Consider the following 230,686-nt stretch of genomic DNA (forward strand, 5'->3'; position numbering starts at 1 on the left):
AAATAACTGTGGTTGCAAATTCGGGGGCGTCCATCTGGACGCCCCCTTGGTCCTTTTCCTTAGCTATTGGCGGTTTGCTGGGAACAGTGACGCAAGTGCGACGAAGATTTACCCAGAGCTGTTCGACCTATATTGAATCTGTCTGAATGTCGACCAATGGCTTTCTAAGGCTGGGGAGGTAGTCAGAGGCAAACTTTCAGAATTTGATTTCGTTGTTGTTCGAGACGTGACAACTCCTGAGTACCGACAATCCGTTCCGGTATTTGGCCATCAATTATAATCAGGACGGTTGGATACGGAGAAATGTCGTACTGTCTTGGACAGAAGTGTGTTCCATTCGACATCAATTACATGGAGGCGGATCTTGCCCTCTAATTGATAGACAAGTTCCTTAATGTCAGTTTTCGTAGTTACGTATTCTGGGCATCACCTAGTGCTCATGATGACAACTACTGGGAAGGGATGCTCCAGTACATCTTGAGCAAAGTGTTCGTTGGTAGCTTGGATGAATGTAGAGAACTCGGATAGTTCACCAACTTCCGAAAATGTGTCGTCGAGACTAAGATCACATACTGCCTTCTCCTTTCAACGCGTGAGCCTCGACAGGGGCTTTGCTATCGACTCTATGTCAACCGACTGCAAATTTACGCCAGTACGTTTCCTGGCGATGGCAATTTCGTTGTTGGCGTCCTATGCCAAAATACAATACACCATTAAGTACCTGTGATCGAAGAAATCCACCCGAGAACCAATCCAAACCCCAGCCAGGCGAAGGAGACGTAGGCCAGTCCCGTGAGAAGGCGTTCTGACCAGCTTGCCTGGCCTGACTCCTGATGGTGTTCTTGGTCAGACTTCTCTTTGGGAGTGTTCTTCAGCCAGAAAAAAAGCCCACTTACGGCCAGGAAAATCAGATTCAGAAAGAATGTATAGTCTATCTTGAAGCGTTCCGAAGGCGATTTCTGCTCCGCCGATTGGGCTGTTTCCGGCAATAGATCGAACGCTGCAAATCCATAGTGCAGGAGAAGGGAAGACGCGACCAAGGCGATTAGCAGCACGACGAGAATGTACAGGGCCATCTTCCAGCCGAAGTATTGCGCGTTGATGCGGAGAACGGGAAACACGACCAGATCGCTGAAGATGAACGCCATAATGCCACCGAAGCTGACTCCGTTGGCCAACAGGAGTGTTGCCAGCGGTATATTGCCCATCGAGCCGATGAAAGTAAAGAAAGCGGCAACCGGGCCGACCAGAGTTTGCAGCAAGACTTGAAGGAACGAAGGATCGGAGTCGCTGCCTGCTCCGGCGAATAGCGTCGTGAAAAAGGCGTTGGGTACAAATGCAGAAATGATGCCGGCGATCGTGAAGCCGAAGGTGACATCTCGCCAGACCATTCCCCACTCCATGAAGTACTGCTTGGCAACCCGTATCCACCCTTCGCGGCTGGTGAATAGTTCTCGCCAGTTGGGAACTTCCTGACTTTCTTCTTCCTCTTCGACATGATCTCGCGCTTCGTCTTCGAGCGATTTAGGAAGGGTCAGTTTTACGACGAGCCACATTACGAGAATGAGCAATAGTCCACCGACGTACTCACCCACGACAAATTGCCAGCTCAGAAAGACGGCAATAATGATCCCGAGTTCAATCACAAGATTCGTCGATGCCAACATAAACGCCAGCGAAGGAACCAGGCCTGCCCCTTTTTTGAACAAAGACTTCGTCGTGGAGAGTGCCGCGAAACTGCAGGAGCTGGAGATGAAACCGAAGAAGGTCGCCAAAGCTACCGACTTGGGACCTGCTTGCCCCATGGTTTGCTTCATCCGCTCTTTGGTGACGAAGACTTGGATACAGCTACTAATGACGTACCCCAGGCCGAAAGCCCAGAAAGCCATCCAGAAGAATCCCAGTGAGGTTAAAGCGGCCTCGTTCCATTGTTTGAGAAATGTATCCACGGAATCGCTCGCTCCTTTCGCATCTTAATTGTCTTCGGTCCCGGCCCAGTGGCGATCATGCATGCCGAGATTCATTTTGAGCTCCTTGAAGCCTGCAAAGACGACCGGAACGACAAACAGCGTCAGCAGTTCCACGGTCATTCCCCCGACCACCGGCCAGGCCATCGCCTTGGCGACATCGCTGCCACGCCCTGTCGACAGGATGACCGGCACCAGGGCAATAATTGTCGTGAAGGTGGTCATCAAGCAGGGACGGATCCGTTTCATGCCGGCCTCGACAGTCGCGTTGCGGATATCGGCGATCGTCTCTAAACGCTTGCGCGTAAAGACCTGATCGAGGTAGGTGGCCATGACCACGCCATCGTCGACGGCAATCCCAAACAAGGCGATGAAACCCACCCAGACCGCCGTGTTGATCTCCACGGAGTTGATTGCCAGACAAATCATGCCCCCTGCAAATGCAACTGGGATGCCAGCGAACACGGCCAAAGTGATCGGGATGTGCCGAAATTGCAGGTAGATGATGAACAGGTTGACGAGTATGACCAGGGGAATCACCCACATCAGACGTTGGTTCGCTTCGATCTGGTTTTGAAATGATCCGACTGGTTTCAATGCATACCCGGCCGGAAGGGAAAGCTTTCCGCTCTGTTGAGCTTCACGTAAGCTCTGCTCGACGGAGTCGACCGTTTCCAGATCGCCCAATGATCCTGCCGGAGAGAACGAAACGTGCGCTACCAAGCGTGCGTCTTCGCTATTGATCACGCCTGGCCCCCAGGTGGTATTCATCTTGGCCAGATTGGCCAGCGGAATAACTTCGCCTGATTGCGTGACGACAGGTAGTTCGTCCAGCGCATAGAGCTGCTCTCGGAGTTGCCGTTCGTACCGCACGCGAATCGGATAGCGTTCTCTCCCTTCGACCGTCTTGGTGACATTGGCCCCACCCAGGGCCGTTTCGATCACCTGATTCACCATCGCCGTCGACATGCCATAACGGGCCGCCGTGTCCCGATCGACATCGAACTCGACGTAGGGTTTGCCGAGCACGATATCGGGATTGACGGTCGCCGCGTTGATCTGTGGCAGCGTTTTCAGGAAGTCGGCGACCTGAATGGAAGCGTTGGCGAGCCCATCAAGGCTGTCGCCGTAGATCCGAATAGCCATCGAGGCTTTGATGCCGCTTTGCAGCATCACAACACGTCCCTCAATCGGTTGCAGCGGCGACGCTGGCGTGACGCCGGGTAGGGTTGCAACCGCGTTGATTTGTTCCCAAATGTCCTGGGTGGTAATTCCCTCTCGCCACTGATCGACCGGCTTGAGCATCACGTACGTTTCGATCATGGCCGCGGGCGCGGGGTCTAGGGCGGACTCCACTCGGCCAATTTTCCCAAGAACGTTCTGCACCTCGGGAATTTCTTTGATCAACGCGTCTTGGGTCTGAAGCACTTCCATTGCCTGCGAGAAGCTGGCCGCTGGGTAAAGCGTGGGCATGTAGAACCAGCTTCCTTCGTCCAGGGCGATCCAGTCGTCTGACTCAAGGCCAGGCAGCTTGTGCTTCAGATCGACGTATCCCGGTACCCCGTTCAAATTCGTACCCAGGTAGCTGCTCGCTGTTTCCGCGGGACGCAGGATTGTGGGAAGTCCGAGCCAGGCACCAAGTCCCAAAAGAATCATCATCGCCGGCAATGCCAGGAACGCACCTTTTCGCGCCAGGAACAACCGCAGTAACGGTTCATACACCCATAGGATCATCCGGCTGACAGGGTTTTCGTCGACGGGCCGAAGTCGCTCACCCAGCGTCCAGTACCCAACGATACCCAGGAGCAGACCTGCCGATATCACGGATATCCATGTCGGAATGCCGAGCAGGTCCTGAAGCGTGTTGCCGAACATGAACCCAAGCAGCATCCCGGTCAGGCCAAGACCAACGGCGCCGATCCACCGCGTCCGCGTGCTCGCATGACTGGAACGCAGCAGGACTCGGCTTAAGAACGGCACGAGTGTCACGGCGACAATCAACGCGGCCACCAATGCGAATGTCTTCGTCCAGGCCAGGGGCGCGAAGAGCTTGTAGTCGCGTCCCGTGAGCATGAATACCGGTAGGAAGCTCACGACCGTCGTCATCACCGCCGTGACGACAGCCGGGGCCACCTCGCCGGCTGCTTTGTTAATGACACGGAGCCTTTCGGAACTGCCGCCAGGCCGACCATCGCGCTCCCAGTCGGCCAGTTGGTCGTAGATGCTTTCGGAGACGATGATCCCCATGTCGACCATGGTGCCGATCGCAATGGCGATTCCCGCAAGCGACATGATATTCGCATCGACACCAAAAACATGCATGCCGATAAACGCTAACAGTACCGCGACCGGTAGCGATACGGCCACCACGATACTTGCCCGAAAGTGGAGCAGGAAAAGTAGAATCACTGCACCTGTAATGAGAATCTCTTGAAACAGGGCGGAGGTGAGTGTGGTGATGGTCTCGTCAATCAGGCCGGTTCGGTCATAAACAATGTTCACCTTCACGCCGTTGAGGCTAGGCTCGATCTGTTTGATCTTTGCTTTGACCCGGTCGATGACCGCGCGCGGGTTCTCGCCGAATCGCATCACGACGACACCCCCGACCGCTTCGGTGCCGTTAAGGTCGATCGCGCCGCGGCGAAATTCTGGACCTAACTGAACGCGTCCAAGGTCACGCACTCGGAGGGGAATACCATCTTGCGAGCGGACGACGGTCTTCTCGATATCTTCGACGGCTTGACTGGTATCTTGATTGGCGCCAATGAAGCCCTTGCCACGAATAATGAACTCCATTCCGCCTGACTCAACGGTTTTCGCTCCGACATCGATGTTCGATTTACGAACCGCTTCAACCAACTGATCGAGCGGAACGTTGTGAAAGCGGAGCCGGTCCGGGTCGATTTCAATTTGGTACTGACGAACATATCCACCCACGCTGGCAACTTCACTGACTCCAGGCACCGACTGTAACTCGTACTTCACGACGAAGTCTTGCAGGCTGCGCAGCTCGGAAAGATTCATTCCTTCTGGAGGATCGAGCGTGTAGTACAGAACCTGTCCCAGCCCGGTGGCATCTGGGCCAAGCGTTGGGACGACACCTTCCGGCAGCATTGCCCCAGCCGTGCCGAGTTGCTCCAGGACACGTGAACGAGCCCAGTAGAAATCGGTACTGTCTTTGAAGGTGACCTGGACGAAGCTGTAACCGAAAAGGCTTTTGCCGCGAACCGATTCGGCATCGGGAACCGCCAGCAAGGCCACCGACAGGGGATAGGTGATCTGGTCTTCGATGTCTTTAGGGGAACGGCCGGGCCAGGCCGTAAAGACGATGACCTGGTTTTCGCCGATGTTTGGAATGGCGTCGATCGGTACCTGCTGCGCAGAGTACCAGCCGAAGCCGATGGTCACGACCAACAGAATCACCATGATCAAGCGTTCGCGAACGCAAAAGGAGATGATGTGGCTCAGCATCTTATTGCTCCTCTCCGCTGGCGGGCTCGTGCTGATGTGCTTCATGCGGTGGCATGTTCGATACCATCACCGGCGGAATCGTGCGGACGTGCTCGCCGCAACGAAGCATTTCGCTTCCATAGTAAGGATTTAGCAATCGGTCGTTAGCTTGCAGCCAGTCTCCCTCACCTTCTTTGACCATGGGGCAGAAGAACTGGTGAAACTCCTGTTTCGCCTGGGAACCTCGGATGGATGTCGCGAGTTGTAAGACGGCATGGCTGATTGGTTTGAACTGCTTGCGGGCCTCGTCGATCGACTGATGGTGTAGATGCTCGGAATGATCCGCGATCGCTTGCATTCGCTCGCGTGTCTTGTCATCAAGCTGCATGGAAGTGGCTAATTGCTTGGCGGCGTTGTGTAGGGTTAACGCGGCATCTGGGGACGGCTTTTTGTCCGAAGCGAGTTGGTTCTGGATGGTGAAGTAGGCTTGGTAGGCAGCCTCTAGAGTGCCCCCTTCCTCCCCTTCGATGGGCGAAATGTCGATGGAGTCGAATTCCATCGGAGTATTGCGGTTTCCCTTTTTCTCATAGCGAGTCGGGTCGATCAGACTCGGCTTGCCTGCCAATTGCATTTGGGAATCGATCAGGAAGTTGCCGGAGGTGGCGACCTGTTCGCCTGGCTTCACTCCTTTCAGGATGACGGCCTTGTCTTTTAGGATCGGACCGATCTTCACCGTACGAATCTCGAACCGTCCTGGCTCGGTCTCCACGTAGACCACGCTATTGTCGCCTGCCATCAAGAGGGCAGAACGTGGAATGACGATCGATGCCGTCCGCTCGACAGGCTGCTCGGTGTATCCGTAGCGAGATGTTGGAACGAGGTCCATGCCACAGATAGGACAGGAGCCCGGTTGGTCTTGAATGATTTGTGGATGCATAGGACTGATCCACTTGCCGGCGAGTTGTTCGTCGTAGACCTCCCCTTGCGGACCGATGGGGATCTCGATCTTGGCGACAGCATAGTCGCCTGGTCGTAGCTGGCCTTGATCGTTCTTGAATTCAACCCGAACGCCGACCGTGCGGTTCTTCTTGTCGACGCGAGGGTCAACAAACGCAACGCGGCCGGTAAGAGTTTCGCCTGGGCGAGAAGTCAGCTCGGCTTTGACCACTTGTCCAAAACGAACACGTGACGCATCCTCAGGGTAGAGTTCCAGCATGAGCCATACGGTCGACAGATTGGCAATCCGGTAGATGGGTTCGCCGGCAGTAATATACTTTCCTTCTTCAGCGAGTTTTTCGATGACAGTACCACCCATGGGGGCATGAATCGTTAGCCGTGACTCCGCTTTGCTGGAAGTCTCAAGTTGATCGAGCTGCGCGGCCGTCATTCCTAGTTCCACAAGTTTCTGACGTGAATTCTCCAATAGCTTCTGCTGAGCTTCACGTATCGAAGCGAGTGAGGTGTTCTCCATGCGATTAACGCTATTTCGTACTTCCAGGAACTCGGCCTGGGCTGCATAGAGTTGAGGACTATAAACAACGGCCAAGTGATCCCCTTTCGCGACGACGACCCCCGTGTAATCTGCGAAGAGTCGCTCGACGCGTCCGTCGATATACGCGGCAAGTGTGGCTTGTCGACTCTCGTCGATTTCGATCGATCCAATCGTTTCCAGCGTGACTGAGACGGGCTCGGAGGTCACTGGGGCCGTCTTGATTTGAGCGAGGCGTCGCTGAGCAGGTTCGATGGTGATGGCGAACTGATCGAGATCGGCACTACCTGACGATGCTGGCACCAAGGCCATCCCACAAATAGGACAGCGCCCCGGACCGGGCTGACGAATCTGAGGATGCATCGGGCACGTGTAGATCTGCTGACTATCACCGCTCGCTCCAGCGGATGGGGAGGCGTCGCCGGCACCAATCCAACCGATGCGTTGGGCAAGCCCCAAGAGGACAATAAGCAAGACCCCAGCGATGAGGAACGTTCCGATCGGGGCCAAACGCGACATCCACCAGCGGATCGAGTGGGATCGAGGTTGTGGGGGACCAGGTGAGTTCGCCATGACCAAATCCAATCGGCAAGGGTGAAGCAAGGGAGAGCGGCTGGACCGGAACGAGTCGCCAGCATTGGACCGCGCCAGGAACTGCTCCGGCCAGCCGCTCGTATTCACGTAGTTACGCTTGGGTTAAACAACGTTACGAATGCTGGTGATCATCGTCATGGTCACCATGGTCGTGGGCACCAGGATTGGGATGCTCATCTGCTTCGGCTAGCTTGGTTGCCTTGTCTTCTTCCGAAAGAGCTTCCCACTTGGGCTTGCAGCCGGGGCAGCAAAATCCAACGGTCTCACCGTTCCACTCGGCACGCCCGCCGTCGGCAGCGACTTCGCCACCCATGATGGGGCAGTACTGGTTCACGGTCTGGGCCGTGTCAGGGGCATCTCCGGAGGATTGATTGCAGCCCAAGAACAAAACGGTCGCGCAAAGCGACAACAATAGATAGCGCATGGTTATTTCCTACGTTGGTGAATCGTGTTTGAGATCGCCTGGTTAGGGCGAAGTGGTAGACGTTTCGGAGGATCTCTCCGAGCAAAGAATCGACGCGTTGGTCGTTACGTCAGCCAAACACAGAGAACCGTCTGTTTCTCAGCCGCTAAGGCCAATGCAGGACGGTCGGTCGTAGGAACAAGGGACGCTCGGCAGCAGACGACTTCGTACTCGCAAGTCACGGTCGCCAAGTATAGGTCAGCCAGATCATGACACTCCAATGTCGAAGACACCGGCAGAGGCTGTTCTTGGACAGGACTCGAAAGATGGCAGCTACATCCTGTTGAGGAGTGAACCCCGTCATCACTTGACCGATCAGAAGCCGGAGTCGAGGAAGAGCCGGATCGGCAATGGGGGCAACTCGACGGTGCTCCCTCTTTCGTCCGCGGACCATGGCAGCAGCACTGTGTCAGACAGGTCGATGCCGATGTCATCGAACAGCGACACTTAGCAGCGTGAGCGATACAGACCGACTGCGTCAGCATCATCAATGCTGCGAAAAAGACGGTCAAATTGCTCACAAATGAAATCACTTCGGTTTCCTCTTGCCCAGTGGGGATATTCAAAGTCTAGGCTGCACTTCAACTTGCGTCAACATCTAAGCCCCGCTGGGAATCGCGATCGACACGGCCTGCAAGGTTTGGCTTGACTCCGTACCATAGTACAGGGTCGATAATTCGTGTAAGGAGATTTTGCTATGCCTCGATTTACGATCGGAAGACTTGCCAAGGCGGCAGGCGTCGGTGTCGAAACGATTCGCTTTTATGAAAAGCGGGGTCTTATTGCTCGGCCCAAAGCAATAGGCACCTATCGCGAGTATTCACCAGAGACGGTCGACCGGATCCATTTCATCAAACGTGCTCAGGAATTGGGTTTCACGTTGGCTGAGATCCTGGAGTTGTTGAGCTTTGCCGATACACCCTACGCTGATCGGAAAGCGGCGAAACAGTTCGCCAGTCAGAAAGTAGAGGAGATTCGCGAGAAGATCGCTGACCTACAAAGAATACAAGAGTCGCTTAGTTACTTGGTCGAGCAGTGCTCTGGGCATGGTCCGATGGAAGGTTGTCCCATTATCGAGGCATTGGCAAATCGCAAACATCACCCACAGTCTTTGGAGTCGTAACCGATGGAAGTTGTTTATCAAAGCAATCTGCGATGCGGCAATTGCCTCAGCAAGCTGAAGCCGTATCTCGACGCAGAACCAACTATTAAACAGTGGTCATCCGATCTCGCAGATCCACGAAAGCTTGTCCGAGTTCAATTGAGTAGTATTGCGGAAAAGACTCGAGTACTCGATCTGTTTCATCAGGCAGGTTTCTCCGCACAGGAGCTTGTCACCGTGAAACCAGATGAAAAGGAAACGTCGAAATTCAAGCTGTCCTCTTATCGACCACTACTATTGGTGGTGGCGTACATCCTAGGAGTAACCCTATTCACTGAGTTCGCGATTGGGCAGTTCGAGTGGACTCGCGCCATGAACCACTTTATGGGATTCTTCTTTCTCGGGTTTGCCTTTTTCAAACTATTGAACGTGACTGCTTTTGCGGAAGCGTTTCAAACCTACGATGTCGTGGCCAAGCGATGGCACGGCTATGCGTTGGCCTACCCATTTGTGGAATTGGGGCTGGGGATCTTGTATCTGTCTCAATCGTTTCCGCTATTGGCCAATGGGGTGACGATCGCCGTGATGGGCATCGGTCTGGTCGGAGTGATCGCCGCGGTTCGTAATCGAAAGCCCATTCAGTGTGCTTGCCTAGGGACGGTTTTCAACTTGCCGATGTCTGTTGTGACAATTGTCGAGAATTCCGTCATGATTGCCATGGCGGGCGGGATGCTGTTGATGTGATCCGTAGACTGTCGTTCGTTGCCTCACAGTAGTGTGAGGCAACGAATCGGCACGCTAATCTTCTATCTCTGCTGTGATCGAAGGGACGCTAGGTAAAGTTCATCGAGCTTCTTGAGGTAAGCTTTTGGATCTTTGGCGATCTTCTCAGTGCACGGAGGGCAACAAACGTAGAAGATCTGACCTTCGACGATTGTCCACTTTGCCTTGGGCGACAGCTTGTTTTCCATCACGGGGCAAATGCCTTGGGCTTTGGCGAAGTTGTTATGAATCGTTGCCCAGTGTTCCGGTTTAACTTGCTGCTGCAAACAACCTTTGCAGCAAACATAGACAAGCTCTTCACCGACTTTCACCTTGATCGGTGTTCCCATCGAACCTAGCTTCTGGCCAGAGATGGGGCAGATGTCCTGCACAGCGATGTGAATCTTGTCATGTTCCGACAACTCTTGTGCCTGTGCGGAAACGGCTGACGAGGTAACCAGCAACGCGGCGATCATAATGAACGTTTTCATCAAATCTTTTCCTTTCTAACTAGCAAACAAATCACTACGGCCACAATCCGTTAGGCGGCCGTCGCGTGAGAAGCCATCTCTTCGGACTCCTCTTCATCCAATGACATTTCAAGCAGCGAGTCGCTGAGGCCCGCTTTCAACTTGAGTTCCAGATACCAGCAATAAATTGTGGGAACTACGAACGTTGTGAATGGTTCGATCAGCATGCCACCGAAGACCGGCAATGCCATTGCTTTGGCGACGTCCGCTCCGCGACCTGTCGAAAGCAGAATAGGAATCAACGCGGCAATCGTTGTGACCGTGGTCATCACACAGGGGCGTATTCGTTTGAGCCCAGCTTGGTAAATCTCCTCCCGTAGGTCCTCGACATTCGTGATGGTCCGACGCTTCAGGCGGTCGTGGATGTAACTGGCCATCACGATACCGTCGTCAGCGGCCAAACCTGCCAGGGCAATGAATCCAACCCACACGGCAGTGTTCAGTTCGATATTCATGACCGCGAGGGCGATCATGCCTCCGGCGCAGGCGACGGGGATACCGGAGAATACCACCAGGGAGATCGGTAGATTGCGAAAGTGCAGGTAATGCAGCAATAAGTTAATTAGGAAGACAGCCGGAATGATCCACATCAGGCGATAGTTCGCCTCGATCTGGTTCTGGAATGAGCCCACTGCCTGTAGTTCAAAGTTGCCATCAGGAAACACCAGCGTTCCCGACTCACGGGCAACGCGTAGTGAATCCATGACCGAATCGACCGTTTCCAAATCGCCTGCGACGCCAGAAGGAGTGAACATGACGTGAGCAACCAGACGCGAATCCTCGCTATTGATCATGCCAGGTCCCCATGTAGTGGAAACCTTGGCCAGTCTTTCCAGCGGGACTACATCGTGGGATTGGGTTACGATGGGAGTCCTAGGGAGCTCTCCCATGTTCTCGCGGACTTCTCGATTGAAGCGGACTTGAATCGGGTATCGCTCCCGTCCTTCGACCGTCGTCGTAACGTCGAGACCACCTAGGCCGGCCGCGACGATCTGATTGACCATCATAGTAGTCATCCCGTAGCGGGCAGCTTCTTCACGATCGACCTCAAACTCGTAGTAAGGTTTTCCCATGACGATGTCTGGATTGACGGTACCTGCGTTCACGAGGCGATGTTTTTTCAACTCTTCGGCAACGGCCACTGATGCTTCCGACAGCCCTTCTAGGGAGTCTCCGTAGACACGAACTGCCATTGATGCCTTGATACCGGACTGCAACATGACGATACGGCCTTCGATCGGCTGCAGTGGTGAGGCAGGCGTAACGCCTGGAAGGGTAGCGGCCTCATTAATTTGATCCCAGATGTCGCGCTCCGTAATGCCTTTACGCCATTGATCATGTGGTTTCAGCATGACGTAGGTTTCAATCATCGCGGCAGGGGCTGGATCGAGTGCCGATTCAACGCGACCAATCTTTCCCATCACGTGGGCAACTTCTGGAATCTCTTTGATCAGGACATCTTGCGATTGCAGAATCTCCATGACCTGATTAAATCCGGCAGCAGGATATAAGCTGGGCATGTAGAACCAACTTCCCTCGTCCAAGGCAATCCAGTCATCGGACTTGAGGCCTTGGAAGGTATGCTTCGCATCGACGTATCCGGGAACCTCATTGAGATCCGCTCCGACGAGTGATACTAATTTCTCAAAGGGGCGAAGTACGGTCGGCAGGCCAATCCAGGCACCAAGTCCCAGGATGAAAATCACCAGCGGAAAAAGCAGCATGATTCCCTTATGATGAAGGGCCATACGCAAACGTCCGGCGTACAGAAATCGCACAAATTGGCTGGCAGGGTTGTCTTCCATGGGCCGAAGTTGTTCACGGCTCATCCACCAGCCAATCGCTGCGCCAACCAGGCCAAGGCCGACCGTGGCGAGAGTACTCGGTACACCAAGGAGTTCAGCCAAGTGCTCACCCCATAGAAGTTGACCGAGAAGCATGCTGATACCGGCCAATCCTATCGCAGCTGTCATAGACCGCCAGGTGAGCCTTGGAGCATTGTGCAAAAAGATTCGGGCAAGTACCGGAACGACCGTCACGGCGACAATCAAGCTGGCCGCCAAAGCAAACGTTTTCGTCCAGGCCAGTGGAGCGAACAGCTTGTAGTCTCTGCCAGTTAGAAAGAAGACGGGCAGAAAGCTCACGATCGTCGTACTGACGGCCGTGAGAACTGCTGGTATGACTTCGCTTGCCGACTGTTGGATGACACGTAGTCGCTGAGGAGGTCCGCCTGGTGCTCCCTTCGCTTCCCATTCGGCAAGGGCATCGTAGATGTTTTCCAAGACGATAATCCCCATGTCGACCATCGTGCCGATCGCAATCGCAATTCCCGCAAGCGACATGATATTCGCATCGACATGAAACCACTTCATAGCCGCGAAGGACATGAGTACCGCCATCGGCAAGGTAATCGCAATGATCAGACTCGACCGAACGTTGAGCAGGAAAAGAACCACCACGGCAATCGTGATGAGAATTTCGTGACTCAATGCGTCGGTGAGCGTAGCAACTGTTTCATTAATCAGTTGCGTACGATCGTAGATGCCGAGGATTTTGATTCCGCCCAGTTCGCTTTCCAGGGAAGCGATCTTCGATTTGATGCGCTGAATCACTTCGCGAGGATTCTCGCCGTAACGCATGACGACGACGCCGCCCACGGTCTCACGACCATTCAAGTCGATAGCACCTCGCCGAAAGGAAGGGCCTACTTGGACTTGAGCGAGATCACGAACGCGGACCGGTATCCCGTCGCGAGTCTGAACAACGGTATTCTCGATTTGCTCAATCGTTTCCGGCTCAGTCTTGCCGGCACCGATGAATCCTCGCCCGCGGACAATGAACTCCATCCCGGACGTCTCGACCGTCTTCGCACCGACATCAATATTCGAAGCCTTCACGGCGTCGATGACGAGGTTCAAGGGAATGTCGTGGAAACGCAGTTGGTCGGGATTAACTTCGACCTGGTACTGCTTGAGGTAGCCACCGATCGAGGCAACTTCCGCGACACCATCGACCGACTGCAACGCATACTTCAGGAAGAAATCTTGCTTGGAACGTAGCTCGGCCAGGTCCATTTTAGGCGGACCTTCCAGCACGTAGTAGTAGATTTGCCCTAATGCGGTCGCGTCCGGGCCGAGGCTGGGAGTCACTCCTTCGGGTAACTGATTGCCAATGGCGGTAAGCTGTTCGGCGACACGAGATCGAGCCCAGTAAAAATCGACGCTATCGTCGAAGGTTACTTGGACAAAGCTAAAGCCAAACATGCTTTTTCCGCGGACACTTTTCGATCCTGGCACGGCTTGAAGCCCGATCGATAGCGGATAGGTAATTTGGTCTTCGATGTCCTTGGGGGACCGGCCTGGCCATTCGGTTAGAACAATGACCTGGTTCTCGCCAACATTGGGAATCGCATCCAAGGGGACCTTGTAGGTGCAGTACCAACCGAAGGCGGCCAGGGACACCGCGGTCAGCAAAACGAGTAGTCGTTCTTTCAGGCAGAATTGAAGGAAACGTTGGATCATCGGACGACCTCCACGGGCTGGATCACAGGGGTCGCAATCGATGGAGTTGTTGGCCCATCACTTTCAACAGGAACGGCTACCGTCTTAGGTGGTAGTTCAGGAACAAGTGGAATCTCTTGAATGGGGCCGATCGGGGGCAAGTCAGGTGTGTTCTCTGGTTGAGGCCCACTATCTTTATTGTCGAGGACTGCAAGATACTTCTCAGGCTCTTTCATCAGTGAACCGCGACATCCCTCGCAGCATAGGAACACCGTGCGGCCGTTTACTTCTGCCTTAGGGGGAGTGCCCATCGAGCCCAAGGCCATCTCGGTAACCGGGCAAATCTGCTGGGCAGTGGCTAACGGTTTGTCTTCAAGAGGCAACTTCTCGAGAGCAGCCAGCATCTCAGGTGACTCTTCATCGACTTTGGGAGCGACATACTTATCCGGGTTGATCAGGGAAGGGTTCCCTGCAAGCTGCATCTGAGAATCGATCAAGAAGTTGCCTTTGATGGCTACCTTCTCGCCAGGGTTGATCCCGTCATGGATCGCAATTTGGCCTCCACTTTGATGACCTAAGACGACTCGCCGAATCTCAAATCGCCCTGGCTCTGTTTCCACATAGGCGACGCTATTCTTGCCAGCCATCAAGACCGCACTTCGAGGCACGGATACGGATTGGGTTTGCTCTTGCGGCTGGTCAGCAAATCCAAATTGGGTTGCATGGACGAGGTCGAGATTGCTGATGGGGCACTTGCCAGGCTGGTCGAAGATTTGATTCGGAAACCGTGGGCTTATCCACTTGTTGGCTAACTGCTGATCGTATCTGCGCAACTGTGGACCGGCTGCTGCGGGAATGCGAAGAAAAGCTGTCGCGAAATCGCCAACTTTGAGAAGACCTTCTACATTCGGCAGAGCGACACGAACGCCGATGGTCCGCGTGCGTTCGTCGACGTTCGGATCAATAAATGCAACTCTGCCCGTGAACTTCTTTCCTGGATGTGATTGAACCTCGGCTTCGACCTTCTCACCGTATCCGATGCAGGCAGCGTCTTCGGGAAAGAGTTCGAGCATAAGCCATACCGTGGAAAGGTCCGCCAGTTGGTAGATCGGATCGCTGGTCTTCACATACTGACCTTCGACCGCCATTTTTTGGATCACGGTCCCACTCATGGGTGAATTGAGATGAAGGCGACTATCCGCTTTGCCTTGGGATTCCAGTTCAATGATCTGTGCCTCAGTCATCCCTCGTTCCAACAACTGCTGCCTTGCGTTCTGGAGCAGGTTGCGGTTCGCCTGAGCGACACTTGGGAGCACGCCAGGAGATGCATGATCGACGGACTTTTGGGCCAAAAGGTACTCAACCTGTGCCGAGTAAAGATCTGGGGAATACAACATTGCCAGAGGCTCGCCTTTCTTCACGAAAACCCCGGTAAAGTCTGCATAGAGGTGGTCGAGTCTTCCCCCAACATATGCCGTAATGGTCTTGAGTGAAGCTTCGTCGTACTGCAGCTTGCCGACAGCACGTACCTTCCTCACCATGGGCTCTAAAGTGGCTTCCGCTGTCTGGATGTTGGCGATTCTACGAGCTGCCGAACCAATCTGAATCGACTGAGAATCGCCGTTAGAACCACCTGAGGACGCGACTACGAGTTCCATCGCACAAACCGGGCAACGACCAGGTTGAGATGATGGGGGCGTGCACATCATCGGGCAAATATATTCAGCGTTTGACGCTGCTACCGCAGAGCCAGGACCTCCATGTCCACCTCCGCTAGACAGCAGTCCTAGTTTTTGCATGGCACCTAGACCCGCGAATAGCAATGTGCCGCATACAAGAAACACCAGCGGCTTAAGGACAAACCCTAGCCACCACCAACGTTCCGGCACCGCTTGAGCTTGCGTGGGCCTGGTGTCCGAATGATCGACCTGCTCGGGGGTATCGCTCATCAGAATGGACCTGTAAATGAAGGACATACGCACCAATAGCGCAGCACGCCATATGTGCCAACACGCTATGGAAGCAATGAAACATGTTTTAGAGCGAGAATGCAGCCTGCTTTGAAATGTCAAAGAATGACGTTTAACGCAAACTCACCCTGAACGTTGAAAGAAACATATGCTTTGCTTGGTAAAGAAGCTTCGCCAGATGCTTTTCAGAGTGTAAAGCGACAGAGAGTCGAGCAGCGATCGACAGAAACAGCTTGAATTGCAGCCAGTTGAAGCCGCAGTCCCTGAAGGGGAAATTTGATTTGGGTAACAGTGTCAATTGGGTTAACGGTGAAGGCCCAGCTTACGATGTCTGCCCGTGCGTCAGAGTCACGTGTTGGTATAGCCGGACTTTCCACCGGAGTCGCATGACCGCAGGGGCAAGCGATTCCACACGAGCACTCTACCGCGTTTGTATTGCTCGCATGACAACAGTTTCCATGCGTCTTAGAAGCGGAACCTTGGCAACAGCAGGTCTTTCCTTGCCGTTGTTCCAGGCAGCACTGACATCCATTGGATTCGCCACATCCCAAAGTCGTTGCTGCCATGCACGCCTGACCGCCAGCAAAGATACTTTGCAGTGGAAGAATAAGGATCAAAGTCCAGATCCCAACTCGGCCAGCAATGTCAGCGGCAAAAGGCACTTTGGAATTCACCATTCGTTCAGGTTGGTGTTACGAGGCTTCGACATCTCGTACCCAATATCTTGAAAGCCGGCAAAGTCTTCTTAACCGGAATACTTTCGCATCATCCCGATCGACGATGGGGACGTCAAGACTGAATCCTCGCCCAAGTTTGGCAAATATCGCGTAACCTGTTGGATCGTTGGAATTTGTTATGAGGATTGTAGCTGCGTTGACGATAAGAACATTGGACCGTGCCAATTAAACATCAACCCTCCCGGTTTCACTTCAACCGGCAATTGTTCTCTGTTCTTGAGTAATACGTATGTTGGCACAGCGTTTGGCACTTTGTGGTCTCCCTGCAACTGCACTCTTCTTTGTGGGGTGTGTCTCCCCCGACGCTCCTCTGGCTGCTCCACCATTTCAAGAAGCCGTCTCACAGGTAACGCCTCAGGACCCTTATGAGTTGGTTGCCACGACGATTCAACCAGTAGACTTCCAGGAAGAGCTGAGTGATCTGCCATCGATTCCTGGTACGCCCTCCACAAGCTTGACGCTCTTGCAACTGGAACAGACTGCCTTACAGCAGAATCCGCGTCTACTCAAGCTTTCGCAGGATTACCAAGCTGCACTCGCCAAGTCTCAGTACGCCGATAAGTTGCCTGATCCGCGGTTTGGTGCGAATGTTTTCGGCAATGCTATCGAGACCGCTGCCGGATCACAACGAGCCAACATGACCTTCAGCCAGGCAATCCCATGGCTGAGTCGTTTGAATGCGGACCAGCAGCGAGTCATCTTCGAGGCGTATGCCATTCACTCGGAGCTTGAAGCCGAACGACTGCGAGTTGTGGCCCAGATTAGAACCGGGTGGTACCGCTTATACGTAGTCGATCGACAGATTGAGATCGCCAAGGCGAATCAGGAACTACTCGAGTCGCTGATTCAACTTGCGAACGCACGGATCGCAACCGGGGCCGCTTCTCAAGGGGATGTCTTGCTAGGTACCGTCGAGTTATCGCAGCTTGAAGAGCGATTGTTGATGTATCGTCGTCAGCGTCAGGGCATCGAGGTCGAGATAAACCGCTTGGTTGCACGACGACCCGATGAACCGATTTCCGGACAGCATCAGTTGGATGTCTCGTTGCCTCGGCAGAGCATCCAAGAGATCTCCCTGCTGGCCCAGGGAAATCAGCCTGAATTGGAAGCGGCAAGACTCCGCACTCAGGCAACTCGCTGGGGCATTGAAGTAGCCCGATTAATGCGACGGCCAGAGTTTATGATCTCAGCCAGCTATTTTCCCACCGACGATAACCGACCACCGAGCACGATCGTCGATGTTGGACAAGATCCGTGGGCGCTAGGGGCGCAAATGAGCATTCCGATCTGGCACCAGAAGTACGATGCCATGGAGAACGAAGCGAAGTGGAAGCATCAAGCAGCCCATGCATCCGTGGAAGAGCTTTCCGATCGCTACGATGCGCTAGTCGTCGATCTTTACGCCGAAGCGAACCGAGCCCAAGAAACTGCGAACCTGTATCAGACAACGATCTTACCGCAAGCACGCCAAACGTTGGCTGCCGATCAGGAAGCATACTCCAATGGAAGCGTCGATTTCGATCGCGTTATCCGCGACTATCGCAATCTGTTAACTCTTGAGCTAGGGCTTCACCAGGCCAAAGGCGACCTGGCAATCGCGATCGCTAAGTTGCAGCAGGTCGCAGGTAACGATCTCACTCCGTAATCTTTAGTGCGAAGTGATCTGGCTTGACCACGATGGGACTTAGCTTAATGCCCCATCTTCATCATGGGTGCTTTTTGATAAGTCCCCGGGGTACCGAATCGTTGGACGATCTCTTCAAAGATTGCCCCCTTGGGTACGTCATCGGTTTCCATGACCTGTTGGTAAAGATCGTCCGGTAGGACACGCAGCAAGGTCATGAGGCCGTGAACCGACTTGGGCCAAGTGGCACGCATGCCTTGGACTTCGCGACGTGACCAGATGGCCTTCATGAACTTCTCGGACATCTGCATTCCCTGCATCCCTTGCGGGTAGCCTGGGGTGGCGAAGCCCTCGGAATGCTTCATGTCGACCGGAGGGCGTTGGTCCAGATTTGTCATGTAGGCATCCACGTTTGCGCCTTCACGAATCCGCGGCCCGACTTGTTCGACCATGTGATTCATCATGTGATGGACCATATGACAGTGGAACATCCAGTCGCCGGGATTGTTGGCAATGAACTCAAATTCGGCGGCTTGTGCGACTCCGACGAGTTCCGTGTTGCGAGGAATCCAAGCCGATTTAGGCGTTCGTGCCCCTTCTCGGCCGGTCAGCCAAAACGTATGTCCGTGCAAGTGGATCGGGTGATGCTGCATCGGTGAAAAGTCAAGCAGACGGATACGTACCCGCTCGCCATGCTTGACGACCAGCGGCGTCGTGAAGGGACCACTACGACCGTTGATCGTGTGCCAACTCCAGTCCATTGCCCACGAGTTGCTGATGGTCTGATTGGCCTTGATGTGGAAGTTCTGGAAGATCAAACCAAAGTCACGATCGACCGGAGGATCGAACACCTTTTTGGGATGAACGATGAACCAGCCCACCATGCCGAATGCTTCCTGCATAGCGACATGGGAGTGGTAGAAGAATGTCCCTGCCTCGTGAATATCGAACTCGTAGACATAGCTCTTGCCAGGCATGATGGGGTTCTGTGTCAACGTCATCGAGCCATCTTGCTGGACGGGCAGTTCAAAGCCGTGCCAGTGTACCGTTGTTGGCTCAGGCAGTTCGTTATGGACGATGATCCGAACGCGGTCTCCCTGGGTTACCTCGATCGTCGGGCCAGGCATCGAACCGTTGTAGCCCCACACATCCATTTCATAGCCCGGCAGGAACTCACGGCGAACATTTTGGGCGACCAACTCGAACTGCTTGGCTCCATCTTTCATGACGTAGGGAAGCTTTTCCAGGTCCGGGGCGACAAACGGAGCCGGTCCTTCCTCAGTTGACCGGAACCCAGGAACCAGCTTGCCGAGATAATAGTCGCTGTCAGGATCATTGCCGCGGCTTGGCTTGAAGCGTGAGAAGCCATCGTACTGATCACGGACGGTTCCTTCCTTTGTGTTACTAGCTGCAGGAGGCGTCGCGATGGGACCGGCTTGAGGTACGGCTGCCTCTTCAGGATCCACCTGTTCCTGCGCGGAAAGTGTCTTCCCGGCGGCCAACGAGGCGGCAGCCAGCATGCCAGACTTGATGAAGTGTCGACGGGGTGAGGTCTCGCGTTCCATGATCGAACGATTCCTGAAAGATGTGGGTTAGCGAGGATTCGGGGTCGCATCCAAGTGGCCAGGCGGTATTGCCCCGGGGGCGGGATTCAAGCCGCCGTGCAGGAGGAAACCGTTGATCAAAACTTCACTGGTACGACGGGCGAGTAGCTGGTCGGTATACTCGATTCGGCGAAGTGTGTAGTCTCGATAGGAATGCAGCACATGGGGCCAGGCGAGGCGATCTTCTTTGTAGCTTTGCAACGATGTAGCATACGCTTGCTTGAGCTGAGGTAAAATCATTTCCTCGTAGGTCAGCACATGCTGGGCGGCACTCAGGTACGTCTCGTACTGCATGGCCAGACGCATCTTGAGGTCCATTTCCGTCCGGCGTATTTCCTTCTGCTGCCGAATGTAATCGGCTTGAGCCTGACGATACGTTCCCTGATTACGATCATAGATGGGAAGTTCCATCCGAACGCTCAAAGCTCCGGTCGTGTCATTCGCCTCGAAGTTGCGTCCGACGCCACCCCCAACAATCACATCGGGTACCCATTCCACGCTCTCGCGATTGATCGTGATCTGGTCTTCCCGAAGTTTGGAATGCGCGGCGAGAATCTCAGGGCTTTGGCTCAGCACTCGCTGCGCGACGGTATCGTAGTCGATGAGATCGCTCGCAGCATGCAAATCGCCTGACAGGGGCAAGAAGGCGAGTTCCATACCCACGAGCGAACTTAGCTGGAGGAACTCTCGACGAATGCGGTTTTCGGCCTGAAGGACGGATAGCTGCTGTCGCCGCAATTCCGAATTGGCTCGATGAAGATCGACTTGATTGGCCTGCCCGGCATTGAACATTTCCCGCGTAGTCGCCAAATCGTCTTCGGCCGTCTTTAGCAGTTCTTTTTGGAGGTCGAGAATCTGCTGAGCCGCGAGCGTTTGATAGTAGTGAATGCGAACGTCGTTGCAAACGCGAAACTGCTGGGCGACCGCCAGGTGCTCGGCAACCTTAGCCCGCTGAAGGTACTTGTCACGGCTTAACTGAAGTTTGCCGGCTGTCACGAATCGTTGTTCAAGTTCAGCACCCTGCCATTCGCCGGCGGTGCCTTCGACACCGATGTTCTCGGCGATGTAAGCGATCATGGGATTGGGGTAGAGGCCAGCTTGTTGCGCTTTGGCCAATTGTCCTGTGATCTGATACTGGGCCTGCAATATTGTCGGATTGCTACGAGCCGCGAGTTCCAGCATTCCATTGAGCGTATGAACCTCTGCGGCGTTGCTTTGGCCGATGGCCAAGCCATCCCAACGTGTGCCTGGGGCCGCGGTGTCGAGCCCGATATCGTTGGGTTCGGTCAATAGTTGCTCGATCTTCTGTTTGGCTGTCGGGGCAAGTTCCTGTCCCGATGCTGAGGATGCCAGCAGGCAGATCGCCGTAGCCACTTGAGCGAGCGTTTTTAGAAATAAGTTACCATCCATGATCGATCCGCCTGGTGGCAAATTGAAAATCTAACATAGCGAGTAATGATAGGTTCGACACGCGATGACGAAGATCGACAGTATCATCAAGAAAATGCCTCAATTGGCAGCAAGCGGTTGGCAAAGTTTAACGGGCACTGTGCGTATAGGGAGCGGCAGAACTGCAACGTTTTTCGGATTCTGGTAAGCTGCTACCACAAACTTGGCATATACTTATGTCCGTGAGAAAGCAGCCAAAGAGCGTAAGTCCCTGCTTCTCAAGAACCAAGTTTCTATGCTGCCTGCCGAAATAGGCAGTTTTCCTGACGGCTTGCTAGCTGCCAGCTTTTGGCCCAAACGCGAACCAGATTCCGATCGCAGCCGATGCCAGGACGACTCCCAGGACGAATGCTCCCCAGAAGCCAAGGCCAAGTCTTTCTGAGAACGCCAGTGGCACGAAGAACGGTAAACCTAGTGGGACGAGGATCAGTGTTTCGCGGGCCAGTTTCGAGATCGTGGATAATTCGTGATCTTTCCACCAGACCGACACGAAGGCCACAATGCTGACGATTGGAAGTGTCAGCAGGAGTGCTCCGAGTCGGGGGAAGCGGTCGGCGATTTGTGAGACGACTGCGACGACTAAGCCAGCGATGATGGCGCGTAAGATCATGGGCAAGGCTTTTCTTATAAGCAAAAAGAAAGGCCCACAGCGGTGAGGGCTGTGGACCTGTTTTCCTTTGTCAGATTTACTCAACCGCAATCGGAACGTCATACGTTACCGAGTCGCCTTCGGCCGGAACGATGCGGAAGCGGATGGCGACTTCCTTAGGGATGCGAATTACTTCAAGGCGAAGCCTGTTCCATTCCGCCGTTATGATTGCGAGACTAAGTCAGAACACTTCCATGAAAAGGGCTTCTAAGGACTATGAGATGCCGAAGTAGCAGGACCAACTATTGGACGCAGTTTTGGTTCAAGCTGTGACAGTTCGTCAGTGCCGATAACCCGTTCCTTCACTTGGCCGTCTACCAAGATCAGAAACGTCGGATATTGAGAAATGTCGTATTTCTCAGCCAGAAACGTATTTCGCTCGACGTCTACTTCACGAAAGCGGACCTTGTCCTTAAGTTGATTGGCAAGTTCCCTAATGTGAGGTTTCGCTTTTGTACATTCGGGGCACCACCTGGTGCTCATGATGACCACCACTGGATTGGGATGCCCCAAGACATCATGAGCAAACGTTTCGTCAGTAGTTTGGACGAATGTGGGGACCTCGGCCCTTTCATCATCGTTCGTCGATGTTCTGTCTATATCGTGACCACATCCCGCGATGACAACGATAAGTATCATGCTCCAACAGCCAATGCTGCATTGGTAGACGGAGTGATCAAATATCGGAATAGGGAGTTTCATGGAGGATACTCGAAAGCGTCAGTCGACAGCTGGCTGCTCTAGGCGACAGCCAACCGCCGTAGCTGACGAGCGGAAGACAACCTGCAAAGCATTGACCTCCGCATACGACGACATCTTAGTAATCAGAGTCTTACTTAAGATCGTCTGGTGTGGGTGGGTCCTCTCCGTTCTTGGCCTTATAGCGGGCGGCAAACTTGTCGAATAATTCCGGCGAACAGATGAAGCACTGGGACGCAGGGCGATTGTGATCCTCGCACCAATCTCCCTTTTCTTTGAACTCGGAAATTAGCTTCGTATCACACTGGGCACAGATTTCTTCAGGGACACCGTGCTCACCGCACCACCATTCACCATGAACATGGCCGTGCTCGTCACCGTGCTCATGTTCATCGCCGCGTTCATCCCCATGGTCGTCGTGAGCTACTTCCGAGTGCTCGTCGGTATCTCCCATGGCTGATTCACTAGTACCACAACCTGTGAACGCAAGAGTGGCGATCGCAATTAGGCCAACTGCCAAACTCGAAAAACCAAACATCCACTTCATTAGATTCTCCTTTTCAGACCTTGATGACTGAATTCTAGTTAAACCGAGACAGTCTCGGGCACTTGCCCAGAACCAGGCTGTGTCGGTTGTTCAGGTTCAAACTCTCCATGATCCTCGTCCCCATCTCCGTCCGAACTCAATTTCTCGGCAGGAAGATTGAAGACCACATAGAGAACACGCAGGACCAACAGACTCATGATCATGGCGCTACAAACGCCGCCGATCACGACTGTTGCCAAAGGACGCTGGACTTCAGCTCCCATTCCTGTACTGAAAGCCATTGGAACAAAACCTAAACTGGCGACCAGCGTTGTCATCAGGATGGGACGCAAACGAGTCATCGCCGCTTCTTCTACGGCCTCGTCCAAACTTCTTCCACGTCGACGGAGTTGGCGAATGGTCGATACGAGGAGCATATCGTCCAGCACGGCTACGCCTGAAAGGGCGATGAAGCCGACTGCCGCCGAGATGGAAAATGGCATATCACGAATCCACAAGGCGATTACGCCGCCGACCCAGGCAAACGGAACGCCGGTGAAAACACGCAAGGAATCGATCCAGTTCCGGTAGGTCATGTAGAGCAGTGCAAAAATCATCAGCAGCGCAATAGGCACCACGATCATAAGACGCTTTTGAGCACGCTGAAGATTCTCGAATTGCCCGCCCCACTCGACACGATAGCGGCCAGGTGGCAGTGCAACTTGCTCGGCAACGGCCTGCCGTGCTTCGGCAACAAAACTACCCATATCACGACCCCGGACGTTGGACTCAATGGTGATCCTCCGCTGATACCACTCCCGCTTGATCGTATTTGGCTCTTCGACCCTCTCTACGGATGCCAGCCGCGAGAGCGGAATACGCTGCCCGGTGGAAGTGGCAACCAGAATATCCGAGATTGCCGTAGGATCAGCTCGTGCTTTTTCCGGGAGACGAATGATTAACGGAAATCGCAATTGTCCCTCATAAACTTCTCCCACGTGGTGACTTCCTAGCGAGCGAACCAGGTTCATGACATGACTGGCCGGAACACCATATCTGGCGATTTGATCCTGCTTGATCTTGATTTCCAGGACCGGTTGCCCGGTTACCTGTTCCACTTTGACATCTGAGGCACCATCGATTGTCTTCAAAACCTGCTCGATTTCAGCGGCTTTGCTGACCATCAGATCGAGGTCGTCGCCGTAAAGGATGGCGGCAACATCGGCTCGAACGCCTGAGATCATCTCGTTCATCCGCATTTCAATTGGCTGCGACATGGCCAGACGCGGACCTGGTAGGTCCCGCAGTTCTTCCTGAACGAGAATCGTTAGTTCTTCCTGCGTCTCGGCCCGATTCCACTCCTTGCGGGGGTGTAACGTGATGAAAAGGTCAGTCAGCTCCGTTCCCATAGGGTCGGTCGCGACCTCAGCCGTACCGACACGACTCCAGACGTGAGCGATCTCATCGGGAAACTTTTCCAGCAGGAGTTTTTCCATTTGCGTGTTGTAACGGATTGATTCTTCCAGGTCGGTTCCGGCGAGTCGGACGACGTTGAGCGTAATGGCCCCTTCCGACAGTCGCGGCACAAACTCCGAACCTAAGTTGGGGGCAATCAGCCCGAACACCGCCACAAAAATGCAAACGGCCGATCCAATCACGACAAACTTGTTGTGCATCGTGAATCGCAGGACAGGTGCGTAAAGCCGTTTAAGCCACCGTATGAGAAGCGGTTCTTTCTCTTTGATGTTGAGAGGAAGTAAAAAGCTCGCCAGTACTGGCATTAGTGTCAGTGACAAAATCATCGAGCCGGCTAAGGCCATAATGACGGTCATCGCCATTGGGCGGAAAAGCTTCCCTTCGACGCCTTCGAGCGTCAGGATCGGAAGGTAGACAATCATGATGATCAGTTCGCCAAACATGGTTGGCTTACGAACTTCGATCGCTGCATCGCGGATAATCTCCAGGCGGCTTCGCCCCTGATTGTCGTGGGATAAGTGCCGGACGCAGTTTTCAATCATCACGACCGAACTATCGACCACCAGGCCGAAGTCGATAGCGCCGAGGCTGAGCAGACTGGCGGCAATTCCGACCTGAAGCATTCCTGAGAACGCGAAGAGCATCGAAAGGGGGATCGCTAACGCAACGATGAACCCTGCCCGCAGATTGCCCAGGAATATGAACAACACAGCGACCACCAGCAGACCACCCTCGAATAGGTTCTTCTGGACAGTGTGAATGACGTGGTCGACTAGTTCTGTCCGATCGTAGACCGTTTTGATAGTCACCCCGGCTGGGAGTGTGCTGCGAACCTGTTCGAGCTTACTTTTCAAAGCCCAGGTGACCTGATGGCTGTTCTCGCCCATGAGCATGAAGCCCAAGCCAAGCACGGCCTCCCCTTGGCCATCGGCGGTGACGGTACCGCGACGAATCTCGTTGCCGATTTTTACTTCCGCAACGTCATTGACCTGAATGGGGACACCATCTTTTGCCTTGATGACGATGTTTTTGATCTGGTCAATGTTGACCGTCCGGCCGATCCCATGCACCAACAGCATTTCACTGCCATCAGTGATCGTACCACCCCCTACGTTCTCGTTATTGGCACGAATGGCATCCGCGACTTCTTCATAGGTTAGGCCGTGCTTGAGAAGTTGATCGGGATCGAGACGAACTTGATACTGTTTTTCGTAGCCGCCCCAACTGTTTACCTCGGCGACGCCGGGGACGGATCGCAACTGCGGTTTTACGACCCAGTCGTGGAGCGTGCGTAGCTCGGTCAGTCGGTCAACACGTTCCTGGTCACCTACCTTAGAAAAATCGACTCCTTCGTAGGTCAGCACATAGTGAAAGACTTCCCCCAGACCAGTCGAAACAGGACCCATTTGGGGACGGCTAATGCCTACCGGCAGTTCGACCGTACTCAATCGCTCGTTAATCAATTGCCGAGCGAAATAGATGTCGACACCATCTTCAAACGTTACCACTACCTGGGAAAGCCCAAACTTCGAAATCGAACGCATCACCGTTAGGCCTGGCAGACCGCTGATGCTTTGCTCGACTGGAAACGTAATCTGTTTTTCGACTTCTTCCGAAGAAAGCGCAGGAGCCGTTGTATTGATTTGAACCTGGACCGGTGTAGTATCCGGAAAAGCATCAATATCAAGTTGCTGCAGCGCAAAGACACCGCCTACGGCTAACACGAACGTGATGATAATAATCAACGCTCGGTGCCTTAATGAAAAATCAATTAACCCGTTAAGCATCCATTCTCCCCTTTATTCTTCTACACAGCAGCCAGCACCCAAACCGTTTTTCAGCAGTTGGGCTCGTAACACATCGCTGCCGGTCGTTGCGATCACTTCGCCCGGCAAAACTCCAGCGACCACTTCCGTGAAGCCGTTGTGCGATGCTCCCAGGCGTACGGATCGAACATGAAAGACTTTGGGGCTATCGGGGCTATCAAAATAGTGCTTGTCTCGTACGAATACGATTCGGCAGCAGCCTTCCCAGTGAGCTGACTCAGAAGGAATCGCGATCGCGGTAGGTTCCTCACGCAAAATGATCTCGCCGGTGCCATACGTTTTGTCCCGCAGTCGACCATCTGGATTAGGAAGTACGGCTCTGATCTTAACCATGCGAGTCTGAGCGTCGGCCCCCGTACTGATCCAGTCAACACGGCCTAATACTTCGCGGGAACTTCCATCGGCATGAAAGCGAACTGGCTGACCCGTCTTCACGTTTTCCAGATCCTCCAAAGGAATATCCAGCATTAGCCACATTTGGCTCGTATCGGCCACGCGGAAAAGGGCACGGTGCGTATCGACGACTTCTCCTTGAGTTACATTTCGCTCGACAACCACCCCGGAAATCGAGGACCGTACCGGGAAAAGATTGGCGGTCGAAACTTGTACTTTCACACGCGATCGAAGTGACTGCGGAATCCCTAAGAAGCGAAGCTGCTCGAATGCCTCACGTTCGGATAACTGAGCCAAGGATTGAATGTCGACGGAGAGCCCCAGGTTTTCCAACGATTGGACAATACTCAAGACTTCCGCTTCGGCCTTAGCCAAGTCCGCGTCCGCTTCCAGGAGGCGAACACCTGCGACGGCTTCCTTGGCGATATTCAGTCGCTTGACGTTCTGGCGTTGGAGCGATTGTTCTGCCAGTACCCGGATAAGGCTGGTTTTCAGTGCCCCGACTTGGTCCGCCTCGACCAAGGCCAGAACGTCACCTTCTTGTACCACATCGCCGACGTTTTTCTCGACGCGCCAGACACTCCCAGACGTACGCGAAGCGAAGCTGGCGGTACGCGTTGGGTCATAGAGAATCTCTCCACTTCCGGAGACCGATTGTTCAATGGGACGACGTTCCACTAATTCGACGTCAACGCCTGCCTGGGCAGCGGCATCAACCGAAGCGAACTGAATTCGCTTGGCGTAGGTGGTGCAGCCACTGTTATTCACTTTGGAGACCGGCATGGTCATCGCCAATTCGGCTCGGGCACGATCCTCAGTCGAAATGGTTGGAGGATCGCTCAGTTGTGCCAACTCGGGATGATCGAGAACGCAGTTGTGAACGCCATGCTTCGAGCACCAGCCGAAGTCTGGCGTCTTCAGCATGAGCGACTCGTTGCACTCGACACATATTGATTCTGGTACCCCGTGTTCATCACACCAGTCTGCGACAACCGGTTCGGATTGGCCCGTTAGTGCGGCGAATTTCGGCATCTTCCAATCGGTATGGTGACCAAAGGTAAAGATGCCTGCGAAGGCCGACAGCACCAAGAACGGACCAATACTCCCCAGGGCGAATGCAACAGCTCGTTGTAGGAGAGATCGGGATTGCGTTTGAGTAGCGGAACTGGAAGCACCGAGGTGCTCTTGCTTGCTTCCAGCACTTTGATGTGGAGTATCGATTACGGATTGGCTCATATACAGAACTCCCGCAAAGTAGACATTGATGACTTAAGAACTTCGGCGGACGGAATTACTATGCCTAACGAAGCAATTACGGTTTAAGCTGAAGAATGCTGCCCGCAGAATTCCGACCTGGAAGCACGACGGTTGAGAGCAGGTGCTTATATGAGAAGAGATGCAAAAGTTAGGCGCAGGGAACGACCGGGAGTAATACCTGCCGAACGAGTACTCGCCATGGAATCGATAGGAGTTCGATTCTCAGAAATCTGCCATCGATCTTGGCACGGAAGATAGGCTTCCCAAACCGAAAAAGACATTTCATCGAGATCGACCTTAATCTCGACAATTGCGGATTGGCTGCAAAAACAGTCACAGTCTGGGCAGGAGTGCGGAGGGCTATTCGCTGGTGCAGCAGGTTCTGAAGTACATTGACCACAGCACAAATCGTGATGAATTCCAGACTCTTGATCTTCACCCATTAATGTATGCATCGGTGAGCATCCCTGCACATCGCAAAAAAGCGGGCAGAAAATGACGCGAAGCGTGATTAAAAGAGTGATGAAGTGGCTCATGCCAAATGTTGGTTTGGAAAAAACGAGTAAAACTGCACGATTGAATATTAAGCGACTTAGTGTCCCTTTTCAAGGCAAGTTGCTCGGGAGGGCATGGCTTTTCATGTCGATCAGAGCGAAATCCCTTCGTAGCCCGAGGTTTACGGTTATGCGCGGAAAGTTCATCTACTCTCCTTTGATCGGACAAATTCAAGCAAGACTTGAAGCTCTAACTGATGGCATCAACCGATATGACCTTCGATGCGCGAAGGCGACGGATTGCTAATTCGGTACCCAACACAGCCAAATCTTGTGTGACCAGAACCTTTTGTTTCAAAAAGATCGGAGAGTTGGCTCTTTGGATTCAGTTGTCCCTGCACCTTATCGCTTGAGTGGACTTGCTCGTACGATTTCGTCGGCAACAGTTGTAATGGCAAATGCTTGGCATGACTACCTGTTGCCAACGAATACCCTATTGCTTATCTCACTCTGCAGGTTCCTTCATGAATTTTCCAGCCCAAGAGGAATTATCCGACAGGCGAAAGAGGTCTCTGCGTCACGCGAGATGGCTCGAAATTGGAACTATTTTCTACAACGTAACCGAGGCAGGAATTTCTGTGACGGCGGGCTTGCTTAGCGGTAGTCCTGCTTTGGTTAGCTTTGGGTTTGATGCTGCCGTGGAGGCGATTTCCGCAAGCGTGCTTTTTTGGCGGCTAGTGAGTGAAGAAAGCGGCGTTGCGCAATCGGTGCTTAGCAGACGAACAAAGGTCACATTATATGTGCTATCGCTCGTCTTTCTACTGCTAGGTGGTTTTATTCTATACGAGTCGATAGAAAAGCTCGCATCGCAAAAGCAACCAGACTTCAGTCTTGTCGGCGTCGTCATCCTGTGCCTTTCTTTAATCGTAAATCCAATGCTTTCCTTCCGTAAACGCCGAGTGGGAAAAAAACTCGATAGCCACGAACTGATCATGGACTCTCGTGAACAGTTGATCTGTCTTTACATGACGGTGGTGGTACTGGCTGGTCTCCTGCTCAATAAGTACTTGGGATGGTGGTGGGCCGACCCGATCGCAGCGTTGCTTATCGTGCCTTACGTATTAATTCAGGCTTGGAAGGCATTCCGTAAGGCCCAGAACGCAGGCCATTAGCCCTCGCTATCCGATTGACCAAACAAAAGGTTCACATGATGAATGGCAAGTCGCTGTTTTCAGTATTCATCGAAGCTGTGTGTTGGTACTTTTTCTTCTGATTCGGGTTAGACACGATTCAAAAATCAAGAAAACCATGGTATTCATCCTTGGTGTTTTTAATTCGATTTTATCTGGTATTTGTCGCATGCCCTTGGGAGCGAGAAACTGCAGCGTGGAATCGAGTACTCGATTGAATATCACGGTGGTTCGAAATGCAATTTTCGCTAAAGTTGAAGGATTTCTTTCACGTTGGCGAGATAAGATGTCGATAATTTTGATGCGGATAGGACTTGTATCGATTCTAACGGGATTTTGACCATGGCCAAGCGAGTGGCAGCATGCCTTGCAGTGATAGCGGTGGTGGTTCACTGCGTCATTGGCTGCTGTACTCGTTGCGTGAACGCATGTGAAGCCGCCCAGTTGGACGAAATCCATGTCTGTTGCGTTTGCCATGATTACGACGCATGGAAAGTAGAAGGCGATTTATGTTGCCAGCCGGCAACGAATTCTCCCACGGCAAGTGAATCCACCGAGCAGGGCGAACATGCTTGCCTCGGATGTGGCAAGCACAAGTGTCCATTCATCTTGAGTGAGTCACCGGCTAGTGGGTTGACCGAAACCCTTCTTTCACCGGTGTGTCTTATCTGGTGTGATGCGTCATTCGAGCCTAGGGAGAGTGTGCCTACGCCCAACCAGTGCAGTTTCCTCGGCTTATCGCTTCCACACTCCCAGGCTAAACTGCGCCTCCATCTTTGTCTGGCCGTGCTCACTCTATAAGCTGGCCCCGCTGATTTGATCACCGCAGATTGCGTTTGACTCTCAGCCTTCTCAGTCGAATTACAACTAAACGCCACGTCATAGTTGCTGTATCCAATCCATATCGCACGGCGACAGGGTATCTATTTGACCGGACACCTATGAAATCCGGTTGGCACCCACGTCCAAGAAATCGTAGCCAATTCATTTGAAAGGAATCGAAATGAAAACCATCATCCATGTATGCCTGGCCATTGCTTGCCTTCTCACCATCCACGCTGGAACCAGCTTTGGACAAGCCGCCCAGGGGAATCTCAGCACTACACTGCAACAATCCCAACAGGCCGGAAAGTTTACGTTCATCGTTTTCTACAGAGATAACTCTCCGCAGACACAGAAGATGTTACAGGCTGTACAGCAAACTGTGGCAAATCGAGGTCAGCAAATGACGATGGGCGTAGCGAGTGTTTCGTCCCCTGACGGCCAAGCAATGGCAGAACAGTTCAACGTCACCCGAGCCCCTATGCCGATTACCGTTGCCGTCGCTCCAAACGGGGCCGTTACAGGATTATTCCCCAGGCAAGTTGCCAAAGCCAATCTCGATGCGGCCGTCGTATCTCCCGTGATGATGGAATGCATGAAACAGTTGCAGGATCAAAAGCTTGTGTTTGTTTGTCTAACTCAGTCTGAGCAAGCTGCGGTTCCAGCGGGAGTACGGGCCCTAGAACTCGACCCTCAATTCAAGGATCGCATGGCACTAGTCGCGTTGAATGTTCAAAACACGGCTGAAGCGAGACTGATGCAGCAAATCAAGGTCGATGCAAATCAGGTTCAAGGACCTTACGCAGCCCTAATTGCGCCGCCTGGCGTATTGGTAGGCCACTTCAACGGAACATCGTCGGCCGAGCAGATTGCTGCTGCAATCCACAAGGCTGGCCAGTGCTGTGAAGACCCAAACTGCAAGCATGCTGCTTCAGCACAAGCTTCACAGTCGACCCCCACACGCCGCTAATCTCACAAGATAAGGAAAGACGATGAACCTTCGTTCTTTAATTTGGCAGGAGTTGAAATCGCGTCCGGCAGCGGTCGCTTTCAGTAGCCTGACCATACTATTAGGAGTCGCTGCCTTGGTGGCGATCCGACACGTCACGGTCTATTCTGAAGAGGCCGTGGCGAATCAACTGACAAACCTGGGAGCCAATATCCTCGTGCTTCCCAAGGAGGCAACTCTTCAGGATTACTATGCTGCCGATCAAAACGGCGGCGCAATACCCGAAGAGTACGTGGCGGAAATCTTTCTCGCAGGCTTGTCCGGTGTAGAACAGGTATCCCCGAGACTGAACGTCTCGACCGAGCTTCGTGGGCATTCGGTCGCCATTACCGGAATTCTTCCTCAGTCCGAGGTCGAAACGCTTGCCTCTTGGCAAGCAACGACCTCGTTTATGAACCCGACTGCGACCGGCTGTTGCCTCAAGGCTAACGTTGCGACAACGGACGATTTGAAGTCTCCCGAGGCTTTGGTCAAATATCGAGCGATCCAAAACCTCGACAAACATGCGATCGTGCTTGGGGCGGACATCGCCGAGAAGCTGAACTGCAAGGTAGACGATCGACTGAAGCTAATCGACGAAACCTTTACTGTGATCGGTGTTCTACCTGTCACAGGCACAGTGGATGATGGCCGAATCTTCGCCCACCTTCACTCAATCCAGCGAATCTGGAAGAAGGATTCGACATGCAATGCGATCGAAATTGTTGGCTGCTGTGAGGACGCAGCCGGTAGCCTAGTACCGCAACTTCGTGAGCTTCTGCCGGAGGCCAAGGTTGTGACGATTTCTCAGGTTGTTGAAACCCAAGTAGGTGTCAACCAATTGATGGCCAAAACGTCATGGATTGTACTGGCGGTATTAATTGTCGTCGGAGGAGTCGGTTTGGCAGGAGCCATTGCCGCGAACGTGCGGGAACGCCGTCGCGAGATTGGCACACTCATGGCACTGGGAGCCACGCCGAGCTACATCCAAAAGCTATTTCTCGGAAAGGCACTTCTTTTGGGCCTGGGAGCGGGAACGATTGGTTGTCTGATTGGTGTCATCGCTGCCGTGATCGCCGGTCCCGTCTGGGCGGGCGTATCGATTTCGCCTTTGCTGGGTACGTCGTTGCTTTCCGTTTTGGTGGCCACTCTGGTCGCATTAATGGCCGCCTGGTTGCCTGCGCAGAAAGCGGCCCATCTCGATCCATGCCTTTGTTTCCGGGAGGTTTAACCCATGATTCAACTTGAAACGATCAGCAAGGAGTATACGCGAAGCGGCCAGACATTGACGGCGTTTCGTTGCGATACTGTGAAAATTGAAAATGGCGACTACGTGGCCATTGTCGGACCTAGCGGGAGTGGAAAGACCACGCTGCTTTCGATGCTCGGAGGTATGCTCTCACCGACGACTGGCCGTGTGCTTATCGACGATGTCTCGCTGTACGAGCAATCGGCTGCGGGCCGCTCGGCAATGCGTGGTCAGAAAATGGGCTTTGTGTTCCAAAGCTTCAATCTGATTCCGTACCTATCCGCACTTCAGAATGTTCAGATGCCTCTTAGTTTTTCTGGGATGGCTGCCGACCTCCAACAGCAACGAGCCACGGAATTGCTGACCCACCTAGGATTGGAGGAACGACTTCACCACAAGCCTTCGGAGCTGAGCGTTGGCCAGCAACAACGTGTGGCATTGGCGAGGACTTTGGTGAACGATCCCCAAATTATCTTGGCGGATGAGCCGACTGGAAACCTTGATCCGATTAGCCGTGAGGTCGTCCTTAAGACATTTGATGAGTGTCATCAACAAGGGCGAACGTTGGTGGTGGTAACCCACGACCCCAGCGTTGCCCAACGGGCAACGCGTCGTTTGACGTTAGTCGATGGTACCTTGGCAGAAAATAGTGACGCGTGGTCAACGCCCTCGCGTCAAGTTTCTGCCGCATGACGCTACGCCATCCTCAGTACCGTGGAGGAGTAGGGTCCTAGATGACCTTACTTCGTTCACGGTTGGAGAAAACGGTTGACGTGGGCAGTCAGTGCTCGCAGATCTCCACCATAGCAGAACAAACGATCCACCTGACAAAACTCCTGATAGTTACGCGCCGTGTTTGCGGCGTGGGCAGAGTAAAGCCAAAGGCCGCCGTGGAAACCATGCATCCTAAGCTTAAGAGAAACGAGAAACCCAGATTCATCTGGCATTTCGGCATTGATGATAATCAGGCCAGGATTGCGCTGACGCCAAGCAGGAACGACTGCCTCCGTCGAACTTGCGCGAAGGATGGAAATCTCACGGTTTGTAAGCTCGCCGCGAATCGTTGCGAATACTTCATCGCGAAACTCGACAACGAGAATCGCGAGAGGAATTGGTACCGATGTATTAGATTGTCGAACATTTCGTTTCGTCGCGCCCAAGTTACGGTGGTGCAGAAACGAAAAGTGAGTATAGGGAAACATGAAATCTCTCGCGTAAATCCAATGATGATCGCATGGCAATCCATTTGGACAACCAAGCAGTTAACGAAAACAAGGGAACACAAATTCCACTCGTTTAGGTCAAAAATCGCGAGAGAGAGATGCAACGATCGAGTGCATCGAGGGCCGTGAAATGGCAGGTATCAAAATCAATCCCACGGGGGCAGGCCAAGCGTCCGTTCACTGAATGCCAAACATGGTGACCTTGGAAGATATTTGGGGAAATCTCGTGCTGTATACGAACAACCGGCGACGACATTCGTGATTGACACTCACAGTTGCATCGCTGACTACAAGGAGCTTTATCACAGCAGTTTCGCTCACACGCGAGACACGGATTCCCTACGGATAGGCCGGATGGCATGCAGTAGCAAGTCGGTAGATATGTCGCAAGCAGCAAAACCCCGGTTAGCCCAATTGCGGCTATCTCACGTATTTGCTTGCTCGAAAGCATCTAATTTGCCCTGCCACGTCGGTGAGAGTTTTCAAGAGATCTCAATTCATAGCAGAAAAGACAGAATGAGGATACCGGATTTTTGGATTCAATTTTCGACAGATCATTGGTTACTGGTGAAACCACCGTAACTTCGTTGCCGATCCAATTAATGTAGTTTGCACAATTCGCTTAAGTTGGCAAATGACCCGCACAATGCCCAAATCTTAAATGACCTAAATCAGCAAGGATGTTGGTATGAAAATTACGCAGGAAAGTCTTCGATGTCTGATCATGGCATCACTGGGAATGGCCAGCATCGCGGGCTGCCAAACTGGTGCGTCTCAGAACGCGATTCAACGAGAGAGTGGACCAATTGCGACCGATGTCGCCTTGCAAAGTGAATTAACATCGCCGCCAACACCCGATTTCAATGATTCAGCAAAGAGCTACCGCGAGGCATCACGTGATCGGAACGGAGTTGAATTGGTCGATTTTCAATCCTCCAATCTTCTTGAGTCGGCCACGGTGTCAAATGCCAATGCGCCAATTCCTATACCTGAAGTGCCGCAGGAGGCAATGACACTCAAAGAAATACAGGACTTGGCACTCACCAACAATCCGACAATTCGAGCTTTGTCAGCGTCAGCTCAGGCGGAACAGGACTATCAATATCAGGTTGGTAGATCGGCTAATCCTGAAGTCGGTTATGCTGCCAACCAACTTGCCGATCAAGGTACGGATCAGCACTTGGTATATGTCCAACGAGAATTCGTTACTGGCGATAAGCTTGCACTGAATCAGAACGTCTTGGGGCACTCCGTCGAAGCACAGCGCTGGGATGTGGAGTCTCAGCGCTATCGCGTGCTTACCGATGTACGAATGAAGTTTATTCAGGCATTGGTCGCGCAGCGACAGATGGATATGATCGATGAATTTCATGCGGTTGTTTTTAGAGGAGTAGGTTTAGCAAGACGTCGGTTTAATGCCAAAGAGGCTGCTCGGGCAGATGTGCTGCAAGCAGAGATTCAATTGAACGAAGTTGAGATATTGCGACAGAAATCAGAATATCGCTGGAAAGCGGCCTGGAAAGAAATGGCTGCCGTAGCAGGCATTGAGAATCTACCTCCGTCGAAGCTGGATGGTGACCTTAGCGTGGTAAAGGATTCGCCAAATTGGGAGGATGTTTACGCCACGCTCGCAATGGAGAGCCCCGAGATCCAGTCTGCCAATAGCCGCATTCGTCAAGCCCGATCTCACATGTCGCGTCAGGAAATCCAGGCGATACCGAACATTACTGCGAACCTTCAGGCAGGTGTGGATAATTCCACAGGATCGGGGTTAATTCAACTGCAAGTTGGTGCTCCCATTCCCGTTTTCAACGACAATCGGGGAAATGTCTCGGCAGCATATAACGAGTACAGTCGCGCTACCCACGAATTGAAACGAGTTGAGATGTCGCTAAAAGCGAGACTCGCGCAAGTTTCACAAGAGTATGATTCAGCGAACTTTGCTGTCCAAAGATTCGAGCAGCAGATACTGCCGAAAGCACAAGAGACCCTTGATCTCGCCGAAAAGGCCTACGAGGCAGGTGAGTTTTCCTTCCTTCAAACGCTAATTGCGAGGAGAACCTATTTTGACACCAACCTAAATTATTTGGATTCCTTGGGAGGCCTTGCCCAGTCCCAGGCAAAAGTCGACGGATTGCTGCTAACGGGTGCCTTGGGGCAGTCAAGCACTTCGTCGCTAGGAGATGGCCTACGAGGGCAGACTTTCAGTCAACAGTAATTTACCCTTGGCTATAGGTTGTCCGAAAAGAACACAAGGTTTGCTCAGTCAGGAACAGGAAAATCACTCCATTGAGGGGGGGCGATCTTGCCTGAGTGGACTTTATGGCGATAATAATGCTTGAAGTGCAAAAACCTAGAGGTCTCAATGCCCCAATTAACAGCCATAGTGACACTCGTAGCCATGCTCTGGCATGCGGTGGCAGGTTGTTGCGCACATCATCCACATGCTCCGGTTATCGGGCTAGACGGCAAGGTAGAAACAAGTGCCCACGCATCGGATCATGGCTCTGAAACTCACGCCTGTCCCCACAGCCATGCTAGCAGTTCATCCGGGCACGATGCAGAAGAAGGTGATCATCACTCAGATCCTAGCGTTCCCAGCTCATGTAGCGATATCGATTGCGTTTTCTCGGCCTCCAATTCGGACGGGCATCTTGCGCTAAGTAAATCAATCGGATCACAGCTTTATTTTGATTCTCGCTGTCTTCTCTCGCTGGATATGAACCTGAGCGTGAACGATGATTTCGCTCTTCCGAATTCGAGTTTGCATTGGCACGTTAGGCCCCCTGTTTATATCCAATTTCAGAGCTTTCTTATCTAAATCGCTCGTTTCTTGCGTCCTCTGACGCTTCAGATTTCGTTGTGCGAGTGGGGTGTTTTTCCGTAGAGGCATTTCGCCGCAGATTCTTAGTTGTATTGATCTATCATGGCCAAGTAATCCCCTGCTCGATTCAGGGGGAGTTAAGCATATGAAATCTACCGTGCAAGGCATCAAGCCCTGGATTGGGAGCATGGCGATTCTGGTCGTCGTGCTGATAATCGCAGCCGCAACTTCTTCGATGTGGTTACCTCATGTCAAGCAGCTATGGGCAAGCCAGACAGCCCCGCAGAATAAGGAAGAATCGCTCGACACGCACGACGATCATGCTGGTCATGATCATGGCCATGCCGGGCACTCTGACGCGACGTCTGTCGAACTTAGTGAGCGAGGTCTAAAGAACATCGATTTCCGCCCACTCACGATTGAACTAGGCACCTACTCGCGCCGTGTTACGGTACCGGCGATGGTGGTCGAACGTCCTGGTCGAACGCTTCTCAATATTTCTGCTCCACTGACTGGCGTCATCAGTAAAATCTATCCCGTCGAAGGAGCTTCCATTGAGCCTGGCAGTCCTCTTTTTGAGATACGCTTGACCCACGAGGAACTTGTCACGGCGCAAAGCGATATGATTCGAACTGCGGAAGCCTTGATCGTTGTGAATCGTGAACTTGCTCGATTGAGTGGATTAGCGGAAGGCGTGGTTGCTGGAAAACGCATCCTAGAGCAAGAATATGAGAAGCAAAAGCTGGAAGCTTCTCTTCGTGCTGAGCGACAATCTCTGTTGCTACATGGGCTGAGTGAAAAGCAAGTAAGTCATATCCTGGAGACCAAGACACTGCTGGAAAGTTTAGTGATTCGCGCACCGGATCATCTTCAGAAAGGAGAGAGCTGTAGTGAATCCCATAGCTACCATGTGCAAAAACTACCGACCCGAGTTGGTCAACAAGTACAAGCAGGCGAGCTACTTGGGGTCATTGCCGATCATTGCGAGCTTTACGTCGAGGGGCGAGCATTTGAAGACGATGCTCTTCGGCTCCGTGAGGCGGCAAATCGCCAATGGGACATTGGGGCTTCAGTTCTAGTCGCTGGCAAGGAAGCTGATCGAGTCAAAGGTCTGAAGGTATTGTATCTGGCCGACCATATAGATCCGCAATCTCGAGCGTTTCGATTCTTCCTGGCATTACCCAATGAGATCGTTTCGGAGCGAACCGTAAGCGGTCAGCACTTCGTCGAATGGCGATTCAAGCCAGGGCAACGCATGGAATTGCATGTTCCCGTCGAAAAGTGGGAAGAAGAAATTGTGGTTCCTGTAGAGGCCGTTGTCGAGGAAGGAGCGGAAAGGTACGTTTATCAGCAAAACGGCGATCACTTCGATCAGGTGCCAGTCCACGTGAAATTTCGCGATCAGACATCTGTTGTGATCGCGAATGATGGAGCACTTTTCCCAGGCGATGTCATTGCTGCTCGGGGTGCCTACGAAATGCACTTAACTCTGAAGAACCAGTCTGGCGGCGGTGTCGATCCCCATGCTGGGCATAACCACTAACGTCGTCGTTCAGGCGTAATCACGCATGATCGGGTGCGTGTTTGAAATGGTCATCATTGCTCAGTTCGCTTCGGAGTTATCATCGTGCTCAATGCAATCATTCGCTTCTCACTTCAGAATCGCGTATTAGTTATCGCGCTTGCTGTCTTCTTACTTGTTTATGGTGGTTGGCAGACTTATAGCTTGCCCATCGATGTGTTTCCCAACTTGAATCGCCCTCGCGTGGTGATCATGACCGAGGCTCACGGGATGGCCCCGGAAGAGGTGGAAACGCTCATTACGTTTCCACTGGAAACCGTTCTCAATGGAGCGACCGGGGTTCAGGACGTGCGAACGCAGTCCGGCGTCGGACTCTCGGTCATCTATGTTGAATTCGACTGGGGAACAGACATCTACAACGATCGTCAGATTGTTGCCGAGCGACTGGCTCTCGCTACCGATCGTCTACCTCCTGGTACGAAACCACAACTTATGCCGATCTCGTCGATCATGGGTCAGATCATGATCATGGGGATGGTAAGTAAAGACGATACGACGCCCCCTATGGAACTCAGGACGATGGCAGACTGGGTTGTACGTCAGCGATTGTTGACCATCCCGGGTGTTTCTCAAGTCATCGTGATGGGAGGAGAAAGAAAACAGTTTCAAGTCCTTGTCGATCCTAATAATTTACTGCGCTATGGGGTGACCCTGCACGAGGTTAAAACGGCCTTAAGCGAAAGCAATCAGAATACGGCAGGGGGATATCTTGATGAGCAAGGTCCGAGTGAACTCCTCGTCCGTTCGCTCGGCCGGGTAACCACAGTTGATGAGATCAAAGGCATTGTCGTCGCGCATCGCGATGGACAATCGATTCGGCTATCGCAAGTGGCACGGGTGATGGAAGGACCCCAGGTCAAACGTGGGGATAGCTCTGCCTATGCCCGGGACGCTGAAGGCGAATTCATGGGTGGCCCATCGGTCGTCCTGACAATTCTCAAGCAGCCCAACGCTGATACGCGGATGGTGACCGAAAAGGTGATGGAGGCGTTGGAGGAGATGAAACCATCACTACCGGCGGATGTGACCTTACTGCCGGAACTTTATCAGCAAAAAGCGTTCATCGATCTCGCAATTGAGAATGTCATCGAAGCATTACGTGACGGCGGGATCCTGGTAGTGATCATCCTCTTCTTGTTCTTGTTGAATCTCAGGACTACGTTCATTACCCTCACGGCAATCCCATTGTCAATCGTTATGACCGCTCTGGTCTTTGCCACGTTTGGTCTCTCGATCAATACGATGACGTTGGGCGGACTTGCCGTGGCGATTGGTGAATTAGTCGACGATGCCATTGTGGACGTCGAGAATATCTTTCGCCGACTTCGCGAGAATCGACACCTGGCCAATCCCAAGAATCCGTTGTTGGTGGTTTTCCAGGCCAGTTGTGAGATCCGAAATTCCATCGTTTATGGAACCATCATTGTTGTCATCGTGTTTGTGCCGCTATTCGCGTTGTCTGGCATGGAGGGGCGATTGTTCGCTCCACTGGGCATTGCGTACATCGTCTCACTGGTTTCTTCGCTGGTGGTATCGCTGACCGTTACGCCAGTGTTGAGCTATTGGCTGTTGGGATCGGCTAATCTCGGAAAAGACGAAAAGGACGGGCTCATTCTGCGTGTCTTGAAAGGGATCGCCGATAAGGTGATCGCGGTTAGTCTCAAACTGGCATGGCCCATCCTGGCGTTGGCAACGATCGGCGTCTTGATCGCCGGTTGGGGAATGCTGCGGCTGGAAAGCGACTTCTTGCCTCCGTTCAATGAAGGAGCCATTCAGATCAATGTGGTGTTGCCGCCTGGGACATCCTTGGCCAAGTCCAACCAGGTTGCCGGTAGAGTGGAACGCCGATTGCAGGAGCTGGAAGATATTGTCGCATTTGTCCGTAAGACAGGCCGGGCCGAGTTAGACGAGCATGCCGAAGGAGTGAATGTAACTGAATTTGTGGCCACGATCGACCCAAAGACGGAACGATCTCGCGAGGAAGTTATTGAAGAGATTAGCGAGGCTCTGGCGGATATTCCTGGCATCGTGACTGCTGTCGAGCAACCGTTGGCTCACCTGATTTCGCACATGCTTTCCGGCGTGAAGGCGCAGGTGGCCATTAAACTATATGGCGACGATCTGGACGTACTGCGTCGTGAGGCCAAGAAGATGGAAGCGGCGATTTCCGGAGTAGAAGGTGTTCGCGACTTACAGGTCGAGCAGCAGGTGAATATTCCACAACTTCGTATTGAAGCCAATCGTTACCGCCTCGAACAATATGGCCTTCGCCGCCAGGATATCAACGAATTCGTGGAAACGGCAATGCAAGGCGAGGTTGTTTCCCAAGTATTAGACGGACAACGGACGTTCGATTTGCTGATACGTCTGGATGAGCAGTACCGTGAAGATTTAGGTGCACTCAGTCGACTTGTACTCGAGTTGCCCAACGGAGGATCGGCGAAATTAGAAGACGTTGCCAACATTTATGAGGCCAGTGGCCCCAATATGATCAACCGTGAGCAGGTACGTCGACGCATCATCGTGCAATGTAACGTCAGTGACCGTGGGTTAGTTGATGTTGTCGAAGACATACGTGATCGTTTGGAACCCATCGAGGCCGAATTGCCAACAGGCTATTTTACGGAGTACAGCGGACAGTTTGAGAGTCAGCAATCGGCATCTCGTATGATTGCGATTCTATTCATGATCTCAATGGCAGGGATGTTCTTCGTGCTTTATAAGATGTTTGGTTCCGTCAACCTTTCATTTCAGGTGATGATTGCCTTACCGATGGCTTTTATTGGTTCAGTTGCCGCCCTCTATCTCACGCAGCAAACCCTCACCGTTGCCAGCATGGTTGGCTTTATATCTCTGTGTGGCATCGCCTCGCGAAATGGGATCCTGCTGATCAACCACTATTTGCACCTCGTGAAATACGAAGGCGAGACATGGTCCAAGCAGATGATCATTCGTGCGGGGAAGGATCGCCTGGCACCAGTGCTAATGACAGCGTTAACATCCGGAATAGGACTTGTTCCCCTGGCCATGGCAGCCGGTGAACCCGGAAAGGAGATTCTCTATCCAATTGCCACGGTAATTATCGGTGGGCTAATGACCAGTACGCTATTGGAGTTCCTGGTAAGGCCTGCATTATTCTGGGCAGTCGGTACTGGTGCCGCCAGACGAGTTGTCGAAGGGCAGGCAACCAGCGTCGAACTGGTCGAAGAAGCAGAGGAACATCGAGTTGCCGTATATCAGGCAGACTAAGTACAGATTGACAATCAGCCTGAGATCGTTTCGAGTCAGCGATCTTTGGTACTTCAGAATGGCTCACGTTCAGACTTGTTTCTCGAAGGACCTATGACAATGCGACGATTTCGATCATTTGCGAATATCTTGCTTGCTGCTCTACTTGCGGTTGGCCTGATTGGTTGCAACGGTTCCCCGGCTCCGTCTGAGGGATCGGACGAACATGAACACTCGGAAGGAGATGGTCACGACCATGGTGATGAACATGCCCATCCCAGTGAAGGACCTCATCATGGCTCTCTCATCGAGCTTGGGAATGAAGAGTATCATGCCGAGCTAGTTCACAATGAAGAGTCGGGCACCGTCACGATTTACCTGCTGGACGGTCATGCTGAAAAACCGGTAGCGATTATCGCGCCCGAGATTACGATCAACGTGACTTACGACGGCCAAGGTAGCCAGTTCAAGTTGCCTGCGGTCGGTGCTACCGGCGGTAAAGCCGCAGAGTTTGCGTCAAGTGATCCCGCTTTTGCGGAATCCTTGGATACTGAAGGGGCGGAAGCTCAACTCGTCGTCACGATTAATGGCAAACAATATCGAGGTAGTGTCGCTCACGATCATGAACACGACCATTAGTCATCACGGTCGTTGATTCCATGTGAATGAAGTAGCCGGTTAGGTAATTATGACAGAACGCAACAGCGATTCAGGACATCGTCACGGTCATTCTCATGATCTTACCCGGGGCGAAGAACTTCAAGGAGTCAGCGACGGGCGTCTACTTTGGGCGGTCGTGATCAATCAACTACTAACGGCTGCCCAGGTCATTGCGGGAATCATTAGCGGCAGCGTCGCATTGCTTGGCGACGCTGCCCATAATTTTAATGATGCCAATGCCTTGCTAATTGCTTACATTGCTCGTCGAGTTTCACGAAAGAAAGCGGACGATAAATTCACGTTTGGATATGGCCGTGCCGAGATAATTGGCGCGTTAATCAATCTGACTCTGCTAGCGATTATTGGGCTCTATTTATTGTACGAAGCGATAAGTCGCTTTGTCTCTCCTGAGCCAATCGAAGGCCAGCTAATGGCGATGGCAGCCATCTTGGCAATCATTATCGACTTTGCGACGGCATGGATGCTGTGGTCGATGAGCAAAGGGTCGTTAAATGTTCGGGCCGCCTTTGTCCACAACATGGTCGATGCGATCGGTTCCGTGGGAGTGCTCTTAGGATCGATAGCAATCTTGTTTTGGCAATGGTATTGGATAGATCCATTGATCACGTTGATGATCGCCGGATATGTATTGTATCAAGTGGTCCAGATGCTTCCTCAGGCAGTGCGTATTCTTATGAATGGAACGCCGCCTTGGATTGAGTTACCGGAACTCATTGCTTCTATCAAATCGGTCAAGGGCGTAGCAGATGTCCGCCACGTCCATGTATGGCAAATCGATGAAGATAACGCTGGGATCGAAGCTCATTTAGCTTTGGACGTTGAAATGAGCCCCAGCCACGACGAAGTAAAAGCCTTGATTCGCAATGTGACGGCAGAGCAATTTCGGATTACACACGCCACCTTAGAAGTCGATAACCGATAAACAATCACGGTACCGTCCGTCAATATGCGCACATTTGATTTAGCCTCCTGACTCTGGAATCTTTTTTGCCGCGCGCGGCAAGAAAGATTTTCTCATTTAAGCTGGTACCGAAAAGGGGAGCAGGTCATTGCTCAGCCGACTTCCCCCAACGCCAGGCAAGGTGGTCTCCATCATCGAATACCCGGAGACCCTCTTGTTTCAATTGAGCTGCGATGGCGCGAGCGTGTCTCTGATCTTCTGGGGCGAACGAAAGGGCAGCGTCAAAGTCAAATCTGGTCCTTGCTTGTTGTCCCTTAGCTAAACCGCCACGTGATTCTAATTCCCGTAACGCAGTTGCTTCAGCCTCATCTTTCCAACTTCGAAGCAGTCCAATCGTGTAACGTGCTGGATCGTTGTCGACCAATTTTGCGCAGACCTGGCAAAGCCAAATCCCGTTACTGATAGACTTTCGCTGGACAGCGGTGAGCGACTCATCGAACCGAGGTCCTCTAGGAGCTGCTGCAGTGATATGGGCAGCTACACCAATATTTACTGCCTTTACTTCAGTTGTGTGTGGCCCAGTTGTTGGCTTCCGGCAGGCTGGATTTGAACAATGGTTCGACACTCTTTTAGCAAGAGTGTCGATCGTGTGTTTCGTGAAGTCATCCCGACTCACAGTACTTCTCCGGCCTCATTGTTAATCGCGAAATTTCACCATCGAATAATGGCGGGCTAAATACAAGTCTCTCATATCTTACAGGCATTCCTCGACAATGGCTTTATGTCGGAGTAACCACCAGGAATAGATTGCCGAGTGTTTCGCGATTTAGGATTCAACGAGAGAACGAGTCAGACCCCTACAGGGCACAAGAAGTTATGAGCAAATACCTGCTTTTGGTAGGGGAAAATGGATTCTCTACTTGCAAGCGTCCGATAACAGCTTTCGCATCAACAGGCATGCTCCCTCAAGATCCAAACGATCTCTCGCGATTGACTCAATAAGAAGCGATTCATCGATCAAATTATCAAATTTCCCGATCTGTTTGGCTGGAATTTCTCGGGCCAATTCAATTGGATCCGGGTTGGATTGAAGGTATTGCCTAAATCTCTCCAATGCATCTTCGGGGCTACAAGGCAACTCGAGTGCGACTCGATGATCTACGGGGCGGAGCCCTAGAGAAGCTGCAATGAAAAATATCGTCTGCTGAATTCTCGTTCCGGTCCATGTGAACCAAAGGTGGAGACGAGGCCCCAACTTAACAACGCAGCTCTTAGTGATGCCTCGCTGGACACCTGCCGTTCTTGCCGACTGTAGCAGTTGATTCGCGGTAGTATCTAAATAAGGCAATTGTTTTTGGGACAAAAGAATGTCACGCATCATCTCTCTTACCCGCGGATGTATTTCACCGCCGCCTGGTAGGAACTTCGGAGGCATCTTTCCAGGAGATGGGCGCGCAACAACTACCTTTTGCTCTTCATCAATAGTAACCACTTGCCAGCGTCTGCCGGCCAGCAGGAAATGATCGTCGATTTGCGGTAGTGCGCCCACTGGCAACCTGCCGATTGTCTCGCTTCCGGCGATGACTGTAAATTCAATGGCGGCCTCAAATGCACTGTAGAACGAATAGTGCCCAGCGATCGCCTCGCCTTTGGGAGCCAGAATCAAATCCCCTTGGGGCATTTGTTCAATGATCTCGCGGGTACCCAAACTCCGCAAGAGTTCAGTAAACGCCTGGGGCGTAACCGAACGGAATGCTCCGCTTCGACAGAGACGATCGAATACCGTTGCGGCTTGGCAACCACCTGTTTCTGCCAGCACACTCAAAACTTGCTGCGTCAGTGTGCTCAGATCCCAAGACGTCAGCATTGGCGGTTCTACCCAGCGTGGATTGCTTAGCAGAAGTTCAGAGAGAGCAATTGCTTGAAGGAGATCTAGATGAAGTCGGTCGACCAAATCGGACTGCTCATCAATTTCGTCTTCCCTCACATACAGCCGCATTCGCTGAGCCTCATCGTCCTTACGACCACTTCGCCCGAGTCGCTGTACCAGGGAGTTCACTGACCATGGTGGATCAATTTGTCCAACGGCGCGAACGTTACCAATATCGATCCCAAGTTCCAACGTAGAGGAGCAAAGGGTAGTGCGAGGTCTGCTGCCCTGCATCTCCTGCTCAGTGAATTCGCGGATCTCTTTGCTGAGAGAGCCATGATGAACCAAGAACTCTTCCGGCCTGTTCTCTTTGCGACAGCGTGAGTTGAGACCATCGGCGAACCACTCCACGTCTGACTTTCGATTCGCGAAGATCAAATTCTTGTGGCCCGCAAAGTGGCGAAACATGTCGCTCGAAATCGTCTCCAATACATGAGCAGCCTCCTCAGATTGATCTCCAGAATCTCCCTGCTTGGGTCTTGAAACCGTGTAGGCGTGAACTTTGTACAGCAGTTTCTTTCCTTCATCTCTTCCACTAATGAGTGTAACTTCACGATCCTTATCAGGACAAAGCCACTTGGCGTAATCGGGAAACGCATCTCCCAAAGTTGCCGACAAACCGACGACGCGAAAGTCCTGTTGAGTGAATCGGCGCAGTCGGAAAAGCAAACTGCGTAAGTGCGTCCCACGGACGCTACCTATTAAGGCATGGATCTCGTCGATCACGACAAACCGCAGTCCACGAAACACGTCAGGAAGTCTCGTACTTCGATTGATCATCAGTGCTTCAATCGATTCGGGCGTAATGAGAAGAACACCGGACGGCTTCTCCATAAGCCGCTTTCTCGCTCCCATGTCCACATCACCATGCCATCGGTGTACGGGAATATCTGCGCGTTCGCATAGCGATTCCAGACGGCTAAACTGATCGTTAATCAGGGCTTTGAGTGGCCCAACGTACATTGCCTGGACAGAGTTGGCCGGACTCTCATGAATCTGAGAAAGTATTGGCAAGAATGCAGCTTCCGTCTTTCCAGCAGCTGTCGCGGCCGAAATGATTACATCTGCTTGCCCTTGCTGGATGGCAACGATTGCATCCTCTTGGATCGGACGCAAACTTGGCCACTTCATGTCCCAAAGTTTTTGCTGAATGGGCCGGGCCAGCAAATGAAACGCATTGTTGCGGCTCACAGCTTAAACTCACTCAAGTCGTCATCGTCGGACGCGAAAGACGAAAAGCTTTCGGATTCGCTCTCCGCTTGGTTGCTGGTGAATACATTGCTCTTGATTAAGTCGTTCCAAGTGCGAGTAGAGTCCTGTTCGAGCATGTTAAGCAAGTTGACGAAGTCTTTGACCGTATCCCGTGGCGTTTGAAAATAAGCGGCTCCCATTCGGGCATTACAGTCGTTCAGGTAACCTTCAATGCCTTCATTGGGTATGAGCTGACTTTCCTCACCAACGCCTGCATGAACCCTGCGAATATTTGCCAGCAGCACAAAGCAATCCTCCGGTTTCAGGTTCTCTAGCTTGATCACGGGTGCTGAGAAGTCCTGTTGCCCCTCGGTCGCATATCGGTTGGGAGCCAGCCGAGTCGCCAATGCTTCATAGCTATAAAGCCCACGCCGCGGGTCCTCCATGCATTCATCCGTGCCAGCGAAGAGAAACGCCAATCCTTCTACCCGGCCCTGAAGGCAATCGTTGATGATTCGAAGAATTGCTTCGTAATTGCGGTTTCGCGAAGGGGTATTTGACAGGCGATGCGAAAGCACGACCAGTTCGTCAATGTTGACCATCAGACCGGCGTAGCCTGCAATTCGGACAAACGAAGCGAACAGTTTTAGGTAGTCATAGAAGCCCGTGTCATCAATGATGGAACGAACTCCAAGCTCCTCGCGAGCTTCAGTCTTGGTGTTATATTCTGCTCGCAACCATCGCAACGCAGCGTCTTGAAGAGCATCATTATGCGCCAAATAACCTTCATAGTACTTGGTCATCACGGTGACGAAATCGAAGCCGCTCACGAGGTCCTGAAGCGATCGGAGCCGACGACCGAATTCTCGCTTAACGTCTTCATCGTCTCCGCCACCTGAGCGAATCTCGTGATCAACCTCGCCAATCCATCGTTGGACCACATTGGAGAGAGCATTGCCGTCAGGCCGAGAACGCGTTGAAAGGTTACGCATCAGTTCACTGTAGAGGGACTGTGCCTGGCCTGATATGCCGTATAGACGGCGATCGGTCGTAATATCTGCCTGGGCAACAACGAATTTCCGTTGCTGGGCGACGCTCTTGATCAGGTTAAGAAAAAAGGTCTTTCCGCTTCCAAAACGCCCGACGATAAACCGAACAGACGCAGCCCCTTCCTCGACAAGCTTCAAGTCACGAATCAGGGCTTCCACTTCTTTCAGACGTCCGACTTGGATATGCTGCAGCCCTATCGCTGGCACCACGCCTGCAGCCAAAGATTGAAGAATTGCATTGCGTTCACGAGGCGGTATCTTCTTCACGCTAGATCTTCTCCTCCAGCAAGTCGTGTCTTATCTGAATTGGATCACCTTCCTCGATGATCCAGTCACCATATCGGTCCATCGACCATTCATTGATAGCTTCGATTGCCCCAGCCAGCATGACTTTGTGCGTGTCCGCCAAGGCTCTTAGGTCACCGAGATCCCACTCTGACTGGTTGAGTGTCGCGAGCAAAAAGGGTTTGTACCGGGCATCAATATTGATTTCGTCGTCGGTCTCGCCGTATTCAGCCGACTCATCCTTAATTGCAGTAGCATCCGGCTTGCAATCTCCCTCAGGCATTTCCGATTCTTCTTCTATGTCACCTTCATCCTCTTCATCGACGTCAGACATCGCTTCTTCCAGGATACCCGCGACAGCACGGGTTTCCGACAGGATTCGAGAAATCTCGCTATGATCCAATCGAAGTTCGCCCTCAGCATCTGTACCTACAGCCGAAGAAGCCGTTTTCGATGCTTCATGCTTGGAGATCAGATCATCGAGATCTTTGGAATCCAATTCCAACAATTTGTAGGCCTTACGCAGTGCCTTCACTTCATCACTTGTTATGACCTCATCAGCCGCCGCGATGCCAACAAGATATTCACCAACTACCAGGCGATGCTCACGAGACAATCGCTTGGCCAATGTCTTGCCAACCTTATTGTCGCCAGCCTGAGAATGAAGAAGTAAATACTGGAGGCACTCAAGTCGCTTAGAGTCGAAATCGGATAAGTTGAACTGACCTTCCAGGTGATTCGAAATGTACTCCAACTCGACGTCATCAATCGTTCCATCCGCCTCCGCGATCGTTGTTCCCAACCGAAGAAGAGCAGATGCGGCCATGTACTTGCGTTGATCCGTTGAATCGTCCTCTTGAAAGAAGAGGATAACCTTCTCGTCCCAGCGATAATTGGTCCCCGTCATGCGAACATCGGGTTCAATCGCCAGCCCCATGGCGTCGGCTGATTGAACGATCTTCATGCACTGGGCCTTGGTTAATCGCTCTCGTTCCGGCAATCCCTTGATCTTGGCCAAGGCACCGACAGGTACCAGCGGACGATGCTCCTCGTCAACGTGACCTTCCCAAGCTTGCATCCAGGCATCCATCTCGGGATGGTCACCTTGCCGCAATTCGTCCGGCAAAGCCTCATACGCTTCCGTAGTTACTTCCCCCCCGGCTTTTCGCGCGGCTCGGCTAAACGCTTTCAGGTGCTCGATGGATTCATTCCATATTTCCGCTAGTCCTTTAAACTGGGATGAGATGGCGAGTACGTCAGGCATCTTCGGCAGTTCGACATTGCTGATGGCGCCATAACCTTGCATTAATGAGGAGCTCGCCGGATGGTAAGGAACACGCTTTTCCCGTTTACTTGCTCGAAGCTCAATTCCTTCACCATACTTTTCTCGATAACGAGTGCCGAACAGTGCTTTGAATTCATCCTCATGTCGACGCACAATGACGCTCGACGCCGATCGGGCGTCGTTCTGGCAGACATGAAACGCCGCGTCGACCGGGAGCGGCCGCTTGGCATTGAAGAGAATCGCTAGGTATCGTTCGACCAACTCGTCGTTCCAGCGGGGAGTTTCGGCGATAGCCTTGGTTAACAAGTCTTCGGGCAACTGCTCTGATTCACTGCCGAGCAAGAGAGACAACCAGAGAAGCCCGCTTGCATATCGTCGAAATGAATTGGAGTACCCGTAGAGCGGTAGAAAGCGAATCATCTCCTCCGCAACCAAATAGAAATCTGCCCTATCTATGAGTACGCGTCTTTCAAGGCCGTAGAAATAGATGAAGACATACCCCAGTTCGACATTCGGATCCGCCTTTCCAGTCGAAAGCCAATCCAGGTAGACAGACCGCTGTGCTGGGGTGCAGTGATAATAGCTCGGCCAATAAGGAAGCGAATCTCGAACAGGCGTTCCCGATTTGGCAACAACTAACGTCGTATCGATCAACGATACGTCGAATTCTCCATGACAACCCACGTCGGAGGTGTATACCAAGGGATCACGGATGGCCCCGCGCCCAAAGTCTACTTCGGTACCTGCCCCGAGGAAACGGCAGTTAGGCTGACGACTCTCTGGTTCGCGTCGTACGCCGGGTGTAGGAGGATAGGAGCGGTTGGAACTCGGCGGGCGTGAATTGGATGGCGCGCGTTCTCGTGTGGGAGATGGAATCGGCGATCGGGAGGAAGTTCTGCCCTGTGGAATGACTTCCACTAAATCATCGTCATTCGTGCGTACATTTGTCCTACGGCTTTGCCGAGAATTGCTATTTCGTTCAGGCTGCGGTGCTTGATGTGAAACGTCGAGTATTGGTTCAATGTACTCTTCATCTGGACTCGTCATGGCAGAGCTTATGGTCGCCTCAACAAATCCCAAGATTTGATTCCGCTTCCAGATGACTAGCTCCAGTCCAAGTACCATGATTAGCAAGAAGAAGGCTAAGCCAAAGCCTTGCCAGAGTGCCAAGATCAAAAAGCCTGCGGCGTGAAAAGCAGCAATGCCTCCGAGTATGGCAACGAACGTCGAATTGTCGTTTTCTTCGTTCGGCGCCGGCTCCTCAGCCGTGAATTGCCCATTGCAGTGAGAACAGCGAATGGTCTTGCCGATAAACCTGGATTCGATCTCCAGATCCGTTCCACAATGAGGACATGGGGAGATTGGCATCAGCTTTTGTGAGATCCAGAAAGTTGTGAGAACAGTAGAGTGGTTTCAGACCATTCTAATGGGTGGCGAATCGCGTTTGTAGTATTTGATGGGTTTTGTAAAAGGGTATGACGACATGTTCGAGACGACGTCCGTCGTATTGTCTTTCAACCCTTCTTTTGCGGTACGAATTCAAAGCCTGCCGGCCCCATGTGACGCGGAAATACCTAAATTAGCCGCCAATTCGTGTCATAAGATAGAAAAAGGTGTGTTCAACCAGCGTCATGGAGGCCATCGAAAGTGCCTCCAAAGACTAAATTTTGGAGCAATTTGTGTCATAACAATATGATGGGACGATTATCTCGTGGTCGCATTGGAAGACCGCCGGTCAACTGATTCTAAAATTCACTTGTTTCAGAATGAATCGACCTCGTCCCGCCGATCTGCGATCATCTCATTCATGATGCTGCTCCTTGTCCGAGCCCTCCCAATCGCGGGGTTGGGAAAGCTTCTTTCCACCAAAAAATTATGCCCGGCATCCAAAAAACGATCGTTGCTGAGTGAATTTCTCTGCAGCGATTTCATAACTTTGAGACAATTGAGAGAAAGTACGTAGTTGGCCCGAACTCTCCATCGGCTTGCCAAGCCTCAGGAGGAGCTTCTGGCTCATGCAGTAGCTAGGCGATTTGGATGTAGTTGCGAAGGAGTAAAGGATGGTTTCAGTCCCCACGGATAAGGGTGAGATTGATTTACCAGAAAGTCTAATATCCGCAGTTCAAAGGCAGGCGAGTGAGAATGCCATCGCAGCTGCAGCGATCATCCGAAGTTGGGGACCTCGACCTGACCAAAAGATCGTTCTTCCTGGAGCCTTTTTGCTCGAAATTGGCTCACTTTCATTGCTCATGGAATGGGAAGACTTGGGGCATTTGGATGTCCTAGGCGAAAATATGCCAGAGCTAGAGCAGGTTAAGGAGGAATTTCTCATTCGATGCCTGGGAGGGCTGGTAGCATTTCGGGATGCAGCCGAAACTCCAATCACTTCTTTGATGCTCACGACGCTGACCGAAAAGTTCTCTTGGGACGGCCCTGAGCTCATGAACGCTTCGTTTGTCCTCGATGAGGTTGACGAAGATGAATTGGTAGACGCATTGGCAACATTTCTTTGGAGCAACCGAGCGGCGATCGAACAAATTATAATTGAGGAGCGAGCCAGTGAAGAAACGTAGTGAGCAGGGAAGGGCCCTCTTTTATAGCCGTGACTCAGGCGGTCGCCACGAAGCAACTCCTCCCGAATACGTTCGTTGGGCGGAGCGTCGGGCAGCCGAACTAGGACTCCAATTCGACGGAACTCCTGAAGCGATTCAGGAGATGATTCAAAGCGGCGAGTCGGTACGAGGGGATATATTTTTCGATTTCAGCGTACCGGGGAATATCTTGTCACGAAAAGGCCTCGATGCTCTGAGGAGTACTGCCAAGACCGACCTAAAGGTGTCGCATATTTTCTCGCCTAAGCGGAATCGACTTGCTCGTCCTGATAACGCAACGGATGGAATCAATTTAGAGAACGATCTTAGAAAGCTGGGAATCACTCTCGTCTTCATGGATCGATCGCTGGAGCCACTTAAACCACGACAACGCATGCCAATTGGCGAGCTTGTCATGGCCGCAATTGATTATGATCGTTCCGCAGAGGATCGAAGAGAGCTTGCACAGAAGATAATTTACGCCCACATCCGATTGGCGAAAGACGCATATTCTACTGGAGGACAACCTCCATATGGATTTCGACGCTGGCTCGTCAATGAGAGTGGCGAGGCGTTGCGCGAATTAGAGAAAGGCGAGATCGTTCGACGACAGGGCCATCATGTCGTTTGGCTCCCAAGCGATGATGCTGAGTGGACGACGATTCATCGAATCTTGGAGTTGCTTAAAACCAATTCCGCGCACGGCGTTGCCAAGATTCTTACATCGGAGGGAATTCCAACCCCAAATCATGGTCGATACCGAACGGACAATGGAGTACCGCACACGACAAATGGGCGCTGGAATCAGACGACGATCATCAACATTGCGAGAAACCCGCTGCTCGTTGGGGTAATGTCATATGGACGTCGTGCAATGGGTGATCAACTACGGGCAACGCCCAATGGTCCGCGTGAATTGACCGATTCTGATCTTAACGAGCATTCAAACTCGCCAAAGGTCGTAAGGAATTCCAATGAGAACCTGATCGAAGCTCAGGCGAAATTTGAGCCACGAGTTGATCCGATCGAGCGCCAAGCACTCATTGACGAACTGGATCGACGAGGTGGAACTCAGCGTGGAAAGCCTCGTTCGCGAAACCCCGCTCAAAATCCACTGGGTGTGCGTCTATTTGATATGACTTGTGGCTGGCCCATGTACCGAATTCCATACAAGGGTTCATTCCGTTATCGGTGCGGACTCTACTCGCAGAGCTGTGGTGGTCAGTGCCATCATAATCACGTAGATGGCGTGGTGGCCACAAAGTTTGCGTTGAACTGCGTGCGTCAAAAGCTGTTGTCACCGACCGTTATGCCAAAGCTTGAGAAGCGTCTTCGTGAACTGTCTGAGCGAAACGACCAATCAGATCGAAATGCACCCCTTCTCGCTAAAAAGCAGCGCGAGCTTTCTGAGCTGCAGGACCTTAGAGAGAAGAGCGTTGAGAACATGGGCCGGGCCAAGAATGATGCCCAATACAACGCATTGGCCAAGCGATTCGATCAGCTTGAGGAGCAAATTGCTTCTATCGAATCTGCAATCAAAAAGCTAGAGGACGAGCTTCATTCCTCTCCGGTTGGTGAGGATGAAGTGGCAATGGTTATGGCCGCAGTTCACCAGTTATCGGAGTTGGCCGGCAAGGCAGACAACCTGGAACTTGCCCGGCAGATTTTTCAATTGACGAACTTGCGAATGTTCATGCGTTTTCGCCCCACACGGCCAAAGAAGCGCGTTATAAATAAACTAGTCGGTGGAGTTGTGACATTCGGTGACGCAGCTTCGCCTGTTGAGATTTACGAGGGAGCGACTGCGCATAAAGAAGTTCGCTCCGGAGCAAAAGCCTCGGATCCCCTCCGTAGAAGTGACTTTTCCGATGGAGAGAATAAGTCGTTACGAAATGTAAGTCGGGGTGACACGATTTGAACGTGCGACCTCTGCGTCCCGAACGCAGAACGTGATACCTCAGGGGAATTTTCTGTGGCTGTAAGTAGCTTCTGGTAAATGGTTTGCGTCGCGCATTGTTGGATACCTTTTGGGGTGGCGATGGTGATACCTTTTGCGATACCTTCGGTGATACCTTTTGCGATACCTTCGGTGATACCTTTTGCGATACCTTCGGTGATACCTTTTGCGATACCTTTTGCGATACCTTTTGCGATACCTTCGGTGATACCTTTGGGACGAGTTTGGGAGGAAAATTTGAACAGAATGGTGCTAATAGGATCTCCAGAAGAGGCCTAAGAGCGAACTCCAACGTGATAGACAGAGACCGCAAAGTTACTCAATGAATTGTTCTCTAAGAGTTAGCCCGGAAGATTCAGGTTGGATCTAGAAACAACTCGTTAGTAAAGTCGGCTTTACTTGTTGCCGACACTAGTAAAGTTTTTGGGGAATTTCTTTACTAGTGCCCCTCAGTCACCTTTCCTGGCCAGCCAGGGGCCTAAGAGGCAATAGCCGTCAAATTCCTATGGAGTATCGGCCAAGTCGAGGACTCTTACTTCTGAAGCTCAACGAATTCTTCTTCGTCGCTAAAATCCGTGAGGGATCTGCTGTCGAGAATCTAAATTTGGTGTCTTTCGTTTGATTGATCGAAGTGTTGTCGTCTCAGTAGTCAGGAGGAGCCGCCACTTTCAACGAATTTGTGCCGGAATTACTAATAGATGGTTTTTAGGTTCTCGGAGTTGGCCAACTTGGCATAGGTCAACCTTAGTCTTCTTGCACGTCTACGATCGTTGCTAAACAAAAGGTTAAATTCACCTCGTGATGGAAGCTTCTCCGGGAGATCTTCTAGCGACAGTGCCTGAACCTTTCGTCTCGTATCTTCGTTTTTCTGGCTGTGATGTTTGGTTTAAGGCTACTCGTTGAGTTGTCGTCCGACTTTCAATCCCGCTAACGATCATCCCTACCCGGGGCATGGCTTCAAGCAGGAACCCAGTGCCTGCTCGGCGGGATAATGGGAGCGGCTCTCTGTGGTGGCCTAGCCATCAGACTTCCATTGAGGGCAGGTTTGCCATCGCCGTAGCTCTAGGCATGCTTTTGCTGGCTAACCGTTAGATCTGTTCAGACGCGAGTATTCCGAAGCTCGACGAAGCCAACCCATTGGATGAGGGCGAGCCAGAGAACGCCCAGCCCACTTCAGCGAACTGATTTTCGGTCATGGTGCTACACCAGACCAGCATGACGGAAAGCCCAAATTAGTCCTAGCTATATCGGATAAATAGCCCTCGGCTTCGGTTCGTGGTTGGGTATAACGCGTTTCTGCCTGACAGACATCCTACTGATTGCCATACCTCCACCATGCAACGCAGCCAATCTTGCGACTTCACTGCACTTGTATTTTGACAGCAGGTAAACGACGCGCCTATTCTGTGAATTCGTATTACAGCCTGCCTACTGCCCTCCCTGAGATTTTTCCCTCCTGGCAAAGTGAGAACCTGCACCATGTTTCTGTCCAGTTGCCGCCATCCAGTACGGACCGAACTACGACAAGCCTTCACGCTCGTTGCACTTCTTGTCGTGATCGCCGAATCTCGAAACGTCTTCGTTCGACTGTCCTGACCCCAGAAAGCCTCTCTGTCAAATGCGAGACGAATCCCGACAGCTATTTGAGAATGCAAAAGGCCAGATGCGTTTAACACGAGCAAATCTTCTATGGACCCCCTCAGAGAAGCTTGTGCTTTCTCCAGCAGAAGGACAATTACAACTGCCCTACGCCGATTCGTCCTGAGAACGAGTTAGGACCAGGTCATGATGGTTCGACAACAAATATTGCTGAGGATACTGCCTTGAGTTCGAGTTCTTCCGACTCCACTTCTAAGCGATAGTAGGTCGACTGGCCATCGAAGTCTTTATCGTTCCATGTGGTCTTGAATTGCGACGTGTTCGGCTCCCAAGTCTTAATCACCTCACCGTATTTGATAAGCTTAACCTCGGTGATTGCCCCCTCGTCCGCGGTCGCATCGATTTTGATTTCCAGCGGCGTACCAGAGGTAATCTGCAAGCGGTCACCAATCATTGCCTCGTTGACTCGAAGCATACACAGAAGCCCCTTTCCATCGACCGCGAGAGTTCTTCCCTTTTGAATGGCTTCTTTGATGGCCATGTATGAGTGACGTTCGGCCCAGACGCACCATCGAATCCCACGCTTGACAGACCATCGCCCGTGCGCGTCGCTCCCCCCTTTAGCAATGACAGGAATTCCCTTCTTGAGGTACTGGTTGTCCCAGGTATCGAAGGAGTACCAATCACGATCATTAACCAACTCGAAGAGTGTGATGTTATTGGGGCCTTCACGATACTCGCTATGGTTGGGTCCTACTTCTGCCCCCATCGAAAGCGCCATCGCGTTTTGTTCTTGCACTGACTGATTTGCCGTGGGAATAAAGTGCCTGAGAAAAGCACCTGTTCGATGCTTTCCGCCGTCGGATATCTCCTGCCCATTGCCAAAGACAATAAAGTCTTCGGTCGCTTGGTCCTCGGCTCGAAAATATGATCCCAAACTATTGTGCTCTGTAACAAGGACAAAATCGAACTCGAGTTTCTTTGCCTCGGCAAGCGTTAACTCAGGCGTAAAGTCTTCCGCAATAACATCGTGCGTGAACGTATGAAAATGCCCGTCGCCAAGATACCACTTTTCCTCTTTCGCAGCAGGGAAAGGGGTTGCGGAAACAACCTCCGAAGCCAGGCTGGCGTTGGTGAAAGACTTCGCCAGAATGCGGTAGTGGTACGACGAATCAAACCGAACGTTGTAGTCACGGAAATGATCACGTCCATGCGGGACAACGATCAACAGGTTCTCCGGAGTTATGGTAACGTCTGAATGGTCACTTCGATAAATTTCGTACGTCGTTACTTCGGGTCCGCAGAGGTCCCAAGCGAGGACGACACATTCCGGTAGCGTTTGATCGTCTGCTTGAAAGTCACTAGGAGGTTCGAGGCCAAATGTGATTGTCGTATCGCCAGAATAATTGCGACGCATCTCTTCGTCGTAAAGTGCCCGATTGTATACTCGAACTTCGTCGATCGTACCGTGGAAATGGGACGAATCGTCGCCGCTTCGGCCGATGCTAAAAGGTTGCCCTTCTTTGCGCCCCATCCAGATACCTTCGACCTGTTGCGATTTAGGCTGTGGATCAAACGTCTCGCCGCTGACGTAGCCTCGAACATATCCGTGATGCCGAACGCGTTCTTCAATATCCGATCCTTCCCAGAAACCGACGGTGTGCCTCCACGTTTCCGGTTGAACAACCCTAGCAAGTGACAAGGCTTCTTCGAGTTGATCTTTGGGCCGTTGAGCGGATCGATAGTGATAAACGATACGCCCCTTGTTGAGTGCCAGGGCGTAATCCCCCCGATGGGCATACGACTTTTGGGCAATGATCTGAAGCTCACGGTCGTTGACGTCGGTGTCGGCCCGCACCCAGGCCTCGATGTAGCTCCCGTCGGCACCGCTCATTGAAGGAGCATTGGGAATCTCCACGTGTTGACTATGACCGTCCAAGAAGATTGCTTGCCCAGTTTTTCCAGGGACAAGTTCTGGCCCCCCAAATAGCTTTCCATGGTTTTCTTGAAGGGAGAGGTCACGGACGATGTTGTCGGTTTCTATCCCATCAAACGTATAGATACCCACGGCACCGTCTAAAAGAATGCCACGCTCGATCTCGACACCGTCGCAGATCGCCGTGATGGTAGAAGTGCCTGACTGGCTCGAGCGTACCTCGAAGTGGGTGATACCCCTTTCGTCCGTTACTGCTTCGGAAGGTTCGATAACATCGTGGTCGCTCCGGCTTGATTGCAAGGAAACTGTTTTACCTTTGGCAATGGTACCGTCCGCATTACGTACCGCGACAATGACGATACACGCTTGCTTGCCGTCGGATTTCGCAGCGAAGGGCTTACAGGAAATAAAAGAGTTGAGCTGCGATACGGATGCTTGCGCCGATGCCCCCCCTGCTGCCATCAGAAGCCACACAAAGAAGATCATCGTAGGTACTCGAATCATAACGCTCAACTTTCTCTTGCTTGACATTTACAACCGCGGCGGAACGTATCATCGTTTCGATCTTCACCCTTTCGGGAAAGTGGCACGAGCGACAACTAAGTTGTTATTCACGCAAGCTTAACAGTCCGCAGTGTAAGCAAATAATTCAAAGATCCCTTGATGTATTTCAGAGGGGTTCTGCATGGCCAGCACGGGGTAAAACATGGCACATTAATTGCCAAATGCATATGTGTTTATGAATGAAGTCTTCATCAGTATTGCGGTAATTACTGCAATATAGTTGCTTCGCGTGAAGCTTCTGTGAATGCCTTTGATTTCGATCATTTCCCCGTTGCTGAAATAGGCTCAAGCGATTCCATTGTTTGCAGCTGTCCACAATGAACAGGCAGTTGCGGATTGACGCGTATCGGACTTCTCTTTTCTTCTAATTATCGCGGTTAGTGTCACTTCGAGATGTCGCCATGTAAGTCAAGCAAGTCGCAATAGCGTCGTGCTGATCTAAATCTAGATACCATTTAGGGGAGAGGAACTGATGACTTTACGAAATCGCACGCACCGCGGATTTACGTTGGTCGAGCTACTAGTCGTGATCGCCATTATCGGAATTCTGATCGCGTTGCTTCTACCGGCTGTTCAGCAAGCCCGAGAGGCCGCTCGCCGTATGCAATGCACGAACAACTTGAAGCAACTCGGTTTGGCGTTGCATAACTATCACGATACGAGCGGGTCATTTGTCGCGCTTCGTGGCGGGAATTATGGCTACCAGAGTGGGCACGTTGGCCTGCTTCCATTCCTGGAACAAGGAAACCTATACGATCAAATCAGCCATCCAAGTGGTTCTTTTCCCACGTTTGGGCCTCAGCCATGGAAAGACTTTGATCCCTGGTTAGTGAGTGTCGACATGTTTCTGTGTCCGACCCAGCCATCCCACATCATGGATAGCGACCCGACTGGGTGGAACGGTGACCGAAAGCGAAACTCGTACATGTACTGCATGGGTGATTCAATCGATGCCAGTCCAACGAACTTCCGTGGCATGTTCGCGAAGTACAGCTATCTAAAGTTTCGCGACTGTGTGGACGGCACATCGAATACGATTTTCATGGCCGAACGTCGCTTACCAGTATCAGCAGGCGACAAAGGTCATGTTTTGACGGGAAATAGCAGTGCTGCCTCGACCCCGACCAATTGCCGTGGAGAATTCAACAACGCCACCAAACAGTACTTCACCCCTGGCAATACCGCTAATTTCCCTGGCATCAACTGGGTTGATGGCTCGATGAGTGTAGGTGGCTTCAACACCATTATGCCGCCGAATTCTCCTTCGTGTATGACTGGTTCTAGCGGCAATAACAACGGAATCCACAGTGCCGGTAGTCTCCATCAAGGCGGATGCAACGTGCTCTTCGGAGACGCCTCGGTTCATTTCGTGCCAGAAACAATCGACTCGGGCGACCAATCGGCTGATTCCGACTTGGGTGGCACGGGCGGACTGAGTCCTTTCGGAGTTTGGGGGGCCCTCGGTACCCGAGGCGGCTCAGAAGTCAACGAATCCTTCTAGTAAATCTGGCTGCACTAACCGCAATTTTCTTGTGTCGTTGCAGATAGCCAATAAGCTTCCGGCCGTCCATTGGGACGGCCGTGAAAGCAGAGTAAATTTCCGCGTTGACTCATACTCCGTTCTCCTGCCCAGCTTATTTATACAGTGGGTTCGGAAAGGGAATTTTTTTCTATGTCATCCACACCCTCTGGAGCACATTATGCGAAACGCTAAGACTTTCAAAGTTTATGGCCTGAGCGTCATCCTGATTACCTTGAGTCTCTGCGGTTGTTATGGTCGCTCAGACCAATGGGTAGAGGGGCGACCGCCGCTGGTCGATGCTTCGGGCGTTGCCACCATCAATGGCGAGCCTCTTGATAACGCGATCGTGACGTTTCGTCCTATCGAAGGGAACTACGCTGCTTTCGCACGAACACAGAATGATGGTTCATTCCAACTCACCACGTTCGATGATGGTGATGGTGCTGTTGCCGGAGAATTCGACGTGACCGTCTCGAAAATGGTCATTGAACTGGAACCGAACCCAGCCAACCCACAGGTTCTTCCACCGATCTACCATTCCGAACATTCAATGATTCCTGCGAAGTACAACAGCGTCGATAAGTCAGGCTTAACCGCCACGATCTCTGAAGATGGTGACAGCGATCTCCGGCTTGAACTGGTTGGGCTTCCGGAAAAGAAAAAGGTACTGGCTGACAATCGCTAGAAATGAGCAGCGATTGACTCCCTTGATGTTAAGTACGCAGCTTTCACCCGAAAGTTAGAATAAGGTGATTTCATTGGGCAAAATAGGTTCGCTTCGTCCCTTGAGTTCGCATCTTCTCTTTGTCCTTTTATTGGGAGGAGTCTGCTTAGGCTATTTACCGCAAAAAACGTTTGCGGAAAAGCCGCCCAACGTCATCTTCATTCTGGCGGATGATCTCGGGTACGGAGACGTTGGCTGCTTCGGACAAGAGCACATTCAAACGCCCTGCATCGACCAACTGGCCAGTGATGGTATGCGGTTCACTCAGGCCTATGCTGGAGCGACGGTGTGCGCTCCTTCACGATGTACGCTCATGACCGGCTTACATACTGGTCATTGTTACATTCGTGGCAACAAAGAGATTAAGCCCGTCGGGCAAGAGCCGATGCCAGGCGATACGTTCACCTTGGCACACTTAATGAAGCAGGCCGGATATCGGACGGGGTTAATCGGAAAATGGGGCTTGGGCTACCCAGATTCAGCAAGTACGCCTGATACGATGGGGTTTGACTATTTCTTCGGATACAACTGCCAAAGAAACGCCCACAGCTACTATCCTGAGTACCTCTGGCGTGACGACGAAAAAGTAGCTCTTGAGTCAAATGCCTATTCGCATGACGTGATGGTCGATGATGCCCTGCAATTTGTAAAACGCAATCAAGACATTCCTTTCTTTCTATACCTGGCATTCACGATTCCTCACAAAAAGTTGCAAGTGCCATCCCTGGATCCTTATGCGGACGAATCATGGTCGGAAGACGAAAAGATCTGTGCTGCGATGATCACGCGAATGGATAGCGACATCGGGCGTCTGATGGAACTTCTCAAAAAATTGCAGATTGACGATCAGACGTTGGTCTTCTTTACCAGTGACAATGGTGCCACCTATCGATTTGCTCGCTTCAATCACTCGGGGCCACTGAAAGGGCGAAAACGCTCGATGTACGAAGGTGGCATACGCTCGCCTAGCATCGCACGCTGGCCAGGCAAGATTCCCGCAGGCACCGTGAGTAATCAGGTTTGGTCATTCTGGGACATGATGCCAACGCTGGCGGACTTGACTAACCAATCGCTTGAGTCGGAGACTGACGGTATCTCGATTCTGCCTGCCCTCCTTGAAAACAAGTCCATCGAACATCCGCCTCTGTACTGGGAATTCCACGAGCGGGGATTCTCTCAAGCAGCCCGGCTAGGTAATTGGAAAGCAGTTCGCAACGGAGTCGGCAAGCGGTTGGAACTCTATGATCTAACCACCGACGTCCACGAAGACGTTGATTTAGCCACGAAGCACCCAGACATCGTTGATCGCTTCGAATCTTATCTAAAATCCGCGCGAAGCGATTCGGAACTCTGGCTGATTCCCGAATCTAAATAGCTGTTCCCACATTAGTGGGCTGTTTTTTGGGGAATCCGTTCACGATTCCTTTTGTCTCAAATTCTGTAACGAGCATAGTCTATGAGTCACTCATCAAGCGGGATAGATCGCCGGAGCATGTTCAAGCAATGTGTGGCTCTTGGAGCCGCAGTCGCGGCAAGTTCTTCCCTGGCCGGTCAGGAATCAAAGCGTAACGATTGGCACATACGTGCCAAGGATTATTTGGCAAGTCTGGCTCGAAGTGACAATGGATACGCATGGGAAGACCAGCAGGAATCACACCTCACTCCAACCTATGCCGTGGTAGGTTGTCTGCATCGCTTAAATGCGCTGCCGGATCAAACGGAAAAGCTAGAGCAGTTCGTTCGTACACATCATCCGGCAGCCTGGAAAAGACTGGAACAAGAGCATCGCGAATTTGAGTTTCAGCAAATTCAAACACTCCAGTGGTTAGGAGCAGATGCATCCGACTTTGTGGACGTAGTAAGCAGTTGGAAAGAACCGGTGCCCTACCTGCCACAGTACGAGAAACACCGCTATCCGGTGTTTCGATTTCAGCTCGCCGCTTTTACATGTCGCGATCTACTTGAACTTCCACTGGAGGATCTTTCACCTAAGTTTATCACCTACCTCGATGAGCGCCGCCGTAAAAACGGCAGCTTTAATAATACACCCGCCAACCAAGGCGGCGACGGGAATGCGCTCAACACGCTTTGGGGCCTAGAGGCCCTGACCGCACTAGGCCGCACCAGTGAACTCAAGAGCGAGGCCATTGACTGGCTTCAAGCTTGCCAAGGGGCAGAAGGTGGCTTTCGATGGTGCCCCAAGCCTGCCTATGCGGGCCAGGAAGACCTGGCTTATACCTGGGCGGTAGTTCGTGGTTTGTCGCTTCTACAAAGCAGCCCAAGCGATATCGAGGCAACCTTGCGGTCCATTCACGCGTGCGCCAACGACGATGGAGGATTTGGTGACCGCCCCGGTTGGCAGACCAATCCCGTAGCCACTTTCTATGCAATCGACACCTTGGCCACGCTGAACGCACTCAATCGCCCTCTTGCCCCTATGCATAAGCCAAGCGTGATTGTACCCAAGCCAACAGAAGACCTGAAAGTCTTTACTTGCCAAGTCGAGTCGCACGGCCTAGGAAGCCCGGCAGATGCCGTCTGTCTGGCTAAAAGCTTAAAGATTCACCTATGGGGAGCCAAGAATGCTGAGCCCGCTTGGATCGATACCGCTCAAAGACTCGCCGACGAACAAGACGTCCAGGTGACCTTCTTTCGTGCCAATGAGGAATACGGCACATGGGTCGATGTTCCAGGTTTCGGCACCTATAGCCATACAAGCGATGTGATTTCCCCTGCCGCCGGAAGCATTGGTGAATCAATGACTGGTAAAGGGGATCTTTCCTGGGCAGAGTTCCGAAGAAAACGATTGCCAACCCTCATTAATAACGACGGTCGTCTTATTTGGCAATTTGGCGAGAACGAGGAACTTGCTCGCATCTTCTTGGACGATTCCATCCAAAGGGGAGGATTCGCGGCTATCAGCACCTTTCACTTCGGGAACCCTGACTTCACCAACAGTGAGCCATTCCTGAAGCGATATACGGGGCAATTGCCATTTATCGCGCTGCACGACGCACACGGACCTGAACCTTGGTGGTTTGCCGACAAAACAACCGGCTTTCGAACCCTGTTTCTTGCGAAAGAGCCAACCTGGCAAGGATGGCTAACCGCGCTCAAACATTGCTGGACAGCCCCCGTTCGACGAGACGAGTTTACGAAGAACCGAATACGAATTCATCCCGGTTCAAAACTCGTTGCCGACATCGTGATGAAGAATCAAAACCAATGGCGTTGGTGGGATAACGCCGCCATCTCGCGACCTCTTGTTTCACTCGTTGCCGTCCGTGCCGAGGACCAATACGAGGCGGCTCGCCCTGAAACGGGCATCAATCTTCGCGTTCGATGGGCCCACCATCACACGGCACACGGACAACTCAAGACACCACTCGCTGAATTCATTTCACTTATCGTCGACGGAAAGCAGATAGCTCCGAAATTAGTGGAACGCTACGGCGGACGTGGCAATAAACTGGCCGATCGCTACTATCTATGGGAAATGCCTACGGTTCATCCAGGAGGCCATCAAGCTACGGCTACTGTTCGGTCACTCGAATCGAATGACAAGGAAAGTCAAACGATAGCGTATTAATTGAGCTAGTAAGTTGCGTCATGTTTTTGGACATTTGATTCTGTCTAACGGCGGGCGTGACCTGGGCGATCACGATTGCAATAGCCTCGGAAAAGTTTAGATACTTGTTCAGGGAAACGGGTTTGCCACTAATGAATTCCCGCTGTGTTGCATCGTTCCAGACCAAGATCTGATCGGGACGGACATTCTTTACGTCAAACGAAAGGGGAACGGAGGCTTGGGTTAAATTGACGCTCTGCATCGTCGCTTTGAAGTGCAACAAACGATTTCGCCGAGTAAGATCGAACAGCCGTTCGCGCAATCGCGTCAGTACCACTGCTTGCTTCGTTCTAGAATCCTTCTCCTTTAAGCCTTCAATGCGCGCCAAATCGATTTCAAAGTCGACGCCTTGATCGTGGTAGTTCTCCAGCGTCGACAAGATAGCCGGTAAGTCTTGTGCTCGGCGGTGCCGATCAACCTCGGTCATCCTGACAATGGCTCGGGCCAGGACGGGATGCAGCACAGGCCGAATCTGGAAGAGGTTGTCACGCGAGTGCGCGAATCGTTCCAGGTCATTTGGTTCAGAGAAGTCGAGCCCACATGCGAGGCTCGCCAGGATCATGCCCAGGCAACGTAGCCTGGCAGAAATACAGGTCGGGCAATCTGTTCACCAGGTACACCTATCGATAGGTACGTCGTGCTTTCTTCCCCTTCGTCGATCGATGAGGATCGCCTACTCTCGTTGACAATTTCGACGCTCGAAGGATTCAGCGACTGAATTTGCTTGAGTTCGCTTGGGTTTCGTCGAAACGGAAGCCGCTTTGCCTCTTCAAACCAAATGCGGTTTCCCTCGACATTCAAATTTTCAAGGCCGACAAGCGGAGCGACGCGTTCGGCTGCGTGGGCTTAGGAACTAGCAATAAGTCGACCATTCGTCGCGTCTTGACTTCAATGGTCCGTTGAGCAAGCAGGTCAAGTTCATTGAGTGCAGGCTGCCCTTGGATCATTTCAGTGATCTTCGTTTCGGCATCGACATCTTGGTTGTGCCACAATCGGACAGCCCTGGCACGAACATAGCTCTCCGGATGCGAGAGACTTTGCGATGGTCCTGTCTCCCGCTCGAAGATCTCTGCGGCCTGCTTGAGATAGCTTTCGGCATTAACTGTATCTAGCCCAGAAGAAATCTTCACCAGGGAAGAAATAACTACGTTTGGATCTTCGGTTACAAATAGCGAGCCGCGATCGCAAAAGATTTCGTTGTACAACGAAAGCAGCCGCATGCTCTCCAAATGTGCCGGATGAGCTTTGCGATCGATGGTCAGTGCGGCCAAGATTTGGTCGACAATCAGGAAGTCACCGTCCCATTGCTGCCATAATAGAAGGTGGGAAAGCTCGTGAGCAAATACGGATAGAAGCTCCTCGCGGCTCAGCTTCGATGTTATGGGACCAAACAGGATGATATGAGCCTCGCTGGGTAAATAGGCCAAACTGGCGTTCATTCCTTCCGCGTTCTGGGCCTGATAAATCGTCAGCGGCACGTCAAGGTTTAGCCGAGATAGGGCGAGGTCGGCAATCTCGTACCAGTCAGACTGCGAGTCGCGATCAATTCGATAGGTCGACTTAAGCAACTCGAATCGAACCGATTCCGCCTGGTCCTCCCGGACGCGGTGCGAGCAATACCAGTTCCAAATCTCCGCCTCTTCCTCCCTCAAATAGTCTCTTATCTGCTAGTGATACGGCAGTGGCTCCAAGGGGTAAGCGACTCAATCGGCTTCTCGCTCACAGTCACACTCAACAACAAAACAGGGAATTAGACATGTCCGTCAGTTGGACAAAGCGGTTCCTAATTTCCCGCACTAGACGGTACAACTCAAATAGACAGCTCGAAAATTTACTTCGCAGTTTATACTACGAAGAAAACACCCTCCTTGCACATTCAGCTTCTGCCCATGTTTTGTTCGTCTTACATGATCGCATGGATTCCAAAGCATTGGAGCCTAGGCAATGAGGAATCGTAAATCCAAGGGGTTTTTGTTCCTCTTGGGACTCTTAGATAGAGTCAGGCTCTTCTTTCATTTCAACGAACAGCCGTGTTGCAGAACTGGTGGCTTTTTTGTCGGCGTCATAGTACTCGTAGACGACAGCTGGCGGGACCACGATGTCGACCGGCATCGTGGCCGTGAGCTGGTATCTAAGCGTCAGGGGTAATTCCGGCTCAAGATTCCTCAGGTATACGATGATGGCACGAGGTGTGATCTGATATTTCTCAATTTGCCCGTTGTCCAAGAGCCTGGCAAAGTCGCCTGTTTCGACCGTAAAGCCAGCGGGAACTGGTAAATTGAGCATGACCATAGGGGCCGACGAATCTACTTGATTGGCTACGGTTGCCGTGGCTGCAATCGCTTCATTCACGAAGAGTTTTGTACGATCGTAATCGAGCTTCACCGAGAACGGCTGGTCCCCCTCAGCAGTGGATTTGTTGGGCGAATGGTATCGCATAGTCACTTGGTAAGAAGTATCGCGTCAGCGTCAGGCAGTTGTCCAAGCTATATCCCGATCTGGTGAAGGTCCAAAGCAGGGCAGGGACTCGCCAGGCCGCTAACCAATGGTGGGCCGATCAGTTCCGGGATCTACGAAGGGCAGAGATTGCCAACGAGCTTACGGCCCTGGAGATCATACGGGACTTCCAGCAGACGCTCAGGGATCAAGCCGTACAGGCTCGGGACTCAACGTTGGTCTTCGAGATCGATCAACGTTTGACCCAACTCCAGACGCTCTTAGAAGCTGGTCAACCGCCATTGTGTCTGCTGGATGCATTGACTGCAATTATGTGGACCGGCAGTGACACCATTCTGGCTCCAGCAGATCTACTCTTAATCCATTCAAGCTATCCGGGCCAACCCTTGGAATGCCGTTGCATTCTGACCGCGTACCCTCGTTAAAAGAGGTCTGAGGAGGCCTTACGAAAAAGCGAATGACGGTTCCGCAAGGTAATGGAAAACACGGTGAAAGGAATTGCAATCATGGATTGGAATGGGCGATTCGGATGAGCGAAAAGAACGGACGTCACGCGAGCGATATAAGATACTATGTAAGTTCGCTACGCCTGGGCGTGAAGCAATTCGCCTCGCGGACGCCAAATCCAGGAGACGATGTTCTCCGGATGGAAACGACTCGATTCCTGGAGTCGGAATGAAACATCACTTCTTCTCGAGGCGGGAAAGCCAGATGTCACTGCCCCCCAGCCCTCCCTCACGTCCTGTTATCAACAGCAATGCCTTACTATCCTGAACTAAACTTGACAGACCGCTGCCGGTCTTGGCATTGGGAAACACTCGCTGCGGGGTCGACCAAGGTTCGCCCCAGTCTTGCCGGGTCACATAAAACAAACGATAGTCTTTGCCGCCCTCGGAAGAATCAATATCCATTGGATAGACGAAGATCCTTCCATCGTTGCTTAGCGATCCCAGCCCAACTGGTTGGGCCTCATTCGGCAAGGGATCTTCTCTCACTTCTCCGAACGGCTTGTCCGTTGATGAGCGGCGACTTATTAAGAGAAAACTCCGAACGTCTGTCCCTTCCTCTTGTGGTCGCGTTATCGGGCGAACTTGAGTAAGCCCATCTTTCGTCAGTGTGTAGTCGCGAAAAGAGCGCGTTGCCCAAGGGTCCGGAATCGATTCTGACCATGGTTGGGATTGTGACGTACGCGTCGACAGCATATTGGATGCCCCCCGGCGAAATCGCAGGGTAAGTCCATCACCTGAGATGTTCGGCAGTTGCTCACTATTACCAACCGTATTAATCGCTGCGGGCAAACGAACGGCAGCACTCCATTCTTCGTCAACCGAATCGCGAGTAGAAATCCATAGATCACGGTCTCCAGGCCGCAATTGATCTCGAGTTGAAGAGAAAACGATCGTACAGCCGTCATCTGTCATATCAGCGCTTAACTCGAAATGTTTCGAGTTCACGATCGGCCCCAAGTTTTCCTGGATACGCCAAGTCCAATCGCCCGTCGCCAGTAAATCCGCAGCCGCAATCGATTCGGTAAGCGTAGGGGAATTCTCACTGGATTTACCATACCTCTGAGGCATAAAGATCGGACTGAGAATCAAAGCAAGGAAAATGGTCAGGGCGAGTACCGAGAGTACACCGATGAGCATTGATCGGTTTCTGCTTGTGATTGAGGGAATCGTCGAAGCCGGACGGTCAGCACGTTCTTGAACGTTTTCGGCTCGATCCCTAGAGAGACGGCTAGGTTTCGGATTAGGTGCAGTAATATTGCAGGCATCAATCGCCTCCACAACCTCTTGCATCGACTGAAAGCGATCAGCAGGCTCTTTGGCAACCATTTGCTGAAACACCGCGTTGACCGACTGCGGCACGTCGGCTCGTATCTCACAGATAATCGGGATTTCGCTTTCCCGATGCCGTACTAAAACCTGAAAAACGGTATCGCCTTGGTAGACCGGGTCACCAGTCAGTAAATAGAAGAGCGTACACCCGAGGCTGTACACATCCGTTCTCGCATCGACCAGGTGCGAATTGAGAGACTGCTCTGGTGCCATGAAGGAAGCGGTGCCCAGTACCATACCGGCAGTTGTAATCTCACTTTCCGCGAGAGAACTATCTCGGCGATGCACTCCACTTTTGTCGAATTGCATCAATGACTCATCGACATGTGCAAGGCCCAAGTCCAGGATCTTAATCGTATCTTGGGTATTCAAGAGCAAGTTGCCGGGCTTGATATCGCGATGTATGACTCCGTGCTGGTGGGCGTAATCAAGCCCTACAGCTGCTTGGCGAATCGAGTCGACCGCCTGGCTGAGTGACATGGGGCCCGACTCTCGAATGATTTGTCGCAAGTTCTTTCCACGCACGTATTCCATAACGAGAAAATTGATGCCGCGTGACTCGTCCGCATCATAAGAACGAACGACATTAGGGTGTTCCAAGGTGGCCGCTACACGCACTTCACGTCGAAAACGTTTCACATGGTCCGACGAACCCAACATCTTTGGCGATATAATTTTGACTGCAACCACGCGATCCATGCTGCGATGGATGGCCTTAAAAACCATTCCCATTCCGCCCACATCGATCAAATCGACAATAAGATATTTGTCGATGAGTAGCTCGGGCTCGCCTCGCAAAAGAGCTGTTGCCTGATACTGAGTTAGCTTTCCTTCCTGCACCAGCTGAGCGGCAAGCGTTCGCGGGTCTGGCATCTCGGATTGCTCAGGACGATGATCGCTAACCGAATCCAACTCGGCCTGACTAAGAATTCCTACCTCAGAAAGCTTCGACAGGAATTGTTCACAGTCGACCGAAACGTCGTCGTCTATACTCAATTGTGAGTGAATAGGAGCGTCTGGGTCGGTCAGGGTGAAGTCAGCGATGGCCTTATCGGGAGATTGTTCGAGCGGATCATTGTTGGCGTTGGCGTGGCCCAACAGGGAACGAACATTTTGAAGAAGTGTTGCGTCTGTACCACACTCCTTTTCCAGCCAACGATCACGCTGCTGCTCCGGAATTTCCATCGCCGCCAGAAATATTTGCTGCAGTCGTTCCAGGTTAGGGTCGGTCGTCATCGTCGTTTACCCTCTCGGCATGGCTACCTAACTCACGGTACAGCCACGCTTTCGCGAATTTCCAATCATTGTTGACAGAGCGAAGCGAAATCCCCAACTTGTTAGCAATCTCGTCTCCGGTCATTCCGCCGAAGAATCTTAACTCGACGACTTCGGCGGCACGTGGCATGACCTTGGAAAACGCCTCGAGGGCATCGTTCAATTCAAGGACATCTATCCTATTGGCGTCTTCCGTAACAGAAATGTGCAACGGAATTCCACGACCGGTTTTGCCACCGCGTTTCTGGGATTTTCGTTGTCGTGCGTAGTCGACCAACAGGCGTCGAATAATGTTCGCGCCAGCCGCGAGCATCATAGATCGATCGTCTTCTCTCAGATTCTGCTGTTTCTGTAGTCGCAGATAGGCATCGTTAACCAGAAGCGTCGGTTGTAGCGAATGCCCAGGCGTCTCTTTCGCGAGCGCACATTGTGCTAGTCGGTGCAATTCGTCGTAGAGAGGCTGATTCCACCTATTTTCGCCTGATTGATTTGGTGGGTCGGTCATTTGTGACTTTCATACGCGAATTATAGTGTGATACTCATCGTCGCAACTGTGAATAGTTCCCTAGGCGTCGCAATGTAACCGATGGCTGATTGTCCCCCAGGAACATAAGTGGTGCAACTAATCAATAACTTTCGAGACGGTTCATCTCGACCTGGTGTAGGAAACGATGCATCACTAGTGACCAGAATTCGATGACGTCTTGATGTTACCCCTCTGGCCAAACGAGAAATTTTCTCGCAAACGGTTGCACAAGCTCGGAGTAAATGTCGCCAAGCATGATGAGGGAAAGCCTCGCCAGACTTAAAGAAAAGGGGAAAGCCATGAACGAAAACGACCTTCACGACTATTGGGCCTCACAAATTGATGGTTCACGAAACGTTGCCAGCCCGATGAGCATGCTCGGGGGACAAACCTACGACAACTGGCAAGGCCGGCAACCTAATACAGGTCTGACCCTCTATGGAGGAGACGCTGGCAGCCTCAGCGGAAGTGGTGATTCGATATTCGACGCGTCTCGGGAGTTTGCTGAAGAGTGGACCGAATTCGTTTGCGAGCTTCTAGAGGATTGGTTCAACTGGGTTCCAGGTTGGGTCGGACTGGCTTTCAAGTTTTCCAGTGTATTCGCAATGCTAGTTGTGGCGGTTCACTTCGAATTCACTGGCCTCAGCCTATTGGGGTTCGCCGCCGCAGGCTGGTTCGTCCCTAAAACAATCAAGTGGACAGCTATCCTCACACACTACTTGACCCTATGTCTGTTGTTCCTGGCCTTCTGGGCCGTCGTATTTATGGTCATGCTCGCAGCGGCGTTGGGGGGCCTCTGGCTGGCAGTGGAGCTGATCCGGTAAATCGCGACAAAGTACAGCGATCGCCTAATTATGTGGTTCGAAGAATTCTCGGGGGAGAAGGTTGAATGTCTATGTCTAAAATGCACTTACCTCACCAGTCAGTAAACATTCGTTGGTTTTCGATTGTCCTCATTCTGTTTTCGATCGGAGGCTGCTCTGCGGAGTCTCCCGTCGACGATGGCGATGCGGGAGTCTTTGAGGAGACCGAAGATGATAAGCGAGTCGGGCAGACGCGGAAAGCGAACGAGCATTCGAATCTGACCAATCTCAAGCTAAATCGCATTGGAAGCGGCTCAGGTATCACGCCCGAGCAAATCACCGCTGCGGCAAAGAATACAGATGTCAACTTTACACAGCTCAAAGACATTCGAAGCAAGTTCTGGAAGACTAAACCTGACGACTCTGAGTATGAGTCACTGCGAAAGATCTATGCCGAAGCGTTATTGGAGAAGGACATTCAGATTCTCCACGCAGGCATAGCCACAGGGAGCGATGGTTTTTTATCGAAAGTAGTGCGTGTCAGTCTGGATGGCGGAGTCTCAGAAATCGCCCGCCCAGCACTAAGTAGATGGGTGGATGGCATTCGCAAGCATATGGGCATCCGCGAGAAACAGCGGTATCAGATGCTCGAGAATATCAATGCTTATGACCGTATCCGGTTTAACAAAGCCCTTGCAGCGACCCAACACCTAGCACAGCAGTACGAAACCATGCGTGACTGGGGTGAGTATGTCGCGGCTGGGCGGCACGAAGACTTCTACCCAACGCCAGAGTCGTATGTGGCCTTCGTCCTACTTACCGATGGTGAAGGAGTCTCGCAAGAGCAGGCCCAGGCCAAGTATCACGACTTCGCCCGCATGATAGGCGAGGAGATAGTCTTGGTTGCTTCCCAGAAGCAGCGACTGCACCCGAAAGATCGCTACGGGTTTCAGGAGGGTAGCAAAATGAAACTGATGTATGACCTCATGCAAGAGATAAGTCGTGCCAGTGACGTCGGCTTCATTCTCAATAATTTCCGAATGTTGGCTCGCGCTGACGATCGCTGGGCAGAAGCAGTATCGGATTACCAAGAGATGATGCAGTTGATTGACTCGGAAGTTGCTTTGAAAGCCGCATCTCACGTTCGACAGCGTTCGGATGCTTCGCTTGAGCTCTTTCTTCGCGAGATACGTCAGCATAGCGACAAATATTGCTTCTTGGCCGTGATTGCCCGATCACATGGCATGCAGTGGAAAGAAGCCCAAAATCAGTATAAGGAACTGTGCAAGATCTACGGCGAGGCCACCGTCCTGAGGGTCGCAAACCATGTTCGCACGGCTAAGGTTGTACACGGTCAGTATGGATCCGAATACATCGAGGATCCGAGTCAATTGATCAACGGAGAGGGGCCTGACAAAATAGCACTCGTGACGCGCGAAGAGGGCATGTTGACACTCTTGAAGTTAGAGCCACGCAAAGAATTACCAACCGAAAAAGAGAACAAGCCCCAAACGGCGATTTTGGATACGCTTTCTCCTGATAATCGTCTATCCACGGCGTCGCTTCCTGTCAACGTGCTCGATAGTGGACTGGCTGCCCATCAGGGCGGTGTAGCAGTCGGTCTTTCCGGCATCAAGCCAGGACAAGTCCTGGGCTTTACCGTCGGTAAATCGACCGACAAAGTCGTCGTCTTTGAAGTGGGTAAGACCGAGGAGCCGGTTTCTATTAGCAATTCAGATCTACTCGCATCGCCGGTTGCCTTGGATATGTCGGAACGATTCGTCATTGTTGGCAAGAGGCACGCGTGGCTTGGAGATCCCAAAACGGGCCGCGGCCCGCGTATCAATGCAGGCGAAGCGTATGTCTTCGATCGAAACACTGGCAAGCTCGTAACCAAGCTTCGTCTCCCCAATAGCCTCATAAGACGCAATCTCGGCTTTGGATATGCGGTGGTTACCTATGGCGACTACGCTGCCGTAGGCGCGCCATGGGGTCGCGGAAAATTTGAAGATGAAGGAGAAGTTCATCTCCTGGACGCCACCAACGGAACCTATTTCACGAAGATTGGTATGCCGCGGCAGTATCAAGGCAGTCATCGCTTTGGCTCAGGATTGGCATCTGACGGAAAGACCCTTATGGTCTTAGCCACGGGCGAGGGAGAGTACGCGGAACGGGAGCCTGGCGTGTTCCTATTTAAAGCCAAGCATGCCACCTTCATCACAAAGTTGGAAATCCCCAAAGACGATTCTCTTCAGAAATCTTTCGGGCAGTCGATGGCAGTTTCTGGAAAATGGGCTGTCGTCGGGTATCCAACTCATGAAGAAGGAGGATCTGCGTTGGTCTATGACTCTACCTCGGGAACACTACTTGCGACGCTGAAGAATTCGACGATCGATACGAATCCTAACGAGCAACCTCCTCTTGGAAAAAGCGATCTAGTTTCGCTTATCCCACAAAAAGGGATCCATGACAACCATTTCGGTAAGTCGCTTGCTATCTCAGGTCAGACTCTAGTCGTCGCATCTGACAAGGCCTTGCACGTATATGACGTGGCGACATCAACAGCTCAATATGTGATCCCCATCAACGACTCCATGAAGTCAAAGGGATTTAGAATTCAACACGTGAGTCTTGATGGAAACATCATCGCAGCATCACTCTCGAACGGTACCGGCGGACGATGGAGCCATCATGTTATCAATACAGACGAATTCCGCATTGACTAGGCTTTGTTCGTGTCCACGGTGATCGCTCCATAAATTATGTTCCCAACAGCACTTCCAGCAGGTTCTGATCGTTCCTGCCGACTTTTAGCCGTTTGTTTGACCTGACCCCTTTAACCGCGTCCATTCGGTAAATTAGTTTTTTGCTGAATGCATGCCCAATTGAAGGGAGATTTCTTATGCCCAGAAGACGATTTTCGCCCGAGCAGATCATTCAACATCTCCGTGAAGCGGAGGTGCTTCTTTCTCAGGACAAGACGATTGCCCAGGCCTGCAAGGCCATCGGTGTCACGGAGCAGACTTACTACCGCTGGCGGAAGGAGTACGGCGGTGTTCGTACCGATCAGGCCAAGCGTTTGAAAGAGCTCGAGAAAGAGAATGCTCGGCTCAAGCGGTTGCTTGCTGATGCCGAGCTCGACAAGGCGATCCTGAAGGAGGCCGCTTCGGGAAACTTCTGAGCCCGGACAAGCGACGGCGAATCGTCGAGCATGTGCGAGACGCCTTGGGACACGAGCGAGTCTCGGAACGGCGTGCTTGTCGCGTGCTTGGGCAGCCTCGTTCCACGCAGCGCCGTGCTCGCTGGGTTCCCGATGACGAACCTCGCCTGGTCCGGGAGATGATTGAACTGGCCGAACAGTACGGTCGTTACGGCTATCGGCGAATTACTGAGATGTTACGCCGGAAAGGTTGGCAGGTGAACCATAAACGTATCGAACGCCTATGGCGTCGCGAAGGCTTGAAAGTACCGAAAAGGCAGCCGAAACGACGTCGGCTGTGGTTGAATGATGGTTCGTGCGTTCGCCTGCGGCCGAGTCGTCGCGATGAGGTCTGGAGCTATGACTTCGTGCATCACCGAACGCATGATGGTCGAGCTTTCCGGATGCTGACGCTAATCGATGAGTATACGCGAGAATGCCTGGCGATCGATGTGGCTCGACAACTAACCAGCGAGGATGTTTTGGAGCGTCTTAGCGACCTATTCGTTCGCCGCGGCGTGCCGGACTTTATTCGCAGCGACAACGGCTCGGAGTTCACCGCCACAAAGGTCCGTGACTGGCTGGAACGAGTCGAGGTGAACACCTTGTACATCGAACCAGGCAGTCCCTGGGAGAATGGCTACATCGAATCATTCAACGGGAAGCTGCGAGACGAGCTTCTTGACCGGGAGATCTTCGACACGCTGCTGGAGGCAAAAGTGTTGATCGAACAGTGGCGAGTCGAGTACAACACGGTACGCCCGCACAGTTCGCTGGGGTACCGCCCACCAGTACCGGAGGCAATTCTTCCAGGGGAAGCTGCTTCCGCTACGCCGTGAGCACCTTCCCCTGGAAGAATCCTTGAAGAATATCACTTAAAGACTGGTTTCATTCGTGGGGGCAGGTCAGTCCCGAACGCAGCGCTCTACCAGGCTGAGCCACACCCCGAAGGTGGTTGGGATTGCATGCGGATTGCATGAAATGCCCGGGGAATGTGGAGATTTTAATCAGCCGTTAAAGGTTCGGTCAACCGGAATGGTGGGCGGGGATTTTTGACTCGGTGGGTTTCCAGGCAACCAGGTGAAGCTCTACGTTGCTGCGGCCTCGGAATGTGTTGATGACTGGGTGATAGGCGATGTCCAGCGGGCCATCGGTGGCTTCTAGTTCGTCGGCCCACTCGCCTCGACCGAACGCGACTCCTCGGATTTTGACTCCGTGGTGTTCTAGTTGAATGGCCAGATGCCGTTCGCCGCCGCCGATCTTTTTGGGTGGAGCTGCCAGCTTGGCTCCTGTGGCGCACATCAGTGGTCTCGGGTTGCTTTGGCCGAAGGGGCCTAGCTGGTCGATCTGTTGGACGATTTGTTTGGTCAATTGAGTGAACGGGGCTTCGGCGTCGATCACTAGTTCGGCGACGCGGTCTTCGTCGGTGACGTTTGCAGCAGCGTATTCGCAGAACTCGTGGCGGAAGTTTTCGATCTGCGCTTCATCGATTTGCAGACCGGCTGCCGCGGCGTGACCACCATGACCCAGCAGCAAGTGATCGCATGCCTGGAGGGCTTCGTGCAGGTTCAATCCATTCGCCGAGCGGCAGGAGCCGACCCCATGTTTTACGCCAGCTTCATCCAACGCGATCATGACCACCGGGCGATTGTACTTGTCGGAAAGTCGGCCAGCGACAATACCGATGATGCCTGGGTGCCAGCCGTGGCCGGCGAGGACTAACGCAGAATCGTTTTCTGGATCGAACTCGTCTTTGATCTGTTTGTTGGCGGCCAACTGAACGCTTCGCTCGAGACTCGAGCGACTATCGTTGAGCTGATGCAGGTAGTCGGCCAAGGCAGCGGCTCGTTCGTTGGAATCGGTCGTTAGCAACTCAATTCCCAACTGCGCTTGCCCAAGTCTTCCGGCCGCGTTGAGCCGTGGGGCCAGCGTGAAACCAATATCGTCGCTGGCCAAGTAAGGCTTATCGTTGAGGTTGGTGACTTTAGCCAAAGCACTCACCCCAGGCACAGGGAACTCGCGGAGGCAATTCAAACCGTGGCGTACTAACAGCCGGTTTTCATCGGTCAGGGGCACGACATCCGCGACTGTGCCGATGGATGCCAATCCCACAGCAGACAGTAAATAATTCTTGTAGCGATCGGTGACTCGCTTCGAATCGCATTCCAGCTGGCACATCGCCCAGGCCAGCTTCAAGGCAACACCAGCCCCGCATAATCCGCCGAAGGGATAGTTCGTCCCCGGAAGGCGTGGATGCACGATAACCGACGCCGCAGGGAGTCGCTCAGCCATTTCGTGGTGGTCGGTGATTATGAGTTCCAGGCCAAGCTCTTTGGCATGGTCGGCCTCGGCCACACTGGCAATGCCGCAATCGACAGTAATTACCAGGTCGGTCCCGCGCTCGGCCAGCTTGGTTAAGGCCTCGTTGTTCAGGCCGTAGCCTTCATCGATGCGGTTAGGAACGTAGTACGATACGGACGCTCCCATCAGCTTCAGGCATCGGTATAGAATTGCGGTCGACGTGATCCCGTCGGCGTCGTAGTCGCCGTAGATGATGATCTTTTTGTCTGCGTGCGCAGCGGCGTGAATCACGGCGGCGGCTTCTTTGACGCCTGGGAGAAGCTCGGGATCTCGCAGGCCTGAAAGCTTGGCATCGAGAAACTCGCGGGCAGCTTCCGCATCGCGTATGCCTCGGCAAACCAGCAATTGGGCAACCACCGGAGGAATACTAGCGGCTCGTTCCAGGGCGCGAACGATGGACATATCGTGCGGAAGAATTCGCCAAGTAGCATCCATGAATGGGGGGTCGCTCCGTCAGTAGAGAAAAGAGATGGGCCAATGGTCAGATTATCTCGGGAAAGCCACTGAGTTCCAGCCCTATGTTGCGAGATCAGACTGTTTTCGAGACATCAGATTGTAAGGCGCATGCAAGAAGCCGGATCGAATTGACCCGGCTTTCACACTCTGTGCAGCGACTCGGAACGTGCCGATGGAGGATATCGGCAGCCGAGAGCTTATTTCTTCTTTTCAACGTGAACCGTGTGCTTACGCAGACGGGCACAGTACTTCTTCAGGCGAAGCTTTTCGCCACCAGGTTTGCGGCGGAGCGAGTAGTTATAGTCGCCCGACTCTTCGCAAACGAGAAATACGGTTTCAGCTTTCTTGCTCTTTTTGGCCATGGCTTGGACCAATCACCTGTTTAAGGTCTACAGACGGGTGTATCGAAACCCTAGTTTTTAGCAAACGGGGCCGTTTCTGGGAAGGGCCGCGTGCAGGCTGTGGGGGAACTTCGTGGCAGTTTTCCGAGGCTCTTGAAGAAAGTCAGGAAATCTAAAAGGTCGAGAGTACAAGTCCACGGCGAAATCGTTCCTTTTTCATGTGAAGATTGGCAATAAAAGGTCGCCATAATTACGAATAAAACCAAAGAATACTGAAACTCATCCACGTCACATCGTTGATAGTAATGTTGCTGCCCTTATTAGGGGGTGTTGCGGGGATTCTTTCACCGTAGAATACTGTTAGTGAAAAATCTCCTCCAATTTGCCAATCCATCGGTGAACTGGTGTCGCTCGACCTCGAGGCCCTTTTCTTTCCTCGAAGGCTGGCGTCCAAGTGTCACGTAAGGCGTGATGCTGTAATGAGTTATAAGTCTCCGCTTCTAGCGCGAAGCGACGAATTCCACGGAGAATTGAAATGGCTCAAGTTGAAGCTGATCACGAATCGCACGACGAACATGAAGAGCAGAAGCCAAGAATTGCTACGCGCTTCCTGTTGTTTACGGCTGTTCCTTCCTGGCTGATCAGTCTGGTTGTGCACCTTGTCTTCTTCCTGATCTTGCTGACGATCTTCATGCCGCCGATCCAGAAGGATAAGCGCACATTGACCATCAACGATTCCGCCGACGCGGAAGAGATTGAAGAGTTGGTCTTGGAAGAGTTTGAGCCGATCGACGAGCAAACGCTTGAGTTCGATGACCCTCCGGAGCAGCCGGAAGAGGCCGTCTTAAGCGACGAGATTGTCGTCTCGGAATTCCAGGAAGAGATGGCGGCCACGCAAATGGTGGAACTGAGCGACTTTGCCGAAGAGACGATGCCGTTCTCTGACGTCATGAGCGAAGTGGCTGGTGTCGATGGCAACGCAACTTCTGGCCGTGGTCAGGCCACGCGTACGCAAATGCTGCGTGAAAACGGTGGTACCGGGGCGAGCGAGCAGGCGGTTGTCTGGGGGATTCAATGGATCGCCGATCATCAGCTGAAAGATGGCACGTGGAGCTTCGATCATCGTCGTGGTGCCAAGAAGCCGGGCAGCAAGGACTGGGGCACTTTCGGTGATTCGCCACGTGCTGCGACTGCTATGGCCCTGTTGCCGTTTCTGGGTTCTGGCATCACCCATAAGGAAGGCAAGTTTAAGAAGCAGGTCGAAGCAGGCCTGGGTTCGTTGATCAAGCTGATGGAAGTGCGTGGCGATACCGGCAGCTTCCGCGAGAATGAAGGCAATATGTATTCGCATGGGCTGGCGACGATCGCTGTCTGCGAAGCCTATGCAATGACGCAGGACAAAAACCTTCTCGGGCCTGCTCAATATTCCATTAACTATATTCAGGCCGCGCAAGATCCTGTCGGTGGTGGCTGGCGTTACAAGCCACGGCAACCGGGAGATACCTCGGTGGTCGGCTGGCAGGTGATGGGGCTCAAAAGTGGGCATATGGGTTATCTGGGCGTGCGTAAGAACACGATCGCTGGGGCGATTAAGTTCCTCGATTCGGTCCAGACGAAGAATGGTTCTGCCTATGGTTATGCCGATCCGGGCGACAAGCCGTCGATGAATGCTGTGGGGCTGTTGTGTCGGATGTATACCGGCTGGAAGAAAGACAACCCGGCCATTCAACAAGGGGTGCAAACCCTGGGTAAGCGTGGCCCGAGCCTCGGGAACCGTTCGGACATGTATTACAACTATTACGCCACCCAGGTCATGCGTCAGTATGGTGGTCCCGAATGGGACAACTGGAACGTGAAGATGCGTGACTTTCTCGTTAAAGAGCAGGTTCCTCAAGGTCAGCCAGAAGCAGGTAGCTGGTACTTCAATGGCCCCCACACCGATAAGGGAGGCCGCCTGTACAACACCTCGCTGGCACTGTTGACGCTGGAAGTTTACTACCGCCACTTGCCGATCTACAAGGCGAATGCTTCCGAGGAAGACTTCCCGCTGTAATCAGTACGATCGATTCAACCGAACCCATAAGACCTCGTGCAGGACCATGATTCTGCACGAGGTTTTTTGTTGCGCGATCGGGAGGGGTTTCTGGCCTATAATTTTCCGTTTCTACGGATCACCTTCCAGGGCAGCCAAGTCGCTTGCAGGCCAAACCTTCCATCGCGAAACATGAAGCTCGGTCCCAAGAAGGGGCATCGGCAGAGGATGCGCGCGTGCGGTTTCGCTTTCGGAAGTTGGTCTTGCTTTCGATGGACCGCATCAAAGGGGGCATCAGCTTCTTTGCCAGTGCCGTCGTCCATTTTATCTTGCTGATCGTCCTGGCATTGTGGGTCGCTCCGACGGGTCCCGGCGGCAATTCCAATGCGATTACGTTGTTGCCGTACGAGCAACTACCAGAGGACCTATCGATCGTTCAGACGGTAACGCCAATCGAGATCAGCCAAGCTCAAGACACCATGCAGCAAGAGCTGCAGACCGACTCGGCCGCGGCAGGCGAATTAACCAAGCTGACCGAACCGCTGCCCGACCAGTTTGCGACCAACGATCAGGCCGCGACTTTAGAGACAACCAGCGACCTGCAAAAGAACCTGCCTTGGCAGATGTCGGTTCCTTCCAAGGGTGGGGGCGGTTTTCAGGGGCGCAGTGGAGAGCTTCAGAAAGAGCTGCTTTCCGCACGTGGTGGCTCGCCGGCAACCGAGGACGCCGTCGAACGTGCGCTGCGTTGGATTGCCGCCCATCAACTGCCGGACGGCTCGTGGAGTTTTAATCATCACGAGGTCGAAGTTGGCAAGCTCAGTCCCAACCCCGGCGAACCCCTGACGCGAACTGGAGCCACCGGCCTGGCTTTGTTGCCGTTTCTCGGCAAAGGGTACACGCACATGAACGAGAACCCCTATCGAGATCAGATCGAGCAGGGGCTCTATTTTCTGCGAGCCAATCAAATCGTCGGTCCCAACGGGGGGGACCTGCAGGATGGATCGATGTACGGTCACGGGCTCGCCACCTTAGCATTGTGCGAAGCGTACGCGATGACCGGAGACCCGGCGTTGCGAATGGAAGCCACCGAGGCCGTGCGCTTCATTGAGTATGCTCAGCACGACCAAGGAGGTTGGCGTTATCAGCCGAAGCAGCCAGGCGATATCAGTGTTTTCGGCTGGCAGTTGATGGCCCTGAAGAGTGCGCTGCTGGGCGATATCAAAGTCGATAGTTCGACCATCGGCATGGCAGAGTTCTGGTTAGATCGCGTACAGCAAGCCGACGGTGCGTACTACGGCTATCAGCATCCTGGGAAGATGGTTTCGCCCACGTCGATCGGGCTTTTGTCCCGCATGTATCTTGGGTGGCCCAAGCAGGACCCACGCATGCACCGAGGGGTTGATTTTCTGTCGGATGAAGGGCCCTCGAAGACCGACATGTATTTCAACTATTACGCGACCAACGTGTTGTGTCATTACGGCGGGCCACAGTGGGTGGGATGGAACGACAAGCTCAAGGCCTACCTCTTGAAGACCCAGTCCCGTAAGGGATACACGACCGGTAGTTGGTACTTTGATGAAAAGCACGCACGCGTTGGTGGGCGATTGTACGTAACGTGTCTCTCGGCGATGATCTTGGAAGTCTATTATCGCCACATGCCTTTGTATTCGGAGAAGTCGCTTGACTTCACGTTCTGATCGTCCTGCCTGGTATGACGCTATTTTGCCGGTGATTGACCTGCGATTTGGCCAGGTCGTGCGAGGGATTGCTGGCCGTCGCGATGAGTATCAGCCGGTCGAGTCTCGCTACGCCGACGATTCGCGGCCAGGCAGTATTGCTCATGTGTACGCGTTGAATTTCGGATTTCAGGACTGTTATGTCGCCGATCTGAATGCGATTGTCGAGGGGCAGATCGATGTCGCCGGGCTTGAAGCGATCGCCGTTCAAGGGCTTAAGGTTTGGCTCGATGCGGGCATCGGAAGCGCGCGCAAGTGGCAAGCGTGTCAAAACGCGCTAAGCAATTGGGAGCCGTATCGCTGGGTTGTGGGGCTCGAGTCGCTGGAAAACTGGCAGGCCCTGGAAGAACTGCTCATCCAGATAACGCCAGAGCGACTTGTCTTTAGTCTGGACATGCAAGCAGGGCAGCCGTTAAGCACCCAGGCAGATTTTGAAGGGATGTCGCCAGAGCAAGTTGCCCGGCGTGCGGCAGATATCGGCGTGAAATCGATGATTCTGCTCGATCTGGCGGCTGTCGGTCAGGGGCAGGGGAGTCAGACCGAATCGCTCTTTGGGGCGTTGCACGAAGAACTGCCGAGTGTCGAGCTGCTCGGGGGCGGGGGAATGAGCTGGCCAGAAGATATCGAAACGCTCGCGCAGTGTGGGGCTCAGCGAATCTTGGTGGCCTCGGCGTTGCACGATGGCCGGATCGCGCCGCTTCTGGGGTAGCTTCCCATGTTATTTTTTGAGGACGGCATCAATTTTTTTCTGCCGCCCTCTGGGGGAAAGCTGGGCAAAAACAATCGACTTGGAAGCTTAGCTGAGCCCCTATTGTTTGCCCCGTTCTACTAGTAAATCAATTGCTAGCCGGACCGATTCCCTTAGGGCTTTCCAGTGGGTGTCAGTTTTCCACAAGTTGATTCGTGCCGTTTCTCATTCTCGCCGCACGGCCACGCGTAAGAGTGCGGAGTTCCCGCAGGTCATTTTAAGTGGCCGAATCTCCCCTTGCTGAGTCAACGCAAGGCATTATCATTTCAAGTGTCGAGTTGGTTACCCCACCAAGCACTGATTGTTCTGGAAAGATACCAGGCAGGCAACGCCGCTTCGACGCTGGCAGGCCTTCCTCTTGGTTACGACCATCTTTCACTCGGACACTAACGCAGAGCACGCACCCAGTCACTCCGAGATTTTTCCCACAAGTACATCAAGCGGGGGACATTCGACACTGACATTGTGATAGTTTTCACAAAGCCTACCTGGCAAGTGTGTTGAACCATAGCCTCCCAAGCGGGAGTGAGGCCCAAGATGCCACAGCGGATCACGATTAGCAAAGGCCTGAACCTGCCTATCGCAGGCAAGCCGAAACAGTCGGTACAAGAGATCGCGGACGTTCGTAAGGTTGCCGTGATCGCTCGTGATTATGTCGGCATGAAGCCGACGATGATGGTTACCGAAGGGGATGTCGTCCAACTCGGACAGCCCCTGTTTGAAGACAAGAAGACGCCGGGGGTGTTCTTTACCGCACCCGCGGCCGGCAAGGTGGTTGAGGTCAACCGCGGTGCCAAGCGTAAGTTTCTCTCGGTGGTCATTGAAGTCGAAGGAGACGACACGTTCTCTTTTGAATCGTTCAGCGAAGACAACCTGGTAGGTCTCGACCGTGAAAAGGTCGAGCAGAACCTGTTGAAGTCGGGCCTGTGGACCGCATTTCGGACGCGACCTTTCGGTAAGGTTCCTGCTCCGGGGTCATCGCCTCGGTCGATCTTTGTCACGGCGATCGACACCAGCCCGCTTGCGGCTGATCCGGCCCCGATTATCAAGGGGAACGAACTGGAATTCATCGCAGGTCTTGAAGCAATCAGCAATTTGACCGACGGCAAGGTACATCTCTGCCAGGCTCCCGGAGCCGCACTGCCAGGCAGTGATCTTCCGTTTGTTAATGATGTCGAGTTTGAAGGCAAGCATCCTGCCGGTTTGGCGGGCACGCACATTCACTTCCTCGATCCGGCTGGGCCAGGCCGCATCGTATGGTATCTCGGTTATCAAGATGTGATCGCCATTGGTCACCTGTTTCGCACCGGCGAACTCGATACGCGGCGCGTTGTTTCGCTGGCCGGTCCCGGCGTGAAAGAGCCTCGGCTGATCAAAGCTCCGATCGGTGCGAGCATCGAAGACCTTACCAAAGACCAACTCAACGAAGGGCCGATGCGGAAAGTTTCCGGCTCCGTTCTGTGCGGTTACGAGTCCACCGGCGTCGAAGCCTATCTCGGTCGTTACCACACCCAGGTATCGGTCCTGGAAGAAGGTCTCAACCGCGAAATGTTCGGCTGGCTTGCACCCGGCTTTAAGAAGTTCTCGGTAAAGACCGTGTTCGCTTCGTTCCTGTCGCCAGGCGAACTGGACATGACGACGACCGCCAACGGTAGCCACCGGGCGATCGTGCCGATCGAAGTTTACGAAACGATCATGCCTCTGGACATCGAACCGACGGCCTTGCTCAAATCACTCATTGTAGAGGACACCGATTCCGCTCAGGCTTTGGGTTGCTTGGAATTGGAAGAGGAAGATATCGCCCTGTGTACCTTTGTGGACACGGGGAAACACGATTTCGGTACCATTCTGCGGAAAAACTTGACCCGCATTGAAGCCGAAGGATAGCCATGAAATTTTTACGCGGAATGCTCGATAAGGTCGAACCAATGTTCCTCGATGGGGGGAAGTTGGAACGGCTCTATCCGCTGTACGAAGCGGCGGATACGTTTTTGTACACGCCACCAGATCGCGCCAAGGGTTTGACCCACGTGCGCGATGGGTTGGACTTGAAGCGAACGATGATCTTCGTCGTTCTCTCCCTGCTGCCATGTATTTACATGGCCCTATGGAATACAGGGTATCAGGCCAACTTGCAGATCGCCGACTACGGCGCTACTGCCACGGCCGACTGGCACGAGACCATCTTCGAGATGACCGGGCTCAGTCACGATCCCAACAGTTGGATCAGCAACATGGTGCTGGGGGCGATCTTCTTCCTGCCGATTTACATCGTCACGATGTCGGTGGGTGGGACGATCGAATTGATCTTCAGCATCGTGCGGAAGCACGAAATCAACGAAGGCTTCCTGGTCACCGGGATGCTCTTTCCATTGATTCTGCCCCCCACCATTCCTTTGTGGCAAGTCGCCACGGGGATTGGCTTTGGCGTGTTAGTGGGTAAAGAAGTCTTCGGCGGTACCGGTAAGAACTTCCTGAATCCGGCCCTGACCGCGCGTGCGTACCTTTACTTCGCACACCCCACCTTCTTGACCGGCGAGAAGATCTGGACGGCCGTTTCGCCAGACGGTTTTACGGGAGCTACCACCTTGGGTGTGGTTGCGACGGCACCTGTTGGCACGACGATGTCGGAAGCCATGCAGCAAGTCGACGGCCATGGAATTACCTGGAATCAAGCCTTCTTCGGTGTGATGCAAGGGTCGATGGGCGAAACTTCGGTGCTCGCTTGTTTGCTCGGTGCGGCTTTCCTGATCGCTACCGGAATCGGTTCCTGGCGAATCATGCTCGGCTGTGTGATCGGTGCGATGGGGCTCTCAACCGTCTTCCACTTGATGAGCAGTGACGTCCTGTACGGCATGGCTCCGTGGTGGCACTTTGTGGTGGGCGGCTTTGCCTTCGGTACCGTCTTCATGGCGACCGACCCGGTCTCTGCCGCGATGACGCGAACCGGCAAATGGATATACGGCATCTTGATCGGTGTCGTGACGATTCTCATTCGTGGTGTCAGCCCGGCCTTCCCGGAAGGGATTATGTTGGCGATCTTGTTCGGCAACGTGATGGCTCCGCTGATCGACTACTTTGTTCTGCAAGCTAACATCAATCGGAGAAAGGCCCGCTATGCGACGTGATAGTGTTGCCGGAACCATTTTGGTTGCCGCGGTTTTATGCGTGGTCTGCTCCGTCATCGTGAGTGGTACGGCGGTTGGGCTGAAGAGTCTTCAACAGGCCAACGCCAAGCTCGACAAGCAGCGTAACGTGCTGGCGGCCGCCGGCCTCCTCAAGCCTGGGGATACGGCTGCTGATGTCCAAGCGACGTTTGATAAAAACTTCGAGAAACAATTCGTGAACCTCGAAACGGGCGAAATCGTCTCGGCCGAGCAGCTGAAAGAAGCTGGCGTCGCTGAGCCAGCAACTTACGATCCGGCCGAAGTTCGCGATAACCCGCAGCTGAACCGGACCGTTGAAGGTTTGCCTGGGATCACCAGAACCGAGAAATACGCGGACGTCTATCTGGTTAAATCAGATGACAAAACGCTTGAAGGGGTTGTCCTGCCGATCTACGGCAAAGGCCTGTGGTCGACCATGTACGGCTTTTTGGCACTCGACGCCGATCTGACGACCGCCAAGGGGATCACTTTCTACCAGCACGGTGAAACGCCGGGCCTGGGTGGTGAGGTCGATAATCCCAACTGGAAAGATCAGTGGCCAGGTAAGAAGGTCCGAGACGACGCTGGTGATGTGCTCATCGAAGTCGTTAAGGGTCAGGCCAGCGGAGACTCTGAGGTCGATGGCTTGTCGGGTGCGACGATCACAACCAATGGTGTGAATCATTTCGTCCGCTTCTGGTTGGGTGATCAAGGCTTCGGTCCTTATCTCAAGAACCTCGAATCGAAGGAGAAGTCCAATGGCTGATTCGCAGTCTCCTAAGGACGTTTTGCTCGACCCGGTCGTGCATAACAACCCGATCGCTTTGCAGGTCTTAGGGATCTGCTCGGCGTTGGCCGTGACCTCCAAATTGTCGACGGCGTTCACCATGTGCTTGGCGGTGATCGCAGTGACGGCCTTCTCGAACCTGGGCGTCAGCATGGTTCGCAAATTCATTCCCAGTAGCATTCGTATCATCGTGCAGATGACCATCATCGCCTCGCTGGTGATCGTGGTCGATCAGCTTCTCAAGGCCTTCGCCTACGACATCAGCAAGCAGTTGTCGGTGTTCGTCGGGCTGATCATTACCAACTGTATCGTGATGGGGCGGGCCGAAGCGTTCGCCATGAAGCATAAGCCAGGAATCAGTTTCCTCGACGGTATCGGCAATGGGCTGGGCTACTCGATGATTCTGCTGGTCGTTGGTTTTTTCCGCGAACTGTTTGGTAGCGGCTCGCTTTTCGGTATTACTATTATGCCGTTAGTCAAAAACGGCGGCTGGTACGAATCGAACGGCCTGATGCTGCTGCCCCCAAGTGCGTTCTTTATCATCGGGTTCATCATTTGGGTGATCCGAGCGTTCAACACTGACCAAGTCGAATCGGAGGGTTAAAAATGGAAGAAGACTATTTGACCATCGCCCTCAAGGCGGTCTTCAGCGAAAACCTGGCCCTCGCGTTCTTCCTGGGGATGTGTACGTTCCTGGCTGTTTCTAAGAACGTGAAGACGGCACTTGGCCTCGGTTTGGCTGTGATTGCCGTGATGGGGATCACCATTCCTGTGAACCAATTGCTGTACTCCTTCTTCTTGAAGAAGGGTGCGATGGCTTGGATCAATCCGAGCTTGGCCGATATGGACCTGAGCTTTCTCGGTCTGATTAGCTACATCGGCGTGATCGCGGCGATCGTGCAGATTCTGGAAATGACGCTCGATCGTTACGTTCCGGCGTTGTACACGGCCCTGGGTATCTTCCTGCCGCTGATCACCGTGAACTGTGCCATCCTTGGTGGTTCGCTGTTCATGGTCGAACGAAATTACAACTTCGGGCAAAGTGTGGTTTATGGACTGTCGGCCGGTTTCGGTTGGGCATTGGCCATCTGCGCTCTGGCTGGCATTCGTGAAAAACTAAAATACAGCGACGTTCCCGATGGCCTCAAAGGCCTGGGCATTACGTTCATCACCGCCGGTTTAATGGCGATGGCATTCATGTCGTTTGGCGGTATGATTCAGTAAGTGCTGTCCGGTAAGGGTCGCATTAAAATTCATTAGCAAGCTCCTGGTATCAGGAAGAAGTTAGTCATGGAAATTGTTCTCGGCGTGAGCATGTTCACAGGGGTGGTCCTGCTCCTGGTGGTCATCATTCTCTTGGCCAAGAAGGCTTTGGTGCCGTCCGGAGATGTCCAGATCGACATCAACGAACACTCCAAGGACATTTGTGTCCCCGCAGGCGGCAAGCTGCTTAGCGCGTTGGCCGACCAAGGCGTGTTCGTCTCGTCGGCCTGTGGTGGCGGTGGTACGTGTGCCCAGTGTATCGTCCGCGTGAAAAGCGGCGGCGGCGACATCCTGCCGACCGAGCGATCGCACATCAACAAACGCCAGGCCCGCGAAGGCTATCGCCTTTCCTGCCAGGTCGCCGTCAAGCAGGACATGGAAGTCGAAGTCCCGCACGAAGCGCTGGAAACCAAGAAGTGGGAATGCGAAGTCATCTCGAATCGCAATGTCGCCACGTTCATTAAAGAATTCAAGCTGAAGATTCCCGAAGGGGAAGCGGTCAACTTCAAGGCCGGTGGTTACATCCAGATTGAAGTCCCACCGCACGAAGTCAACTATAAAGACTTCGCCATTGAAGAGGAGTACCACGAAGACTGGGACAAGTTCAACCTCTGGCGCTACGTCAGTAAGGTCGAAGAGCCTGTGATTCGTGCTTACTCGATGGCCAACTACCCGGGCGAAAAGGGCATCATCATGCTCAACGTCCGCGTTGCTTCGCCTCCGCCGCGTGCTCCCGAAGGTACGCCTCCGGGTAAGGTTTCCAGTTACATCTTCAACTGCAAGCCAGGCGACAAGGTGACCATCAGTGGTCCTTACGGCGAGTTCTTCATCAACGACAGCGACGCCGAGATGGTTTACATCGGTGGTGGTGCTGGTATGGCTCCGCTGCGAAGTCATATCTTCGAGCTGTTCAAGCAACTCAAGACCGGCCGTAAGGTGACCTACTGGTACGGTGGCCGTAGTCTTCGTGAATTGTTCTACGTGGAAGAGTTCCGCGAGATTGAAGAGCAGTTCCCGAACTTCAAATTCAACATCGCGTTGTCGGATCCGCTGCCGGAAGACAACTGGACCGGCTACCAAGGGTTCATCCACCAGGTGCTGCTCGAGAACTACCTCAAGGATCACCCGGCACCGGAAGACATCGAATATTACATGTGTGGTCCGCCGATGATGAACCAGGCCGTCTTCAAAATGCTAGACGATCTGGGTGTCGAACCTGAAAACATCCGCTTCGACGACTTCGGCGGCTAAGCCCTAACGGCGAGCCCGTCCGGCTCGCAACGATCATGCAAAACACCATCACGGCCAGCCTTTTATGGCTGGCCGTTTTCCTTGGATGCCAACAAGCGGCACCGCCGGACCCCATCTCGACCATCGAAGGTCAGACGATGGGCACCACGTATCACGTTCGTGCGGTTACCGGTCCGCAGGGGCCCCAGCGGCTGACCCAACTGCAGGCAAAGGTCGATCAACTTCTGGTTCAAGTGAATCGCCAGATGTCGACCTACGATCCCGACTCGGAACTGTCTCGCTTCAACGGCTCTCCGGCCAACGAGTGGTTCCCGGTTTCGCTCGAACTGATCGAAGTCATTCATGCTGCCCGGCAGATCAGCGATGCCACCGACGGAGCTTTCGACGTGACGGTCGGACCGGCGGTAAACCTCTGGCGGTTTGGCCCGGACAAACAGCGTCAAGAGTTTCCGACCGATCAAGAGATTGACGACGCCGGCAAGCTGGTGGGTTATCAGCAAGTCGAAGTGCAGGCAGATCCACCGGCGATTCGCAAAACTCAAGACGACGTCTATGTCGACTTGTCCGCGATTGCCAAAGGGTATGGCGTTGACGTGGTATTCGACTTGCTGCAAAAGGAAGGCTTCACCGACTTCATGGTCGAGATCGGCGGCGAAGTTCGCGCGGCCGGGCTCAAGCCCGACGGCGAGCCATGGAAGATCGGAATCGAAACGCCAGCCGACGATGCCCGGCAGTACAATTTCATAGTTGGACTACGCGACAAGGGACTGGCGACTTCCGGCGACTATCGCAATTTCTTCGAGCACGACGGCAGACGTTACTCGCATACCATCAATCCCCAGACCGGCAGACCGGTCGAACACGACTTGGCTTCGGTGAGTGTCCTTTTCGATAGTTGCATGATGGCCGACGGTTATGCCACCGCACTTTTGGTCTTGGGACCGGTCGAAGGATATAATTTCGCACAAGAGCATAACCTGGCCGTTCTTTTCCAAATGAGGAAAGAGGATGGTACCGTCGAGACCAAAGCCACCACTGCCTGGCAGCAGTATCAATTGAATTAGAGGAACTCAGCCATGCTTTATATGTTGCTCATTACCATCGGCGTCTTTGCCATTGCTTTGGCTGCGATGGCGATCGGCGTGATCCTCAGCAACCGTCAAATCAAGGGAAGCTGTGGCGGGCTGAACAACTTTAAAGACTCGGTGGGCAATCCTATCTGCGATTCGTGCAGCAAGCCTTCTCCTTCGTGCAGTGGAATTCCTGAGCAAGAGCGTTGTCAGGAACCATCCACTGACGGCGACCAGGAAGTCGAAGACGAAGTGACGCATCACGCGCAGTAAGGGCCGCGCGTTTTCCTTCTGCGACTCTTTTTGAGACATTTGCGAAACTTTGCATTGCGTGCGCGGGTTTAACGAGAGAACCTGAACTTTTCGCATTGTTGCACTGTCACCTAAGGGTCTGGTCATGAAATGCTCATCGCGGCATCTTTCGCTTCTCGGTATTATCTTGTTCGCTTCCGGTGTCTTCGCTCAAGCACCGTCATTCGATCGGCTAGATCGCAACCAGGATGGCAAGATCCAAAAAGACGAGATCCCCGAGCGTGTTCAGCGTTTGTTCGGTCTGATTGATCGGGATTCGGACGGTAGTATCAGTGAAGATGAATTCGATGCGTTTGAAAAGCGACGAGCCCAGATGCAAAGACAGCGTGCAGGCCAACGATCCCAATCAGGTGACAACGTGACCGGGGTGAAGATTACGCGTGACATTGCTTATGGCGATGGCAAAATCAATCGTCAGAAGCTAGATGTCGCGGTGCCTGAAAAGCCTTCGACGGACAAACCGTTACCGGTCATCGTGCTCATTCACGGTGGCGGCTGGCAAGGCGGAACGCACGGTCCGTTCCTTAACCGCGCGACGGCGTTGGTCCGCAGTGGCGACTTTGCGGCCGTCTCGATTGGTTATCGTCTGACCGACGTCGCGAGTTGGCCAGCTCAGATTCACGACTGTCAGGCCGGTCTGCGGTGGGTGAAAGCGAATGCCGAAAAGTACAACTGGGATCCCGAAAAGATCGTCGTGTGGGGAAGTTCCGCCGGGGGCCATCTCGTGGCCATGCTAGGCGTATCAGCCGATGTTTCGGAGTTAGACGGAAAGCTGGGATCTCATAGCGATCAATCGCTAAAGGTGGCTGGCGTTGTCAACTTTTTCGGCCCGGCGAACATGCTGACGATGGGAGATCCGAAGGGGTTCGAGCGTCACGATAGTCCTGACTCGCCTGAGAGCAAGCTCTTGGGTGGCCCAGCGAAAGAGAACGTCGAAGTCGCCAAGTCCGCCTCGCCGCAATTTCATGTTTCCAAGGGGGACGCGCCGATTTTGATTCTGCACGGCACGGACGATTCGACGGTTCCGTTTCAGCAGTCGGTAGATTTTCACGAGGCCTTGACCAAGGCCGGTGTCGACTCGACCTTCGTACACGTGAAAGGGGCCGGTCATGGGTTCGGCGGCCAGGAAGTCAACGATCGTGTTGAGGCATTTTTGCATAAGGTTCTACTGGGCAAGGATGTCGAAGTGAGCGATAAGCCGATCGACGCTCCGCAGCGTCAACAGCGACGACCCCGTAGCGAATAACACAGTCTTGCGTGCAATCGTACGAGGGATGAACTATACTGGGCCGACGAAGTCAGACAGGACGAGTCGGCCTTTTTTGTAGAGATTTCCATGCTTCGCGCCACGCTCTTCGCTTTGTTGTTTTGCTTGACGATCCTTTCGCCGTCACTGGCGGGCGATCGGCCGAATATCGTGTTGATCTATGCCGATGATCTGGGCTGGAAGGACGTCGGCTATCAAGGTAGCGACTTCTACGAAACGCCGGTCATCGACTCACTCGCCAAGCAAGGCATGACCTTTTCGGCTGCTTACGCGTGCGCGGGAAACTGCGCCCCGAGCCGCGCTTGTCTTCTTTCAGGGCAGTACACCCCGCGGCATCATCTCTATGCCGTTTATAGCACCGACCGAGGTCGCAAAAATGAGATGCGGTTGGACCCCATTCCCAATCGCGATGGCCTTAGTCCGGAAAGCTACACCTTGGCCGAAGCACTTCAGGACGCAGGCTACGCGACCGGTCACTTCGGCAAATGGCATTTGGCTGGCAAGGACGGCGCTAAGCCCCGTCAGCAAGGCTTCGACGAAACGTACGACTCGTTCGGCGATGGCCAGCTAAAGGAAGGAACCGAAACCAACAAGAAGGGGCCTCCTACTGATCCCAAAGGGGTCTTCACGCTGACCGACAAAGCATGTGCGTTCATCGAGAAAAATCGCAATCGCCCTTTCTTTTGCTACCTGCCGCATCATGCGATTCATGGTCCGCTGCAAGGGCAACCGCAAACGGTCAGTAAGTTTAAAGCCAAGCCCAAAGGCGAAAACCACAAGTCGGTCATGTACGCGGCGTGTACCTACGACCTGGACGAAAGTGTCGGACGGCTTCTCAAAAAGCTCGACGAGTTGAAGTTGGCCGAAAAGACCATCGTGATCTTCACCAGCGATAATGGCTCGACGCCCCGGTCATCGCAAGAACCGCTGCGTGGCAACAAAGGTGGATACTACGAAGGGGGCATTCGCGAACCGTTGATCATTCGTTGGCCTGGCAATGTGCAGCCTGGCAGCACGTCTGATGTGCCGGTCATTCAAGTCGATCTCTTTCCGACCATCCTCGCTGCTGCTGGGGTCTCGGTGCCGAAAGGAAAAAGCTTGGATGGCGAAAGCCTGATGCCGCTGCTAACCGGCCAGGGGCAGCTCGAGCGATCGGCGATCTTCTGGCATTTTCCTGGGTATCTTGATAGGCCGGTCACACGCGGACGGCCGTTGGATGTTCGCACTGGCTTTCGTTCGCGGCCGGTTACGATCATCAACAAAGACCATTGGAAGCTGCACCTCTTCCACGAAGAGTGGGTGCTCGATGGAGGAGCGGCGAAGCTGCCTGAAAATGGTGCTGTCGAGCTTTACAATCTGCGGGAAGACATCGGCGAACGTCACGATCTGTCGGCTTCTCATCCCCAAAAACGGGACGAACTGCTAGGTGATTTACTGCGCTGGCACGCAAGTGTCGGGGCCCTGGTGCCTAATCAGCCGAACCCGAAATATGACCCGGCCCCTGTGAAAATGGGGAAGGGGAAGCGGAAAAAATAGTTCGATCGGCTGTTTTGCCAATCTATCAGGCTGATATCCAGGGAAACCTACCACCATTCCACCCGTCAGGGGAGCGATGAATTGACCGCAAGTTATGGCTGTCAAAGGGTTTTCCTATTGGACTTACATGGCGACTCTCGTGTAAAATACAAACACCTGAATCATTTCAGGAATTCCTACGGTATTAGGTGACGATGTAACAAGAGAGCCGACCTGCCGTGGGACAACCCGCCTGATGTTCCTTCCCCGCCTGCTAGCTTTTTGTAGTACGACGTCGTTTGGTTTCCATAAGGAACGTCGAACGGGTAACCGTCTGTAATTCTGCAAAGCATGCTCTAAGAGCCTATGACTTTCCATTCTCAGTTCGTTCGCATCACCCTGCCGCTTGCGCTGTTGGTGCTCGCCTGTTCGGCCCCCATGGTTTGGGCTGACGAGGATGCTCTGCGCGACAAGGGCCGGAAGATCTACCTTTCGATGTGTGCTGATTGCCACGGCGAAAAAGGAGAAGGCGTCGTCGGGGCTTACGAATCGGCACTGATCGGCGACGCCAGCCTGGGCGAGCTTACCCACCAGATCACCAAGACCATGCCGGAAGGGGACGCCGAAGCGTGCGTCGGACCCGATGCCCAGTCGGTCGCGGCGTTCATGCATTATGCGTTTTACAGCGAAGCGGCACGGATCCGAAACCGTCCTCCGCAAATCACCTTGGCACGTCTCACCGGCAACCAACTCCGTCAGAGCCTGGCCGACCTTTACAGCCACTTTCACGGTGTCCCCGGCTACACCGACGAACGGGGCGTGAAGGGCATCTATTTCACCGGCTCTCGTTGGAAAGACGAGAACAAAAAAATCGAACGCGTCGATCCGACCATCGACTTCGATTTCGGGAACGAAAGTCCCGGCGAAGGGATCGGCAAGGAAGAGTTCTACGTTCACTGGAACGGAAGCGTCATCGCCGAGGAAACGGGCGACTATGAAATCATCGTGCGAAGCACCATTTCGTTCACTATGGATTTCGGTAAGCTCGGTCGTACCTTGATCGACAACCATGTGCAGTCCGGCGACAAAACCGAGTTCCGCGAGGTCGTCCGGCTGACAGCAGGTCGCGCTTATCCGTTTAAGATCGATTACATTCAGCGAAAACGGAAGACCGAACAGCCGCCGGCGAGTATCTCGCTTTCGTGGGTTCCGCCTCATAGTGTCGAGCAGCTCATTCCCAAACGAAATTTGATTCCTTGGACGATCGAGCCAACGTACTCGCTCCAAACTAAGTTGCCGCCTGACGATCGCAGCTACGGCTTCGAGCGAGGGATTGCCGTCGATCGCCAATGGGACGATTCCACCACGTCGGCCGCGATCGAGTTTGGCATTGTTGCCGCCGACGAGCTGTGGCCCCATTACAGTCGGCGAAACAAGAAGATTCCCGAAGAGAACCGTGCTCGCCTGAAAGCGTTTCTGACTGAGTTCGTCGAGACCGCATTCCGCACAAAGCTCTCGGAGGAAACCAAGCAGCTTTACATCAATCAGCAGATTGCCGAGACTCCGGACGATCACGAAGCCATTCGGCGTGTCGTGCTGATTACCCTGAAGTCTCCTCGGTTTCTTTATCCGCAAACCGATGCGATCGATTCGCCTTCGCAGAAGGTTGCCAATCGTTTGGCATTGACCTTCTACGACTCGATTCCGTCGGACAAGTGGTTGCTCGAAAAGGTCGAACGCAATCAGTTGCAGGACGAAAAGCAAGTCCGCGAAGCTGCCTGGCGGATGGTCAACGACTTCCGGACCCGCGGCAAGACGCGTGAGATGCTGCACGAGTGGCTTAACGTGAGCCATTTCGGGGACATCACCAAGGATAGTGCCCGCTTCCCTGGCTTCGATCCACAACTGCTGGCCGACATGCGGGCCTCGCTCGATCAATTCCTCGACGACATCGTCTGGAGCGAGAAGAGCGATTACCGCCAGCTGTTTACCGCCGACTGGGCCTACACCAGCGATCGCATGGCCGAGTTCTACGGCGACCAGTGGAAGCCTGAAGAGGCTCCCCCGGGGGAAGCCGACAAGCTGCCTCGCGGTCCGGGTCCTCAGCAGTTGCGAAAGACGGCCCAAGGGGGCGAACATCGATTGGGTTTGCTGACCCATCCTTACCTCATGAGTGGGTTGGCTTACACGGACACCTCGTCGCCCATTCACCGTGGTGTGTTTCTGATTCGGTACATGCTCGGTCGAACGCTGCGTCCGCCCAATGCTGCGTTCACGCCGCTTAGTCCTGATCTGCATCCCGATCTGACAACGCGTGAGCGGGTCGCACTGCAAACCAGCCCCGACAGCTGCCAGGTCTGCCACACGCGGATCAATGGGTTGGGGTTCACGCTGGAACGTTTCGACGCCGTCGGGCGTTTCCGCGAGATCGAAAAAGACCAGCCGATCAATTCCTTGGGTAGTTACATAACGCGTGATGACCAAGAAGTTACCTTTCAAAACGAACAAGATTTGGCCCAGTTTTTGGCCACCAGTGACGACGCCCACCGGGCCTTCGTCAGCCGAGCTTTTCAGCACTTCGTCAAACAGCCGGTGGCCGCCTATGGCCCCGAAAAACTGGACGAGCTGACCGAAAAGTTCAAAAATAGTGGATACAACATCCGCGCCCTATTGGTCGAGATCGCAGTGATCGCGGCCATGGAACCCCACAACGCCAAGATTGCAGGATGAACTAACAATGGTGCATCAACTTTCACGACGTGACTTTCTGCAGAAGACCGGTATTAGCTTTGCCGCCGCGAATCTGCTGGCCGGGCTGCCGAGCCTTGGCTGGGCGTCGCAGGCTGCGCCAAAGAAACGTCTGGTGTTCATCTTCAGTCCTAACGGCGTGATCCCCGATCACTTCTGGCCCAAGACGCTTGGTTCCGACTACGACATGCAGCGGATTCTTAAGCCGCTCGAGTCCTTCAAGCAGCAGACGATGACCATCAAAGGTATCGGCAACTTGATCAAGGGCGACGGCGACGGTCACATGCGCGGGATGGGCTGCTTGCTCACCGGTATCGAGCTGTTCCCCGGCGACGTCCAAGGCGGGTCCGATACGCCGGCCGGTTGGGCCATGGGCATTTCGGTCGACCAGTACCTGAAAAACCAACTGCAGGCCAACGCCGACACGCAGACGCGTTTTGGTTCGTTGGAATTCGGTGTGATGGTCCCAGACCGGGCCGACACCTGGACGCGTTGGTCGTACGCGGGACCCAATCAGCCGGTCGCTCCGATCGACGACCCCTATCAAATGTTCGATAAAATGTACGGCCAGGCCAAGAACCGGGCCATGCTCGCCAGCGTGCTCGACGATCTGACCGACGACTTCAAAAAGGTCGAAAAGCTGATCAGCGTCGAAGATCGCCAGCTGCTGGATACGCACATGCAAATGGTGCGAAAGGTCGAGTTGGAATTGCAGGCCGAGATGGCGCAGCAGCAGAAACAAAACGCTGAGCAGTCGGAAGATGAACGAGCCGAACTCGATCATGCGATTCCCGAACTTCCGCCGAACGTTCGTGAAGACAACGACAACATTCCGCAGATCACCAAGATGCAGATCGAGTTGATGGTCAACGGTTTCGTCCACGACATGAACCGGATTGCGTCGTTGCAGATTACCAACAGCGTCGGTCAGCCGAAGATGAAGTGGTTGGGTATCGAGGAAGGGCACCACGGTCTGTCGCACGAGCCTGACAGCAACGAGGAAGCCTACGAAAAGCTGATCAAGATCAACACGTGGTACTGCGAACAGGTCGCGCATCTAGCCAAGCGGCTGGCCGAAACTCCCGAGCCCGGCGGAAACGGCAGCATGCTCGACAACACCACCATCGTTTGGACGAACGAACTGGGTAAGGGGAATTCCCATACGCATAACGACATTCCTTTCGTCCTGGTTGGTGGCGGCTTAGGTTTGAAAATGGGTCAGGCAATCGACTTCAAGAAGGTCGCCCATAACCGCTTGTTGCTGAACATCTGCGAAGCAATGGGCTACCCACAAAAGACCTTCGGTAACCCCGACTATTGCGGCGACGGTCCTTTGACCGGGCTGACTTAATCGCTCGCCCGCGAACGTCTATCGCTGCACCCTCCGAAATATCTCGGAGGGTGCGCGCAGCGAAACGCACCAACACCATCGCTAGGTGTTGTCATCGGAGAGAGCCCGCATTGTCCACGATGTCTCTCTGAAGCCCCAACGGGGCGGTCGTTAATAGCCAGGGGCCGAAGCCCCTGGTAGCGATCATAGTCAACGATTTTTAAGCCCTGAAAGGGCGACCGAATGAATGTTCGATTCGGCCGCCCTTTCAGGGCCTAAGACGTCATTGTTGAACATCTTTCCAGGGGATTCCGCCACCTGGCTATTAACGGTCGCCCCTTTGGGGCTGTGAGTTTAGCGCACGCGCGATGGGAGTTTCGATCACACTCGAAACGATTCTTGCACACTTTGTCACGCATTGCTCAACAAACCCTCACCCTAGCCCTCTCCCTGCGAGGGAGAGGGGACAAGAGGTTGTAGGCGTGCCACTACTTCAGGCGTGCGATGTTATGGCTGCTGAGTCATAGCTTTTGGGACACGGTCGCTTGAAGACGGCCCCTGAGTCCCGGCCGCTGGGTCACGGCGGCCCTCGTTCGTTCGCGTTATTCAACTCAGGTGCCATGCCCACGTCTGCGTGGGCATAGCTTCGCACTTCATGGTTGGGCTGGCCAACCACTTTGATGGCAGGGACCTTATTCGCATGTCCACGCGGACGTGCGTGGGGTGCCTGGTAAGTGGGGGCGTTCTTGATCGTGCTGCCTGGTCGTTCTTGGCAGGGGCAGGGTGAACTCGGGGCGAGCTGTTCCCTGCGACGATGTCTGCGGAACAGCTTCTGCAGCCGCTTAAACTCACTGCCTTGCAGGCCGAGCAGCTTGAGATGAAACGAGACCCACGCGAACCCGCGTTCCATTTCTGCGGCAGACGGCAGCCGGAGCCCGTCGATTCTTCGGGGCTTGGCCGTGGCCTTGCGGACGTTTGCCTTGCGGGGCGAAACGTCCGCAGCCGGCAGATCCGGCGTGGAGGGTTCGACCGGCAGATCGTCGGCCTGCGGTATGGTGACGTCGACAGGTTTATCTTGCGGAGATTGATCGACCACAAGAACCCTTCGCCCCACGACCTCGGCCGGTACTTTCACCTGCACTCCGCAGCCTGAGCAAAGGACTGCCTTGTCAGCGCGCACGACCACCCACGGAGCGTTCTCTTTCGAGAGCGATCCGTGGCGATCGGGTTGTGCGTTGGTTTCTGACATAGGAATCCGAGGGGGCAAAAGGTGTCCGTGGTGAAAGTGGTAAATACAAATAAGAGTGTCTCTGACGCGTGCCATTAGCAGGTGCGAAATGCGAATTGGTTAGCCAAGCAGAACGAGGCATCAAGACAGTGGCCAGAGGCCAGTATCGCACCGATAAATAGAAATGGCGGTTGGGGAAGAGGTCCCCGTGCAAGAGTTATGTATACCTGCCTGGGTGTGCCTATGTATAGTGCTCGCGTCAAAATTTTTTGAAATTAGTTGCGTTGGGGCTTGAAATGACGGCAAGTAGATGCGTTGGACTTTGCACCTGTACATCATTTAATGAAAAAAAGGCCGCAGCGTATCGCTGCGGCCTTTATTGTCATGGGCAAGGTCTGATGTGCCTGGCTTACGAACTACGATGCCGAGATGGCGTTGAACTAAAAAGGATTGGCTGAGTCGTTCGAGTCTGGTTGTTTAGGGAAGGGGTTGGGTCCGATATGGGCGACACTGGCACGACAATTGGCTTGATCGAGTCGCTGAATACCAGTGTTGCTACCATTAGCATTGAAATCGACCAAAGGATCCACGCACGCATGAACCGTTACCTCCGACGACGTTTCGATTCAAGTTCAAAGTTAAAGTCATTTGGCCCATCTTTCGTCACATTTGCAGTGAGAGAGCCTGGGCTCGAATAGACCTTTGGAATTTGAGCTTTCTTGATGGCGACACGTTGCCCTGAGATCATCTTATCGGCAACGTCTTCGAATTCCGCTCCGTCAGCTATTATTTGAACATCAAAAGCTCCAGCTGTTGGGCCATCCTTAGGCGTGAAGCTAAAAGAGCCATCAACTATTGATGCCGCCGCCTTCACTGATCCTTCGCCACCTCCTTGTGGCGAAAAAATGATGGTCGCGTTCGTAACCGGGGAGTCGTCCAGGAAGACCTTCCCCTTGGCCGTTAGACGCTGAGGACCCGTCTGTTCGCTACATCCCAAAAAACAAAGTACGGATGTAGCGAATACGATTCTAATGAAGGTAACCATTTGCCATGTTTCCCAATGTGCTACCGGATTAGTTTTCGTCGATTACTTCGCCACCTGCGCGAGTCGCTAGGTAGTTGTAAGTGTCGCGATCAATGGTGCTCGCTTTGAAGTGCACCGAACCATCCGTGTAAAGGAACATGGCACCACCAGGATGCATACTTTGATATCCGCCTTTATTGGCTGATGTGTGTACGTCAAATTCCTTCTCTGTCGTTCCTAGAGAAATTGATGGATATCCAACACACCATCGAGCCGTCCCCCATTTTGACTCACCTGCTTTATCGGAGCATGAACTTGGCCAGAGGTAATCCTCCATATCGTACGTTGCCTCGCCAGCAGCGAATGTATGGGATGTTCCATCCGTGATGTCACGAAACGCCATTGGCTTATTGTTATACCCGTAAGCTGGCCACTCCAATCCGAACAGGCCGTCACTCGGATTCATGTAAGACCCTGTACCTTCTGAAAGGAGATAGCTGCTTGGGCCCCCAGTCTCGTCACAAGGACCATCGGGAACTTCTCGTGGTAGGTTCATCGAGGGGCAAAGATAAATGTCGATCGTCTGCTTAACGACGTCTTGATTGTAGGGGTCACTGTAGGAAAGGTTGAAATCGTAGATTTCATAGGTATTTCCTTGCTCCAAGTAAGGAAGAATTGCAGTGAGACCACTTACAAACGTTGGAAGAGAGCCGGCTGGGAAAACTCCATATGTGTCGTGATAGTTGTGAAGGCCAAGTCCGACTTGTTTCAAATTGTTACTGCAGCTCATGCGACGGGCCGCTTCACGAGCTTGTTGAACAGCAGGAAGTAAAAGAGCGATCAAAACACCGATGATAGCAATGACCACCAACAGCTCAACCAACGTAAATGCAGTGCGAGACGACCGTGTCGACATCGTAGAATACCTTTGTAAATACCAACCAGGGAAGGACTTAGAGCGGGGCATGCGGCCCCGACATTAGGGTTGGCTGGCATCGCAAGAGGCGATCGCTGGCTGCGAAGGGACTCAGCTAGTTAGCGTGCTAAATGAAACTGAGTCTCAGTTGCACTCTTTTTTAAGGGAGTGTCGGGCCATAGTCAAGGGTCGCAATCGAAGTTTTCGAAAACGATGGATAGGGGACGCTTGCTCGCCGCTAATGGGACTGTCGAAATGACACGCGTTGCCATTTTGGCAGATCGCTGAAAGTCTCTTGCGAGCGTTACCAGAGAATTCGATCTTTCATAAATCCTTAAGAAATAGCGTGTTGCGAAGTCTAGAGAAACGTTACCGGGCATTTGGCACACTCCTTGCATTTAACCCCAATGTCTCCCTAGCGTGAGACACTCAAACCCACAAAAACCGTGTTTGCAAACCCGAATAACTTGGTGAGTGTTTGTTTCAACTTCTGTAGGAACTGTTTATGGAAAGGTTGATCAAAATGGTACGCCCACAATCCCAATCGGAGTCGCAGTCGCATCCCCTGGCCAATTGGTCGAGCGAGATGGACAACTTGTTCGAGTCGTTCTTTCGCCCGGTGCGTCAGAGTGCATCCGGGGCCTGGCTTCCGGCCATGAACATCTCGGAAAAAGAAGCCGAATATCAGGTCGATTTGGAACTTCCGGGGCTCGGTGCAGAAGACGTGAACGTCGAACTGCACGATGGTAAGCTCACCATCTCGGGCGAGCGTAAAACCGAAGAGCAATCCGAGGATCGACGATGGCACCGGGTCGAGCATGTTTATGGAAAGTTTGAACGCGTTCTCAAACTGGGTACGCCGGTCGACGAAGACAACGTTTCGGCCAACTTCAAAAATGGCGTGCTCTCGGTCGTGATCCCTAAGTCGGAACATGCCAAGCCGCGGAAGATTGAAGTGAAGAGCAACTAAGCTGCCCAAGTTCAGCGTGCATTTTTCTGGATGAGCAAACGCCGGTTCGCCTACCTCGAGGCGGCCGGCGTTCTCCTTTTCTTGCTGTGGAGGTGCGGAGGTTGAGGTTTGACCCACGTCCCGCCATACTACTTGATTGCCACCGTCCCCGTTTTTGCCAACCCAGGAAATGCTTCTCATGGACCGACCGCTTAATTGGAATAGCCGCAATCTGACCCAAGGCTGGCAGCGTGGAGTGACCGCGTTTTACTACGGGCTACAGTTCAAAGAAGACGATTTCCATAAGCCGCAAGTTGGGATTGGGGTGCCCCTCTTGGAAGGTAACCTGTGCAATGTGCATGCGTATCGCCTGGCGACGCTCATCAAGCAAGGATGCGAAAAGGAAGGGCTCATCGGTTTTCCGTTTGGTACGCCAGCGGTCAGCGACAACATCACCCAGGGGCACGAGGGGGGAAACGCGAGTCTGCCGTCGCGCAATATGATTGCCAATGCGGCCGAATGCGTGACCAGTTCGCATGGCTACGATTTTCTGATCGGCATGCATAACTGCGATAAGAACGGTCCCGGCTTTGCCATGGCGTTGGCCCGGATGAACTATCCGGGGCTGATTGTCAACGGCGGAAGTATCAAGCCGGGATGTCATCGGGGGCAAGATACGTCCATTCTCGATGTCTACGATTCGCAGGCCGCAGCCGGTGTCGGGGCGATGACCCAAACCGAGGCCGAAGAGATTTTGCGGACTGCTTGCCCGGGCCCAGGCGGGTGCGGGATTGCCGCGTCGTTTAATACGTGGGGCATTGCTTTGGAAGCGATGGGGCTTTCGGCTCCCTATTCCAGCAGCAACCCGGCCGAAGACCCTTGCAAGATCACCGAATGCGAAGAGATCGGCACGCACGTCAAACGCTTGTTGGCCGAAGACATCCGGCCACGCGATATTGTCACGCGTGCGTCGATGATCAACGCCACCCGGGCCGTTGCCGCAATGGGTGGTTCAACCAACGGGGTGCTGCATCTGTTGGCGCTTGCGCGCGAGGCGCATGTCGATTTCCACCTGCAAGATATCCAGCAGATCTGCCGCGAGACGCCGGTGCTGTGCAGCTTTGCCCCGCGTGGTAAGCGAACGATGTACGACCTGTATAAGCTGGGTGGCACGCCCATGTTTTTGAAGTATCTCCTGCAGCAGGGAATGCTGGAGGGAGACTGTATCACGGTGACCGGCAAGACGATGGCCGAGAATCTGACCGATGTCCCGGACATGGACTGGGATCAGGATTTGATTGTGCCGGTCGAGAAAGCTTTCAAGCCGTATGCCGACATGCAAATCTGTTTCGGCAACCTGGCCCCCGGCGGGATTGTGTTCAAAGTCAGCAGCATGAAGGAGCCAACGTTCCGTGGCACGGCCATTTGTTTCGATGACGCCAGAAAGGTCGTAGAAGCCGTCGAACGTGACGAGATCCAGCCTGGCAGCGTGATTGTGCTGCGTTACCTGGGACCGGTTGCCTCGGGGATGCCGGAAGTGTTGGTCGCGACTGCGGCCTTGGCGACGCCCAAGCTGGACGGCAAAGTCGCTTTTCTTTCCGATACCAGAGTCTCTGGCGTTTCGCACGGAGCGATCGGTGTGCACTGCGCCCCAGAAGCAGCCGTTGGCGGGCCGATTGCCCTGGTGGAAGATGGGGACGAGATCTCGTTCGATCTGACGGCTGGTAACCTGACGCTGCACGTGGACGATGCCGTGCTGGCCGAGCGTCGCCGCGAGTGGACGGCACCTGAGATTCCTCGCACGCGAGGCTATCTGGCCGACTTCGCAGCCACCGTTTCTCAGGCGAACCATGGCTGTGTCAGCAAGGCATTTCTGGTGGAAGCCGAGTAAGCATTGCCGGCCGGTATCGGGGCAAAGCATGCGGCCGTTACTGTGTGATGAGTAGAAAAATTTTGGTGCGCATTGTAATCCTTCTCCCTTATTGGATGTCTAAGGTGGTGTCGTTTTCCGTACGAGTTGTCAGGCGTGTGGTGACCCGTGACCACCGGGAAATTCTTGGGTAGGATCAGGCCAGACAACTTCTTACAAGCGATCCCTATCCACTTGGTGCAACGCATGGACCTACGAGAATCACTTGGCATTCGCCAACCGGGTGAAGTTTTCGATCCGAAATCGGAACGGCAAGAATTGATTCGCTACATCAACTTGCAATTGATTGCTAACGAACTTCCCCCGGCGCTCGATGCGAGCGATGTGGAATTCGCAGGTTTAGCCAAGGGACTGCTGGCCAACTATCACGAAAAAACTCGAATGCTGTACGATCGTCCTGCTCCGGTCGATCAGCGCATCGAGGCGTTTCTCGAGCGTTATTTCCGAGACCTGAAGCCCAGCAAGCCGCTACGACTGCCACGTAAGTCGCTTACTCTGGAACGCCACGGTGTGGCCCGCGAGCTTTCGATTCCGGTGAACCGTTCGTCCTTCAAGAGCGAACTGGTGGAATCCTTCCGCATCGCCAACGGCGTGCTGCACAACCCTCGCAACGATCGTCGTACCACCAAGGGGACCTTCCACGTTACCGATGGTGGTTTGCCAATCGCAGGCGATAAGCGAGTCGTTCCGCGGGAAGTCTTCATGAAGATGTTCCAGGTGGCAGTGAACCCACCGGAGTCGGACACGCTGCTGCCATTCACGGCAGATCAAGAGACGGCGGCGCACGGCATTGTTTCGCTATTGTTGCGGCCGATTGTCTGTCCGGAAGTTCCGGACGTCACGCCCGAAAAAACGATGGAAGTCCGCTTCTTTGCACCGGGTCAGCTGGTTAGCAACCTGGACTTTGTCGAAACAATTTTCGGCAACGCAGGCGATCCGTACATCTCGAAGAACAATGCGGCGCTCGATGTCGAGCATTGGACCGGTCACACCGGTTGCGTGATTCTAGCTCCGCACCTAGGAACGTTCACCAAGAAGGAACTGGGCCTTCCGCATTGGGACGATGCCACCGAGCGTCAACGTAACGACTCGATGTGCTGGAAGGAAGATTCCGAGCTGTACAACGACGGCATGGCCTTCAAGTTGACGTGTCGCGATGCCAGCGGCGTGGTGGTCACTTTGATCGCCGACAACTACTACGGCTATTGCAAGAAGGAAGTCAAAACGCAGATCAGCTATGCGGCCAATCTTTACGGCGATACCGAAGAAGAGCACGCTGGCGGCTGTCTCGCGTACACCAGCTGGAATCTGGGCGACGAGTTCAAGGTCAACAGCCAGAAGTACAACGGCCGCACGATCGACGACGTGAAGCAGGACTATGGCGATTGGATCGACTTCCAGCCGGAAGGTTACGGGATCGATAAGCTGCATCCGGAAGTGTTCTATATTCCGGAAGATGCCCGAGCGACCATGCTCGAGCAGTGCATCAAGTGGACACGCGACGGAAAAGAGCACAGCCTGCCGCTGCTGCCCAACCAGTACTATATCGCTCCGTCCGGGTACAAGATTCGGATGGAAAAGCATCCGGCTGCCCCGAGTTGGCGATTGGTTGGTTCCACTGCCGAAGGCGTTTTCTGTCACAAGCCATGTACAGTCAGTGGTGGCGGCAAAAGCGAAATCAGCAAGTCGCTGATCGACTATACGCTGTACGGTCCGATTTTCGTTTCCGATATCGAGAAGGACCTGGACGAGGTCGAGGCGATCTTCCAGAAAGATTACTCGAACCGTTGGAAGGCCGATTCGCCGAAACGGCCCGACTACACGGCCAGACCCTCTCGGGCACTGCTGTCGGCTGATCGTACCCTTGGTAGTGTGATCAAATTGCTCACACCTTCGGTTGACTATACCGACGATTACAACGCCTGGCTCAACACGGTTCCGCATCATATCACGTCGATTGTGTTCATCATCAAGCGACTGATGTTGCCGGAATGGGGTGAGAACTGGCGTGACTATTTTGGCGTCGACATCGTCAATGGTGCCCCCGGCCACGAATTGAAGGTGCTCAATCGCCACTTGGTGGGAACCTACCTGCGGGTTGGTTTCAATAAGGGCAATCGCTGGCGAACTTACAAATTGCGTCAAGACTTCATGCCGTCGGACAAGGTGCAAACCGAGGACGATATCAGTGCTTCGGTGATCGTTCCTAACGCTCAGCTGCACAACTTTGAACCGCAGGGAGATGGTATCTCCTCGAAGTTCACCATCAACTGCGAGAACCGTCTCTTCCAACGGCCCGACGACGCCGTTCATCGCGGGTTCGACAAGAAGACAGAAATCGACCTGGCCAAGCCCAATAACTTTGTCTCGAACTTCGAGCCCCTGACCAAGGCCTACGTCGATCAGATGGCGACCCACGCGGTTGACTTCGATGCGTTCACGCCGCCGATGAAAAAGTTCTTAAACGACTTCCTCGAGTCAGACAGCGAGTATGTCGTCAGCTCGGCGAATCCTCGCTTGGTCAACGGCGTTCCGACGAAGAATCCGCGGTACTTGCAAACGCGGCCTGATCTCGAGAATCCGCTGCCCAAATACGTGAGTGAGATGGGGGCGCGATTGTATCGCAAGTTGAAGCCCAGCCAGCCGCTCTATCAGCCGGTCGGGGCCGTGTTGTGCGGACGTCGCAACAATCCGCCAGACAAAGAGGCCGGCATCCGCGGTCTGGCCGTCTTTGGTCCGATCCACTACCAGGAACTGCCTGAGCTGTTCATGGACTTTATCGCGTCGTTGACCGGTAAAAGTCCTTCGACCACCGGTGCCGGTAGTGAAGGGGCCCTCACCAAGGGACCGTTCAATTGCCTGCGTCCGACGGCCGACTTGAATCAAGCTTTGGTGGGCTACATCCTCACCGGGCTAGGTGGCTTCTCGACGGCGGCAGGGCACATCGGTCCTAATGTTCGCGTCGATCATGACGTTAGTCTGCTGATTCCTGAAGTCTGGTGTCGTCTAACCCCGGAAGAACGCGATCCCGAGTTCCTCATTCGTCAGCGAATGCTCGAGCGGATCGAAGATTTCGAGCATGAAGGCGAGACCATCCCCGGCAGCCGTCTCGGGTACCGCATTACGCGTGGTTTCGTGCGGATGTTCTTTGGCCGCGTGTTCGACTATCCGCTGTCGGTTTTCGACGAGTCGATCTTGAAGCCGGAATCGCAAGACATGGAAGCCTATGTCGACGGCATCAAGCACATCGCCGAAGTGCAGCAGCGCGTTGCTAAACGCTACTTTGAAGATGGCTCGATCGAAGAAGCCTGTCCACCGCTGAAAGCCCTGTTGGCGATCATGGCCGAAGGGAACTACGAAGGGAAAACGGTCCACGATCCTGAATTTCGTGCGTTGTTTACCCGCGAGTCGCTGCTGGAAAGCGACTGGTACAAAGAACGTCTGACGACCAAACAGCAGCGTGACATCGAGCTGTGGCAGCGTCACATAAAATCTCTGGAAGACTTCATTACCGAGTCCGTTTACTTGGAAGAAGACGCAAAGCAGGAACTTGAGCGTCGCAAGCAATACGTCGAGCGACAACTGGCCAAGGTGCAAGCTCCAGAGTACCTGCAAAGCCAGATCGGAGCCATCGGCGCCCAGCCAATGTAAAAGTTGGCTCGTCCAGCCATGTGAACCAGGCATCCGCTAAAGGCGTTTGCCCAAAGTAACGGGCCGGATGCTTAGATTCAAAACAGAGACCCAGGTTGTTCGCAACCTGGGTTTTTCTTTTTCTAATTGCCGACCTCTAAGGCCTGAAAGGCCGACCGAATATAGCAGGGTGCGAAAGCCCCTGGTAAACGTCAAATAAGAAAATGAGCCCTGAAAGGGCGACCGAAGAAACAATAGTTTAGATTCGGTCGCGCTTTCAGGGCTTGCGTTTATTTCCATGCCGATACCAGGGGCTTTCGCCGCCGGGCTATTTTTGGCCGGGCCTCCGGCACTTAGGACGGAGAGAGCCCAAAAGGGGCGATCGCTGTGAGGTGGGGGGATTTATTGCCATCCCTCACGCCTATCTCGAAGTTCGTAGAATCCTCTGGGGACGGTGCTCAGAGGTATTACTTCTTCTGAGGACGGAACGCTTCGATCCGCTCGGGATTCGTTTCCAGGTAAGGGCCTTCGACCAGGTCGATGCAGTACGGAATCGCCGGAAAGACGGCGTCCAGGCATTCGGCGATGGCCTTGGGTTGGCCGGGTAGATTGATGATCAGCGAGTTGCCGCGGAGGCCGGCCGTTTGCCGGGAAAGAATCGCGGTAGGTACCTTTTCCAGGCTCACCTTTCGCATCAGTTCGCCGAAGCCCGGCAGGATCTTGTCGCAGACCTGGGTGGTGACATCCGGTGTCAGGTCACGCTTGGCGGGGCCCGTTCCGCCGGTGGTGATAATCAGGCAGCAGCCGACATCGTCGGAAAGGCCGATCAACGTTTGGTTCAGAACTTCTCGCTCGTCGGGAATCACTTTCGCCACTGCTTCCCAGGGCGAGGCCATCACCTGCTGCAGGTACTCGCGAATGGCCGGACCGCCCCGGTCTTCATATTCGCCTTGGTAGGCACGGTCCGAAACGGTCACGATTCCAATCTTGGCAGGTGTGTTAGGCATGAAAAGATCCTTTGACGCTCTTAGTAGTAGCCGAGCCAGTAAATTAGGAAAGTGAGTCCCAGGAACGTCGCCATGCCGGTGATAAACATCACACCCATCGCATGTCCTTCCAGCATTCCCAGACTTTCGACGCAGAGGTTTGCCACGATCGCAGAGAACATACCGGAGAAAATCACCGAGACGATCATCAGCAGAGGGCCACGTAGCATTGGTATGACCGCCTACGATACCATCGGTTCGGATAATTCTGCGATCGAATGCACGTTGCCGCCTGTATCGAGGCTGGCCTCAGCGAAACTGTCTTCTGTTTCCCAAATGGCGACCTTGCGGCAAGTTACCCCGGTACCTTTGAGTAGTTTGGGGCAGACCTTTTCCAGCAAATAGGTGGCCATGCTTTCGGCGGTCGGGTTGCTCGGCAAGATATACATCTTGCAGGGCACGACCTGTTTGAGGGCGGTGATCCCGTTTTCGTCGTCCTCGTTCAAGATAAACGCGTGATCCCAGTGCTCGTCGATCCAACCCTTGAACAGGCGTTTCAGTTCGGCGAAGTCGATCACGCGGCCGACGTCGTCTACTTCGTCTCCGCTGACGTGGAAGTCGGCGATATAGTTATGGCCATGAAAGAATTCGCACTTCCCGCCATGTTTGTAAAGTCGATGTCCGGCGCAAAATTTGATGCGCCGCATAATGCTTAGGCTCATATCAATTCTCCCTGGACCAAGTTTCCAGGATTGGGCGACCCAGTGTGGGGGCCAAATGCTTCTTCTATTGGTTATTCTCTGGAATTGTGCCGGTCGAGGCAAGGACTTGCAGTTCGGGCGATTCTGTACCCGTCATCTCTGAGGGACGCTGATATCGGCGTAAATCGAATGTCGGTCGCCAGGTCAGCTTTCGCAGAACCAATCCTAACAGTATCGCTACGGCCCCAAACACGGCGGCCTTGGGCAGATCGGTCATACCCAGCGGGTGATCCCAGAACCTCCAGGTGAGCACAAAAACAAAACTGCTGAACAAGATCGACAGTTCTACGCCGCCCGCGAAATCGGTTCGTCCCAGGCGTTTAAAGACCGGCCAACTGATCACGGACATTAGTAAGCTAATCCCCGCTATGACGAACGTCGCTTGCCAGCCGAAGAACATCCCGGCAGCCAGCATCATGATGGGAATCCCCAGGCGGCCTGATCGATCGTCAGCCGAAGGCCGGGAAACCGAGACCCACATGAGCACACCCCAGACGGCACCGGCCAAAGCGCCGCACAGTACCGATAGGAAGACTTCGAGCCGCTCGGCATCGACGACGCTTCCCAGGTCCATCTCGGTGAAACGCACCGGGTAGAGATTGGGCCAGATCATCGGCCCCAGGAAACCGACGCCATAGGCCAGCAAGCAAAGCGTCACCGGCATGCGCGAGCGATCCCAGGCGATCATGGCCCAGCACACCATCAGGCTGAACAGATAACAATGGAAGACATAGATTGAAAGTAGCGGAGACTGTAATTCCAGCATCGCGCGAGAATGACTGAGCCGTACTGCTTCGATGCCGGGTAAGTTGCCGCCACCGCTGAGGACTTCAAACTGCAGCAGAAGCAGAAAGATCAGCCCCACGACCGATTCAATGATGGGATATCGCGGCGATATGGGAAGCCGACAGGTTCGGCAGCGTCCTCCCAGCATGATCCAGCCCAGCACCGGGACGTTGTCGTTCCACTTTAGCTGGGTGCTGCAGAAGGGGCACCGCGACGGCCGAGACACGACCGTTTCGCCCCGTGGCATCCGCCAGATAACGACGTTCAAAAAGCTACCGACCGTCGCTCCGAAGAAAAAGAACCACGTGTAGAGGAAGCCAGCGATCAGGATCGATTGAATCCACTGCACCTGGTCGAGGCGATTCTGGCGGCTGATGAAGTCTTCTTCCGAGCCAGCCAGCCATAGCATCTCGAACGCCGGCCAGGCCAAAACTGCGCCTAATCCCAGGCTCACGACAACCGCAATCGTGTAGCGAAGCCAGTTAAGTCGAGTTTGCGAGCGAGGCATGATGCTTTTTGCCGGGGAAATGGATCAACAAGGAAGGGGCCATTTTAGAACGACTTAGGGAAAAAACCCAGGGTATGGCCAGCGGAACGGATCTGCAGTAATGGGGCGGCGTTTGCCGGATGTCAGGCAAAAAGTGACAGCCGACCTATAGGTTTCGCCGTCGCGGATTAAAGTTTGGCAAACGGCTCCCCGCAAACTTCAAATTTCGAGGAACGGATCTTGCTCAAATGTGCCGACCGTTTCTACAATTCTGCAATACAGTGCCCGAGGCATGCCAGACCTGAACTCTTGACCCCAAGGTCTGCCCCGGTGCAGCTCGTTTAAGTGCTGTTCTGGGATGGCTAATCCGTTCGACTTCGAGATCCTGCCGCAGCCGGATGATACGACCTGTGGGCCGACGAGCCTGCATGCCGTTTATCAATACTTTGGGCTGAGTTTAGATCTTCACCAATTGATCTCCGAAGTTCCCAGCTTGGAACATGGCGGGACCCTGGGCGTGATGCTGGGGATCGATGCCCTGCGGCGCGGCTTCGACGCGACGATCTTCACCTACAATCTCGAGGTGTTCGATCCAATCTGGTTCACGCGAAGCTACGATCTGACCGAGCGGCTCGAGGCTCAGCTGACCGTCAAATCGGAACCCAAGCTGCACTTGGCCAGTCAGGCCTATGTCGAGTTCCTGAATCTGGGCGGAAAGATCAAGATGCGCGACCTCAGCGCCATGCTGATTAGTCGCTACTTGCATCAGTCGGTGCCCATCCTTACCGGGCTCAGTTCGACCTACTTATACAGTGGGCCGCGCGAGCATGGCTTAAAGAATATTCCCGACGACATTCGCGGATTGCCTCAGGGGCACTTTGTCGTGTTGTATGGCATGAACGAAAATCAGGATCGTGTTTATGTGGCCGATCCTTACCTGTCCAACCCACTGGGCGAGATGCATCACTACCCGGTCAGCTTCGATCGGTTGGTGTGCTCGATATTGCTGGGCATCTTGACGTATGACTCGAACCTATTGGTGATTGAGCCCAAGAAAGTGGGCCCGACTGCCAAAGCGAGGAACGTCTCATGATGTCCTTATCGATCACCCCCCTAGAAGCCGGCTAATTCTTCGCCCCATTCGATCTGACGCATAGAAATTTCCCCATGGCAATTCTCATCGTGACCGACCAAACCGACCGCTGGCCAAGCGATGGCCCTAGCGTGGAGGTGGTCGATCCGCAGGCCTACATCACTCAGCCGCAATACAGCGAAATGCGTGGCGCGAAGGTCTTTAACCTTTGTCAAACGTATCGCTACCAAAGCGTTGGCTATTATGTCTCGCTATTGGCCGAGGCCCGGGGGCATCGGCCGGTTCCCAGCGTGGCGGCGATGCAGGACTGGAAGACCCGCAGCATCATTCGTCTGATTAGCGAAGACCTGGACGACCTGGTGCAGAAGTCACTCGCCCCCATCAAATCGAACAAGTTTACGCTCAGCATTTACTTCGGCAAGAACATGGCCAAGCGTTACGATACGCTGTCGTGGCGGCTGTTTAACTTGTTTCAGGCTCCGCTGCTGCGTGCCAAGTTCATGCAGGAAAAGGACCGCTGGCAGTTGACCAGCGTTGGAGGCATCTCGGCGGCGGATGTCCCCGAAGCCCATTGGCCGTTCATCGTCGAAACGGCGCTCGATCACTTCTCGAAACGCCGCAGCGTGGCTAAGGTCAAGAAGACCCGCTTCGATATGGCCATCCTCCGCAATACGGAAGACCCCGAGCCGCCATCGGACGAAGTTGCATTGCAGAAGTTTGCCAAAGCGGCTGCCCAGCAAGGCGTCTCGACCGAGTACATCTCGCGGGACGACTATGGCCGCCTGGCCGAATTCGATGCGTTGTATATCCGCGATACAACCGCCGTAAATCACTATACCTATCGTTTCGCCCGCCGTGCCCATGCCGAAGGTTTGGTGGTGATTGACGATCCGACCTCCATCTTGCTATGCACCAACAAGGTATACCTGGCAGAACTTTTGACGCGGCATAAGATCCCCGTTCCTAAGACGGTGGTCGTGCACCGCGATAACGCCCATACGTTGGCGGAAGAGCTAGGCTTTCCGTGTGTGCTCAAACGCCCCGACAGTGCTTTCTCGCTGGGCGTGGTGAAGGTCAAAACGCCTGAGCAACTGCAGCAGAAACTGAAAGAGTTCTTCGCCGATTCAGAACTGATTATTGCTCAAGAGTTCTTGCCGACCGACTTCGATTGGCGGATTGGTATCTTTGATCGCCAACCGCTATTTGCCTGCAAGTATTACATGGCCAAAGGGCACTGGCAGATCATCAAACACGAGAACGCCAATCGAGGTCGCTACGGCAAGCTGGAGACACTGCCGGTGGAATTGGCACCCCGCAAGGCCGTGCAGGTTGCCCTCAAGGCGGCCAACTTGATTGGCGATGGTCTGTATGGAGTGGACGTCAAAGAGTCCGACGGCAAGTTCTCGGTCATTGAAGTCAACGACAACCCGAACATCAACTCAGGCTGCGAAGATGCTGTGTTGAAAGAAGAGTTGTATCGTCGAATGGTGTCGATCTTCGTACGGCGAATCGAACAACAAAAAGCAGGTGTGGACTAACGCACGTCCCGTGGCTTGGTTGGCAAGCCGCCGTGCCAGTTCGTGAATCGAAATCAGATACGTCCTTTTCATTTTTTACTTAAGGCATCCCCACGAATGTTGGCCGAACAAATCCGGTCCTCAAGCGACGCGATCCCGCTGTTTCAAGCTTACGGCGTGGAACTCGAGTACATGATCGTGCACGAAAACTCGCTCGATGTTGCGCCCATTGCGGATCAACTGCTCTGCGACAAAGAGGGCAATCCGAGCGAGGAGATCGAACTGGGAGATATTGCCTGGTCGAACGAGTTAGCCCTGCACGTGATCGAGTTGAAGACCAATGGTCCTGCTGCGTCGCTAAACGGCTTGGCCTCGCGATTCCAGGCCAATGTCAACGATATTAATCAGCGTCTGAGTGGAATCGGAGCCCGCATGATGCCCAGCGCGATGCATCCTTGGATGCGTCCGGACGTCGAGATGAAGCTTTGGCCGCACGGTTACAACGAAGTGTACGAGGCGTTCAACGTCATCTTCAATTGCAGCGGTCACGGCTGGGCGAATCTGCAGAGCTGCCACCTGAATCTACCATTTGCCGGCGATGAAGAGTTTGGCCGTTTGCACGCGGCGATTCGTTTGCTGTTGCCGATTTTGCCTGCCTTGACGGCGAGCAGCCCCGTTTGCGATCGTCAATTGATGCCTCACCTAGATCACCGCCTCGAGACGTATCGGCATAATGCCGACCGAATCCCGCAAGTCGCCGGAGTCGTGATTCCGGAAGGTTTTTACACCCAGCACGATTACTGCCGATATATCCTTGAGCCGATTTATCAGACGATGACACCACTAGATATGGCAGGCGTGTTACGTCACGAGTGGGTCAACAGTCGGGGGGCGATCGCACGCTTCACGCGTAATACGATTGAAATCCGGGTAATGGACGTCCAAGAGCACCCGGCTGCGGATGTGGCTATCTGCCAATTGGTAGCCAACGTTGCCAAAGCGCTGACCGAAGAAACGTGGAGTTCGCTGGTCGACCAGCAAAAGGCCGAAACGTTGCGGCTACGCGACATCTTCCTTAACGTTGTCGACAATGCCGACGAAACGATGATTATCGACCCGGACTACCTTCATTTCTTTGGTTGGAACGAGGGGCTTTGTACCGCCGGCGATCTTTGGCGATCGCTGGCAGAGCGTTTTCCGGCGGAAGAAAAGCCGCTCGGGGATGCGTTGGATACCATTCTGAGCGAAGGCCCGCTGGCACGACGGATTGTCACCTCGTTGCAAGGCAACCTGGAAGAGAGATTGCCGATCGTTTACCGCGAACTGTGCGATTGCCTGGAAGAGGGGCGTTCGTTCCGGCCAAGTCAGTTGAACGTCTAGGGAGCGGCCTTTCCAATGGATGAATCAATAGCGAGGAGTTTTCTTAGCTCGGCCACCCTTCCGGGCCTGGGGAAATGGCGAGCGTTGCAAGTAAATAGGACGTTTCGTTGCCTGTACTTCTCGCCGATCGAAAAAGAGCGTTAGATGAATTCGTTCCCCAAGCAGGCCGTCCTATTTACCTGCGAACATGGCGGTAATCGGATTCCCCCAAAATATGCTCTTCGTTTTGTCGAGCACCAAGAGCTTCTGCAGACGCATCGGGGCTGGGACCCCGGCACCTTCCAGGCAGCGACGTACTTCCACAAGCAAGTTGCCTCCGAGTTGTTCGCGAGCCAAACATCACGGCTGTTGATTGACCTCAATCGGTCAGAAACGCACCGCGCTCTCTTTTCCCCGTTGGTGCCTGCGCCTAGTGATTCGCAGCGGCTCGAACTGCTCGAAACCTATTACCGTCCTTGGCGACGGGAAGTTGGCGACTGGATAGCGAGCCAGGTCGAGGGCCAGCAGTTTGTCTGGCATCTCTCCTTTCATAGCTTTACGCCGGTGCTCGAGGGGGAAGTGCGAACTGCCGAAATTGGCCTTCTGTACGACCCTCGTCGAGGTGTGGAGCGAGACTACTGCGATCGCTGGCGAAAGCGAATCCTTGAAATATTTCCCGAATTTCGCGTTCGGATGAACTACCCGTACCGTGGAGTTTCCGACGGGCACACGACGGCGTTACGGAAGCGGTTTTCGGCCCAACGTTATGCTGGCATTGAATTGGAAGTCAATCAGCAGCTTTTTCAGCAGTCAAACTATCGAGTAAAGCAGTTGATCTCCGGACTTTACCAAAGCTGGCATCGAGTCTTGCGGCAGACGGTTGAAGCCCGGTAGCGACTGATTGGTTCCATGGATCACGATTCGGCTGGATTGGCACGGATTGCCAGGTTCTGCTATTCCCCCGAGAGTAGACGTAACCGGTTGCGTACTTGCTACTTGAGATTCCCCCCGGGAATGTTATTCTAAGACTTGGCAAACAGAGAGGGGCTCGTTGGCTGGCTCGTGCTGCGCGCGGCAGCTTTATCGGTCTCTCTGCATTCATCTTTTGTTCAAGTTCGGGGGAACGTCGAACGATTGGGATCTTAAGGTTGGGGAAATTCAGACGCTCGGACTCTCGTCGCGCGATCTGATAGCGTCATGATGACAGTACATGCTTCTTCCTAGATTTCGCAATTCGCCGGTTCTCACAATCGCAACCTGACTCGCTAGTGGAATAGGAATTTTGCATGAAGAACCCACCCATCCATTGGTCGGAAGGGATGTTTCTTCGCCCCCATCATTTTCAAGCGCAGGACCGTCACTGGTACGAATTCTTAGAGAACTCGATCCGTGATCTGATCCCGTACGCTTACGGCATCCGCTACATCGAAATCAGCGAGCAGGCCATCGCCAATTACCAAATCGAGGTTTCGCAGTGCGAGGCCCGGATGCGTGATGGATCGATTATTTCGATCGGCGGCAACGATCAGATGGACCGGGTTGATCTCCGTCAGGGGATCAAGGGCCTCCAAGACCTGAAAGAGGTCTTCCTCGAGAACGAGAAAATCCGTGTTTATTTGGCCGTCCCGCGAACTAAATTGGGACACGAGAACACGGCCCGCGACGCCCACATGCCCAATACACGTTACTACGAGTTTTCTCGCGAAGATGAAGAAGAGAATCGCGGCGGCAACCCTCAGGAGGTTTCGTTTCGCGAACTGAATATTCGTATTCTGCTGTCGACCGACGACCTGTCTGGTTTCGAGCTTTTGCCAATCTGTCAGATCGTGCGTAACGAGTCGGACGGTACGCCACGCATTGATCCGAATTATCACCCCCCATGTTTGGCCGTCGATGCCTGGACACCACTGGGCACCGGCATTGTGCGGCGGGTATTCGATTTAATCGGCGAGCGCATCGAGCGATTTCGCAACGACATTCTCAACCAGAACATCACTTGGGACCCGCGCGAGATTGGGGACCTGGAAAAGATGATGCGGCTTCGGACCCTCAACGAAGCGTATGGAGAACTTCGCATTCTGGCGTTCAGCGATGGCATTCATCCTTTGAAGGTCTATACGGCCCTATGCCGTATTGTCGGCCAACTCGCGATCTTCGACGAAAAAGAACGTCGCATCGAGAACATTCCGAAATACGACCACGAGAATTTGGCCGAGATCTTTCAGTGGGCCTACAAAGAGATTCGCCGGCTCAGCGAAGGCCGGATCGATGCGACCTATGAGCATCGCTTCTTCTTGGGCAGTGGCCAGTCGATGCATGTCCAACTGGACCCGAAATGGTTCGACCCAAGCTGGGAATGGTACATCGGGTTTGAAGGGGTTAGCGTTTCCAAAGAAGATACCTATCAATTGGTCACCCAAGGATTTCACTGGGTGTTTGGAAGCGGGGAACAGGTCGAGACGTTATTTCGCAATAACATGCCAGGCGTGCGGCTTCGGCCGGTTGCTCAGCCGCCGCGAGTGCTGCCGCAAGGTGGTAACTGGGTTTACTTCCAGGTCCAACGGCAAGGTCCGCCCTGGGACGATGTCCAACGTACCCAGACCATGGGCTGGCGATTCCAGGAAGAATACATTCACGACGTCAAAGAGTTGCAAGGCAAAAAACGTCTTGTGTTGAACATCCGAAACCAACTGATCGCGCTGCATGTCGCTGTATTCGCGCTGCGGCATGGCGAACAACCGAGAGCGTAAATCGTTTTCAGTGCTGAGTAAGAGAAGAAGTCGAACTTGCTAGTGACCACTGAGAGCGAAACGTTAGGGGTTGGGAAACTGGGTCTCAGTTCGTCCCCTCACCCTAGCCCTCTTCCGACAGGGGAGGGGGGACAGAAAATGAATATGGCCGAGAGGATAGAGAATGGTCCTGGATTCTCTGGCTGAAAACTGAACACTTCCAACTGAACACTAACTTCCAATGACTCCAAAGTTTGCCAAAGCAGTTGATCCCATTTTTCTGTGCATGCTTGATCTGCTGGATCGGATTGAACGGGATGGGAATTCGTTGGACCCCAGCCAGGAACGAATTCGCGTGAAGAAGCGAATCGATACGGCTGAGAATCTACTGGGCCAGACAGCCGAATGGGAGCTTGCCAAATACGCCTTGGTGGGCTGGATCGACCAGATGCTGATCACGGCCCCCTGGAACGGTGCCAACTGGTGGCAGAATAACGACCTTGAGTTTGAATGCTTCCATAGCGGTAAGGCGTTCGAGCATTTCTTTGTGGCGGCGAAGGAAGCTCAAAGCTTGGCCAACAAAGATGCGTTGGAAGTTTACTACATATGCGTGGTTCTCGGTTTTCGAGGCCTGTATGGGCACCCGCACTCGCTGCAGTACACACAGCATTACGGCCTGCCGGCCGACCTGGATACCTGGGCGAAGCAGACCGCTTCGGCCCTGCAATTGGCGATCGGTCGTAGCGCGATCATGGACCGCCCCGAACCTGGCGAAGGGGCGCCTCCGCTCAATGGCTACAACAAGCTGATCAATATGTCGCTCTTCGCGGTGATTATGGTCGCGATTTGCGTCGGATATTTTTTGATGTTTGGACTTAAGTAAAGACTAGTTATTGGCGTGAAGTTTTCAGTTTTCAGTAAGAAGGAAGTTCACCTTCTTTTCTCTTTCTGAAAATGAAAATCTGCTCTCTGAAAACTAGGCACCAGAGAACCGAAGGTTCGACTCATGATGGCATTCGTTTATCAACTTGTTTACTACATTACGCTGCCGTTCACCGCGTTTAATACGTTGGCGACGAATATCCCTGGCATACGTAGTCTGGGGAAAATCACGGTCCCAACGCGAATCGCCTGGCTGGTGTTCGTCTTTCTTTTCTTCGTGTTGGTATCGTTTTGCGTAACCTTTCAGTTCTCGGACACGTCGGCCCAGTGGAACGATTACCTGCTGGATTGGAAGACAGGGCTCACCGTCTTCGCGTTGATGATCGTCATCCCGGTCGTCTCGTACTACATCGTGAAGATCTGGATGGAAGAGGATACATCGGAATACCCCGATATCGACAAGGCCTGGAAACAAGGTCTGACGGCTCTTGAAAAGCATGGTATTCCATTAGGTAGCACGCCGTTGTTTCTAATCCTGGGTAATCCGGACGATCGCCGTGCGAGCAACCTGATGCGGGCCTCTGGTTTTGGCTTCAATGTTTCCGACCCTGCCCAAGGTCCCGCAGCCCTGCATTGGTATGCCAATCCAGATGCGATCTTTGTCTTCCTGACACAGACTTCGTGTTTGTCGACGTTGACCGATGGCTATAAGAATCATACGAATAAAAACTCGCAGCTTGCCACACCGGCCCCGCAGCAAATCCCTGGGGGGCAAACGATCGTCGCCGGTGCGGGGCAGCAAAGCTTGATTGCGGAGCAATTGGACCACACGTTAGGTGCGGACGAAAACGAAGACGAGCAGCGCTTCATGGAAGCTCCTCCGAGCATGCAAGCAGGCGTCGGGGCGACGATGGATTTCGGTCAAGGGATGGCCGGTGGCCAAACTATGAACTTCGGCGCAGACGATGCCGCCCAGGCCGCGTTGATCTCGAAGTCAGGCATGCGACAGTCGAAGTCTGATATGACCGATCAAATGGAACGCCTGAAATACGTTTGCAAGCTCATTAACAAATCGCGCCGTCCTGTCTGTCCGATCAACGGTCTGCTGGTCACCATTCCATTTGACATGATCGAAGATTCCAGCGAACCCATTCAGCTTGCCGTTCAAAGCGACTTGGACGTGATCCGTTCGACGACCCGTTTACGCTGCAGCGTGACGGCACTGATCACCGAGATGGAAAGCGCCCAAGGCTTTCTGGAACTTATCAAACGCGTGGGAGAGAAGCGGGCCAAAGAGCAGCGTTTCGGCAAAGGCTTCAACGTCTGGAATCCGCCCATTGCCGAACAACTGGAAGCTGTCTCGCAGCATGCCACCGGGGCGTTCGAGGACTGGACCTATCTGCTGTTTCGCGAAAAAGACGGTCTCCGCCGCCCAGGCAATCCTAAATTGTTTGAACTGCTGTGTAAAATTCGTGGCAAGTTCAGTGAATGCATGACCAACATCATCGCCAACTCGTTCGGTTTCGAGCCCGATAAGAACCCCCGTGCGGCAGGCAACTCACTGCTGTTTGCAGGTTGTTATTTCGCGGCGACCGGCGACACGGGCGACCGCCAGGCTTTTGTCCGCAGCGTGCTATATAAGGTCATGGAACAAGACGCTGAACTCGACTGGAACCAGGATGCATTGGAAGAGAATACAGGTGCCGAATTCGCCGCCAATATTGCCGCGTTGGTCGGCGGCGTGTGCCTGTTGATCTTGATCGGCTTCGCTCTGAATTCTTTCTTCGGCGAGTACATGCCGTGGCACCACGACCAATAACTGGGGAGGCCAGTTTTCTGATTTAACAGAGAACTGCGATGGGGTATGATGGGATCGCTCATAAGTGCGGCTTCCGTCTCTCTTCCCTTAAAGGTCTCCGGCCATGTTTGCCCCTGCTAAGGTTCTCTCGCTGCTTTTGCTTTCTTTTAGCCTTCTCGTTGCCACGCAGTCTGGCTGTGGTGCTCCGGCCGACGAGCCGCTGGGGCCGGAAGACATTCGCCTGAAGATCACCGGCGCTAACACCGACGCGGATAGAGACGCCATTGAGGCCGAACTGGAAAGCATGTCGGACCTGCCCGGCAACCATAACACATCCATGCGTTGGGCGACGAACCAGCCGCTGACGATTAAGTTCGGGCCCGTCGCCGATCCGCAAAAGTTTGCCGAGAAAGTGAAATTCGGCACGGTCGATAAGATCGAAGACCGGACCGTATTTATTACTTATACGAAATAGCCTTGGTTGGTTTCTTCCCTTCAGGGTACCCATCGCTCAGGAGAATGCCATGCGATCGCAACGCTTCATGCTTCTTGTCGGCTTACTTGTCCTGCCACTTCTCACAGCACTTGGCTGCTCGGGCAAGCATACCGTGACTTTAAAGGTTTCCGGAACGTCCACCAGCGAGCAGCGCGAGAAGATCTCGGAGACGGCCAAGTCCCTTACCGACGGCAACAGCAACTACATCTCGGCGTACCACATGAACGACACCTACACGGTAAACGTGGGCCCAGTGATGGATGTTGAGGCATTCGTCAAACAGATCGACTTCGGCAAGGTGACCAAGGTGGAAGATCGAACTATCTATGTTGATCTAAACGCCAAGCCAGACGCCGAAGAGCCAGCGGCAACTGATCCGGCCACCACCGATCCGGCTCCGACGGAGATAGGGCCCATGGAAGAAACACCGCTGGAAACCGTTCCGATGGATTCTGCTAGTGAAGAGAAGTAAATTTACTCCGCAGAACGCCTTTTCGAGAGACTATTGGCAATTTAAACCGCTTCGAAAAAGCAAGAGTCGCTCCCAGGGCAGTTGGTTGCGACTCTTGCCGTGTTAAGCGAGAGAATTTTGGGGAAACTCTCGCTTAGAATTCGCTGACGACTTCGCCTCCGGCACGCGTTGCCAGGGACCGCCAAGTGGTTAGGTCAATCGTTTCGCTAATCGAGCGGCTGCTTCCGTCGAACATGACCACATCGACCACACCGGGGTGCCAACTGCGGCTGGTGACGATGGCGTAAGTTGGATTGCCGCTGCTGCCATCTTTGCCTTCCTGCCACGAGTTGTAGTCGCACTCGGGGTAGGCCGTGCCACCGATGGTGCAGCCTGTTTGGGTGTTCGGCGTCATCGCTGCCGTAAAGCCGGTGTGATGCACGCGACCATCGGGCCATTCGGTATGGCCGGTGTTTTTCTCGTCAGAGCCTGAGGCAATTTGCGTTTCGGCAGCGGTGATCGAAGCAGGGATGCTTGTCGAATCAGGGCCATCGTTACGCCGGTAAGGCGTCCAGGCCTTCACCTCGGCTGCGAGCAACGTGTTGGACGATCCGTCGGTGGCATCGCGGAAGGAAAGCTTCGAGTTGGGATAGAACAACCCATTTCCGCCTTGTTTCGTAGTAGGGTTGAAAACGAACCACGTTCCGTAATTGAAGCCGTACGAGGTCGGCCACAGCTTGACCTTTCCGCTGCCTGGGTCACGTTCGCGCCCGGCGCCGGGGTCGCTGGGACAACCATAACCGGGGATCTTCAAGCCATCAATCGGCGTCTGGAAGTCCCAGGCCGTAGTGATGTCGACTTGGTCGTATAGATTGCCTTGTTCCAGGAAACTGAGGATGCGCCCATGCACACCCCAGGAACCATTGTTGCCGGTCGAGGAGACCGACAGGTCGACCGTGCAGCCCATGGGCAGAGAGCGATACGTGTCGATGTAGTTATGCGTGGCCAAGCCCATCTGCTTCAAGTTGTTCTTGCAACTCATTCGCCGGGCGGCCTCGCGAGCCTGTTGCACGGCCGGCAAGAGTAAGGCGATAAGAACGCCGATGATGGCGATCACCACCAAGAGTTCTACTAATGTGAAACCGGTGGGCGGCGATTTCCGTAGGGTGGGAAAGGTCGTCATGCGTCTTCTGCTGTCCTTCCTAATCAGGCATCCGGCATTGGGGGCGAAGCCTGTTGGGTGTAAGACGCGGGCAAGGAAAATTCAAGAGTCAACGAAACGTGCCCGCGTAAGATTCGCGCAAGATGCAATCGACATGCCTAACAAGCTTAAGGGGGATCGTTGAATATGGTTAGCATGCGAACTACCGTGTTAACACTCGAATGAGAGTCAGTTTCGTACGCAAAAGATTGAACGGAGAATCCATTGAGCAAATACTCGTCAAATAGCTGACGCAAAGCGTGTGTTACTTGAACCGACAGTCGCGTCGTCTGAAGTGACATGCTTATGATGGAGCAACGACGAATTGTCACGTGGGTTGGTACTTACGGAGGAGAGTCTGTGGAAGCGATTATTGACCTTTTTCTTGGTCTCGAGCGGATGGCACCTGGCAGTCTGGAAACGACGGCCAAGGCATTTCAAGTTGCTGCGCAAGATTATGACATTGAAAAAATTGTTGAGTTCGGATGCGGTAGCGGAGTTTCCACGATCGAACTCGCCCGGTTGAGTGGCGCTCCAATCATTGGGGTCGATAACTGTGCCCCCTTTCTTGCGCAGCTGAAGCAGAAGATTGCTCAGGCTGGACTTGATCAGCAGATACAGGTGCGCGAGCAAAGCATGGAAGTTGCTTGGCGAAAGGGAACCTGTTTCGATTTGATTTGGTGCGAAGGCTCAGCGTATGCCATTGGTCTTGAGAACGCACTACAGCGATGGCGAGAGCTGCTTAAGCCTGGGGGGCGAATTGCTCTCAGCGACTTGGTCTGGATCGATACCGATCCGGACGCGGAAGTCCAAGAGTACTGGCAGAACCAAGGCGTCACCCTTTGTTACCCAAACGACACGCTGGCTTTGTTTTCGTCGCAAGGATACCAAGTCGTCGATTATTTTATTTTTCCTGAGAGCGACTGGCAGAACTATTACCAGCCGCTTCGAGCCCGCTTGCCGCGATGGAAGGCCGAATATTCATATCCGGAAAATGCCGGTGCGATCGATCAATTGTTTCAAGAAGAATTGAGAATGTACGACCAGTTCAAAGCCCAATATGGCTATGCGTTTTTCATTGCTCAGCGAGCCCCTTGAATTCGAGATTGCCCCGGCATCGTGCTATGATGAGACGACCTCGATACTTACCCCCTGGAGATCAAGTCATGCTACGCGGCCTGTTGAGCGTTGTTCTCATGCTGTTGTTGGGTGGTTCTTTGCTCGCTGCAGAGAAGCCTAACTTCGTGTGGATCATGTCCGAAGACAACTCGAGTCACTTTCTTAAACTATTCGATCCGACCGGGGCACCCACGCCCAATATCGATGCTCTGGCCGATCAAGGTCTTGTATACGAGCACGCTTTCTCGAATGCTCCGGTATGTAGCGTCGCTCGGACGACTTTGATCACTTCTTGCTATGCACCACGAATTGGGACGTTCCAGCATCGCAAGAGCTTTATGGTGCCCATGCCGGAAGGTTTAAAGATGTTTCCTGCTTACCTTCACGAGGCAGGCTACTACACCACCAACAATAGCAAGGAAGACTACAACGCAAAGAAGTCTGCCGACGTCTGGGATAATTCTTCCAGGAAGGCATCGTGGAAGAATCGTAAATCGGGTCAGCCATTTTTTCACGTGCAAACATTCACCACCACGCATGAGAGTTCGCTGCACTTCCCCGCCAAGGACATTCAGGACAAGCCAACAGACACCGATCCGGAAACCGTTTTCATCCCACCACATCATCCCAGGACAAAAACGTTTAAGTACACGTACGCTCGATATCATGATCGAATTCAGGAAGTCGATCGGCAAATCGGACAACTCGTCGATCAACTCGAGCAGGAAGGTCTACTCGAGACAACGTTCGTCTTCTATTTCGGCGATCATGGTGGCGTGCTGCCTCGCGGTAAAGGATATGCCTATGAGACTGGTCTGCATGTGCCGCTGGTTATTCGAGTGCCTGAGAAGTTTCGCGATCAAATGCCTGAGAAGATCGGCAGCCGTTTAGATTCGTTTGTTAGTTTTGTCGATTTCGGTCCCACGGTGTTGAATCTTGCCGGTCTCAAGGTTCCCGATGGAATTGATGGGCATGCTTTTCTGGCGTTAGGGAACGCTCATTTGATGCAAACGGATGAGGCTTTTGGGTACGCCGATCGCTTCGACGAAAAGTACGACATGGTTCGAACGCTCCGCAAAGGAAAGTACCAGTACGTCCGTAACTTTCAGCCATTCAATTTCGACGGGCTGATGAATAACTATCGCTACAAAATGGCTGCCTATCGCGAGTGGCGAGAGCTTTTCGATGCCGGCAAGCTTAACCAAACCCAAGCCCAGTTCTTCCAGGCTCGTCCTGCCGAGATGCTATTCGATGTGGAGGCCGATCCTTATGAAGCCAAGAATTTGGCCAACGACCCGCAGCATGCCAAGGTTCTGGCCGAGCTTCGTGGTCGCTTGAACAATAGAGTTGCCGGCATGCCGGATCTTGGTTTTTATCCGGAAAGTTTTCTGGCCGAAAACGCGGCGGACAATCCGGTGGCATTTGGCCAGCAACATAAAGACGAGATCGCCAAGTTGCTAGAGATTGCCAATCTTGAGGTTCTCTCGTTCGACGAGGCTCGTTCGAATTTGATGGAAGCTCTCGGGTCGTCTGATCCTTGGCAGCGTTATTGGGGTGTGATTGCTTGCACTTCACACGGTAAGTCTGCCTTATCACTTGGTAAGCAATTGGAAGCGATTGCCCAATCCGATCCAGAGAACTTGGTACGCGTCCGCGCGGCTGAGTTTCTGGCGTTGCATGCCGAGGTCGACCCTGCCGCTGTTCTCAAGAAGGCGATTGCCGATGCGGAAACGGCGACCGAGGCGAATCTGATCCTCAATACAGTCGTTCTTCTGCAAGATGGTCAGCCTGGGTATGAGTTCGACTTTCAGCAGTCCGACTTCCAGCACTTGAAGGGGAGCCGAGGGGAATTGGATCGTCGGCTAGAGTATCTTATCGGGAAGTAAAACCATGCATTGCTGTGCGACTCGTTTTGTGAAGGGGCGTCGCGCATAAAAAACGTCCGAATCATATTGTGAATGATTCGGACGTCTGGGAGTTCAATCGACTCGATGTCGAGATTTAGTGCAGCCAGACTGCTTCCCGCGGGGCTTCACCCCCGAAGGAGAAGTTCTCGCTGGACGTCGCCTCTTCAGCTCGTATGATCGGAGCTGGTGTGACACGCTCGACCGGGGCGAGCGTGTGACCGGCTGGCTTGACGATGCCGCCGGTGATCGTCGAAGCCGAACGGAGCGGGTTATTCAGGACCGGCAAAGCACTGGTTCTTGCTGCCGGAGCAGGGTCTATATCAGCCGGCGTGGGCACGCTGATCTTTTCGATCTTCGGAGACATTTCTCCGTCGATCGGTTTGGCGACCAAGGTGTTATCTGCTTGCTGTGGCTGGCCAATAACGGCTTCGTTGATGACGTAGTTGCTGTGAGCAGCACGCTTGTGCAGGTCACGTCGTAGAGCATCGTTGTAAGCCTTTTGCGGCCATGGCCCTTCAGCAAGCGAGATCTGGTAGAACTCGAGCAGCGAGCCCTTCTCGAAGTGCATGTTCTTGACGGCCAGAGCGTAGTCGATACGAGCCTGGTTGAACAACGCACTCGAGTCGATCACACGACGCTGGGCTTCCAAGAGCAGGTCGATCGGAGCCTTGCCGGCTTCGTAGCTTGCTCGGACGGTTGCCTCTTGGGCATTGGCAGCTTCGCGACGATTGAACAGCAGTTCCATGATCTCGTAGGCACGCTGGATTTCTGCGTAGGTATTCGAGAGACCATACATGATCTGCTTTTCTTGTTCTTCCCGGATCGCTCGGGCACGTGCCAGGGCCAGTTCGCTGCTGCGGACTGCCGAGTGAGCACGGCGGAAGCCAATCGGCATTTCAAATTCAACACCGAGTTGGTATTCAGCAAAGTCTCCATCGGTCAGGCTCTGCAGGGCACCTGCTTCGCCGGGGATGCTGCTTTCGTCCGAAAGGGTCGGGCCAAAGCCACGCTGACGGTAGCGAGCAATCAGGTCCAGATTGGGCATCAGGAAGTTACGGTTGGCGAGCAGTTCGAGTTCACGCTGCTTGATAACCCACTTCTGACGACGAAGTTCCGGACGGCGAGCGAGTGCTTCGGTGGCGACGGCATTCCAGTCAAAGTTGACCTTGGCAACCGGTGCTTCGGTAGCCGGACGGATCAAGCGACCGTTGGTCTGGGTGAGACCCATCATGAATCGCAAGCGACGTTCACAGACGCGAACACCACCGGGATTGTTAAATGTACCGCCCAGCGAACCGTTGTTGTCGCGGGTACGTTCGACCAGACGACCATTCAAAGCGTTGACCACTTCGACTTCAAAGCGGAAGTACTGTTCACGAGCTTGAGCTTCGGTGTCCGCCGACTTCTTGTCAGCTTCGACGTTGGCGTAGGCTTTCTTCCAGACTTCCAACACGTTGTTACGTGCGTTGATTTTGACGTCCAAGTCGCGGTAAGCGAAGAACAAGTCCCAGTAAGCGTTTTCGACATCACTCACCAGGTTTCGGACAGCGATCTCGAAATCAGCCAGGCTGATATCGGTACGTGTGCGAGCGATAAGAACACCATTGGCAAAACCAGGCTCGCCGTTGGGGCCAGCGATTCGGTTGAACATGACACCAGCACCTTGAAGCAACGGTTGTCGCATTTCGGCGTCGACGTACGAATCCCAGCCGGCGCTGAATACCTTCTGAGGATTGTTGTTGTAGTCGTATTGCGTGATCCCTCGCAACGTGACCAAACCACCAGTCGCGTTCCGCTTGCTCAAGTTAACTTCATAGTTGTGTAGGTCTTGCTGAAAGAAGCCGTTATTACCCACCGTGAAATTGTTCACGCGGCGATCGTTGGCTTCAAAGTAAGTGCTCGCACCGAATGTGGCGTCGAAGGCGCTCAAAGCGGCTTCTTCACCGAAGCGGCCATCGGTGTACACGATTGCCGGGTCGTACATCGAAACCAGAGCTTCGGGGCTTCGCAAAACGCCACCGAGGTCTTTCATCACTTGCGAGTTCTGCAAGGCCAAGCGAACGGCTTCTTCCAGGGAAAGATCCCAGTAGCCTGCTTCCAGATCGATGTTGTCAGGATTGATCGCATCGGGCGAATCTGGAATTTCCAGCCAGTCTTCGTCTTCGCAGATGCTTGGGACCGGATCTTCGATCTTCAGGCCGCGATCGGCATACTCTGAGATGAGGCATTCATCGTATGCGGGTGGATCTGGGCAGTCGTAGTTGTTCCAGCAGGGATGTAAACAACCGCTAAGGCCGGTCGACATACAAGTGCCAAGAACTACAAACCAATGCGTGTAGCGACGAAGCATCGCTATTTCCCTCCTGGGGTCGATCGTGCAGGCAAACTGGCCGTCGAAAACTGGGTACGGTCGTCTATGCGAGGATTGAGGCGTCGTTCTATTTCCGGCTCAGGGTCGAGCCGGTCGGGTCAACAGAACCACGCTTATGGGTTACATCCTCCTGGATCATCTTCGGCAGAGGGAAATTGTAAACTCAATAAAACCCGCACTTTCTGAGGATCTGTTACGAACGCTATCATGCATTTAGTGGCTAGCACCGGGACTTTTCGGCCTACTGTTTTCGTAACCGTCAAAGTCGGCCGATGACGATAGCAATCAAGGTGATTGCATCGACTACCGATTGGAATGATCTTGCTGGCTGGTATACTCACCAAAGGTGGAGTGTTCCGGCGATGGGGGTTGCCTGAGCAAATCAGATCCACATGCGACGGCTGTGTTATTCAGCGGTCGGACTAAGAACTAAGGGGGAAGCATGAATTCCAAGGGGTGGAATTCCGATTCATCTGGTGACGACCAATCTCGGAAAGAGAATTCCGAGAGCTCTTGGTCCATGGACGACGTGCTAAGTCGGACGGCCGATTCGGGACAGACCGATGATGTCATGGAGACACTGAAGGTCCTAAAAAGCAGTCATCCCCAAGCCAAACTGGGTGAGATCGATACGGCCACTCGTTTTGTCTTAGCTTTGCTTAAGCGTCGCTATCCTGATCTTCCGCTGGCGAGTGAAAAGGTCCTCACGATGGCCTCGACGATTGCCCAGTCTTTGGTTGAGGATCCCGTAGCTAGTGAACGAATGCGACTCCTTTGGGCCCAGTTGAGTTGAGCTATGACCGCTGAAGTGACCCAACTCGAGCAACGCATTCATGATAACCAGGGGCTTGTTATTTCCCTGGCCAAATCAATCCATCGGAAGCTTCCTCCGCAGATTGGCATGGATGACCTGATCGCCTATGGCCAGCTTGGTTTAGCCGAGGCGGCCCAGTCTTATGATGATGACAAGGGCGCAAGCTTCTCGACATTTGCTTACTATCGTATCCGCGGTGCCATTTACGACGGCATCTCGAAGATGAGTTGGAATTCGCACGCCGCCAGAATGCAGAACAAGTATCAGCAAATGGCGGCCGATACATTGCAAGCTGATGCCGCAGCTGGTGGCACGACGCCCGCTTCTGCCCAGGAAAACGCGAAATGGCTGGGTAATTTGACGGAAAAGCTCGCCGTCGTCTATTTGGCCAGCCATGGGGAAGAAACTCAGCATGCGTTCCAGGCAGTTGCCGATGCACGAACACAGCAACCGGGTGACAAGTTAGAGAACGAAGAGATTCAAAGCCTGCTAAAGAAACTACTGCAAACCCTGGCTCCGCATGAGCAGCAGTTGATTCGGATGACCTATTACGAGGGTTTTAGTCTGAAGGAGGCCGCCGACCGCCTGGGTAAAAGCAAATCGTGGGCAAGTCGGTTGCATCAAGCCATTTTAGAGCGTCTGGCTAGGGCTCTGCGGCAGACGACCTAGCTAGATAGCGGACCAAGTTAAAGCGTAGCGATTAAATCGATCGGAATGATTCGCACCAGTGAGGATTGCCGAGAAAGAGGGTAAGGAGACTTTTGACGATGATCCGGCCGAACTCATTCCGCCGGAATAAATTAGTTGAAGTTCCTCGTTTGACACTTATACTTTCGCGGCAAATTTGTTCCCCTGTCCGTTCGAGATGAACCGTTATGGCATTTCCACAAGTACTCGATATCGAATCGCTGATAAATCCGATCTCGGAGGAAAGCCCGAGCGGCGTGGAACTTCGTGGCTCTGAACAGGCCAACGAGTTTTTCGATCTACGTGAAGTCTTCAATCAGTCGAACAAGGCCGAGCGTGATTTACAGACCGCAATGGCATTTCCGGACGAGGAATTCCCCGACTTGAAAGACCCGGAGTGGGAAGAAGTCCGCGATCGGTCGATGCACATATTGGCCAACTACTCTAAGGACGTTTCGGTCGCCTCTTGGTTAATTGAAGCCTCGATGCGACTGGAGGGGATCCCCGGTCTGCGAGATGGCTTTAAGGCGATGCTAGAGATTTGTCGTCGCTATTGGGACAACATTCACCCAGAACCCGACGAAGATGAAGGCTACGCCGAAACAGTCTCGCAGTTGACCGGCCTTACTAGCGATCGCTCGTATGGAGTTTTGGACAATCTTCCGTTAACAAACGGTGGAGGGGGGAGCTACTCCCTCTTTGACTTCAATGAAGCCAACCGCATCGATGGTATGGATGCGGAAGACAAGCAGCGGCGGATTAGCGAGGGGGCGGTTGAGCGGCACACGTTCGACGAGTCCTTTCGCACGACATCTCGAGATCATTTGAATAACGTAATCGAAGATCTCGATACATTGATCGCTACGATTCGCGAGTTGGAAACGTACTTGGACGAGCGTTGTCTGCGGAATTCCTACGGGGAAGAGACGGCCCCGTCGATGACCTCGTTTCGTCAACGACTCGAATCAATTCGATCGACGGTCCAACAACTGATGTCGGAACTATTGCTCGACGAGGTGACGGAATCGACCGACTCTGCCGGCGAGGAGTCGGAAGATGGAGGGCCTGTCGTTCAGCAAAAAGGAGTCGCCGGTACCATTCAAAGCCGAGCTGATGCGATCAAGATGATCCGTAAGGCGGCGGAGTATTTTCGTAAGACGGAACCGCAGTCTTTCATCTATTTCAAATTGGAACAAGCAGCCCGATGGGCCGAAATGCCCTTTCCCGAACTGCTCAAAGAATTACTTCGAGATGAGACCGCCATGGGCGAATTGCATCGTCGAACTGGGATTCCTATACCCGACGACGATAGTGGATATTAATGAAATTTCTTTAATATCTTGCATTGATTGATTGAAATCTGTCCGCATATTACCGACATTGAGGGCAGGTTAAGTTTGGGCAAACTTGGCCAGTGACGATGCGTGCTGTCCATTAGGGCTGCGAGCTGCTTTTCACCGACGCATCAAATTGAACTGACATTGAGGGGAAACGATGGCTGAAAGTTATCAAAAGAGGCTCAACCGCGTCCGTAAGCCTCGCGTCCACATCACCTATGACGTGGAAACGGGTGACGCGATGGAAAAGAAAGAGCTTCCGTTCGTTGTGGGCGTCATGGGGGACTTCTCGGGCAACCCATCTGAAAAACTGGAACCGCTCAAAGAACGCAAGTTCGTCCAGATCGATCGTGACAACATCGACGACGTGATGAAGCGTTTTCGTCCCGAACTGAACATGCGGGTCGATAACACGCTGGCCGGCGATGGCTCAGAGATGGCCGTCAACTTGAAGTTCGAATCGATGGACGATTTCAGTCCAGCCAATGTTGCCAAGCAAGTCGAACCACTTAAGAAACTACTCGCCACACGCGACAATCTTCGCGACCTGCTTACCAAGATCGATCGCAGCGACGATCTGGAAACGCTTTTAGAACAGGTCATGAACGACGCAGATCAACTTAAGAAGTTGGCCGGCGAACTGGGTGTTGACGAATCGGGTGATGCCGACAAGGGGGATAGTTAATTATGAGTGCAGGCGAACAACAATCGGCCCAATCGGCGGCACAAAACGAAGATGCTACCAGTTTGCTGGATGCCGCGATCACCGCGACCAAGCAAACCGAGCAGCCACGAGCCAAGGAGTTGATTGAAACTCTGGTTCAAGAGGCCATGAAGGGTACCGTCACCTTCGATAAAGACATCATCCGCACGATCAATCAAGGGATCGCAGCAATTGATGAGGCCGTGTCGCAACAACTCGCAGCCGTGATGCATCACGCTGAATTCCAGAAACTGGAAGGCAGCTGGCGCGGCTTGCATTACCTGGTCAGCAACAGCGAAACGGGCGAAATGCTCAAGCTGCGTGTGCTGAACGCTTCTAAGAAGGATATCTCGAAGGACCTGGAACGTGCGGTCGAATTCGATCAGAGCACGCTCTTCAAGAAGGTTTACGAGAGCGAATTCGGCCTAGCCGGTGGTACGCCTTACGGGGCGTTGATCGGCAACTTCGAATGGGACAATACGCCCGACGATATTGCCGCTCTGGAAAAGATGTCTGGCGTTGCCGCGTCGGCGTTTGCACCGTTTCTTACGGCACCAAGTGCCAGCTTCTTCGGGTTCGATGATTGGGAAGAACTCTCGAAGCCACGTGACCTGGCCAAGATTTTTGACTCGCAAGAGTACATCAAGTGGAACTCGTTCCGCCAGTCGGAAGACTCTCGCTTCGTCACGATGTGTATGCCGCGAACCCTGGCTCGTTTGCCTTATGGTGCCGCGACCAAGCCGGTTGAAGAGTTCAACTACGAAGAAGTGGAAACCGGTCCCAGCGGTCAGCCGATCGAAGTCGATCATGGCGAATACTGCTGGATGAATACGGCATTCGTGATGGGTGCCAAGATGACCGACGCGTTCGCCAAGACTGGCTGGTGCACGGCCATCCGTGGCGTTGAAAACGGCGGTAAGGTCGAAGGCCTGCCGGTTCACGTCTTCAAGAGCAGCGATGGCGACTCCGGCGTCAAGTGTCCGACGGAAGTGGCGATCACTGATCGTCGTGAAGCGGAATTAAGCAAGCTCGGCTTCCTGTCGCTTTGCCACTTTAAAGACACCGATTACTCGGTCTTCTTCGGTGGTCAAACGACCCAAAAGCCTAAGCAGTACCATGATCCTGATGCGACGGCCAATGCCGAGATCTCGGCACGTTTGCCGTACATCATGGCATCGTCTCGCTTCGCGCACTATCTAAAAGTGATCGCCCGCGATAAGATCGGTTCGTTCATGGAACGAGACGATTGCGAACGTTGGTTGAACGACTGGATTCACAACTACGTTTGTGCCGACGAACGCCCCAGTGCCGAAGTCAAAGCTCGCTTGCCATTGGCCCAAGCACGCGTGGAAGTTACCGAAACGCCCGGCAAGCCCGGTTCGTATAACGCGGTAGCTTACTTGCGACCTTGGCTGCAAATGGAAGAGTTGACCGCCTCGCTAAGGATGGTGGCATCGATTCCGCAGAAAGCAGGCTAGTCTGCTTCGATAGATAAGCAATCCCAGAGGCACATTGGGGAACCGCTCCTCTGTGCCTCTTTTTTTATCCTCTTCTCTGCGCGATGTTGCAATGAGTGCCGAGTTTCAGTCGCAACCCGAAGAGTTCGCCGAGGCGCCTGCCCAACAGGAATCGCCAGCCGAAGAGTCGAACGCGCCGAGCGAGGATGCTTACTCTGGTTCGATCTTAGATTGGATCGTTTCCCACGAGAACGTCCAGCAATCGAATCAGGCAGCGCATCGCTGGGACGAGTTCATGAACGCTTCGACCGTTCATGAGAAACTGGCCGCCTGGCTCGGTAAGATCGATGGTTTGTCGAAAAAGTCGCTCGTACTGCGACTGAACGCTGACGTCGCCCAGATCGATCACTGGCTCACCGAGCAGATCAACGCCGTCCTGCATCATCCGCAGTTTCAAAAGCTGGAAGCATCTTGGCGCGGCCTTGAGTATTTGACCGACATGGTCGACGACGAGGCCGACCGGGAACGCGTCGTCATTCGAGTGCTCAACGCAAGCTGGAAGGATGTCGAACGCGATATTGAACGCGCCGTCGAGTTTGATTCGAGCGAGTTGTTCAAGAAGATCTACGAAGAAGAATTCGGCACCGCGGGCGGCAAGCCGTTTGGAGTGATGATTGGGGACTACGAGATTCATCCCAATCCAACCAAGAGCCATCCCCATCGCGACTTGGATACCCTGCAAGGTTTAGCAGGCATTGCGGCGGCCGCGTTTTGTCCCTTTATCGCCGGGGCCAGCCCAACCATGTTTGGCCTTGATGAGTTTACTGGGCTAGAGCACGTCGAGAACCTGCGTTCAGGCTTCGAGCAAGCCGAGTTCACGCAGTGGCACGCGTTTCGTAAAACCGAAGATTCGCGATTTGTTGGTCTCGTTATGCCGCGCGTCTTGATGCGTTTGCCGTACGAGACCTTTGATGCCAGGGCAGACGGATTTTGTTTTCGAGAAGAAGTGGGTGGTCGTGATCGTCGCAATTACCTCTGGGGTAATGCGTCGTATGCATTTGCCGAGGTATTGATTCGTGCTTTTTCCGATTGTGGTTGGCTGGCTCAAATTCGGGGCGTTCAACGCAATGTCGTAGGAGGTGGCCTGGTGAGCCGCCTAGCCGTTCATCATTTTGGTACCGATCGATACGGAGTTGCCCCCAAGTCTTCGACCGACTGTATTATTTCGGATCGTCAAGAAGCGGAACTGGCAAACTTAGGGTTCATTCCGCTCACGCGTTGTCACGATACCGATTTGAGTGCTTTTTACTCAAATCAAACGGTGCAAAAGCCAAAAGTTTATGAAGACGAGGCAGCTACGCAAAATGCAAAGATTTCGGCCATGCTGCAGTACATTTTGTGCACTTCGCAGTTTGCCCATGCACTGAAGGTCATTGCTCGTGACAAGGTAGGAACCTTCGAGGATCGCGAGTCGGTCGAGCGTTTCCTAAACGACTGGATTCACGAGTATGTCACGCCGGACGAAAAAGCTAAGCCGGCAACCAAGGCCGCACGGCCCCTGCGTCAGGCCGAAATTCGTTTGCGAGACGACCCTGGTAAGCCTGGTTCCTACCGCTGCACGTTTAAACTATGGCCCCATTATCAACTGGACGATCTGGTCGCTTCGATTCGCATGAAGACTAATATCGAAGGCCGCCGGAAATAAGATTACAATCCATCATTGCTTGAGAATCAACTTCGGGGGAAGCACATGAGCATCGGCGAACAACTTAAGTCTGGGCAACTGAACGAAGCCATCGAGGCAGCCATTCAAGATGTCAAGAAGAACCCTATGCAATGGGAGTTGCGAATCGCATTGGCCCAACTGCTTTGCTTACGGGGAGATATCAAACGTGCCGACACTCATCTAGAAACGGCACAGATCCAAACTCCCGATGCGATACTTCGCATCTCGATGTATCGCCAAATGATCCGCGGTGAGATGACTCGCAACGAATGCTGGGAAGAAGGCCGCACGCCGGACTTGATGCAGAATCAAGAGCCAACTCCTCTAGTCGAAAAAAATCTTCGTCTAATTCTCGCCTTACGCGAAGAGAACATCAAAGAGGCTTCGCAGCTTGTCGACGAAATCGAAGAAGAACGGCCCGTCGTGAAGGGGAAATGCGACGGCGTAGAATTCGAAGACATCCGTGACCAGGACGATCGCACGGCGTTCTTTCTGGAAACGATTACCAGTAATGGTAAATATTTTTGGATCCCATTTGATGCGATCGATTCGGTCGAATTTCACACTCCTGAGCAACCATGCGACTTGATCTGGCGACGGGCAACCATGAACGCCTACGGCCAGGAAGGGGACGTTTTCATTAACGCTCTCTACCCGGGCAGTTCCCAGAGTGAGGATTTGACTCAAAAGCTGGGGCAAACCACCGCGTGGCTTGGTGAAGAAGGCGAGCCGGGACGTGGCCTTGGGCAGCGAATGCTGTGGCTTGGCGAAGATGAGAAGTCGATCATGGAAATTGGCACTTTGGAATTCGCCCAGTAATTTGTCTTTGACGGGAAGTATTGATGTCCAGAGGCAGCCCGGATGAAGAGCCGCTCATGCCGTCGGTCTTTGATCGGCTGATTGACAACGAGCCGTTCAACTCACGCGAGACGCCACATTCGCAAACACAGACCATGCGAGAAATTCGTGAGTCGGTGATGCGCGACTTGGAAAACCTTTTGAATACGCGTTGGCGAAGTAAGTCGTGGCCGCCGAAACTGAACGAGTTGAACAACTCGTTAATCAACTACGGGATTCCCGATTTCTCGTCGATCGATCTGAGCTCGGACATGGATCGTGACTCACTTCGTGAGGCAATTGAATTCGCGATCCGAACTTTCGAGACGCGATTTATTACGGTTCATGTCGAGATTCCGGAAAAGAACAAAGCGGAAGATCGCACGCTCCATTTTATTATTCGGGCCGAACTCCATGCGACGCCGGTGCCCGAGCCGATTGTGTTTGATTCGAAGCTGGAACCATCGGATCATCAATTTCATGTCAGACGGAAGGATCGATGAGCGACGAACTGCTCGAATTTTATCGCCGCGAACGCGCCTACCTGTTAGATCAGGGCAAGGCGTTTGCTAGAGCTAACCCGAAAATCGCCAGCCGCCTGGGATTAGGGGGAGACGACTTTAAAGATCCGCATGTTGGCCGATTGGTGGAATCGTTCGCCTATCTCAACGCACGGACGCGTCTCAAACTGGAAGACGACTTCCCTGAAATCGCCGCATCGATGCTGGAAGTTCTCTTCCCTCATTTACTGCGGCCCATTCCCTCGATGTCCGTTGTTCAATTCGGATTAGATCGCGCTCAGGTCGAAGCGGTTAACGGGTTTCAGGTAGCCAAGGGGGCCAGTCTCGAGACCGAACAGGTCGACGGTGATCCTTGCCGGTTTCGCACTTGCTATCCCGTCACATGCTGGCCGATCGAAGTCAGCGATGTGCGCATGATGAGTCACCCGCTCGAGGCGCCGCAGACGCCCTACAATGCGGAAGCTTCGGCGATGATCCGGATCAGCTTGAAGAGCTTCTCGTCGACGACCGATCTGAGCCAATTGAAGCTGAAGACGCTACGCTTCTTTATCAAAGAGCAGGCACCCTATAAGTTCGATTTGTACGAACTGTTGATGACCTCTGTGGTCGGAGTCGCGGTGGCGGAGAATCACAAAGCGGCCGATTTTCAAATGCTGGGTCGCAATTGTATCGAGCCGGTGGGGTTTAGTCGCGAAGAAGGAATGTTTGATTATCCGGCTCGTTCGTTCCTCGGGTATCGCTTGCTGACCGAGTTTTTTACTTTTGCCGATAAGTTCCTGTTTTTCGATCTGAATCTTGAATCAGCTTTGAAGAAGATTCCCGGCGGCCAGGCCGAGATCTACATCTTCTTAAAGCGGGGGAACTCCGACCTGGAACGCCGACTACAGGCCGACAATCTGCGAATCGGGTGCACGCCGATTACCAATCTTTATCGTCAGGAAGCCGAACCGATTCGTCTGACGCACGAGAAGACCGAGTACCACGTGATCCCAGACTCACGGCGACCGTTCGCGAACGAAGTTTATTCAATCGACGAGGTCACCGCCGTATCGCAGGATCATCGCGAGGTAAGTTACCACCCGTTCTATTCGTTTAAGCATTCTTCCGAGTCGCACGACGCCGAAACGTACTGGCACGCCGTACGAAGGCCGAATCCTGGTGGTGAGGAAACCGGCGACCAGGGAACCGAGTTATTCGTTTCTGTCGTCGATCTCAATTTCACCCCCAGTGCCGAACAGCAGTGGAGCTTGCATGCGGACTTAACATGCTTCAATCGAGATCTGCCAGAGCGACTTCCGTTTGGTGGCGATCAGCCAAAGCTGAGCATGCCGGGGCTGGCACCCATTACCAAAATTAATTGCCTGCTGCCTCCCACGCCTACCCGCCGTCCAGATATCGAGCAGGGGATTCGGTGGCGTCTAATTTCTCATTTGTCGTTAAACCATCTCTCATTGAGCGATGACGTGGATGGCTCGCACGCACTGCGGGAGATCCTTGGTTTATATGATTACGTTGATTCCGGCGTGAGTCGGGCGTTCATCGAGGGAATTCAAACGCTGCGTAGTGAACCATGTACTGCTCGCGTGAAGACAGCCAATGGAACGGTATTCTGCCGTGGAACCCGCCTGCACGTCACCTTTGACTCGAGCAGTTATACCGGTGGCGGTATGTTTTTGATGGCGAGCGTGTTGGAGCGATTCTTTGCCCTGTATTGTACGATCAATTCATTCACCCAGACGGTCATGCATGATGAGACCGGAGAGGAGATCTATCGTTGGGCACCGAGGGCCGGCGAAAACGTGCTACTGTAGCTAGTCGCCTAGTTGAACAGCCTTATCAATTCGACTTTTTCCAGGCCATGCGTCTGTTAGAAAAGATTGCTCAGGAAGATCCTGAAGCATTTCCGAATTGGAAATCGATTGGGCAAGACGGGCCTCCTCATCGCGAGTTGGTCGAGTTGAAGGTTTTGTGCGCGCGGACCTTTCCGTCTAGCGAAGTCGCTTCGATCGTGCGTCGCCGTCCGGACTCCGAAGATGCACCTCCCGAAGGGGAACCACCCTTCGTCATGACCACGACCTTCATGGGAGTTTTTGGTGCCCAAGGGGTCATGCCGCTGCATTACACGCAAACCATTCTCGACCGCGCCCGCCGCAAAGACTATGCGCTGCGAGACTTTATCGACCTCTTTCACCACCGCATTCTGTCTCTCTTTTATCGGGCCTGGGAGAAGTATCGTTTTCCTATTGGTTTTGAAAGGGCTCGACGGAATTCGCCGAAACCGAAGGATCTCGACCTATTCACCGAGACGTTGTACTCGCTGGTAGGAATGGGAACCGATGGCATCCGAGATCGTCTGCTGATCGATGATGAAACCTTTCTGTACTACGCCGGACACTTCGCTCATCGGCCACGATCGGCACTTGGCCTCCAGCAGATATTGGAAGATTATTTCTCCTTCGATGTCGTTGTTCAGCAATACACAGGACACTGGTTGTATATCGATCCGGCCGACCAATCACGCTTGCCAGACGCGGCCGGGATGCTCGGTGGAAACAATCGGCTAGGTGAAGAAACGGTCATCGGTCATCGCATGTGGAACTGCGAAACGCGGTTTCGATTGCGAATTGGTCCAGTGGACTACCGGCAATACAAACGCCTGATGCCTAGTGGCGATCAATTAGGCGAGGTCGCCCAGCTAACGCGGACCTACGTCGGGAATTCATTGGATTTTGATACACAGCTGGTGTTAAAAAATTCAGAGGTTCCTCAATGCATCTTGGGGAGCGAGGAAGACCCATGTTTTTTGGGGTATAACATGTGGCTGCGTGTTGGCGAATTTGTCAACGACGTGGAAGATGCCGTTTTCCAGCATTCGGGGTATCCGCTGGGATCCACAGAAGCATCGGCGAAGTAGACGATCGATTCAGGAACGAATTGGCAATTCGAGAATGAATTGGGGCATGTCGGATCAACTAGGGAAACATTCAAAGATTGAATTGAAAGGGATCGACCTACCATGGCATCCGTGAACTTGAAATCGTTGGTGGGCAAACTGAACGGTACGTGTCGGCGTACCTTGGAAGCGGCCGCTGGGTTATGCCTTTCGCGAACGAATTACAACGTTGAGATCGAGCATTGGCTGACCAAAATTTTGGAAACCCCCAACACAGATCTCGACGCGATCATGCGAAATTACGAGATCGATCCAAGCAAGTTGGTGACTGAGTTGACCAGGGCGATGGACAAGCTGAAGACTGGCAATGCCCGTCCACCAGCGTTGAGCCAAACCGTGGTCGATCTGGCTCGCGACGCATGGCTGTTGGCCTCGGTCGACTACCTGGAACCAACCGTTCGTAGCGGTCACCTGATCATCGCGATGCTTTCCGATCGAATCACGGCCCAGGCCATCCTTTCCAGCTGCCCGGAACTTGAGAATATCAGCCTGGAGGACTTAAAGACGAACCTCGCCAAGATAACAGCCGAAACTTCGGAAGAGGAAGAGTCGCAAGCCTCGTTAGCCACGGCACCGGCAACCGGAGGGCCAGGTGGCGGTCCCGCGAAACCAACCAAGACGCCAGGGCTCGATCAGTTTACGATCGATCTGACCGAGAAAGCCAGGAAGGGAGATATCGACCCGGTCTTGGGCCGTGATGACGAAATTCGTCAGATCGTCGATATCCTTTGCCGTCGCCGACAAAATAATCCGATCCTGACCGGTGAAGCTGGCGTCGGTAAAACGGCCGTGGTCGAAGGGTTCGCCCTGCGTGTGGCAGCTGAAGATGTGCCCGATGCACTGAAGAATGTTTCGATCCGCACGTTAGATCTTGCCTTGCTGCAAGCCGGCGCTGGCGTGAAAGGGGAATTCGAGAACCGGCTAAAATCGGTCATCGAAGAAGTCAAGTCTTCGCCGAAGCCCGTCATTTTATTCATTGACGAAGCCCACACCATGATTGGTGCTGGGGGTCAGGCTGGTCAAGGAGATGCGGCGAATCTGCTGAAGCCCGCTTTGGCGCGGGGAGAACTGCGAACGATCGCCGCGACAACCTGGGCCGAGTACAAGAAGTACTTTGAACGCGACGCCGCACTGGCTCGTCGTTTTCAGGTGGTTAAGGTCGAAGAGCCAAGCGAAGAGAAATGTATCGGTATGATGCGTGGGCTAGTGGCGACCCTCGAGCACCATCATAACGTCCGCATCTTGAACGAGGCCGTCGAATCCGCCGTCAAGCTTTCGCATCGCTATATCTCTGGCCGACAGCTACCGGACAAAGCAGTCAGTTTGCTCGACACGGCATGTGCTCGAATTGGGCTGAGTCAAAACTCGACCCCGCCTCAGATCGAGCATCTCACACGACTGATCGATCGTATCGTGACGGAAGTCGAGATCCTGAATCGTGAAATGGCTTCCGGGGCCGAGGGGCACGAAGAAACGATTGCCCAACTCGAAGAGCAAAAGAAAGCTTCCGAAGAAAGCTGGGAAGTGCTTTCCAAACGTTGGGAGCAAGAAAAAGAATTAGTCAATCAAATCCGCGAATTGCAGGATGAATTAGCGGAAGACGATGCCAAACGCCGAAAGCCAGTCGTCGAAGGAGAGCCGAAGCCGGAAACTCTCGCCGACGCCAAACGCGACGAAATCAAGCAGCAGGTCAAGAAGCAACAAGCTGAGCTTTTAGAGATCCAAGGGGAAACGCCGTTGGTGCATATTTGCTGTGATACCAATGCCGTTGCAGAAACGGTCGGAGCATGGACCGGTATCCCAGTCGGGAAAATGGTTGCCAACGAGATCGCGACAGTCCTGAAACTGCAGGACATGATGGAAGAAAGTGTGGTCGGTCAGTCGCACGCGATGCTCCAAATTTCCGAAAGCATCAAGACATCCCGAGCCAATCTAGAAGATCCGAATCGGCCAATTGGGATCTTTCTTTTGGCCGGTACCAGTGGTGTCGGGAAAACCGAAACGGCACTCACGCTGGCCAACCTGTTGTACGGTGGCGAGCAGAACATGACGACGATCAATATGTCTGAGTTCAAGGAAGAGCACAAAGTGTCTCTCCTAATGGGTTCGCCTCCTGGGTACGTAGGTTACGGCGAAGGAGGCGTGCTGACCGAAGCCGTCCGCCGTAAGCCGTACAGCGTGATCTTGCTAGACGAAATGGAAAAGGCGCACCCTGGTGTGCAAGACATCTTCTACCAAGTGTTCGACAAGGGACATATGAAAGATGGCGAGGGACGCGATATCGACTTCAAGAATTCCGTCATCATTATGACCTCGAATGCCGGTACGGACTTGATTATGAGTCTTTGCCAAGATCCTGAAACACGCCCCGATCCGCAAGGACTGCACGACGCGCTGCACGAGGAACTGCTGAAGACATTCAAGCCGGCCTTCCTGGGGCGTATTTCGATTATTCCGTACTTCCCACTTGATGACGATGTTATGAAGAAGATCATCCGTCTGAAGCTAAGTAAGGTAGGTCGCCGCGTGCACGACCACTATCGGGCAACGTTTGACTATTCAGACGCCTTGGTCGATGCCATTGCTGCCCGGTGCACGGAAGTCGATACGGGTGCTCGTAATGTCGACAAGATTTTGACCCGGACCTTATTGCCAGAGATGTCCGGCGAGTTCCTCTCGCGCATGGCCGAAGGGAGCGAAATTAAGACCGTCGACGTCGATGTCGACAAGGATGGTAACTTCGTCTATTCAGTCAGGTAGGTCCATCCTACGGATTGAATTACTTAGTGAACTTCTAACGATTGTTCCAACGGCAGCGATTCGCTGCCGTTTTTTTATGGACCTTTTGTCTGGTTTCACTCGTCAAAACGGGGGACATGCGCCCTTTGCGTTTATAGTGAAACCTCGTTTGCCTCCGGAAGGGGACAGGTCTCAGCTGAAAAGCATTTGCCGCGATTGGTCGATTTTCTGATAATTCAGGCTTAATCCTATCTTGGGAAGAGCGGCTAAAGGACAAGCGTTCTACGCGAACCATGGAATCATCGTTGCATCATCAAGACGCACCACGAACGGCGGATGAAGCTCGGCGAAGAATCGAGTCGTTGCTCGATGAGGTCGCTGATCTGTCCGACTTGACGATTGCGCCCGATGTTTTCTACGGCCAGGTGCTCGATCGGCTCACGTTCGCAACCTCGGCACTCGGGGCTGCCGTTTGGACCAAAAGCCCCAACGGGCACTTGCTATTGGCTCATCAGACGGACCTGCTGCAGTGCTATCCGACTGGGCAAGCTGCCAAAGCCCTCAGTGACGATGAATCGCACCTCTTTCAGGTCTTTCATCGAGGTGAAGCCGATGTTGTGCCGGGCAGCCAGAACGTTCAGCCAAAGTACGATATCGTCGTAGTTCCGCTGCAAGTAGCCGGCGAAGCTTGGGGGGTAATGGCCCTCTATCAGCCTGCCAATCTGGCAAAGTCGGTACGTCAAACTTACGTGCGGATAACGCATGCGTTTGCTGAGGTATCCCAGCACTATCAACAGCAAACGCTGCTGCGAGATTTCCAGCAACATCAGTACGACTGGAAGCGGCAACTCGCTTTCGCGGGACTTGTTCATGCCGACCTCTCCTACGAAAAGACCGCGTATCGGATCGCCAACGAGGCTCGCAATTGCCTGGAGGCCGATCGCGTGGCGGTGCTCTCTGCCCGTGGATCGAAGTGTCGGATCGAAGCGATCTCAGGGGTCGACAAGCCACATCGTCGATCCAATACGGTTCAAAAGCTAGAACGTCTCGCATCGGTTGTCATCAGCTCGAAGCAAACGTTGCTCTACACCGGCGATACAGAAAATTTGCCCCCGCAGGTCGAAGAGGCTTTGTTGGAGTACCTGGAAGAAACGCCATCGAAAGTCTTGGCGATTGTTCCACTGCAAAATATCGAGGCGGTCGAAGACGACGAAGAAAAGAAGCCACGCAGGGACAGCGATCCAGTCGGGGCGCTAGCCATCGAAAGTATCGATCAGCTCAACGGACACGAGCTACTGCATCGGGCCGAACCGATCGTGCGACATGCCACCACGGCACTCGGCAATGCTCGGGCGTATCATCAGTTACCGTTGGCTTCTCTTTTGATTCCCTTGGGCAACTTCCTGGCAACGATTGGTTGGTATCGCTTACCGACGACTCTCAAGATTGTCATTCCGTTGGCGGCAATCATCGTCGCTCTCTTTTTTATTCCAATGGACTTTTCTATCGAGGTTCACGGACAATTGGTGCCTGAGGTCGAACGCAATGTGTTTGCACCGTCAGATGGTTATGTCGAGGAGATTTTCATCAAACATGGGCAGCGTGTCGAGAAAGACACACGGCTTATGCAGTTGCGGTCGAATGAGTTCAATCTTCAACGTGCTGAGATCGTTGGTCAACTACAAACGGCTCAGGCCGAACTCGATGCCATTCTGGTTAAACGTTCTCAAGGCATGCGGCGTGATCCACGTGCTGAGAATCGTACGCCAGAGTCGTTCGAGAACCTCTCGGCCGATCAATTGAAGCTGACAAAACAAATCGAGAACCTGATCGAGCGTCGCGACCTGCTGCAAAAACGCGAGGATGAGTTGGAACTGCTCAGCCCGATCGATGGTCAGGTCCTTGACTGGGAAGTCGAGCGAATTCTCGCGGCCAGGCCTGTTCGCCGAGGGGAACTGTTAATGAAGGTCGCTGATGTCGATGGCCCGTGGATTCTGGACTTGGAACTGCCGGACAAGCGGACTTATCACGTAGTCAATGCCCAAAGCGAATCGAACGAACCGCTCGTCGTGCGTTTTCAACTGGTGAACGAGCCAGGCAAAACCTACCACGGAAAGTTAACAACGGCTGCCTCGATTGTTGATTTGGAAGAGAACTCCGAGGAACCGTTCGTCCCACTGGAAGCTGAGATTGATCAAGTCGAGATCCCTCATCTTCGTCACGGGCTGAGCGTCGTTGGCCGCGTCGAGTGCGGTCAGCGGTCGGTTGCCTACGTTTGGACTTATCAATTGGTGGAAACGGCTCGCCGTTATTTGTTCTGGTAAACCTTTTAATTCTACAAGTTCATCAACGAGATCGATTCATGCCAGGGATACGAAAAAAAACACAGGGAACGATGGGGCTGCTTGTTGTGCTGCTCGGCGCATTTCCCATGGTTGCCCAAGAGATTGAGGTCTCGGCAACGCTGCTCAAGATCATTGAATCGGTTGAGATTCCTGCCCAGCAATCGGGCGTATTAAAGATGGTCAAAGCTCAAGAAGGAACCATCGTTGATCGAGGGGAAGTGATTGCGAAGATCGACGACGAGGAAAAAGTTCTCGAAGTCGAGAAGGCGAAAGTTGACTTCGATATCGCTACCCGAGAAGCGCAGAACGATGTGAATATTCGTTTCTCGAGAAAGAGCCTGGAAGTGGCTTCGGCCGAACTGATGCGTTCGGAAGAAGCCTTGTCGATTGCCGAGAAGAGCGTTTCGCAAACCGAAATGGATCGTCTCCGCCTATTAGTTGAAAAGAGCCGATTAGAGATCGAGCAATCGGAAGAAAAGACGGCGATCGCTAAGCTGACTGCCCAGTTACGAGATGCCGAACTGAAGATTGTTAAAACACAGCTTAAGAAACATCAAATCGAATCGCCCATCCAAGGGATGGTGGTGGCCGTCTTTCGTCGAACGGGAGAGTGGGTCGAGACGAGCGACTCTGTGGTTAAGGTGGTCCGTATCGACCGCTTGCGAGCCGAAGGATTTATCCGTAACGAAGAAGCGATGATCGAACTGATAGGATCGACGGCAATGGTCACCGTCGAGATTCCCAATCGTGAACCGATTCAGGTCGAGGGGAGAGTTACATTCGTCGATCCGGAAGTCGATCCGGTCAACGGCCAGGTGCGTGTCTGGGTCGACCTGGAAAACGAAGGCCTCAAACTGCGACCCGGTCTTCGCGCTTCCATGACGATTCAGCCGAAGCAGTAAAGGTTCCTCTTGTGGCGACGGCGACTACCCAGTCTGAACCAAACTTACGCAGCGAAGTCCGTGTTCGCCCTGACTTGATCTATGCTCGACGGACCGAAGATGGGGACGAAACATGGGTCGTGAAAGACCCCGTCTCGCTGCGTTACTTTCACTTCGGACCGTCGGAAGTTTACATCATGCGGCGGATCGATGGCCGCAATTCGTTGGCATCGATCCAAGAGCAATACGACGAAGAATTTGCTCCACATCGAATTTCGCAGCAGGAAATCCTTGGCTTTTGCCACAGCTTATACCAACGTGGGCTGTTGGTTGCCCCGGCTGAAAACCAAGCAGAAGGGCTACTCGAACGACGGCAGAAACAGGCTTGGATGCAGCGTGCTAGTTTGCCACTGCAGATCTTGGCTATTCGCCTGCCTGGTGTGGATCCCGAACGATTCCTTGAAGCAACACACACTGCGGTCGATTGGCTTTTTCAGCAGGCCACGGTCATTGTCGTTTTGGTGTGTGCGGCAATGGCGTTGCTGCTGGGGCTGATCCATATCGAGTCGGTCACGGCCCGCTTGCCGCAAGAGTCGCAGTTCTTTCGTGGCGAGAATCTTGTCGTGCTGCTGATCACCTTTGCGCTCGTTAAGGTGCTGCACGAGTTGGGGCATGCCTATTGTTGTAAAGCGATGGGCGGTGAGTGCCATCAGATAGGTATCTTGCTGATGATATTTATGCCAGCGATGTACTGCGACGTCTCTGATGCGTGGCTCTTCCCGAAGAGATGGCAGCGCGTGTTTGTTTCTGCCGCTGGGATGTACGTCGAAGTCATTCTCGCAACGATGGCGTTCGTGCTTTGGTTTTTCTCAGAGCCAGGTGCGATCAGTGATTGGCTGTTGAACGTTGTGTTTGTCTGCGGAGTGAGCACCATTCTGGTGAATGCGAACCCGTTGTTGCGCTACGACGGTTACTACATATTGTCCGATCTCTTGAATCTACCCAACTTGAGCTCACGTGCAACGGACGCGCTTTCGACGCCGATCAAAAACTGGTTCTACCGATACCCACGGCACGTAATGCCGGAACCGCGAGCGGCAACACTTCGCACTTACGCGGTGTTGGCTATTGTCTATCGTACGATGGTTTTCGGATTTATTTTTTGGTTTCTCTACAAGTCTTGCCGGCAGAATGACATACTTCCGCTCTGGCATGCGGTTGCCGCGATGTTTGTCGCAGGCCTCTTATTGAAGCCTGGCATCGGTTTGGTTCGTTGGTTTAGGAGACCGAAGGGAAGGGGAGATGCCATGGTGAAAAGTCGCGTTGCGATCGCTATCGGAGTTGTCGTGCTTCTGGGCTGCGGACTGGGCATGATTCCGGTGCCATCGCGAATCCACGTGCCGGTTATTTCCGAAATAGATTCCGACCACCGCGTCTACGTGCAAGTCGACGGACGAGTTATCGAGACCGCTGGATTAGACGACAAGGTAACGCAGGGCGATGTGCTGGCCGTGTTGAAGAATGAGGATATTGAATCCGACCTGCTTAAAACAGATGGAGAAATCGCGATTCAGCTTCAGCACTTGGAAAGCTTAAAGCTTCGATCCAACAACAACCCCGAGGCGGCTGCACAGATTCCTACAGCCGAGTCGGCCCTGGAAGACCTCCAGCAGAGAAGGCTCGTTCTGCAGCGACAGTTAGATCAGTTGACCATTCGAGCTCCTGTTGATGGTGTCGTGATTCCGGCTCCCCATAAGGCCGAAAAGGAGCAATCCGATCGGTTTCTGGTACAGTGGTCTGGCAGCCCGCTCGATACGAAAAATCGTGGTTGTCTTTTGCAGCGAGGAGAACTGCTGTGTTTGATCGGAGATGCCTCCGCGTTGCAAGCGCGATTATTCGTCGATCAAGATCAGATTGAATTGATTCAAGCGGGCGATCGGGTTTCGATTTTATTCGACGGCAATTCGATCCACAGTATTCCGGGGACCGTGAAAGAGGTCTCAACGGATCAGTCCGTGCAGATCCCACGCAACCTGTCTGCCAATGCAGCACTTGGACTGGAACGCAAGCAGGACGGGACCGTGGCGCTCATTGATGGAGCTTACTCGGTTATCGTCGTGCTCGATGAAAATTCGTGGGAGGGAATTCTTCCCGGTACGTGTGGCCGAGCTGTTATTGTTGGCCGCACGCAAACACTTTGGCAAATCGCTTCGCGATTCTTTCAATTGAACTTCCGCTTCTTCGCCTAAGCAAAGCAGCGGAAGCGAGCAACCCGATTAAGGGAAGGCCGCGCCGATGCCAGAGTAGACGGCCCCAGTGTAGACAACCCCTTTCCACGTGAACGGCGTGGTGTGAATGTCGTGCGGGTTGCAGTCGCCAGGTCGGTAATGTCCCAGCGTATAAATTCGTTCACACGGAGGATAAGCACCCATCTTGTACGGCAATGCCAAAGTGTTGCCGAAGAAGTGAGCGGCCGAGTAAACCGGCTGCAAGTGCTTATGCGTGTGGCCGTATCGCTCCAGGTTGACTTCTTCAAAGTAAAGCGGACGGTGGTAGAAAGCTGGCGCTTCCCACATGGCGACCATCGGATACCAGTCGTGGTGGTAGCCGTTGGGGAAGTTCTCTTCAGGCTCTTGCGAGAAGACCTTAGCCGCGATGTTTGTAGGAGGTGCGATTTCCTTGCCGTCGACTTTGTAGTCGTTCGTACGACCGATGCCAAACTGATCTGCCAGTTTGCCATCGTATAGAATGATGCGATCTTCCGGAGTCAAACTCTCGAAAAAGCTCTCAGGCTTACCCGAAAGACGGCCGCGATCATTAGCGATCGATTGTAGCGTCTGTGGTTTGGGTGGCGCGGTATCGGAAGGGCTGATCGGCTCTTCCATTATCGGAGGAGCCATAGGCTGGGCATCCTCGACCATCGGAGCTACCGCCGGGGCAGCGGCCGGGATGGGTGGTTCATCCTGAAAAAGGGTCAATGACGCTGCTCGCACCACTGGCTTGTGAGCTGCTGGTGCGGTTGCGGCGGTCACTTGAATTTCAGGGGTAGTTTCTATGGAAGCCGGTTGAGCCTGTTTGACCACAGGCTGAATACGCAACCTGGGTTTTGCCGCTGGTTCCGCCGCCGATAGGGTGCTCACCAGGCAAATGGCGAGAATCAGCAGCATGGAGGCGCGACCCAAATTGTGAAAACAAAGCTTCTGAATCTGCAAGATGCTGGGCATTGCGAGGCTTCCTCTACCAGACGTGGCTCTCGATTGGCACACTGAACGATCCGCTCCGTTGGGGGAACGACTCAGAAGTTGTTTCGTCCAGGGCATAACCTCCCCCACACAATTATGGGGAGAAATGAAAAGGGCTACCTATCTTTCCTATCTTGTTGTGGAAGTGCAACATGAGGTGATTGCGTGGAAAGGGGTGTTTTAAGGGAGTATGACTTCCCGCAAATGCTGTTCTAGTGCGGTTTACGGGGTCTTCGCTAATTTCCCAGGAAGTTCATTGACACGGCCCATAGGCGTGACTTGAATGAACTTCTATCTGAGAATTCGTTAGTTTGGGGGATTTGGCGCAAAATGGGCAATCTGCGACGTGTCATGTGGTCGCAGGCTTCTCATCCTTAGCTGGCTAACGAAAATCCCTCTCTCTCCATTCCAACCGCTGAGCAGCGAACTATGAACAAGCAGACCCTCTGGAAGCGTATCTTCGGCCAGAAATCGACCAAGAAGGCCAAAGCACAGCAAGCATTCCAGGAGCAGTTTGACACCAAGCTGCGCTTTCGCGAGTTGGAACCGCGCGTGGTGCTGGCGGCGGCAGCGCTAGATGGTTCTGACAATCTAGCGATCACGATCAACGATGGCGACACGGTCGAAATTGCCCGAGACGGGGGAACTGGCAACCTCACGATCACCGGCCTCACCGAGTACAACGCCGGTGTCGTTAATGATACGGATGTAATTGACCTGGGTAAATTGACCATTAACTCGGTGACGGTCGATGCAGGGACCGACGCAGTAAATGCGTCAGAATTGTTCTTCGCCGACAGTCTGGGCGACATGACCAATTCTTTTACCACGGCTGACGTGTCGATCAACGGGATCGACCTGGTTGACATTGGTAATAATCTTGCAGTCGGTGATAACATCAAGATAGGTGGTGACCTGTCCCTATCGAATACCGGCAATATGGACAACAGCTCCGTCGGGAATGATGGGAGTGCCGTCCTGGAAGGATCGAACCTCGTTCTAAACGAGGTTACCGGCGATCTCGATGTAAATTTGGATGACAGCGAGCACAAGTTTACGACCGTGTCGGGCACTGCGTCGAGTGTACTTTTCAAGGATGCTGATACCATTGAATTGGGAGGCTTGGTCGCCGATTCACTGGAAATTACTGCCGGTGGCATAATCTCTGATGCTATTGCAGTTGATAAGATCGAGGTATCAGGATTGGCCAGTTTCACTGGAAACGAAGTTGATCTCGATAACACAAAAAGTGCCGGACATGATTTCACCACGCTGACTCTTAACTCTACCGGTGCGACCAACATCCTTGAAGTAAACGGCTTCGACTTCCACGGCAGTTCTGTCATCAAGGGTGCCCTAACCGTCGACACGAATGGAGCCATCGGGCAGACGGTCGGCAGTTCGCTGCGGACCGATAGCACCGCTGATTTTACGGTCGCCGATATGGCGGCCATCGATCTTGCTCTGACCAACAATCTGTTCGAAGGTACGGTCTCGGTTACCGGTCAGAGTGGAAGAGCAGGGGCGATTACACTCAACGACTCGAACGGCGGTTTTCAGTTCGAAAGCGTCCTGGCCACTACGCTTGACGTGACCTCGACTGGTAGCATCACCCAGACGACGGACGGAATTGATGTTTTATCCACCGCCGTTTTCACGACGATCGGTCCCAATTCGATCATTCTGGCCTCAACTAATAACGCCTTCGGTGGAAACGTCTCGGCTACCGGAAACGGCGGCCTTGCCGCTGGCGTCATAATTGTCGATTCGTTGGGTCTCCTGATTTTGGACGATATTCAAGCGGCAAGCTTGAATGCCACCGCGATTAACGGAGGTATTGGCCAGACCGCAACCGGGCTGGAAGTCTCCGGCACCAGTTCTTTCACGGTCGCTAAAGGTCAGAACATTGACTTGGATGTTTCCGGGGGTAACAAGTTCGGTGGGGCAGTTTCCGCTCAAGGTGCCACTGGGGCCACCGGTACTATTTTTCTCGCGGACAGCGACGCGGATCTGACACTTGGGGCCATCAACGCCTCAGCGATGCTGGCGACGTCCGCCGGCAACATCGGCCAAACGACCGCTGGAGTTCAGATTTCAGGGGCTGCCACCTTCGTTTCGGCAAACAATCAGAACATCGATCTGGACGATTCGACCGCCAACAAGTTTGGCCAAGTCTCGGCGTTGGGGGCGGCGATGACGCGATCGAACACGGTTTCGATTGCGGATAGCGACGGTTCGCTCATTCTTCATGACATCAACGCTGTCACCCTTGTTGTTTCTACCGCAGGTGTCCTTTCCCAAACCTCTCTCGGAATCGACGTTTCAGGGACTAGTACGTTTGTCAGTGGGAATGGTCAAACCATAGGCCTGAATGGATCTACGAGCAACCTTTTTGGCACGGTCAATGCCAAAGGTGCCAGCGGCGCGGCTGGCAATGTGTTCATTGAAGACAGCAACGGCAGTTTGGTCCTCGGTGAAATCAATGCCGCGAACCTGAATGCCAAATCAGCCACCTCTATCGATCAAACGGCGCAAGGGGTGAAGGTTTCTAATACGGCTACATTCACCGTAGGAAACTTTGCTGGCTTGTACTTAAATGGCTCGACTAGTAACCAGTTTGGTACGGTGAATATATCTGGAGCCACCGACATTGCCGGAATCATATTTATTGACGATAGCGACGGCGGGTTGATTCTGGGTGACATCGCAGCGATGAGCTTGGATGCGAAAGCGACCACATTTATTGATCAGACGGCCGCAGGCGTGAGACTTACCAATACCGGTACGTTTGTCTCGGGTAATGGTCAAACTATTGATCTAAACAACTCTTCGAATAACAAATTCACTGCCGTCAATGCAAATGGGCTCAGCGGAGCGGCCGGAAATGTCTTTATTAGTGACAGCGATAACGGATTGGTTCTCCGCGAGATTCATGCCACGAATCTAGAAGTTGACGCAGCCGCTTCTATCCTCCAGACTTCTGAAGGGGTAAAGGTATCCAATACTGCGACATTCACTGTCGGCAACGGCCAGACGATCGACCTCAACGGTTCAACAGGTAACGAGTTTGGCACGGTGCATGCCGCAGGAGCCAGCGGCGCCGCGGGAGACATATTCCTGACTGATAGTGATGCCAGCCTGATTCTTGGTGCCATCAACGCCGCGAACTTGGAAGCAAGTGCTCAAACGTTCCTCGATCAGACGGCGGCAGGCGTCGTGGTTTCGGGAACCGCCACGTTCACTTCAGGGAATGGCCAGACTATCGACCTGAATAATTCATCGGATAACCAGTTCTTTACGGTCAACGCCAAAGGTGCCAGCGGTGCGGCTGGCAATGTGTTCATCGAAGACAGTGTTGACGGCTTGGTCCTCGGCGAAATCAATGCCACGAACCTGAACGCCAAAGCAGCCACCTTCATCGATCAAACGGCACAAGCGGTGAAGGTTTCTAGTACGGCTACATTCACCACTGGCAATGGATTTGTGATCGACCTGAACAACTCGACAGATAACGAGTTTGGAACCGTTCATGCCGCCGGAGCCACCGGTGCGGCTGGAATAGTCTTTATTGATGACAGCGATGGTGACTTGACGTTAGGTGCAATCGATGCCGCCAATCTGAATGCTAAAGCCGCCGACAGAATCTTGCAAACGACCGATGGCGTGAAGGTTTCCGGTACGACCACATTGACTTCCGGGAACGGCAGCGATATCGATCTGGACGATTCGACGATGAATCAGTTCGCAACCGTTTCCGCCAAGGCGTCCTCCGGCACAGCTGGTGTCTTTGCACTGAATAACAGTACCGGCAACCTAAAACTGGATGATATCCAAGTGACGACGCTTGTAGTCAACACCGCTGGAGAAATCACGCAAACATCGACCGGAGTCAGCGTAGGAGGAACGACCTCGCTGACCGCCGGCAATAGCGATAACGTTACCTTGACCTCGACGGCAAATACTTTTGTGAGTGCCGTCTCCGTCAAAGGTCAAACGGGCGAAGCGGGGCATGTGAATATCCTGCAGAGTACCGGCGATCTGATCCTGGGCGATATCGTGGCGGAACAACTCACCGCAGAAAATGGAGCCGGGGCGGACATCACCGACACTTCGACCACTTCGCTGCAAGTAAGTGGGCTCACCACGCTGACGGCAAACAATGTCTTGCTTGATACGTCGGCGGCCGGGCATCAGTTTGATCAACTGACGCTCGATACGGATGGAAACGCCAACATCGTTGAACAGGATGGTTTCTCATTCATGGGAACCAATATCATCGATGGCAATTTGGATGTCAATGTCGGCGGAACTATCGATCAGCCGAGCGGTAGTCTGACGGTGATGGGAACGACCAATGTCACCACGACCGGCAGCATTAGCCTGAATCAAAGCGGCAATGATTTTCAAAGCAATATCACGCTTTCTGGTACCGATGTTGCTATCGTCGATGCTAATGAAATCAAGCTGGGCGACGTAACCGCCGATTCGTTTGACGTGCGTGCTTTGATGGGCAAGATCTACCAAGACAGTGGGACTGCTCTCGATATTGCCGGAACGACCCTCGCCAAAACCACAGATAACTTCGACGTTCTCTTCGACCAGGCTGGAAACGACTTCACCGGCGTGGTCTCGGTACTCGGCTTCAGCATGCCGGCCAATGTCGTCTTGATGGACGTGAATGACCTGATCATCGGTGATATCGAATCGGAAACGCTCACGGCTACCGCTGGGATGAGCATCACCCAAGCCATGGGGACGTCGATCGAGACGACGACTTCGGTCAGCCTTGTTGCAGGGACAACGATTACCCTGCGTGATGTCACCACTCCGATGTTGGAACTGACGGCCGATGGTGCGATTGATCAAGAGTCAGGGACGTCCGTAATAGTCAGTGGCATGACGACGATGGAAGTTCCGATGGGGGCCAACGTCAATCTGTCGGAGACTGACAACGAGTTCGGTTCGATCTCGGTCAACGCAATGTTGATGGACTACGCCGGAACGGTCACCATCTACGACAGTACCGGGGACTTGGAGCTGAAAGACATCTGGGCCGATGTCCTTGATGTAACGGTCGAAAATGGTGCTATCTCGCAAGCGATGGGCACTGCGGTTCGTACAAGCAGTTCCATCTCACTGGACGTTGCCGGAACGATGGTTCTCAGCGACATGACGACCCCCATGTTAGATTTGACCGCTGGGGGAGCCATTTCCCAAGAGGCAGGTACGTCGCTTCAAGTCAGCGGCATGACAACGATCGAAGTACCCATGGCGGAAAATGTCGATTTGTCGGAAGTGGGTAACGAGTTCGGCTCGATCTCGGTGAACGCAACGTCGATGGTCTACGCCGGCACGGTCACGATCTATGACGGCGGCAATGATGACGCCGACGCGATTGCCGACACGGTCGATGACGGACTGACCCTGAAAGATATTTACGCTGAAACGTTGATTGTGACCACCGCTGGCACGGAAGGTGACATCGATCAGCTGATGGGCACCTCGCTCGATGTCACTGGTATGACGATGGTGGAGGTCGAAACGGGTGTGGATGTTGACCTGTCGAGCACGACGAACAAGCTTGGTTCCGTCTCGGTGAATGCCATCTCGATGGTCTCGACTGGTACGGTAACGATCTACGACAGCGGCAATGATGACGCCGACGCGATGGTTGACACGGCCGATGATGGCCTCACACTGAACGATATTTACGCCGATACATTGATCGTCACCACGACCGGCGTGGAAGGGCATGTCGATCAAGAGTCAGGTACCGCCTTGCGAGTGCCTGGTATGACGATGGTGGAGGTCGAGACCGGTGTGGATGTTGACCTGTCGAGCACGGCGAACAAGTTGGGTTCGGTTTCGGTGAATGCCATCTCGATGGTTTCGGCTGGTACCGTGACGATTACCGATAGTGGCAATGATGACGCGGACGCCACAGTGGATACCTGGGATGACGGCTTGACGCTGAAAGATATCTGGACCGACACGCTGATCGTCACGACGACTGGTGCGGAAGGTCACATCGACCAAGCGGCAGGCACGGCCTTGCGAGTGCCCGGTATGACGATGGTGGAGGTCGATACCGGTGTGGATGTTGACTTGTCGAGCACGACGAACAAGCTGGGTTCGATCTCGGTGAATGCCATCTCGATGTTATCGGCTGGTACCGTGACGATTACCGATAGTGGCAATGATGACGCGGACGCCACAGTGGAAACCTGGGATGACGGCTTGACGCTGAAAGATATCTGGACCGACACGCTGATCGTCACGACGACCGGTGTGGAAGGTCACATCGACCAAGCGGCAGGCACAGCCTTGCGAGTGCCCGGTATGACGATGGTGGAGGTCGATGCCGGTGTGAATGTTGGCCTGTCGAGCACGACGAATAAGCTGGGTTCGATCTCGGTGAATGCCATCTCGATGTTATCGGCTGGTACCGTGGCGATTACCGATAGTGGCAATGATGACGCGGACGCCATAGTGGAAACCTGGGATGACGGCTTGACGCTGAAAGATATCTGGACCGACACGCTGATCGTCACGACGACCGGTGTGGAAGGTCACATCGACCAAGATGCAGGCACGGCCTTGCGAGTGCCCGGTATGACGATGGTGGAAGTCGAGACCGGTGTGAATGTTGACCTGTCGAGCACGACGAACAAGCTGGGTTCGGTTTCTGTGAACGCATCGAACGCACTTGCAGTTCCCGGTTCAGAGATCTACGCCGGAACGGTAACGATCTACGACAATGAGAACGATAATGCGGACGCCTTGGTGGATACCTGGGATGACGGCATTACCTTGAAGGACATCTGGGCCGATACCCTGATTGTTACCACCGACGGTGTAGCAGGTCACATCGATCAGCAGTCCGGTACGAAGATTACCACATCGAAGCTCGTGGAACTGAATGCTTCCGGAAAGATCGTTCTAGGGGATATTGTTACCGCCGATCTGGATGCCGAAGCGGAACTTGAGGTCGATGCCGAAGCCGGGACCACCGTGGATGCGTCCGGGGCGGTGAGCCTGATATCCAATAGTTCGTTCGTGAGAGTGTCGAATATCATTGCCGATACGCTCGAGGTGAAAGCCGCCGGGGACATTTCTCAGCTCCCGGACAGTTTGCTCACCATCGATACAAAGACAAGCTTGATTCTGACGGCAGAAGGTTCTGTTACGCTACTAAACGATGGGGATAATGAAGCTTGTGAGGACTTAGATCCAGCGGACGGAAACGACCTGTCGGACGTTGTTACGGTGGGATTGGACGACATCACTTATCTCAAGAACTTCGAGATCCTAAACATCAACACGGGAGCAAGCGTTCCCACGACGATGGACTTCCTCGATGCTATCAATAATCCTGTCGCTTCGGTCGAGAATCTCACTCTCAAGTTTACCCAGGCTCCGCTGGTAACCCTGCCGGCGATCAATATTCTCGGCGATCTTTGGATTGAGTCAGGCGACGATATCAAGCAGTCAGGTGCGATCACGGTTGCTAATGACGCCACCTTCATTGGCCAGCAGATTCACTTGGCTGATGCGGATAAGATGAACTTGAACGTCTCCGGGCATGCGATGTTTATCGCTAATACCGGAGACATCGAAGTTGGCGTTTCTCCTAGTGTACTGGTCAACTCGATTGATCGGGGTGGTGACTCAGATGCGATCGTCAACCTTCAAAGCGTGACGTTCGCAGCGATTCAAGGCCATGTTACCATCAACCAGGACGATCAGATGACCTTGGTTAACGGTGATATCTGCGACTCCCCCGTCTTTAACTACGCTCAATCGGCTGTGTTGGTTTCAAGCGGTGCTGGAATTGAAACCGGCAGCCATGCGAACCTGATAGTCGATGACCTGACCGCATTGAAAGCAGCTTCCGATATAGTTCTCGGCGCAAGTAACACGAGCGACGTTGACTTACGAATCGTGTACATCGAAGCCGATGCGAATGTCAGCATATTTGAGCAACGTGACAATCTTCCGCAGAGTAACGATAACGGATTGGCAATTGTTGACGGAACAAAGGTGGCAGGGACACTTGCCATTCAAGCAGATGGGCATGTTGTTCAGGTCAATGAATTCCGCACCGGGGCAATGAAGATCGACACCGTCTCCGCCAGCGATGGCTTGTTCGTTACCGAGAATGGCGGTGTTGTGTTAACATCCGCTGACTTCGATACACTGGCCGTTTCTACCGATAGAACGCCTCTGTTCGTCACGCCAGGAGCTGAACTTGATTTTGCCACAGCAGGGATAAGCCAAGCCGACGGGTTCGGTGGTATGCTGATCACAGACACGATCGATGCTTTCCTGCCGGACGACAACAACGATACGTTTGCGAAAGAAGCCCGAGCAGATGCCTTTGCCGCTGGCGCTGGCGAGAATTATTCCATCGTCATCGTTGATGTCGACGATTTGACCATTGGAAATGTTGCCGATGCGGTTTCGGGCGGCAGTGTAACGGCAGTCGATGGTATTCGTACAAACGGCGCCGAAGCGGGGCATGTCTTCGTACGAACCGAGGGCGGAGACCTGACCTTCGGAACGGACCCTGGGCTTGTCGTCGGACTGTCAAATTCTGGAGTTATCACTGCGCTGGCCAGTGGCGATCTGGCAATCACGAACGGGAGTTGGTTGCATGTCACAGCCGGAGACGATCCCGTAGCCTCGGCATTTGCGGTCGTCTCGACGCTTGAAGTCTTCACAGATAACCCGGCCAACGATTATGAGATCTCCAATACCAACAACCCTACGCCGAACGAAGGGCCCGCTTATTCGCGAATCCCAGGTAACGTCAATACTTATGTCTTGGAGGCGCAAGTTGGCAAGGATTCGGTAGCAACCATCGTATTGGATCAGCTTGGAGTGCCTGGCGAATTGGATTTTGAGGTAACGCTTTTCTTTGAAGATGAATTCGGCAACTCAAAGACTGACGAGCAAGAGATTGCATTTGAAGAATCTCTCGGTGCCGATACCGTAATTGAGCATGTCATCCCTTGGGAAATTGCAACCATGAAAGCATCCCTGGAAGGTAATTTAAAGGCCTATAACAGCTCACAAATTAACCTCTTTGGGAATGTTGCCAACGAGACGGATTTCAATAACCTGAACGTGGTGGTCGATCAGTTTGAGGTCTTCTTCTACACGGTGCCCGATTACGTGCCAGAGATGACCAACTTCCAGGCTCCGAACAATCCTTACGTGGCGCCGTTTATTATTCCTGAGGCCGCGCCGACACCGTATGCGTCTCTGACGGAAATTACCGATGACACACGCGTGGCAACTCAGATTGATGGCGTGACGGTTGTTGAAGTCGACCCGAGCGACCTCATGGAGATCGGCGAGGAATTCGAGCTCGACGATGATTTCATGACCCTTGACGCGGTGAAAGAGTTTATTCAGAACGGCGTTCAATTCCCGGTAGGGCTTTATAAAATCGAAATCCTCTACCCTGGTGCGGAAGTGCCGGAAGAGTATTTCTACTGGAAGCAGGATCGTCTTGATCCGTTCGACCTGTTCAGTCACAGCACCAAGCCGGTAACGCCACAGACGGCCGATCTCGCCGTAGCGGATCAGGCACCAGCTCAGCTTTCGGCTGAAGAAGTCTGGGCTCGAGAATACGATAAGTGGTTCCCGGCCAGTAGTGATCTACAGCCTGAGGATGGCCTTGGGAAACCAGCTGCGGAAGGTGAGCCGGGAGAAATGATTCCTAGTGAGGATGATGTCCTCCTTGAGCGTGTCTCAACGGTGAGTTTGCAAGAGATCGACCGGATGACCGATCGCTTGCGAGCCAAACGTTCCTTCGTTCGCGACAGCTTGCACGGAGCAATGATTGGTGGAGCTGCCCTGATGGCAGCGGTTGCCGCCCAGGGACGTCGTGATGAAGAGCGGCCTGACCATCATCAAGACGCACCAGGGGAACAGCCTGAGGATTCTTTAGACGACACTTCGCTCAGTCGATTACGCCGCCGAGTTCGCCAATGGCTATGATAAAGGTCTGAAATTCGAACAAACTCGCGAGTCCATTTCCTTGGGAATGGACTCGCGGCGCGTTATCATCGAACTTTCTTTGAGATCCTTGATTCACCCAGGGGTGAATTGAGTTAGGATCGAGAAAAGGCGTAGCCGATCCGCCCGCTGTGCATGGGTAATCGTGAAGGTGCGCGTAAGGTATTGAGGGATTTAGCTTCATGTCGACTTTCAAGTGCCCAAGTTGCCAGGCCGATCTGCCAGACTTTCAGCAATCGGCTGGGTTTTGCCCTTATTGCGATGCGAAATGGGGAGAGGCATCCGCCGAGAAAGATGCTTCCGAAAACTCGGCCACACTCAATATCGATAGCGAAAGCATCGGCGATGATTTGGAAGACGAAAGTCAACCTGCTCCCGAACCGCCTGGTAGCCAAACAATTGAACTGGAAATGGACCAAGCTCAGCCTGAGACTGGCATCAATCAGACGATCGATTTACCAGAGGGAGCTGACGTTGGCCTAGAGTTCATGGGTAAGGACGAAGCAGATAGCGGCCAAACAATCCAGCTGAGCGGCGAAGACACATCGTCTACGATCGTGCCGGATATCGCTTCGCGAGCCGAAGACCCCAATCAGACGATCCATCTCGATCACAACGACACTTCCGATAGCAACGTCAATCAAACGATTGATCTTCCTCCTGGCGGAAGTGTCGATTCGATGCAGACGATCGATCTCGATTCGTCTCAAGAAGGGGATCGAAACGCCCAGACGATGGCGTTTCAGCTAAACGCCGACAATCAACAAACGATCGATATTGGCGAAAGTCCTGGTGACCAGGAAGATTTGCACGTCACCTTTGGCTCGAAGCCGCTGTCGCCTAGCGATGTCAAGCGTTATTGGGGTTCTGGCGATGGCTCGCCTCTGCAGACGATGCGTACGGCAACCGTTAGCAAGGCGAAAGAGCTTGGGGTCGACTTGCGCCGCCGGGTTCTTTCCGATCAGGAAGAAGGTTCCGATTACGCGATTATCAATCAGATTGGCAAAGGGGGCATGGGGGTTGTCTACGCGGCCAAGCAAAAGTCGCTTCGCCGTCGCGTAGCCGTCAAAACGTTGAAACGCGATATCGGACAGCGTGAAGACGATCGAGCCAAGTTCCTTAGTGAAGCCGTCATTACCGGGGTGCTCGACCATCCGAACATTGTTCCGATTCATGAACTTGGCCAAACCGAAGACGGCACGCTTTTCTATTCGATGAAATGTGTGACCGGAACAGAGTGGCATAAGGTCGTCCGGAATAAAACAGAAGCAGAGAACCTGGATATCTTTTTGAAGGTGGCTGACGCCGTAGCGTTTGCCCATTCCAGGAACGTCATTCACCGTGACCTGAAGCCTGAAAACGTCATGCTCGGCGAGTACGGTGAAGTGCTTGTCATGGACTGGGGTTTAGCCGTTGATTTAAATCGTAAAGAAGAATTCACCATGGGGGGCACACCGGCATATATGTCGCCGGAAATGGCCAAGGGCCCCTTGGATCGAATTGGCAAGTGCAGCGATATCTATCTGCTGGGGGCGATGCTCTATGAAATCGTCACCGGTTTTCCACCACATGCAGCATCAACAATTACTGAGTGTCTGGTCGCCGCGGCGCAGAACGTGATCGTCCGCTCGGATTCAACGAGCCGACTGAAGAATATCGCCTTGAAGGCCATGGCAACCTCGCCGAAGTTGCGATTCAACTCGGTTGCGCTGCTGCAGGAAGAGGTTCGCAAGTATCAAGCGACGGCTCAAAGTATCGAGCTTACCAATACGGCCCAGAAGGAACTCGATACGGCGAAAGAAACGGAGAATTACGAGCTCTTTTCGAGAGCCATGTTCGGGTTCGAAGATGCACTCAAGCTGTGGAGCGAAAACGACTCTGCAGATCGCGGTATTCATGAAACGCGTCAGGAATATGCCAAGTGTGCGCTCAAGAAGGCAGACTACGACCTGGGGCTGCAGCTAGTTGGCCCAACGGATCCGGACGAAGCCCCCATTTACCAAGATCTGATGACCGCAAAAGCGGACTCAGAGCGGACGGCTCGCAATGCGAAGTTTGCTCGCTATGTGGCCGTGGGTTCGCTGATGTTTGCGTTGATCGGTGCCGGGATAGGCTTGTTTATCATCAATGGACTTTATCAAAAGGCCGAAGAAGCTGCGCAGATTGCGATCACCGCCGAACAGGAAGCCACCAAGCAGCGCGATGACGCACAGAATGCACGAGAAATAGCAGAGAATCTGGCGAAAGACCTGGAAACTGAGAAAGTCGCACTGCAAACGTCCAACAAAAAACTCGATGTGGCGCTTACAGAAATTCAAGCAACCTATACCGTCTTGGAGATGAACGCCGAAACCATTAAGGGGCAAAACACCAAACTGGAAAAACAACGCGACGATCTACAAACGGCCCTGGTAACGGTAGAGCAAGAACGTAATCGCGCGAAGTTTGCCGGCATGTTTGCGTCGGTAGGGCTGGCGCAATCCAAAGTCGAATCCAATGATATCTCGGCGGCCTTGAATTTGTTATCAGGCGTTCCTGTCGAGTATCGTGGGTGGGAATGGAAACATCTGGCCTATCTTTGCCACCCGGACGTTCCTCGTATTACATTCAAGGTAGCAGCTACCTCGGTTGCCATTTCTCCAGATGGTCAGTGGACAGCGATTGGAACCGATGACGGAGGAGTTGACGTCTATCCCACGCTAAACGCCGTCGCGCCCGGCATCATGCCTAAGCACGTGGATATGGCAGATAGCCGAATTACGGCACTTCAGTTCTCTAACGACGGGAAGCAGCTATGGATTGGTACAGATCATTCTCAGAAGTACCTCCAGGTTTGGGATCTTCAGAATAAACCCACCGTGGTTACGCTGAATAAGCTCAACACGGTTTCGCCGTATCCCCTGGTTAGTGCTATTGAGTTTATGCCTGATAATAGCGGAACAGCCTTTGTTGCCGTGAGTGGGCGTTGCTACCGGATCAATGCGAAAGACCTCAAGGGCGAAGCAGTGGTTTCGGTTGACAGCGTTTTCGATTTGGCGATTTCGCCCAATGGTCAGGAGTATGTCCACACGGAAGAGTTTCAAGGTGCAAATCGTATTATGCGGTTGTCCACGGGCAAAGCCCACAAGGAATTTGGGAAGTTGCAACTCGACGATCGCGGAACGCATTGCACCTATCTGACGAACGATTTGGTTGTGATTGCCTTAGCCGACGGTAGTCTCAAGCTGTGGGGTGGACCAAGTAAGCTAAACGAGGTCGCTTTTTCGCTGCCTTCGCAGGCCAACCAGTTATCGTTCGACCCGCAAAAAAGCCTCGTCTCGGTGGCATTGGCTGATGGCTCGTTGAAATTGTTGCGTTTCGATCCCACTTCCAATGAGTTGTCCGAGTACAAGACTCTGAGGGGGCACCAAGGCCCAGTGTTGGGCTGTGCTCTGCACCTCAGTCAGCCGACCATCGTTTCGGTTTCCGAAGATAACACCTCACGATTCTGGAACTACGAAACTTACCAGGATCGTTTAGAGTTAGATCTCGACGACAGTCTCCTCTGGGCTGGGTTTTCAGAAAATGGAAATCAATTTGTAACCGGCGATCGAGGAGGTCGTGCTCGGATTTGGAATAGCAATTCCAGCAGCGAAAAGCCACTCCAGGAACTTGTTGTTGGCGATTGGACCCATCAGAACGTGGCTCTGGCGTCGGTCTCGCTGCCACTGGGTGAGGGTAAGCATGTCGTTACAGCGGATCCTGATGTTGGTGTCGCCGTTTGGGATCTCAAATCGCAACAAATCGTTTGGAATCAAAAGACGCTGGCTAATTCTCATCAGCTTGCTGTCGTTCCCAAGACGGACCGATTTATTTACCTCGATATGGTTAAGGATGGACAAGGGAATGAGAAGACCATGATTCGTGCGGCCAATGCCCAGGGCGAATCAATCTTTAATGTCCATAGCTTGGTGGAAGCGAAGCAGATCCTCGACATGGTGGTATCGCCAAGCGGAAATTACTTAGCAATGCGAAGTCCCAATGGGATTCGTATATTTCCCATGCCATCGTCCAGCGATACAAAACTGGCGACAGAAATTTGGACTTCGGATACAGACCCGGTTTTACAAATGAAGTTTCGATCGGATGATACCATTTTGCTGGGCTACCGTCCGGGACTAAATACCGGACACGTTTCGATGGTCAATTTCAAGACTCGTAAAGTCATTCATAACTTCCCAGGCATGGAAGGCGATATGCGATACTTGCACTTTGGCTTGTCTCCTGACGAGTCCCATGTTGCAATTGCCTACACCAATTACTCTGCGTCGCCGACAGGCCGCTTGAAAAGCCCAGAGTCGCAAGTCAGTTACTATGCATTGGATAGTCCCCAGCAACCCGTCAAATCCGTCAAGTGCGATGGAGCTGCAGCGTATCCGGCAATTTCTGACGACAACAAGGTGGTCTATTTCATTCAGCAGCACCGTCCCGGCGAGCGTGACATCGCACGCTGGGAGGTTTCCAAGCCTGAGAGCGAGGTCTTCTCGCATCTAGCAAAAGGAATCGATGCGACCGGGACGGCATCGCGGAAAGTCGCGCAAGTCGAAGTAATTCCTGGTTCGCCGGACGAAATTCTGGTGGCGTTTATCAATCGCGATATCGAGATATGGAATACGTCCACGGATAAGAATCTTGCCCGGTTGGCACCATCGCGGGCCGTGATCTTCTGCGAGTTCTACAACAATGACCAGCAGGTCGTGACGGTCCATATTGATGGTCTGGTCCGCGTATGGGATGCCAAAACCGGAAAAGTCATCGATCAATACGACGCCCAGTATCAAACGCTTCAAGCGGCAGCGAAAATTGATAATCTGTTAGCCGTAGGCGGAAGTGCGGGCGAGGTGGTTGTGTTTGATTTGGCCAAAAAGACCGCTGTGCAAACGTTACCTTACAAGGATGCGGACATTGATGCTTTGGCTTGGGCGCCTGCACAGCAGAACCCGGCGCTGATGATCGCCAGCAGTCAGATGAAGCCAGATGCAGATTCCGGAGAACGGTTGGTTGGCTCTTTGAATTTAGTCGACAGTGGTATTTGGCAGCCGATCGGGGAAGCTTTTGCTGAGCATCCAGGACGTTATCGAAGTCTGACTGCTTCGAAGCATGGTGCCCGCTTCGCGGCGACCAGTAGTGACACAGGTATTCGCCTATGGGCAGATGTTCCCCTGGCAGATTTGTCAACGCAGGAGCCGCGTCTTCTGGAGGGACATTCGACAGATGTCACCAGCGCCGCTTTCTCCGCCAACGGCGAGCGGTTGGTTACCGGAAGCTTTGATGGTTCGCTGACGGTTTGGTTTGTGGATCGCCCGATCATGAATGCTGAAAACGCTGGCGAAGAAGGCACGCAAGGCGAATTGCACGTTCAGCAATTTGTGCCGTTGAAGGGACATCGCAAAGAAATTTCGTCAATTGTCTTCTCACCTAACAGTGAATTGCTGTTGACCTCGTCGTTAGATCGTAGCGCCATCCTCTGGTTCACAACCAATTTGCCTGACAACTTGGCAGGGAATGTAGTCCCAGGGGAGGGGGAGGTGGCCTCGGCAGAGGTGCCAGCCACGCAGCGATAGCGTCGATTCATCGACGCGGTGTGATGGATAATTAAGAAACGTTGCCATTTTCATGCAATTTTCCGAAAACCCGGCGGAAAACTAGTAAAACTTTGGCAAGAGAAATCTCTCTTGTTGGATAATTAGAATAGCGATAAACGAGCATATACTGGCAAACAGTCTCATTCGCTAATGGAGAGTTCTTCCTTGCGTTTCGCGCTTCAAATCTATTCTGTGAATTCCGGTAGTCGTCGAGTTTGGCTCGATGCGGGTCAAACGATCCGTATTGGTCGTACTACGCGCTCCGACTTGACTGTCCCTGATGATCCGCATTTGTCGGGCCTTCATTTTTCGATTGTCCGCGAGTCAGATGCGGTCGTCTTGAAGGATCTGCAGAGCCGCAATGGGACATTTGTTAACGGGGCCAAAGTTGGTACCGCTCTGGAATTGCACGATGGCGATGTCATCGTCGCAGGCAAGACCCAGTTCCAGTTTGTGGCCGTGAACGATTTGCCGGGCGCAAATGTCGGTAACGTTCCTCCGGTATCTCCCGGAGCATTGCCAGCATCGTCACCTTCCGGTACTAATTCCGCTCAGTTTGATTATGACCGCACTGAGTCGATTTCGCCGGAGAACAATCCTTTTTTCAATGCTGCCAGTCAGTCTCACGATTCACGGACGATTCAAAACTATCCACGGTTAAGCAGTCAATCGTTTAAAGACGTTCGGCGTAATGCTGGTCTTGGTAGTGACTACCCTGGCCGTCGCTCGGTACAGATTCCCGAAACAGGTGACAACGACGACGCGAAGCAGTCGATCCCTTCGCCGTCGAGCGGAAGCGTCTCCGGCAACCAGCCGTTGCCCCAGCGATCGTTGACGGCTGCTGAGTTGTCGAGAGGGTTGCAGATGCGTTACGAAACGCGGATGGCCCCTTCAGGCATGACTTACTTCTGCCCTCGCAACGAAGTGAAACCACCGACCGACGTCGCGGACTTTATCGGTCAGAATCGGTTTCTTTACGCGGTGGTCAATTTCGGTCGTTTGCAGCCCCAGCAACAGCCTGGATTTTATAATGAAGCTATCGCAGCAGGGGCTGTTCAAATTTCGAGTACTCAACTCTTGATTCCCAAGCGAGACGCCGTGGCATTTCACGGGATATTGCGTCATACGTGGGGACAAGACGCTATGATTTGCATGGCCAGTCGCCTGAATAAGCTGGAGTTCATGAGCTTGGCCTATCGCCTGACCAATGAATTGGCGAGCCCGGCCCAGCTATTGAACCATCTTTATTCGGATGGTCAGTACACCAACTATGGTTTCCTCGAAGGGGTCTCGGCTGTCTTGCTGGAGATTGAACGAGGTGCTCGGTGGGTGATCTTTAAGAATGATTCCGAGATCCGTACATGGCGAACGCTTGGATTGCCATGCCCGCCGGAACTTGTCGGATAGGATCCCGTCCCGGTTACTCTTCGGTATGAAGTTCCCAGGCAGAGATCGCGATCTAGAGAGGGGCTCTGCTACCCGCCGATCATCACCTGTGGGAAACCAATGGTAATGACCCCGCCATGAGCCGTGTTATCGCCAAGGCGTGCCGCCGGCATAAAGCCAATCATGACGGTCGCAGAGCCTTTCGCAATAACGTCCGGCGGACCTACGCAGACAGCCATATCCCCAACGCGAGCCGCGGGCATGAAACCAATCAGTACGTTGGGAGATCCCATGCACACAGGTCCACCAACGTGCGGGACCGGGCCCGGATTGACCATCGGACAAGTGTGCATGTCACTAATTCGAGCAGCTGGCGGCATGGGTGACCTCTTCGGCTAAAAACATTATTCGGGTGCGGACTTGAAACCTGTTTCTTCCGTGTGAGCGATATCTGGCTTGGTTGGCTCGGCTTCCGGTACGTTCTGTTCTGGTTTGATAGGTTGATCCGGTGCCTTGGGCTTGGCATCGGCCGCAGGGGATGCTGAGCCACCACTATTAATGTTGACCAGGGTCCCTTGGATGAAGACGCCGCCCGGATTGATGTTAATGAAGTTGCCACCAACCTTCAAAGACAGGCTAATACCGGCCTCGATGTTCACATTCATTCCGGCCTTGATATTCAAGTCCATGCCGGCGCCATAATTCATGTTCATGCCAGCTTTGGATTGGAGGTCCATTCCGGCCTCGGTGCTGATGTTCGATCCGGCCTTCGAGTTGTAGTCGGTATCGACACCGATGTGAAGCGAACTGGAACTTTGCCGCCAGTCGCTATCAACGGAAATATCCTGCGAACCTTTGATCCAGGTTTTGGAATCACCTTCGTTGGTCAGTCCCAAGCCATCTTGCCCGATAAGAATCCCGACGTTCTTCTCGATGACGATCGCCAAGTTACCTCCAGAGGGCTCCTCGCCGTTGCCAACCATCAGGTGATGATTGCCTTCGATATGCTCGATTTGATGGCGTTTAACATTGATCTCTTTGTCTTGATAAACCATTTCCCGCTGGGAACCGCCTTTTTGGTTGTCCTTGCCGTCCTCGTTTTCCCAACCAATGATTTGCGAACGGTTGCCGAAGGTGCGATTGCGCGAGTCATTGAGAACACGGAAATCTAAGTCCTTCTGGGCGTGAAGGAAGATGCGTTCTTTCTCGGCCTTGTCGTCAAAGAACAGCTCGTTAAAACCCTCACCGCCTGGCGTACTGTTAGTCTTGAAGTACGTTTTCGCCTTATCGTCGGGCAGGTTGTAAGCCGTCTTTTGGATTTCGTTATAGACGGATCCAACCACGAGCGGTCGGTCTGGGTTACCGTCTAAAAAGTCGACGACCACTTCCTGGCCAATCCTCGGAATGGAAAGAAATCCCCATTTCTTTCCAGCGGAAGCTTGGGCTACACGCACCCAGCAAGAGATCTCTGTGTCGGGTTTTTTGCGGTCCTTGTTCTTCGGCCGTGCCCAGTGGAATAAGCACTTGATTCGTGCATACTCGTCGGTGTGAATTTCTTCGCCATCCGGCCCCACCACGGTTGCCGTCTGAATGCCGGCTACTGACGGCTTGGGTGTTGTACGTGGCGGATTGAATAACGCGTCTTCCGAAACACAGGTAAATGTATTGCTGTACTCGGTACCCGACTCTGAACCGGTGGTGTAGCTCGCATTCGATCCAGAGTGTTGAATCGATATGATGGCGAACGTTTTGCCGTCGTCTGCTTGTACCCGTTTGGAATTAAATGTGAATTTTCCGCCGGGAGCGAAGGTCGTACAGTCGCTGGTCGCCACAACGCGATCGAATGGAATTTCTTCCTCGCCCATGCGAGTCTTAGTGAGCTCAGTTGACTGCGAACTGGCCTGCCCCGAGGACTTCGAGTCGACAAAGTCTCCTGGGTGATCGTACAGTTCGTACTTCTTAAAGTCCGAGCTGAGTTGATTGCTAATCTTAGTTTCTGAGTTCTTCTCGAAGTTCTCGTACGGTTCCTTGAAGGTATGATCGGAATGGGTCCACTTACCGGAAACGAATTCGTAGCGATGTTCCCAGTCGAGAATTTCCGACTCGTAGCCGTGGGTCCCGGCGGATGTCGAACGATGTACGGTGTCCTTTTCGGCCGTATCGAAGTAGGCCTGGACGTTGTCGGCGAGGATTAGTTTGTCGCTGTTCGAGCCGTCTCCCGAGTTGTCGAAGAAGTAGAATATGCCTGCTTCTTCCATCAAGCGGCTGACGAAGTTGAAGTCGGTCTCGCGATATTGCACGCAGTACTCAAGCTTCGGGTAGTCTTTTTGCAAATTGGTGCTGAACTTCGCAATGCTGCTGATGGGATCGCTATTGAAGACGTCGGAAATAATTTCCGGAATGGTTTTGTCTTCAAAGATACGACAATCCGACGTTTGCGTCAGAAACCATAACCAGGGAACCATTTCCGCACGGAATTCAACCATGGTGCCAGGCTGATAGTCAGATGAGAAACGATTGATGAAACCCTTGATGTAGCGTTTTTCGCCGTCGCCGTAAAAGAAGCGAAGCTTGACTTCCTTGTTGATGATTTCTTCTGGCTTATGTTGCAGATTCTCTCGGCGAGATACTAACGACAGTTGATAGTTAAAGAGTCTCGAGATCCCCTCGTTCCCTGAGTACGACAAGAGAAAGAAATCTTCCCCCAGGCTGTCTTCGAGGGCAAATGCGCGGTGCTCTTTTGCTTGATTCATGGTCGGTGGAACGCCCGAGGTGGTTTAGCTGAAGAATAACCAACGATCTGAAAATGTAGCGTTGATTCGACGTTCTTGCCCAGTGCGAATGCAAAAACGCAGGGGAACGCGAATTGCGATTCCCCTGCGTCGCTTTTCCGCAATCGGACTAGGTGCTGCCTTCTTCCACCTTCCAGGTGGTTTCGACTTTACCTTGGTTCGCTCCGTCCTTGCCGTACTGATTGTAGGTCCACTTACCTTCTTCAAAGTTCAGGCCGAACGATTCCGTTGGGACCGATCCGCCGTCGTCAACCGAAGCACTGAAGCTGTAGCTGGTAACGATGACGTTTTTAAGCTCGAACTGGAAGTAAGGAAGACGCTTGCCTTTGTCGCCCAGCGATTGGCACAGGTCAAGCTTGACGACCGGGTGAACCTTACCGGAAGCGACCGACTCGATGATCTTTGGGGTCGATTTGTCCAATTCTTTGACGCAAACCAGGTCGTCGAAGACGGCACTTTGAACGTTACGCGACGAACCCGACTTGCCACGCTGCACCATGCGAGAAACTCCCTCGCTCACCGACAGCAGGTTGATCCAGTTCTTGTGTTCCGTATCGGTGCTTTCCCCAGGAATGGCATCGAAAAAGATGTAACCAGCCATTACTTAATTCTCCCTCAAATCGTGAAATGTGTTAGATGGAACGATGGAATCGGCTTTGGCTCATTTGTCCAATGCGAAACCCCTGTGTTTAAAACTCAGGTTGGCCTCGCTTCCCCTGAATGTACCTAGGTTTACGGCGCGTCGCGGAAATCGTTGCGTGGTTTCCAAAAAGAATCTGGGAAAACATTTCTCACTGGGCAAAGGAAAGTCGGAAGTGCCTCTAAGGTGTTGCTCTTAAAGAGATTATGGTTTATGGGAAGCGGCGAGCAATGGCCGCTTTTGACGAGCATGCCGAGCGAGATCGGAACACGCTTGTTAAGGTATCCAACTCGAGAGGACTCAAGATAGGTCATGCAATCGTGCCAGAATCTCACCATTTGGGGATCTGGACGTCGACCGTGAAAGAGGGGGCCCCTGTGGTCAATTGTTCACGCGTCCAAATATCGATTCGTGGATTGGCTGCTGCTTCGACGTCCGTCTTGCTTTCATACATGAAGCGATGGGTGATATTCAGAATTTCTTTGCTGCCATCCCCGGCGATGGTATACGTTCGCTGAATTCGCGGCGGAGACGGCGTAATTCCCACGTGATGAGGCTGGATTCCCTGCGTGCCGGGATCAACCCGCACCACAATGTGGTATTTGTATTGATCCAGGCTGGTGGAAGACTCCACTTTGAATTTACCAGACTCGAAGTCGGCATCCGTATTGGTCACGTTGTTAATTAACAGGTCTCGCAGCGAGATCGTTCTTTGTGGCTTAATCGGCTTCTCAAGCTGAGTGTAGACCTTTAAACGCGCCCATTTGGCAGCAGGCTGCCATTGATTCAAACGGATCAAAAATTCAGGAAACTGCGTTTCATTGCGTAGCAGTAGATCACTAAAGTATCGAGTCTCGAAGACTTCGTTGCTGCCGAATGCGTTGGTGACGCTCGGTACAATTTCCGCCCAGATGTGGAAGGGGCGGACGGTGAAATGCGTGTTGTTGGTATTTTCGAGTCGGGTCGGGATTTCTAGTGTGCCCGTGTCGGGATCGGGGGCTTGGAAATTGAGAATCCGAGCCAAGTACTCGCCATCGTACTTCAGGGCATCGTTGACGGAAATATTTGCTTGGGCGGTTTGCTCAGCAGAATCTTCGATGAAAACGAGTTGCTTGAGCTTGCCATCATAGGCCAGGCGAACCTTTTCGCCTCCACGAAGCTGAATCTTCGCCGTATCGTCCGTATGAAGTTCGCGGACGGTATAGTCATGGCGACGATCATCAAAGCGGTCTTTGGCGTACCAAATTGCTCCGAAATCGTAGGGAACAGGATCTTTGGGGTCGTCAGTCCGCTGAACGGAATAGTAGATTTTCGTCTTAACCAACTCTTCGATACGCTGCTTCAACTGAATCTGTTGGTCGGCAGGTAGGAAGCCACCCCGTCCCCGGTTCTTCGCTAGCCAGGCAATTTCGGAAAGCGTGTTGGCAGGAGGGCGGGAATTAGGATCGGTCTCTAGATTGCGAGCCTGCTGCCCTAAGGCGAATCCCACGACTTGAAGCTGCGTGTTTCGATACTTTGGTTTATCTAGTTCATCAATCAGGTTAATCGCACTGGTGCGGAACGGACGCCCTTGAGGATCGTCTGCCTGATCGTTGGCACCATCGGTAATCACAATTATCTGGGTCGGCTTACTAGGATCGACCTTTTGCAAGGCCTGGAAGATCGAATAGTAAAGGGGCGTCTCGCCAAATGCCTCGAGCCCTTCAATCTCGTCCTGAATGCGGGCAACATCTACTCCGGGTTCATTGCGTTGTGGAGCACGATTAAGCAGCGGTGTCAAGTTTTTGCTTTCCAGGGCCATCACGTCATTAGCCGGAACGATCCCTGCCGGTACATCGACGCCAGGACGCTGGATTGCCCGGTTGTTCGCATCCCACCCAACTCGGCTTCCAAAGGCGTAGGTAAGCACACGGAACTGTCCCTTGGGACTTGCCATCGTTCCCAGGATATCCTTTAGCACTCCCTTGGCGACGCTCATGCGCGAGGCTGGTGGATTTCCGGGAACGATCTTCGCCATGGTTGCCGAACAATCCAAGATAAAGATGACATCAGCCGTACCAGAAAGTTCGCCGGTTACTGATACGGTGGGCTGACGAAACGGAAAGGGGTTGATGTCGACCACTTGCGTTATGCTGTCCGGTCTTTGGGTACCGGAGATCTGAAGTGGAAAACGTCGGGCATTGCCTCGGTAACGAATCCGCTCGGTGCGGGAAGTGGTTTGTAAGACCTCTTTGGTCTTAATGATCTGCTCGAAGGGACGCTGTGCTTGATAGAGCCCCGCCGGTTGCGTTGCAAAGGGATGACTTAGCGCGACCTGGGCAGACGAGTCTCCGACCGGAATCGCTTTCCCTTCGTCTACCAGCAAGTCGATCGCGGAGATACCTGCCGGGATAGACTGGGGAAAGTGGATCGTCATTTTATGCTTGATATCGTCAGACGAATCGTTGATCGACTCAGGCGGATTGCCCACTTCGACCCAGCGGATATAGTCTTTGCGAAGCGTGCTCAAACGATTGATGACCTTGCCTGCCAATTCGCTAGGAGCACTCGCCGACTCGAGACTGAAGGGGGCAAGAAAGCTTTGCGAGAGGCGATCGAAGTAGGGGTTCAGAGAGTTATTGCCCCAGAAATCTTGCATCGCCCGATTCGCCGACCAAGCCAGGTGTTCCTTACGCTGAACGCGAAATTCGATCTGAGAGGGTGTTTTTTCATTGCCATCAATGCGAGATCGATTTCGGACGACGATTCCAGTAAATGCTGTCGCCTCGGCTGCGCTTGCCGCACTAGGAAACGACTCGATTTCGCGCGTCGGAGCCAATGAGCTTTCAAGTGCCTGTTTGACCACCTTTTCCGCAAATAGGACTACCGGCCCGCAATCCTGCAGGAGTAACTCTGCATTCGAAGCACGATCAGGACTGAGTGGGGCGATACGATAATCGGAAGTCCCTCCCGCCTGATTCAGTGCTAATTGCCAGGGGCCTTTCTGATACGAGGACAGCCCGAGAACCAGCGGGCTCATCGAGTCAGGCTTGACGTTTACGTTGCCTAGCGACTGTCCCAGGATCGCCTGTTTCTTAGCACGAAGCGAATTGCGGTCGTAAGTGGTCATGGAAGGGGTAAGTTTCGCGACGAAACGAACCCGCAGTAAGTTATAGATTTCCAGGAGCGTTTCGGAATCGGAACGGTCTTTCCCTCCTTGGGCGTCGATGATGTCTTGCGACTCACGATTGAGAAAACGGACCACTTCGCTGTAGTTCTGGGAAATGTCATCGACCAACTGCTGGTCCGGAACAGCGACCTTGGTGTAATCAGGGCGGCTCTCTCCTTCCAGTTTGCGGGGAGTGAGTGCACTGCCCAATTCATGGGTTTTCTCGATGGCAGTGGTTACCTGCCCTAAACGCAGCTGGCGATCCGCATCAGGGTAGGGGTGATGGGTTAGCCAGGATAATAAAAACGGAGCGGAGGCCCGAACGCTGTCGACAGTGATGTAGGCTTCGCTCAAACGGGCCTTTTTCTTTTCAAGTGCTTCCAATCCTTTTGATCCATCGAGGAGAGGTTGGAAGAGTTCGCTGGCCTGCTTGGGCTGTAGAGCGAACAAACGGTCTTCGGCTTCGCGACGTACTTCATCGGCGTTGTCGAGCCCTTGCTCGAGCCAGGGGAATACACGCTGGTCTTCTACGAAGGCAATTTTTTCAATCCTGCGTCGACACTGCAGCGCGTCGACCATGGTATTTCGATAGCCGGTGGCATCGTAGGAACTCGCTTCGATGCCGAAGTTCGTCTCCATGGTTTGGAAGAAATCGCGGAGCATGGCGAGAAATTCGATCTCAATAACATGCATGCCTTCGTCTTCGGCGGTGACCGGCGAATTGGGGGCCGAACGCAAATAATCGAGGATTAAATCGATACTCGCAGGGGTCATGTCGCGCTGGTTTTCCTTCGTGAAATGTTCAAGAAGAAATTCTGCCGCGGCATAGTAGTCTTTGCAGACCAGTGGTTTCGTTCTTTTCTCGGTAGGAAGGTCTTTGTCTTTTGCCTCTTCCGCGAGTTTGTCGGAGTTGGCCTTTAATTCAGCGAGAGACGGGATCTTGGTAAGCGGTCCAGGGTGAGACGATCGCCAGGCGGCAAGGCTGCTATTCGGAAATGGCTCGGCATCGGCCAGGTCGCGTTGTAGACTGCTTCCCTGATAGTACGGCAACTGAGAATTTAAGATGGCACTTTTCGCACTGGTATCGTACTGGGCGAGTGTCATAGCCAAGGCGTCGATCGACTTGTTGATGGCCTTCAGGCTTTGGGTGAGTTCGGCTTGATAGGCGACGCCTGACTCGGCGAGACTCTCGGCCCGGGTCAGGTCGTATTGAATCAAGCTAAAGCGGGAGGGCGCCAATTTGAGGGCGCCGTTTTCTCCAAGAAGCTGCAACGCATCCCATATTTGAGCTAAACGCTGTTGGTCGGAAGTACTTGATCCGGCCGCACTATTGGGGCTAATTTGGAATTTGGCGTCACCCACGCGGCTCAAGAGTACCTTGTCTGGATCGTCTGGCGATTGCCCAATTGGAATCAAGAGCGGAACCTGGCGAGAATTGCGGTGCTGGACGGCCCAGTCGTCGACGTTCTTCAGCAGATATGCTTCAAGTTCCCCTAGCGAAACACTGTCGTCGTCGACCGATGTGGCCATCTTGTTCGCTTCGCCCATAATTCCGCGACCGAAGCAAAGGCCGAAATTCGTTCCACCTTCGTAAGGGTTGGCCCACGATTTCTGCCCGTCGCTACTGGACAACAGTAGAAAGGAATTCGAAAGCTGGATGTCTTGAGGAAGCGACTTGGCCAATTGTTGCGTAGAGGATGGAAAGTCGTTGAAAAGACGGTTCGCCGACCATTGAGACTCCATTCGCCCCATATCGAAAACCAAAAGTTTGTACGACTTAGGGTACTTCTTAACCTGGGGATGTTCGGCGATCGCTCGGAGTATCGATTCGAGCGGAACGAGTTTGCCGTCGGCCACCGGCTTGTCCGGAGACAGGGCCTGGCTGTTCTTCGCCACAAGGTAGGGAACACCATCGAAGTTGGTGATGCCGTGACAGCTAAAATAGAAGATCCATCCGCCAGGCCGGGGTCCGCCGGGGACACTGGCCGTTTCCAGGTACTTCGTTACGGCCGAGGTGAATTCAGCTTCATTCAGGTCGGTCCAAGGTTTTTTCTGCTCGGCTCCTGCGGCCATTCCTTGACCAGCTACCAGTTCGATATTACTTGCCGCGTCCTCCATCGAGAGTGTGAAGTTGCTGCGATCCTCTTGGGCATACGCATTGGGAGCCCACAACGAGTCATCGTGCTCAAGAGAGGCCAAATGCATCATCGGGGTCTTGGTCGGTTGGCAGCCGATGATAGCAATGAACGAGCCAACCAGCAGCACCAAGGCGAAGAGCAGAAGGTTAAGAATACCGATATTCTTCGGCCCCTTCGGCTTGTTGTCTTGGAGATAGGTTTTTTCTGAGCGATTACCGTCCGCTGCCGGTTCATTTTTTTTTCGGCCACGCCAGTCAGAAGGATCTTTGGGGGCCTTCGAGGCAGGCTGAGGGGTATTAGCCGGTTTGCCTTTGGTATTCGGTTTACCTTTACCTTCACGCCAATCGGCCATGATACGCGCCTAGCTTCTTATTACACGGGAGTCATCGAATCTCTGTAGCGTCGTTCTCTGGCGGTGATTGTAGAGCAATCTTGCTGCCATTCCATTGAGGTTACCAGATAAACAGTTCCTAAGTGAGCGAGATTCTCCGAAAATTACAGAGTCAAAACGTTACCAGAGAACAAGAAAACAAAACGCCACGTCTTGGTTAGCCAAGGACGTGGCGTTTGAAGCATTCATACTTGCAGCGAACAGATTGAACTAGCGGGCGATCGAGATCGTACTGCCAGGTCGCAGTACTCCCAGGGCCAGACCATCGACAGGACTGACATGCACCAAGCTGTCGTCAATCTTCATGACCTTCACCTTGCCGTCGATCGTGTGATCGCCGCGTCGGCTATGAATCTGAATGGACAACACCTCGCCGATACTCACTTCGGCCGTTTTAGGCATGTGCATCACTGCGGTCTTGGCACGATCCAGGACGAACTCGACCTTGGTGCTCACGACCGTGGGTTTCGTAGCAACGGGCACTTCCGGAATGACGAACGTGTCTACTTCCTGATCGTGGATAAACACGGGTGCTGTCGTGGAAACTGCCTGAGCGGAAACGGTCTTTACTTCCGATTTCCTGACGACCTGAGCTGGAGCTTCTTCAGCGAATCCAATATTGATTGGGGCATAGAAGTTAGCTTCCGGAGCTTGGACTGGTGCTGGCGGCAAAGCAACGAATTCTGCGCTTTGCAGCTTGGAAATCGAAGCTTCCATGGGTGTCGGTGGTGGAATCGGTGGCAGCGGTTCGCCCACACCAGGAGCCGTTTCGCGATCAGGAACCGGCGGAGTCGGAACCGTTTCACGATTGTCGTCGGCGGCAGGCACCACGCTGATCGGCGGACATGCAGACAGGGCTTGCATGGCAATCGCTCGGATTTCGGCTGAAGGTTCGTGCCAGCATCCGTCCGTTTCGCCGTAGGCCATGTCCTGTAGCTTCTCTTGGATTTTCTCGGTGCAGCAGTTGTTGCCACAACCATCGTGGCAGCTACAGTTACCAACCAAGGCCAGAACGGTCTCGGCAGCCGTCTTACGCACCTCTTCGGTGCAATCGTTCAGACCGGCCAGCAGAGCGGCTTCCACTTTGCCTTCTTTGTCATAGCACCCGCAACCGATGGTGGCGAGATACTTCAGCGCCTTGATCTTCTGTGGTGCTAGATCTTCTTCGGCCTTGATCTCGGCGGCAGCCTTGATCGCCGGATTGGGTGATTCCATGTTAGCCGGGTCGGCAATGCGCTTCAGCGGAGGAGTTCGTTCGCGCTGAGGATTGTTGCCGCGTCGGTTGACTCGATTCGCGTTCGCGGCATCGAATGCCTGCGGGATGCCAAGCTTATTCCAGACCGTGACGGTCGGTGGAACCGAGCTGACTGCACATCCGTTGACGAACATGGCTACGCACGCAAGAACGGCGTACGGCAGGGATGGCCTGACCATGGTTAACTTCCTGTTGTTTATGGCGCAAGTTCAATGAATGCTTGTGGCGAGAGTAAATTCAAACCCACGGGATCAGCGCGTATTTAAATCTCCCCCCACATGCACTACCATCGGAGTCCATGTTCCATAAAAACACTATTCAAGATGCTTGCGCCATGGTCTTCCTGGATAGCGAACTCAACGAAATCCGCAAAGTCTGCCAGGGCTTCCAAGGTAAATAGCAGAGTTGGGAGGTGCGCGGACTGGGTTGAGTTTCCGGCCTAAGCAAATGCTAGCAACGCTTGTGTCGTGTAACTAGGGGAAATGCTCTAGTCGAACTGCAGTTTATAAACCGGAGCACGCTCTTTGGCAGGAGTTGCCTGGGCTACGGTCTCGGTCGATTTGACTCCGCCTGAAGATTGCCGTCCACTCGACTCAAGCGTGTAGTTTGTTCCCGGTTTGAGCATGGCACTCTCGAAGATCCACGTGACACCGTCCGGATCGAGACGTGGCTGAAGTGGCAGTTCTTTGATGCTCGGTTTGTATTTCGGGTCGGTGGCTGCTCGTCCGTTAACAAATACCACTTGCGTCTTGATGACCATTAGTTGCGACATGCCTGCTTCCATCGGGTCATCGCTCTTGGGACCAACCCTCACGACCAGATCCAGTGGCTTGGACTTCAAGTCAGCGCGATTCACCGCGCGGACGCGTAGCTTGTGGGTGGTGCCAATATCCCACTTCAGCTCTGCCGGACGAATGTTCAGCACAAACTGAGGAACTCGCAGGAACGTATCGTTGGGATTCGGCAAGATATTTCCCACCAATGGTTCCAGTTGCAATGGCTTGTCGGCAATCGTATCGCCAGGGCCCGGCGAACCGTATTCCAGGTACTTAATGCCAGAGTCGTTATCTTGCGTGGGAATTGTTACCTTGAGTCCCTCGTTGACAGGAATGGTCAACGGCGAAGGTTGGATATTGATCGTCGGTGGATCTTTGTCGATCACGACCGGAATCCTCAAATCGTTGACCTTCTTTGGGCCATTGTAGATCTCGACTACAAAATCTCCGACAAACGTCTCGTAGGTCTTCGCACTTAGTCCGGTAGCGACGACATCTTGCAGCGTTGTCGCAATTACTAGCGGGCCTTCTGCCTGAGCGGCGGTCAGCTCGGCCGAGAAAGACCGGTTCGCGTAAATCGTTTCGGTGAAATTCAAACGGGCCGACTCGAAACCGTTGCCTTGTTCGAGCAGCCCCAGCTGGATCTTGTCGGGATTGATCTCACTGGCACCATTGAAGCTATTGGTATCGGTCGAGATAGCCAGCATCCAGTCGATGGTTTCAATGTTGGATGGAAGAATGATTGGAAGCCGATTGGCCGGCCATGAAGAGGCCATCACGTTGATCGCTGGTAGCGGTTTTTCTTTGTCTTCGTCTTCGACATGAGGTAGGTACGAGTCCAGACGCAGAGCCTCAAAGCCAGCCGAAGCATCGACGTCGAGTTTTCCCGAATCCAGGTCCATTACATTGCGAAATGCACGGTGCAGGGTCGGAAGCTTCTCACTCGAGGCAACGTTCAATAGAACGGGGCGTTTGACCGGCTTGGTACCATCGAGATTAAGAATTGCACCGAGTGTCGCTGTCGCTTCCGGCGACGCTATGGTGCCGAATGCTTGACGTTTGATGAGTTCCGAATCGGCGAACGTATCTTCCCATCTAAAATCCCATTCCACACGAATCGGCACCTTCGCTAGATTATGGGGAAGGCTAGGAAAGCCAAACAGTCGCTGTTCGTCCCAAGTTGCTGTGGGAAGCGAACGAGCTCCGGTGATCGGTTGGACGACCATCTCCAAACGCGAAAGCTTATCCGCCGGCAAAACCGACGTTTGAAAGTCCAAGTAAGATTGAGGCTTTCGAGGTACCCATTCGATCCACCGCATCCAGCGTACCGGCTTACCGTTGGCGTCCTTGTTCTCCTGATCTTCGATGACTGCCAGCAGTCCATTCGAAATATCGGTTGGCGTGACCTTGCCTGCTTCACCTGGCTTTCCGTCAGGACCAGGGGGGGCCGGCGGCCCAGTGAATCTCAGCCACTGGCAACGATCCGCTGGCACAACTTCATTAACTATGCGCCCGCGGGCTCTTGTCGCCGGTGGCGGGATTTGATCGTACGACGTAACGCTGACATCGTTCGCTATTCCGGTCGGTAAAAAGTCCGAGCCAAGGTTGATCGAGGGACGTTCGTAAGACGCGACACGCCATGGATCGATTTCGGCATCTTGGCTATTAGCTCCGCCATGCAGGGGCTTGCGGTGGTACTGATCCGAGAAAATACGCCCTGTCGGCATTAAGCTCGTCTCTGGACGAATGACAGGGTACAGCGAGACATTCACCTTGCGGTTGACCCGTGAACGATTGATTACACCCAGGCGGAATTCCGATTCTCGGTTATCGAAGAGGGGGATTTGCACGCGTGGGCCATAGTAAATCCCTGGCCCTGATGCTCCGACTTGCTGCACGACTAGATCAATCTCCTCGGCCCAGGGAAGAGAAACGTTAAGCTTGCAAGACCGGCTTGATTCAGCACCGGGCGGAATGTACTTGGCGGGAATGGTAAAGATGATTGGCTCGTTTTGGGCCGCTCGGATATCGGCCATATCTCTTCGCTGGGCATTCTCTTCGCGGTCAAGTTTGGCGTAGACGCTGCCTTGGATGGTAATGGGGCCGCTGGCATCAATCGTATAGTTCAGTGTATTGGTGGCCGCATCGAGAACTTCGTTCTTAAACGACACGTCTAACGCATTCCTGTCGTATTCCACGGTAAAAACAACTTGCCCAGGTGGGAAATTCGCTGCCATCAGATCGAACTCGAAATCGACTTTTTCAGCGACGCGATCAAGTTGAAGCGATTGGATTTCCTTGCCGGGGGTGACGGTGAGTCGCGGTATCTTTTCTTTCACAGGAAAGCGGAAGGGGAGAGGTGAGACTTCTCCCACAATCTGAGGTGTATCGCGCCAATCGAGCGTACGTACCCGGACCTGGTAGCGGACTTGGCTTCGGTAATCGGCATCGGCTGGCATGTTGCCCTGGATCGTTTCACCCAGTTCCACGAAAGGATCTGCAGAGTCTTCAGCCGGAGGGCTGCCTGCCGCTGCAATCTGCAGGTAGAGATCTCTTAGCTTCTCCATGCTCTCCTGCGAGGCTCGCGGCAGCATGGCCGTGGAAAGACGGGCTAAAAACGGGGTAGAGTTATCGATGTATGTGTAGTCAGGGACCGGCTGCTGTGAGAATTGTCGGAGCGAGCCCGCCATTCTCTTGCGATCGGTCGCTGTCGGCATCGCGGTTCGTAGATAGCCGATCAGTCGTAACGCGTCGGCCATCTGGGCATTCAAGTTGGTCGACTCTTTGTCTCGCGGTACGATCGTCATGTCGGCGTTGGCAAAACGTCGCATCCCCTCGAGTTCACTTAGGGAACGATTGATGACACCTTCTAGCGGCAGGTGCGTCAGTTCAGGTCCAGAGGTTCCACTCGCGGGGACTTCGAGCATGCCGATCGTGACGTCGCGAATGTCCTTCAAAAGCGATTCATAGTCGGCCAACGTGGAATCGCTGCCGGTATGTTCGAACATTTGCGTGAGCTCGGGAACGTGGTAGACGCTGTAGTTCCAGCTGAGAACCGCGTTGCGAGCTTTGCTGCCGTCGTCGGTTAAATCCGCACTCCAGGTCAGATGATACGGCGTGTCGACAAACTTATTCCAAGATTCGATAAGGTTATCCGCCGGCGTATCGCTGATAGGCGGAATCATCTGGACTTCGCGTTGCTGTTGAAGATGAGCCAGGAGGATTTCCAGCGAATGCTTCATCATCGACAGCTTCTCTTCCGGAACCGTGCCGGTATCGAACAGCAAACGAAATTGGTAGCCAATCAAGTAACTGTCGAGACGACGAAAGTATTGCGGAGCAAAATCTATGGGGCTCCAGATCATGCCGCCACGGCGAGAAGGAGGTTGGGCTAATTGATCTCGTAGTTGCCAGACTTCATCGAGTGTTGCCCATCGCGGGTCTTTTTCTTCCGGCGATTCACCATCCTTAGCGGCGTCTTCTTTCTCGGCGTCGGATTTAGGTTCCGGCGGCGTCGGCTCCTTTTCTTTCGCCTCGGGCGAAGAGGGGTCCTCGTCTTTCGGTTGTTCCTGAAAATAGCGGCACACAAACTTAGCAGGAAAGTCCTCGGTGAGAATCCCTTGGCCCCCTTGAAACAAACGTGGCGTTTGAGCGATGACGCCTTCGCCGAGGTGATTTTGAACCCTTACGCAGATGTGGTGATACAACTCGTCGAGATCCAATGCGTTGTCACTGGACATGTCGCTGATGCCCTTGCCGGTGAATGCTTCCTGGACGGCTTGCGAAAAGACCGAGTTTCTTTGTAGGGATAACGAGAGCGATTTCTGGCCATTCTCGTGCGAGGTGATCAGAAATAGATTCGAATCGTCGCGACCTCGCATCTCGCTTTCTAGAGCCGACGTGAAATTGTTCTCGTAGAGATCGATCCGTCCATCGGTCACAATCGTGCCGGCATCAAGCAGCACTAATTTCAGTGGGCAATTGGCCGTTTCCATCCAATCCAGCACGACATTCAGATCAAGGACGCCACTGTTTTGCCAGTTTGCGAGCGAGTTCCGCAGGAATGTCGGAGTGGCCACCACCACGTGGGGCGTTCCTTCGACGTCATATCTTAATGTATGGGCTTGAATGTAGAGTACGCAGGCATCATTCTGGCCGGGGGTATTGCCATTTGCGGCTTGCGCGGCCAACTGCTCGATAGGAGGAAATGATTCTTCCAGGGCAATGCTGCCGATGTGGAAAGATTTCGGGTCGTGATTTCCTTCTTTGGCAAGTTCCTGAGCAACGGAACTATGAACCAGTGGAATGGTTGCCCAAAGATCGTATTCGATCGGGTTGGCCGCAAAGAAATAGGTCCGCTGCTGGGCAGGGGGGAGCAGAAACCAAATCAGAACTCCGAGAAGAACCAGAAAGAGTGTCGCCACTAAAAACAGGCGAACCATCCGGTTCATCGGCTGATTGCCTTTTGAAGGGCGGTGCTTCCAGTCCTGCTTCATGCCGGGAGTAAGCTTGGCCATGTTATTCTCGTGCTACGGCGTTGTTGGCAAGTGGCTGTAAAAACAGACCGGTTCTCCTCCAAAAGACACGATGCTGCAAATTACACTTCCGGTCATTAAATCAAACCCACCTGGGGTTGCAAGTCAGCGAGTCGCAGTTGTTTGCCCGCGAGTGCCGATTTCCCCGCGAAATCTACCTCACAGTAAGAATGAAAAAGCGAACCGCCTGGTGGTGGTCCGCTTCTTATACGTAGCAGTCGTTGATCGTTACTATTGAACCAACAAGGCCGCATTCGACAAACGATTCAGCACTTCATCGACTGCTTTCCCCATGACGGTATCCAGGGAAAGTTCGTCCGGCTTCTCGCCTTTTTGTTGAATGACAAGCTTGCCTTCTTCGACGAGTCGTTTCAGTTCCTCGACGAGTTGATCTCTCGTTCGCGTGCCGTCCATCTGCGGCACCAAATGCTTCGAAAGGTCATCGACATTGACCGTTTCATGTCGACAACTGGTCAAGCGGTTGGTGCTTTCGGCCTGCATTCTCGCTACGGCCGAGGTCTTGGGGAACTCAGAGATATCGGCGGTGTACCTCGAAGGGTTGTACTGCAGTTCGACAATCCCGCTGACGGTCATGTGAATGAGATTAGTGGCCAGCGATCGCTTGAGCGCTTCAATCTTCGTTGCATCCGCGATAACGCCGTCGACCATCTTGTTCATCGCATTCTGGAAAAGATCCTCGAAAGCGATCGCACAGGGATAGGCTTCTTTGAGCTTCAAGACCGTTTCAACTACCAGCGGGTCTTGCGTGGTCATCGTCTGCCGCGTGATCGGATTAACAAACGTCCGTGGATCGCCCGGCTTGGGCGCTTTGTCCTTTTCCACCTTTTCTTCCATGTTGCCGGTGACGTAGGCGGCTTCAATCGATTCCAGTTTGAGTGCTCTGGAGACAGGAGCGTCTTTGTGGCACAGCAGTGTTTGTCGGAACGTTCGATTGCGGACGAAGTCGGCATATTGTTCACGCTGAACAATATCGGGTGCGATTCGCTCTAGCGTTTGTGCGATTTCCTTTGGGAAATTGCCGATCCACATTGTCGCGAGCTGCGATTCACCGAGGTATTGCAGGTCGTAGTTCTTTGCCCGCTCGATGAATTCGTGGAAATAGACCGGCGTGTTATCTTTCTCGAGATGCTCGTGGAATAGATAGTTATCCGATTGGCGACGCAGCAGTTGCAGCTCGCTGTTAAGCAGCATTCCGTACGCTCCCTTGTCGGCGGAAACGCTCTTGGCGAGGAACTCTAGCAGTGCTCGCGATTGCTGAATGCGTCGCGGGGCATCTTTGAGGTTCCGCACATGAAAATTCATCATGTCGCGGATCATGCCACGCAGGTGCCACCCCGGATAGGTGTTGTAACTGATGTAGGCGATTCCGTTCTCGTTCAGGTTCTTCTGGCAGATTTCAAAGATCCGCTCTTGAACGTCTTCAGGAATCCAGGAAAAGACACCATGGACGATAATGTAGTCAAACTTACCCATCGAGTCGTCGATGTCGGTACAGTTCATATATTTGAGCTCGATGTTGGTCAGTCCCAGTGCATCGATGTTGAGTTGGCCACGCTCAATTTGCTTCTTGGACAGGTCGACGCCAATGAATTGGCTTTCTGGCAAAGCTTCTGCCATCGGAATGATGTTTCCGCCGGCTGCGCATCCAATTTCTAATACTCGACAGTTTTCGATCGCCGCAGGCTTGATCCCGAATAAATTGCCAACACTTGCCAACCGTTCTGGATGCGATTGGCGAAAAGGGTGGCTAGGGTATGGGACGACATCGTAGCTGTACTCTTCTTCGGCCAGCGATTGCTGTTGCAAGTTATCGGCAGTGCTCATGAGCTCTTTCACGAAGGGGTCAGAAGAATGGGATGAGGTTAAGAGGGTCCGATTACCCTTTAGCTGTTAAGGTCTCATTCTTCCCTCAAATGGGGAAAGTGTCGTGGGCAAAGTCGGGAAACTCGATGAAATCTTCCGGTTTTCCGGGGCATTCTTGGCGATTGCAGTCATCGGGACAGTTAGGGTAAGCCGCGGGATTTTCATGGTGTTGCCGGATAAATTGATTTTGACGGCCGGGATCGGTCTTATTAAAACCTTTCCGGGTGGCATTCATTTTAAAATTCATGGCAGGAAAGCCTTAGGACGTAATTGTTTGACGAGGCACTTAGATACTGATCTAATCGATCGTTGGATCCGTTCCCCCTAATTTAGGCGCAAGTTTTTAAATCATGTTCGTTGTCCTTGAGGTGGTTGTTGGCTCGGAGGTTGGCCGCCAAATCAAAATTCCGCAAGATCGAACGTGCAAAGTTGGACGCACGAATTACTCGGATGAGGCATTCACCGACGACGTGATGATGTCTGGCCAACACTTCGAGATCCGCAATGACGGAAAATATTGCTGGCTTCGCGATCTGGAAAGCCGAAACGGAACCCGCGTGGACGATGACTTTGTCAAAGATAGTCTCGTAATACGTGACGGACAGACGGTGTTCGCTGGACGGACCGAGTTCACCGTTAAGATCGACGGGGGGGCCAAGAGCCCTTACGAGTCGACCAACGTAGGAACGATCGAGCCGGTCCGCAATCGCTCGCTGATGTCGACCACCTTCGGCAGTCGAGCCTATCCAGAGGACGATCCTCGCTTTCCACAATCCGAGTCTGCTCCGCCAGAATCTGCAGGAGCCCCCGCTTCGCCACCAATACTACCGGGCGCTCCAGTACCACCTCCAGCCGGAATGCCTCAGCAGCCGCCTGGGGGTAACTTGGAATTGCCATCGACGTCTGAAACTCCTAGTTTCCCTCCATCAGAAAATTACCACTCGCCCGAGATTGCCAAGCCCGATACTGGCACCGCCCCAGGGCATCCTCCAGGTTTTCCGCCAACGAATACTCCACCATCTCCAGGGATCTCGCCGCCAGGCGCGTCGAAGACTCCGCCCTGGGCGCAGCCATCCGCCACGCCAGTAATGCCTGGCCAACCCATGCCCGGACAAATGGTCCCCGGTCAGCTACCCCCTGGCACGCCTCCCCCTTCAGATCAGCCACAGTTCTCGCCACCCAATAAACGGGGAGGAGACGACGGGCCCGTCTTTAAGTTCGCCAAAGGTGGCGCAGGGGCTCCTCCTGTAGGTCCACTTCCCGACATGCCGCCCACTTTTGGGGCGTCACCTGGTACGCCGCCAGGCAGTCCACCGTCAGTCGATCCTCGTTTCTCAACGCCACCCCAGGCAGAACATCCGTCGGCCCCGGGACCACCTCCTGGTTTTGAATCTCTAAAACAACCACCGCAAAGTCCTCCCGGTAATTTTTCCCCACCTTCGGAAAGGCCATTGCCGCCTGGGACCCCTACAGGTCCTCCTGGCACGCCACCAAGCGGCTTTCAAAACTTTGATGAGGGGGCCGCTGATCCGCCGTCGTTTTCCAGCTTCACTTCGCCTCCTGCTTCGCAAGATCCTGTGCCTCCTGAGAATATGATGGGGCCTCCTGGCAGCCAGAATGCACCTCCGTGGGAAGCTCCCGGTGGAGTGGGAGGTGGGAAGAATCCCAACCTCGATTTCGGGTCAGACGATTTTGGCCCTAGTGTCGGGCCGGCACTCGACTTCGGTGACGAAGCCGATGACGACGATGAACCCCTGTTTGGCCCTCCTTCCTTTGCTGGGGGAAGCGACCCGTCGTTTACCAATCAGATGGGTCCCGAAGGCGGGAATCCCAATCTCGCCGGGTTTTCTCCCGATCAACCGCCAACTGCCAACAAGTTCGCCGGACCGCCGCCGGAGGTCAATCCGTTTCCAGGGACAAGCAGCCCCGAGAACATCCCCGAGCCATCTCCACCGGGTCTGTCGCCCAACTGGCGGAACCCCGATTACGTTTCACCGACTCCATCGCCATCGCAGATTGAAGAAGCGGAAAAGAACGCGTCCCCTTCATCGCCAGGGTCTGTCCACGGCTTGTGCTTTAAAGAAGAGACGACCGATTCCGGCTATCCCGTTTATCACAGCATCATCGAAGGCGTGCCCAAGGTTCCCTTTTCGCCGTTCGCTCTGATCAGCGATTTATCGAAGGTCGCTAAGCCGGTCCTCTCGATTCATTTCATGAGAGCCGAGATGCAAATCCCCGAGGACCTGGGCGGAACGCCTTTGCGGGGCGACTTGGATGCGCAGTTCGCGGCGCTCGGAGGACCGATGCTCTTCTGCCCCGACGATCTCGAACCGTTTCGCGAGATCATCGACGAGCTGTGGGGGCTGGACGCAATTAGTTGCCTCTTTACTTCCGGAGACCCCCAGGCAGTCGTCGAGCATTTTCGGGAAGGGTTGTTCGCTCCCAAACGCGGAGACCTGCCGAGCCCAGGGCCAGGCCCGCAATTCTTTGCCGTCTTTTCGCCCAATCTGTTGACCACTTTCTTGTCGCAGCGCAATCAAGAGACGGTCGACCAATTGCTGGGCAGTGCGGTTGTCGGCGTATTGGCCGAAGTGGCGGACATGCCAGACAGTTGGCAGTTATTTACCAAAAAACCGTGGACCGAATCACTCAAGAAAATGGGCATGAATCGCGTTGTCGAGCAGCCTCAATAGTTCGGCACCACCTCACAACCGAAGCAAGACAACGTCGGGGAAAAGTATGGCGGAAATTCAAGTGGGTGGCTCGCGGTCTCATGCTCCGGAAGTCAACGAGAAGACGCCGTTGCATCTACTGCTAATCGGTAACTTCCGTGGTACCGGTCACCAGGCGGATCGCATGAGCCCGAAGCCGGTCTCCGTCGATCGCGATAATCTCTACGAATTGCCCGAGAAGCTTGGTGTGCGTCTCGATGGAATTCTGGCATCCCCCGACGGACAAACCGAGGACATCGAGTTCCAAGAGTTCGAGGATTTCGAGCCAGATGAATTGTTCGAGAAGCTAACCCTATTCGAGAATCTCCGCACGCTTCGCCGACGCCTGCAAAACCCAAAGCACTTTGACAAAGCCGCTGCGGAAGTCATGGCCTGGGCACCGCAGCAGGAAGCATCGGCTACCACGACGGTCAAGGATACGACGCCCGTTTCTCCCTCGGCACCAGGGTCGGAAGATTTGTTCGCCGATGTCCTCTCGCAATCAACCGATACCAGCGGCTCTCCCTTGGAAACGGGCAACTGGGGGGCGTTTATCGCAGAGGTGCTCGCAGGAAGCGATATTCAAAAAGTCGATCCGCGACAAGATGAATTGATCGCTGTCGTCGATGAAGCAATCCAGGAGACAATGCGGCGCGTGCTGCAAGGACCGAAGTTTCACGCGTTAGAAATGAACTGGCGGGGACTGCGGATGTTGACCTTTCAGGTCGAAACGCACGCCAAGTTGAAGATCTTTATCCTCGACACCACCCCCCAGGCATTTCGCGAAGCTTTGCAGGACGAGAACTGGCAAACCAGCTGGCTGGCCGAGACAATCACTTCGCCTTCCAAGACACCAGGGGCGACTCCCTGGGCAATGGTGGGCTGCCTGTTTCCCTGTGGAGTAGATCAGGAGGACTTAATCCTGGCCGCAAAACTAGGCGACATCTGCCAAATCGCAGGGGCTGCCGCCGCGATAGAACTTCGGGCGACCAAAGAGCAGTGGCTCGATCCTGAATCACCGATTCACGAAGCATGGAATGCCAACCGCCTGACCCGGCCGATGTTGAACGTCACCGGCCTGTGGCCGAGGGTGCAATTGCGATTGCCATACGGAAAAAAATATAAGTCGACCGACTGTTTCGACTTTGAAGAAATCTCACGACCCGGTGGAAGCCAACTGGCCTGGGGAAGCCCGGTTTGGCTGGCATGCGCCGCTGTGGCCAACAGCTACAACCAGTCGGGCTGGAGCCTAGACACCTCCGCCGTTTCCCAGTTCAGCGACTTGCCTCTTTACTTCGACCCTGCTGACGACGGCGATGCCCATCCGTGCGGAGAATACCTGATCACCGACGAGGAGTCGGCCAAGCTCATGGAGATCGGCCTGAGCCCCGTGATCTCGTTCAAGAATCAAGACCGCGTTCAGATTCGCGGTCTTCAATCATTACGCGGCGGCAAATTGCAGGGGCCGTGGAAGTAACAACGTCTCATGGGCGAAAAGAAAGAGAACCACGGATTACACGGATGAACACAGATCAGAAAAGACGTCGAAGACGGCTCTAAGATATCGGTGTTCATTCGTGTAATCCGTGGTTAAAACTCTTACTCTCGTTGAGCACAGCGGCTCAAAAGCCTACTGCCCCAGGATATACGAGAACATCAGCGGAGCCACGATCGAGGCGTCCGAATTGATCATGAACTTGGGGCTATCCTTGCTCAGCTTGTACCACGTGATCTTTTCGTTGGGGACCGCACCACTGTACGAGCCGAACGAAGTGGTCGAATCGGAGATCTGGCAGAAGTAGCTCCACAGATTCGAGTCGCGCATTTCCAGGTCTTGCAGAATTAGCGGAACGGCACAAATCGCGAAGTCACCCGCAATGCCGCCACCAATTTGATAGAAGCCGATTCCGTTCTTTTCGTGCTCTAAGTACCACTTCACCAAGTCTTGCATCATGCGGGTACCTGGGTGAATTACGTTGTGGGTTGAAAGGGTGCCGTCATAGACGCGAGCCGCAAAGATGTTACCCAGCGTCGAGTCTTCCCAGCCGGGGGTAAACACGGGAATCCCTTTTTCGTAAGCGGCCAGAACCCAACTGTTTTCCGGCGGGATCTGATAGTGCTCTTGAAGCTTGCCGTCTTTAAGTAGGCGGAAGAAATAATCGGTCGGGAAGTGTTGCTCTCCCTTTTGATCGGCTTCCTGCCAGTACTCGAGCAAGTTGTCCTCGAAGTGACGAATGACCGTTTCGGGAATACAAGTGTCCGTAACGCGGTTAAATCCCCCTTCGCGAAGTTTGAATTCATCTTCCGGCGAAAGGTCGCGGTAATTGGGGCATAGCTCGTATTCGTCGTGTGCCACCAAGTTAAAGAAATCTTCTTCGAAGTTAGCAGCAGTGCAGCTAATCGCGTGCACTTTGTCCTGACGGATCATTTCCGCCAGCGAGATGCCTAGTTCGGCGGTGCTCATCGCACCGGCAATGGACATAAACATCTTGCCACCACCTTCGACCATCGACTTATAGGTCTTGGCCGCTTCCACCATCTCGCGAGCGTTAAAGTGACGGTAATGCTTGTCCATAAACGCACTGATGCTCATCGACATTCTCCTGACCAAAGACGGGGAAAACCCCAGGGCAACCACGGTGGATGTAAGGCGGGAAATTATAACAGCGGTGGATTGAGTATGAAATCGGGTGGCCTGAGCGGATGCGGCAACCAGTATCCGGCAGGGTTGAAATCGCAATAATTGAAGGGTCGATCCGAATGACACAACGGAACGCTCCTCATCCCCCCGAGAAGATCCACCTATGGTTTATGCCGCTGCCGTTTTACTACTGCTGGTCAATGCGTTTGCCTGGCTGACGACCTTTGTCACGTTGCCAGGCAACTGGATCTTGCTGCTTTGCACGGCCCTATACGCTTACTTTCTACCGGCCGAGTATTTCCCACGGGTTAGCTGGACCGTAGTGATTGTCATCGCTGTGCTGGCGGTGATCGGAGAAGTGGTCGAGTTTCTGGCCGGAGCCGCCGGAGCGGCCAAGCAGGGAGGAAGCCGCTGGGGCGTGTTTTTGTCACTGGTCGGCGCGTTCGTCGGTAGCCTGAGCGGGGCCATTCTGCTGAGCTTCATTCCCATTCTCGGAACGATGATCGGCGCTTTGTTGGGGGGCGCGCTCGGCGCGTTCGGAGGTGCCTGGCTCGGAGAGCATAACACCGAAAAGACACACGGAGAACGGATGGCGATCGGTCAGGGGGCGTTTATCGGACGCATCATGGGAACCGTCGGCAAGCTGATTGTCGGCGTGATCATGCTGGTTTTAGTCACGCTCGATTCGTTCTTTGATCTTAAGAAAGAACCGATACCCGAGCAGGTATCGACCGAACCGGAAGTCGGTTATCTCTTCAACTTAAAGTCGGACGTCGTCGATCCTTCCCCGACGTCGACCGTTTCGGCCGACAAGTAGCGATCACTTATTTGGCCAATTGAAAATCGAACGTCGCCTGATCATCCGAAACCGATGCGTTGAGATCGGTGGTTCGTACGGAATGGTACTTTCGGGGAATGTTCTCTGAATATCTCGTGGTTGGTGGCGAGTTCGGATTCTTCGAAGGAATTTCAACCAACGAGGGTTCAATGGCAACCTTGTAGTCACCAGGGGGAACGGCGAGCTGATAACTGCCATCGCCGATATCACCACGGGCGGCATGACCGGTCGCCGTGTTCTCAAACGAGATCGATCCTCCTTGAACCGGTTTGCCATCTAAGACCACACTGCCGGTCACATTGATCATGTGCGGCCCTGCTGGACCGCAACCCACGAGAAACAACAGGCTGGCCACGAAAAGGAAATTCTTAATCATCAGAACTACTTAAAGGGGGAAGCAATGTCTCGGTGTGGTCTTCATACAACTCAGATCTTTATGGCACTTGAACGACATTGCCGTCATCGCGATCGGCGAGGTTTTTGCCAACATCGATATCCAAGGTCTCAGGCAAAAAGCGAACCGAAGCATCCGATAAGATTGCCAGCGCGCCGCCGGGATGGGCCGATTGAATTGGGGTATTACATGCATAGCTCTTCGCCCAGTTTCCACCAATGATTTTCGTGCCGATGCCCTGGCGAACCGTCGTGATGTTCCAGCATCGATCATCCGTTCCCCACGAGTCGTCGGTGCCGGTAGGGCGTGCCGAGATCTTAGCTCCCATGTACCAGCCGCTTTCCGGATTACCACGCCCGTCATAGCTTTTGTTGGTGCCGTCAGTCGTAAATCCGGACTGCTCGGAGATGCAGATGGTGTTGGAGGTTCCGTCGGTAATGTCGCGGAAACTTGTACCGACGAAGTTGCGGAAAACGCCCCCATCAGAAACCGAACTGCTGTTGTATGCCGCGAAGTCGGTGGTGATGTGGTTATCGCTGCCGGCAATCAAGATATAGTCAGGCTGCTGCACTTGGACTTGATCGCCTGAGGGACCGGTCGCCAGAAAACGGGGCAGGGGACTCGAGGGGCACCAGTAGCCGTCAATCGCGATGTCCTTAATAACATTCCGCAGAGGGCCGGAGCCACCGGAACCTAGCCAGAACGTCATTTGATAATTATTGGACGCCGTACGAATCTGATCCAAGAACGCATCTTGTTCGATATAGGGTAACAGGCATACCCAGGCCGTTGGCCCATGCGCGCCCAGGTTTCCGTTTCCGGCAATGGACGAGGGGGGAAACGTGCTGTGCGTATCGTGATAATTGTGCAGCGATAAGCCAAGCTGCTTCAGGTTGTTACTGCAGCTCATGCGACGGGCCGCTTCACGTGCTTGTTGAACGGCTGGCAGAAGCAAAGCAATCAGCACGCCAATAATCGCAATCACCACGAGCAATTCGACCAGCGTGAAGCCACGTTTCCGCATTTTGATACTACCTAGTACGGGATCAAGTTAAGAATCGATATCGTTCTGTATTTTCTTAGTTTAGATTCAATTGTCACATCGACAATGGCTTAAGTGTGCTTAAAGGGTATTTGTCTCCCGAAAAATGGTGTATATGGGTATGTTGTCCTCGGTGTATGCCTCTTGGGGGTTGGTGCCAGAACCTCTTGAGATGGGTTCTTGGTCCGGAAGAGCAAGCTAAGACACCCTGTCTAACTTCCATCATCCCTACCGATGGCTTCATCCAGGATCGAAACGCTGGCAAGCGGCGGATGCAGCCAAGGGGCAAAGACCTTTGTCAGCAGCGGCATGACTACCCACGCTAAGGTCACGGTGACGAAGATCGTCGTGACCGCTGTCGCCACGACGCTATGTAGGCTGCTCAGAGCCGGAGGCAGAACATTTCCCCAGAATAAGACCGACGGAAAAACGCCGAGCCAGGTGACAATCGCCATTTTCCAGCGAGGGGGGCTTAGCTTGGGATCGCTAAAGAAGGCTTCTAAGCCGTGCAACTTGCGGCGAGTTGCCTCTTCGACCACCAGCGGCTTGGTCAACTCATGGAAGTTGCGAAAGCGTGCCGATTGATAAAACGCGTCACATGATGCCTGATTTTCGAAGGATCTTAGAATGCCGTATTCACAACCATGAGCACCTGGCGCGGGAGCCAGAAGGAGCACACCGGCCGTGCCTGGTTCGTGCAGCGATTCTCGGGCAAACTCGCGCAGCGCGGCGTCATACTCGGCCTCCTTACCAGGTTTGGCTTGGTGAGTAATCGCGACATGAACCTGACTCATGTGGGCCTCGTGGGTGCTTCTAATTCGATCAGAGATACCGATTTTTAAAGAACGCTATTGAGACACGTTACGCTTGGTCTGGTTCGCAAGCAAGGGAGGGCCCTTGTAAGACGTAGCCTTTAGCGGTGGTAAGGCGAGCGGTGATTTCTCGCTTTGTTTCGGGAAACTTTGTTTTCCCCGCAACCCAGCGGCTATCTCGGCGATAACGCATTAATACGCAGGGCAATTCTAATCGTGAAGGATTCAGGTTATGTGGAAGATAAGTGCGTCGGTGGGAAGTTACGAAAGTGGTGCCGTCAACAAAGCCACGGACGTGACTACGGTTCAGAAGATGCTGACCGAAATTGCTAAGAAAGCATCCAACCCGCTCTTCGATCCCAAGGGCATCGACGGAAAAATTGCTCGGGTGGGTGCTTCCTCAGGGACGGTCAAAGCGATCAACAACTTTCAGATGAAACGCGTTGGCATGGCCCGGGCCGATGGGCGGATCGACGTGGGCGGCAAAACCTGGAAAACAATGACTTCCATGATTGGGGCCGTTGCTCCTCCTGCCGCCAGGCCCGTTCCGGTCGGCGGCATGGTTACCCTTACCGTTCAGCACGGTGGAAAGATGCCTACCAATACGAAACGCCAGGGAGACGAGGCGGCGACGTACAACGGTATGTACGAGTCGGTCTTTACGCTCACCGGTGGTGGCATAAACGGTACGTTCCGAGGATCTATTTGGCCAGATAATATGACGGTCAAGGGACGAGTCGTTGATGGTACCTATCCCCTGCACATTGGTTTTCACAAAGGGGGAAATGCCGCCAAGCAAGAAGCGGATAAGTTGGTCATGCGGCGAGATGGCATTCGTCCTGGGCTTTTGGTTAACATGCGAAAGCCCGTGAACGTGCAGAGCGACAATCCCGGTAAGGTAACGTCTGTGGGGATCAATGTGCACAATGGCTTCGTCAATAATCGTATGTCCGACGGTTGTTTAACGATCCAGCCGTCTGACTGGCCTCGCTTCATCCAGCTCTTTCTGGATGGGTTTCCCGACATCAACGATTGGCACGCGATGTATACCAACACCGGCAAGAAGATTGGCCAGTTGGTTATCAAGACGTAGTCTTCGGGCACAAACAAGAAATGAAAACGGGCCAGTCGCTGCGTTGCGACTGGCCCGTTTCGTTTGGATTCTGCTTGGGAGAAATCAATCCCACGCGCGCACCGATCAATTCAGTCGAACTCTGCGTCCGTTGGCGTAGATCATCGTTTTCATTTCTTCCGGCTCCAAGCCCCTAGTAGAAACCTGAGTCGTGCCGAAACCACGTCCATATTTCGGATCGAGGATGCGGGAAGGTATCTTGCTGCGGGTAAAGAAATTTACGTCTTCCTTCTGACGATTCACGCTCTCTTGTATCGATTCATCTCCGTTAACGAACCCAGGGCGGCCGGTGGTGGATCGATCGAGCCAAATGGGAATGTCTCCGATCTTCATTTCAATTTTGGATTCGATCGGTGTATACGTGACACTTTCCGAGCCGAACCTTCCCATGACCTGCAGAAGCTCAGTCCTGGACTGTCCTCGCGTGATGTCGGCATACATGACGGCATCGTAATCCTCTGCATTGAGTTCCCAGCCATTCTCGCGGATCTTCTTCACCAATGCGTTGTAAACGGTGGGGCTGTGCTGATCGCCACACCGGACTTCTAGGCGAATCTTGCTGCCGGGTTCGATGACCACCAGATCATTCCGATTCACGCCGACAATCTTATCTTGCACATTTGGGCCTGGCAGCTTCACATTGCCTACGGCCAGGCCACCTTTATTTCCGCCGTTTCCGAGCTCTGCACCATACACCAGGTGACCATTGAGGACGCCCATCTTCTGACGACCTTCCGATTCTCTCACGGCCGAGACGGCACGTTCGAGGTAGTAATTCCAGATAGCAATGTCCGAGTCCAATTCATACAGGATCATCTCAAAAAGGTTTTTGATCATGATCATGTCATCGTTGACCCAATACATCTGTTCAGCCATCGAGCCGCCGATGGACTCGACCGGATGAACCACCGGGTCTGCACTCGGATCGGTTAAGTTCCAAATTGTGAGCGTGGTTTCTTCCAGGGTCGCCAGTTTCGTACCATCTTCACTCGAGGTTGCCAGCTTGATCGGGTTCTCGGTCATCAACTTGGTGATTGTTGTTCCGGTTGTCGCATCGAAAATACGGACACTCTGATTCTCGACCAGGAAGCCATATTGGGACGTCCCGCTAAGCGTGGGAGGTGTCGCCCAGTTGTTATCTTGGAAGACGCGGTATGCGACCGATTTGTTGGCGACATCCCAGCCGACATACTCCTTGTTGTCAAAGCGGTGCAGAACCAGGTCGCCGTTGATCAAGCGTGCCCATGGGTCGTCGTTGTAGCCATCTTCCGGATAGGCTTCCCAGCTGACGACCGGCGTTACCGAGGTGTCGGTCGGTAAGACTTCCCAAATGGAAAGAACGCATCGGCGACGACCGAAGCGGCCACCAACCGGCTTGTAGCGATACGTCAACAAGCGGTGCGATGCGGGGTGGTAGTCCAGAACCATTTCGCCGTCGGGTAAGGCTTGCTCTTGCGTGATCTTCTTTTCCTTCAGCGAGACCCAGGCGATGCGCGAGCGATTGACCTCGTCCGGCTTTGTCGGGTCAACCGGATATTCCGCCGATACGAGCACCAGCCCGTCTGGCCCGCCAATAGGTTGAATGAGACCGAATTGTTCCTCTTCGTAATGCTTTCCAAAACCAACGCCACCGACAGGAATCACCATGTACGAAGGGAGCGGATCGGGCAGAATCGCGATACGGTCTTCCGCGTAACCGACACTGCCGATCGCGTTGAGGTTCTCGTTGTCTGTTCCCTCGAAGCGGATGGGGGGAATCGGGTCAGGAGCCGGCGTGGCACGGATGCCCACCTCGGCTTTCAGGCGATCGATATAACGCTGATCGGCGTCCCCTAGCTTGGCAATCGGGACTTCGATCTCAGACATGTCTTCGCGTCGTAGGAGAATCTTATCGCCCACGATCCCCAGCGGGGCCGCCATGATCTTGAACGTACCGCTCGCATCGGTCCAGGTCCGAGCTATCCCGATCGCACCGACTTCGTAAGCAAAGCGAACGGCCTTGGGCTGGTACACTTCGCGATGAAGACCACCAGCGAACGCGGTTTCAACGAGTAGCTCGCCGCGACGATTGATGTCGACGACGGTGCCGTTTTTCCACTCATTTCTCCAATCGCTAACCTGGACCACGTCGCCGACTTTGAATTTACCAGCGTCGACAACCAGTGGAACTAAAAGTAACAAGAGGGGGACGAAAAGCCATGCCCGAAATTTACGATCGTAATTCATCAGATTCACCGTGCCCTAGGCGCTTAGGATGTATAAAAATTGCCAAGAGGTTGTCGTGGGTGGGGAAAGGCGCGCGGGATCGCCTACGGATGGTCCAACCGATTGCCATTGCGTTGCATATTAGGCTGTCGGGGGGTAGATAGCCATGCCGTGCTTTTCATTATGGCAACGATGATGTCGCGTGTCAGCCGGAATTTTGCCGAATTGATTAAACTCAAACAAAACGCTTGTGGATTCCTAGAGATTCGACGAATCATCACGAAAAAAGGATCCGGCAGAACCGGATCCTTTTCGCTTTTTGGGCAAATCTTAAGCGGTACTTAACTAGGCATTTGACTGCTTAGGCCGCCGGCGGCTGGCACATAGCATAGCTTGGTGTAGTCGGCCACCATGCGGTGGGCGCTGAACCGCCAAGCCGATGTGCTGATGCTATACATCATGCGTTTGATCCAGTCTTGCGGCAGACCGTCGACGTCGCGATCGTAGTACAGCGGAATGACTTCGTTTTCGAGCACCCGGTACAGGTCTTCCGCGTCGCGGGCATCCTGCTTGGCCACGTCGGTATGCGTGCGGCCGGTGCCGATGGCGAACCCGTTTCGGCCGTCGTAGGCTTCTGCCCACCAACCGTCAAGGATCGAGCAGTTCAATCCGCCGTTGAGAACGACCTTCTGCCCCGAGGTGCCCGAGGCTTCCAGCGGCTGACGGGGATTGTTTAACCAGACGTCCACACCTTGGATCAAGTGACGACAGACATTGATGTCGTAGTCTTCGATAAACACAATCTTGTCACGGAACTGAGGATCGTGACGTAGGTTGTGGATCTTTTTGATCTTGGCCTTACCGGGTTCATCTTTCGGGTGAGCTTTACCGCTGAAGATAAACTGCACAGGGCGTTTCGGATCGCTCATCATTTCGACCAGACGATCGACGTCGGTCATGAGCAAGTCTGCTCGCTTGTAGGTGGCAAAGCGACGTGCGAATCCGATCGTCAAAACGTTTGGATCCAGCACGGTTCGTGCACGTTCCACGACGTCATCGCTTTCTCCGCGACGACGGCATTGGCGAGAGATACGACGACGAACGAACTGCAGAAGCAGGTTCTTCAGGGTGGCGTGCGTTTCCCATAGTTCGCCGGGGTCAACTTCGTGAATATACTGCCATACGTCCGACTCACCCATGCGTAGATACCAACCGCTAGGGAAGTGGCGATCGTAAAGCTGCAGCATCTGCCAGGCGATCCAAGACGGGATATGCACACCGTTGGTAATGTGGCCGATCGGAATTTCTTCCTCGACACGCCACGGCCACAAGTGAGCCCACATGCTGCGCGAAACGTGACCGTGAAGCTGGCTCACGGCGTTGGCCCGACGCGAAGCCTTGAGCCCCAGCACGGTCATGCAAAACGTTTCATTTTGATTGTTCGTATCGACACGACCCATGCCCATCAATTGTTCGTGTGAGATGCCGAGTGCTTCTCGTAGATGGCCCAGGTGTTCTTCAATCAGACCGGCATCGAAGCGGTCGTGACCGGCTGGAACCGGTGTATGGGTCGTAAAGACGGTACGCTTGGCAACTTCACGATGCGCGTTGTCAAAGCTCATGCCGTCTTCGTGCATGTGATCGCGAATGGCTTCCAGCGTGGCGAAGGCGCTGTGACCTTCGTTCAGGTGATACACGCCAGGGGTAATTCCCAAAGCTTTCAGGGCTTTGATGCCACCCACGCCGAGCACCATTTCCTGGCGGATACGTGTGCGCTCGTCACCACCGTACAGGCGGCTGGTCAGTTCTCGATCTTCGGGGTTGTTGCCTTCCACATCGCAGTCCAGCAAAAACAGAGGCACGCGGCCAACGTTCATCTGCCAGACCTTGGCTAGGAGGTCACCGTCTTTCATGTTGATGGTAACGGCGATGTGCTTGCCGTCGGGATCGGTCGCTGGCTTCATCGGAAGATTCTCGACCTTCGTGTCGAGATATTCTTCTTCCTGGTAGCCTTCGTCGTTGAGCTGCTGCTTGAAGTAGCCTTGATCATAAAACAGACCAATCGCCACCAAGGGCACGCCCAGACCGCTGGCACTCTTGATATGGTCGCCCGACAAGACGCCCAGACCACCCGAGTAAATCTGAATCGATTCGTGGATGCCGAACTCTGCCGAGAAGTAAGCAACCGGCTTACCTCCGAGCACGCCCGCATTGTTATCGGCCCATGGGGTGCTGCTTCCCATGTATTCTTTCAGCCGACGATAGGCATGATTAATACGGCTATAAAGCACCATTTCCGCAACGCGTGTTTCCAGACGCTCTGGCGTGAACTCGCGGAGCAGAGCGATCGGATTGTGGTCTAACTGTCGCCAACGGATAGGGTCGAGATCGCGGAACAGATTGAATACGTCTGGCTGCCAAGTCCACCAAAGATTATTGGCCAACGACATGCACTTTTCGAACAGCTTATCGGCCGATAGTTCGACGGGTGCTGTCGCGTTGTCGTCTTCGGATCTTGTCATTTCAGCCTGGCTCATCGCAGTTACCTTAACTGGTTTGAAGATACAAGGGCTTCTGAGTCTATGCACACTGGCAATGTAGCGAGTTGACTTCCGACACGCGACCCCTGCAAGCGAATGCAGGGGCGGGTTTATGCGAGGAAATTCGTGCCAGCATTTCATGCATCTCGATTCGTTTCCCACAATCCTTTCGCAGCTTGCCAACTTGACGCAGCTTACGGATGAAAGGTGTCCTTAAGGAGGCTAACTATTGAGGGTGAGTTGCGCGGAAGACTTCGCTTGCCACCTGCGTGGTCTCTGGGAATGATGGTTTGAATGAGATAGAACAGCTTGCAGATAAAGCAAACCAAGTGCCAACATGCCAGCGGTGCTGGCACCCAGACCCTTTGATAGGGATGACGATGTCCAGTAAAGAAATCATCACGCCCGATTCCACCAACCTTGCGGCACTATGCGCGCAGCTAAGCGAAAAGGCCAATTCTTTGCAGACCGCCCAAGATTGGCCGGCCCAGCAGCTACAAAATTGTGCAGACCATGGGGTATTTCGTTGGTTCATCGCCCAAGAGCAGGGCGGGCTCGGCTGGTCGGGCGATGATGTCGTGCGAGGTTATCTCGAACTTTCGGCCGCATGCCTGACCACCACTTTTGTAATCACGCAGCGCACCGGCGCATGCCGGCGGATTGCCTCAAGCAAAAACGAGGCCCTGAAGCAATCTCTTCTGCCAGACTTGCTGTCTGGCCGCACATTCGCCACGGTAGGAATTTCGCATCTAACCACCAGTCGGCAGCACCTAAAAAAACCGGCCTTGTTGGCGACGGAAGTCGACGGCGGCTACAAGCTCGATGGATATAGCCCTTGGGTGACCGGGGCGAAAGCATCCGATACGCTCGTGATTGGTGCGAGTCTTGAAGATAGACGGCAAATGCTAATGGCGGTGCCTGCTAAAGAGAACGGCATTGAAGCAGGGCCCCCGGCCGAACTGGTTGGATTGTCTGCCAGTCAAACGGGACCAGTGACTTTCAAAGGCACGTTTTGCCCCCACGAGTGGATCTTGGATGGCCCGCGCGAAGATGTGATGAAGAAAGGCAAAGGAGCCAATACCGGTGGTCTGGAAACTTCGACCCTCGCTGTAGGCCTATCCACGGCGGCGTATCGTTTTCTCGTCGCTCAGCGTGAGAAACGGAGCGAGTTCGTCCAGCCGACCGAGCACTTCGAGGCGGAACTGGAAGCCCTAAAGAGCGATCTGTTGGCCGCAGCCGCCGGAGAGCCTCAATGCGATCCAATGCAAATCCGCTCGCGTGCCAACAGTCTCGTCTTGCGGATCACCCAGGCCGCGCTCAGTTCGGCCAAGGGGGCCGGGTATCTACAAAGCCATGATGTTGGTCGTTGGTGTCGTGAGGCGTTGTTCTTCCTGGTGTGGAGCTGCCCGAGCAACGTCCTGTCCGCGAACCTCTGCGAACTTGCTAGAATCGAAGGATAGCCCCTCTGAACTCACCGCAACTGCGTAAGAGCACACCATGCCTGAAAATGTTGACATCACCTGGCACGATCACCACGTTTCCCGAACCGATCGGGAGAAGCTCAATGGACATAAAGGTGGTGTGGTTTGGTTCACCGGGCTCAGCGGCAGCGGCAAGAGCACCGTTGCCAACGCAGTCGACGCCAAGCTCCATCAGATGGGGATCCACACCTATCTGCTTGATGGCGATAACGTTCGCCATGGGCTCAATGCGAGTCCGAAGATTCTCGAAGAAAGCCATTCGCCCGAGTTCGCTCAGCGATTCGGATTAGGCTTCGGGGCCCAAGACCGGGCAGAAAATATTCGACGGATCGGTGCCGTGGCGGATCTCTTCTGCCAGGCAGGCGTATTGGTGCTGACAGCCTTCGTGAGTCCCTATCGGGCCGATCGAGATGCCGTACGACAAATTGTCGAATCGAGCGGAAGTGCCGGCGACTTTATCGAGGTGTTCGTCGATACGCCGCTAGCGGTGTGCGAACAACGTGATCCCAAAGGCTTGTATAAGAAAGCTCGTGCAGGCGAAATCAAAGGCTTCACCGGCATCGACGATCCTTACGAGGCCCCTGCTAAACCGGAAGTTCACTTGCCAGGCGGAGATGCCACACCCGATCGACTCGCCGATCAGGTCATCACGCAACTTCGAAAGCTGGGCAAACTGCCTCAGGATTAGCTTGACCATTTTGTGATCAGGTTCTACAACTAATGGGGTGCATCGCTACTCAGAGGAACACCTGACGCGACGGATTTTGCCGTAGTGATGCCCACGTTTGCTTCTCTCGCACACCCATCTAGGCCTGCCCGAAAGTGCCGTTTTTTCGTGGTCATGGCCACCCTGAGGATTTACGGATGATCAGTTCCTCGATGAAAGATATTCGCTCACGCGTTGCCACGGCGCTCGCGGCCAGCAGTAATCCACGGCTCCGTTTTATTCAGGTCGAACTCGACGAAGAACGCGAGAACACCGTTTGTCTTAGTGGGCGGGTAACCTCGTTCTATCAAAAGCAACTCGCCCAAGAACTAGTTCGTTCAATCGACAGCGACGTCGAGGTCCGCAACGACCTGCGCGTGGAAGATACGGTCTAGTAACCGGCGGAGCGTCTGGAGAACTGCGAACGACTAAGCCGCTCGGGCTTGATCTGCTTGCCAATCTAGTTGTTGCTGCGCAGACAGCAGAACGTCGTTCACGGCCAAGTCTCGCATGCAACGATGATGCATAAGAGGGCATTCACGTTGTGCGCACGGGGCACAGTCGATACCTGCCGAGAGGATCAACTCGTGGGGATTGTAGTTCTCGGCCCAGCGTGGATCGGTCGGACCAAAGATGGCAACCGCCGGCACTCCGAATGCCGCCGCGAAATGACGCGGCCCGGAATCGGTGGTGATCATCAGCGAGGCCTTGTTAATCACGGCCTTGCTCAGGCCAATACTGGGGTTCTCTTGGGCCAGGCTACGAACGAATGGGTGCTTCACTTCCCGTTCAATCTGGGCGACGGTCTCGCGTTCGCTTGGGCCACAAATCAATAGCACTGCATTGCGAGGGTCTTCGACCAGCCGTCGCGCCAGTGCCGCATAGTAATCGGCCGGCCAGTGCTTCGCCCCGCCGTAGGCTCCGCCAGTGTTAAATACGATTACACGTCGTTTGAAGAAGCGAAACTGTTGCCATAGGGCCTGGGCTTGCAAGTCGTCTGCGTCGGTGAAGCCCAGTTCACAGTGACGCGAGTGGACTTCGTAGCCGGCCAGTTCAGCCAGCGAAAGGTAGTAATCGACGGCGGAAACAGGGATCCGCTCGCCATTCTCACTCGGTGGATCCAAGGCCTTGGTTAAGAGAGGCCCGCGGCCATATCGACGGTAACCGATTCGTTGTTTGACCCCACCCAGGTAGGCGAGTCCTGCCGAGCTGATCGAGTTCGGTAGCAAAATGGCTTGATCGAAACGCTGTTGGCGAACCTGCGTCACAACGTTCAGAAAACGCTGACTAGGCTCTTTCGCCTTCTTGCTCCACAACATCACGTCGTCAAGGAAACTGGTGCCGGCCAGTACATCTTGCACATAGGGACGCATGATTCCGACCAGGCGATCACCCGTGTTCAGGCCATCGCGTATGGCTCGTAGGGTCGGCGTGGCCATGACCACGTCGCCGATCCAGTTCGGTAAGACGACCGCAATGTTTCGTGTGCCAGCCATGGCCCCACTCCTTGCAAACAAACTAGGCAGCCGTGCGGCGAATCGTTTCGTTGGCCGCGACCTTTTGAATGATGTCGGTCGTCGAAAAACCGCCCACGATATCGATCAGGCGAATCTCTCCGCCATATTCCTGCAAGATGTCGTACCCAGGGATTTCTTCCGGGACGTAGTGCCCACCCTTGACCAAAATGTCTGGTCGGATCGCTTTGATTAAGTCGTACGGTGTGTCCTCGCCGAAGACCACCACGTAATCCACGCAGGAAAGCGCGGCCAGCATGGAAGATCGTTCGGTCTCGCTGATTACCGGCCGGGTCGGGCCTTTCAGCTTCGAGACGCTGTCGTCGCTGTTGAGCCCAACAATTAGGACTTCACCCATGTTCGACGATTCGGTCAGGTTAGACACGTGTCCGAAGTGCAGCAGATCGAAACAGCCGTTGGTGAACACGATCTTCTCGCCACGACGACGATGTTCTTCGGCGATCGCCGCAATCTGCTGATGGGTGACAATCTTCTTCTGGCCTGGCAATAAATCGGTGCGAAGTTCGGCTTCGATCTCGGCCAAGGGAATCACCGCGACGCCTGACTTCTCGACTTCCAGTCCGGCAGCCACATTGGCCAGGCGAACGGAATTCTCTCGATCTAAGCCACTGCCCAGGCAAGCACCTAGCATGGCCAGAACCATATCGCCGGCTCCGGTAATGTCGTACACGCTTCGGGCCTGCGTGGGGAAGTGGCTGGAAGTACCGTCGCGGCTGACCAGGGCCATGCCGTCGCGATCGAGCGTAACGATCACGTCTTGCAGGTCCAGCTGTTGGCACAGTTGGCTTCCGGCGACCGACGCATCGGCAACGGTCTTCAGCGAAACGCCACTGGCCAATTCGGTTTCGATCCGGTTTGCTTTCAAGAGCGTGGCACCCCGGTAGCGCTCGTAGTCGTGCCCCCGCATCGGGTCGACCAGCGTCGGAATGTTGTGCTGTTGGGCAAGTTCGATAACAAGCTTGAGCAGTTTCGGCGTGCAGACTCCTTTGGCGTAGTCCGAAATCAGGATGACATCGAAGTCTTCAATTTGATTCTCGATGCCGGCGTATATCTTTTCGACCAGCCACTCGCCGATGGCATCGGTCTTTTCGTGATCGACACGTAGAATTTGGCTTGGATGTCGCGACCCGGCTCGACCAACGAAGCGTTCTTTAAGCGTGGTCGGACGCGACGCATCGCAGGCAATCAGACGCGTATCGATACCAGACTGTTGGGCGAGTTCCACCATCTGGGTGCCTGACTCATCTCGGCCGTGGACGCCAGCTGCGACCACGTGGCAATCGAGGCCGCGCAGCATGTTGCAGACGTTGGCCGCTCCGCCTAGGCGCAATTCCTGGTCATCGGCATGCAGCACAATAACAGGCGATTCCTGGCTGATTCGCTGAGCGTTGCCGTAGGTGTAGCGGTCGAGGATCATGTCCCCCAAGACCAGAACCTTGGCAGAATGCATCGACTTAAACGCTTGCAAGAGCGGGGGGAGGCTCACGGCTCGTCTTCCTTGACGTGGCTTTGTATCGGAAAACCCAGGCCAACTCCGATCCGTGGACAGCCCAGGCAAGGTTTATCGGGCCTTGGTTATACCCAGAATGGAGACCTGGGCAAATAGAGAACCTATCCGTGTTGCTTTGGGCAGCAACGGAAGGTCCGCCTGCGGTTGGCCCAGAGATTCATCTCTGGGGGGCCATAGTCCACAAGCGGCTAGTGTTCCCGGCCGAAACAAAAATGGTTGCCCGCTATTCTCGATCAACCAGCCTAGCTGCTAGCACCTAGGATCACTTCCACTTGATTCACCACCAGACGACAACTTACGGCCGCCATTTTGAAGTTCGTGTGATCCGAGATCTCCGGTTGTATTTCTTCGAACAGATCACACGCTTTGCGAAGCTTACTGAATTTCTTCTTCGCTTGCTTCATGTAGGCTGCGGAGTCGTTCGCTTGCACGGCTGGTCCCAGGGCCAGCATGTAGTCGTACAAGGTCCGGGCTACTTGCTGAAGTTCTTCGTCCTCCTCCGTTTCCTCGGCGTGCTTGAGGAACGTACGGACCATCCACAGATGGGCCATCTGCAAGTCGATGGCCTCCATCTGGGACTCAGGCGAAAGAGGCATGTTACTCATCGATTTCCGTAATCTTCCAGGTTACTTGTTCTCTGATTCCTTCTTGCCGGTCAGTGTTTCCATCACACTGGGTCGCGCATCAGGCTCGGTTTGGGCTACCTTCTCGGCAGGCTCTTTCGCATGGGCTGCTTTGGTCGGCGGAGCACCCTTGGGGGCAAACAGCAGCACGGTGACTGCACCGGCGACAACCATGATGATCCCGGCATAGAAAATCGGGCCGGCCTGGCTCCAGAGGTTTTTGGTAACCAGCGAGATAATCGTCGTGACGATCGGAGCGAAGCCAAACACCAACGGCATCACGACCCACGGCTTCCCCCCATTGGTCAGGGCGACAATCAAGCCGAACGCACCAAAGGTACCGCACGTACCGGCGATAAAGCTCCACGAAATTCCACTAAAGGTCCAGTCGGAAGTTAACTTGCCTTGGGCAATCAAGATCGCGGAAGGAATGATCACCGCGACGACCAGGTAGGCCAGACCAACACAGATCAGTGGTTTGATCCGATCGTTGCCCAGGTGATGTTGACCTTCATGAAGAATGGGTCCGTAGCTTCCCCAAGCCAATGCGGTTAGCGTGATTCCACAGATAACAAAAATAAAATGCATGGGAAGCGACTCCAGGTCGGGTCAGGGGAGAAAACAAAATAGTTGTTAGAACGACTTTTGCCCATTCTAACGATCGAAAGGACCGTTGACGAGGTCCAACTACCAAGCGTGCGACATTCCGTAGCCCACGCGAATGGGGCAAGGGGGCAGGTATGCAGGCAATCGCTATCAATTCCCGCGAAGGGCTGGAACGATGTTACCTTTCAAAGCCGAACCAACGGCCAGACTGCTGCTGACAATACCGACAACCAGGATCACACCTAACATGACCCCCAGCGAAGCGAACGGAACCGACGCATTGCCAAACACCATGTGCGGCACGACTGTGATCAACGCCGAGATCACGCCGGTGGCCAGCCCGCCCAGCAGCAAAAGCATCGTCTCGCGCATCACCAGCGAATAAAGTCGACCATCGGAAAACCCAGCTGCCCGCAGCAAGGCCAACTCAGACCGACGCTCCAGAATGGTGCGCAGCTGTACGGCTGCCAGGCCAAACGTTCCTAGCAGCAGACCAAGTGCCCCGAGACTTTGAAACGTCGATAGGTACGTATTCTGCACCGCCAACAGGCTGGTCAAGATTTTCTCGGCAGACGTGATGTCGAAGCCTTGGTCGGCAAGGCGTGTCTCTAGGATGTCGCGGGTTGCTTCCGCTTGTCCTTGGGGAGTGCGAATGAGGAACATCTCGTAGCCACTTACGTCAGGGTACCGCTTTAGAAAATTGGTTTCGCCAATTAAGAGATTGCCCTGGAAGATACTGTTAGAAAGCAGCGCCGCGACAACGTAGCGGGTCTCGCGGCCATCATCGTCGATGGTCGTGAACTCTTCGCCAACGCCGCCATACAAGTGCAACGCGTACATCGCCGTGTTCTTATCGAGCGCGACCGGAATGGGCTGGTTGATGCCATCCGCTTTCTTTTCCAAAACATGCCACGGCGACTCGGTCTTGTCCTTTTCACTGGTCGCTGCGGAAGCGGCCCACTCGAAGTGCGTGACATCCGACTGAGCGAAATACTGCATCATGCTCGGCGTCACGCCTAACACGCGAGGGCTACTCGATTGATAAAGATTTAAACAGCTGGCGTCGTCCCCCGGCTGAACCCGCAGAGAGAGTATCGTGGCTTCTGCCAGTTGTTGTTCTTCTTCGGCGCTGAAGCCCATTTCCAGGCGGCCTGCTTCGGTGTTCAAATCGTGATACAGCGGTTGCGAACTCTCGGCGATCAAGTTCATCCCGCCAGAGCCAGTGTCGCTGGGGGAAAGTCGAAATGCCCCGATCGCCACGATCAGAAATGCGGCCGACGCGATCAAGCCGATCGTCAGCGTGCTACGTCCCGGGTTGCGTGCGGCATTGCTAAGGGCCAGCTGACCCAGCGAGAACGAACCTTCACTGCCTGAACCGCCGCTATTTCGAAGCAGATGCCACAGCAGCATCAGGCAGGCCGTCAGCACCAAAGCCCCGGAGCCGAAGAACGCCCCGGCCTGGGCTTCACCTCCAAGGCCGGCGGCTAAAAACGACAGCCCCACCGCGCCTACTCCGCAAGCGATTCCGGTAAACAGCCCCCAACGGCTGCGTTTGCCGAAGGTGGTTTGCGTGTCGGTGGTTGAGCCCTGGAGCAGGCCTCGCACCGAAAGCTTATTCAAGCCTCGCATGCCGAAGTAAATCGTCAACAGACACACGAGCGAACCGCTGATGAGCCCGATCAACAGGCTGCTGGGATTATCCAAGTGCAGATAAAGAAACGGAGTGACAACGGCACCCAGCCACCAAGTTCTTAAACCCACAAGCATAAGCCAGGCGTATCCAATGCCGATGATCACGCCGGCGATGCTACCGACCAACGCAATCAGGCAGGCCTCGCGCATCAACAGGCCTTGGGTGAGATTGCGATTGAGCCCTACGGCTTGCAACAGGCCAATCTGTTGGCTTCGCTGCTCGAGCCCCAGGCGAAACAGCAGCGACACCAGCATCAACGCCGAAGCGATAATGAACATCGAGAAGCCCATGAACAGCACGTTGAACGGCGTCGTGCCGGCTGCCGCCCGCAGGGCATCTTGGCGAACGGTCAATAAGCGAAAGCCAAGCCCGGTGCGGTGCGGGGCCAAGGCATCTTCAATCTTGGTTTGCAAGTCATGTTCGTCGGTGTACTTCGCACCTGGGAAGCGGAAGGAAGTCACCTTGCCGAAGCGGCTTCCCCAGATCTCTTGCCCGGTTGCCAGCGAGATAAACGCTTTGGGCGTCGTGCGGTAGTTGTCCCAGTATTCTTCGTCGTCGCCATCGATACGGGAGTTGTCGTACGGAAAGGGTGGGTCCCAGTCGTCGATCGAATCTTGGTCGGTAATCCCCTGCACGACCGGGGTGTAATCGGGATCGTTGGCGGTCGTTGGGGCTTGGTCGAATACCGCAGGTCGACGTCGGCGGAAAGGTTCCTCTGGCTCGGTCAGCGGTGTGATGGCGGCCAGGCGAAACGTCCGGCCTGTTTCTTTGGCCACCCCATGCGAGCTCTCTGGCTCGAAGTATTTCAGATAGATCGTGTCCCCCGCTTTCAGCTGCGATTGTTCGGAAGCCTCTTCGTCGCTTAGGTCGGGGTTTTGCTGTTTGAGCTTCTTCGCTTGCGCTTTGGCCAGGTGCTCGGCAGTCCATGCGTTGAGGACAATCTCGTCGCTGCCGAGCTTCTCGATCGGCTGACCGTCGAGGCCAGCCAGTGGGTAGTCGAGCCCAGCCAGCTGCAGGGCCGTAACCGTCGAGTAGGGGACGGACGTATTGTCTTCCCCTTCCGGCAAATCACCCACGCCAATCGAGGTGGCCAGGTAGGTGAACGTGGGGTGGGCATCGCCGGCAAAGGCCTTTTCGACAGCTTCTGCGGCCACGTTGCCGAAGATCATTCGGCTGCTGGTCAGTTGCCAATAGTCGTAGATCGTTTGCGGCTGGGCGTCTTCCGCTGAAAAGGATTGCTTGACTTGGTTCAGCTCGAAGTTGAAATCGTTCAGCGTCAAAAATAGCTTGCCGAGATCGAGCGTCTGTTCTTCGTCGTGGCTAATCAGAACGGCGTTGATTCGGTCGTTTTGCTCGAGCGCGTCTTGCAATGCGGCCTTGGAAGCGTATGCATTCATGGGCAACTGCTGCGTGGGATGCATGCCGAAACGACCGAGCCCTTCGGCCGGGATCACCGCTTTCACCGTCAGCCGCGGCAGGCTCTGGGTTTCAGCCGTCTTGCGGCCCAGCGGGCTATCGGCCGGCACATCATTGCCACCAGGAAGACGCAGCGTGACGAGGTCGCCTGCCTTCACGCCGAGCTCTTCAGCGAGCGGTTGGTTGAGGATGATCTCTTCTTCGCCAATTTCGGTCGGGCTCCAGCCGGGGACGTCGCCTAGCTTCCAGAAGGCCTCGTCAATGCCCAGCACGGCCAGGTTGCCGGCGACCTTAGTCGATTGGTCGGAACTGCTTCCCACTGTTTGCAGCGTCCCTTGCATGAGGACGATCGGGACGGTCGTAGTGTTATCGTTCTGCTGGGCAATCTGCTCGGCGACTTGAGGGCGAAAGAACCGATCGGCCAGCAATATTTCCTGGATCGAACCCAAACGCGACAAGGCCAGATCGCGCAGGCTTCCTCGCACCGAATCGCCGATGATAAGTGCACCGGTAAGCACCGCCGTCGCAGCGGCTACCCCCAGCAGCACTGCCAAATTGGTTTGCCAAAACTGCTGGGCACTTCGTAGGACCAAACGCCAACGATTCATAGTGAGACCTCTTAGGGCGTTACGATTGGGCTACCGGTTGCTGACCTTGCAGCTTGCCGTCGTCGAGTTGGTACTGCTGCTGGAAGATCGTGGCCAGCTCTTGGCTATGAGTGACGACGATCAAGATCGAGCGTTCTTCTTTTTGTAGTTCCAGCAGAAGATTGCCGATCGCCTCGGCGTTGGTCTTGTCGAGGTTGCCGGTCGGCTCGTCGGCTAGAAGCAGTTTGGGTTGATGGATCAAACTGCGAGCGACGGCAACGCGTTGCCGCTCACCGCCAGAGAGTTCCGCCGAGCGGTGTTCGATCCGCGGCGAGAGACCTACCCGTTGGATGAGCATCTTGGCACGCTCGATTTGCTCCGGCGTCGACTTGCCTGCGGCAAGGGTCGGCACTAGCACATTTTCCAGCACCGAGAGCTGCGGCAGCAGGTGATGATCTTGAAAGATGAAGCCGATGTTCTCGCTACGAAACTTGGCCAGGTCCACGTCACTGAGTGCGAAGGGATCTTGGCCGTCGAGGGTCACGCGGCCCGAGGTGGGGGACTCTAGCGTGCCGATACAGTAGAGCAGGGTGCTCTTGCCACAGCCACTGGGCCCCAGGATCGCTGCGCTTTCACCTTGGGAAAGGGACAGCGAAACGTCTTGCAGTACTTTCAAAGACTCGGCCCGGGTAGGGTACTCTTTGGCCAACTGCTCGATTACCAGATCTGCCATGATGGTTCATTCCAGGGTGAAGTCGTGGGGAACATGTAACAGGCCAAGGCTGCCTAGTCCGTAGAACGTATATTCTACGTCGGCCACCTCATCCCAGGCCGCCCCGAAGAAGCCGCCATTGTCTTGCTCGAGACCGCGTACGTATTTCAGGGCGTCGTCCTGCTCGATCTCGTGCAAGGCATTCAGATCGGTCAGGGTCAACATGCCGGTGAACGTGCTCAGTACATCGGCGATGGGTATCCGCGTGTTAGCGCGCAGCCCACCTTCATCGTTTTGCATCTCGACCAGAAAGTCGAGGGTTCCTTCGGTGATCTCTTCGGTCAGGCTATCAAGAATCCGCAGCGCGCCGATCGCTGCCGCCGTGGGATTGGTGCCGGCACGTTTGCTGGCTCGGATTTCGCGAAAGCCACCTTCTTCCGACTCTTGGGAAAGCAAAAACGTGACCATAGCCTCTGGCTGTGGGATCGGTTGTTCGATCAGCTGCAAGCAAAGCAGCACCAGAAACGTGTGATAGGTGCTGCTGGCCATCCCTTCGGGGCCCTTGGCATAGCCGCCATCTTTCCGCCGTAGCGAATGCAGCGTATCCGCGACACTTCGCCGCCAGTCGGACGAGGCATTCGCGAAGATATCGATGCCGGCCGCTGTCTCTAGCAGCTTTGCCCCATAGATCAGCGAAAGGAAATCCACCACGCCTTCGTGGCCGGTAAGCTTCGTTTGCAGAAACGTCGCAGATTGCTCGGCGACTTCTCCATGGAGCTCGCCCAATATGGCCAAGCTTCTCAGGCCGAAGCTGGTGTAATACAGATCGCTGGCCCCTTCGCGACCGGCAAAGCCTCCATCAGGCTGCCGCTTGGCCAGCAGGAACTGGGTATGACGCGAGCGTGTCGCTTCGTCCAGCTCACCAATACCGGCTGCCAGGCGAAGCGTAAGTTGTTCGTGGTACGAAAGCATGAAGCCGTGACTATCGCGAGGAGTTAAGTCTCTGGTCCCCTCTCCCTGGCAGGGAGAGGGTGAGGGTTTCCTGAACGACGCTAGTTTAACATCGCCCGGTGAAGTACTGCACCCATCGATCGCAACACGAACCACACATCAGCGCCGATGAGGGAGAGCCTACGTGGTGGCCGTCTGGTCGACGAAGGGAAGTAGTTTCTCTTTGAACCACTCAGGCGTATCCATACTCTTGGGAGGCAGCCCAGGGCGAACCTGGCAGCAGACGGCAGTGATGGTGCCATCGGCAAGGGGCAGCTCGTCGCGCTCGAAATGGAACTGGTAAGTCACGCTGCGCGAGCCGATCCGAGCAATGGATAGGGAAACATCGAGAACGTCTTCAAACTTGGCCGGTCCGCGGTAGTCGCAGTGGATCGATACCCGGGGCCAACTCATCGACGCGTCTTCCAACTGGTGGTGAACGCTGAGCCCCAGCGAACGCAGGAATTCGTGCTCGGCCTGTTCCATGTAAATCAGGAAGGCCGAAAAGTGGACGATACCGGCGGCATCCGTATCCCGGAATTCGACGCGGCGGGTCGTTTGAAAGGTTTGCGACATGGTGTTCTCCTGGTCCCATTGTTGGCACTTATGGCCGGTAATCAATACGAGGGAACCGGGGAAGCATGAGTTAAGGGTTCCGGTCGAGGTGCTCCAGAGATTTATCTCTGGAGCACCTCTCCAAGGATGAGTGCCCCAGGCACGCGTGCCAGCACAGCGCATGAAAAAAGCCCGCTCTCTTCTCGAAAGCAGGCTCTTGATATCTAAGCCGAAAGACGTTCCGGGGTGGGAACTAGTCTTTGACGTAAGCCAACAGGGCCATGAAGCGGGCGCGTTTGATGGCTTGCGTGACGGCGTGCTGGCTGACCGCGGTGCAGCCGCTCTTGCGACGACCGACGATCCGACCGTGACGATTGGTCAGCTTCTTGAGCAGCTCGACGTCCTTGTAGTCCACAAACATGGGACGCGGACGTTTGCCATCGACGAAAATCGGATCCTTTTTAGCTACTCGTGCTTTAGTCTTGGCACGCTTGCGGGCTTTGGTCTTATTGGCTGGTCTCATATTTCTCTTTCAGGCGTCTTGTATTTCGCACTGTGTTTGTAGGACACCGTGACGCGGCAACCTTCGATATGACTTAGGTTTAGGGGCCGGTAGCTCCTTAACCTCTGATTTCCATTGCGTGGAAACTCAAGATTTTATAACTGGCAGGGCGAAATCGCAACCCCCAATGGCAGAATCACGCCGCCCGGGGCCGTGCGGCGCTGCCATCTGCCGACATCCTATAATACGGTTATTCTCCTGAATTCCCAGGACAACGTCCCCACAGCACGCGAAAATGCTGTGCCAGTAACCACTTGCGTTACTCCGCGGCCTCCGCCGTTACCGCCATCACGACCGGGGCTGTATTATCGTTTCCCTTGACTAGCTCGATCGACTCAACAGGCTTCCGTTGGCTGGGGCGGACGGCCAAATAGCGGATCTGTCGGCCACTAAGATCGAACGCGAATTTCGACTCGGGTACATCGACCCGGCAAATATAGTCCGCAATATGGACTCCATTTTTTAGTGGATGGTCTTCGGTCGTGCCGTCTTCAAAGCGGAAACGGACGATCATCGAGGTCGATCCCTGTTTCCCATAAGGGGAAGCCCAGCCGGCGACGCCCCCCAAAATGTGCACCGCTGACAACGGCATATTGCACGGAATCGATACCGACTTGGGCATCTTCGGAGGCAAATAACCGCTCGGGCCGTACAGCAGCACGGCGTTTGGCCGGGAGGTTCCCTGGGGATCGATCAGCTGAAACGGCACGCCGTCGACGCTCTTCGGCTGCCAATCGGCGAAGACTAAAGTCTCGGCCGGGGCGTTCTTAGAGACAAACATCCCTTCTGTGCTGACCGCCGAGGCAACCTTTTCCAGCGGCAAGGGGACAAACTTGCCGCGATTGGTGAGGAAGGCCAGCAGGTCTTCTAGTTCCTTCGGCTTGATCTGCTTCTCGAAACCAACCGGCATTAGCGACTGCGGTGTGCCGAGAAGTTCGTCGATATCTTCGCGGAGGATCGACTGCTGTTTTCCTTCGGCGTCTACTAGTTCAATAGCCGTACGGCTTTCCGAGGCAAGCAGGCCACTCATCACGCGTCCGTCCATCGTGGCGACCATGTAGGTGCGATAGTTCGACTCGACGCTGCGATTGGGATCGAGGATTTCGGTCAGCAGTTGCGACTTCGGATGCACGGCCATCCCGGTCAGGTCAGGGCCGATCTTCGAGCCTTCGCCGCTGTGCATATGGCACTTCGAGCATTCGCGTTTGAAGACCAGCTTGCCGGCGGCGGCGTCCCCCTGGGCTTCGGTGGCTGCCCATAGCTGCTCTATAACCTTCTGGCGGTCTGCGTTGGGCAATGCGCCACCGCGAGCAAATATCTCTTCGGCTTTCTTGCGTAGCTGCTTCTCGGGATGCTGCGAAAGGGCTTGACGCTGGTCGAGTGCCAATTCGTTCAGTTGGATAGAACCTTTATCCATCGAAGCCAACAGGTCGGCCGTCCAGGCCGGGCGGCTTAACAGCACGCCGATGGCTTCCTTCCGACCGGTTGGCGTTAAACTGGGGAGCGTTTCCAAAACGTACTTGCCCAGGCCATCGTTCTCGCTTGCTCTCAGGCTATTAAGCAGTGCCGTGGTGACATCGGCCGAGGTTTGCGGGCCGATGGAAGCCAGCAGTTTGGCTTCGACCGGCGGGGCCATCTTCACGTTCAACGCGACGATCTCTCGAGCGAGTCGCTGCACGTCTTTGGCGCTGAGATCGCCTGATTCGATTTGCTCTAGAGCATTCTCAACCAATTCTTGCAGTTGCGAAGCCAACTTCGTGCTGCCCCAGTTGACGGCCATACGAATCAGTTGACCGCGCGACGAAGCGGGAAGCGTCTCGATCAGGCGGGTAAGCGAATTGTCGACGGCGTCGGTGATCTGCGGCTTCTTGTCTTGCGGCCAACCTTTGGCTAGGCCGGTAACAATGGCCTCGGCAACTTGCGGCTGGGCGTTCTCGATGGCTGGCAGCAGTTCGGCAATCGTATCAACCGGACCACCGCGTGAGTAATGCTCGGTCACAATTGCCACTAGGTCCAACACCTTGTTGTCGATGTTATTAGACTTGGCAACCGCTTTCAGGAAGCTGCCGCCTTGGTTGGCGGCTGCGGAGGTCGCTGCGTCGGGGATCCAGCGATCGTTGGCGTTGTGTGGCTGGGTAATCATGGCCAAAATATCGACCGCTGCCGCGTCACTCGCCGGAAGATCGGCTAAAGCGAGTAGCGTCATCAGGCGAACTTGGGGATCGGCATCGTTCAGCACGCCACTTTTCAAAATCGCGGTCGTGCTTTCAGGAGCATGCGGCAGCACCTGAACCGCATTGCGGCGAACGCCCGGGGCTGGATGCACAAGTGCGATGTAGGCGGCTTGAGTCGCGGTGCCATTGGGGTCTTCCAGAACGCCTAAGCCGTGCAAGGTCCACAGGGCGTGAATCGCTCCGACGTTCAGACCGATACTGTCCGTCGAGTCGTCTTGCAGCAATTGAATCAACGCCGGAATGACATCGGTCTGGCCACGCTCGACCAGGGTCTGCTGAGCATGACGACGCCATAGCAGGTTATCGCTTTTCAGGGTGGCGACGATCTTTTCCGGGGACGCTTCATCGAGGTTCAAGTGCCAGTCTTTGTCGGCTTTGGCGCCTTCTCCGGTGTAGACAATGCGGTAGATCCGTCCGTGCAGCTTGTCACGCAGTGCGGTTTCATACGCGGCACCCTTGCCAGTTTTGAAGCCGTGCGGCGTGGGGTTGTGCTGGACAATGTAGTTGTACCAGTCGAGAACCCACACGTTGCCGTCGGGACCGACTTCCGATTGGATGGGGGCCGTCCATTCGTCGTCGGAGGCCACCAGGTTGAAGGGGCTGGTCGAGTGAAAGCCGCTTCCGTCGCGCGAGATGACGAACGCCCCGGTGAGGTGCCCGGTAGGGCCATTCACGAAGGCCACGCGATTCCAAAATGCTTCCGGATAGTTGCGGGCCGTATAAAGCGAATGCCCGGCACCGGCCGTGTACCCGCCGTGATGATCAACCTGTCGCACCTTGTCGGTGACGGGATCGAACTTGTGCGAATCGGCCATTGAATCGAGTACAAGGCGAGCCGTCCAGCCGCGAACCTGTTCGTAATAGCGGTTTGGGATCGGCATGTAAACGCTGGGGCAGTGGTTGGCGGTGGAACCGAAGATGATCCCTTCTTCGCTCATGCCCAGGCCCCATGTGTTGTTGTTGGTCGAGCGGATGAACTCTAACTCGCTGCCGTCGGGCTTGAAGCGGAAGAAGCCGTTACGGAAGCCAGGTTGCTCTTCGCCGTCGACCACCACGTGCGAATCGTTGTAGCCTTGCATGCCCCAGATCCAGTTATCGTGGCCGTACTGAAAGTTGCTCACGCCGCCGTGGGTGTCTCGCATGTTCCAGCCGCTGAACATCACCTGCTTCTCGTCGGCTACATCGTCGTCGTCGGTATCCTTAAGCCACAGAGTCTCGGAACCATTCTGCACGATTACGCCACCATTATGGAAAGCAATCGAAGTCGGAATGCTCAGGCCGTCAGCGAAGGTGGTGACCTTGTCTGCTTGCAGGTCGCCGTCGGTATCTTCGCAAACCACTACCCGATCGCGGCCTGGTCCTGGGCTGTGTAGCTCGTTGGGATAGTCGAGCGTCATGCACATCCAAAGTCGCCCTCGTGCATCCCAGGTCATGGCGATTGGCTTGCCGCCGTCGAAGATCTCTTCCGACGCGAACAGCTTCGCTTCAAACCCTTCCGGCAGCACCAGGTGCTTTTCGGATTCTTCCGGTGGCAGCGGCTTCTGCATCAAGTTGAGCGGTTTGGCTTGGGTGCCCCAGTTTTCGCCGGCAGTGTAGTTGGGGATTTGGGCTCCCATGTCGACATAATCAAACGGTTTGATATCGGTGTTAGGTTGCTGAGCTAGGGGGACATTCATCGGGCGATCGAAGGCCGTGACCAGACCTTCCTTTTGCGGCGGGAAATTGGGGGCCACGCTCGGATCTTGTTTGACGGCCCAGCGAACACCGCGTTCGACCAAATTAACGAAGCCGGGGTTGGTGAACGTGCGAGCGTCATGACCCCACGCCGTATAGAAGACGCGTCCTTGGCCTTGCTGGCGAATCCAGGTCCACGGTTCTAGCTGTTGATCGCCCATGCGGTAGGTCAGCACGGTGCGGTTTTCTTCGTTGTGTTTGGTATGCACGTAGGTCTCGTCCCAGCTTTCAAATCCCTGGAAACCTTGCATGATCGGGTGCGATGCTTCGGCGAGTTTCGTACGGAAGGTCCCGGTGCCGTGGCTCTTGAACTGAGCACCTACGAGCGCGATGTACTTGGGCGAGTTGAGAAAGCAGTAAGAAGCACAGTGCAGCGGGATAAGTGCGTGCCCTTGTTCGACGTAATCGAGGATTGCCGATTCGCTGGCCGGATCGATCTGCTCGATGTTTGCGTAGATCATCAGCCCGTCGTACTTCGCCAGCGTTTCTGGGTTGATATGAGCCAGCGAATCGGTGTACTTCAGATCAATGCCCCGGGCTTCTAATGCCGGCTGCAACTCGACGAATCGCTTGGCCGGTTGATGATGCCCGTTGTCACCTAAAAAGAGGATCGAAATGCGATCCTGAGGAGCTTCCGGCTCGGCGGCGGGAAGTTGTCCTACGCCTGTCAGCAGTATGAACAGACTTGCGGCGAAAGAGGCAAAGCAATAGCTGCGGATGTCGCGTAGCATGGGGCTATCGATGGGCTGAAGGAATACGGTGTCGGATAAGGTTCGAGTCGAAATTCGTGCCAAGGAAAAAGGGGGGTAAGCCTCGGTGAAAATTAAGTTTTTCGACTTATTCCAATATAGTGACGATTCGCAATCCGTCTTCCTAAATAAGTCCCGTCAATTGTAGGTATTTTGCAGGGATTTCGCGCAGTGGGGACGAATGGCTCCCTATTCAAGCTCTGCGCGATCGTTCATACTTGCCGATTCGGTTCGAGATTTACCTCGCCGCGAAGAAACCCTTCGCTTTCCTACAACCTGAACAACGAGAATCATGACTGAACGAACCGCTGATCGACCCGAGATGTCGATCCAGTCAACCGTATTGCCGTGTGATGTTTTTTCCACCAGCGAGGCCCTCTCTCGCCACGTCGCGAAAATTGTCGCTGCGATCATTCGCGAACGACAAGCTCAAAAAGCGACCGCTGTGCTTGGGCTTCCAACCGGTTCTACGCCCATGGGCGTCTACCGAGAACTGGTTCGCATGCACCAGGATGAAGGATTGGATCTATCCAATGTCGTGACCTTCAATCTGGACGAATACTACGGCCTGAAGCCCGACCAACTGCAAAGTTACCATCGGACGATGCACGAGGTTTTCTTTCAGCATGTGAATATTCCATCGGAGAATATTCACATCCCGGACGGAACCATTCCGCTCGATCAAGTCGATGCGTATTGCGATGACTACGAAAACAAGATTCGCGAGGCTGGCGGGATCGACCTGATGCTGCTGGGCATCGGCTCTAACGGCCACATTGGCTTTAACGAGCCGTTCAGTATCCGCAACAGCCGGATGCGTCTTTGTACGCTCGACCCGATCACGCGTCGTAGCGCGGCATCGGATTTCTTTCAGGAAGACAACGTCCCGCACCAGGCCATTACGATGGGCATCGGGACCATCTTGGAAGCCCGCAAGATCTTGCTCTTGGCCCTGGGGCAAGGCAAGTCGTCGATCATTTGCGAGACGCTGCAAGGTCCGATTACCAACCGCGTGCCGGCAACCATCTTGCAAGAGCATCGCGATACGTCGGTCTTCATCGATACGGCAGCAGCCAGCAAGCTAACCGCCGTGGCCGAGCCGTGGACCGAAGGAGAGGTTGAGTGGGACCAGACGATGATCAAGCGAGCCATGCTATGGCTCTGCGAAAAGACAGGCAAAGCACTGTTGAAGCTGGCCGATGACGATTTCCGCCAATACAACCTGCATCAGCTTCTGCGTCATCACGGCCCCGCGCCGAGCCTGGCTCACCGTGTGTTCCGCTGGATGATGGATACCATCGAGTATCATCCCGCAGGCAAAGAAAAGAAGAAGGCCATCTGCTTCAGTCCTCACCCGGACGATGACGTGATCAGCATGGGCGGCACGCTCATTCGCCTGGTCGACGATGGCCACGAGGCCCACGTCGCTTACATGACTAGCGGTAACATCGCGGTTTTCGACCACGATGCCCAGCGTTTCGCCGACTTCGTCACGCAGTACAACCGCCTGTTTGGTATCGAAGAAAAGAAATCGGCCGAGGTCGAAAAGCAGGTCGTCGACTCGTTGAAGTCGAAACCACCTGGCGAGCCGGATGTCGAGACGGTGCTCAGCATTAAAGGCCTGATCCGTCGCAGCGAAGCCATTGCCGGAGCCTTGAAAGCTGGCTGCGAGGAAGAGAACCTGCACTTCTTGGATCTGCCGTTTTATCGAACCGGTAAGGTCGCTAAGAACCCGCTCGGTGCGGACGATGTGCAGATCGTCAAGCAGTTGATCCTGGAGGTTCAGCCAGACCAGGTTTACATTGCCGGCGATCTTTCTGACCCGCACGGAACGCACCGTGTTTGTGCGATGGCGATCTTCAATGCCCTGTTGGAAATCGAAGCCGAAACCGGCAGCCGGCCTGAGGCCTTGCTGTATCGTGGTGCCTGGCAAGAGTACCCGCTGCACGAGATCGAGATTTGCGTGCCGCTATCGCCCAACGACATGTTCAAGAAGCGGCAAGCGATCTTCATGCACGAGAGCCAGAAGGATAGTGCTCTGTTCCCCGGAACCGACCCACGTGAATTCTGGGAACGAGCCGAAGACCGCAACACAGGCACCGCCGATTCCTACAACAAGATCGGCCTGCCAGAATACTTCGCCATGGAAGCGTTCGTTCGCTGGAACGGGCAGCCCCTGTAAAAAGAGAACGGGCTGCTTGCTTGCCATCCGATCACGATCTAGTCTACATCGGGTCGCCCAGCGACTTGTAAGCGATAACGATACCGGCTGCTTGGGAAAAAGCCCCTGGCAGCCTTCTTTTTTACACGCCCAAGTCGGGGAACGTGCGCTCGATTTCGCTCTTGGAATAGATAAAACTTTCTTGGGTGATCACCCCAATTACGGTAATCGCGCCAATGACAGCCATCAGGATCATGGCCAGCATAATGGCGTACTCGACCGAAGTAGGCCCGTCCTCGGCACGTAGAAAATGGAGAATCTTAGGCAGCATGGCACCGTTCCTTAAGGAAGGACCGACGAAAAAGGTAACGTGTTAGTCCATGCCCACGAAATGTGTAGTCCGCTGGCCGGGATTCACGGCAATGAGTCACGTGAAACGTACCTCACAATTGGTAGTAAGCAAAAAAAATTGCCTGGTGTTGCGCAATACAGGAGTTGACATCTGTACAGCATGAGGCTAGGCTCTATTTCCGACATCACCTTTCCACGCTGGAAAGGGAGAGACGCACGACGGATCAGGATCCCCGAACATGGCAAGTTCGCAGTCGGCCACCGACTCCCTTACCAAACGTCAGAAGGACGTCTTTTTCTTTATCCGCGAGAAAATCCAAAATCGCGGCTATGGCCCCACGGTGCGGGAAATCGGGCAAGAGTTCGAGATAAGCTCGCCCAACGGCGTCGTCTGCCACCTGAAAGCCCTGGAACGCAAAGGGCTGATCTCCCGCGAAAAGAACATGTCGCGGGCCATCCAACTGCGGGCCGAGGTTGAGGAAGAAGTCGGCTTGCCGTTTGTCGGGCGAATTGCTGCCGGCGTGCTGCACGAGGCCATCGGCCAGGACGAAAGGGTCGATTTCGGCACGATGTTTAACCGCCGCGACCACTTCGTACTGGAAGTCACCGGCGATTCGATGATCGAAGCCCACATCGACGAAGGGGACTATGTGGTCGTCAAACAGCAGGAAACGGCCCGCCCCGGCGAGATTGTCGTGGCTGAAACCGACGAAGGGGAAGCAACCCTCAAATATTGGTACCCCGAAAAGAACCGCATCCGCCTGCAACCAGCCAACAGCAGCATGGATCCCATCTACGTCAAAGATGCCAAGGTCCGCGGCATAGTCATCGGCGTGGTCCGCAAGTTTTAAGCATACCTGATCCGTTGTTGCCTTGCGCAACTTGTTTGCCGAAGGCAGAGGGTGAGGGCATCCTTTCGCTTGTTTTCATATGAACCTGGTTCGCTAGATAACGTGTCCGCTTATGGGAACATGCTGGCAACAGGAACGAAGCAATGCCGATTCTTCTCAGAAACTACCTTTGCGCGAGTGAAGTGCTTTCATTTGAGGTGGATGCTCAATTACTTTGCGACGTGTTTATTCCAGCTAGGACCATCGGTTTGTACTGTCGCCTTGCCAAACAATTGCTGGGGCTGACTGTCTTTGGATCGGATTTTTATTTTTGGTGGGACGATGCTTGGCATGCCGTGTCATCTGAGTTTTCCATTTGCCACCACATAGAAAATAATCAGTTCCGACGCTTAGTGGTGATTGGTCAGAATGATCTTCAAGTCGATATCCGCTATACGGTTCAGCAGCCAGTATCAACGCCGTTTTACTCGGAAGATGAAGAAGACGTTGACTTCGGCCTGTGGCTCAAAAACGTGCTGACTTCCGAATAACGGAAGGCCACGATTTTAGGAATATGGCCCCACGGATTTTCTGAATGAGCGCCGGTAAGGCCCCGCGTGTCGCGGGTCGGAAAACCGGTACCCGCTTCGTGACCCGCGACACGCGGGCCCTACGCGCCTTAAGCTGTTTTTTCGCTGGCGGTCGCTTGGTTCAGCTTGTTGTAAAGCGTCTTCAAGCTGATACCCAGCTCTTCGGCTGCTTGGGGTTTGCTTCCGTCGTGGCGATCTAGCGCCTCGTGGATGGCCTGCATTTCGAGTTCACGCAGGGACAAAGGACCGCTGACCGCTCGCAGTTCCGGGGGACCACCGCTGTGCGATTGTTCGCTAAAGCGGCGCGGCAAATGCGGTGGCTGAATCGGTAGTTCTTCGCACAAAATCGTGGCGTGTTCGACGACGTTGGCCAGTTCTCGCACGTTGCCTGGCCACGAGTGTGACTTAAGCGCGTGAATCGTTTCTGTCGCGAAGACGGTGTGCGTCATCGGGATGGTGGGCCAGAACCGGCGGCTGATATGCTCGGCCAACATCGGGATGTCTTCGGTCCGCTCGCGCAGCGGCGGCAGTTGAATCTCGAAGGTGTTGATGCGGAACATCAGGTCTTCACGGAACTCACTATCGCGGACCATATCCTCGATGTGTCGGTGGGTCGCGCTGATGATGCGGACGTCGACCTTGATCGAGCTGTTTTCACCGACGCGGCGGATCTCGCCGGTTTCCAGCACTCGCAATAGTTTGGCTTGTAGCGACTTGGGAAGCTCGCCAATCTCGTCGAGGAATAACGAACCACCATGAGCCACTTCAAACAGACCGATGCGTGTTTCTTCAGCCCCGGTGAACGCCCCTTTGCGATGCCCGAACAGTTCGCTTTCAATCAGATTCTCTGGCAATGCGCCGCAGTTCACCGCAACGAACGGTTGGGAGTGACGCAGGCTCTGATCGTGAATCGCTTTGGCGACAAGCTCCTTGCCGGTGCCGGTCTCGCCGCGAATGAGCACGGCTGAGTTCGACGGAGCGACCTTGGCGATCATTTTGTTGACCAGTTCCATCGCACCCGAATCGCCGATCAGTTTCGACTTGCCTTCGATGCGATCTAGCCGGCTGGTGAGGGCCTTGATGCGGCGATCTTGCTCGCGTTTTTTGGCCACGCCTTCGAGGAGTGTTTTCAATTCCATCAAGCGGCACGGCTTGGTCAGGTAAGCGAAGACCTTGAACTCGACCGCGGCGATCGCGCTTTCGGTCGACGATTTGCCGGTCAGTATGATCGCTTCGGTATCGGGCTTGGTTTCTTTCGCCTTCTTGATGACATCAATACCCCCTTTGCCAGGCATATCGAGATCGACCAGAAGGCAATCGAAGTCTTCCATTTCCAGAGCGGCAATCGCGGTGACCCCGTCCGGGCAAACCGTAACCGTATGGCCGAGACGCGGCAATTCGAGCCCCATCAGCTTCTGAAGCGACTTCTCGTCGTCGGCAAATAAAATCTTCAGCGACTCAGGCTGCTTGGTGTCTTCGCTCATTTCGCTTACTTGCTTCCCTGCATGGCAGCGTAAAACTAAATTCACTTCCGAGGTCTGGCCCTTCGCTCCACGCATCGAACTGACCGCCATGGTCACTCACGATGCGATACGAAATCGATAGGCCCAGGCCTGTCCCTTGGCCATCCCGGCGTCGGGTAAAAAATGGTTCAAACAAGTGACGTCGAACTTCCTCGGTCATGCCGCAACCGTCATCTTTGACGTTCACATTGACCTGTCCGCGTTCTTCGCTCACCCTGACCAGCACGTGTCCGCCGGGATCAATACTATCCAAGGCGTTGGTAATCAGGTTGAGCACGACTTGTTTGATTTCGGGTCCGTTCACCGGTGCTAGGGCGACCTGGTCGTCCTCGAAAATCAAGTTCTTTTCGCGATACTTGCCCAAGTGGCGGACCATGTCGATGACGCCTTGAACGAGTTCTCGCACATCGGTTTCCGTTTTCTCGACGTCTCCTAGACGCGAGAAGTCGAGCAGACGTTCCGTGATTTCTTTACAGCGGAAGGCCTCCTCTTCGATCATACCCAAGTAGGTCTGAAATACTGTTACGTCAGCACCACGGTAATGGGTCGTTTCGCCATCCGGATCGGTTTCGCCTTCGCTGATGCGCGAGCGGAGCGACTCGGCACAGAACGCGATCGATGCCAGCGGATTGTTGATTTCATGAGCCACACCGGCCGCTAAAAAGCCGACACTGGCTAACTGTTCGCTACGGACGACCTGCTTAGTGCGGTCTTGGACCTGTTCGTTCAGGTTGCTTTCGATGGCCTGAAAGCGGTGCGTCATCGCGTTCATTGCATCGGCTAGAATGGCCAGTTCCGCATGACCTTCCAATTGAATCCGGTGATCGAAATCGCCGTTGGCAACCCGCCGCGAGCCATCCATCAGGATCTTCAACGGACTGAATAGCCATCGCCAGCAGGCATAGGCAGCCGAGATGATCGCGCAGACGGTCAGCGAAATTACCATGACCGAGGCTGTAATCCACAGCCGGTACTGGCCACGAACTTCATCTTTAAGCTGCTGCATGTCCTCGATCAAAAAGGACGGCAGCTTTTTAGACAGCACGTGCAGGTGGTCGATCTCGTTGATCAGCTCGTCATTTTTGATGTCATTGAGATACCAGTCCGCGTCCTGGTATTGGGCGTCCAGCTTTTGAATCGAGCCGTGGATTTCGCCGATCGAGTCGCGTTCGTCCGAGTCATCGCCGATATCGCTATCGCCGGCACCACTGCGGTTAAGTTGGTCTTCGTAGCGACGCAGTGCTTCCTGAACCGAAAGGAACTTAGCTCGGAACTCTTCGCGGAGCAGGGGAGGGTCGGTTACCGAATCGTGGAAACCGAATCGCTTGGAATTACGGGCCTGATTCAGCGTGTGCCGTAGTTCGGTAACGGCCAGCGAAAAGTCGATCGCAAGTGGTAACTCGACCGAGCGAGCGCTGATGTCCCTGGCAACCTGTCGATACGAAAGACCGCCGGTGAGGGTCACGATGAACAGCGCAAGCACCAGCGCCAGCAAGAGACCGCTGCCGATGATCAATTTGTGTTTGAGTGGGCGTCGGTTGAGCACCGCGACCTCCTTGTCGCAGAAGCATCAGAGACCGGCCAATAATCGGGGCCGGTTGATCCATTACGCAGCCCAATGGTGTTTGGTGCGCGGGAGTGAGTCTATCAAGTGATTTGCAATATTTACAAGACCGATGTTAAGGAATTCGAGCAGGAAGTTGGCGTGGGCTCGAAAAAAGAAATCGCTAGCGGGATAGCTGTTACTGAAAGCGAAGGGTGGCCAGAGATTTATTTCTGGCCACCTTTTTGATGGTGAGCGTTTGGAGACGTGGGGAAACCCTCATCCTAGCCCTCTCCCTGGCGAGGGAGAGGGGACCGGAAAAAGCAATTGCGGCACTATGCCTAAAGCGTTACGCCTAAGCATCGATCGATCGGCGTGCTTTAGATGACGCTGAGTGGGCCGGTTGAGTCGCCGAAGTCAGGGTCTTGGATGCCCATCTTGTCCATCATCGAAACGAACAGGTTGGCCATCGGCGTACGCTGCTTGGCATCGAGCTGCACGTGGCGATTGGTTTCCAGAGAGCCACCACCTTTACCGGCCAGGATGATTGGCAGGTTATCGTGACGATGGCGATTGCCATCGGACAAACCGCTGCCGTAAACGATCATCGAGTTGTCCAGCACCGAGGCACCAGACGGATCTTTCAGCGTTTTGAGCTTCTCTAAGAAGTAGGAGAACTGGGTGACGTAGAAGAGATCGATCTTGGCGATCTTGTCCTTCATCTCCTGGTTTTCTCGATGGTGAGACAAGCTGTGATGGCCTTCGGAAACACCAATATCGCGGAAGTTGCGATTGCTGCCGTCGTGGGCGAGCATGAACGAGGCAACACGCGTCGAGTCGGTCTGGAACGAGAGGGCGAGCAGATCGAACATCATCCGAATGTGATCGGCATAGTCCTTTGGAATTCCGCTGGGGGCATCCATCTCGGTTTCAGGAAGATCGCGGAACTTCTCGGCGTTTTGAATCCGCTGTTCAATCTCGCGAACACCGGTCAGGTATTCGTCCATCTTTCGCACGTCGTTGCGGCCAAGCTGCTTCGACATCGATTTTGTTTCGCCCATCACGAAGTCGAGCACCGAACGTCGTTCGGTCATGCGCTGGTCGAAGTTGCGTTGTCGCTCGTCGCCGCTACCGCGACCAAACAGTCGCTCGAAGACCAGACGTGGATTCGATTCGGCAGCCATGGGCGTGTTGGCACCGCGCCACGAGAGGTTGAACTGGTAGGCACACGAATAGCCAGAGTCGCACGAGCCAGATTTGCGTGCCCCATCGCACGAAAGTTCCAGCGACGGCAAGCGGGTTTCGTTGCCGAGGTGCCTGGCCATTTCCTGGTCGATGGAGATGCCCAGTTCGATGTCGGAACCCGCGGTCTTCTTGGGGCGTGCTCCTGTGAGATAGGTGGCGTGTGCTCGGGCATGGTCGCCGGCACCATCGCCGTTGGCAAACCCATGTTCGTGAGCCAGACCGCTAACAATCTGGAACTCGCCACGCATTTTCTCCAGCGGCTTCATGGTCTCGTTGAGTTTATAGTCCTTGCCGGCTCCCTCTGGGAACCATTTGCCAACATGCACCCCGTTGGGCACATACAGGAAGGCCGATCGCAAAGGGTCGCCGGCCGCGGTGGTTGCCGTTTGGCTGGCAGCCTGGGCGGTGGCCGGGATCAGGCTTTCCATGGCAGGCAAAGCAACTGCCAGGCCGAGTCCCTTGAGGAAATGGCGGCGGGTAGGTTGCATTTTCATGGCATCAATTCCTTTGTTGCGCTGTAAGCTGGCTGGATCAATTGGCGGAGGACAACAAGTTGCCATCGCCACGACGCTTCTGGAAAGGGGCGCTGTCGACAAGGGTATGGATCATGCGACGCAGTTTGCCGTCGTTGGCAAGCATGTCGTCCACGATGATGTCTACGGTGGGGGTGTCGTAATACTCTAAACCCCGCCCTAACGCGTAGGTGAGCATCTTTTCGGTCAAGCAGCGATAAAAATCTACTTTTCGCTCGTTGGCCAGGATCTGCGAAAGTTCCTGAACATCGTTGAACTTTTCGCCGGTGATCAACTTGCCGGCAGTCTCGATCGGCTGGCCATCGTCTTCGTTTTGGAACTGGCCGATATATGTGAACTTCTCGAGCGAAAAACCCAGTGGATCCATCCGAGCATGGCATGACTTGCACAAAGCTTCGCTCCGGTGAAGCTCCATTTGTTCGCGCATGGTCAGTTTCTTCCCACGCTTGCGAACTTCTTCCAAAGCTGGAATATCAGGCGGTGCCGGAGGAGCCGGCGTGCCGAGGATGTTATCGAGGATGAACAGCCCACGTTTAACCGGGGAAGTTCGCGTTGGGTTGGAGGTGACCACCAGGAAGGTACCCTGCGTCAGGATGCCACCTCGCTTGCTGTCCTTAGGCAAATCAACCTTCTTCATAGTGCGTTTGTCGAGATCTTTGATTCCTTCTAAACCATAGAACTTCGCCAACGGCTCGTTGAGAAAGGTATAGTTCGCGGTCAGCAGTTCGCCGACCGGGCGATCTTCTTTGAGCACGTACTCGAACAGCATTTCCGTTTCTTCCCGCATGGCGCGGCGGACGGTCTTGCTGAACACGCGAAGCGAATCGCCAAGGTCACGAATGCCCAACGCACGGCGAGCGTCGATGCTCAGCGATTCGACGTCTTGGGCTTGCAGCCACTGTCCGACGAAACGCCCGATGAAACGCTCGGACTTGGGGTCGTCGAGCATCCGATCGACCTGAGCGTGCAGGTTTTCTCGCAGCTTTCCTTCGGCGGCCAACTTGCTAAGTTCATCGTCCGGCAGCGAACTCCACAGGAAGTAGGAGAGACGCGAAGCCAGCGCGTACTCGTCGACGTTCACAATCTTGCCAGGGTTGTTCGGTTCAGGCTGAATTTCTGCCCGGAACAGGAACTGCGGCGAGATCAACATGGCAGCAATGGCCTGGGCAACACCATGCTCGAACGTCCGGTTTGGCAACGAGCTGATGTGCTGCTGAATGCCTACCAAACGGTTGAGGGTGTCTTCGGAAACCGGTCGGCGGAAGGCCTTCGAGCTGAAACGTTTTAGGATCTTTCGGGCATACGCTTCCCGTTCCTTCTCTCCTTCCGGCGGTGGTCCGTCGAAGAAGATGCGTTTGTATTTAGAGTCGTGCTTGCCGTTGGTCGGAACGACTTCTCGGACGATCTCTTGGGCGGCATCAAAGTATTTCTCGGTCATCAGCGGCGACATCGAAAGAACATCACCGATCGTGTCGAAACCATAACCGGTGTCGTCCGGTGGAAAGTTTTCGTCGACCTTGTAGCGGTAGCCGAAGAGGTCTTCGATCGTATAGCGGTACTCGTCCCGGTTCATCCGACGGATCGTCACGCGACCGGGGTCGGGACGGTTGGCGTCGAGCCGAAAGACGCTCGATTGAATCCACTTTCCGACCAGTTCGCTTTCTTCCGGAGAAGGTTGGTCTTCTGCAGAAGGCGGCATGGTTTGGGCCCGCAAATTTCGCCAAACAGCCAGCCAAGTCTCTTGAGAGGCTTGGGGGTTCTCGTGCAGCGTATCGAGAACAACGCCACCTTCCTCGGCACCATATCCATGGCAGCCATAGCAGTAGTTCTCTAAGACCGGTTGAACCTGGGAGAAGTCTACGGTGGGCTGTTTCGTCTCATCGGCCATGCTATCGTTGATAGCAGCGGTAAGAACGAGGATCGCAATTATCGTTAATCGGTACATCAGATTTATTCAGGCAGGAACGAAGCAGGCACAGCGCTCAAAGCTAGACGGCCAGAAGATCCGGTCGTTTAAATTATGCTTGAGGCGGGAAACTTCGCTGGGTTGTCTCGAACACGGCCCTGCAAATGGAGGGGGTTGTGACCGCGCACTAAGGAAGGCTTCAATTAGTAATCGTAGGGAGGGATGTCTCAGAAGTAAAGATTTATTCCGGGGCATCAGCAATTACCCCAAAGGGTGGTCAGGTTAAAGGGAATGGGTTTTTTGCGGCATATGTTGGACAATGTGCGACGGTGAATGATTTTGCATGGTTTTCTTATGGAAAAAATTATCTCGCTTGACAGTAATAGGTGACCGTGTCCGCCATTGAATTTCGTCAACTTGAGAAACGCTTTTCGCCGGGCTCGGTTGTCCTTTCTGTCGATTCGCTTGATATCGGGGCTGGACAATTTGTATCCCTTGTCGGACCTTCAGGTTGTGGCAAGTCGACCCTATTGCGATTGGTCGCCAATTTGGACCAGCCAACAAGCGGCGACCTGAGGTTAACCGACGCCGCTGCCAGCGAGCGAGCCTTCGTGTTTCAAGACGCGAACCTTATCCCCTGGAGGACGGCCTCGGAGAACATTCAGTTACCATTGGAACTCCGTCGGCGGCTGACGCCTGAGGATCGAAGTGCCATTGATGCCGTGATTGGCATGGTCGGTTTGCGAGCGGAAGATTCTCGGAAATTTCCGAGAATGCTTTCCGGCGGGATGCGAATGCGGGTATCGCTGGCCCGGGCTTTGGTCACCCAGCCGAATATCTTGCTCATGGATGAACCCTTTGCCGCGCTCGACGATCTGCTTCGCAATCAACTCAACGAACAAATTCTGGACCTCTGGCAGCGACAAAAATGGACAGCTTTGTTCGTGACGCATAACGTCGCTGAGGCTGTCTTCTTAAGCCAGCGGATCTTGGTTATGCATGCTCAGCCGGGTCGGATTGTGGCCGATATGCCGGTACCATTCGACTATCCCCGCCACGGCCAACTACGCAGCGATCCGGACTTCGCACGGTTTTGTGGCGAAGTCATGGGTAAACTCGCAGGAGTGGCTGCGGTATGAGCGAAGACCGTTTCAGTTGGCGAACTATCGTGCTGCCGTTGTTGGTGTTGGTGCTGACGATTGGCCTGTGGCAAGGGCTGATTTTGGTCAGCGGGCTCGAGCCGTACATCTTGCCGGGGCCTTGGGATGTCGGCAAAACGATGTGGCTGCGCGGCGGCTCACTGTTTTTGTATTCGTTGCGTACGGGGTTGGTTGCGATCAGTGGGTTTCTCATTTCGGTGCTCTTGGGCGTGAGTGTGTCGTTGCTGTTTTCGCAATCTGCGATCATTCGCCAAAGCGGGTACCCTTACGCGATCTTCTTTCAGACGGTGCCGATCGTCGCCGTCGCGCCGCTGGTGATCGCCATCTTTGGGTATGGCGTGTTGAGTGTGATCGTGGTGACGACAATGATCAGCTTGTTTCCCATCATCACCAGCACGACCACCGGGCTGATTACCGTCGATCGGGGGCTGCTGGATCTGTTTCGTTTGAACAACGCCACGCGGTGGCAGGTACTGTGGAAGCTGCAATTTCCGGGGGCGATTCGCTATCTGTTGACCGGCATGAAAACGAGCGCCGGACTGGCCGTGGTCGGGGCGATCGTGGGGGAGTTCTTCGCAGGACATTCGAGTGGGCATCAAGGGCTGGGTTACTTTATTCTCGTATCGCAAAATCAAATTAACACGACGAGCCTGTTCGCCGGGACGATTTGCAGTACGCTGTTGGGTGTCGTCGTTTTTGCCACGATTTCACTGCTGAGCCGTTTGCTGCTGCGGCGGTGGGTAGGGGAGGGATCACCGTGAAACAAATGCTTCTGCTAGGTCTACTATTGTTGGTCATCGCTGCGGGCATTGGCTGCCAGGAGAAAGACGATACCTACCATACCGGCCCGCGTGATAACGACCCTGCCGCGCGAACCGACGTGAAGCTGGCCCTCAATTGGTTTCCTGAAGCCGAGCATGGGGGTTTCTATGCGGCGAAGTTGAAAGGGTATTTCGCTGAGGAAGGGCTCAATGTCGAGATCCTCCCCGGCGGACCAGGCTCTCCGGTGATTCAACAAGTGGCTCGCGGTACCATCGAATTTGGGGTTGCCACGGCCGATCAAATTCCGCTCGGTCGCGCTCAGGGAGCCAACGTCGTTGCCACGTTTGCGGCCATCGATCAAAGCCCTCGCTGCTTTCTCGTGCATCAAGAGTCAGGCATCGAGACGTTGGAAGAACTTAAAGACGTGACACTGGCAATGAACAGCGGTCGGGCATTTTCGGAGTATCTCAAAAAGCATGTTCCTTTGGAAAATGTGCGGATCGTACCCTACGACGGCAGCATCGCCGCGTTCCTGCGCGATCAAAAATTTGCCCAGCAAGGCTACGTGTTCAGCGAACCGTTTCTGGCCAAGCAGCAAGGGGCCAACGTGCGGGTGCTTCCGATTCGAGAGATCGGTTACAACCCTTACGCCAGTCTTTTGTTTACCTCGGACAAGCTCAAAGGCGAGCATCCAGAGCTAGTTGCCAAGATGACGCGAGCTTGCCGCAAGGGATGGCAAGACTATCTAAGCGAGCCTCTGGAAACCAACAAGCATCTGCAATCGCTTAATCCCGAGCTCACCCCTGGTGTGCTAGAGTTCGGCGTCAAGGCGATCGTCCCTTTGACCACGGTCGAGCAAGAACGCTTCGGGCAGATGCAACTCGATCGCTGGAAAACGCTCGTCGAGCAACTGGTCGAGATAGGGCTTATCGAGAAAGACGTTGTGAAACCTGAAGACTGTTTTTTCGAGGCATCATGAGCGACTCACTTTCTGAAGAGACTTGTTGGATGTTTTTGGTTCGGCACGGAGCGACCGACTTCAATTTGAAAAAGCCGACCGTCCTGCAAGGCAACGGAATCAATGGACCGCTCGCGGCGATCGGTCGAGAGCAGGCGTCGTTGACGGGGAAGTTTCTCAGCTCGTATGCGTTCGATACGGTCTATGCCAGCCCGATGGTGCGGGCCATGGAGACGGCCGAGCGAATTGTGCCAGACCAACCAATTGTGCCGGTGCCGGAGATCGTCGAGGCCGACGTCGGGCGTTGGCTGGGACGCGATTGGCAGGACATCCAAAACGCCGAGCCGGAAGCTTATCGGTTACACCTGGAAGACCCGTCGATTCATCCTTACCCCGAAGGAGAATCGGCCACGGATGTTGCCCGGCGAACGGTGCCAGCGCTGACCAAGATCCTGCAAGAGAATCTAGGGAAACGCGTTCTTGTGGTCGCGCATAACATTGTCATTCGCGTGATGGTGGCTCACCTTTATCAGATTCCGTTGAAGCAAATGCGAACGATTCGACAAGATAACTGTTGCGTGAATCTTATTCGATATCAGCAGGAAAAAGGGGAACTGGTTACCTGCAATTCTTCGTTTCATTTGCGCGCACTGAATCAATAATCAGCGTACGGGTCTGCCGGAATTTTCGCGACCAGTTCTCGCAGACGTTCTTCGAGTTCGGCCTGGCCGTCGACGATCTGGGCTTCGATGGTCAGGGCCCAGAGCGGCTTATCCATGAAGCGATCGAGACCGATCTTGACCAGGTCTTTGTGCGTGCAAACGACCGCGTCGACTTCGTTATGCTCGGTGGTCCAATGCTCTAGAGCGTGGATGTCTTCACGCTGGTAAGCGTGATGGTCGTCGAATTCCCGTAGCTCGACCACGTCGATCCCGGCATCGTTCAGCGTGTGGCGAAATCCACTCGGGTTGCCAATCCCGCAAAACGCCAGGACCTTCTTGCCTTGGAGTTGCTCAATGGTTTGCGACTTTCCGCTGTCGTTCAGCAGGCGGCTAGGCTGATGACGCATCTCGACCAGGACCGCATCGTGATCGAGCTTGACGATGCGCTCCCAGATCGCGGCGCGGTCCTGCTCGCTGACCATGTCGCCGCGCGTGAGCACGATTACATCGGCCCGGCCCAAGCTTTGGACTGGCTCGCGGAGGGTGCCGCGTGGGAACAGATAGTCGTAACCGAACGGCTCGGTGGCGTCGATCAAGACGATATCGAGATCGCGGGCAATGCGTCGATGTTGGAAAGCGTCGTCCAGCAAAAGTACCTGGGCGGCGAGTTCCTCGGCCGCAACCTGGGCGGCGGCGACACGATCGGGGTTTTGCAGGTGCGGAACGTCCGGTAGAAGTTGTTCGAGTTCCTTTGCCTCGTCGTTCTGGGCGCCTTGCTCGGCCCCGTAGCCGCGGCTGATGAGCGTTACGCGGATGTCTTGCTCTCGAAACCAACGTGCCAGCCAGGCGACCATGGGGGTCTTGCCGGTACCGCCGAGGGTCAGGTTGCCAACGCTGATCACCGGTACGTCGACCCGTTCGCCGGATTTCACTTTGGTATCGAATTGTCGATTACGAATGCCCACGCCTACGCCGTAAAACAACGAGGTCACCCACATCAGCCCGCGCAGCATGGACGTGCCGATTCCTTTTTGGCGGCCGCTGACAATCGCTTTGAAATCTCGGGCAGTGAGCATCGGTTTGTTCTACTGGGCTAGTTTATCTAAAGCGAAAGGGACAAAACCGTGCGGCTTGTCCCTTTCGAATCGTTGCGTTGAACTGAGTTGGCTTAGCCTTTCAGTTTGGCACAAATGGCGTCGGCCATTTCCTGCGTGCCAACGGCGGTCGGATCGTCTCGGTTAGGCTTCAAGTCGTAGGTGACGTCCTTGCCTTCGGCGATGACATCGGCCACGGCTTGTTCCAGACGCTTGGCAGCATCCGTTTCGCCCATGTGCTGAAGCATCAGCATGCCCGAGAGAATGAGGGCCGTCGGGTTGACCTTGTTCTGGCCCTTGTACTTTGGAGCCGAACCATGGGTCGCTTCGAAAACGGCGCCTTCGGGGCCGATATTCGCACCGGGGGCAACACCCAGGCCACCGACGATGCCGGCACCCAGGTCGCTGAGGATGTCACCGTACAGGTTAGGCAGCACGATCACATCGTACAGTTCCGGCTTTTGCACCAGCTGCATGCACATGTTGTCGACGATGCGTTCTTCAAACTCGATGTCCGGATAGTCCTTGGCGACTTCCGTGGCCGTGGCCAGGTACAAGCCGTCCGAGTACTTCATGATGTTGGCTTTGTGGACAGCCGTGACCTTCTTGCGGCCGTTCTTTTGGGCGTACTCAAACGCACAGCGAACGATACGCTCGGTACCGCTAACGCTCATAGGCTTGATCGAGACACCAGTCTCTTCGGCACCGGTCTTGATCTTACGATCCGAAGGCAGGCCGTTGATGAATTCGATCAGTTGGGCCGTTTCTGGCTTGCCTTTCTCGAACTCGACACCGGCGTAAAGGTCTTCGGTGTTTTCACGAACGATGACGATATCGACGCCTAGCTCGCTGAAGTAACTGCGAACGCCGGGGTACCACTTGCAAGGGCGAATGCAAGCGAACAGGCCCAGTTCCTGACGCAGGTAAACATTGATGCTGCGGAAGCCGGTACCCACGGGCGTGGTGATCGGGGCCTTCAACGCACACTTGGTGCGGCGGACGCTTTCAATGGTCGAATCGGGGATGGGCGTTCCGACACGTTCCATTACGTCGATGCCGGCTTCCTGAACGTCCCAGTTGATTTCGACGCCGGTCGCGTCCACACACTTGCGGGCAGCTTCTGCCAATTCGGGACCGGTACCGTCGCCGGTAATGAGAGTGACTTCGTAGGCCATGAGGTTTTCCTGGCAGCTGAGGGATATCGTAATATTGATAAGCAAACTAAGGCGAATTAAACACCTTGGGTGAAAGAGCCCAAAATAACAGACCAGCCGCCGGTGGTAAAGCTAGTCACGGGACTTCACAAAGGTTGTGGGTGAAACGAGTTTGGGAGCTTACTTCGTCGAAATCCGCGCAGCGGCCGCACCTGGGAGGCACTGCAACCCTCCGGTCCTCACTCTACCGTACCCGGGGGAGTGGGGACCGGAGAAGGAGGCGACCGATACTAACCAGGGTTAGAGGACCCTACGAGAAAAGGCTACGCAGGCGAGGCCGCGTAGCCTTTGGGGAGACTCAGATTGTCTATAGAAGCGAATTATTTCCCGATGCAGTACAGCGCCTTGTTCGTGCGATGGTAGATCTTGTTATCGACAAACGCTGGGCTGGCGTTGGCGATGGAGTCGTCCTCTTTGAACTCGTTGATCGTGATCAGCTTGTACTCTGGCTTGGCATCGAGCACGTAGGTGCCGTTTTCGCGGGTGACGTAGTATAGCTTGCCGCCAGCGACCACAGGCGAGGCGTAGATCAGTTTCGGGCGGGGTTCCATGCGTTCCTGGTAAACGACTTCGCCGGTCGTTGCATCGGCACAATAAGCGATCCCTTTGCTTTCGCTGACCCAATACAAATGCCCATCGTGATAGGTCGGGGAAGAAACGTTGGAGCCTTTGTCGAGTTCCCACACCAGGTGGCTGTCGGTCACGTCGCCGCTGCCGCCGGTGCGAATGGCGATCGTCGTATTCTTGCGGGCCCCCATCGCGATGACCAGATCGCCCACGGGAATGACGCTGGGGCAGATATAGTCGTCGATTCCCTTCGAGTGCCACAGTTCTGTACCGGTGGCTGGATCGAGGGCTCGGACGGCACCTTCTTCGCTGTAGATCAATTCTTCGCGTCCGTTGGCGGTGACCAGGATGGGCGTGTTCCACGAACGCTTGACCCCTTCGTGCTTCCAGACTTCTTCGCCGGTCTTCTTGTTCAGCCCGACGATCGCGTTGCCTTCGACGCCAGCGTTCAGGATGACCAGGTCTTGATACAGTACCGGCGAGTTGGCCGTGCCGAACGCGTGGGTCTTGTCACCCAGGCTGACCGTCCAGCGATGGGTGCCATCGAGATCGTAGGCAGCGGCGCCGGTGGTGCCGTAGTAAACGTAAACGCCGGTGTCGTCGACGATGGGCGTGCTGGAAGCAAAGCCGTGCAAGGCCACGAACCCGCTGAAATCTTTGGTGTGCTCGGCGTCGGCGGGAATCTCTTTGTTCCAGAGGATGTTGCCGTTTTTACGATCGACGCAGACGAGATTTCGTTTCAGGTTGGCCTTGTCGCCGGGGTCTTCTTCATCGAGACCATAGCCGGTGTAGCAAGTCACGTAGATACGATCGTTGTAAACGACCGGGCTCGAAGCGCCTGGGCCGGGCATGTCGGTCTTCCAGGCGATGTTTTCGGTGTCGTTCCACTGGGTGGGAACCGAGTCGACACTGGCGATCCCGGCTTGGGATGGCCCACGGAAGCGAGGCCAGTTGTCAGCTTGCAGCGAAAGCGTCATGGCGACGACTGCGAGCACGGAAAGAAGCATGGCGAAGTTACGAGACATCGACCGAATCCTTTAAGGGCAGGGGAGCTTAAATTTCCACAGGCTATGAGGTACCGCGATTATAGCGCCTTACGGGGTAAGTCAAAACCTACGCAACGCGATGTTTGCTTCACCTAATGTTAAAATGAT

General features: G+C 53.9%; 150 protein-coding genes. 82 read left to right on the plus strand and 68 right to left on the minus strand.

Annotated elements, in window-relative coordinates; genetic code table 11:
• Positions 1-713: 713 nt before the first annotated feature.
• The 5 genes from HOV93_RS16035 to HOV93_RS16055 all read right to left on the minus strand — a co-directional run bounded on the left by HOV93_RS16035 (position 714) and on the right by HOV93_RS16055 (position 8,196).
• Complete coding sequence (locus HOV93_RS16035; protein ID WP_207397538.1) at positions 714-1,949, minus strand: permease; 1,236 nt, start codon at positions 1,947-1,949, stop codon at positions 714-716.
• Positions 1,950-1,973: 24 nt separating this feature from the next.
• Positions 1,974-5,438 (minus strand): efflux RND transporter permease subunit, encoded by a 3,465-nt coding sequence (locus HOV93_RS16040; RefSeq protein WP_207397539.1) that lies wholly within the window; start codon positions 5,436-5,438, stop codon positions 1,974-1,976.
• Between the two features lies 1 nt (position 5,439).
• Positions 5,440-7,479, minus strand: coding sequence for an efflux RND transporter periplasmic adaptor subunit (locus HOV93_RS16045; RefSeq protein ID WP_207397540.1), 2,040 nt, complete (start codon positions 7,477-7,479; stop codon positions 5,440-5,442).
• Between the two features lie 133 nt (positions 7,480-7,612).
• Complete coding sequence (locus tag HOV93_RS16050; protein WP_235990484.1) at positions 7,613-7,924, minus strand: hypothetical protein; 312 nt, start codon at positions 7,922-7,924, stop codon at positions 7,613-7,615.
• Positions 7,925-8,028: 104 nt separating this feature from the next.
• Entirely contained in the window at positions 8,029-8,196 is a 168-nt protein-coding gene (locus HOV93_RS16055; protein ID WP_207397541.1) for a hypothetical protein, read from the minus strand.
• A 464-nt stretch (positions 8,197-8,660) separates the two neighbouring features.
• On the opposite strand from HOV93_RS16055, the gene HOV93_RS16060 reads away from it, so the two are divergent.
• The gene (locus HOV93_RS16060) at positions 8,661-9,086 is read left to right on the plus strand and encodes a MerR family transcriptional regulator (protein WP_207397542.1); all 426 of its coding nucleotides are present in this window, start codon (positions 8,661-8,663) and stop codon (positions 9,084-9,086) included.
• Positions 9,087-9,089: 3 nt separating this feature from the next.
• Complete coding sequence (locus HOV93_RS16065; protein ID WP_207397543.1) at positions 9,090-9,809, plus strand: MauE/DoxX family redox-associated membrane protein; 720 nt, start codon at positions 9,090-9,092, stop codon at positions 9,807-9,809.
• A 62-nt stretch (positions 9,810-9,871) separates the two neighbouring features.
• Here the strand turns inward: HOV93_RS16065 and HOV93_RS16070 are convergent, their stop codons facing one another.
• From HOV93_RS16070 to HOV93_RS16080, 3 genes are read right to left on the minus strand one after another with little or no spacing between them, the layout of a single operon-like run.
• Positions 9,872-10,318: a TRASH domain-containing protein gene (locus HOV93_RS16070; RefSeq protein WP_207397544.1), complete on the minus strand. Its 447-nt coding sequence runs from the start codon at positions 10,316-10,318 to the stop codon at positions 9,872-9,874.
• A 50-nt stretch (positions 10,319-10,368) separates the two neighbouring features.
• Positions 10,369-13,878: an efflux RND transporter permease subunit gene (locus HOV93_RS16075; RefSeq protein ID WP_207397545.1), complete on the minus strand. Its 3,510-nt coding sequence runs from the start codon at positions 13,876-13,878 to the stop codon at positions 10,369-10,371.
• The gene (locus HOV93_RS16080) at positions 13,875-15,806 is read right to left on the minus strand and encodes an efflux RND transporter periplasmic adaptor subunit (protein WP_207397546.1); all 1,932 of its coding nucleotides are present in this window, start codon (positions 15,804-15,806) and stop codon (positions 13,875-13,877) included. Before HOV93_RS16080 ends, HOV93_RS16075 begins: the two co-directional genes overlap by 4 nt.
• Positions 15,807-16,793: 987 nt before the next feature.
• On the opposite strand from HOV93_RS16080, the gene HOV93_RS16085 reads away from it, so the two are divergent.
• Positions 16,794-18,209, plus strand: a complete 1,416-nt coding sequence (locus tag HOV93_RS16085) for a TolC family protein (RefSeq protein ID WP_207397547.1) — start codon at positions 16,794-16,796, stop codon at positions 18,207-18,209.
• A 44-nt stretch (positions 18,210-18,253) separates the two neighbouring features.
• On the opposite strand, the gene HOV93_RS16090 is transcribed toward HOV93_RS16085, so the two are convergent.
• The 7 genes from HOV93_RS16090 to HOV93_RS16120 form a co-directional block, all read right to left on the minus strand.
• Positions 18,254-19,753, minus strand: coding sequence for a copper oxidase (locus HOV93_RS16090; protein ID WP_207397548.1), 1,500 nt, complete (start codon positions 19,751-19,753; stop codon positions 18,254-18,256).
• A gap of 27 nt (positions 19,754-19,780) precedes the next feature.
• Entirely contained in the window at positions 19,781-21,202 is a 1,422-nt protein-coding gene (locus tag HOV93_RS16095) for a TolC family protein (protein WP_207397549.1), read from the minus strand.
• Between the two features lie 313 nt (positions 21,203-21,515).
• A complete protein-coding gene (locus tag HOV93_RS16100) occupies positions 21,516-21,851 on the minus strand; it encodes a hypothetical protein (RefSeq protein ID WP_207397550.1) in 336 nt (111 codons plus the stop codon).
• Positions 21,852-22,097: 246 nt separating this feature from the next.
• On the minus strand, positions 22,098-22,592 hold the full coding sequence (locus HOV93_RS16105; RefSeq protein WP_207397551.1) for a thioredoxin family protein: 495 nt from the start codon (positions 22,590-22,592) through the stop codon (positions 22,098-22,100).
• Between the two features lie 130 nt (positions 22,593-22,722).
• Positions 22,723-23,136 carry an RND transporter gene (locus HOV93_RS16110; protein ID WP_207397552.1) on the minus strand — a complete coding sequence of 138 codons (414 nt, stop codon included), beginning with the start codon at positions 23,134-23,136 and terminating at the stop codon, positions 22,723-22,725.
• A gap of 38 nt (positions 23,137-23,174) precedes the next feature.
• The gene (locus tag HOV93_RS16115) at positions 23,175-26,378 is read right to left on the minus strand and encodes an efflux RND transporter permease subunit (RefSeq protein ID WP_207397553.1); all 3,204 of its coding nucleotides are present in this window, start codon (positions 26,376-26,378) and stop codon (positions 23,175-23,177) included.
• 12 nt (positions 26,379-26,390) lie between these two features.
• Positions 26,391-28,046, minus strand: coding sequence for an efflux RND transporter periplasmic adaptor subunit (locus tag HOV93_RS16120; protein ID WP_207397554.1), 1,656 nt, complete (start codon positions 28,044-28,046; stop codon positions 26,391-26,393).
• A 1,039-nt stretch (positions 28,047-29,085) separates the two neighbouring features.
• Between HOV93_RS16120 and HOV93_RS16125 the strand changes: the two genes are divergently transcribed.
• The 4 genes from HOV93_RS16125 (at position 29,086) to HOV93_RS16140 (ending at position 33,503) form a co-directional block, all read left to right on the plus strand.
• Positions 29,086-29,733: a cation diffusion facilitator family transporter gene (locus HOV93_RS16125; RefSeq protein WP_207397555.1), complete on the plus strand. Its 648-nt coding sequence runs from the start codon at positions 29,086-29,088 to the stop codon at positions 29,731-29,733.
• Positions 29,734-30,754: 1,021 nt separating this feature from the next.
• Entirely contained in the window at positions 30,755-31,543 is a 789-nt protein-coding gene (locus HOV93_RS16130; protein ID WP_207397556.1) for a hypothetical protein, read from the plus strand.
• Between the two features lie 22 nt (positions 31,544-31,565).
• On the plus strand, positions 31,566-32,792 hold the full coding sequence (locus HOV93_RS16135) for an ABC transporter permease (protein ID WP_207397557.1): 1,227 nt from the start codon (positions 31,566-31,568) through the stop codon (positions 32,790-32,792).
• Between the two features lie 3 nt (positions 32,793-32,795).
• Positions 32,796-33,503, plus strand: a complete 708-nt coding sequence (locus HOV93_RS16140; RefSeq protein ID WP_207397558.1) for an ABC transporter ATP-binding protein — start codon at positions 32,796-32,798, stop codon at positions 33,501-33,503.
• A 56-nt stretch (positions 33,504-33,559) separates the two neighbouring features.
• Here HOV93_RS16140 and HOV93_RS16145 read toward each other — a convergent pair whose 3' ends face one another.
• Positions 33,560-34,012: a hypothetical protein gene (locus tag HOV93_RS16145; protein WP_207397559.1), complete on the minus strand. Its 453-nt coding sequence runs from the start codon at positions 34,010-34,012 to the stop codon at positions 33,560-33,562.
• 709 nt (positions 34,013-34,721) lie between these two features.
• On the opposite strand from HOV93_RS16145, the gene HOV93_RS16150 reads away from it, so the two are divergent.
• From HOV93_RS16150 to HOV93_RS16170, 5 genes are all read left to right on the plus strand, one after another.
• Positions 34,722-36,251 (plus strand): TolC family protein, encoded by a 1,530-nt coding sequence (locus HOV93_RS16150; protein WP_207397560.1) that lies wholly within the window; start codon positions 34,722-34,724, stop codon positions 36,249-36,251.
• 751 nt (positions 36,252-37,002) lie between these two features.
• Positions 37,003-38,400: an efflux RND transporter periplasmic adaptor subunit gene (locus HOV93_RS16155; protein WP_207397561.1), complete on the plus strand. Its 1,398-nt coding sequence runs from the start codon at positions 37,003-37,005 to the stop codon at positions 38,398-38,400.
• A gap of 84 nt (positions 38,401-38,484) precedes the next feature.
• The gene (locus HOV93_RS16160; RefSeq protein ID WP_207397562.1) at positions 38,485-41,688 is read left to right on the plus strand and encodes an efflux RND transporter permease subunit; all 3,204 of its coding nucleotides are present in this window, start codon (positions 38,485-38,487) and stop codon (positions 41,686-41,688) included.
• A gap of 99 nt (positions 41,689-41,787) precedes the next feature.
• On the plus strand, positions 41,788-42,306 hold the full coding sequence (locus HOV93_RS16165; RefSeq protein ID WP_207397563.1) for a hypothetical protein: 519 nt from the start codon (positions 41,788-41,790) through the stop codon (positions 42,304-42,306).
• A 49-nt stretch (positions 42,307-42,355) separates the two neighbouring features.
• Complete coding sequence (locus tag HOV93_RS16170; RefSeq protein ID WP_207397564.1) at positions 42,356-43,270, plus strand: cation diffusion facilitator family transporter; 915 nt, start codon at positions 42,356-42,358, stop codon at positions 43,268-43,270.
• Positions 43,271-44,165: 895 nt separating this feature from the next.
• Here the strand turns inward: HOV93_RS16170 and HOV93_RS16175 are convergent.
• Genes HOV93_RS16175 through HOV93_RS26450 form a run of 3 tightly spaced genes read right to left on the minus strand, consistent with a single transcriptional unit; the run spans position 44,166 to position 49,907 of the window.
• The gene (locus HOV93_RS16175; RefSeq protein WP_207397565.1) at positions 44,166-46,370 is read right to left on the minus strand and encodes a DEAD/DEAH box helicase; all 2,205 of its coding nucleotides are present in this window, start codon (positions 46,368-46,370) and stop codon (positions 44,166-44,168) included.
• A complete protein-coding gene (locus HOV93_RS16180; protein WP_207397566.1) occupies positions 46,367-47,686 on the minus strand; it encodes an ATP-binding protein in 1,320 nt (439 codons plus the stop codon). Before HOV93_RS16180 ends, HOV93_RS16175 begins: the two co-directional genes overlap by 4 nt.
• Position 47,687: 1 nt before the next feature.
• Entirely contained in the window at positions 47,688-49,907 is a 2,220-nt protein-coding gene (locus HOV93_RS26450) for a tellurite resistance TerB family protein (RefSeq protein WP_315853428.1), read from the minus strand.
• 1,142 nt (positions 49,908-51,049) lie between these two features.
• Between HOV93_RS26450 and HOV93_RS16190 the strand changes: the two genes are divergently transcribed.
• Together HOV93_RS16190 and HOV93_RS16195 are read left to right on the plus strand one after the other, a co-directional pair.
• Positions 51,050-51,562 (plus strand): hypothetical protein, encoded by a 513-nt coding sequence (locus HOV93_RS16190; protein WP_207397568.1) that lies wholly within the window; start codon positions 51,050-51,052, stop codon positions 51,560-51,562.
• Entirely contained in the window at positions 51,549-53,498 is a 1,950-nt protein-coding gene (locus tag HOV93_RS16195; RefSeq protein ID WP_207397569.1) for a recombinase family protein, read from the plus strand. Before HOV93_RS16190 ends, HOV93_RS16195 begins: the two co-directional genes overlap by 14 nt.
• 1,822 nt (positions 53,499-55,320) lie before the next feature.
• Here the strand turns inward: HOV93_RS16195 and HOV93_RS16200 are convergent.
• Positions 55,321-57,576, minus strand: coding sequence for a CehA/McbA family metallohydrolase (locus tag HOV93_RS16200; protein WP_207397570.1), 2,256 nt, complete (start codon positions 57,574-57,576; stop codon positions 55,321-55,323).
• 532 nt (positions 57,577-58,108) lie between these two features.
• Here HOV93_RS16200 and HOV93_RS16205 point away from each other — a divergent pair.
• The 4 genes from HOV93_RS16205 (at position 58,109) to HOV93_RS16220 (ending at position 63,471) form a co-directional block, all read left to right on the plus strand.
• Positions 58,109-59,137, plus strand: coding sequence for a DUF1559 domain-containing protein (locus tag HOV93_RS16205; protein WP_207397571.1), 1,029 nt, complete (start codon positions 58,109-58,111; stop codon positions 59,135-59,137).
• 199 nt (positions 59,138-59,336) lie between these two features.
• Positions 59,337-59,843, plus strand: coding sequence for a carboxypeptidase regulatory-like domain-containing protein (locus HOV93_RS16210; RefSeq protein ID WP_207397572.1), 507 nt, complete (start codon positions 59,337-59,339; stop codon positions 59,841-59,843).
• A gap of 100 nt (positions 59,844-59,943) precedes the next feature.
• A complete protein-coding gene (locus HOV93_RS16215) occupies positions 59,944-61,257 on the plus strand; it encodes an arylsulfatase (protein WP_235990492.1) in 1,314 nt (437 codons plus the stop codon).
• Between the two features lie 81 nt (positions 61,258-61,338).
• Complete coding sequence (locus tag HOV93_RS16220; protein ID WP_207397574.1) at positions 61,339-63,471, plus strand: prenyltransferase/squalene oxidase repeat-containing protein; 2,133 nt, start codon at positions 61,339-61,341, stop codon at positions 63,469-63,471.
• Here the strand turns inward: HOV93_RS16220 and HOV93_RS16225 are convergent.
• The 3 genes from HOV93_RS16225 to HOV93_RS16235 all read right to left on the minus strand — a co-directional run bounded on the left by HOV93_RS16225 (position 63,416) and on the right by HOV93_RS16235 (position 65,949).
• On the minus strand, positions 63,416-64,072 hold the full coding sequence (locus tag HOV93_RS16225) for a hypothetical protein (protein ID WP_207397575.1): 657 nt from the start codon (positions 64,070-64,072) through the stop codon (positions 63,416-63,418). The genes HOV93_RS16220 and HOV93_RS16225 overlap by 56 nt on opposite strands.
• Before the next feature lie 235 nt (positions 64,073-64,307).
• Positions 64,308-65,078, minus strand: coding sequence for a M48 family metalloprotease (locus tag HOV93_RS16230; RefSeq protein ID WP_207397576.1), 771 nt, complete (start codon positions 65,076-65,078; stop codon positions 64,308-64,310).
• Between the two features lie 421 nt (positions 65,079-65,499).
• A complete protein-coding gene (locus HOV93_RS16235) occupies positions 65,500-65,949 on the minus strand; it encodes a hypothetical protein (protein WP_207397577.1) in 450 nt (149 codons plus the stop codon).
• A 38-nt stretch (positions 65,950-65,987) separates the two neighbouring features.
• Here HOV93_RS16235 and HOV93_RS16240 point away from each other — a divergent pair, with 38 nt between their 5' ends.
• On the plus strand, positions 65,988-66,392 hold the full coding sequence (locus tag HOV93_RS16240; RefSeq protein ID WP_207397578.1) for a hypothetical protein: 405 nt from the start codon (positions 65,988-65,990) through the stop codon (positions 66,390-66,392).
• A gap of 258 nt (positions 66,393-66,650) precedes the next feature.
• Here HOV93_RS16240 and HOV93_RS16245 read toward each other — a convergent pair whose 3' ends face one another.
• Together HOV93_RS16245 and HOV93_RS16250 are read right to left on the minus strand one after the other, a co-directional pair.
• Positions 66,651-69,041, minus strand: coding sequence for a serine/threonine protein kinase (locus HOV93_RS16245; protein WP_207397579.1), 2,391 nt, complete (start codon positions 69,039-69,041; stop codon positions 66,651-66,653).
• On the minus strand, positions 69,025-69,585 hold the full coding sequence (locus HOV93_RS16250; RefSeq protein WP_207397580.1) for an ECF-type sigma factor: 561 nt from the start codon (positions 69,583-69,585) through the stop codon (positions 69,025-69,027). The genes HOV93_RS16245 and HOV93_RS16250 overlap by 17 nt, the downstream gene beginning before the upstream one ends.
• A gap of 320 nt (positions 69,586-69,905) precedes the next feature.
• Between HOV93_RS16250 and HOV93_RS16255 the strand changes: the two genes are divergently transcribed.
• From HOV93_RS16255 to HOV93_RS16265, 3 genes are all read left to right on the plus strand, one after another.
• A complete protein-coding gene (locus tag HOV93_RS16255) occupies positions 69,906-70,430 on the plus strand; it encodes a hypothetical protein (protein WP_207397581.1) in 525 nt (174 codons plus the stop codon).
• 65 nt (positions 70,431-70,495) lie between these two features.
• Positions 70,496-73,135 (plus strand): hypothetical protein, encoded by a 2,640-nt coding sequence (locus HOV93_RS16260; RefSeq protein WP_207397582.1) that lies wholly within the window; start codon positions 70,496-70,498, stop codon positions 73,133-73,135.
• 176 nt (positions 73,136-73,311) lie between these two features.
• A protein-coding gene (locus tag HOV93_RS16265; protein ID WP_207397583.1) for an IS3 family transposase occupies positions 73,312-74,447 on the plus strand; the annotation gives its coding sequence in 2 pieces (ribosomal slippage) (positions 73,312-73,576 and positions 73,576-74,447; 1,137 coding nt in all).
• 187 nt (positions 74,448-74,634) lie between these two features.
• Here the strand turns inward: HOV93_RS16265 and recJ are convergent.
• Both recJ and rpmG read right to left on the minus strand, forming a co-directional pair.
• Positions 74,635-76,404, minus strand: a complete 1,770-nt coding sequence (gene recJ / locus HOV93_RS16270) for a single-stranded-DNA-specific exonuclease RecJ (protein ID WP_207397584.1) — start codon at positions 76,402-76,404, stop codon at positions 74,635-74,637.
• A gap of 218 nt (positions 76,405-76,622) precedes the next feature.
• The gene (rpmG, locus tag HOV93_RS16275; RefSeq protein ID WP_207397585.1) at positions 76,623-76,787 is read right to left on the minus strand and encodes a 50S ribosomal protein L33; all 165 of its coding nucleotides are present in this window, start codon (positions 76,785-76,787) and stop codon (positions 76,623-76,625) included.
• Between the two features lie 514 nt (positions 76,788-77,301).
• Between rpmG and HOV93_RS16280 the strand changes: the two genes are divergently transcribed.
• The 15 genes from HOV93_RS16280 to HOV93_RS16350 all read left to right on the plus strand — a co-directional run bounded on the left by HOV93_RS16280 (position 77,302) and on the right by HOV93_RS16350 (position 95,992).
• Entirely contained in the window at positions 77,302-78,819 is a 1,518-nt protein-coding gene (locus HOV93_RS16280) for a prenyltransferase/squalene oxidase repeat-containing protein (protein ID WP_207397586.1), read from the plus strand.
• A gap of 215 nt (positions 78,820-79,034) precedes the next feature.
• A complete protein-coding gene (locus HOV93_RS16285; RefSeq protein ID WP_207397587.1) occupies positions 79,035-80,495 on the plus strand; it encodes a prenyltransferase/squalene oxidase repeat-containing protein in 1,461 nt (486 codons plus the stop codon).
• A complete protein-coding gene (locus HOV93_RS16290) occupies positions 80,479-81,243 on the plus strand; it encodes a HisA/HisF-related TIM barrel protein (RefSeq protein ID WP_207397588.1) in 765 nt (254 codons plus the stop codon). Before HOV93_RS16285 ends, HOV93_RS16290 begins: the two co-directional genes overlap by 17 nt.
• A gap of 576 nt (positions 81,244-81,819) precedes the next feature.
• Positions 81,820-83,169: a Na(+)-translocating NADH-quinone reductase subunit A gene (locus HOV93_RS16295; protein ID WP_207397589.1), complete on the plus strand. Its 1,350-nt coding sequence runs from the start codon at positions 81,820-81,822 to the stop codon at positions 83,167-83,169.
• A gap of 2 nt (positions 83,170-83,171) precedes the next feature.
• Complete coding sequence (locus HOV93_RS16300; protein ID WP_207397590.1) at positions 83,172-84,410, plus strand: NADH:ubiquinone reductase (Na(+)-transporting) subunit B; 1,239 nt, start codon at positions 83,172-83,174, stop codon at positions 84,408-84,410.
• Positions 84,400-85,194: a Na(+)-translocating NADH-quinone reductase subunit C gene (locus tag HOV93_RS16305; protein ID WP_207397591.1), complete on the plus strand. Its 795-nt coding sequence runs from the start codon at positions 84,400-84,402 to the stop codon at positions 85,192-85,194. The genes HOV93_RS16300 and HOV93_RS16305 overlap by 11 nt, the downstream gene beginning before the upstream one ends.
• Positions 85,187-85,819: an NADH:ubiquinone reductase (Na(+)-transporting) subunit D gene (locus tag HOV93_RS16310; RefSeq protein WP_207397592.1), complete on the plus strand. Its 633-nt coding sequence runs from the start codon at positions 85,187-85,189 to the stop codon at positions 85,817-85,819. Before HOV93_RS16305 ends, HOV93_RS16310 begins: the two co-directional genes overlap by 8 nt.
• Before the next feature lie 2 nt (positions 85,820-85,821).
• Complete coding sequence (nqrE, locus tag HOV93_RS16315; protein WP_207397593.1) at positions 85,822-86,439, plus strand: NADH:ubiquinone reductase (Na(+)-transporting) subunit E; 618 nt, start codon at positions 85,822-85,824, stop codon at positions 86,437-86,439.
• A gap of 66 nt (positions 86,440-86,505) precedes the next feature.
• Positions 86,506-87,729, plus strand: coding sequence for an NADH:ubiquinone reductase (Na(+)-transporting) subunit F (gene nqrF / locus HOV93_RS16320; protein WP_207397594.1), 1,224 nt, complete (start codon positions 86,506-86,508; stop codon positions 87,727-87,729).
• A 35-nt stretch (positions 87,730-87,764) separates the two neighbouring features.
• Complete coding sequence (locus HOV93_RS16325) at positions 87,765-88,793, plus strand: FAD:protein FMN transferase (RefSeq protein WP_235990495.1); 1,029 nt, start codon at positions 87,765-87,767, stop codon at positions 88,791-88,793.
• 12 nt (positions 88,794-88,805) lie between these two features.
• Positions 88,806-89,072 carry a hypothetical protein gene (locus HOV93_RS16330; protein ID WP_207397595.1) on the plus strand — a complete coding sequence of 89 codons (267 nt, stop codon included), beginning with the start codon at positions 88,806-88,808 and terminating at the stop codon, positions 89,070-89,072.
• A 124-nt stretch (positions 89,073-89,196) separates the two neighbouring features.
• Positions 89,197-90,357 (plus strand): alpha/beta hydrolase fold domain-containing protein, encoded by a 1,161-nt coding sequence (locus tag HOV93_RS16335; protein ID WP_207397596.1) that lies wholly within the window; start codon positions 89,197-89,199, stop codon positions 90,355-90,357.
• Between the two features lie 90 nt (positions 90,358-90,447).
• Positions 90,448-91,914: a sulfatase gene (locus tag HOV93_RS16340; RefSeq protein WP_207397597.1), complete on the plus strand. Its 1,467-nt coding sequence runs from the start codon at positions 90,448-90,450 to the stop codon at positions 91,912-91,914.
• A gap of 345 nt (positions 91,915-92,259) precedes the next feature.
• Positions 92,260-94,623: a DUF1592 domain-containing protein gene (locus HOV93_RS16345; RefSeq protein ID WP_207397598.1), complete on the plus strand. Its 2,364-nt coding sequence runs from the start codon at positions 92,260-92,262 to the stop codon at positions 94,621-94,623.
• 7 nt (positions 94,624-94,630) lie between these two features.
• Entirely contained in the window at positions 94,631-95,992 is a 1,362-nt protein-coding gene (locus tag HOV93_RS16350; protein WP_207397599.1) for a DUF1552 domain-containing protein, read from the plus strand.
• Between the two features lie 556 nt (positions 95,993-96,548).
• Here HOV93_RS16350 and HOV93_RS16355 read toward each other — a convergent pair.
• The 3 genes from HOV93_RS16355 to HOV93_RS16365 form a co-directional block, all read right to left on the minus strand.
• Complete coding sequence (locus HOV93_RS16355; protein WP_207397600.1) at positions 96,549-97,220, minus strand: hypothetical protein; 672 nt, start codon at positions 97,218-97,220, stop codon at positions 96,549-96,551.
• Between the two features lie 583 nt (positions 97,221-97,803).
• Positions 97,804-98,244 carry a hypothetical protein gene (locus HOV93_RS16360; RefSeq protein ID WP_207397601.1) on the minus strand — a complete coding sequence of 147 codons (441 nt, stop codon included), beginning with the start codon at positions 98,242-98,244 and terminating at the stop codon, positions 97,804-97,806.
• A gap of 28 nt (positions 98,245-98,272) precedes the next feature.
• A complete protein-coding gene (locus HOV93_RS16365; RefSeq protein ID WP_235990498.1) occupies positions 98,273-99,139 on the minus strand; it encodes a DUF1559 domain-containing protein in 867 nt (288 codons plus the stop codon).
• A 523-nt stretch (positions 99,140-99,662) separates the two neighbouring features.
• Here HOV93_RS16365 and HOV93_RS16370 point away from each other — a divergent pair.
• The 3 genes from HOV93_RS16370 (at position 99,663) to HOV93_RS16380 (ending at position 105,669) form a co-directional block, all read left to right on the plus strand.
• The gene (locus HOV93_RS16370) at positions 99,663-100,109 is read left to right on the plus strand and encodes an Hsp20/alpha crystallin family protein (RefSeq protein ID WP_207397603.1); all 447 of its coding nucleotides are present in this window, start codon (positions 99,663-99,665) and stop codon (positions 100,107-100,109) included.
• 178 nt (positions 100,110-100,287) lie between these two features.
• Positions 100,288-101,979 (plus strand): dihydroxy-acid dehydratase, encoded by a 1,692-nt coding sequence (ilvD, locus tag HOV93_RS16375; protein WP_207397604.1) that lies wholly within the window; start codon positions 100,288-100,290, stop codon positions 101,977-101,979.
• Positions 101,980-102,204: 225 nt separating this feature from the next.
• Complete coding sequence (locus HOV93_RS16380) at positions 102,205-105,669, plus strand: hypothetical protein (protein ID WP_207397605.1); 3,465 nt, start codon at positions 102,205-102,207, stop codon at positions 105,667-105,669.
• Between the two features lie 446 nt (positions 105,670-106,115).
• On the opposite strand, the gene mog is transcribed toward HOV93_RS16380, so the two are convergent.
• The 4 genes from mog to HOV93_RS16400 form a co-directional block, all read right to left on the minus strand.
• Positions 106,116-106,655, minus strand: coding sequence for a molybdopterin adenylyltransferase (mog, locus tag HOV93_RS16385; protein ID WP_207397606.1), 540 nt, complete (start codon positions 106,653-106,655; stop codon positions 106,116-106,118).
• A 20-nt stretch (positions 106,656-106,675) separates the two neighbouring features.
• Positions 106,676-106,864, minus strand: coding sequence for a hypothetical protein (locus HOV93_RS16390; protein ID WP_207397607.1), 189 nt, complete (start codon positions 106,862-106,864; stop codon positions 106,676-106,678).
• A gap of 12 nt (positions 106,865-106,876) precedes the next feature.
• Positions 106,877-107,356, minus strand: coding sequence for a 6-pyruvoyl trahydropterin synthase family protein (locus tag HOV93_RS16395; RefSeq protein ID WP_235990500.1), 480 nt, complete (start codon positions 107,354-107,356; stop codon positions 106,877-106,879).
• A 64-nt stretch (positions 107,357-107,420) separates the two neighbouring features.
• The gene (locus HOV93_RS16400) at positions 107,421-108,689 is read right to left on the minus strand and encodes an A24 family peptidase (protein WP_207397608.1); all 1,269 of its coding nucleotides are present in this window, start codon (positions 108,687-108,689) and stop codon (positions 107,421-107,423) included.
• Between the two features lie 337 nt (positions 108,690-109,026).
• On the opposite strand from HOV93_RS16400, the gene HOV93_RS16405 reads away from it, so the two are divergent.
• The 9 genes from HOV93_RS16405 to HOV93_RS16445 all read left to right on the plus strand — a co-directional run bounded on the left by HOV93_RS16405 (position 109,027) and on the right by HOV93_RS16445 (position 119,014).
• Positions 109,027-109,761 (plus strand): C39 family peptidase, encoded by a 735-nt coding sequence (locus HOV93_RS16405; protein WP_207397609.1) that lies wholly within the window; start codon positions 109,027-109,029, stop codon positions 109,759-109,761.
• Positions 109,762-109,835: 74 nt separating this feature from the next.
• Positions 109,836-111,299: a RimK family protein gene (locus HOV93_RS16410; RefSeq protein ID WP_207397610.1), complete on the plus strand. Its 1,464-nt coding sequence runs from the start codon at positions 109,836-109,838 to the stop codon at positions 111,297-111,299.
• 96 nt (positions 111,300-111,395) lie between these two features.
• Positions 111,396-112,658: a carboxylate-amine ligase gene (locus HOV93_RS16415; protein WP_207397611.1), complete on the plus strand. Its 1,263-nt coding sequence runs from the start codon at positions 111,396-111,398 to the stop codon at positions 112,656-112,658.
• Positions 112,659-112,802: 144 nt separating this feature from the next.
• On the plus strand, positions 112,803-113,531 hold the full coding sequence (locus HOV93_RS16420) for an N-formylglutamate amidohydrolase (RefSeq protein WP_207397612.1): 729 nt from the start codon (positions 112,803-112,805) through the stop codon (positions 113,529-113,531).
• Positions 113,532-113,923: 392 nt separating this feature from the next.
• Positions 113,924-115,387: a type VI secretion system baseplate subunit TssK gene (gene tssK / locus HOV93_RS16425; protein WP_207397613.1), complete on the plus strand. Its 1,464-nt coding sequence runs from the start codon at positions 113,924-113,926 to the stop codon at positions 115,385-115,387.
• Between the two features lie 220 nt (positions 115,388-115,607).
• Positions 115,608-116,249: a DotU family type IV/VI secretion system protein gene (locus tag HOV93_RS16430; protein WP_207397614.1), complete on the plus strand. Its 642-nt coding sequence runs from the start codon at positions 115,608-115,610 to the stop codon at positions 116,247-116,249.
• Positions 116,250-116,372: 123 nt separating this feature from the next.
• Positions 116,373-118,067 carry a type VI secretion protein IcmF/TssM N-terminal domain-containing protein gene (locus HOV93_RS16435; protein ID WP_207397615.1) on the plus strand — a complete coding sequence of 565 codons (1,695 nt, stop codon included), beginning with the start codon at positions 116,373-116,375 and terminating at the stop codon, positions 118,065-118,067.
• A gap of 103 nt (positions 118,068-118,170) precedes the next feature.
• Complete coding sequence (locus tag HOV93_RS16440) at positions 118,171-118,521, plus strand: hypothetical protein (RefSeq protein WP_207397616.1); 351 nt, start codon at positions 118,171-118,173, stop codon at positions 118,519-118,521.
• A 49-nt stretch (positions 118,522-118,570) separates the two neighbouring features.
• Positions 118,571-119,014 carry a hypothetical protein gene (locus HOV93_RS16445; protein WP_207397617.1) on the plus strand — a complete coding sequence of 148 codons (444 nt, stop codon included), beginning with the start codon at positions 118,571-118,573 and terminating at the stop codon, positions 119,012-119,014.
• A 133-nt stretch (positions 119,015-119,147) separates the two neighbouring features.
• Here HOV93_RS16445 and HOV93_RS16450 read toward each other — a convergent pair whose 3' ends face one another.
• Entirely contained in the window at positions 119,148-120,176 is a 1,029-nt protein-coding gene (locus tag HOV93_RS16450; RefSeq protein WP_207397618.1) for a DUF1559 domain-containing protein, read from the minus strand.
• A gap of 324 nt (positions 120,177-120,500) precedes the next feature.
• Between HOV93_RS16450 and HOV93_RS16455 the strand changes: the two genes are divergently transcribed.
• The gene (locus tag HOV93_RS16455) at positions 120,501-121,292 is read left to right on the plus strand and encodes an SAM-dependent methyltransferase (protein ID WP_207397619.1); all 792 of its coding nucleotides are present in this window, start codon (positions 120,501-120,503) and stop codon (positions 121,290-121,292) included.
• A gap of 68 nt (positions 121,293-121,360) precedes the next feature.
• Positions 121,361-123,199, plus strand: coding sequence for a sulfatase family protein (locus HOV93_RS16460; protein WP_207397620.1), 1,839 nt, complete (start codon positions 121,361-121,363; stop codon positions 123,197-123,199).
• A 115-nt stretch (positions 123,200-123,314) separates the two neighbouring features.
• Here the strand turns inward: HOV93_RS16460 and HOV93_RS16465 are convergent, their stop codons facing one another.
• Entirely contained in the window at positions 123,315-125,570 is a 2,256-nt protein-coding gene (locus HOV93_RS16465) for a TolC family protein (protein WP_207397621.1), read from the minus strand.
• 541 nt (positions 125,571-126,111) lie between these two features.
• Between HOV93_RS16465 and HOV93_RS16470 the strand changes: the two genes are divergently transcribed.
• From HOV93_RS16470 to HOV93_RS26455, 14 genes are all read left to right on the plus strand, one after another.
• On the plus strand, positions 126,112-126,384 hold the full coding sequence (locus HOV93_RS16470; protein ID WP_207397622.1) for a hypothetical protein: 273 nt from the start codon (positions 126,112-126,114) through the stop codon (positions 126,382-126,384).
• A gap of 3 nt (positions 126,385-126,387) precedes the next feature.
• Positions 126,388-127,074, plus strand: a complete 687-nt coding sequence (locus tag HOV93_RS16475) for a sigma-70 family RNA polymerase sigma factor (RefSeq protein WP_207397623.1) — start codon at positions 126,388-126,390, stop codon at positions 127,072-127,074.
• A gap of 206 nt (positions 127,075-127,280) precedes the next feature.
• The gene (tssA, locus tag HOV93_RS16480) at positions 127,281-128,414 is read left to right on the plus strand and encodes a type VI secretion system protein TssA (protein WP_207397624.1); all 1,134 of its coding nucleotides are present in this window, start codon (positions 127,281-127,283) and stop codon (positions 128,412-128,414) included.
• Positions 128,415-128,586: 172 nt separating this feature from the next.
• Positions 128,587-129,114 carry a type VI secretion system contractile sheath small subunit gene (gene tssB / locus HOV93_RS16485; protein WP_207397625.1) on the plus strand — a complete coding sequence of 176 codons (528 nt, stop codon included), beginning with the start codon at positions 128,587-128,589 and terminating at the stop codon, positions 129,112-129,114.
• A 2-nt stretch (positions 129,115-129,116) separates the two neighbouring features.
• Entirely contained in the window at positions 129,117-130,610 is a 1,494-nt protein-coding gene (gene tssC / locus HOV93_RS16490) for a type VI secretion system contractile sheath large subunit (protein ID WP_207397626.1), read from the plus strand.
• Positions 130,611-130,701: 91 nt separating this feature from the next.
• Complete coding sequence (gene tssC / locus HOV93_RS16495) at positions 130,702-132,294, plus strand: type VI secretion system contractile sheath large subunit (protein ID WP_207397627.1); 1,593 nt, start codon at positions 130,702-130,704, stop codon at positions 132,292-132,294.
• Positions 132,295-132,339: 45 nt separating this feature from the next.
• Positions 132,340-133,134: a type VI secretion system accessory protein TagJ gene (locus tag HOV93_RS16500; RefSeq protein WP_207397628.1), complete on the plus strand. Its 795-nt coding sequence runs from the start codon at positions 132,340-132,342 to the stop codon at positions 133,132-133,134.
• Between the two features lie 23 nt (positions 133,135-133,157).
• A complete protein-coding gene (gene tssE / locus HOV93_RS16505) occupies positions 133,158-133,655 on the plus strand; it encodes a type VI secretion system baseplate subunit TssE (RefSeq protein ID WP_207397629.1) in 498 nt (165 codons plus the stop codon).
• Positions 133,652-135,484 (plus strand): type VI secretion system baseplate subunit TssF, encoded by a 1,833-nt coding sequence (gene tssF, locus HOV93_RS16510; protein WP_207397630.1) that lies wholly within the window; start codon positions 133,652-133,654, stop codon positions 135,482-135,484. Before tssE ends, tssF begins: the two co-directional genes overlap by 4 nt.
• On the plus strand, positions 135,448-136,587 hold the full coding sequence (gene tssG, locus HOV93_RS16515) for a type VI secretion system baseplate subunit TssG (protein ID WP_207397631.1): 1,140 nt from the start codon (positions 135,448-135,450) through the stop codon (positions 136,585-136,587). The genes tssF and tssG overlap by 37 nt, the downstream gene beginning before the upstream one ends.
• 102 nt (positions 136,588-136,689) lie before the next feature.
• The gene (tssH, locus tag HOV93_RS16520) at positions 136,690-139,386 is read left to right on the plus strand and encodes a type VI secretion system ATPase TssH (RefSeq protein WP_207397632.1); all 2,697 of its coding nucleotides are present in this window, start codon (positions 136,690-136,692) and stop codon (positions 139,384-139,386) included.
• A gap of 284 nt (positions 139,387-139,670) precedes the next feature.
• Positions 139,671-141,689: an efflux RND transporter periplasmic adaptor subunit gene (locus tag HOV93_RS16525; protein ID WP_207397633.1), complete on the plus strand. Its 2,019-nt coding sequence runs from the start codon at positions 139,671-139,673 to the stop codon at positions 141,687-141,689.
• Between the two features lie 38 nt (positions 141,690-141,727).
• The gene (locus tag HOV93_RS16530) at positions 141,728-142,612 is read left to right on the plus strand and encodes an efflux RND transporter periplasmic adaptor subunit (protein ID WP_207397634.1); all 885 of its coding nucleotides are present in this window, start codon (positions 141,728-141,730) and stop codon (positions 142,610-142,612) included.
• A gap of 11 nt (positions 142,613-142,623) precedes the next feature.
• Positions 142,624-144,840, plus strand: coding sequence for a site-2 protease family protein (locus HOV93_RS26455; RefSeq protein WP_207397635.1), 2,217 nt, complete (start codon positions 142,624-142,626; stop codon positions 144,838-144,840).
• A gap of 27 nt (positions 144,841-144,867) precedes the next feature.
• Here the strand turns inward: HOV93_RS26455 and HOV93_RS16540 are convergent, their stop codons facing one another.
• Positions 144,868-145,815, minus strand: coding sequence for a hypothetical protein (locus HOV93_RS16540; RefSeq protein ID WP_207397636.1), 948 nt, complete (start codon positions 145,813-145,815; stop codon positions 144,868-144,870).
• A 447-nt stretch (positions 145,816-146,262) separates the two neighbouring features.
• Here HOV93_RS16540 and HOV93_RS16545 point away from each other — a divergent pair, with 447 nt between their 5' ends.
• The 3 genes from HOV93_RS16545 (at position 146,263) to HOV93_RS16555 (ending at position 162,887) form a co-directional block, all read left to right on the plus strand.
• A complete protein-coding gene (locus tag HOV93_RS16545) occupies positions 146,263-155,838 on the plus strand; it encodes a beta strand repeat-containing protein (protein ID WP_207397637.1) in 9,576 nt (3,191 codons plus the stop codon).
• Positions 155,839-156,038: 200 nt separating this feature from the next.
• Positions 156,039-161,459 carry a protein kinase domain-containing protein gene (locus tag HOV93_RS16550; protein WP_207397638.1) on the plus strand — a complete coding sequence of 1,807 codons (5,421 nt, stop codon included), beginning with the start codon at positions 156,039-156,041 and terminating at the stop codon, positions 161,457-161,459.
• Positions 161,460-161,645: 186 nt separating this feature from the next.
• Positions 161,646-162,887: an FHA domain-containing protein gene (locus HOV93_RS16555; protein WP_207397639.1), complete on the plus strand. Its 1,242-nt coding sequence runs from the start codon at positions 161,646-161,648 to the stop codon at positions 162,885-162,887.
• Between the two features lie 68 nt (positions 162,888-162,955).
• Here HOV93_RS16555 and HOV93_RS16560 read toward each other — a convergent pair whose 3' ends face one another.
• From HOV93_RS16560 to HOV93_RS16590, 7 genes are all read right to left on the minus strand, one after another.
• Positions 162,956-163,246: a PAAR domain-containing protein gene (locus HOV93_RS16560; protein ID WP_207397640.1), complete on the minus strand. Its 291-nt coding sequence runs from the start codon at positions 163,244-163,246 to the stop codon at positions 162,956-162,958.
• A gap of 24 nt (positions 163,247-163,270) precedes the next feature.
• Positions 163,271-165,619 (minus strand): type VI secretion system Vgr family protein, encoded by a 2,349-nt coding sequence (locus HOV93_RS16565; RefSeq protein ID WP_207397641.1) that lies wholly within the window; start codon positions 165,617-165,619, stop codon positions 163,271-163,273.
• 148 nt (positions 165,620-165,767) lie between these two features.
• A complete protein-coding gene (locus tag HOV93_RS16570) occupies positions 165,768-166,259 on the minus strand; it encodes an Hcp family type VI secretion system effector (RefSeq protein ID WP_207397642.1) in 492 nt (163 codons plus the stop codon).
• A 370-nt stretch (positions 166,260-166,629) separates the two neighbouring features.
• On the minus strand, positions 166,630-171,936 hold the full coding sequence (locus HOV93_RS16575) for a hypothetical protein (RefSeq protein WP_207397643.1): 5,307 nt from the start codon (positions 171,934-171,936) through the stop codon (positions 166,630-166,632).
• A gap of 249 nt (positions 171,937-172,185) precedes the next feature.
• Positions 172,186-173,409: a hypothetical protein gene (locus HOV93_RS16580; RefSeq protein WP_207397644.1), complete on the minus strand. Its 1,224-nt coding sequence runs from the start codon at positions 173,407-173,409 to the stop codon at positions 172,186-172,188.
• Between the two features lie 308 nt (positions 173,410-173,717).
• Positions 173,718-178,523 carry a hypothetical protein gene (locus HOV93_RS16585; protein WP_207397645.1) on the minus strand — a complete coding sequence of 1,602 codons (4,806 nt, stop codon included), beginning with the start codon at positions 178,521-178,523 and terminating at the stop codon, positions 173,718-173,720.
• A gap of 249 nt (positions 178,524-178,772) precedes the next feature.
• On the minus strand, positions 178,773-180,386 hold the full coding sequence (locus HOV93_RS16590) for a methyltransferase regulatory domain-containing protein (protein WP_207397646.1): 1,614 nt from the start codon (positions 180,384-180,386) through the stop codon (positions 178,773-178,775).
• Between the two features lie 389 nt (positions 180,387-180,775).
• Here HOV93_RS16590 and HOV93_RS16595 point away from each other — a divergent pair, with 389 nt between their 5' ends.
• Both HOV93_RS16595 and HOV93_RS16600 read left to right on the plus strand, forming a co-directional pair.
• Positions 180,776-183,118: an FHA domain-containing protein gene (locus HOV93_RS16595; protein ID WP_207397647.1), complete on the plus strand. Its 2,343-nt coding sequence runs from the start codon at positions 180,776-180,778 to the stop codon at positions 183,116-183,118.
• Between the two features lie 46 nt (positions 183,119-183,164).
• Positions 183,165-184,613 (plus strand): type VI secretion system contractile sheath domain-containing protein, encoded by a 1,449-nt coding sequence (locus HOV93_RS16600; protein WP_207397648.1) that lies wholly within the window; start codon positions 183,165-183,167, stop codon positions 184,611-184,613.
• A 153-nt stretch (positions 184,614-184,766) separates the two neighbouring features.
• Here the strand turns inward: HOV93_RS16600 and HOV93_RS16605 are convergent, their stop codons facing one another.
• Positions 184,767-185,729 carry a deoxyhypusine synthase family protein gene (locus HOV93_RS16605; protein WP_207397649.1) on the minus strand — a complete coding sequence of 321 codons (963 nt, stop codon included), beginning with the start codon at positions 185,727-185,729 and terminating at the stop codon, positions 184,767-184,769.
• 211 nt (positions 185,730-185,940) lie between these two features.
• On the opposite strand from HOV93_RS16605, the gene HOV93_RS16610 reads away from it, so the two are divergent.
• Complete coding sequence (locus tag HOV93_RS16610; protein ID WP_207397650.1) at positions 185,941-186,594, plus strand: DUF456 domain-containing protein; 654 nt, start codon at positions 185,941-185,943, stop codon at positions 186,592-186,594.
• A gap of 7 nt (positions 186,595-186,601) precedes the next feature.
• On the opposite strand, the gene HOV93_RS16615 is transcribed toward HOV93_RS16610, so the two are convergent.
• The 3 genes from HOV93_RS16615 to HOV93_RS16625 all read right to left on the minus strand — a co-directional run bounded on the left by HOV93_RS16615 (position 186,602) and on the right by HOV93_RS16625 (position 188,845).
• On the minus strand, positions 186,602-186,991 hold the full coding sequence (locus tag HOV93_RS16615) for a carboxypeptidase-like regulatory domain-containing protein (protein WP_207397651.1): 390 nt from the start codon (positions 186,989-186,991) through the stop codon (positions 186,602-186,604).
• Between the two features lie 58 nt (positions 186,992-187,049).
• Entirely contained in the window at positions 187,050-188,033 is a 984-nt protein-coding gene (locus HOV93_RS16620; RefSeq protein WP_207397652.1) for a DUF1559 domain-containing protein, read from the minus strand.
• 230 nt (positions 188,034-188,263) lie between these two features.
• Positions 188,264-188,845 carry an antibiotic biosynthesis monooxygenase gene (locus tag HOV93_RS16625; RefSeq protein ID WP_207397653.1) on the minus strand — a complete coding sequence of 194 codons (582 nt, stop codon included), beginning with the start codon at positions 188,843-188,845 and terminating at the stop codon, positions 188,264-188,266.
• A gap of 250 nt (positions 188,846-189,095) precedes the next feature.
• Here HOV93_RS16625 and HOV93_RS16630 point away from each other — a divergent pair, with 250 nt between their 5' ends.
• The gene (locus HOV93_RS16630; protein ID WP_207397654.1) at positions 189,096-189,956 is read left to right on the plus strand and encodes a hypothetical protein; all 861 of its coding nucleotides are present in this window, start codon (positions 189,096-189,098) and stop codon (positions 189,954-189,956) included.
• 105 nt (positions 189,957-190,061) lie between these two features.
• Here HOV93_RS16630 and HOV93_RS16635 read toward each other — a convergent pair whose 3' ends face one another.
• Positions 190,062-192,221, minus strand: coding sequence for an SHD1 domain-containing protein (locus tag HOV93_RS16635; protein ID WP_207397655.1), 2,160 nt, complete (start codon positions 192,219-192,221; stop codon positions 190,062-190,064).
• Positions 192,222-192,541: 320 nt separating this feature from the next.
• Positions 192,542-194,737 carry an alpha-glucan family phosphorylase gene (gene glgP, locus HOV93_RS16640; protein WP_207397656.1) on the minus strand — a complete coding sequence of 732 codons (2,196 nt, stop codon included), beginning with the start codon at positions 194,735-194,737 and terminating at the stop codon, positions 192,542-192,544.
• A gap of 383 nt (positions 194,738-195,120) precedes the next feature.
• On the opposite strand from glgP, the gene HOV93_RS16645 reads away from it, so the two are divergent.
• The 3 genes from HOV93_RS16645 to HOV93_RS16655 all read left to right on the plus strand — a co-directional run bounded on the left by HOV93_RS16645 (position 195,121) and on the right by HOV93_RS16655 (position 197,322).
• The gene (locus HOV93_RS16645; RefSeq protein WP_207397657.1) at positions 195,121-196,200 is read left to right on the plus strand and encodes an acyl-CoA dehydrogenase family protein; all 1,080 of its coding nucleotides are present in this window, start codon (positions 195,121-195,123) and stop codon (positions 196,198-196,200) included.
• Between the two features lie 37 nt (positions 196,201-196,237).
• Complete coding sequence (gene cysC / locus HOV93_RS16650) at positions 196,238-196,909, plus strand: adenylyl-sulfate kinase (protein WP_207397658.1); 672 nt, start codon at positions 196,238-196,240, stop codon at positions 196,907-196,909.
• A 176-nt stretch (positions 196,910-197,085) separates the two neighbouring features.
• Positions 197,086-197,322 (plus strand): BON domain-containing protein, encoded by a 237-nt coding sequence (locus HOV93_RS16655; protein WP_207397659.1) that lies wholly within the window; start codon positions 197,086-197,088, stop codon positions 197,320-197,322.
• A 33-nt stretch (positions 197,323-197,355) separates the two neighbouring features.
• Here the strand turns inward: HOV93_RS16655 and waaF are convergent, their stop codons facing one another.
• The 10 genes from waaF to HOV93_RS16705 form a co-directional block, all read right to left on the minus strand.
• Complete coding sequence (waaF, locus tag HOV93_RS16660; RefSeq protein ID WP_207397660.1) at positions 197,356-198,423, minus strand: lipopolysaccharide heptosyltransferase II; 1,068 nt, start codon at positions 198,421-198,423, stop codon at positions 197,356-197,358.
• 22 nt (positions 198,424-198,445) lie between these two features.
• Entirely contained in the window at positions 198,446-199,948 is a 1,503-nt protein-coding gene (gene rfaE2, locus HOV93_RS16665; protein WP_315853425.1) for a D-glycero-beta-D-manno-heptose 1-phosphate adenylyltransferase, read from the minus strand.
• 266 nt (positions 199,949-200,214) lie between these two features.
• A complete protein-coding gene (locus HOV93_RS16670; RefSeq protein WP_235990503.1) occupies positions 200,215-200,577 on the minus strand; it encodes an amidohydrolase in 363 nt (120 codons plus the stop codon).
• Positions 200,578-200,598: 21 nt separating this feature from the next.
• A complete protein-coding gene (locus tag HOV93_RS16675; protein ID WP_207397661.1) occupies positions 200,599-201,183 on the minus strand; it encodes a hypothetical protein in 585 nt (194 codons plus the stop codon).
• Positions 201,184-201,351: 168 nt separating this feature from the next.
• The gene (locus HOV93_RS16680) at positions 201,352-204,918 is read right to left on the minus strand and encodes an ABC transporter permease (protein WP_207397662.1); all 3,567 of its coding nucleotides are present in this window, start codon (positions 204,916-204,918) and stop codon (positions 201,352-201,354) included.
• A 19-nt stretch (positions 204,919-204,937) separates the two neighbouring features.
• Positions 204,938-205,630: an ABC transporter ATP-binding protein gene (locus tag HOV93_RS16685; RefSeq protein ID WP_207397663.1), complete on the minus strand. Its 693-nt coding sequence runs from the start codon at positions 205,628-205,630 to the stop codon at positions 204,938-204,940.
• A gap of 6 nt (positions 205,631-205,636) precedes the next feature.
• The gene (locus HOV93_RS16690) at positions 205,637-206,581 is read right to left on the minus strand and encodes a prenyltransferase/squalene oxidase repeat-containing protein (RefSeq protein ID WP_207397664.1); all 945 of its coding nucleotides are present in this window, start codon (positions 206,579-206,581) and stop codon (positions 205,637-205,639) included.
• A 159-nt stretch (positions 206,582-206,740) separates the two neighbouring features.
• Positions 206,741-207,175, minus strand: coding sequence for an acyl-CoA thioesterase (locus tag HOV93_RS16695; protein ID WP_207397665.1), 435 nt, complete (start codon positions 207,173-207,175; stop codon positions 206,741-206,743).
• 232 nt (positions 207,176-207,407) lie between these two features.
• On the minus strand, positions 207,408-207,677 hold the full coding sequence (gene rpsR / locus HOV93_RS25900) for a 30S ribosomal protein S18 (protein ID WP_235990506.1): 270 nt from the start codon (positions 207,675-207,677) through the stop codon (positions 207,408-207,410).
• 298 nt (positions 207,678-207,975) lie between these two features.
• Positions 207,976-212,415: a PVC-type heme-binding CxxCH protein gene (locus tag HOV93_RS16705; RefSeq protein WP_207397666.1), complete on the minus strand. Its 4,440-nt coding sequence runs from the start codon at positions 212,413-212,415 to the stop codon at positions 207,976-207,978.
• 310 nt (positions 212,416-212,725) lie between these two features.
• Between HOV93_RS16705 and nagB the strand changes: the two genes are divergently transcribed.
• Positions 212,726-214,615, plus strand: coding sequence for a glucosamine-6-phosphate deaminase (gene nagB / locus HOV93_RS16710; protein WP_207397667.1), 1,890 nt, complete (start codon positions 212,726-212,728; stop codon positions 214,613-214,615).
• Positions 214,616-214,736: 121 nt separating this feature from the next.
• Here the strand turns inward: nagB and HOV93_RS25905 are convergent, their stop codons facing one another.
• A complete protein-coding gene (locus HOV93_RS25905) occupies positions 214,737-214,925 on the minus strand; it encodes a Flp family type IVb pilin (protein WP_235990510.1) in 189 nt (62 codons plus the stop codon).
• Between the two features lie 259 nt (positions 214,926-215,184).
• On the opposite strand from HOV93_RS25905, the gene lexA reads away from it, so the two are divergent.
• Together lexA and HOV93_RS16725 are read left to right on the plus strand one after the other, a co-directional pair.
• On the plus strand, positions 215,185-215,796 hold the full coding sequence (gene lexA / locus HOV93_RS16720; protein ID WP_207397668.1) for a transcriptional repressor LexA: 612 nt from the start codon (positions 215,185-215,187) through the stop codon (positions 215,794-215,796).
• A gap of 143 nt (positions 215,797-215,939) precedes the next feature.
• On the plus strand, positions 215,940-216,326 hold the full coding sequence (locus HOV93_RS16725; RefSeq protein WP_207397669.1) for a hypothetical protein: 387 nt from the start codon (positions 215,940-215,942) through the stop codon (positions 216,324-216,326).
• A gap of 128 nt (positions 216,327-216,454) precedes the next feature.
• Here the strand turns inward: HOV93_RS16725 and HOV93_RS16730 are convergent, their stop codons facing one another.
• The 4 genes from HOV93_RS16730 to HOV93_RS16745 all read right to left on the minus strand — a co-directional run bounded on the left by HOV93_RS16730 (position 216,455) and on the right by HOV93_RS16745 (position 223,097).
• Positions 216,455-217,819 carry a sigma-54-dependent transcriptional regulator gene (locus tag HOV93_RS16730; protein WP_207397755.1) on the minus strand — a complete coding sequence of 455 codons (1,365 nt, stop codon included), beginning with the start codon at positions 217,817-217,819 and terminating at the stop codon, positions 216,455-216,457.
• Between the two features lie 4 nt (positions 217,820-217,823).
• Complete coding sequence (locus HOV93_RS26460) at positions 217,824-219,434, minus strand: sensor histidine kinase (RefSeq protein WP_207397670.1); 1,611 nt, start codon at positions 219,432-219,434, stop codon at positions 217,824-217,826.
• A 377-nt stretch (positions 219,435-219,811) separates the two neighbouring features.
• On the minus strand, positions 219,812-221,170 hold the full coding sequence (locus HOV93_RS16740; protein ID WP_235990512.1) for a DUF1552 domain-containing protein: 1,359 nt from the start codon (positions 221,168-221,170) through the stop codon (positions 219,812-219,814).
• A gap of 37 nt (positions 221,171-221,207) precedes the next feature.
• Entirely contained in the window at positions 221,208-223,097 is a 1,890-nt protein-coding gene (locus HOV93_RS16745) for a DUF1592 domain-containing protein (protein WP_207397671.1), read from the minus strand.
• Positions 223,098-223,507: 410 nt separating this feature from the next.
• Here HOV93_RS16745 and HOV93_RS16750 point away from each other — a divergent pair, with 410 nt between their 5' ends.
• From HOV93_RS16750 to HOV93_RS16765, 4 genes are read left to right on the plus strand one after another with little or no spacing between them, the layout of a single operon-like run.
• Positions 223,508-224,254 (plus strand): ABC transporter ATP-binding protein, encoded by a 747-nt coding sequence (locus HOV93_RS16750; RefSeq protein ID WP_315853426.1) that lies wholly within the window; start codon positions 223,508-223,510, stop codon positions 224,252-224,254.
• Positions 224,251-225,036 (plus strand): ABC transporter permease, encoded by a 786-nt coding sequence (locus tag HOV93_RS16755; protein ID WP_207397672.1) that lies wholly within the window; start codon positions 224,251-224,253, stop codon positions 225,034-225,036. Before HOV93_RS16750 ends, HOV93_RS16755 begins: the two co-directional genes overlap by 4 nt.
• Positions 225,037-225,041: 5 nt before the next feature.
• Positions 225,042-226,016 (plus strand): ABC transporter substrate-binding protein, encoded by a 975-nt coding sequence (locus tag HOV93_RS16760; RefSeq protein ID WP_235990560.1) that lies wholly within the window; start codon positions 225,042-225,044, stop codon positions 226,014-226,016.
• Positions 226,013-226,657, plus strand: coding sequence for a histidine phosphatase family protein (locus HOV93_RS16765; RefSeq protein WP_207397674.1), 645 nt, complete (start codon positions 226,013-226,015; stop codon positions 226,655-226,657). Before HOV93_RS16760 ends, HOV93_RS16765 begins: the two co-directional genes overlap by 4 nt.
• Here the strand turns inward: HOV93_RS16765 and lpxK are convergent.
• From lpxK to HOV93_RS16780, 3 genes are all read right to left on the minus strand, one after another.
• Positions 226,651-227,733: a tetraacyldisaccharide 4'-kinase gene (lpxK, locus tag HOV93_RS16770; protein WP_207397675.1), complete on the minus strand. Its 1,083-nt coding sequence runs from the start codon at positions 227,731-227,733 to the stop codon at positions 226,651-226,653. The genes HOV93_RS16765 and lpxK overlap by 7 nt on opposite strands.
• A 92-nt stretch (positions 227,734-227,825) precedes the next feature.
• On the minus strand, positions 227,826-228,926 hold the full coding sequence (locus tag HOV93_RS16775; protein WP_207397676.1) for an isocitrate/isopropylmalate dehydrogenase family protein: 1,101 nt from the start codon (positions 228,924-228,926) through the stop codon (positions 227,826-227,828).
• A 359-nt stretch (positions 228,927-229,285) separates the two neighbouring features.
• Positions 229,286-230,557: an outer membrane protein assembly factor BamB family protein gene (locus HOV93_RS16780; RefSeq protein ID WP_207397677.1), complete on the minus strand. Its 1,272-nt coding sequence runs from the start codon at positions 230,555-230,557 to the stop codon at positions 229,286-229,288.
• Between the last annotated feature and the right edge of the window lie 129 nt (positions 230,558-230,686).

It is taken from the genome of Bremerella alba (assembly GCF_013618625.1).
In the GTDB taxonomy this organism is placed as follows: Bacteria; Planctomycetota; Planctomycetia; order Pirellulales; family Pirellulaceae; genus Bremerella; species Bremerella alba.

What these genes read in the sequence shown, in the direction of transcription:
- HOV93_RS16115 (WP_207397553.1), bottom strand. Translation starts at nt 26,378, where the DNA reads ATGCTTAACGGGTTAATTGATTTTTCATTAAGGCACCGAGCGTTGATT.
- HOV93_RS16725 (WP_207397669.1), top strand. Translation starts at nt 215,940, where the DNA reads ATGCCGATTCTTCTCAGAAACTACCTTTGCGCGAGTGAAGTGCTTTCA.
- tssE (WP_207397629.1), top strand. Translation starts at nt 133,158, where the DNA reads ATGTCCAGAGGCAGCCCGGATGAAGAGCCGCTCATGCCGTCGGTCTTT.
- HOV93_RS16575 (WP_207397643.1), bottom strand. Translation starts at nt 171,936, where the DNA reads ATGGCCGATTGGCGTGAAGGTAAAGGTAAACCGAATACCAAAGGCAAA.
- HOV93_RS16090 (WP_207397548.1), bottom strand. Translation starts at nt 19,753, where the DNA reads ATGGAACGCGAGACCTCACCCCGTCGACACTTCATCAAGTCTGGCATG.
- HOV93_RS16100 (WP_207397550.1), bottom strand. Translation starts at nt 21,851, where the DNA reads ATGATCTTACGCGCCATCATCGCTGGCTTAGTCGTCGCAGTCGTCTCA.
- HOV93_RS16260 (WP_207397582.1), top strand. Translation starts at nt 70,496, where the DNA reads ATGTCTATGTCTAAAATGCACTTACCTCACCAGTCAGTAAACATTCGT.
- HOV93_RS16455 (WP_207397619.1), top strand. Translation starts at nt 120,501, where the DNA reads ATGATGGAGCAACGACGAATTGTCACGTGGGTTGGTACTTACGGAGGA.
- HOV93_RS16085 (WP_207397547.1), top strand. Translation starts at nt 16,794, where the DNA reads ATGTTGGCACAGCGTTTGGCACTTTGTGGTCTCCCTGCAACTGCACTC.
- HOV93_RS16065 (WP_207397543.1), top strand. Translation starts at nt 9,090, where the DNA reads ATGGAAGTTGTTTATCAAAGCAATCTGCGATGCGGCAATTGCCTCAGC.
- waaF (WP_207397660.1), bottom strand. Translation starts at nt 198,423, where the DNA reads ATGGCTGGCACACGAAACATTGCGGTCGTCTTACCGAACTGGATCGGC.
- HOV93_RS16300 (WP_207397590.1), top strand. Translation starts at nt 83,172, where the DNA reads ATGAAATTTTTACGCGGAATGCTCGATAAGGTCGAACCAATGTTCCTC.
- HOV93_RS16080 (WP_207397546.1), bottom strand. Translation starts at nt 15,806, where the DNA reads ATGAGCGATACCCCCGAGCAGGTCGATCATTCGGACACCAGGCCCACG.
- HOV93_RS16475 (WP_207397623.1), top strand. Translation starts at nt 126,388, where the DNA reads ATGACCGCTGAAGTGACCCAACTCGAGCAACGCATTCATGATAACCAG.
- HOV93_RS16155 (WP_207397561.1), top strand. Translation starts at nt 37,003, where the DNA reads ATGAAATCTACCGTGCAAGGCATCAAGCCCTGGATTGGGAGCATGGCG.
- lexA (WP_207397668.1), top strand. Translation starts at nt 215,185, where the DNA reads ATGGCAAGTTCGCAGTCGGCCACCGACTCCCTTACCAAACGTCAGAAG.
- HOV93_RS16500 (WP_207397628.1), top strand. Translation starts at nt 132,340, where the DNA reads ATGAGCATCGGCGAACAACTTAAGTCTGGGCAACTGAACGAAGCCATC.
- HOV93_RS25905 (WP_235990510.1), bottom strand. Translation starts at nt 214,925, where the DNA reads ATGCTGCCTAAGATTCTCCATTTTCTACGTGCCGAGGACGGGCCTACT.
- HOV93_RS16420 (WP_207397612.1), top strand. Translation starts at nt 112,803, where the DNA reads ATGAATTCGTTCCCCAAGCAGGCCGTCCTATTTACCTGCGAACATGGC.
- HOV93_RS16040 (WP_207397539.1), bottom strand. Translation starts at nt 5,438, where the DNA reads ATGCTGAGCCACATCATCTCCTTTTGCGTTCGCGAACGCTTGATCATG.
- HOV93_RS16250 (WP_207397580.1), bottom strand. Translation starts at nt 69,585, where the DNA reads ATGACCGACCCACCAAATCAATCAGGCGAAAATAGGTGGAATCAGCCT.
- HOV93_RS16210 (WP_207397572.1), top strand. Translation starts at nt 59,337, where the DNA reads ATGCGAAACGCTAAGACTTTCAAAGTTTATGGCCTGAGCGTCATCCTG.
- HOV93_RS16620 (WP_207397652.1), bottom strand. Translation starts at nt 188,033, where the DNA reads ATGCGGAAACGTGGCTTCACGCTGGTCGAATTGCTCGTGGTGATTGCG.
- HOV93_RS16530 (WP_207397634.1), top strand. Translation starts at nt 141,728, where the DNA reads ATGCCAGGGATACGAAAAAAAACACAGGGAACGATGGGGCTGCTTGTT.
- HOV93_RS16130 (WP_207397556.1), top strand. Translation starts at nt 30,755, where the DNA reads ATGAAAACCATCATCCATGTATGCCTGGCCATTGCTTGCCTTCTCACC.
- rpsR (WP_235990506.1), bottom strand. Translation starts at nt 207,677, where the DNA reads ATGAGACCAGCCAATAAGACCAAAGCCCGCAAGCGTGCCAAGACTAAA.
- HOV93_RS16330 (WP_207397595.1), top strand. Translation starts at nt 88,806, where the DNA reads ATGCTTTATATGTTGCTCATTACCATCGGCGTCTTTGCCATTGCTTTG.
- HOV93_RS16705 (WP_207397666.1), bottom strand. Translation starts at nt 212,415, where the DNA reads ATGCTACGCGACATCCGCAGCTATTGCTTTGCCTCTTTCGCCGCAAGT.
- HOV93_RS16595 (WP_207397647.1), top strand. Translation starts at nt 180,776, where the DNA reads ATGTTCGTTGTCCTTGAGGTGGTTGTTGGCTCGGAGGTTGGCCGCCAA.
- HOV93_RS16405 (WP_207397609.1), top strand. Translation starts at nt 109,027, where the DNA reads ATGGCTAATCCGTTCGACTTCGAGATCCTGCCGCAGCCGGATGATACG.
- HOV93_RS16690 (WP_207397664.1), bottom strand. Translation starts at nt 206,581, where the DNA reads ATGCTTTCGTACCACGAACAACTTACGCTTCGCCTGGCAGCCGGTATT.
- ilvD (WP_207397604.1), top strand. Translation starts at nt 100,288, where the DNA reads ATGGACCGACCGCTTAATTGGAATAGCCGCAATCTGACCCAAGGCTGG.
- HOV93_RS16075 (WP_207397545.1), bottom strand. Translation starts at nt 13,878, where the DNA reads ATGATCCAACGTTTCCTTCAATTCTGCCTGAAAGAACGACTACTCGTT.
- HOV93_RS16450 (WP_207397618.1), bottom strand. Translation starts at nt 120,176, where the DNA reads ATGACGACCTTTCCCACCCTACGGAAATCGCCGCCCACCGGTTTCACA.
- glgP (WP_207397656.1), bottom strand. Translation starts at nt 194,737, where the DNA reads ATGAGCCAGGCTGAAATGACAAGATCCGAAGACGACAACGCGACAGCA.
- HOV93_RS16310 (WP_207397592.1), top strand. Translation starts at nt 85,187, where the DNA reads ATGGCTGATTCGCAGTCTCCTAAGGACGTTTTGCTCGACCCGGTCGTG.
- HOV93_RS16465 (WP_207397621.1), bottom strand. Translation starts at nt 125,570, where the DNA reads ATGCTTCGTCGCTACACGCATTGGTTTGTAGTTCTTGGCACTTGTATG.
- HOV93_RS16775 (WP_207397676.1), bottom strand. Translation starts at nt 228,926, where the DNA reads ATGGCCTACGAAGTCACTCTCATTACCGGCGACGGTACCGGTCCCGAA.
- tssF (WP_207397630.1), top strand. Translation starts at nt 133,652, where the DNA reads ATGAGCGACGAACTGCTCGAATTTTATCGCCGCGAACGCGCCTACCTG.
- HOV93_RS16655 (WP_207397659.1), top strand. Translation starts at nt 197,086, where the DNA reads ATGATCAGTTCCTCGATGAAAGATATTCGCTCACGCGTTGCCACGGCG.
- HOV93_RS16305 (WP_207397591.1), top strand. Translation starts at nt 84,400, where the DNA reads ATGCGACGTGATAGTGTTGCCGGAACCATTTTGGTTGCCGCGGTTTTA.
- tssC (WP_207397626.1), top strand. Translation starts at nt 129,117, where the DNA reads ATGAGTGCAGGCGAACAACAATCGGCCCAATCGGCGGCACAAAACGAA.
- HOV93_RS16415 (WP_207397611.1), top strand. Translation starts at nt 111,396, where the DNA reads ATGTTGGCCGAACAAATCCGGTCCTCAAGCGACGCGATCCCGCTGTTT.
- HOV93_RS16050 (WP_235990484.1), bottom strand. Translation starts at nt 7,924, where the DNA reads ATGCGCTATCTATTGTTGTCGCTTTGCGCGACCGTTTTGTTCTTGGGC.
- HOV93_RS16765 (WP_207397674.1), top strand. Translation starts at nt 226,013, where the DNA reads ATGAGCGACTCACTTTCTGAAGAGACTTGTTGGATGTTTTTGGTTCGG.
- tssC (WP_207397627.1), top strand. Translation starts at nt 130,702, where the DNA reads ATGAGTGCCGAGTTTCAGTCGCAACCCGAAGAGTTCGCCGAGGCGCCT.
- HOV93_RS16360 (WP_207397601.1), bottom strand. Translation starts at nt 98,244, where the DNA reads ATGGTTACCTTCATTAGAATCGTATTCGCTACATCCGTACTTTGTTTT.
- HOV93_RS16615 (WP_207397651.1), bottom strand. Translation starts at nt 186,991, where the DNA reads ATGATTAAGAATTTCCTTTTCGTGGCCAGCCTGTTGTTTCTCGTGGGT.
- HOV93_RS16380 (WP_207397605.1), top strand. Translation starts at nt 102,205, where the DNA reads ATGGACCTACGAGAATCACTTGGCATTCGCCAACCGGGTGAAGTTTTC.
- HOV93_RS16585 (WP_207397645.1), bottom strand. Translation starts at nt 178,523, where the DNA reads ATGGCCAAGCTTACTCCCGGCATGAAGCAGGACTGGAAGCACCGCCCT.
- HOV93_RS16460 (WP_207397620.1), top strand. Translation starts at nt 121,361, where the DNA reads ATGCTACGCGGCCTGTTGAGCGTTGTTCTCATGCTGTTGTTGGGTGGT.
- HOV93_RS16355 (WP_207397600.1), bottom strand. Translation starts at nt 97,220, where the DNA reads ATGTCAGAAACCAACGCACAACCCGATCGCCACGGATCGCTCTCGAAA.
- HOV93_RS16400 (WP_207397608.1), bottom strand. Translation starts at nt 108,689, where the DNA reads ATGCCTCGCTCGCAAACTCGACTTAACTGGCTTCGCTACACGATTGCG.
- HOV93_RS16190 (WP_207397568.1), top strand. Translation starts at nt 51,050, where the DNA reads ATGGTTTCAGTCCCCACGGATAAGGGTGAGATTGATTTACCAGAAAGT.
- HOV93_RS16440 (WP_207397616.1), top strand. Translation starts at nt 118,171, where the DNA reads ATGTTTGCCCCTGCTAAGGTTCTCTCGCTGCTTTTGCTTTCTTTTAGC.
- HOV93_RS16365 (WP_235990498.1), bottom strand. Translation starts at nt 99,139, where the DNA reads ATGTCGACACGGTCGTCTCGCACTGCATTTACGTTGGTTGAGCTGTTG.
- HOV93_RS16430 (WP_207397614.1), top strand. Translation starts at nt 115,608, where the DNA reads ATGACTCCAAAGTTTGCCAAAGCAGTTGATCCCATTTTTCTGTGCATG.
- HOV93_RS16630 (WP_207397654.1), top strand. Translation starts at nt 189,096, where the DNA reads ATGTGGAAGATAAGTGCGTCGGTGGGAAGTTACGAAAGTGGTGCCGTC.
- recJ (WP_207397584.1), bottom strand. Translation starts at nt 76,404, where the DNA reads ATGGATGCTACTTGGCGAATTCTTCCGCACGATATGTCCATCGTTCGC.
- HOV93_RS16760 (WP_235990560.1), top strand. Translation starts at nt 225,042, where the DNA reads ATGCTTCTGCTAGGTCTACTATTGTTGGTCATCGCTGCGGGCATTGGC.
- HOV93_RS16610 (WP_207397650.1), top strand. Translation starts at nt 185,941, where the DNA reads ATGGTTTATGCCGCTGCCGTTTTACTACTGCTGGTCAATGCGTTTGCC.
- HOV93_RS16220 (WP_207397574.1), top strand. Translation starts at nt 61,339, where the DNA reads ATGAGTCACTCATCAAGCGGGATAGATCGCCGGAGCATGTTCAAGCAA.
- tssK (WP_207397613.1), top strand. Translation starts at nt 113,924, where the DNA reads ATGAAGAACCCACCCATCCATTGGTCGGAAGGGATGTTTCTTCGCCCC.
- HOV93_RS16280 (WP_207397586.1), top strand. Translation starts at nt 77,302, where the DNA reads ATGGCTCAAGTTGAAGCTGATCACGAATCGCACGACGAACATGAAGAG.
- HOV93_RS16580 (WP_207397644.1), bottom strand. Translation starts at nt 173,409, where the DNA reads ATGGTCAGGCCATCCCTGCCGTACGCCGTTCTTGCGTGCGTAGCCATG.
- HOV93_RS16645 (WP_207397657.1), top strand. Translation starts at nt 195,121, where the DNA reads ATGTCCAGTAAAGAAATCATCACGCCCGATTCCACCAACCTTGCGGCA.
- HOV93_RS16045 (WP_207397540.1), bottom strand. Translation starts at nt 7,479, where the DNA reads ATGGCGAACTCACCTGGTCCCCCACAACCTCGATCCCACTCGATCCGC.
- HOV93_RS16200 (WP_207397570.1), bottom strand. Translation starts at nt 57,576, where the DNA reads ATGATTCGAGTACCTACGATGATCTTCTTTGTGTGGCTTCTGATGGCA.
- nagB (WP_207397667.1), top strand. Translation starts at nt 212,726, where the DNA reads ATGACTGAACGAACCGCTGATCGACCCGAGATGTCGATCCAGTCAACC.
- HOV93_RS16325 (WP_235990495.1), top strand. Translation starts at nt 87,765, where the DNA reads ATGCAAAACACCATCACGGCCAGCCTTTTATGGCTGGCCGTTTTCCTT.
- HOV93_RS16565 (WP_207397641.1), bottom strand. Translation starts at nt 165,619, where the DNA reads ATGAATCAAGCAAAAGAGCACCGCGCATTTGCCCTCGAAGACAGCCTG.
- HOV93_RS16435 (WP_207397615.1), top strand. Translation starts at nt 116,373, where the DNA reads ATGATGGCATTCGTTTATCAACTTGTTTACTACATTACGCTGCCGTTC.
- HOV93_RS16445 (WP_207397617.1), top strand. Translation starts at nt 118,571, where the DNA reads ATGCGATCGCAACGCTTCATGCTTCTTGTCGGCTTACTTGTCCTGCCA.
- HOV93_RS16390 (WP_207397607.1), bottom strand. Translation starts at nt 106,864, where the DNA reads ATGCTACGTGGCCCTCTGCTGATGATCGTCTCGGTGATTTTCTCCGGT.
- HOV93_RS16125 (WP_207397555.1), top strand. Translation starts at nt 29,086, where the DNA reads ATGAATTTTCCAGCCCAAGAGGAATTATCCGACAGGCGAAAGAGGTCT.
- HOV93_RS16635 (WP_207397655.1), bottom strand. Translation starts at nt 192,221, where the DNA reads ATGAATTACGATCGTAAATTTCGGGCATGGCTTTTCGTCCCCCTCTTG.
- HOV93_RS16145 (WP_207397559.1), bottom strand. Translation starts at nt 34,012, where the DNA reads ATGTTTCCCTATACTCACTTTTCGTTTCTGCACCACCGTAACTTGGGC.
- HOV93_RS16350 (WP_207397599.1), top strand. Translation starts at nt 94,631, where the DNA reads ATGGTGCATCAACTTTCACGACGTGACTTTCTGCAGAAGACCGGTATT.
- HOV93_RS16545 (WP_207397637.1), top strand. Translation starts at nt 146,263, where the DNA reads ATGAACAAGCAGACCCTCTGGAAGCGTATCTTCGGCCAGAAATCGACC.
- HOV93_RS16150 (WP_207397560.1), top strand. Translation starts at nt 34,722, where the DNA reads ATGAAAATTACGCAGGAAAGTCTTCGATGTCTGATCATGGCATCACTG.
- HOV93_RS16550 (WP_207397638.1), top strand. Translation starts at nt 156,039, where the DNA reads ATGTCGACTTTCAAGTGCCCAAGTTGCCAGGCCGATCTGCCAGACTTT.
- HOV93_RS16780 (WP_207397677.1), bottom strand. Translation starts at nt 230,557, where the DNA reads ATGTCTCGTAACTTCGCCATGCTTCTTTCCGTGCTCGCAGTCGTCGCC.
- HOV93_RS16070 (WP_207397544.1), bottom strand. Translation starts at nt 10,318, where the DNA reads ATGAAAACGTTCATTATGATCGCCGCGTTGCTGGTTACCTCGTCAGCC.
- HOV93_RS16165 (WP_207397563.1), top strand. Translation starts at nt 41,788, where the DNA reads ATGCGACGATTTCGATCATTTGCGAATATCTTGCTTGCTGCTCTACTT.
- tssB (WP_207397625.1), top strand. Translation starts at nt 128,587, where the DNA reads ATGGCTGAAAGTTATCAAAAGAGGCTCAACCGCGTCCGTAAGCCTCGC.
- HOV93_RS16695 (WP_207397665.1), bottom strand. Translation starts at nt 207,175, where the DNA reads ATGTCGCAAACCTTTCAAACGACCCGCCGCGTCGAATTCCGGGATACG.
- nqrE (WP_207397593.1), top strand. Translation starts at nt 85,822, where the DNA reads ATGGAAGAAGACTATTTGACCATCGCCCTCAAGGCGGTCTTCAGCGAA.
- HOV93_RS16470 (WP_207397622.1), top strand. Translation starts at nt 126,112, where the DNA reads ATGGACGACGTGCTAAGTCGGACGGCCGATTCGGGACAGACCGATGAT.
- HOV93_RS16140 (WP_207397558.1), top strand. Translation starts at nt 32,796, where the DNA reads ATGATTCAACTTGAAACGATCAGCAAGGAGTATACGCGAAGCGGCCAG.
- HOV93_RS16205 (WP_207397571.1), top strand. Translation starts at nt 58,109, where the DNA reads ATGACTTTACGAAATCGCACGCACCGCGGATTTACGTTGGTCGAGCTA.
- HOV93_RS16345 (WP_207397598.1), top strand. Translation starts at nt 92,260, where the DNA reads ATGACTTTCCATTCTCAGTTCGTTCGCATCACCCTGCCGCTTGCGCTG.
- rpmG (WP_207397585.1), bottom strand. Translation starts at nt 76,787, where the DNA reads ATGGCCAAAAAGAGCAAGAAAGCTGAAACCGTATTTCTCGTTTGCGAA.
- tssH (WP_207397632.1), top strand. Translation starts at nt 136,690, where the DNA reads ATGGCATCCGTGAACTTGAAATCGTTGGTGGGCAAACTGAACGGTACG.
- HOV93_RS16675 (WP_207397661.1), bottom strand. Translation starts at nt 201,183, where the DNA reads ATGCATTTTATTTTTGTTATCTGTGGAATCACGCTAACCGCATTGGCT.
- HOV93_RS16095 (WP_207397549.1), bottom strand. Translation starts at nt 21,202, where the DNA reads ATGGATGGTAACTTATTTCTAAAAACGCTCGCTCAAGTGGCTACGGCG.
- HOV93_RS16410 (WP_207397610.1), top strand. Translation starts at nt 109,836, where the DNA reads ATGGCAATTCTCATCGTGACCGACCAAACCGACCGCTGGCCAAGCGAT.
- HOV93_RS16395 (WP_235990500.1), bottom strand. Translation starts at nt 107,356, where the DNA reads ATGAGCCTAAGCATTATGCGGCGCATCAAATTTTGCGCCGGACATCGA.
- HOV93_RS16755 (WP_207397672.1), top strand. Translation starts at nt 224,251, where the DNA reads ATGAGCGAAGACCGTTTCAGTTGGCGAACTATCGTGCTGCCGTTGTTG.
- cysC (WP_207397658.1), top strand. Translation starts at nt 196,238, where the DNA reads ATGCCTGAAAATGTTGACATCACCTGGCACGATCACCACGTTTCCCGA.
- HOV93_RS16540 (WP_207397636.1), bottom strand. Translation starts at nt 145,815, where the DNA reads ATGCCCAGCATCTTGCAGATTCAGAAGCTTTGTTTTCACAATTTGGGT.
- HOV93_RS16335 (WP_207397596.1), top strand. Translation starts at nt 89,197, where the DNA reads ATGAAATGCTCATCGCGGCATCTTTCGCTTCTCGGTATTATCTTGTTC.
- HOV93_RS16745 (WP_207397671.1), bottom strand. Translation starts at nt 223,097, where the DNA reads ATGGCCGATGAGACGAAACAGCCCACCGTAGACTTCTCCCAGGTTCAA.
- HOV93_RS16105 (WP_207397551.1), bottom strand. Translation starts at nt 22,592, where the DNA reads ATGAAACTCCCTATTCCGATATTTGATCACTCCGTCTACCAATGCAGC.
- HOV93_RS16120 (WP_207397554.1), bottom strand. Translation starts at nt 28,046, where the DNA reads ATGAGCCAATCCGTAATCGATACTCCACATCAAAGTGCTGGAAGCAAG.
- HOV93_RS16340 (WP_207397597.1), top strand. Translation starts at nt 90,448, where the DNA reads ATGCTTCGCGCCACGCTCTTCGCTTTGTTGTTTTGCTTGACGATCCTT.
- HOV93_RS16605 (WP_207397649.1), bottom strand. Translation starts at nt 185,729, where the DNA reads ATGAGCATCAGTGCGTTTATGGACAAGCATTACCGTCACTTTAACGCT.
- HOV93_RS16235 (WP_207397577.1), bottom strand. Translation starts at nt 65,949, where the DNA reads ATGCGATACCATTCGCCCAACAAATCCACTGCTGAGGGGGACCAGCCG.
- HOV93_RS16680 (WP_207397662.1), bottom strand. Translation starts at nt 204,918, where the DNA reads ATGAATCGTTGGCGTTTGGTCCTACGAAGTGCCCAGCAGTTTTGGCAA.
- HOV93_RS16225 (WP_207397575.1), bottom strand. Translation starts at nt 64,072, where the DNA reads ATGATCCTGGCGAGCCTCGCATGTGGGCTCGACTTCTCTGAACCAAAT.
- mog (WP_207397606.1), bottom strand. Translation starts at nt 106,655, where the DNA reads ATGCCTAACACACCTGCCAAGATTGGAATCGTGACCGTTTCGGACCGT.
- HOV93_RS16740 (WP_235990512.1), bottom strand. Translation starts at nt 221,170, where the DNA reads ATGAAAATGCAACCTACCCGCCGCCATTTCCTCAAGGGACTCGGCCTG.
- HOV93_RS16295 (WP_207397589.1), top strand. Translation starts at nt 81,820, where the DNA reads ATGCCACAGCGGATCACGATTAGCAAAGGCCTGAACCTGCCTATCGCA.
- tssA (WP_207397624.1), top strand. Translation starts at nt 127,281, where the DNA reads ATGGCATTTCCACAAGTACTCGATATCGAATCGCTGATAAATCCGATC.
- HOV93_RS16670 (WP_235990503.1), bottom strand. Translation starts at nt 200,577, where the DNA reads ATGAGTAACATGCCTCTTTCGCCTGAGTCCCAGATGGAGGCCATCGAC.
- nqrF (WP_207397594.1), top strand. Translation starts at nt 86,506, where the DNA reads ATGGAAATTGTTCTCGGCGTGAGCATGTTCACAGGGGTGGTCCTGCTC.
- lpxK (WP_207397675.1), bottom strand. Translation starts at nt 227,733, where the DNA reads ATGCTCACTGCCCGAGATTTCAAAGCGATTGTCAGCGGCCGCCAAAAA.
- HOV93_RS16110 (WP_207397552.1), bottom strand. Translation starts at nt 23,136, where the DNA reads ATGAAGTGGATGTTTGGTTTTTCGAGTTTGGCAGTTGGCCTAATTGCG.
- HOV93_RS16570 (WP_207397642.1), bottom strand. Translation starts at nt 166,259, where the DNA reads ATGGCTGGTTACATCTTTTTCGATGCCATTCCTGGGGAAAGCACCGAT.
- HOV93_RS16370 (WP_207397603.1), top strand. Translation starts at nt 99,663, where the DNA reads ATGGTACGCCCACAATCCCAATCGGAGTCGCAGTCGCATCCCCTGGCC.
- HOV93_RS16170 (WP_207397564.1), top strand. Translation starts at nt 42,356, where the DNA reads ATGACAGAACGCAACAGCGATTCAGGACATCGTCACGGTCATTCTCAT.
- HOV93_RS16245 (WP_207397579.1), bottom strand. Translation starts at nt 69,041, where the DNA reads ATGACGACCGACCCTAACCTGGAACGACTGCAGCAAATATTTCTGGCG.
- HOV93_RS16600 (WP_207397648.1), top strand. Translation starts at nt 183,165, where the DNA reads ATGGCGGAAATTCAAGTGGGTGGCTCGCGGTCTCATGCTCCGGAAGTC.
- HOV93_RS16560 (WP_207397640.1), bottom strand. Translation starts at nt 163,246, where the DNA reads ATGCCGCCAGCTGCTCGAATTAGTGACATGCACACTTGTCCGATGGTC.
- HOV93_RS16685 (WP_207397663.1), bottom strand. Translation starts at nt 205,630, where the DNA reads ATGGCAGATCTGGTAATCGAGCAGTTGGCCAAAGAGTACCCTACCCGG.
- HOV93_RS16255 (WP_207397581.1), top strand. Translation starts at nt 69,906, where the DNA reads ATGAACGAAAACGACCTTCACGACTATTGGGCCTCACAAATTGATGGT.
- HOV93_RS16060 (WP_207397542.1), top strand. Translation starts at nt 8,661, where the DNA reads ATGCCTCGATTTACGATCGGAAGACTTGCCAAGGCGGCAGGCGTCGGT.
- HOV93_RS16135 (WP_207397557.1), top strand. Translation starts at nt 31,566, where the DNA reads ATGAACCTTCGTTCTTTAATTTGGCAGGAGTTGAAATCGCGTCCGGCA.
- HOV93_RS16625 (WP_207397653.1), bottom strand. Translation starts at nt 188,845, where the DNA reads ATGAGTCAGGTTCATGTCGCGATTACTCACCAAGCCAAACCTGGTAAG.
- HOV93_RS16590 (WP_207397646.1), bottom strand. Translation starts at nt 180,386, where the DNA reads ATGAGCACTGCCGATAACTTGCAACAGCAATCGCTGGCCGAAGAAGAG.